The sequence below is a fragment of the Phaeobacter sp. G2 genome (genome assembly GCA_025163595.1).
Lineage (GTDB): Bacteria > Pseudomonadota > Alphaproteobacteria > Rhodobacterales > Rhodobacteraceae > Pseudophaeobacter.
Genome location: CP104100.1, coordinates 2,636,376 through 2,867,061, shown reverse-complemented (window position 1 = coordinate 2,867,061; position 230,686 = coordinate 2,636,376). Strand labels below are relative to the sequence as shown.

Sequence of the window (230,686 nt, the reverse complement as noted above, 5' to 3'; positions counted from 1 at the left end):
GCTCTGTCACGTCGCGTGTGTGGGTGTTTTCACCGGCATCGGTATTGGCAGAAATGGCGCCGGGGGGCGTCAACACAGGTGCGGCATTGCCAACAACAGTCACAATGAAGCTGGCCATATCGGCTTCATTTCTGGCGGCATCTTCCGCCGCCATGGTGACGGTGGTCTCGCCAATCGGGAAATCATGGGCACCGTCCAGAAGGGTACCATTCACCCGGTACGTAATGGTGATAACACTGTCGACGTTATCGGAAACCGAACCAAGGCCGGTGATATCCAGGGATACGGTGATGCTATCCAGCGCCGTTTGGGCGCTTTGATTGGCGGGCGCGGTAATTACCGGGGCCTCGGCGTCACTGACCCGAATGGCAAAGCTTTGCTGCGCGGCGGGATTATGATCCGTGTCCGTGGCATCCATGGTGACGGTGGTGACGCCGACAGGAAAGGCATAGGCGCCGCTCAGGACCGTATCGCCCACCCGGTAGGTGATGGCGAGAGAGCTATCGGCATCATCACTAACCGAGCCAAGCTCTGTCACGTCGCGTGTGTGGGTGTTTTCACCGGCATCGGTATTGGCAGAAATGGCGCCGGGGGGCGTCAACACAGGTGCGGCATTGCCAACAACAGTCACAATGAAGCTGGCCATATCGGCTTCATTTCTGGCGGCATCTTCCGCCACCATGGTGACGGTGGTCTCGCCAATCGGGAAATCATAGGCACCGTCCAGCGGGGTAACACCAACCCGGTAGGTGATGGGCAGGTCACTGTCGACATTGTCAGCCACTGACCCCAGATTGGTTACATCCAAAGATACTGTACTGCCGCCTAGTGCTGTTTTGGCGCTTTGATTGGCGGGGGCGGTGACCACCGGGGCCTCGGCGTCACTGACCCGCACGGTAAAGCTGACCTGGGTCGCAGCATTTCCGGCGTTGTCGGTGGCATCCATGGTCACGGTGGTCTCTCCAATCGGAAAGTCATAGACGCCCGACAGGGTGGTGGTGCCGATCCGGTAGACAATGTCGGCAAAACTGTCGATATCGTCAAAACCAGAGCCAAGATTTGTTACATCTAGCGCGGCAACAGACTTGCCTGTGTCGGTTGTCACCGCTTGCGTAGCAGGAGGCGTAAGCACTGGGGCGTTGTTATCGACGAGCCGGAGGGCGAGTACATAGTTCGTGTGATAAGTATACGAACCGGCACGGTAATAGTTCCCGGATGCATTTACTAGCGTATCCCTTTTCAGCTCAAAGCTGAAGCCCATTTCGCGCGTTTCGGCAAAGGATGCCCCCACTGCCCACATCCTGGTCAACGTCACATCACTGCTATCGATGTTCAGACAATCTGCGATCGCAGTTTCGGAAATCGGCGGAGAGGAGGAGATTTGGCGACCGTACTCCCAATAAGTCGCGCTGGCGTAGGTGTCAGGAAACCCACTCAAACGGATTAAGGCAGTGTCAGGATCGAAAGAGAGCTCCACCTCCACCCTACAATCACCAAACTCATAGGAGTCATTCTTTGCTTCGAACTCCTCGAAAGCCAGAGAAGGTGTTGGCAAAATCATCACTGCAAGTAGAGCAGCTGTCGAAGCCAATCTCCAGTTGAACCTCATCAGGGTCTCCAGTCTGAACTTGATGTCTTGTTCCGAGTACTACTCTGGCAGATGTTAGCGATTGATGAAGGCCGCTGGGTAAGTTCGAAACTTAGCCCCTTTCCCTCCAGGGCTCCGCAGCCTCTAGCTTTTCAGTCCCAGCATAGAACATATCTGGCTGAGACGATGAGACTGGCAGAGGATACAATCTGCGCTGTGCTGACCTTGGTGTGCAGCGCAGCATGTGGGTTTCTCTCGGCCAGGGCTTTGATGGCCGCTTTTGCCTGTCTGGCACGGAACCATCGCAGACGCAGCTAAGGCCTGGCTTCCGCGAATTCTGTGGAAAAACAAGGTTTTGCTGATGCAGAAAGATTGGTTCTCAGGGCGACCCGAGCTCCTTTCCTGTCAGGCCTTGCGCGCTTGCTGCGATGCAGGAAAGATCTTGGCTAGTTTGCGGAGATTTTGGGCGGTGGCGGCAAGCAGGAATTCGTCATTTACTCCGCATGGTCCTCGTAATCGGAGCCGTCCCAGCCCCAGGATGCGTTTGAGGTGTGCGAAGAGCATCTCGACCTTCTTTCGCAGCCGCATTGAGATCGCATATTGCTTAGTTTTTGCGATATCGCGGGCGACCTGTCGGGCATCTTCATGTTCTTCGCGGGTGATCTTGCGCGCATCTGCTTTTGGGCAGCACTTCATCTTAGATGGGCAGGCTTGGCAGGTATGTTTCAAGGCCTGATACTTGGCGACGCCTTTGCCGGTCGGGCAACGGCTTGGGTCGGAATAATTTCGACGAAACTGTTTCAACGGTTCGCCTTCTGGACAGACATATCGGTTGTTCTCGGCGTCCCATTCGAAGTCCGCGCGTGACCATGTACCGTCAGTGCGCCCGGCCTTATCAATCACCGGAATGTGCGGTGCTATCTTGCGGTCGACAAGCCAACCGAGCATTGGGCCTGAACCATAGGCCGTATCTGCGATGATGCGTTCCGGATGCAGGTTGAAGGTGTCTTTGACCCGATCCAACATCGAGCGTACAGACCCAACTTCAGCTTGTCGGATCGATCTTGTGGCTTCAACCTCGATGATGACACTGTAATCAGTGTCGATAAGATAATTGGTGGAATAGCTAAAGAAAGCAGGGCCTTTACGGGCTGCAGTCCACTGGCTGGAAGGATCAGAATGCGATGTGAACTTAGGCTCGACCTTTGACGCGGCACCAAAGGCCTCATGATCTAACACATCAAGATATTCCCGCACTGCACGCGGCGCATCTTCGGGATTTATCGCAGATACATTCCAATCCTCCTTCGGCGTGGAATTCTGTTTATTCGCATCTGCCTCGATCAAGCTGGCATCGGCAGCGAAGCGTTGGCCACTCACTAGACCATCCGAAATACAGCGTGCGACCGTGGTTTCAAATAGATGGCGCAGCAGGCCACTATCACGAAACCGACCATGCCTGTTCTTGGAAAAAGTGGAATGATCAGGAACTGGGGCGCTCAGATCAAGACGGCAGAACCAGCGATAGGCAAGGTTCAAATGCACCTCTTCGCATAGCCTGCGTTCAGATCGAATGCCAAGGCAATACCCGACCAGCAACATGCGGATCAAAAGCTCGGGGTCAATCGAGGGACGGCCTGTATGGCTGAAAAATTCTGCAAGATGTGGGCGGATGCTCGACAAATATACGAAGCGATCAATCGAACGTAACAGATGATCTTGCGGCACATGATCGTCGATGGAAAAATCATAGAACAGTGCGCCTTGCGCTTCTTGCTTCGGTCCTAACATCGTCAATCCCCCCCGCATTCACAGGTAAATTGAATCAGTACTCGCCCCCCAAATCAACATGAGTTTTTCAACAAAATAAGCCCACTTCGGAAAGCCTCTGGTGCTGCGGCTGCACAGATCACGTCCGCTTCGGGCTGACAGCCGTCATTTGACGGCTGGAACCTGGTGCGGAATCGCTGCGACCTTGCTGCTGTACCCCCGCATGTCCGCTTAGAGCCCATGTTGACAAATTGCTACGCCGCAGCGACGTTCGCCCAACTGTGAATAGAGATCGTGAGTTGAAGACATGAAAAAATCTGCCAGCCGAACTTTTGGTGTAATAGGGCTGGGCAACTTTGGCAGTACCGTCGCAAAGGAGTTGCAGCGGTTCGGCAATCACGTCATCGGGGTCGACATATCCGAAGCACGCGTTATGACCCTTGCCGATACACTCTCTCAGGCCATGATCGTGGATGCGCGCGATGATGCGGCTTTGCGGGAAGCGGGTTTCGGTGATTGTGATGTGGCCGTTGTTGCCATGGGCGATGATCTGGAGGCCAGCATCCTTGCGGCGATCAACCTCAAACTTGTTGGAGTTCCGACCGTCTGGGCCAAAGCTACGACCAAGACGCATCACAGGATTCTGAGTAAACTTGGCGTAGACAGGATCATTCACCCTGAAGTCGAGGTCGGTCAACATATCGCGCAGGTTTTGCATAACCCGCTGGTGCGTGACTATGTCAGTTTGGGCAATGGCTACCACGTTGTAAATTTCCGCATCCCTGAAAGCCTTGAAGGCAAGAGCCTGAAAGACCTGCCCCATGGCGATAAGTTTAATCTGCGTTGCATCGGGGTTATGCGCGGAACTGAATACGTCGGGCAGGATGCGACAGGATGCCAACTGGAACGGGATGATCTTCTACTATTGCTCGGCCAACGAAAAGACCTGCGCACCTTCGCAGCCAGCCTGTAGCCATGGCATTCCGGCCCTCGAACCTGGTGAAACGGTTCGCGACTTTGCGCATGCCGCCTCCCGCGGTTCTGGTGCTCTTCTACCTCGCCTTCATCATCTTGGGTGCCCTCCTGCTCTGGCTACCGATCTCGCATCACGGTGATATCGGACTGAGCGATGCACTGTTTACATCAACCTCTGCCGTAACCGTGACAGGGCTTGTGCTGGCCGATACGGGCGCTGCTTTCACGGGCTTTGGGCAGGGTGTGATTGCCGCGCTTATTCAACTCGGCGGGTTGGGCTTGATGACCTTTGCGGTGCTATTGCTTGGGGCGCTTGGCATTCCGGTGGGCATGCCACAACGCCTGATCCTGCGTGAAGACCTGAACCAGACATCGCTGTCGAACCTTACCTATCTTGCGCGCGTCATCTTGGTCATCGCCCTATTTTGCGAAGCGATCGGAGCCGCCTTGCTGGCCTTCGTCTTTGTTCCGGAGTTCGGCTGGCATGGCATATGGCAGGCGATTTTCCATTCTATTTCGGCCTTCAATAACGCGGGCTTTGCGCTTCACCCCGACAGTCTCTCTCAATGGGTGGGAAACCCGCTGGTCAACATCGTGATCCCGGCCCTCTTCATTCTAGGAGGGCTTGGGTTCATTGTCGTGGTGGAAATCTATCAGAAACGCCAGTGGCGCAAACTCTCGCTGCATTCCAAACTGATGCTGCTCGGAACCGGCATTCTGATTGTCTGGGGGAGCGTCATGTTCGGCCTTCTCGAATGGACGAACCCCAACACCTTGGGCCCGCTGAGCACCGGCGATAAACTATGGGCAAGTTGGTTTCAGGGGGTCACACCGCGCACGGCCGGGTTCAACACGATCGACACCGGCGGAATGCATGACAGCGCGTCCATGTTGACGATGACACTAATGTTGGTTGGCGGTGGCAGCACCTCGACCGCAGGAGGGATCAAAGTGACAACACTCTGCGTGTTGTTGCTAGCCACGGTTGCATTTTTCAGGCGCCAAACAACATTGCACGCCTTCGGGCGCTCCTTGGGCGTCGATGAAGTGATGAAGGTCCTCGCTCTCACGACCATTTCCATGCTTCTGGTTCTAACGGGCATTTTTGTGACCTCGATCAATCACGATGGCGAGTTTATCGACTTTGCCTTTGAAGTCACATCGGCATTTGGAACAGTAGGCCTGTCGCGCGGGACAACCGGAGAGCTTGATGGTGTCGGCAGGGCCATCATCATGGCGACGATGTTTGTAGGTCGGGTTGGGCCCCTGGCTATCGGGTTTTTCCTCGCGACCCGAAGTGCGCCGAGGGTAAAGTACCCTGCAGGGCAAATATATCTTGGGTAGCCAAGAATAGGTCGAATGACCGCTTTTCCCGCAGTGCGGTCATCCATCCATGGTCAAATGCTGCGTCCTGCGCGAATGTCCGCAATGAGGGCTGCTTGCACGGCATTCGAACTCCCTCGCGAGCGGCGGCTATGGGCCGTCAAGCGTGATGCCCTGGTGCCGCCAGCTCGACTTTGCAAAGGGTGCTTTTGCGCACAGCCGACGTCAACACTTTGTCTGGCACAAGCTAGATCCCTGCCTCTTATGTCCTGACCAGCCTCATCGACGAAAACGGCCCTTTGCCGACGTTCATTCTGCAATCTTGATGCAGCGGCGCGGCCCGTCAGAGCGGACCTCCACCGAAAACGCAGCATTTGGGCATCTCGAATGAGCTAGTTGCGGGACAAAACGAGCTTTCGCTACGCTTCGTGTCAACGGTGGCGATCCCTATTTAGGCCTTCTGATGGAAGTTGGAGAGCGCCCATAGAGCTTCGCGAAAGCAGCATTAAAGCGTCTCACGCTGCCAAAACCCGCTTGGAAGACTATACCCGTTATTGGGAATATCGTCGTGTCCAGCAGCTTTTTGGCGCGTCCAACACGAAGGGTTTGAGCCGTTTGAAGTGGAGAGGCCCCAACATGTTTGGCATACAGCCGAGATAGATGCCTTTGGTCGGTTCACACAGGATCAGAGAACTAGGGAACACTTCATGGGTGCGAATTCTTGAACAGTTCATGCAATTGTTGACACCCTCATGATGGTAACGCATGTTTTCACTACAACTTATAGGATCTAAATTATGGGAAAATACAAAGTTTCAATCGATAAAATTGTCTGCTTGGAAAGCGCTGATCCAAATGGCCATGATGAAGTCTGGTTACTGGCGCAGGGCGATGCAGGTACACCAAATCGATACCCGCAAGCTGCAACTGCCACTTATTCAATGAATAGCTCTGGCGATAGTACATGGATGATAGATGGAGATTTTACATTTGAATTCGACCGAAGTGCGATCCTGACCCTATATGAGCAGGATCTGAAGCTCGATATCAACACGACAGATTTTCTGGGAAATGCACGCTTCACTAGTGGCGCTGGTGCCTCTGGCACCAAGTCATGTACGAACGGCGATGACTCCAGCTACCAAGTCTATTTCACGATGACCGGCTGACCAGCTAATCCGGTGGTCTAATTTGGAGAAAATTTATGAACACATTGAAAGATTTAGTCGAGCAGCGTCTTCAACAGTCGGAAATGGTTCAGACGCTTGAAGCGGCTGACGTGGCCGATATTCAGAGCGCTACAGGCGATCTGAATATCCCTGAGTATTCGAAAGCCGGACAAGAAGCCCTGAAAGCAGCGCATGACGCATTCGCTGCAAGCGATGTGGGCATAATGCTGAGCGCCGAAGCCTTTGAAATGTCGCCTGCGAAAGTGATGCAAACGCTGCCGAAGATCAGGGAAATCCCGGAGATTGAGGCCCTTGCCAAGCTGGCCCGGCAACCCACATTGATGTTTGCAACTGAGGATTCTCCGATCAAGGAATGGGTCAAGGAGTTTGTTGAGGAACATGCCCCACAGTCAGTTTTGATCCAGTTTTGTGCGACAGCTGATATCGTTGCAGTCAGCGGCACCGTGTATATCGGATTTGCACTGAATTTGACCGATCTCAATCAAGCCTCGCTATACGTTGGCGGAGGAGTAGGTGTTGGGCCAGGGGCGCTTGTCGCCGCGGGGCAAGGGGTTGGACTTACCGGCAATGCTTATTCGGGCATGACGGGCGCGTGTGTTGGCGTTGATGGCGGAGGCGCCTACGTCGCTGGTGGCCTGATAGATGTCTCTGTGGGTATCAATGCACCCTACTTCCCGGTCGTGACACATATCAACCTGGCTGGATGGAGCGGTGTCGCCTATTTCCTCGAAGGTGCCGGCGGAGGCGCCGAAGGCTATGTTGGTTTTACCCTCAAGCTTGTCGATGAATCACTGCCCAATATGGTTCAGCCAGACGCGGACAACTACCTGGTCATCTATTCAATAAACTGCATCAAACGGAACGACACCTCGGGCAAAGACGAAATCACCTTCGACGTCGCGATCGACGGAAACTATTACACCAAATATCTGTATCCGATGTGGGACCACTATTCTATCGCGGAAGGCGGGGTTTGGGATGTAGGATATGGGGTCAAGTTCAACAATTCCTTCGTTCTGACGCTATATGAAAGCGGAGAGGAAATCACCAACTGGACGGTGACCACCGCCAATCTGACCACTCCGAGCGGATACAGCTACCTAGAATACTCGGTTTCGGGTGTGTTCGCGAACGATGTCGATTACAAGATCACCCTCTACACTCCTCCAGCGCCTTGAAATGAAGCGCGGTTTGCACGAGTTCATGTTAGCCCCACCGGCCAACATGAACTCGACGCTGCATTATGTTTGTGCTCACTCAACAAAGGCATTTTTTGGGTGGGACAATCCGTGTAACCACACACGCAGCAACAACCCCGGCGTCGGCGATCGTCATTGAGTGGACGGCCCAACGTGGACTTTGGCCTGCTCGCCAATCGCTGCGGTGCAGCTTCCCAAGGCCGGCCATTCGCGCAATACGCAGCATTTTGTTGCCTCAAACGTCGGTTTGCTTCCATTTATGCGCCATGCAGTTTGTGACATGCGCGCGCACTATAGCCATGCCGCTAAGCGCACGAAAATGGATCGTCGGCGTTTCGAACCCGTTGGCTTGTAGCTGCAGCGTTGCACCCTATGTTTCTTCGAACAGATGCGGAGCATATCATGATGAGAAAACTAGTCACGGCGCTTGCAGCCCTGCTGTCCTCAAGTGCCATTGCCGCCGCCCAAACCCCGTTTGGGTTTGAGGCGATAGCGACCTTGGAGCAACCCTGGGCCATGGCGGTCTTGCCGCAAGGTGGGTTTCTTGTAACGGAAAAGGCCGGGCGTCTGGCCCATGTTACAGCCTCGGGCGAGGTTCAGACGATTGCAGGCGCACCAAGGGTAACAGATGACGGACAAGTGGGTTTGCACGATATCGCCCTGGCGCCGGATTTCCAGGCTTCGGGATTGGTGTATCTGACGTGGGTCGATGGCACCGACGGGGGCGCGTTGCGCCTGGGGCGGGGGCGGCTGGATCTGGGGGCGCTGCAACTGGCCGATCTGCAAGTGATCTGGCGTGCAACGCCCATGGGAGGCAACGGCCATCCGGGCGCCATGATCGCCTTTGGTCCCGACGGGCACCTGTTTCTGACCAGCGGTGATCGGCAGTTGGGCGATCCGGCACAGGAGTTGGGCGACAGCAGAGGCAAGATCCTGCGTCTGATGGCAGACGGCACGCCCGCCAGTGGCAACCCCTTTGCCGATGCCCCCGAGGTCTGGACCCTTGGCCACCGAAACCCCTACGGCCTCACGTTTGACGGAACCGGCCGACTTTGGTCGCACGAGATGGGCCCGCGGGGCGGCGATGAGCTGAACGTGATCGCGGCCGGCCAGAATTATGGCTGGCCACTGGTGTCAGAGGGGAAGAAATATAGCGGTCGTTCTATCCCCGCCCATGCGACGCGCCCCGAGTTTGCACCGCCGATGATCGAATGGACACCGGTCATCGCCCCAGCGGGGATGGCTTATTACGATGGTGCAGTCTTTCCCGAATGGCGCGGCTCATTGTTGTTGGGCGGACTTGCATCGCAAGCCTTGGTCCGTGTCGAGGTTGGCCGCGACACCGCGTGGGAGGTTGACCGTTGGGGCATGGGCAATCGCATTCGCGATGTGGCGGCCGACGCTGATGGTCAAATCTATGTGCTTGAAGACGGCAGCGAGGCCCGCCTGCTGCGGCTGACCCCCAGCAACTAGCGTCAGACGAGAGGGATGCGGACATGTGCCAGTATCCACTCGCACAGCACGCAACTATGAAATCAATGGGTTGACGTGTGAAGAACTGTTTGCCGTCTTGCTTCTAACCCATCAACGTGACCGGCCGACAGCAGACCTTGGCCAGATTAACTAACGCTGCGATGCAGCTTCCCCAGACCAGACGCTGGGGGTTTCGGTGCTGCATTGTGACTCGTCTAAGGTTTACGCCGCCGAATTTGCTGCCGCGTACCACAGAGTGTGACCATAGCACTGCCCCAAACCTGATGAGCTAAACGCTCGCTCAGTATAATCGACCTGTGGTCCCAAAGAGCTATGACTCCGGGCGGGATTACAGGCCACCGCAATCGGCCTTATTTCCCCCAGGGGCAGAGTGCCTCGACCTGTCGGCGACCGAGCTTCTTCAACGTTTCTATGTTATCCAAATAAATCTTCTCTGGGTTCGAAACGTACGCGAGGGTTTTGGTCATCTGGTCTTGACGCAGAAGATGTATGGTTGGATAGGGCGAGCGATTGGTGAAATGGCTTAGATCGTCCGGAGCCACACCGTCAAATTGGTATTGAGGATGAAAGGATGCCAGTTGCACATCCTCTGTCAGCTCTGCTTGCTCCAAGAGTTGCTGAAACCAATCGAGTAAGTCGAGGTAATCATCGAACTCTTCTAAACCTTGGGTAAACATTAGCAGGCTGGTGGCGATGTCATTTTCGTTGGTCACGAGCAGGCGCTGAAGTTCCGTCACAAAAAACTGCTTTAGATGCGCATCGGTCGTGGCGTCACATATAGCATAATGGACTTGGTCTCGGGCTATGACGCTCGAGGAAAATGGGCAAAGATTTAATCCTACCACCATTTGATCAAGCCATCGACGAGTGTTTCTCACCACGTCATGATGAGCTGTCGATAGTGTTTTTGGTCCGCGCTTTTTAATAGAATGGATCCCTTCATGTTTGGCAGACATTCAGCACGTTCTGCCCATGGTTCCTATTTGTTTGCGAAAGCGAAACCCATCGAAACGGTGCAATCACTACCGTGTATCGTGTCATGCCATCCTGCGCCATAGCCGAGAACGGCCCGAAACGGACCTTGGCGTACAATGCTGCAAACGGCAGCTTTGAGCCCTAGATTTCCAAACTCAGAGCGAAAAATCTTTTATTGACGAATAGGTGGCGTCGAGTAGCTTCAAAGAAACGGTCGTTGAATTCAGGATATTCATATGATTTTTCGTAGCGCATTGTGCATTGCTTTGCTTCACACTTTGCCCGCATCGTCGCAGTCCTTATCTGCTGCCGATGTTTTGGCGCAAGTCGATCAAAAAGTAGCACGGGCGAATGAGTACCAACAATTGCTCAATGACCCCGATCCAGCGCGCTCCATGGCGGCAATGGAAATCATGCTGGGCTCGGGAGACGCGACGCTTGAACGCATGGCGCTTGACTACGGCCTTTACAGCCCGAACCCCGTTGTGCGCCGCACAGCATTGGACGCGTTTTTCTCGGCGCAGCCTACCCTGGGCATCTACCTGACCCAAGCCGAAGGCGAAAAAAATAGAAAATGGGACTATCATGCGACCCGAGGAAAAGGGTCCGTCCTTGAAGATGGGCGCATCTTTTACAGCACACAGATCGGCAAATATAAAGAAGATAAAAACTGCTACACAAGGTTCGAAAACGACGACTGCCGCGTACGCGTGTCGGACACGGAAGTGGGCATAACAATTTGGGGTAACTGGCACTCTTTGACACTTAACGATCAAGGTCAGCTGGTTGGCAGCGGAGCGTTCCCCCACAGCAACAAACCTGTCAAAACATCAATCCAGATCGGAAACTAACATGACTAAATGCTTCTTTTGGGGGGCAGCGCTCTCGATTCTTGCGGGTGCCGCCAGCGCACAATCTCTCTCGGTAGCCGACCTTCAGGCGAAGATTGATGCCGAGTTGAGCAAAGGCAATGAATACGTTGAGCTGCTCAACGATCCGGACCCGGCCCGCGCGCTTAAGGCCATGGAATTGATGCTGGAATCCGGTGATGATGTTCTTGTCAAAGCCGCTTTGGATTACGGCATCTATAGCCCCGACAAAAACGTTCGAAATCTCGCGATCAAATCCTTCCTGGACACATCACCGCGCCTAGAGATCCAGTTTGACGGGAAAAAGGCGGATCGTGCAGATTTGGAAAGGGTCATCGGTAGCCTCTATGGGCTAAACCCGAATGAGGACGGCTATGCCGTGACCACGCTGGACATCGAGGGCTATGATAGTGACGCCAATTGCTACATCATGAAAAACCGCATCGCAAATTCGAGTTGTCTTTTAAAGATTGTAGGTGAGGTCGTTCAGTATCGTTCGACAGATCAAAGATGGTACGAGATGGAGTTCTTGGACTCTGGGGCGCTCACTGCGGCCACGATTCAAAGCTACAATGTAAGAGCGGAAGTTAAAGTAACGATTCCACTGCGCTAGATCATCTCACGCGCACCGTGCTTATGCCTATCGCCCCGTTCTCCCACGCGTCATTGACCGTGATGAACACCCAGCGGGCCAATGTCGGCGCGCGTGAAAAGTCAAAGACACCGTCGGGTCCCATTTCGGCCGCGCCAAAAAAGCGTGGCCGATTGCCGTTTGGGGCAGAGGACACATCGATGCGAATGTTGCGCGGGATGGCGAAATCCGCGTCAACATCCGAGAAGACGCGCACATTCGATAGGGGGACGGCGCCGGGTGACTTGATTTTGAGCGCGATGCGATTAGGGCGGGGCAAGTCAAACACATAGCTGCCGTCGCCTAACATATTAGCCTCTGCGACATCGGGGTAGATTGGCGGTCGCGACGCGCGAACAAACTCGAGAGGAAGGCTATCACCGTCATCGTTGCTTGCTACGGGAGTAAACTTGGACGCAGCCGCTTGAAATCCCGCTTTGCGGTTTAGGCGGCGCGCAAGGTTCAAGTGCAACTCTTCAATCCGTATAAAGCGCCCTTCGGTTGCCGAGAGCGCTTCCACGATCATTCCGATTGGATTCTCACCATCAAAGAGAAATGCGCCACTGGTGCCTTTGTATAACTCGCTGGAGCCTTCCTCAATGCGTGCATCAAGCGTCAGGTAATCTGTCTTCATGACGGACATAGAAATGCGTTCAACTTCTCCAGACGGTAGCAAGCGTAAGAGTTGTGCATGTCTTCCAGAGGCAACATTCACTTTGCTGGATAGGTCATCAAGCGTCGTGACACATTTTTCCTCAACGGGGCCGCGCACAACGCCTATGGCAAAATCCATCCCTTCCCAAAACGGTGTTTCCACCAAAGCCCCAGAGTGAACGACGGGGGCGGATGAGAACACCGTAACGCGCCGTTTATTATTTGCGACGTGTTTTGGGGTTAGCACATAACACGTCGAGCCATGCTTTAGGAGCATACCATGGCCAAGCTCATCCCCGCTTTGCACGGTGACGGTTTGGGAAAATACGGGGGTGATACAGACAGTGAAATACAATATACTTGCTGCAAGTAGCTTGATCAGAGAGCGTAATTTCATGTTTTCAAAAATTCTTTTCGCAGTGATGGCTATCTGCCCGACTATGCTTGTTGCCCAAGAACATGGCAAAGCAAAACTTACGGCAAACAATTTCACTGAGGTCGTAAACGAGGCCGCTGAAATTTCCGGGGCTCGACTCGTTGGATTGGTGCAGTTTGGACCGTTGCCGAAGAACTCTATAAGCGTTTCAGCACATATTCCAAAAGGATGGTCAGGCGCCACGGCATGTTTGTCGGTTTTGAGTGTCGATGGGTTCTATCAGAGCCAAGGGTCTTACAATGTGTCGGAAGACTGGGCCGGGGGGAGTATTGTCCTCGACTACCCGACGAAAAATCCAAAGCATGTTCGCACAATCCAGAGTGGAGAGATTGCACCACTCCTGACCCTTGGGCCTTGCGGGGACGGCAGGGATGATAGCTCCCTCGTGTTTTGGGGGGAGCAATCTGAAGAGAACGTCGCGTTGCTTTTGAACACGTCTCGTTCGGAAGAAACGTTCGTGTACTTCCCGAACAACCCCGACATTGCAGACGTGTCGTGTGATGTCGTCGAGTTTGATAATAGAACCGCTTTCGACACTGTTTGTGTATTGCCGAAAAGCGTGATGTCTATTGCTCCACTAGTCGCTGGGACCGTGTCGTTCAAAAGGGGCGAAATGGGGCGAGAAGTAGAGTTCAAGCTCCATTTATCGGAAGAATAATAGATGAAAACTACCGATGAGCATTCGGATACAAATTCTATCTCCAAGAGAATAGGTATTTCTATTGCTCTGACTGGCGTCACGTCTTTACTTACCGCGTTCCTCGTTACCTTGGCGTTTGGCGTCGGTGCGGATCGCACAATTTTGATTTCAGCCCATTCCGCCAGCATGGAAATCCAGTTTTCTGGAGATGCGGGTTTTTGGGACCTTGGCTCAGTGCTCGTTTGTGAACCTCTGGTCAAAATCGACAGATCCAGAACGCGCGGGACCGACATTTGCGACCCGAGACGGTATGAGCAAAAGCACGAGATCGTGAGTCTGAAGTGGCAAGATGGCAGCCATATTGTTGTATCGACGAACGAGGAAGGCTCGCTTGAAATCCTTCTGAAAAATGTCGCTGAGTATAAATCAGGCACAATACTCCATTTGCCACGAGCCGAATGGTCAGCATTGGGTGCGTTGTCGTTTTCCGGCTTTGCTCACCTAGGACAGGTTGCGGCGACAGGTGAAACAAAGCTTCTGACTTCAGGCGCGTACGATATCCGAGAAAAGCCGTTCCTGATGAATGCAACTGAGATCATCAAAAATGGGAGTTTTAGGCCAGGCGAAAAGGTTGGGGTTTTCCGAGATGATGGGAAAGAACAAAGCCAAACGCGTGTGTACGGATACGTGTTACCAAGCCAGCATGGCCCGAAGAACTTCCAAGTTTCTTTAGTTTCCGAAACAGGACCTTCAAAGATATCCGTTAGCTATTTGGGTGGAGAAGATCGTATCGAGATCGCGCCTAATTGGATTGATCGCTCGATTGCGAGCCCACTTATCCTCGCGCTATCCATCCTCGTTCCAGTTTTCCTCGCAATCGCGCAAATGCTTTTAACAGCAACTAACAGTTTGGGCCCAATCGGCGTGCCTGCAGCTTTGAGACGCTTCAGAAGAAGTATGAGGCGATAATAGCATACTAATTGAGAAGGTAGATTCGTCATAATTTTGTGAGTTTTTCAAGACATCCCGACCTTCGTCAATTATTCTTAATGGTCGGGCGTGGCTGCACAGCGGACCTCGGTGCAGAGCGCAGTGAATGTCTGGTTTCCGCGGATTCTGTGGAAAAACAACGTCTTGCTGATACAGAATGATTGGTTCTCAGGGCGACCCGAGCGCCTTTCCTGTCAGGCCTTGCGCGCTTGCTGCGATGCAGGAAAGATCTTGGCTAGTTTGCGGAGATTTTGGGCGGTGGCGGCAAGCAGGAATTCGTCATTTGCTCCGCATGGTCCTCGTATTCGGAGCCGTCCCAGCCCCAGGATGCGTTTGAGGTGTGCGAAGAGCATCTCGACCTTCTTTCGCAGCCGCATTGAGATCGCATATTGCTTAGTTTTTGCGATATCGCGGGCGACCTGTCGGGCATCTTCATGTTCTTCGCGGGTGATCTTGCGCGCATCTGCTTTTGGGCAGCACTTCATCTTAGATGGGCAGGCTTGGCAGGTATGTTTCAAGGCCTGATACTTGGCGACGCCTTTGCCGGTCGGGCCACGGCTTGGGTCGGAATAATTTCGACGAAACTGTTTCAACGGTTCGCCTTAGGGTCTTAGATTCTCGGAGGGAAGTGAACAGCCGAAGGCAACGACGGTGGGCGTTTGGGCCTCCCAGCAAGAGAATGGCGTTCTGCGTGGCTTCACCGAATGCGGTGAAGAAAATTCGAACGATATTGAGGGAAGCGTCCTTCGAAAAAATCGAGGGTGTGGAGTAGAGTTTTTCCATTGATCTAACCTTATGTTACCGCCGTTCGTGGCGGCTTCAAGCGCTCGGTCTCCCTCCTTTTTTCCAAGCGTGTGATGCTACTGGCTGTCCTGAGCAGCAGAAGGTATTTCGGCCAGTGCATATGTTTTTCTTCGGCACGTTTTCCATTTCGTGCTCTCGCAAGGAGGAGCACGAAATGGAAAAATCTTGCCAATGTCTTTGCTTCTTTTTTCCCTCGGCGCGCCGTGCGACTGAAGGAATGCAGCAATCCTATTTGACACGGCCCTAAGCGGGAGAACGGGGCTGTCTTACATCTGGAAAATTTGAAAGACTCGCAAAGCAATGGGCATGAGAAGAGAGTTTTGAGACCTACGCTTGGGGGAGTATTGAAAATGTTGTGCCCACCTGCGCTGCGGTGGGCGGGATCCATTCAAAAATCTCACGGGCTTTGCCTACTGCTGTCAGGCATCGATAATATGTGATAAAATGCTTGAGGTTGCGCTGCCGAGATCAGGGCGGATTCGCATAGAAATCCGCCCGATGTTACCTCCAAAACCAAAACTCGGTTCAATGAACCTTTTTGGCAAATCGGCGGTTTCAGCTAAGTCACTGGAAAGTTTGGTAGGCCCGGCAGGATTTGAACCCGCAACCAAAGCGTTATGAGCGCTCTGCTCTAACCGTTGAGCTACAGGCCCGCCTGAGGACGTGGTTAGAAAATGCCCGCAGGAAGGTCAAGCCATGATTGCAGTCGCCGGGTAACGTCGGGCAATGGAATCCTGTTGCAGGGCCTCAATCCGCTCCAAAAGCGCCGTGACCACAACCTCGTGGCGTTTGTCATAGCTATGGCGCGAGGGGTACACGGCATAGATGTCTTTGGGCTGGGGCTGATATGCGGGCAGAACTTCCTCAAACCGCCCTTCCAGCAAGGCCTCATCGAGAAACAGCCGTGGGGCGCGGGCATATCCGGTGTGGTTCGCCACCGCGCGGATGATCAAATCAGGGTCATCGGCGGTGAACCCCACATGGACCGGCGCCTGATACTCCACGCCGTCCAGGGTCAGCGGGAAAAAGCCGCCGGTCTGATCTTCGTGATGCTGAATGAACTTCAGCCGCTTCAGGTCCTCTGGCGTGCTGGGGCGTCCCACCTGATCTAGATAACTGGGGGTGGCAAAAAGCACGGTTTCCATCTGGGCGATCTTACGGGCGGCGCCATCGCTGTCGCCCAGCGTTCCAGAGCGGATCGCCAGATCCACATTTTCGCGCAGGACATCGACCAGCCGGTCTTCCAGTTTCATCACGATATTCAGGTCGGGGTATGTCTGATTGACCTCCAGCAGCACAGGACCAAGAATAATGCGGCCAAAAAAGGTACTGGTGTTGACCCGAAAAGTGCCGGAGAGACTCTCTTTCAGCGCGCTCAGCTCGGCGCACATCAGGTCATAGCCGGACAGTAGACCCTGGGCCTGGGTATAGACCAGCTCGCCAGGGCGAGTCGGTTTTACCCCTGTTGAGGTGCGATGCAGCAACTCATGGCCCAACAGGGTTTCGAGCTGCTTGATTTGGAGGCTCATGGCGGGCTGGCTGATGCCACGGCGCTGCGCTGCGCGGTTCAAGCTGCCTTCGTCCAGGGCGATGATAAAGCTTTCCAGCAATCCCAGTCGATCCATTTTGCTATAAGTCCTGCTTATAAGGGGGATAGGCAATTTATGCCTACATAGGCCTGTTTCGGCAAACTAAGTCGGGGGTGAGGCCAAGACTAGGTCTAAATCATATTGGAGAACCTTATGACGATCAATCGTAGAACCCTACTGGGCGCCCTTACAGCGGCGCCTGCTGCTGCCTTGGTTTCGGGTCAGGCCCAGGCTCAGGATACTGCTCAGGTCACGGAGCCGGTGACAGGGTTGCCTCCCGTTCTGCACCAGTTTTCCATTGGGGAGGCTCGTGTGACAGTGTTGTTGGATGGGCATTTGCCCTTGGGGACGCAGCTTTTTGCCAATTTTGATGCGGATAAGGCGAATGTGGCCCTGGCCAGGGGATTGCACCAGATGACCCCTGCGGGGCTACAGATCCCGGTGCAGGCCTATCTGGTGGAGCTTGGCGACAAAAAAATCCTGATTGATGCAGGCACCGCGGATCTGATGGGGCCAAGTTTGGGCGCAATGGGCGCCGGATTGGCCGCCATGGGGGTGAACCCCAGCGAGATTTCCACGGTATTGCTGACCCATATGCATCCGGACCACGCAGGCGGGTTGGTTGCAGCCGATGGCACGGCGGTGTTTGCAAATGCAGAGCTGGTGGTGTCACAGGTGGAATGGGAGTTTTGGCATGACGACGCCATCATGGCCTCGGTTCCGGAAAGCAGCCGCGGGTTTTTCCAGATGGCACGCATGACGGTTGCCCCCTATCAGAACCGGCTGCGGCTTATTGCGGGCGAAGCCTCTGTTTTGTCGGGTTTCACCGCCCTGCCGTTGCCGGGGCATACCCCTGGACATACGGGCTATATGCTGGACAGTGGTGGGCAGCAGCTGTTGTTCTGGGGCGACATCATCCACAGTACTGCGCTGCAATTTGCCTATCCGGATTGGACCATCGCCTTTGACACTGACCCAGAGCAGACGGCGGCGACCCGTCACAAAATGCTGGATCGCGCCGCCGCCGATGGGCTGTTGCTGACCGGCAGCCATATCGACTTCCCGGGTCTTGGCCGGGTGCTGCGTCAGACGGAAGGCTACGCATATCAACCGGCACCGTGGCAATTTGGTCTCTGATCTCACGGCCGATTGGGCCGCTCCACCGTGCGACAGGTCGCGCACGGTGGATTCCCTTGTTTCTTTCCGGTGAGCCTTGCGATAAAGGCTGCGCAACCAGTTTTAAGGAGCCAAGAGATGACCAGCGGCAAGAACGGTTTGACCTATGCGGATGCAGGTGTGGATATTGACGCGGGCAATGCCCTGGTGGATCGCATCAAGCCCGCCGCCAAGCGCACCAATCGCTCCGGCGTGATGAGCGGCCTTGGCGGCTTTGGCGCGCTGTTTGACCTCAAGGATGCGGGCTATAGTGATCCGATCCTGGTTGGCGCCACTGATGGGGTCGGCACCAAGCTGCGTATCGCCATCGACACCGGTGTGGTCGACGGCGTTGGCATTGATCTGGTCGCCATGTGTGTCAACGATCTGGTTTGTCAGGGCGCTGAACCACTGTTTTTCCTAGACTATTTTGCCACCGGCAAGCTGGAAACAGAAACCGCTGCGCGGATCATCGAAGGCATCGCCGAGGGCTGTGTGCGCTCCGGCTGCGCGCTGATTGGCGGTGAAACCGCTGAAATGCCGGGCATGTATCCCGAGGGAGATTTTGATCTCGCGGGCTTTGCCGTGGGCGCGATGGAGCGCGGCACCGCCTTGCCTGCGGGCGTCGTTGAGGGTGATGTGCTGTTGGGGCTGGCCTCGGATGGGGTGCATTCCAATGGCTATTCGCTGGTGCGCAAGATTGTTGAATTGTCCGGCCTTGGCTGGGAGGCGGATTCGCCCTTTAGCGACGGCACCCTGGGCGAGGCGCTGCTGACGCCGACGCGTTTGTATGTGAAACAAAGCCTGGCCGCAGTGCGGGCAGGGGGGGTGCATGCGCTGGCCCATATCACCGGCGGTGGTCTCACGGAAAACCTGCCACGGGTGCTGCCCGAAGATCTGGGCGCCGATATCGACCTGGACAGCTGGGAGCTGCCCGGTGTGTTCAAATGGATGGCCGAGGTAGGCGGTATCGCCGAGGCTGAGATGCTAAAGACCTTTAACTGCGGCATTGGTATGATCCTGTCGGTGTCCGCGGATCGCGCCGATGAGCTGGTCGACATTCTGCAGGACGAAGGCGAAACCGTCAGCCGTCTTGGCACGGTGACGGCTGGTGCTGGCATGCGCTACACAGGAAAGCTGCACACGGGCAAGCTGCTGTGAGTGACAAGAAAAAGGTGGCCATTCTGGTCTCGGGCGGCGGCTCCAACATGGTGGCGCTGATCGAGAGCATGACGGGCGACCATCCGGCCCGCCCCTGTCTGGTAATGTCAAACGACGCCGAGGCTGGCGGGCTGAAAAAGGCCGCCGCTGCGGGCATTGCCACGGCGGCGGTGGACCACCGCCCGTTCAAGGGCGATCGCGCCGCCTTTGAGGCTGAGCTGGTAAAGCCCATTCTTGAGGCTGGCGCAGATATTGTTTGCCTGGCCGGGTTCATGCGGGTTCTGACCGCGGGGTTTGTGGCACATTTTCAGGGCCGCATGCTGAATATTCACCCGTCCTTGCTGCCCAAATACAAGGGCCTGCACACCCATGCGCGCGCCCTGGAAGCGGGCGATGCAGAGCATGGCTGCACGGTGCACGAGGTCACCCCGGCGCTGGATGACGGGCCCATTTTGGGCCAGGCGCGGGTGCCTGTCTTGCCCGGAGATACCCCCGAGGATCTGGCGGCGCGGGTGCTGGTGCAGGAGCATCGGCTCTACCCGGCGGTACTGCGACGCTTTGCGGCGGGGGACCGTAGCCCGGTGTTGCTGCAGGGCTGATCTGGCGGTTTGCATTGTTGGCATCAAAGGCGTATCACCATGGCCATTCCTTTGGACCAGAACACCAGAAAAGTCGTGATATATGAAAACTCTGACCACCACCGACGAGCTGCAGGCCTTTTGTGAAGAGGCGGCAAACTATCCCTACGTGACGGTGGATACCGAGTTTCTGCGCGAACGCACTTATTACTCCAAGCTTTGCCTGATCCAGATTGCCTTTTCCGGTGATGGTGAAAACGATGCAGTGTTGGTCGATCCACTGTCTGACGGCCTGTCGCTGGAGCCGCTTTATACGCTGTTTCGCGATGAATCTGTGGTCAAGGTGTTCCACGCTGCCCGGCAAGATCTGGAGATCTTCTGGGTCGATGCCAGTGTTTTTCCCAAGCCGCTGTTTGATACCCAGGTTGCGGCCATGGTCTGCGGCTTTGGCGATCAGGTCGGCTATGAAACTCTGGTGCGCAAGATCGTCAAGGAAGGCGTCGACAAGAGCTCGCGCTTTACCGATTGGTCGCGGCGTCCTTTGAGCGAAGCCCAGCAGACCTATGCGCTGGCGGATGTGACCCATCTACGGCGGGTTTATGAATTTCTCGCCGCCGATCTGGAGCGCAGCGGGCGCTCGCACTGGGTTGCCGAAGAATTGCAGGTGCTGACCGATCCTGCGACCTATGACATTCAGCCACAAGAGGCGTGGCGCCGGGTCAAAACCCGCACCTCCTCGGGGAAGTTCCTGGCTGTGGTCCGGGAACTGGCGGCCTTTCGTGAAGACTACGCCCAGACCAACAATGTTCCGCGCAACCGGGTGTTCAAGGATGACGCACTGGTTGAGCTGGCCTCGACCAAGCCACGCACCGGTGCCGATCTGGGTGGTTCCCGCCTGTTGCTGCGTGAGGCCCGCAAAGGGGCCATTGCCGAAGGCATTTTGCAGGCTGTCGCCAAGGGCATTAACTGCCCGGCTGACAAACACCCCAGGGCAGATCGCAGCCGGGAAAAGATGCAGGTTAACCCGGCGTTGTCGGATCTGCTGCGGGTCTTGCTGAAGGCCAAGACCGAATCCGCCGGCGTCGCCGCCAAGCTGATTGCCCCCAGCGCTGACCTGGATGCCATCGCCGCAGGGGAGCGCGACGTTGCCGCCCTGACGGGCTGGCGGCATGAGGTCTTTGGCGAGGATGCCCTGCGCCTGTGCAATGGCGAAATAGCCCTGGCTGCCAAGGGGCAATCGGTAAAAGTGGTGGCGCTGTAGTCTCTGGGCGCCTGCGAGGGGCTGACCGCAGAGGCTGCTGGTAGGCTTTCTTGCTGAATGGCCCTGCAGCTGGCTGTTTCCGCCAGTTGACGGAAACCTGGCACTGGTAAACTGCAAATGGAAATAACAAAGCCCGGAGTGTTGTCACTCCGGGCTTTTTAATATGGTGCTTTTCTAACCAGCCGCTTGTGCTAAGCGACCTTGGCGGCTTTAGCGGCGGCGGGTTTCGCGGGCGTTTTCGGCGCCACTGACCCGGATTGTGCGAATACCACGCAGGTCTTGTTCTGAAAGGGTCACTGCCGCCTGAATGGTGCGACTGTGCTCGCTTCCTGCCGGGGTTGCAGACACCGGATATAAAACGTGCATGGTGTATTCCAGGGTGTTCTCTGCAGCAGTGGAAACTTGCCGCAACTCTACCTCATGGGCGCCCTGACGCGAGGCAATGCCACTGGCATAGATGATTGCGCCGGTGGGGGTTGGCTCCACCCGCAGCGCGCTGATTTTGGCCACGGGGACACTCAGGTCTTCTTTTTCAGCACGGGCAAAGATGCTCTTGCGCCCTTCCTCGGCAAGCAGGGGATTTGTGGGTTCGCTTTCGGTGGCCACAGCAACGGGTGCGGACCGTGATTTGCCGAACCAGTTTCCTGGATTAATACGTGACTCACGCCAGCCGCCACAGCCCGAAAGTATCAGCGTGCCCGCCAAGATGAGTGCCAAGGATTTACGCATGTCGTCCCGCCCGTCTTTTAAGTCTGGTTGATTGTGGTTACCCGATTGCGCGGCGCTTGAAAAGCTGTTGAAAAGCATGGACAGGCGGCTTAGGTGCTGCATTGCTGATTTCCGTCACAAACGAGGGGACGCCCGGACATGGCCAGCGCCGCATTTGAAGAGATTGTCGAAGATTTTGAATTCCTGGAAGACTGGGAAGATCGCTATCGCCATGTGATCGAACAGGGCAAGGCAATGGAGCCTTTGGAAGAGGCACTGAAGGTGCCTGCCACCAAGGTCGACGGCTGTGCCAGTCAGGTTTGGCTGCATCCAACAATCAGTGACGGGCGGTTTCATTTTGACGGCGAAAGCGATGCGCTGATTGTACGCGGTTTGATTGCGGTGCTGCGCAGCCTCTACAACGGGCTTACGCTGGCTGAGGTCGTGGCGGTGGATGCCCGGGCCGAACTGGAGCGTTTGGGTCTGAACGAACATCTGTCGGCGCAGCGCTCTAATGGGGTGCGGGCAATGATCGAGCGCATTCGCGACACGGCGGCGGCACAGCTTTAACGCGGCGGGGTCTTGTCTGGATCGCAAGTGAGCGCCTGCCTGGTTTTGCCGCGCGCTTGCAGCTGCGCAATGTAGTCTCGCAGCAGCGATACCCGACGGGGGCGAAAGCTTTCGCCGGTTTTTGCATAGCCATCAATGCGGGTGACATGAAACATACGAAAATCCGCGCGTTTGCAGCACCAGGCCAGCAACATCACCGCATGGTCATGGTAGGACAGGGCAAGCGGATAGATGCGCCGTCGGGTCTGGGCGTCTTTTAGGTCCCGGTAACCAATTTCCAGCGCCTCTTCGGCCCACATGGCTTCACGCAGCAGCGTCATGTCGATGGTGGGGGTTTGCGGCGCCGTAAAGCGATGCGCCAGATTGACCGCATGCATGGCCTGGCGCTGCTGCCGTTCGGGCAGGGTCGCCAGAATTTTCACCAGCGCATCACTGGCAGCCTGCGCCAGATCGCTGTCACCCCGCTGCCCAACCTCCGCCAAGCCCAGCGTCAGGGCTTCGATTTCGATCTGGGTAAAGGTCTGCGGCGGCAGGGCGGGGTCCTCGACCATGGTGTAGCCCAGGCCGGCCTCTCCCTCGATCCTGGCACCAGCGGCGCGCAGGCTGTCGATGTCGCGGTAGATAGTGCGCTCTGAGACCTCCATCGCGGCAGCCAGCCGGGCGGCGGTCACCGGCGGCGTGAGCCCTCGGATAAGATGCAGCAGACGAAACAGACGATCAGATTTGGCCATGGGGTAAGCTAAGCAATCGCTCCTGACAGAATTTGGCAGGAGGATAGCGCCATATAGCCCGCATCGACAACCAAAACCTGAAAGGTTCTTTTCTGATGCCAAAGCTATATCATTCTCCCAACACCCGCTCTTCCCGTGTCATCTCCCAGCTTATGCTGATGGGAAAGCTCGACGCGGTGGAGGTTATCTGCGTCGATGTTGTCAAAAATGATGGTACGGGACGGCGGGACCCGATGAATGCCCACCCCGAAGGCAAGGTGCCGTATCTGATCACCGATGAGGGCGAGACCATTCGCGAGAGTGGCGCCATCATGATGTATCTGGATGAGCTGTTTGGCCAACCCTTGAGCCCCAAGATCGGCGCTCCGGGGCGGGGCAGCTACCTGAGCTGGATATGTTACTATGGCGGAGTGCTGGAGCCTGCGCTGGTGGCGCAGTTTGCTGAAGTGAACCACCCGGCGCTGGTGGGGACATTTCGCACCCTGACCGAGGTCGGGGCACAGCTGGAAACGGGGTTGCGGGACGGCCCGTTTCTGCTGGGCGATGACCTGACTGTGGCCGATCTCATCATGGCCTCAGCCTTTCTTTGGGCGCCGCATTTGATGCCCGACAGTGCTGTGGTGAAAGCCTGGGTGGCCCGGGTGGCAGCGGCGCAGGACAGCACCGCGATGGAGGCGTTTGAAGCAGAGGCGCTACAAAACTTGGAGGTCAAAGCCTCAGCCTGATCCTTAACCTACCTGGACCCGAGCCTGAGGGCGGGGGAAATCCCTTCCCTCAGGTTTTGGCCGTGCCCCAGTTCAGTACTGCGTCTTGCAGCTCGCCATAGCCTGTGTGCCGGTGTTCAAACGCCAGCCCCATGCGGGTAGCGCAGTCTTGCGCCTTTGCCAGCAGCGCCGGATCGCTGAGCTGCGACTGGTAGACCAGCTTGGTGTAGTTGCCAAAAATCATGTCGCGCAGCTCGGGGTTCTTGTCCAGCCCCATGGGTTTCCAGATGAAGGCATCAAACTGTTTCACCAGAAAATCCGTGAGGTAGAATGCGGTGATTTCGCCAGCCTCGGTATGTTGTGCAAACTGCGCGTTGCCCTCAAAGAAGGAATAGCAATGGGGCCCGGGCACCATCTCCACGCCCAGCTCGTCGCATTTTTGCTTCAGCTCCCCACCGGTGCCGCAATCGGCATAGACAACACAGATCTTGTCGTATGTACCGCGATGTTTCAAAACCGCGCCTTCAACCGCAATGGTGATCTGATCGGGGTAAAGATGCAGTTTGGCGGGCAGGCAGGTGAGGTCGATATGATCCAGCCCGTTGATGTCGGTGATGGCGAGGATTTCGCGCGCCAGGGCGCCGCAGGCGATCAGCAGAATACGGCCGTGTTTCTTTTCAGGGGCGGCCAGACCCTGTTCTGTGAGGGAGCTTTCCTCAAGCGTGCGCCCTGTGGGGGGGCGAAATGCAGCCCGCTCGGTTAAGCGGGCTGCACGTCCTTTGCGTGCCAAATCAGGCGCTCATCTGGTTGTGCTTGCGCGCAACAAAGTCCTTGGCCATTTCCACTGCAACAGCGGCGTCCCGGCAATAGCCGTCAGCGCCGATTGCTTTGCCAAATTCTTCGTTCAGCGGTGCGCCGCCAACCAGAACAACATAGTCATCGCGCTTGCCTTGTTCGATCATCGTGTCGATCACCACTTTCATGTAGGGCATGGTGGTGGTCAGCAGGGCGGACATGCCCAGGATGTCGGGGTTATGCTCTTCCAGCGCTTCCAGGTAGTTTTCGACCGGGTTGTTGATGCCCAGGTCGACCACCTCAAAACCAGCGCCTTCCATCATCATCGAGACAAGGTTTTTGCCGATATCGTGGATGTCGCCTTTGACGGTGCCAATCACCATCGAACCCATACGTGGCGCGCCAGTTGCCGCCAGCAGAGGTTTCAGGATCGCCATGCCGCCCTTCATCGCGTTTGCCGCCAGCAGAACTTCTGGAACAAACAGGATGCCATCGCGGAAGTCGGCGCCAACAATGGTCATGCCGCCAACCAGCGCTTCTGTCAGCACCTTATAGGGCTCCCAGTCGCGCGACAGAAGGATCTGAACACCTTCTTCGATTTCTTCCTTCATACCGTCATAAAGGTCATCAAACATCTGTTGGACAAGTTCTTCGTCGTCCAGTTCCGCCAGGATGATTTCTTCTTCTTCTGACATGCGCCTATTCCTTGAGTGGGCGGGGAGTCCCCGGCGTGGCATCGTTGTGCCGACTATTGGGCCATATTGCCGCGTCGAGACTGCATTATTTGCGACATTGCCATTGTCTGGACCGACCTATAGGGCCAAAATATGCAGATTGATAATGAAGAATTCGCAAGGAAATCTTCGATTTCGCGGGTTTGTTCTTCATTTGTTCCAAAATCACTGCCACAATGGGTGAATGGAACAGATGATTCACTCCCCCGCGCTGCGTCGCAAAGCCCGCGCCAGCCTCAGCAATGCGTCAAGCCGCTTTGATTTGGGCCGCGAGTCCGTTGACGATGGCTGGGAACAAGAGCAGCCCCCAGAGGTGATTCCCACCGAAATTCGGCTCGAACAGGTCCGCAGCGCCATTTCATACAACCGCTCACCGGATCTGCCCTTTGATCGCTCGGTCAATCCGTACCGGGGCTGTGAACACGGCTGCATCTATTGTTTTGCCCGCCCCAGTCACGCCTATCTTGGCCTGTCGCCGGGGTTGGATTTCGAAACCCGTCTGATTGCCCGTCCCAATGTGGCGCAGGTGCTGCGACAGGAGCTGTCAAAGCCGCGCTACAAGGTGGCAACCCTGGCCATGGGCACCAATACCGACCCCTACCAGCCTTGCGAGCGTGACCACGGCCTGGCGCGGGCCTGCTTGGAGGTGCTGCAGGACTTCAACCATCCGATTGCCATTGTCACCAAGGGCAGTCTGATAGAGCGCGATCTTGATCTTCTGTCGGATATGGCAACCAAAGGCCTGGTGCGGGTTGGGATCTCTGTTACCACCCTGGACCCGGAGCTGTCGCGCCGGATGGAGCCGCGTGCACCGACGCCTGCGCGGAGGCTGGCGGTGATCAACCGTCTGTCTGATGCAGGCGTGCCGGTTCGTCTGATGGCCTCACCTGTGGTGCCGGGGCTGACGGATCACGAGCTGGAGGCCCTCCTGGCTGCTGGTGCTTCTGCGGGCGCGGATGCGGCCAGCTGGATCATGCTGCGGTTGCCGCGCGAAGTGTCGGAGCTGTGGCAGGACTGGCTGGCGGAACATGAGCCCGGTCGTGCGGCAAAGGTGATGGCACGGCTGCGAGAAATGCATGGCGGGCGTGACTATGACCCACGCTGGGGGCAACGCATGCGCGGCGAGGGGGAATACGCCGCCATGATCGGGCGCCGATTCAATGCAGCCTGTCGGCGGTTGGGGCTTGCGGAGCGTCAGCCAGATCTCACAACGGATCTGTTTGAACGGCCTCCCCAACCGGGGGATCAGCTCGGGCTGTTTTGATTTGTCTTTAGCTGTGCCGATGGCGCTTTCGTGGGCGGAAGTGGCTTTGTTGCGCAAATCCTCTGAAGGACAGCCTCCCCCTTTCCCGGACGGAGTTAGAGTTATCCTGCGGGCTCTGTGACAGGTTTGCCAAGAGCGGTGTAGCGGTTCAATACGGCGATCCGGATTTGGATCTCAGCGACCTGTCGGTCGAAGTCTCGGGCCATCAAGGATTGGCCCAATTGCTTCACACAGTGCATATTGGTCTCGACGCGGCTCCTGCGGTGATACCCGCTCCATCGCTTCCAAATGGTTCGACCGAGGTAGCGCGAGGCATCCACTGCATCGTTCCGAGCGATGGCTCCGGCTGTGGTGGGTTACTGAAACTCTGTTGTCGCCCGGGCTTACTATTCGGCGGCGGAACCCAGACCATCTCGGGGGCGAACCAAATGGACATCGATCCGCGCTGCTTCAACGCCGTGTTATACGACGGCCAGATCTTGGTCTTGTATTTTGTGGGTGACCAACTGCTCATTCCCGCCAGCTATCATGCTGGATTCACGCAGTGAATCCCTGAAGCGATTTGTGCAACAAAGCCTCTGGGGGGGGCAGAAAAGGATGCGTCTGCTGCTTTGTCAGCCCCACATCCAACGCTGTCACTGTCGCCAAATTGGCAGGTCGTGTCGCGACACGCGCGGGTATTTCACAGGCCTGGATCCGGCGGGAAAAGTCGCTTTGGCGGTATCGTTGCCACCAAACGCGGTGGCAACGATGTCGAATTTCATTTTAAGGCTTTAGCTGCGACGGCGGCTTCCGCGACGGGAGCGGCGTTCGCTGGCGGCCTTTTCCTCTTCACCAGTGCCATCGCTGGCAGAGGTAAAGGGACCTAGCACCTCGACAATTTTCTCCAGGCTTGGGCGGTCTCCACGGGGGCGGGTGTCCAGGGCCTGGCGCATGGCCCGCAGGTGCTCCGGCATGGTGCCACAGCAGCCACCGATGATTTTGGCGCCAGAATCCCGCGCCATGACGGCATATTCGCCCATCAGTTCGGGGGTGCCATCATAGTGGATGTGCCCATCAACGTATTTTGGAATGCCGGCGTTGCCCTTGGAAATAATCGGCCGTTCCGTGCCCTGGGCGGCAAAGCCCAGAACGGTACGCAGAATATCCGACGACCCGGTGCCGCAGTTGGCGCCAAAGGCCAGCGGTGGATTGGGCAGATCCTCAACCAGCTGGGCCAGATCGGCAGAGGTGACGCCCATCATGGTGCGCCCGGCGGTGTCAAAGCTCATGGTGCCACACCAGGGCATATCTGCCAGGGCAAAGGCCTCGGCGGCGGCGCGAAATTCTTCGGGGGCTGAAATGGTCTCAACCCAGAGCACGTCAACACCGCCTTCTTTCAGGGCTTCGGCTTGCTCGTGGAACATTTCGACAGCCAGTTCGTGGCTCAACTCACCCACAGGCAACATGATTTCACCGGTGGGGCCAACCGAGCCTGCAACAGCGATCTTGCGATTGGCCTTATCGGCAACTTCGCGACCCAGTTCTGCAGCGGCGCGGTTGAGCTCCCGCACCCGCCCCTGAGCGTCGTGCAGTTTCAAACGGGCAGCGGTGCCACCAAAGCTGTTGGTCAGGAACAGGTCACTGCCTGCATCCACCGAGCCCTGGTACAGCGCCATGATCTTTTTGGGTTCATCCGTATTCCACAGCTCGGGCGCATCCCCGGACTGCAACCCCATGTTAAAGAGATTGGTGCCCGTGGCGCCATCGGCCAGAAGGACGTCTTTTTCCATTAGGAATTCGGCAAAAAAATTGGTCATCGGTATGTCCTGTAAAAGGAGAGGCAAGTGTCGGCTGTTCTTCGGTCTGCTTGGCTGTCGGTTGCACTATTTGTCACAGATTTACGCCAGAAACCATAGGCCGCCAAGGATTAGACGTGCTGTGTCATGGCAGAGCCGGGAGCGCAAATGCATAATCCTCAACTAGATCATGAGGCACGCGCAGCAGAATGCGCTGATCCTGGCTGAGCCTCCTGTGCGCTCTGCCAGGCTAATGTTTCGGCGTCTCGGTCTGTGCCCGGGTTGCCGTTTTGCCTGTGCAGCAGCGCCAGGCTGGCGGGGTGAACCGGGCCAGGGCGATGGATCAGGCGGTAAAGTTCAAATCCGGCGATTGCCATATCAGCCCAGGTTGGGCAGGCCATGTAGCGGGGCTGCCAGTCTGGTGCAAAGCAGGCTTTGAACCTGCGCAGGCCCTGGTCCATGCGGGGGGCTAAGCGGTGATCGGGGACGGCCGCCAGTGACAGGCGAGGAACCTCGTCTTCCCGTGCGGCAGCAATGGCTGCACGCAGCATGATATGGCCCGTCCCATCGGGGGCATTTGGGCAGATGCGGATCAGATCAAGGCACCATTCTGTTTCAGCAGTGTGCAGGCTGACAAAACCGATAATGCGCTCCTCCTGCCAGGCGAGAAAGACACGCTGCATGGTCAGGTAATTGGCCTCAAAGCGGCCCATGGTGGTGCCATGGGCGCTGCCGTGGCGATCCTGCCAGGCTTGATCCAGGGCTGCCATTTGGTCCAATGGCAGGTTGGGGGGTGCGGGGCGGACGCTAATACCGGCTTTTTCCGCATGGCGCAGTTTGCGCCGCAATTGGCGATGGTTGGATCCGGATTCGCTGAAATGTATCGGCGAGACCACGGCTTCAGCGGCGATCCGCAACACCGCCCAGCCGGCTTGCCGCGCCGCCAGGGCGTTGCGGGCTGAACATTTGTAAAAACAGGGTGCCGTATTGCGCTGACGGGCATATCGCTGCAACGGCGTGAGGGTTTCTTTGAGATTGCCGGTCATCGGGTCAAACAGCGCCACAGAGATTTGCGGACTGTCCAACAGCGCCAGCTGGTTAAACCCAAAGGCCTGAATATGGCCGCCATTTTGGCGGATTACGCCACTTTCTGCCCGCAGGCGGTGGTGGTGCAGGGTCTCGGCTGAGCGTTGCTGTGCCCCCAACAGATCCGGATCCGTGAGCGGCGCGCGGGTGGATTTGAGCCGCTCTGGCACAACCATCACGACGCAGGCGATGGCTGCGGGCAGGGCGTAGTAGACCAGCCGAAACGCCAGCAGTGCAGCGAGCAGGCCAGCGCTGTCATGTGCGGGCAGTAGGGAAAAGACCATCAGTTCCAAAGGGCCAGTGCCGCCAGGCGCAGAGGACAGGATCGCGGCGCCCAGGGCGATGGCATAGACCACCAGCAAAGTGGCCCAAGAAATGTCAAGCGAGGCGGGCAACAACATCCAGAGTGCCGTGCCAGCGGCCGTGACATCAATGAGCGCCCAGACCAAAAGCGCCGCCATGGCCGTCAGCGAGGGCCAACGCAATGACACAGACCCGAGGTCCAGTCGGGGGGCCACAAAGCTAAGGAGACTAGCGGTGAGGGCGGCGGTGATCAGCAGGGCGCCTATGGGGGGGAACCAGGCAAAGACCGGAAACAGGACCATGGCAATGCCGCAAATCACTGTCAGTGCGGCCAGAAAAGTCAGCCCGACAAGGCCAGTCAGCTGCGCAGCCTGCATCGCGGTCAATCCCGGCACCAACCGCCAGCGGGCGTAGGCCCCGGTCAGCAGCCCAAAGCCGACCAATTGCGAAAAGGCAATCGCGGCCATCCCGGCGCGTCGCGCCTGTGGACCATCCAGGCCAGTTTGCAGATGTCGATGGGCCACGGAATCATAGCGCCCCAAGGCCCAAAAACTGACCGCTGTTGCACCACAGGCCGCCAGCCATTGCCACATTTGTAAGCCGCCAAGCAGACCGCCGAGATCCGCAAGGGAGGGCAGCTCAATGCGGGTGAAAATCGCCCAAAGGCAGAGGCCTGCCATCGCAAAGGGCACTGTCATGCGCAGGACGTGAAGAGGCAGTCCTGCCGAGGGGGATTTGAGGCTCTGCATTTTGGTCTTTCTGCGAGGCCCGGAAGGGGCAGAAAAGCCAATCTAGCAAGCTCAGGTTTGTGTGACGTTAACTGCGCTTGCCCAGAGGCATCTGTTTTATCAATCTCAGCGGCCCTATAGGGGCAGCATATTCTGGCGGGACTTTGCTGGTTATTAGTCAAGCGGGGCTGGAAACGTTTTGCTGAGAACACCTTTGGGGGCGGTCAAAACCGCTGGCGTTTTGCGCGCGATCTGCTGTCGCCGCGGGTTTGCCTGCGACAATAGATCTAAAACCGGGTCTATTCGACTGGTTTGCGCCACCATACTTGCAGCATTTCACCCCTTGCCCTATGAGAGCGGCAAGAAACCGGGCCGGGATTCCTGGCCTTTACCTCGAAAGGTTCCTCATGGCACGTCGCAAAAAGATCTACGAAGGCAAAGCCAAAACACTGTATGAAGGTCCGGAACCCGGCACCATCGTGCAGTATTTCAAGGATGATGCCACTGCTTTCAACGCCGAAAAGAAAGACGTGATCGAAGGCAAGGGGGTTCTGAACAACCTGCTGAGCGAATATTTCATGAAGGGGTTGGGCCAGATTGGTGTGCCAACGCATTTCCTGAAACGGTTGAATATGCGCGAACAATTGGTGCGCTCTTGCGAGATCATTCCGCTGGAAGTGATCGTGCGCAACTATGCGGCGGGCAGCATGTCCAAACGGCTGGGCATTGACGAGGGCACACAGCTGCCACGGCCCATTGTGGAATATTGCTACAAGGACGACGCCCTGGGGGATCCGCTGGTCACCGAAGAGCACATTGCCGCCTTTGGCTGGGCCAGCCAGCAGGACATGGATGATATTCTCAGCCTGGCGCTGCGGGTGAATGACTTTATGTCCGGGGTGATGCTGGCCGTGGGTATTCGTCTGGTGGATTTCAAAATCGAGATTGGCCGCGTCTATGACGGTGATTTTCAGCGTCTGGTGGTGGCCGATGAAATCAGCCCCGACAGCTGCCGCCTGTGGGATATCGAGACAGGCCAGAAACTGGACAAAGACGTGTTCCGGCGCGATCTGGGCAGCCTGACCGATGCCTATAGTGAAGTGGCGCGTCGCCTTGGCGTGATGCCGAACAACCCGCCAGCCCCCAGCAAGCCAACGTTGGTGAACTGATCTGGTGAGGTGAAATTCCCCACTCCCGCCAATCGGATCGGGGCTGGGTCCTACTTTTCTGCAAAGGGCGCGACCAGGGGTCCGCTCCCATCGAAGCTGAGGAACGACACGATGAAGGCACGGGTGCATGTTATGCTGAAGAACGGGGTTCTGGATCCACAGGGTGAGGCCGTGCGCCACGCGCTTGGGGCTCTGGGCTTTGACAAGGTTGAAGGTGTGCGGCAGGGCAAGGTGATTGATCTTGATCTCACCGCGGGCGCCACTGAGGCCGATGTCACCGAGATGTGCGAAAAGCTGCTCGCCAATACCGTCATCGAATCCTACAGCATCGAGATGAAGTGATGAAAGCAGCCGTCGTCGTATTTCCCGGATCCAATTGCGACCGCGATCTTGCGGTTGCCTTTGAACAGGCCGGTTTTGATGTCTCCATGGTCTGGCACAAGGACAGCGTCCTGCCTGAAGGTATTGATATCGTAGGCGTTCCCGGTGGCTTCTCCTATGGGGATTACCTGCGCTGTGGCGCCATTGCTGCGCAATCGCCAATCTGCCGGGCGGTTGTCGAACATGCCGATCGTGGCGGCTATGCCATGGGGGTTTGCAACGGCTTTCAGATCCTCACAGAGACCGGCGTTTTGCCGGGGGCACTGCTGCGCAATGCCGGGCTGAAATACATCTGCCGTACCGTTGATTTGCAGGTCGCCACCGAGCAGAGCGTCTTTACCCAGGGCTACGCCAAGGGCGATGTGATTGGCATCCCGATCGCGCATCACGATGGCAACTACTTTGCCGATGCCGAGACCCTTGCGGCGCTGAAGGATCAGGACCGTATCGCCTTTACCTATGCCGACAACCCTAATGGGTCGGTGGACGATATCGCCGGCATCCTGTCGGAAAACCGTCGTGTGCTTGGCATGATGCCGCATCCGGAACGCGCCGCCGACGAAGGCCACGGTGGCACCGATGGAACGGCAGTCTTTCGCGCATTGGCCGGTATTGTCGCCGCTGCGTGACTTGAGCTCCTGCGGCGCCAGGAATAGGATTGTCCTATGAATGCGCCGCAGACACACAAAACACCCCCAGAAAAAGAGACCGGATCGCGTACCATTCCCTGGGGCGCGCGGCTGGCGCTGTTGCTGTTCATGGGGGTTGCAGCTGTCACTGTCTGGGTGACAAACCAGCAGTTGACTCATCGCTTTACCGACAGCACCCGCAACCGCGGCGAGCTGCGGCTGGCGCTGTATTCTGGCAACCTGGTCAGCGAGTTGCGCCGCCATGCCATCGTGCCGCAGTTGTTGGCGCGGGATCAGACGCTGATTGCGGCGTTGCAAAGCCAGGATTTCTCGCTGTCAACGCAGCGCTTGCTTTCATTTATTGATGAGATCGGCGCAAATTCGATCATGCTGATGGCCAGCGATGGCCGCACGGTTGCGGCGACCAATCGCAATCGCTTGGGCGAAAATCACCGCAATGAAGCCTATTTTGTTGATGCAGCCCGCGCCAGATCCACGGTGTTTTCGGTAATCAAGCGCGAGGTGGGCGGGTATCGTTTCACCTATTCACGCCGCATGGTTGATACCTCTGGGCTGTTGGGGGTGATCGTCATCGAGGTCGACCTGCGCAAGTTTGAGCGGGCCTGGGCCGGGGTGTCGGATGCGGTGATGGTCACTGACAGCAGGGGCAATATCGTGCTCGCCACCGAGGCGCGCTGGCGGGGTCTGAAAGAAGAGGAGGCGCTGGTCCTGCAAACGCCCGAAAGCGCCATTCAGCGCGCCATCCGGGCGACGGCGGACTGGAGCACCCTGCCACCGGATGCCTATTTGCAGGGCGAAGCGGTAATGCGGCTGGAAAACCGGGTGCCGTTTCAGGGCTGGCGAATGACCTCTTTCACCACCTTTGCCTCGATCCCCGAGAAGGTGAACGCGGTATTGGCGCTGGAAATCATGGGATTCGCCATCCTGCTGGCGCTGGCCTTTTATGCACTGAGCCGGAAGACGGCGATCCGGATGGCGCTGTTCCAGCGCGAGTCGGCGGAGCTTCGCGTATTGAACGCGCGCTTGCAGCGGGAAATTGCCGAGCGTGAGCGCATGCAAAAGACCCTCGCCGTGGCCGAACAAAGCCTGGCGCAGAGCTCTAAACTCGCCGCCCTGGGGGAGATGTCTGCGGCTGTCAGCCACGAGTTGAACCAGCCCCTGGCGGCAATGAAAACCTACCTCGCCGGGGCGCGGCTTTTGCTCAATCGCAACCGCCCTGACGAGGCGCTAGCCTCCTTTGGGCGGATTGATGATCTGATTGAGCGCATGGGCGCCATTACCCGGCAGCTGAAATCCTATGCCCGCAAGGGGGGCGATGCGTTCAGCCCTGTAAACCTTGGCGATGCGCTGGCCTCCAGCCTGTCGATGATGGAACCGCAACTGCGGCAGCGCCATGTCAAAATCACCCGCATTCTGCCCGAAGATCCGGTTTTTGTCATGGCGGATCGCATGCGGCTGGAACAGGTGATGGTCAACCTCTTGCGCAATGCCCTGGATGCTACCAAATCGGTGGAGGAGCCGGAGGTCGAGATCCTGTTGGCCGCAGGGGAGACCGCGACCCTGACGGTGCGCGACAATGGGGTGGGGATCGAGGATTTTGGCAGCTTGTTTGATCCGTTCTACACCACCAAACAGGCTGGCGACGGGGTTGGGCTGGGGCTTGCCATCTCCTCTGGGATCGTCAACGACCTAGGGGGCCGGCTCGCGGCGCGCAACGGGCAAAAAAACGGCGCCGTGTTTGAGATGCAATTGCCGATCCTTGTGGACGGCATCGAGGCCGCTGAATAGCGGCCCGTGAAAGTAACAAAGAAGGGGTGTCCTATGGCACAGGCCATGAAAATTGCGATCGTTGATGATGAGCAGGATATGCGCCAGTCAATCAGCCAATGGTTGGCGCTTTCGGGCTACGACACCGAGACCTTTGCCAGCGCCGAAGATGCGCTAAAGGAGCTTGGGGCGGATTATCCGGGTATCGTTATCTCGGATATCAAGATGCCCGGCATGGATGGAATGCAGTTCCTGAAAAAACTGATGGGCAGCGACAGTGGCTTGCCGGTGATTATGATCACTGGCCATGGGGATGTCCCTATGGCGGTTGAGGCGATGCGGGTCGGGGCGTTTGATTTCCTGGAGAAACCGTTCAACCCCGACCGGATGTCAGAGCTGGCCAAACGTGCCACCGGTGCCCGCCGCCTGACCCTGGACAACCGGGCCCTGCGCCGGGAGCTGTCTGACGGTGGTCAGATCATGAAGAAACTCATTGGTATGAGCCCAGTCATGGAGCGCCTGCGCGAAGACATCCTGGATCTGGGCCAGGCCGACGGCCACGTGCTGATTGACGGGGAAACCGGCACCGGCAAGACGCTTGTCGCCCATGCGCTACATGCGGTGGGTAGCCGTGCGGGCAAGAAGTTTGTGCTGATCTCCTGCGCCGCGCTGGAAGAAGAGGCCCTGTCCAAACGTCTGTTTGGCCCGATGCAGCCAGAAGACAGCCTGCTGCCCGCCCTGGAAGAGGCGCGGGGCGGTACCCTGGTTCTGGAAGGGATCGAGGCGCTGAGCGAAACCTTGCAGGCCAAGCTGTTGAGCGCCATCAACGAGCAAGGCATGCCCGGAGAGACGCGGATCATTGCGATCTCGAACCTGCAGGAAGCCGGGAAAACCTGTGAAGACGCCCTGCGCCCGGATCTGTTTTATCGCCTTGCGGCCCTGCGCATCATGGTGCCACCGCTGCGCCAGCGCGGCGAAGACATCCTGACGCTGTTTACCCGGCTGTGCGAACAGTTTGCCGAAGAATACGGCTGCGACGCTCCGCAGGTCTCGGCGCAGGAGGCGGCGCAGCTGTTGCAGGCCCCCTGGCCGGGCAATGTGCGTCAGCTGATCAATGTGGCAGAGCGGGCCGTGCTGCAGGCGCGCCGCGGTTCCGGCACCATTGCATCGCTATTGATGTCCGATCACGAAGAGATGCAGCCGGTGATGACCACCGAAGGCAAGCCCTTGAAGGAATATGTCGAAGCCTTTGAGCGGATGTTGATCGACAACACCATGCGCCGTCACAAGGGCTCTATTGCCAGCGTGATGGAAGAGCTCTGCCTGCCGCGCCGGACCCTGAATGAAAAGATGGCAAAATACGCGCTGCAGCGCTCTGACTATCTGGGATAGCACTGTCCGGCCCACGGGGCACCGGATGTCCTGTGGGTAAGATTGCTTTTTGGTGCAACGCCAGTGATTTGGCTTGGGGATGGCGTCAGCGGAGTGGCGTCGACCCCAGGTTTTTTAATGAAACATTCATCATTTTGCTTTTTACCCGCATTGTTGTGCCATCGATCGGTCTGCAATGACGAATGTCCATTGTCATTTCTGCAGCGCTGGTCTTATGGTGATAACATGGACTGAGGTCTGACGACTGACCCACCATTTTTGAGATTCGCTGTCTCGCACTTTTGACTGGCGCGATCCGACATCGGAACAACCCGACATCGGAATGAACCGAAAAGGCGAGATAGACCGATTGGCTCCGAATTCATACGGAGCAGCTAAGCGCCTCTTTGATCAATCAAAGAGGGATAACAAGGCAGGCAACGGGGTCTCCCGACCTGTCGGAGAAGAAACGCGATGACGCGCGCGCGAGCGAAGAGCATACAGGCACGAGGACCGGACGCAAGCTCCAGGGCCATCTCCTGTAGTGCGCCGTCCCAGATCGCCCTGACAAGACACCCCCCGATACATGCGCGGCCTCCCGATAAGGCAAGGTTTGCGTCTGCGCAGGGCAGGTGCACTAAGGAAACATGGCAAAGAAGATGCTTATTGATGCCACCCACGCGGAAGAAACCCGCGTCGTGGTGGTCGACGGAAACAAGGTTGAAGAGTTTGACTTTGAATCTGAGAACAAACGCCAGCTAGCTGGCAACATTTATCTGGCAAAAGTTACACGGGTAGAGCCTTCGCTACAGGCCGCCTTTGTGGAATATGGCGGCAATCGCCATGGCTTTCTCGCCTTTTCGGAAATCCACCCCGACTATTATCAGATCCCGGTTGCTGACCGCGAAGCCCTGATGGAAGAAGAGCGCGCCTATGCGGAAGCACAGCGTGCCCGCGAGGAAGACGAAGAGGCCAAGCCTTCACGGTCGCGCTCACGGGGTCGCAAGGGCTCCCGGTCCAAGGCTGCTAAGGTCTCCTCTGGGGATGCGGTCGAGACCAAAGAGGTGGCGCCCGCTACACCTGCCTCTGAAACCAGTGCTGATACGCCGGTGGTTTCGGAAATCGCTGGTATGGAAACCATTGATTTGGTCGACGAAATGGCGCGCGATGAGGCCAAGCTGGCCGAGGTCCCCGAAGGCTCCTCGCCGATGGAACGTGTTGCTGACACCCCGGTAGAAGAGCCCTCCAACCCGGAAGAGACGCGCTCGCAAGAGGCCGGCCCAGACGCAGCAAGCGCTGAAGCCGCCAGTGCAGAAGAGCCTGCGCAAGAGGCAACTGCGCCAGCCGCTGCGGATGTAACCGCTAAGGACGCAAGTGTTGAACCCACCGGCGGTGACGCTGCCGAGGATGACGCCGCCCAGAATGACACTGACAAAGGCGCCAGTGATGAGACCGGCGACAAAGCAGAGCAGGACGATGCGCGTGTTGATGCCAGCGCCAAAGACGAAACCATTGAATCGGTTGCTGACGAAGACGACAGCGAAGACATTCGCCCGGCCCGCAAGCCACGTCCACGTCGGTATAAGATTCAAGAAGTCATCAAGGTCCGTCAGGTTCTGCTGGTCCAGGTTGTCAAAGAAGAGCGCGGCAACAAGGGCGCTGCTCTCACCACCTATCTGTCGCTGGCAGGGCGCTACTGCGTTCTGATGCCCAACACCGCGCGCGGTGGCGGCATCAGCCGCAAGATCACCAATGCCGTTGACCGCAAAAAACTGAAAGATATCGCAACCGAAATCGACGTGCCATCGGGTGCGGGGCTTATTGTGCGCACGGCTGGGGCCAAGCGTACCAAGGCAGAAATCAAACGCGATTACGAATATCTGCAGCGTCTCTGGGAACAGATCCGCGCGCTGACGCTGAAAAGCATTGCCCCCGCCAAGATCTACGAAGAGGGCGACCTGATCAAACGCTCGATCCGCGACCTTTATAATCGTGAGATTGACGAGGTTCTGGTCGAAGGCGAGCGCGGCTACCGCATCGCCAAGGACTTCATGAAGATGATCATGCCGTCCCACGCCAAAAACGTGAAGAACTACCAGGAAACCCTGCCGCTCTTTGCCCGCTTCCAGGTCGAAAGCTATCTTGGTGGTATGTTCAACCCCACTGTGCAGCTGAAATCCGGCGGCTATATCGTCATCGACACCACCGAAGCTTTGGTGGCGGTTGACGTGAACTCTGGCCGGGCGACAAAACAGTCCTCGATCGAGGAAACCGCGCTCAACACCAACCTGGAGGCCGCCGAAGAAGTGGCGCGCCAGCTGCGTCTGCGTGACCTTGCCGGACTGATCGTCATCGACTTCATCGACATGGATGAGCGTAAGAACAACGCCGCCGTTGAGAACCGGATGAAGGACAAGCTGAAGACGGATCGTGCCCGCATTCAGGTGGGCCGGATCTCTGGTTTTGGCTTGATGGAAATGTCGCGCCAGCGTCTGCGTCCCGGCATGATCGAGGCCACCACCGCGCCCTGCCCACATTGCCACGGCACCGGCCTGATCCGCTCGGATGATAGCATGGCGCTGTCGATCCTGCGCCAGATCGAAGAAGAAGGCACCCGCCGCCGCTCGCGCGAGGTTCTGGTGCGTTGCCCGATTGATATTGCCAACTATCTGATGAACCAGAAGCGTGAACATATCGCGCAGATCGAAGCCCGCTACGGCATGTCGGTCCGCATCGAAGGCGATGCACATCTGGTCAGCCCGGATTTCACGCTGGAGAAGTTCAAGACGGCCACCCGTGTGGTGACTGTTCCTGACGCTTCGGTTGTGTCGGCTGATACCTCTCTTATGGCGCAGATCGACGCTGATGAGGCCGAGGCGGATGCTGAGGTTGCAGAGGAAGAACAGCCTCAGGAGGCTGCGGCTCCTGAAGCGGACGAAAGTGAGAACAACGGCGAGGACAAGCCCAAGCGCAAGCGGCGGCGGCGTCGGCGGCGCAAGTCCGGCAACGGCGGGGAAAACTCCGATTCCGATAGCAACGCGGCCGAGGCTGGCGACAAGGCTGAACCCACAGCGGACGGGGAAGAAAAAGCCGACGCAAAAGCAGGTGAAGAGGCCGATTCTGAAGAGAAGAAGCCAGCCCGCAGCCGGACCCGTACCCGCACCCGTGGTGGTCGTTCGCGCAACAAGAAAAGCGAAGAGACCGCAGTTGAAGAGACCGCAGTTGAAGCCGCACCGGGCGCAGACACAGCTGCCGAGGCGACTGGCGAGGCCCCCAGCGCAGAGCCGGAAGCCACAGTGGCGACCAGTGCCGATCCAGCCAGCAAAAGCGATGGCGAGACCGTAACCGCTGCTGCCACTGAAGAGCCAACTCAGGCTGAGAGTGTCGTGCCGGAGCAGACCACCTCTGAACCTGAGGCATCGCAAGCTGAGGTGTCAGAGGCTCCGGTCGCAGCGGTTGCTGCTGAACCAGTCGCTGAGACACAACCGGTTGCATCTGACACGCCGGAAGTGGAAACTGTAGCTGCCGCCGAAGCGCCTGCGGATCAAGAGAGTGCAGCTGAGGCCGCCGTTGAGCCAGAGGTGACAGCACAGCCAGAGGTCGCTGACGCAGCTGCTGCTGACCCCGCGCCGGAACCTGCAGCGCCTGCAGAAGTGGAAGCCGCGGCTGAGCCAGAACCGACAACCCCGCCCAAGCCCAAGCGGCGCGGATGGTGGTCCATCGGATAAGATAAAAAGGCGGCCTCAGGGGTCGCCTTTTTCTTTGCTGCCGGGGTTTGCGATGCTGGCACAGTGGCGAAACAAACCGACAATACCTGAGGACCGAACACGTGGATCACGACGGGCATTCAACTGTGTTGACAGAAATCCTTGAGCAGGAAACACGGGTCTGGCAGGCCCTGGTTGAAGGCAATGCCGAGGCGGACAAGGCGGCACTGCATGCTGATTTTCTTGGCGTCTACCCCAGCGGTTTTGCCACCCGGGCGGATCATTGCGACCAGCTGCAAGAGGGGCCGACGGTCAGCTCATTTCAGCTCACCGACCCCAGGCTGCTACAGCTGGGCAAGGATCATGTCTGCCTGTCCTATTTGGCGGTCTATCATCGGCCAGGAGCCGCCAGCAGGGATACAATGTATGTGTCATCTATTTGGCAGCGTCAGGGTCAGGGCTGGCTGAACTTGTTTAGCCAGGACACGCCCACTGCCGGGTCAACACCTGTGTGATCCTGCGAGCCGCTTTGGCTCTGCACCTCCGCGACCGGGGCCAAAATGGGGCAGCTACCAGGGCAGTTACCGGGGCTGCTGATCAGCCGGTCTTGCGAATTTGATAGATCTGATGGCCATCGCCCGTGTCCTGTCCAAGGAACTCATACCCAGACTCGGTGCAGAAATGCGGGATGTCGATGAGCGCAGCGGGGTCATCCGCAAGCACCTGCAAAACCTCGCCCGCAGCCATGGACTTGAGGCGTTTGCGCGCCTTTAGCACGGGCAGGGGGCAGAGCAGGCCAATGGCATCGAGGGTGGCATCGCTGTCGGAGATAAATTCAGTCATGTCTTTCAGATAATCCGCCACTCACGCCCTGTCCACAAGGATGTGACCAATGCGCCTCGTGACCTTTGGTACTGGCTGGTCTATGGATCGGGAAAGCCTGTTTTAGGGGAACGAGATGTTTGGAATTGAGATCATAGATGCAGCGCTTTTGCCTGCAATGTTTGTGGCGCTCCTGGGCGGTTTGGTCAGCTTTTTGTCACCCTGTGTGCTGCCGATTGTGCCGCCCTATCTTGCCTATATGAGCGGTGTCTCCATTGGTGAGATGCAGGGCACGGCTGCAGCGCGGCGCAAGGTGATCCTGTCGGCGCTGTTTTTTGTTCTTGGCCTGTCGACAGTGTTCCTGCTGCTGGGCTTCACCGCCTCCTTTTTTGGTGCTTTTGTACTGCAAAATCAGGAGCTTTTCGCTCGGGCTTCCGGTGTTGTGGTGATCATCTTCGGCCTGCATTTTCTGTCGGTATTCCGCATTCCTATCCTGGATCGCGAGGCACGGGTTGACGCCGGTCAGGCCGGTGGATCAGTGCTGGGGGCCTATGTGCTGGGGCTGGCCTTTGCCTTTGGCTGGACGCCCTGCATTGGCCCACAACTTGGGGCGATCCTGTCGCTCGCCGCTTCCGAGGCCTCGGTCAGCCGCGGCACCTTGCTGTTGGGGATCTATGCGCTTGGCCTTGGGGTGCCGTTTTTGCTGGCCGCGATCTTCCTGAACCGCTCGATGGTGGTGATGAACAAGATGAAGCGCCATATGGGGTTGATCGAGAAACTCATGGGCGGGCTGTTGCTGTTGGTCGGCTTTATGTTGGTCACCGGCTTGTTCTCGACCTTCTCCTGGTGGTTGCTCGAAGCCTTTCCGTTTCTTGCCACCCTCGGCTAATACTAAGGCTCAGGTCACTTAAGGCTCGTGTCACTTAAGGCTCGGGCGACCATTACGAACTTAGCTCCAAACCTTCCTCTGGTAGCCGCCTGGGGGAGGTTTTTCTCTTTGCGCCCAGGCCGGCCCCGTCTTTGTCCATCCGTAACCCTGTCTTGGTCCAGTCTCGGCCTTACTCTGGGCGGAAATCTCGACTACTCTGGCGTCAAAGGCAACGAGGCCAGTAAATGAGGCCAGTAAACGAGGCCAGGGAATGGATAGCATAGTGCGGGGCGCAACCGGGCAGCAGCCACAGGATAGGCCAGATGACCCAGCCCAGCCGGTGCGGGCGCGGCGGGTTTTCTATATTCCCGGCTACGACCCCATTCATCCCCGGCGCTACCGCGAGCTTTACCGCAAGGAATCAGCCGCTCAGGCAGAGATCAGCGCCTATCAGATATCCATACAGGCGCAGGCGACCGGCAGCAAAGGACAGGGCCAGCGCCCCTATGGCTGGCAGGTCACCGCAGAGATCGACGGCGCGCAGGTGCAGACAGAATTCAGCGTGCTTGTCTGGTCTGACATTGTGCGCGACAGCATGGATGCCTCGATTGCGGGCACCTATCTGCAGCTGGCCCGTACCGCCTGGATCTACATAGCCTCTGGCACGTTACGCCGCCTTATGCGGCTGCGCAAAGGCCCGGTGATTGCCGCGCTCTACCCTGTTGGCATGCTGCTGGTGCAGGCGTTGTTGGCCCTGCTGCTGCTCTGGGCCTGTGGGGCTGCATGGGCGGCGGCGGTTGCGCTGCTTATCGATCAGCCGCCCTGGTACGCCCTGCTGCCCGGCTGGGGCGGCGGGGCACTGGCAGCGGCGGTTTTGCTCAGATGGTTCAAAAAACAGGATGGCAAGTTCTTTGCCTATTACCTGATGCATGACTACGCCTATTCAGCCGCCTCGCGCGGGGAGAACCCAGCGGAGTTGGAGGCCCGGATTGCAGCCTTTAAACAAGAGATCGCGGCGGCCTTGGCCGCAGGCGATATTGAGGAGCTATTGGTGGTCGGGCATTCCTCGGGGGCGCATGTCGGGGTGTCGGTTCTGGCGGATCTCATCCGCGAGGGGCTGCCAGAGACATGTCCCGAGATCGGATTTCTCACCCTGGGCCAGGTGGTGCCCATGGTGTCTTTCCTGCCCCGTGCCAGTCGGTTGCGCCGCGATCTGCAATACCTGTCACAGCGCGATGAAATTGCCTGGATTGATGTCTCGGCGCCCGGTGATGGCTGCGCCTTTGCGCTGTGTGATCCGGTTGCGGTAAGCGGCGTTGCGCCAGCGGATAAACGCTGGCCGCTGGTGTTTTCCGCCGCCTTCACCCAGACCCTGAGCCCGGCACGCTGGGCCGAGCTGCGCTGGCGGTTTTTCCGCCTGCATTTCCAATATCTTTGTGCCTTTGACCAGCCGGGCGACTATGATTATTTTCGCATCACCGCCGGGGCACAGACCCTGCGGCAGCGCTATCGCACACGTCAGGCCTCTGCCAGCCGGATTGATGTGCCTGTGTCCAAATATACCTCGGTGTCGCCAGAATGAACGCGCCTGACCATGACCCTGGCCCTCAGTTTGAAACAGAGGCGCCCAAGCCCCAGCCGCCAAAACCAGCTGCCCGGCCGGTGCGAGTGTCCTTGTGGCGCTATGTCCGGCTGTTTCGCGATGATATTTTGTCGGCGCAACCAGCAAAACTCTATCGGGCCTGGATGGCCGAATTTCGTGCTCCGAGCTTTCGCTCGTTTCTGATCAACCAGCCCGACCTGATCAAACGGGTACTGAAAGAACAGCCCGATGACTTCCCCAAATCGGATCGCATCGCCGAAGGGCTAAAGCCGCTGCTCGGGGATTCCGTTTTCCTGACCAATGGCGAGACCTGGAAACGCCAGCGCCGCATCATCGATCCCGCCTTCGAAGGGGGGCGGCTGAAGGCGACCTACCCGGCGATGCGGGCTGCGGCCGACTCGGCCATTGTGCGGTTGCAGGCTCAGGTCGGGCAGGGCGCAAGGGTCGAGGTGGAAGAGGTGACCAGCCATGTGGCGGCGGATGTGATTTTTCGCACCCTGTTTTCAATCCCGATCGAAAACGAAGTGGCGGGAGAGGTCTTTACCCGCTTTCGCAACTATCAGCGCAGCCAGCCGCTGTTGAACCTTGCGGCCTTTGTACCCTTGCCAAAGTGGATGCCCCGGTTCTTTCGGCGCGGAACCCGCCCCAATGCCAAAGTGATCCGGGCGCTGATCAGCAAACTTACCGAAGCCCGAATGGCGGCGATCAAGGTCGGGACCGCACCAGAGGATCTGGCGACCAAAATTATGACCACCAGCGATCCCAAAACGGGAGAGCGCTTTGACGCGCAGGAGATGGTGGATCAGGTGGCAATCTTCTTTCTTGCGGGCCATGAAACCAGTGCCTCGGCGCTGGCCTGGACGCTGTATCTGATGGCGCTATATCCTGATTGGCAAGAGCAGCTGGCGCAGGAGGCCGAGGCGCTGGCGGATGAAAGCTTTGCTGCCATGTCAAAGCTGCGCCTGTCGCGGGATGTGTTCCGCGAAGCCCTACGTCTGTATCCGCCGGTGCCCATGATGGTGCGCGAAGCAACCTGCCCGGTGCAGTTTCGCAATCGAACGGTGCCAGAGGGGGCGCAGATCGTGCTCAGCCCCTGGCATTTGCACCGGCACGAGCGTCTATGGGACAATCCCGACGGGTTTGATCCCAATCGCTGGCAAACGGAAAATGGCAAACAGTGCCAGCGCGAAGCCTATATCCCGTTCTCGGCAGGGCCACGGGTTTGCCCCGGTGCCGGATTTGCCATGGTGGAGGGGCCGCTGATCCTGTCGCTGATCCTGCGGCACTTTAAACTCAGCTGTGTTGAGGGCGCCGCGCCGGTGCCCGTGGCGCATCTGACCGTGCGCTCAAAGAACGGGATCTGGTTGCAGGTCAGCCCCCGCGGCAAGGTCGATCAGGCCTGAGGGGCGAGCCGCGCCTGCAAATCGCGCAGCACAAACAGCCGAATGGCAGAGGCCAGGCCGCAATCGGCGCCACGGGCCTCATCAATTTCGGCTGCTAACTCATTGATTGGGCGATTGGTTCTTGCTGCGATCTGGCGAAACTCCAGCCAGAAGGGATCTTCCAGCGAGACCGAGGTGCGGTGCCCGCGTAGGGTGAGGGAGTGTTTGCGGGGGCGACTGTTCATTCGTCGCTCTTGTGGCCATCCAAATCGCGCTTGGCCTTGGCGGCGCGGGCCTCATCCAGCGATTTTTCCAGCTTGCTGCGGCCAAATTTCACAGCGTTCTGGTCAGCGCGGGCCTTATCCTCGGCCCGCGCCTGTGTCTTGCGATACCGGTTCAGATTGACCGGCTTTCCCATCAGTCCTTGGGACCGATCATCTGCTCGGGGCGCACAACCTTGTCAAAGGTGGCTTCATCCACAAAGCCAAGCGCGATGGCTTCTTCTTTGAGGGTGGTGCCGTTTTTATGCGCGGTCTTGGCGACCTTGGTGGCATTGTCATAGCCGATGGTCGGCGCCAGAGCTGTCACCAGCATCAGCGATTCCTTCATCAGCTTGTCGATGCGCGGCTCGTTGGCCTGAATGCCGTTGAGCATCCGTTCGGTAAAGCTGTCGGTGGCATCGCCCAGCAGCTGGATCGACTGCAGCAGGTTGTAGGACATCATCGGGTTGTAGACGTTCAACTCAAAATGACCCTGGCTGCCGGCAAATTTGATCGCAGCGTCATTGCCCATGACATGGGCCGCAACCTGGGTGAGCGCCTCCGCCTGGGTGGGGTTCACCTTTCCGGGCATGATCGAGGAGCCAGGCTCATTCTCGGGCAGGATCAGCTCGCCCAGACCAGAGCGGGGGCCGGAGCCCAGGAAACGGATATCGCTGGCGATCTTGTAGCAGCTACCGGCGATGGTTGCGAGCGCACCGGACAGGAAGACCATGGCATCATGGGCGGCCAGAGCCTCAAATTTGTTGGGGGCGGTGACAAAGGGCAGATCGGTGATTTCGGCCATATTGGCCGCAACGGTTTCGCTCCAGCCCTTTTGGGTGTTCAGGCCGGTGCCTACGGCGGTGCCGCCCTGTGCCAGCTCATAGATGCCGGGCATCGCCAGCTCAACACGGGCAATCCCCTGACGGATCTGGTGGGCATAGCCACCAAATTCCTGGCCCAGGGTCAGCGGTGTCGCATCCTGGGTATGGGTGCGGCCGATCTTGATGATATCCTTGAACTCTTCTGATTTGGTCTCGAGACCCTTGGCGAGTTTTTCCAGACCAGGCAGCAGCACGTCCCGTACCGACATGGCGGTGGCGATATGCATGGCCGTGGGGAAGGTGTCGTTGGAGGACTGACCCATATTACAGTGGTCATTGGGGTGAACCGGATCTTTCGATCCGATGACGCCGCCCAGCATTTCGATCGCGCGGTTGGCGATCACCTCGTTGGAGTTCATGTTGGACTGGGTGCCAGACCCGGTCTGCCAGACCACAAGCGGGAAGTTGTCGTCAAACTTGCCCTCAATGACTTCGCCAGCGGCAGCGATGACGGCATCCGCGATGCGGTCTTCCATCTTGCCGGAGGCCTTGTTGGCCATGGCGCAGGCCTTTTTGATCACCCCCAGTGCACGCACGATGGCGACGGGCTGTTTTTCCCAGCCGATGGGGAAATTCATGATCGAGCGCTGGGTCTGAGCGCCCCAATATTTGTCGGTAGGAACCTCTAGCGGACCAAAGCTGTCGGTCTCGGTGCGGGTATCGGACATCTTGTCTATCTCCGTCTGGTATGCCGTTGCATGCCGTTTAACCTCTGCGCCGTCGCGACGCAATTGGCCAGTTGCGCGCAGCATAGCCTATCACCAGCTGGGGTATAGAGAGAATTCTCCAGATCGGGCTTGTTCCATGTCATTGCTAGCCGGGCAGAGATCATTACTCTAAGCTTGAGGCACCCGCTTTGGGAGGCAGCACAGGAGAATACAGTGAAGCAATCGGTCGAATCCTTTTCTCGGGCCACAGCTCATCGGGCCACGGCTCCTCGGGCCAGGGTCAGGGCAGCAACGCGGCCAGGCCACTTTGGGCTAGGGGGCTTGCCTGCGTATCTTTGCCTGCTGGTTTTGACTGTTTTTCTGATCTTTGGCCATGTCGTACGGGCTTCTGCCCATGATATCGGCGATTTTGTTGGTCGCTATAGCGGGTCGGCAGAAGTGCCTATGAGCGATGGCACAACGGATCAGCGGGATCTGAGTATTGTGATCTCGGAAACCGACAAAGGCTTCAAGGTGCAGTGGAATACGGTCACCGAAAAAGAGGATGGTCGGCGCAGAGAGAAATCCTATGAGGTTGAATTTATACCCAGTGACCGCGGCGGGATTTACGCGGCAGCTATGCAGCGCAATGTTTTTGGACATGAGGTCCAACAGGATCCCATGAAGGGGCAGCCCTATGTCTGGGCGCGGCTCAGCGGCGATACGCTGACGGTATTTTCGATGTTTATTCATCAAAACGGCGATTATGAAATGCAGCAATATGATCGCCGCCTGACGGAAAACGGGCTGTCTCTCGTCTTTCACACCCATCGCAATGGTCAGCCAGTTCGCCGGATAGAGACTGAGCTTCTGCGTCGGTGACAGCCATGGGGGGCTGATGGAGGGTAGATGGGCTTTTTCGCAAGCCTGCTGCTGGCAGCCCGTGCCGCGCCTTGCTGAGTGCAAAGGGAAGTTTCCGGGCTAATTTTTGAGAGGCAGGTTTCTGGCCAAGATTTTGCGATCAACAAAGTCTAGTGGTCAAATGTGTGGGCCGCTTTAGTTGGGCCCTGTCTGCGATTGGCTCGTCTGCTATTGACCCTGACTGCGATTGGCCCTGACTGCGCAGGTGTATTGCCCGTTGCGCATCAGAACCCCGCATACAAATGGTCCCGCAGCCCCACCTTGGCGGTGGGGGTGGGCAGGCGCTAGTGTTTGCGGAAGCTGTCCAGAGACACGACATCCCCATCCGAGGCGTGCGGTGTTTCCACGTCGGTTTCGCCGGTTCCCTCGGTGTCGTCATCATCTGTGGGAGCATCATCGTCGTCATCGTCTTCGGCTGTTTCAAAGCGAAGGCCAAATTCCACGGAGGGATCCACGAAGGTTTCGATCGCGTCATAGGGGATATAGAGCGTTTCCGGTGCGTCACCAAAGTTCAGGGTGATGCCAAAACCATTCTCTTCTACGTCAAGATTGTCGTACCAATGCTGCATCACAACAGTCATGGCACCGGGGTAGCGTTCCCGCAGCCAGTCTGCCAATTGCGCATCCGGATGGTTGGTATCAAAGGTGATAAAAAAGTGATGGTTTCCCGGCAGCCCCTTGTCCGCAACATCCTGCAGGACGGTGCGAATGAGCCCGCGCATGGCGGAGTGCATCAGATTTCCGTAGTCGATTTCGCGGGACATGAATGACACCCCTGTTAAATTGCTGCACCAGCATAGGGGATTCTGCCAGAAACTAAAGAGGCGGCCGGGCAGTTTTTGTCATTAATTTGGGGCTCTAGCCAGTGGAGTTGGGCCTGCCGCTGGTGGGGCGTCCTGCGCGACCTTGGGGGTTATGTCAGGGCCAGCAGTGGCGGCATTGCCAGACCCGCCAGAGCCATGAGCGCCAGCAGCCAGAACAAACGCCCCCGCAGCCCATAGGCGACCAGCGGTGCCAGCAGGGTCAACAGCAGGGCTGAGGTGTTCAGGGTGCTCCAATTTGGCCAGGGCATTGCCAAGAGGCCGCTTTGAAGCAGGGTTATATCCTGAAAAAGGACATGCAGGGTAAACCAGACCATCAGGTTCAGGATGACGCCGGTAACGGTGGCGGTTATCGCCTTGAGCGCCGCTGACAGGCGGGGCTGGGCTGCGAGGCGCTCCACATAGGGGGCGGCGGCAAAAATCCATAGGAAGCAGGGCATGAATGTGGCCCAAAGCGCCGTTACCCCGGCCGCCAGGTACAGCGCAAAACCACCCTGTTTCAGTCCCGCCAACATGGCCACAAACTGGGTCACCAGGATGAGGGGGCCAGGGGTGGTCTCGGCCAGGCCAAGCGCGTCGATCATTTCGCCTGCGCTGATCCATTGATGGTGTTGCACCACCGCTTGGCTCATATAGGCGAGCACCGCATAGGCGCCGCCAAAGGTGACCACCGCCAATTTGGCAAAGAACCAGCCGATACTGGCCAGAAAATCAGCGCCGACGAAGCTGAGAAGCATCAGCGGCAGCAGCCACAACCCACCCCAGATGACACAGCTGCGCAGGCTGTGTTGGAGTGTCAGCTGCGGAGCAGTCGCCGTGAAAGCATCGGTTCTGGTGGCTGGCTCCGGGAGCGCTTCTGCTGATTTGGCCTGTGTCGTGCTTGTCAGGGTCATCATGCCAAAGAGACCAGCCCCCAGGATCACCAGTGGAAAGGGCAGGCCAAAGACGAAAAGCGCCACAAAGCCAAATCCGGCCAGCCACCAGTCTCGCCTATGTTTCAAGGCCTTGTGGCTCAGCTTCCAAAGCGCCTGCACAACAATGACCACCACCGCGGCCTTGATGCCGAGAAAGGCCGCCTGCACCGCGGGCAGCGTGCCAAAGACGCTGTAAACCCAGACAAGCGCTGCAATCACCAGGGCGCCGGGCAGCACAAACAGCAGGCCCGCCAGCAGCCCGCCAGCGAACCCGCGCAGGCGCCAGCCGGTATAGGTGCACAGCTGCATGGCTTCGGGGCCGGGCAGTAACATGCAAAAGGACAGGCCGCGCAGAAAGCTCTCTTCGTCCAACCAGGGGCGCTCTTCCACCAGTTCGCGGTGCATCACTGCGATCTGCGCGGCGGGGCCGCCAAAACTCATCAGGCCGATCTTGCCAAAGACCCGCCACATGTCGCGCCAGGAAACTGTCGTCATGTCATGTCATTCCTTGGCCAAGCCTGTACTTGCTCCCCTTCATGGCGCAGAGAGCCGTTCTGATAGGGGTATCGCAGGTGTGGGTGCGGATGAAAGCACCGATCGCAGGTTGGTTTTGGGGCGGCGAAGGGGGAGCGGGTAAACCATTTTATGGCCTCTCACGGGGGCGTTGACCATCTACGCGTCCAGGCTGTGATGCGATCAGGACGGTAGTTTGTCAAGCCAGGCCTGGGGCAGGAAGTGTCTCCGTCTGCGGAGAGAGGATTCCGGGCGCGATCAGGCATCGGATTGAGGGTGCTGCCAAACATTCGTGCGCCGCGAGGCATGAAAGCCAGAGAGCCCTGGCGACAAAAGGCCAGCCGACAGAGCGCGTGGTAGAGCGACAGGTGAGGGGGAGAAAGTGCAGGTTTCTGTTGCCAGGTACCTGCGAACCCCGCCAGTCGCTGCTAGGCGAAAGGACTTAAGTTTCGGTTTTCCGAACTGCTTACGCAGCCAGGGCTACCGGAGCACGATTGTCATTTGCAATTGTACAGTTTTCGCCGATAACGGTGGCAGACAGCCGAAACAAAGCTAACCCCTTTAGACGTCCGTCGATCCTATTTCGACCCCATGATGCCCAAATGAAGCATGTTTGGTGGAGTCGCCGGGTACCGCCCCCGGGTCCGATCCGTGTATTACGAGCGCATTTATGTCCATAGTTCCCGAGGGAACAGAACAAACATAGGGTATTGCGGCGGGGATTTGAAGTGGGGAGGATCCCTTTTTGCCGATATATTTCATTTTCTTGGCAGGGAAAACCAAATGGGGCACCAGCCACCGCCGCCGCGTCGCACCGGCTCCCCGCCGGACATTTCTGGCCAACTGAATATGCACCGGCCCCTTGGTTACCATCCGGGGGACTAAGGTCAGGTTTTGGCGGCGCGGGATGCAAAGACTTTTTTCGCCAGTTGCAGCGTTTCTGTTTCAAGTCTTGTCAGGCCGTCGGAGGCCGCGGTGCCATCGCCCTGGTCGATGGCATCGGCGATCTGGCAATGCAGCGCGACGATACGGGCGCGATCACGCGCAGAAAAGGTGATGATATTCATCAAGGGCTGCATGGCTTCGACCGCGCCGGCCAGTTGATAGGAAAGCACCGGGTTGGCGGCCCCGTCAACGAAGGCGCGATGAAAGGCAACATCAGAGGCACAGAAGGCTTCATCTGACAGGCCCGGCTGGCCCTGGCGAAAGATTTCGGCCCGCATGGTGGCCAGTTGATCGGCGCTGCGACGGCTGGCGGAGAGCGGCGCGCAGGCGCGTTCCAGCGCGTAGCGGGCTTCGCAGGCGGTCTCAAAGCTCACCTCGTTCATGCTGAGCAGCAGGGTTGACGTGGTCACTTGCTGGGCGTGGGCGTCTTCAAAGCTGAGCCGGTTGACAAAGGCGCCCCCCGTCGCGCCGCGCTGGGTTCGGATCAAGGATTGTGCCGCCAAACGTTTCAACGCCTCGCGGACAGTGGAGCGTGACACCTGGAAGTGATCTGCCAACTCCGCTTCCGAGGGCAGTCGCTGATCCACATTCAGGTCACCGTTGATGATCGCGGCTTTGATTGACTGGGAGATCTGCGCCGACAAATCTGCTGAGCTTGTTGGATCGATCTTCATTGCGGGTCCAGTTTGGTTAGGCGGTTTTGGATGGGCTGTCGTTTTTATTTGTCTGACATTTAAAAGTCTGACATTTAGAACTTCAGCGGTGAGTCGCTTCTATTTCTACTTGGAGACACCAATGAAAGCCAACGGGCAGCTGCACAGAGAGCTTCTAGGGCAGGGTCTGTTGGGGGAGGCGGTTGTCTTTGATTTGGTGCCAGGCTCAACCCACAGCAGGCTCAGCCCCCAACCAGACTCCAAAAGGGTCGGGGCTGAAATTTCCGGATAGAGCGCGTTCATCTGACGCGCTCGATGAGTTTCCAGTTGCCAGGAGGATGAGTTATGGCATTGATTTCACCGTCACGGCGTTTGCGCAGAACCCCTTTTTCGGAGGGGGTCGAGGCTGCCAATGTTAAGGCCTATACCGTCTACAATCACATGCTGTTGCCAACGGTATTTGAAAATCCAGAGGCAGATTATCACCACCTAAAAAAGCATGTTCAAATCTGGGATGTGTCCTGCGAACGCCAGGTGGAGCTGCGGGGGCCGGATGCTGGCCGTCTGATGCAGATGCTGACGCCGCGGGATCTGCGCGGCATGTTGCCGGGGCAGTGCTACTATGTGCCTATTGTCGACGAAACAGGCGGCATGCTCAATGATCCGGTTGCGGTCAAGCTGGCAGAAGACCGCTGGTGGATTTCAATTGCGGACAGTGATCTGTTGTATTGGGTCAAGGGCATCGCCAACGGCTGGCGTCTGGATGTGCTGGTGGATGAGCCCGATGTTTCGCCGCTGGCGATACAAGGGCCAAAGGCCGAGGCGCTGTTGGAGCGGGTCTTTGGCAGCAGTATTCGCTCTATCCGGTTCTTCAGGTTCAGTACCTTTCAGTTTCAGGGCCGCGATTTGGTGATTGCCCGGTCGGGCTATTCCAAACAGGGCGGGTTTGAGATTTATGTCGAGGATGGAGAAATCGGCATGCCGCTGTGGAACAAACTGTTGGATGCGGGTCAGGACCTTGAGGTGCGGGCAGGCTGCCCCAATATGATTGAGCGGATTGAGGGCGGATTGTTAAGCTACGGCAATGACATGACCGATGACAATACGCCGCATGAATGTGGGCTTGGCCGATTCTGTGACACGCATACTGCAATCGGGTGCATCGGGCGCGATGCCCTGTTGCGGGTTGCAAAAGAGGGGCCGGTGCAACAGATCCGCGCCATTTCCATTGCCGGCGACCCGGTTCCTGCCTGCACTGAGTTCTGGCCACTCTACGCGGCAGGAAAACGGGTTGGACGGGTGTCTTCAGCAGCCTGGTCTCCGGATTTTCGCACCAATGTTGCAATTGGGATGGTGCGGATGACCCATTGGGATGCGGGCACCAAGTTGGAAGTTGAAACGCCTGAGGGTATGCGTATGGCGACCGTACGTGAAAAGTTCTGGATTTGATGGTCTTTTAGGAAAACGGGAGAAAACACATGTTTAATGCACTGATTGTGAACAAGGATGAAGATAGCGGCTTGGCATCGGCGGCGGTGGAGCAGATCGATCTTGATCAGCTGCCAGAGGGTAACGTCACTGTTGCAGTCGACTATTCCACGGTGAACTACAAGGATGGGCTGTGCCTGAGCCCCAAGGGCGGCGGTTTGGTGCGCAACTACCCCCACATCCCAGGGATTGACTTTGCGGGCACGGTCGAGGCCAGCGAGGATGAGCGCTACAAGCCCGGTGACAAGGTGGTTCTGACAGGTTGGCGCGTCGGCGAGGCCTATTGGGGCGGCTATACGCAAAAGGCCCGGGTCAAGGCCGACTGGCTGGTGCCGCTGCCTACGGGGCTTGATACGCGCCAAGCAATGGCGGTTGGTACTGCTGGTTTTACGGCCATGCTGGCGGTGATGGCACTGGAAGATCACGGCATGAAGCCCGGACAGGGGCCGGTTCTGGTGACGGGTGCTGCGGGTGGTGTTGGTTCGGTGGCGACAGCTATTCTGGCCAACCTTGGCTATGAGGTCGCGGGTGTCACTGGCCGCCCCGAAACCGAGGAATATCTGCGCAGCTTGGGGGCGACGCAGATTGTGGCACGCGATGATCTGAACGAGACCGTGAAGCGCCCGCTGGAGAGCGAGACCTGGGCGGGCTGTGTTGATGCGGTTGGCGGCGAGATGCTGGCGCGGGTGCTGGGCCAGATGAAATATGGTGCCTCTGTCGCCGCTGTCGGCCTCGCGGGGGGGGCTGGGCTGCCGGCGACTGTGATCCCCTTCCTGTTGCGGGGGGTGAACCTGCTGGGGATTGATTCCGTGATGCAGCCCTATGACAATCGGGTGCGCGCCTGGGAGCGCTTGGCAACGGATCTGCCGATGGACAAGCTGGAGGCGATGGTGAAACCAGCGGTGCTCTCGGATTTGCCGCAACTAGGGGCGGATATTCTGAAGGGGCAAGTGCAGGGCCGGGTTGTTGTGGATGTAAACGCCTAAGGCGAGGTCGCCCAGTCTGCTTTGAATCCAGTCTGCTTTGAATGAGCACAAATCCAAAAATCTAAATCAGCCCGGAATGCGAACATTCTGGGCTGATTTCATTTGTCGCCCTGCCAATTGTCGGCAGAGCCGTCTCAAGGCTCTGGTTTTCATCAGTCAGTCTTGACCTCTTGTGGTGAGAGTTGCATCCATTTGGATAATAACATTTGGGGGCCAAACATAATGCTGGATATTGATTTTGTACGCGGGCAGTTTCCTGCCTTTCAGGAGCCAACCCTGCAGGGACAGGCGTTTTTTGAGAATGCGGGCGGCTCTTATACCTGTGCTCAGGTGATTGACCGGCTAACCCGCTATTACATCCAACGCAAAGTGCAGCCCTATGCCCCCTACGAGGCGTCGCAACTGGCGGGGGCCGAAATGGACGAGGCCCGGCAGCGGCTGGCGGCGCTGATGGGGGTGGAGACTGACGAGCTGAGCTTTGGACCATCTACCACCCAAAACACCTATGTTTTGGCCCAGGCCTTTCGCCAGCTTTTGCAGCCTGGCGAAGCGATTATTGTGACCAATCAGGATCACGAGGCCAATACGGGCCCCTGGCGGCGTCTGGCCGATGAGGGGATTGAGGTTCGCGAATGGGAAATTGATCCCCAGACGGGGCATCTGGATCCGCAAAAACTGGAGGCGCTGCTGGACGAGAAGGTGCGCCTGGTGTGTTTTCCACACTGTTCCAATGTTGTGGGGGAAATCAATCCGGTTACCGAAATCACCGCGCTCTCCCATGCAGCCGGGGCGTTTGTCTGCGTCGACGGGGTGTCTTATGCGCCACATGGCTTGCCAAACGTGGGCGACCTTGGCCCCGACATCTATTTGTTTTCGGCCTATAAAACCTATGGCCCTCATCAGGGGGTAATGGTGATGCGGCGCGAACTGGGCACGCTGCTGCCCAACCAGGGGCATTTTTTCAACGGCGATTGCCTGTACAAACGCTTTACCCCGGCGGGACCGGATCATGCGCAGGTTGCCGCCAGCGCGGGCATGGTAGACTATTTTGATGCGCTCTGTGACCATCATGGCGGCCCTGCCGAAGGTGCAACCGCGCGGGGGGCTTTTGTGCATGATCTGATGCGCGGGCATGAAATCGCGCTGCTTCAACCGCTGCTGGATGCGGTGAAGGATCGAAATGATCTGCGCCTGCTGGGCCCGAGCGAGGCCGCGAAGCGGGCGCCCACCGTGGCGCTGGCCCTGAACCGCCCGGCGCTGTCGGTTGCGCAAAAGCTGGCAGAGCAGGGCATCATGGCAGGCGGCGGTGATTTTTACGCCGGGCGGGCGCTTTCTGCCATGGGCGTTGACCCAGAAGAGGGCGTGTTGCGGCTGAGTTTCACCCACTACACCAACCGGTCCGAAGTGGACAAATTGATCACGGCACTTGATCAGCTCCTGTAGCCTGATCTGCAAACAAACCAGTTTGTTAAATCAAACAGGTTGTTAAACATAGCTGGCTTTGGGGCGCGTGGTCGCCCTGGCCTGTATCTCGCAACCCCGAGGGATGATCTTCGCAATGCCTACCGCTGCCCGTCTTGTTGCCGCTCTTTGCCTGGGCCTGCTTGCCTTTATTGTTTCCCGGCAGGTGGTGCCTTTGATGCCCGAAGGAACCGATTTTGGGTATTTCTTCCACATCAATATCATTTTGGGCCTGCTGACTGGCTGGATCTTTATGGGGCGGCGGGTTGGCCATGGCCTGGTGCCGGCCATTAACAACGGGCTGACCGGCGCGGCTGTGATGGTGCTGTGGGCTCTGTTTATTCAAGGCGCCTGGGAGATGTTCGATCGTGCCATGCGCAACCGATATGGCGGGCCTTTTGACGCCCTGTTGGCGATCCTAACCCTGTCGCTGGAATATTTTTTTGTTATCGCGGTGCCAACGGTTTTACTGCCCCTGATTATTGGGGGTTGCTTGGCTGGGCTCTTGGCTGAGAGCATCCATAAACGCTGGTCATAACAATACTTAACAAAGGGTTATAACGCGTGGTTGATCTGTTTTTCTACGGCACACTCCGCCATGTGCCGCTGCTTGAGCTGGTGTTGGGCCGGGCGCACACCGGGCTGGATATCTCTGAGGCCAGCCTGGCGGACCATGGGGTCTATGCGGTGCGTGATCAGATCTTTCCCCTGATCGCGCAGGCCAGTGGAGAGGTCGCCACGGGGCTCTTGGTGCGGGGGCTGTCTCCAGCGGATCTGGCGGCGTTGGATTTCTATGAGGGAGGCTTTGACTATGCGCTCCGGCCGATCACCGTCAGGCTTTCTTCTGGAGAAGAGGCTGCCGCGCAGGTCTATTTCCCGGCGCCCGGTCAATGGCAGCCGACAGGGGCCTGGGATCTGCAGGCCTGGATTGCCCAGTCCGGGGCGGTAACCCTGCGCGCCGCAGAAGAGGTCATGGCCTATCAGGGGCGAATGACCGCTGAGCAGATGCGGAAGTCTTTGCCATCGATCCGTCGCCGTGCCTCTGCCTGGTTGATGGCACAGTCCGGATCGGAAGATCCGGTCCATAACCTGTCGCAGGATGTGCAGATTGAAAACCACAAACGCGCCTATGTGAACTTCTTTGCGATGGAAGAAATGGATCTCAGGTTTCGGCGCTATGATGGCACCATGAGCCCATCGGTCAACCGAGGCGTGGCGCTGGTGGGGCGGGCCTCGGTGGTTTTGCCCTATGATCCGGTGCGCGATCAGGTGCTTTTGGTCGAGCAGTTCCGCGCGGCCACCTTTATCGCTGGCGAAAAACGCCCCTGGATGTGGGAGCCGGTGGCCGGGCTGATTGACCTTGGAGAAACGCCAGAGCAGGCAGCCTATCGCGAAGCGGTCGAAGAGGCCGGGGTGACGATTTCGCATTTGGAAAAAGTGACGCAAGGCTATCCTTCGAGCGGTGCGTCAGGAGAGTTTATTTATATTTTTGTGGGCGTTGCAGACCTTTCTGACATCAGAGGCGGTGGTGGCGTCGCCGGCGAAAACGAAGACCTGCGCAGCGAGATCCTCAGCTTTGATGCCTTGATGCAGGGTATTGATGATCACCGCTATCAGGACATGCCGCTGATCACTGCGGCGCTTTGGCTATCACGTCACCGTGAACGGCTGCGCGCCCAGCTGCGTTAACCGCTGCTTCCCACCTTGTAGAGCTCTGCCCGCTTGGTTACATCTTGGGGGAATGATCGAAAGGGATACCATGCGCATTGCACGCGATCTGGCCGACGCCATTGGCCACACTCCTCTGATCCGTCTGAACCGCGTCAGCGATGAGACCGGATGTGAAATTCTGGGCAAGGCGGAGTTCATGAACCCCGGTCAATCGGTCAAAGACCGGGCGGCGCTTTATATTATCAAGGATGCAATTGCGCGTGGTGATCTGAAGCCGGGCGGCACCATTGTCGAAGGCACCGCCGGCAACACCGGTATTGGCCTGGCGCTGGTTGGCGCCTCGATGGGGTTCAAAACCGTGATCGTGATCCCGGAAACCCAGTCCGAAGAGAAAAAGGACATGCTGCGTCTGGCTGGGGCTCAGTTGGTACAGGTGCCTGCGGCCCCCTATCGCAATCCGAACAATTTTGTACGATATTCCGAACGCTTGGCGAATGAACTTGCCAAAACAGAACCAAATGGCGCGATCTGGGCCAATCAGTTCGACAATGTTGCCAACAAGCAGGCGCATGTGGAAACCACCGGCCCCGAGATCTGGGAGCAGACCGGCGGCAAGGTAGATGGCTTTACCTGTGCAGTTGGCTCAGGCGGGACACTGGCAGGGGTGGCGGAGGCGCTGCAGCCCAAAGGCGTGAAGATTGCACTGGCGGATCCCATGGGGGCTGGGCTGTATTCCTATTACACCACTGGCGAGATCGCCATGGAGGGATCTTCGATTGCCGAAGGTATCGGCCAGGTGCGGATCACCAAGAACCTGGAAGGGTTGAAGCCCGATTTCAACTATCAGATCTCCGACACTGAGGCGCTGCCGTTTGTCTTTGACCTGTTGCATGACGAGGGGCTGGTGCTGGGGGGATCTTCGGCGATCAATATTGCCGGGGCTGTGCGTATGGCCAAGGACATGGGGCCGGGAAATACCATCGTAACGGTCCTGTGTGACTATGGAACGCGCTACCAGTCAAAACTGTTCAATCCAGACTTCCTGCGTGAAAAGGACCTGCCAGTGCCTGACTGGATGACCCATACACCCGCTTCAATCCCGGGCGTCTTCGAGGACGTATGACCACCGCGTTCCGGCAGTCAGCCCGTGCCAGATGTGCGGCCACAGCCTTGTGGTCTCATGCCCTTTTGACGCGGCTGATTGCCGTCTTTGCCCTGTGGCTTGCAGTTACAGTTCTGGGGAGCATTGCAGCTGCCGGTCCTGTCTTTGCGCAGATGACGGCGCAGCAACAGACTTATATGCAGGAGTGGGAAAGCACCGCCCTGCGGGCCGAGCAGTCGATTGACAGCAGACGTGCCTCAAGTGCGGCCTTTGAGCAACTGCGCAAGGAACTGACGAGCTTTCGTCAGGATTTCCAGGCCGAGAAAAGCAAAAACAAGCAGCGTATTCAAACGCTGACAAATCAGATTTCGGCGCTCGGCGAGCCCCCCGCTGAGGGCGAGACAGAACCAGAAGACATCGCGGCGCTGCGGCAGCAGCTGACCAGCCAGCTTAACCAGCTAAAATCCCCACGCCTTATCGCAGAATCAGCCTTTAGCCGCGCGGATGGTTTGATCAGCGAAGTTGATAGTATCATTCGCGAACGCCGCACCAAGTATCTGTTGCAGCGCGGCCCGTCTCCTTTGAATCCTGAACTTTGGCCAGACGCCCTGGCGGCCCTGGGCTGGGCTGGGCGGACCCTGTGGTTGGAAACCAAGTCACAGATCGGAAGTGACACCACAGTTGAGAAGATCTGGGGTAGCTTTCCAGAAATTCTGCTGTTGGTCCTGCTTGGCAGTTTCTTGTTGCTGCGTGGCCGCTTCTGGGCGCGGGCGATGGGGGGGCGTCTGCGCATGCTTGGCGCCCGTGGCACTGGGGTGTGGACCTTTATCGTTTCGCTGCTGCAGGTTGCCCTGCCATTGCTGGGAATTCTCTTGCTGACAACCTCTTTGGAGGTGTCTGGAATCCTGGGGGTGCGGGGCACACTGATGCTGGAGCACCTGCCAGGATGGGCTTTGATCCTGTTCTCTTTCCATTGGCTTGGGGATCAGCTGTTTAAGGCACCTGAGGAGGTCAGTCTGGTGCCCTTTGCAGTGGCGCGTCGCGGGGAAGCCCGCCTGATGATTGACCTCTGGGCGGTTATACTGGTGCTGCAGGATGTTCTGTACGAACTGTATCAGCTGGAAAAAACCTCAGTGGACACCCAGTCGGTGCTGAGCTTTCCTTTGATCCTGGCTGCAGCCTTGGTGATGTATCGGCTGAACATGCTCGGGGTTTCAAAGGCAGAGGCGGAACCGTCAGAACTGGCGCAGGGCGCGGCGGATAAGGCCGAGCCCGACACAGAGCAGGAAACCCGCATCTCCATCGGAGCCAGCCGACTGTTTGATGTTGTGCGCCGTGGTGCCTTTTTCCTGGGATTTGCAGCCCCACTTCTTGCGGCGGTTGGCTATGTCAATGCTGCCGAGGCGTTGATTTACCCGGCGATCTCGACGCTGTTGCTCTTGGCGGTGCTCTTTGTCGTGCAGCGTTTTGCCGGCGATCTTTATGGCTTTGTGTCAGGGCAGGGGGATGCGGCACGCGACTCGCTTGTCCTGGTGGCGGTTGGGTTTACCCTGTCGTTGATTGCGCTGCCGCTGCTCTCGTTGATCTGGGGCGCCCGGGTCGCAGATATGACCGAACTCTGGTCGACGTTTCTGGCGGGTTTCCAGATCGGTGACACCCAGATCTCTCCGGTTGCCTTTCTGAGTTTTGTTGTGGTGTTTGCCCTTGGCTACGGGGTGACACGGGTCGTGCAGAGCACCCTGCGCACGTCATTGTTGCCAAAGACCAAGATCGACCCAGGCGGCCAGAATGCCATCGTGTCTGGCTTGGGGTATGTGGGCGTCTTCCTGGCGGCGCTTGTGGCCATTTCAATGGCGGGGCTTGATCTTTCCTCCCTGGCGATTGTGGCCGGGGCGCTGTCGGTGGGGATTGGTTTTGGTCTGCAAACCATCGTGTCGAACTTTGTCTCTGGTATCATCCTGCTGGTGGAACGGCCGATCTCCAAGGGCGATTGGATCGAAGTGGGCGGGCTGATGGGCTATGTTCGCGACATCTCGGTGCGCTCTACCCGGATCGAGACCTTTGATCGTAGCGACGTGATCGTGCCAAATTCGGATCTGATCACTGGCACCGTCACCAATTACACCCGTGGCAATACGGTTGGTCGGGTGATTGTGCCGGTTGGGGTGGCCTATGGCACCGATCCGCGCCGCGTCGAGGCCATCCTGAACGAGATCGCCCAATCGCACCCGATGGTGCTGTTGAAACCAGCCCCCAGCGTGATTTTCCAAGGGTTCGGGGCCGATAGTCTTGATTTTGAGATCCGCGCGATTTTGCGGGATGTGAACTGGGTCTTGTCGGTGAAATCCGATCTCAACTACGAGATCGCCGCGCGCTTTGCCGCTGAAGAGATTGAAATTCCCTTTGCTCAGCGTGATCTCTGGATCCGAAATCCAGAGGCATTTGCCCAGAGTAAGGCCAAGGACGCGCAACCGGATCAAAACTCGGTTCAAACCACTACCGGAGCCAGCACCGGAACCCTGTCAGCGGTCGATCGGCCGGATCTGGACGATATGCACGACAGTGCGGCGGAGGCAGACCCTGACGCAGACCGCTAGCAAGTGGCTGCGCCAGCCGGGGCGTGTGATCCGCACCCCTGGTGATGGCGGGGGCAGCCAAACGCCACGCAGGCTGCGGAAAACGGGTGAGAGGCTGGCGGCACGACAGTCTCTGAGATGGCACTTGGTATGGGCCAGCGCGAACTGCAGAAAGGGAACCTGATCTGTCGGCATTCTACCCCCATTCTTCTCCTTTTCGGTCTGTATCTGGTTGATTGAAAAAGGTTTTGAAAAAGATGGTTTTTTTTGTCAGAACGGGCCTTGCAATTCCTTTTCTGATCGGTCAAAAGTCCGCCTAACGGAGAGGTGGCCGAGTGGTCGAAGGCGCACGCCTGGAAAGTGTGTAGGCGGGAGACCGTCTCCAGGGTTCGAATCCCTGTCTCTCCGCCACTTGCCCTCGCGAAAGCGTTCCCCCCATCCGGCTGCGGCCGGATTTTTCCGTTGTATTAGAGGGTTATGCGGAAGGGGCTGAGCACCGGCCACGGGGGCAAGGGGCTCGGAAGCGGTCTCTCGGGGTCGATATTCTCTGGACCTGATGACTGCGCCGGTTTGGTGCAGCGCTTGTAATGCGTTGACCATTAACGGGTTTTCCGTGTGCCAAAATTGCACTTCGACGCCGGTCTCGTTCGGTCAGATGAACCTGAAATCGGAACTCGTCGCGGCAATAGCAACGGGGTGGCCCACTCGCCAAGACGGGATGCCCCCCCCGCCTGCGTGCCGACGTCGTGCCCACGCGCTGCCCGCTACTGTTCCCTGGCGATGTCGCGGAACAGCCGCTCGTCGATCTCAAGCGGTTCTGGGAGCGGATCCTTGAGAACATGGCCCAACCTTGCGCGGTTTCGCGCACAATACCGTTTCATCGCTGAGCGATAGGACCCAATCGGCTCTCGCCAACTGTGTATCCATCGGCTACACTTTTGATTATGAAAAATTCTGGACTTCGCATTCGTATCGAACGGGAACTTCGAGAACAATTTCTTGAAGTCTGTCGAGAGCAAGACCGTCCAGCAGCCCAAGTTATCCGTGAGTTTATGCGCGAATATATCGCGTCACATGAGAACCATGACGACAAAAGAAAGCAGATCAAGATTCCATGATTCCGGACTACCAGTCATTGATGCTGCCTGTGCTCCAATCTGCCGAGAAGGGCGCCGTGCAAACGAAGGACGTGATTGCTAGCCTGGCTGAGGAATTGGGCCTTTCTAGTGAGGACTGTGCAGAGCTTTTGCCATCAGGGAAGCAAAGAACGTTCGACAATCGCGTTCACTGGGCAAAGACTTATCTGAAACAAGCGGGTCTTCTGAGTTATCCTAAAAGAAGTTTTTTCGTTGCGACAGAAGAGGGACGAAGAGTACTCTCTCGTAACCTCGATCGCATCGATAACAAATTTCTGGAGCAATACGATGCATTCCAGGAATTCAAGAGTCGAAAAGGTAGCTCCAACGGTTCTGAATCAGTGCCGCAGGCGAGTGCAGTCGAACTGAATGCTACCCCTGATGAAATCCTTCGCGCGGCCCATTCTCAAATTAATTCAGCTCTCGCAGCGGATCTCCTCGAGCGCGTTCGAGCCGCTTCACCGCAGTTCTTCGAAAACCTGATCGTCGATCTGTTATTGGCGATGGGCTACGGAGGGACATCAGAAGATGCGGCACGCGCACTTGGTCAATCTGGCGACAATGGCGTCGATGGCGTAGTTGATCAGGACCCGCTTGGCGTTGATCAGATTTATGTACAAGCAAAGCGCTACGCTGAGGGAAACAATATCGGCGCGGGGGATATCCGTGATTTCTTCGGCGCGCTGAGTCTAAAGAAGGCCCAGAAGGGTATTTTTTTCACGACCTCAGCCTTCAGCCTTAGCGCAACACAGACAGCTAAAGACCTTGGCATGCGGATCGTCTTGATAGACGGCAATCAGCTGACCAAACTGATGATCCGATACAGTATCGGCTGTCGTCTAGAGGAAACGGTGCACCTGAAGAGGGTGGATGACGAATTTTTTGAAGGTGCATGAACAGACATGACAAACGCAGAACCTCATCCGCAAGGCGCAGCTTTACTCGATGAAAAGGAGCTCGGTATCGATCCCGAAGCGCTCTGGGCGGCGGCGGACAAGCTGCGCGGCTCCATTGATGCGGCGGAATACAAGCACGTTGTCTTAGGCCTGATCTTCCTGAAATACATCTCCGATGCCTTTGAGACCCGCCGCGAAGCACTGCGTGAGGAACTCGAAGCTGACGGTATCACTGGGGCATCCGCCGAAAACATGCTCGAAAGCCGGGATGAGTATACCGCAGAGAACGTCTTCTGGGTGCCGGTCGAGGCACGTTGGGCGGAGATTCAGGCCAAGGGCAAGACGCCGAATATCGGCAAACTGATCGATGACGCCATGTACGCCATCGAACGAGACAATCCGAAGCTGAAAGGTAAGCTGCCGCGCGACTATGCACGTCGAGGTATCGCTCCAGAGCGTCTTGGCGGGCTGATTGACCAGATTGCTTCGATCGCAGTTGGCACGAAGGAAGCGCAAAAGAAGGATATTCTTGGCCGCGTCTATGAATATTTCTTGGGCAAGTTTGCTGCTGCCGAAGGCAAACTAGGTGGCGAGTTCTTTACACCAAGCTCGATCGTGCGCCTGATGGTCGAGATGATTGAGCCATATGAAGGCCGCGTGTATGACGCCGCCTGCGGTTCAGGCGGCATGTTTGTCCAGTCAGAACGGTTCGCCGAGGCCCATGGGGGATCGAAGCGCGATCTTTCTGTATTTGGACAGGAATCGAACCCGACGACATGGCGTCTGGCGCATATGAACCTCGCCATTCGTGGTATTGAAGCAAACCTGGGCGAACAGCCTGCGGACAGTTTCACGCGCGACCTGCACCCGGACCTCAAGGCCGACTACATCCTCGCGAATCCACCCTTCAACATTTCGGATTGGTCGGGCGATCTCCTGCGCAAGGACCCGCGCTGGAAATATGGTGCGCCGCCGGTGGGCAATGCGAACTATGCTTGGATACAGCACTTCATCCATCACCTCGCCCCTCCAAACGGCAAAGGCGGTGGGATTGCTGCGTTTGTCATGGCGAATGGATCGCTGTCATCGGCTTCGGGCGGCGAAGGGGCGATTCGAAAGAAAATCATTGAGGCTGACCTCGTTGACTGCATTATTGCTATGCCGCCACAGCTCTTCCTGACGACCGGTATTCCGGTCTGCCTGTGGTTTGTGACGCGTGATAAATCCGGAAGGCATCTCGACAAGGGGCGTGGCGGGCGCGATCGTTCCGGAGAAACTCTATTCATCGACGCCCGCGAACTTGGCGCGATGGAAGACGGATCGCGGACACTACGCTTCCTTTCCGGCCGCGACTATCCGACCTCGCCGCCGCCTGCCGAGACGGAGATTGGCCGCATCGCCGGGACGTATCACGCTTGGCGTGGTGAGAAAGACGCGGGCGATTACGCAGACATCAAGGGCTTCTGCAAAGCGGCAAAGTTGGAAGAGATCGTCAAATACAATCACGTTCTCACCCCCGGCACTTATGTCGGCAATGCTGCACGCAAAGCTGATGATGAGCCTTTTGAGGAGAAGATGACCCGACTTGTGGCAGAATTGGACGATCATTTTGCTGCGTCTGCCACACTCACAAAGGAAATCAAAAAGAACCTTGGAGCGCTCGGATATGAGTGAGCGCCGCAATATGCCTATTCCAGAAGCAGTTGAAATCAACCCCAAGGTCAAGTTGCAGCGTGGAGAGTCTTACAAGTTTGTTGAAATGGCTGATCTAGTCGAAAAGGTCACCCGTGTAGGCTCCAAGGAAACTAAAGAATTCAAGAGCTCGGGGGCAAAGTTTCGTGTCGGAGATACTCTGTTCGCGAGGATTACTCCTTGTCTCGAGAATGGAAAAATCGCTAAATTCACCGGCTTGGCTGGAGATTTAGGTTTTGGATCGACCGAGTTCATCGTTTTCAGAGGGCGAGATGGTATTACGACGACTGACTATGCGCATTACCTCGCGATCGACCCAAGATTCATAGATTTCGCCATTTCAAAAATGACTGGCTCTTCCGGTCGCCAGAGGGTGCCAGTAGAGGCTCTGGGGCATTATTCCGTAAGTGTGCCGTCGATTGACGTTCAAAAATCCATAACCAAAGTCTTGAACGATTTGGACGATAAAATCGATCTTTTGCGCGAGATGAACAAGACACTTGAGGAAACTGCACGGGCGGTCTTCAGGGCCTGGTTAGTCGATTTCGAGCCGGTCCGCGCCAAGGCAGCGGGCGCGACCAGTTTTCGGGGTATGCCTCAGGAACTCTTTGACACACTCCCGGACAGCTTCGAGCCCTCAGTGATTGGCGCGATTCCGAAAGGGTGGACAACTGAAGCCCTTATCGAGCAGGGAAACTGGATCAACGGTGCTGCCTACAAAAACATGCACTTTAGCAACGATGCGGATGCGTTACCGGTCGTGAAAATCGCTGAGTTAAAAAAGGGTGTCAGTACCAATACAAAATTTACAAACACTGATCTGGGTGACAAGTATCGGATAAACACTGGCGACCTGATGTTTTCCTGGTCTGGCAGTCCGGAAACCTCCATTGATGCCTTCATTTGGGCGCTTGGTGATGCTTGGTTGAATCAGCACATTTTCGTGGTTCGACCGAATGGTAAGAAGAATGTCGGCTATCTGTTCGCTTTACTTAAGCATCTAAAACCCAAATTCATTGCGATAGCAAAAGACAAACAAACAACTGGATTGGGACATGTTACTCGCGATGACATGAAGAGAATGCATGTTTGTGAGCCGAACGAGGCGATCTTGGATCGGTTTTCTGAATTTGGTCAAAATATCTATGACTGCATTTTGTCAAACCTTGTTGAGATGGAAAAACTCGCGGCCCTTCGCGGCACACTTTTACCAAAATTCATCTCTGGCGAATTGAAAGCGCCTAGTCTGGAGGCACTTGGCCTTGAAGGCCATAAATAATGACGGCAGAGGCATACGTATTTCAATTGTCAGCCTGCCGTGAGTTGCTGGACAGCCATCCAGAATCGCTTGTCATACGCCACCAAGTCGAAGCGCTCGAAGACGCGATACCGGACAGACCCGGTATCGCAGTGTCTTTTTGCCGAACGCTCATTGAAACGACTTGCAAAACAATTCTAATTGATCGGGGTCAAACGCCTGATAACGCTTGGGAGGCGCCAAGACTCCTTGCTGAAACGACCAAATTTCTTCACCTCGGCATCCACGATGGCGGCCACACCGACGCTACTCTGAAAGATGGCACGGAACAGCTATTGCGTGGAGTGAATTCAATAATCGGTGGTATCATGCAAATTCGCAATGCTCATGGTGCGGCTGCGCACGGGTCAGATGCCTACGCTCCAATGCTCGATGCGCGGTATGCCGAAATTCTAGCCCGGGCGACAGACGCCGTGGTCGGCATCCTATTCAAGACCCATTTGAACGGTTCTGCCAAAGCAGTACTCGCGCGCTCCCGTTATGGTGATCACAAAGACTTTGACGAATGGATCGACAACGATTTCGGACCGTTCGAAGTGATAGATACGCCGCTTGTCGCAAGCGAAGCTCTATTTAAAACCGATAATAATGCCTATCGGGCAGCACTTGCCGTCTTCCAGCAGGAACAAGACGAAGTAGAAAAGAGCAAAGTCATCTCGATGATCGTCATGGCTGTAGTGGAGGCCAAAACATGAAGGAAGATATCGTCGAACAGGCTGCCCTCGGTTGGTTTGAAGCTCTTGGCTATGATACGGCGCGCGGTGCTGACATCTCCGTCGGCGCAGACTATCCCCTACGGGAATCCTACGAAGTCGTTGTGCTTCTGCCCAGGCTGAAAGCGGCGCTGCGAAAGCTGAATCCGGACTTGCCCGAGGATGCCATTGTACAGGCGGCGACGATTGCCTGCCGCCCGCCGGAACCCACGCTTGAGCAGAACAACCGCTGGTTCCATCGCCTCCTGACGGATGGCGCCGATGTGGATTATCGGACAGCCGATGGCGAAACGCGTGGTGACAAGGCGAAGCTTTTTGATTGGCACAATCTGTCTGCGAACGACTTTCTGGTGGTGCGCCAGCTAACGATCAAGAATGGTGAATATACTCGCCGCCCCGATCTCGTCGTTTTTCTGAATGGTCTTCCAGTCGCCGTGATCGAACTCAAAGACCCTACCAACGAAGAAGCGACGTTGTGGACCGCGTTCGATCAGCTCCAAGATTACAAGACCGCGATCCCGGCGCTCTTTGCCTACAATGAAATCCTTATTGTCAGCGACGGCGACCAGTCACGCGTTGGCTCCCTCACCGCCGATCAGGATCGCTTTACGCCGTGGCGCTCTATTAAGGATGACAGTTTTCCCGGCGAGCCAACGCTGGAAACGGTCATCAGCGGCCTGTTCCGTCGGGATGCATTACTCGACTATCTAGCTCATTGCATTGTCTTCGAGGAAGATGATCGCACCGGTCGTATCATCAAGAAGATTGGTGGCTATCATCAATTCCGCGCAGTTCGCAAAGCACGCGAACGCGTTACGCTCGCGCTCAAGCCGGAAGGTGATGGGCGCGGGGGCGTTGTCTGGCATACTCAGGGTTCGGGAAAAAGCCTGACCATGCTGATGCTATCAGGCGCGCTGATCGGGGACGTTGCACTTCAAAATCCGACGATTGTTGTTGTGACTGACCGCAACGATCTCGACGGCCAGCTATTTGGTACCTTTGCTGATGGTCGAGCACTTCTCCGACAGAACCCGGAACAAGCGATGGATCGAGAAGACCTTTCCAATAAGCTCAACCGCGCTTCTGGCGGCGTAATTTTTACGACAATCCAGAAGTTCGAGGAACGCGCAGAGCCCATTAGCGAACGCACAAATATTGTGGTTCTTGCTGACGAGGCGCATCGTAGCCAATATGGTTTTCTGAAAGGTGGTGCGCGATGGATGCGTGAAAACCTTCCAAACGCAACTTTTGTTGGCTTCACAGGCACCCCGGTTGAGGGTGATGATCGATCCACACGCGGCGTTTTCGGCAACGATGTCGACATTTACGACATCCGCCAGGCAATCGACGACAACGCGACGGTGCCAATCTATTACGAGATGCAGCTCATCAAACTCTTGCCAGATGATGCGGGTATTGCAGAAGCTGAACGCCTGATATCTGAAGCGGCCGACATAGAAGATGCAGGCGTGAACAACGGCTTAGACATCGCGGTCCCGCTCGAGGAACTCGCCGGTGCCAAAGGACGGCTTGAAATGCTAGCGAAGCAAATTGTTGGCCACTACGATCAGCGATCAGAAGTAATTAATGGCAAGGCGATGATCGTCTGTATGAGCCGCAATATCTGCATGGATTTGTATGACGAGATTGTTGCGCTGCGTCCTGAGTGGCACGCGGACGAAGACGAAGGTGGCTCTATCAAGGTTGTGATGGACGCGAACGTATCGCCTCGAAAGGTGAAAAAGGATAAGACTGGGACCGTCGTTCGCGATGACCAAGGTCAGCCCGTTTATTTGGAAACATTGGAACAATTTGAACAGCGGTCAACTCGGACCAAGTATCACGGTCGCACCAAGGCTCGGCGTGAACGCTTGGCAACTCGGATCAAGGACAGTGGTAATCCACTTAAATTGGTTATCGTTTGCGATATGTGGCTGACCGGCTTCGACTGCCCATCACTCCATACGATGTATCTCGACAAACCGCTCGCAGGCCACAATCTTATGCAGGCCATCGCGCGTGTGAACCGCGTTTTCGGCGATAAGCCGGGGGGTGTAATTGTCGACTATCTGGGTATTGCGGATCAATTGCGTGACGCCATTCAGACGTATACACAGGCCGGCGGCGCGGGAAAACCTGTCGAGAATATCCAAGAACAAGCCGTTCCGCTAATGATGCGCCACGCAGAAGAGCTGGAAATGTTCTTTGGCGAGTTCGACTATATAAATCTCATTCGTGGAACCGAGGCGGATAAGCTGCGAGCAATTGTTGATGGTGCCAACTATGTGCTGCAGCAGGAAAACGGAAAAAAGCGTTTCATGGATATGACCGCACGTCTATCGAAAGCCTTCGCTCTTTCTGTTCCACGAACCGAGACTGAGGCTATCCGGGACAATCTATCTTACTACCAGAACGTCAGAGCTGCGATCAGAAAACGGTTTGGGGAGGGAAATGGGTCTCGAGCAAAAGAAGATTCCCATGCTGTTAAGCAGGTGATATCTGGAGCCATTCGTACTGACGGTGTTATTGACTTGTTTCAAGTTGCGGGCTTACCGGATGCCAATGTTGGCATTCTGTCAGATGAATTTCTGGACCGATTGGCCGCACTGCCTCAGAAGAACCTTGCTTTAGAAACATTGAAGAATTTACTGAACGATCAAATTCGAACACGCGAGCAGATAAATATTGTGCAATCGCGGTCGTTTCGAGAATCGCTCGAAAGCGTTTTGACGCGCTACTCGAACCGGGCAATTTCCACAGCGCAAGTTATCGAAGAGCTGATCGGGCTCGCCAAGTCAATTTCTTCGGCAATTGCTAAGGGTCAACAGACTGGCCTTAGCGAAAAGGAAATTGCCTTTTATCAGGCCTTGGCCGACAACGCGTCGGCCAAGGATGTGATGCAGGATGACACCCTTAAGCAAATTGCCAGGGAATTGGCCGAGAGCATAAAACGGAAGTCGACCTTGGACTGGACGCAACGCGATACTGTTCGAGCCGATATGCGACGAACGGTTCGGCGATTGCTCGCAAAATATGGGTACCCACCTGATGCTCAGGAATCGGCTACTCAACTGATCATTGCCCAAGCAGAACTCATGGCAAGAAATGAAGTTACATAGGGGCCGAGAGCACCCCACTGTGAAAACGGACGGGTCAAGAATTAGGTCAACCGGTTTAACGACTTTGTTTACCGTTCGGACGGCTTTGTTGCACAAATCGTGACGGGGATTCACTGTATGAATCCAGCGTGATAGCTGGGATGCATGAGCAGTTGGGCCCCTACGAAGTATAAGACCACGAATTGGTCGTCTTCCAATGACGCGCTGAAGCAGCGTGGATCGTTTGCGATCTGGTTTGATCCCGAGATGGTTTGGACACCGCCACCGACCGGCAGGCGCGGTCGTCAATGCAAGTTCAGCGATGCCGCGATCCAGACCTGTCTGACCATGAAAGTCCTTTTCGGTATGCCACTGAGGCAGACGGCTGGGTTCGTTGAGAGCCTGTTGCGGCTGGTCGGACTGGATTGGTCCGTGCCCGATTTCAGTACGCTGTGCCGCCGCCAGAAGACGCTGAACGTGAGCTTGCCGTATCGCGGTGGGACTGGCCCACTGAACCTTCTGATCGATAGCACAGGCATCAAGGCAGAGGGCGAAGGTGAATGGAACGCCCGCAAGCATGGCGGCCCCAAGCGACGTATTTGGCGCAAGATACATATCGGGATTGGTGAGGAAACGCTGGAGGTTCGCGCGGTAGAGGTCACCACCAGCAACATCGGTGATGCGCCCATGTTGCCTGAACTGCTCAACCAAATCCCACCAGATCAGGTTCTTGGGTCAGTGACCGCCGATGGTGCCTACGACACGCGCAGATGCCATGACGTGATTGCAGCACGGGGCGCTCATGCAGTCATTCCGCCGCGCAAGAACGCCAAACCGTGGAAACCCACAAGCGCCGGAGCCATCGCAAGAAACGAAGCGGTCAATGCCTCACGATACCTAGGGCGCGCGCTGTGGCGACGATGGAGCGGATACCACCGCCGAAGCCGCGTTGAAACCAAGATGCACTGTGTGAAGCTGCTCGGCCAATCGCTGATGGCCTGGGACTTCGACCGGCAGGTAGCGGAAATCCAAGTCCGCATCGCGGTCCTAAACCGCTACACCGCTCTTGGCATACCCGTCACAGAGCCCGTAGGGTAAATCCGTCCAGGGAAAGGGGAAATGCGCTCAGGCCCCGATTTGTGCAACAAAGCCGAAAGGGGTGATCAATTTGCGAGAGGTAAACGGCAAGGTATTGTTTTCCGCATCAGACCTGATGAGGTTTTCAGGTTGCCGACACAGTACCACTTTGGACTTTTCTTATATGAAAGGCACCGGGCCGGTTCCCTGCGCAGACACAGAAGACGCAGCGCTTTTGCAAAAACAGGGCGATGCACACGAGGCGGCACATCTGAGCCGGCTCAAGGAGGAAGGGCGCAGTATTTCCGAGATTGAACATGGCGGTCTTGCTGAAAATGCCAAGGCTACGCGATTGGCTCTCGCCGACGGTCTCGACGTGGTGTTTCAGGGCGCGTTCTTGTCAGGAAATTGGGGCGGCTGGTCGGACTTTCTGGAGCGGGTCGAGACACCTTCGGCACTTGGGGCGTTTAGCTATGAGGTGGCCGACACCAAGCTGAAGCGTCGCGCGGACCCAAAACATGTGCTGCAACTAGTTCTTTATTCGGATCTGCTGGCAGAGATTCAGGGCGTGGCGCCCGAGTTCGCCCATGTCGAATTGGGCGACGGTACCCGCGCGACGCTGCGCCTTGCCGACTATTCCGCTTACGCCCGAATGGCACGAGAGCGGCTGGAAGCCTTTGTTGCTGATCCCCGGCCGACCCGTCCGATGCCCTGTGCCGATTGCGGACTTTGCCGTTGGGCAGATCATTGCGAAAACGTCTGGCAGGCCGAGGACAGCTTGTTCAATGTTGCAAATATCAGCCGTGGTCAGGTGAAAAAACTGGAAGCCGCTGGCGTTGAAACTTTGGAAGCTCTTTCAACTTTGGATCGCCCGATCCATGGCATGGCCGAAAACATGCTGGCCCGGCTGGTCGTCCAGGCGCGCTTGCAGCAGGCCCGCAAAGCCGGGGAGCCAGATTTTGAACTGCGGGCTCCGGAGCCCGGCAAAGGCTTTGATCTTTTGCCGGAGCCGCAGCCGGGTGATCTGTTCTACGACATCGAAGGCGATCCGCACTACGAGGGAGGTCTCGAATACCTGCATGGGATTTGGTTTGACGGACAATTTCAAGCATTCTGGGCCCATGACCACGAAGCCGAAGCGAAAGCGCTGAAGGATCTGCTTGCTTTCTTCCGTTCGAGGATCGAGGAATTCCCCAAGGCGCGCATCTATCACTATGCGCCGTATGAAATCACCGCGCTCAAACGACTGACCACGAAATACGGGATTGGTGAGGCCTACCTTGATCGGCTTTTGCGGGAACGTCGCTTTGTCGACCTGTTTGCAGTGGTGCGGGGCGGGCTGATCGGGTCGGAACCGAACTATTCCATCAAATCGATGGAGGCCTTCTATGATCGCAAGCGGGATGGCGAGGTCAAGACGGCGGGTGGATCGGTCGTGGCCTATGAGCGTTGGCGCGAAACGCAGGATCAGCAGATCCTCGATGAGATTGAGGATTACAACCGTGTCGACTGCGTCTCGACGGAAGAATTGCGTGATTGGCTGGTTGGTTGTCGCCCCGTCGGCCCATGGCCGATGCTTGCTCCGGATGCCGGAGACAAAGAGGCGGAAGAGGATGCCGACACCCAAGCGCTACGGAACGCAATCGGGGCATCGGCGTTGCCGGATGAGCGACAGGAGATGCTGTTCAACCTTGGACTTTTCCACAAACGCGAGGTGAAGCCCGCGCAATGGGCGGTATTTGACAGTGCTGCCAAGGACGAGGATGACCTGATCGACGATCTCGATGCTCTTGCCGGTTTGGAAGCGGTCGGTCCCGTCGAGCTGGTCAAGCGATCCTTTGCCCGCACCTACAGTTTTCCGCCGCAAGAGACCAAGTTGCGGCATGGAAAAAAGGCGACTGTCCCAGTTTTTGACGCGCCACCCACGACGGTCGGAATTGAGAGCTTGGACCGGCGCGCACGTGAAATCTCTGTCAAGGCGGGACCGGGCAAGGCGCATCTCTTGGCCGATCGGCTATCTTTGCACCCGGATTGGCCATTGAATACGGGCGTCATAGCTTCAGCCCTGCGAGATGTGATTGCTGATCAATGCGGTCCGCGCCGATTCACTGCGGTGGATGATCTGCTTTCGCGCACCTCGCCGAGACTTCGATCTGGGCCGAAAACCGACCTACTCAAGGGGGCTGACCCAGTTTCGGGCACCATTGAGGTGGTAAACGACATGGACGGGACCGTCTTGCCAATCCAGGGGCCTCCGGGCACCGGCAAGACCTATATCAGTGCCCGCGCGATCCTCTCTTTGGTGCGTAAAGGCCATCGCGTCGGTGTCACATCTAACAGCCACGAGGCGATTAGGAATGTGCTGATGGGCTGCCTTTCCGCGTTGGAAGATGAAGACCTGCCGATCAATCTCGAACTCGTCCATAAGGTTTCTGGCAGCGAGGATGGGTATCCCGAAGACTGCGATGTTCATCGTACGACCGACAACGCAGAAGCCGCCAATGGCGGGCATGTGGTGGGCGGCACGGCGTGGTTCTTTGCGCGCCATGAGAATGTTCAGGCCTTCGACTGGCTGTTCGTGGATGAGGCCGGTCAGGTCGGCCTTGCCAACATGGCTGCTATAGGACGGGCGGCAAGGAACATCGTATTGGTTGGAGACCCCCGCCAATTGCCGCAGGTTGTTCAGGGCTCGCATCCCGAGCCAGCAAACCTGTCCTGTCTTGACTGGATGCTGGCGGATCAAGCTACAATCCCAGCCGACCGGGGCATTTTCCTGCCCATATCGCGGAGGATGCATCCGGATGTCTGTGGGTTCATTTCCCAGCAGGTCTATGAGGGTAGGCTTACCAGCCTCTCCGATACGGCCCGCCAACGTGTGACTGGCACGACTCTTCCTGAAGCGGGAGCTTTTTGGTTTCCTGTTGCTCATGAAGGCAACGCCCAGATCGCTCAGGAAGAAGTTGTTATCATTGGAAATTGCATTGCTGAGCTGCTAGGCGGAAACTGGACAGATAAGGATGGCAGTACGCGGCCTATGCGCGAGACGGATATCATCGTCGTGGCCCCCTATAATGCGCAGGCGAACGCCCTGCGGGACGCCCTTCTTTCGGCTGTCCGCGTTGGTACAGTGGACAAGTTTCAGGGACAGGAGGCGCCGGTCTGTCTGGTTTCCATGACAGCGTCCTCCGCCGAAGAAACCTCGCGAGGGATGGAATTCCTGTTTTCGCTGAATCGCATCAATGTCGCGGTATCACGCGCCAAGGGACTCGCATTGGTTTTTGGAGCGCCGCGCCTGCGTGAAGCGAAGTGTAATACTGTTGAGCAAATGCAGCTGGTGAATACGCTGTGTGCTCTGCAAACAATCAGCCTGAAAGAAATGGAATGAAAATGAGTGATGATAGTTGGTTCACAATGCGTCCACAAAAGGCACAGGCCTTCGGCCGTCCGGAAAATGGTGGGTTCTTGGTACGCAAGGGATCAACTGCGATGTTGGATGGCTCGCCACGTGTGAAGCGTGACCGTAAGGAACGTGATGGGCTCGTTCGACAAGGTGTTCTTGTCCACGACAGCGATCCCGATCTCTATCGTTTCTCTAGGGATCATCTTTTTGGAAGCGCCAGTGTCGCAGGGGGTGTCGTCAAGGATGGCAACTGCAGCGGTCCGCAGAGTTGGCGAAGAGCCATTGACGGAAAGACTTTGAAGGAAGTGGTTGAGTATGGCATCTCGAACAGACACTATTGAATTCACTTGAAAAACCCTCAGGCCAGTTCCATGAATCTCGTTTCGCCAAGTTCTCCGTCTGATCTGGCCAAATCTGTCCGCGACGAGACAGGGGGCAAGCTGCGTAGCTTTCTCTATGAATTGGCTGAGGGCGTGACGAACTACCGAACGGTACACAGCCTGACGGAGCAGGTGCAGCATCAATATCATGGGCGTTTTGCTATTGAATTGATCCAGAATGCCTATGATGCGGTGGCACGCGACCCAATATCCAATGAGGGTGCGGGTAGGATCGAAATGCGTCTTGTTGAAGATCGCAATTTTGGCACACTTTATGTTTCCAATGATGGGCTTCCATTTTCCAGAAGCAATTTCATCAGCGTCTCCCAACTTGGTCAAAGTGACAAGAGTCCTGAGACATCAATTGGTAACAAAGGGATAGGTTTTCGGAGCGTACTGGAAATTTGTGATCGACCGCAAATCTGGTCAAAGCGAACCCAATCAAGTCGCAACTTTGATGGCTATTGCTTCAATTTCAGTCCGGACTTTGTTCGCTCCCTCCATGAACCAATATTGAGACTGATCGGGAGAGAAACTCCTTCGCCGAGTGACGTGCCGTTGAATGAACTCGTCGACTGGAACGATGGACTGCTCGATAAGCTGCACTCAAGTATTCACAATCAGGCCAACGAGGCCGGCACCTCTATTGAGGCTTGGGTTAAGTCACAATTATCCTATTTGTCACCATATCTTTTGCCGTGGCCTCTTGTGGGGGTGGATCGTGTGCAGGCGATTACCGAATTTGAAGAATTGGGGTTTTCGACTGTTGTCGCGTTGCCTTTAAAGTCATCTAAATCGGCTAAACTGGTTGAGCGGCGCCTTAAAGAAATTGGCGGGAACTCACTGCTGTTTCTCGATCGACTTCAGGAACTGACCCTTTCCTTGCCTGATTGCAAACAGGTTTTCAAGAGAACACCAAAGAGCGAACCTGACGTCCCACGTCATTATTCGAAAATCAAGATTACCTCTCGGGAAGAGACGCGGGAGTTTCGAACGTGGCGACGTGAGATTGGCGTGGCCGACATGCCCGAAGCCGTTCGGGCATCCATTCAGGAACTCCCCGGTCAATGGCCGAAACTCACAAAGGTGGAGATTACCTTGGCTGTCGGTGCTTGCGAGACACCAGCGCCAGGCCAACTCAGCATTTTTCTTCCGACCAAGCTCGAATCTGGAGCATCGATTCATGTCAATGCGCCGTTCTTCGGTGACATGAGCCGAACATTGATCAACTTTGGAGACGTGTCAGAAGAGCCGGAAGGCGATGCTGTCTACAATGACTATCTGCTTTCCCAGGCAGCTGACCTCGCAGTTGAAGCAATTGATGCGGATCTGCAAGGCAAGTCTGCGACTGAAGCAGCGGATATCATAGATCTTCTTTCTCCCAATTCCACTGATGAGCCTGCGTCGGACCGTTGGCAGGCGCATCTATGCAATGCGGCACAATCAAGAGATTTCCAGATCGAGGAATCAGCATGGCTACTCAGTGACAAAGGGTGGGTAGCGCTCAACGAAGCTTCTCTTTTGCCTCTTCCCGAGGAACCGAAAGTTCTTAGTGCAGAGGTTTTGCGCCGACATGCCAAGTTTCCAGCATATGCAGCCGAACTGGGTGGACGTTCAAGGTCCATCAAAGCCTTGTCGGGTGCGCATGGAATAGGCTGGCTGCCACTGCCGCAAGATCAGGCGGAAACAGTTGAGAGTGCAGCTGCATGGCTACACTCATCGGGTCCAGTTGACTGGAAGGGATTCTGGGAGGACGTTCAGAGTATTTTTGCCGATGATCTGTTACCGCTTCAGGAGCGCAAATTGTTATTGTGTACTGACGGTCAATTGCACGCAGGCGGCATTTCTGGTTCCGCAATCTACTTCAAACCTAGACAAGCGGGACCGGACGAGGACGACGGGCCGGGCGACTTGGATATCGATCAGATCCCGAAATCACTGCGGCAGATGATCGCCATTCTCGATCCAGCGGTTCCCGTGAGTGAGTTGAGACAGGGAAGATTGCACAACACAAATCTTCATGGCGAGTTAATCAACGCGGACCTGGTAGGACCATTCCGGCGTGAAAGCGTTTTGACGCAGGTTTTGATTCCAAATCTCCCACCTCTCCCGGTAACTTCTTCTGGTGTGAATGCCGATCTGTGCCGGGATGCCTTGTACTACGGGATCCGGCTAGCGCAATCGATGCAGTTCAGGGGAGAAGGGCAAGGGATAAACAAAGCCTTGGCTAAGTTGCCCGTCCCCTGCAGGGGTGGATGGTATCGACTTAAAACCGCAAGTTTTGGTGCAGACTGGCCGGGCACGACTGGTTATGTGGTCGACCGGTATCTCAAGTGCAGCAAGGGAGAAACTGTCAGCGCCGCCCGTGACAGGATGTTGCGGTCGCCAAAGCATCGTGATTGGGGTGGGCAAGGGCAAACCATTTTGGAGCTCTTGCGAGACGCAGGAGTACACGATGGTCTAAGGCTCGAGGAAATTGCGCCGAAAAGCTGGAACGCAAAGTTTCACGCGAGCAAGCACTATTTTCAGATCCCAGAACAACCGCCGACAAGCATTAATCCTACCGCATGGAACAAGACCCGAGAGGCTGCGATCCAAGACGCGCAACCTCGTTACAATAACGGCTACTACGAAATTGGAGACATACTCTGGATTCCAGGGCTGGAAAGATATGAAGAATTTGACTTGGAAGCTCGCGCGGCCTTTTTTGATGTTGTGATGGCAAGTGCTGGCGGGTGGCAGGACAATTGGGCAGGTCTCTCTATCACTCGTGTCGAGGGCTCCTCAGATTACTTCACGATCCGATCGCCGCTGTTGCAGGTACTTGGGTCACTCGATTGGATCGGTGAGTACAACGACAATGAAAGTTGGACTTGGACTGCCGCGTCATCTCGCTGGTATGTTCCGAGTCAACATCTCGCTCGTGGGCGCGCTTGGACTCTTGAACACCTTTCACCGCTCCCCCCGGCAATGGCGGAACAGTTGGATCGGAGCGAAGGTCTTGTGACCTTCTTGGGATCCCTAGGTATGCCGACCTATGCACCGGACGAAGCGTCAAACGATCCACGGTTGTTGGCTTGTCTTGCGGATACGGCGAAAGCGCAAGCATACCAGAACAGGGATGTTTTCATTGGACAAATCAGGACTGCCTGGAAGGCGTTTAAGCCGTTCTCTGTCGAAGATTTTCCCGAGCAGATTGTGGCACACCAACCAGACGGTTCCTTGGCTGCTTTGACACCGACTTCGGACGAACCAGTGTATTTACCGAATCCGCGCACCACATTGTCCACGTTGCGTCATTTCAATCTACCTGCCGTCACCATCGAACCCACTGATGCAACGCGCCTTTCAGATGATTTTGAAAATGCCTACGATGCCGGTGTCCTCAACGCGGCCCAGATTCATATGGCACCGCTTTCTGCCGGGGCTAAATGGATTTCCGAAGATAGCGTACCGCTAACTTCTTTCTCTGGTCTCGACGAGACGATTCCGTTTGTCCTGACAATCGCAGCGTTTCACGGTGTTAATGCCCGAGGAACCTCGGCTACGAGTTTTAATCGCTACTTGGATATCCTTCGCAGCGCCCAAGTTTCTATCGTGCCTGACTTGGGATTGGTTCCTGAAGTCGATAATCGACAGGTAGCAGAGCCTCGCGTGCAAAAATCTGTCTGGCTGGAGGCCGAGCATCGGCTGTTATTGGACAACGAATGGCGGGAGGACATTGAACCTGTAGCAGATGCGTTCACTCAGATGATCGAACGAGAGGACCTTAAGTTTCAGATACGTAAGGGCTTGAGCGAAGTCTGGCCTGACCTGGATGAGGTCGTTGTTTCGCGCCTCCTCGGGCAGATGGACTTATCGCTTGAGCACTACAGGGAAGTATTCGAACTGTGGCGCGGAGATTTGGGTCCCGCAGTTGAAAGGCTGTCGCGTCTAATGTGGGTGTTGTCTTGCCCTGAACAGTCTGCGCAGTTGCAGAAAGCCGATCAAAGGGATCTGATCCTTGCTCCGCTTTGCGCTGTGCTCGACAGCGATATGCTGGCCGAACGTGTCTTGCAGGCCGCCCTTGAGGCGAGAGATGTCTTCGAATTTGGACGTTCAGTGCGCGACTTGTTGGGGAGCAGGGTCGAACTGTCGGCATGGAATGCTGAGTTGGCAAGATCCGGTGAAGCTGAACTTTTGAATCCGGCTGCCGGGAAGGAGTTTTCCGGCCATCGAGAAGCAGCAGCTCTGCATTTAAGACGAATTGCGGCTACGTTGACAGCTGATGATATGGATGGGCCAACCTATCCCGAGTTGATGTCACATATCGAGAGTGTCGGTTGCCCTGACGATGCAGCGCGTGCTTTCTGGAGAGTGCCGTTTTCGGAGTTCTTCAAGGCAATCGCCAAGGAGATCACAAATTTAGGCTTTTCCGATGACCTATCAGAAGTCATTGCAGCAGCAGACTCTCCAGATTCGCTAGCACGATACCTCGATGAATCCGACCAAATGGCAATCTCAGATCCCCTCGATGTGTCAAAGGCTAATCGAAAACTTGTTGCGGCGGTTCTCGACAGATTCCGTCTCACCGCGACGGCGTGGCACACAGAGGCCGGACGCGAACAATCCGCTGACTGGCTGGCCGGGTTTGGAAACGATGCCCTGGCTCCCGTACTGGCGCAGGATCGGTCAATCTATTCCGTCAATTGGACCCAACGTACCGTATTCGAATTGGTTGCCGACAATTTGACTGAGGCTGTACCACAGGATCTTCGCCATGGTCTGAAAAATGCCCAATCTCTGGAAACTCTTCCAGAGTCCCTTGGAGTTTCGGCCGAGCAACTGGACGGCGCGGCGGCTGCCTTGGAAAAAGTTCGACAAGACGCCGACAGGCGGAAGCGTATGGTAAAGGTCTGTGGGGCAGAATTCGATAACTCAGAAACTAACATTTCTAATCTTTTCGATCACATCGCCGACCAGATTGATGACGAGAGCCTCGCGTCTTTGCTGGGATTCGATCTGCACGCGCCGATGGTCCCCAAGAAGCTTAATAAGCCGAAGCCCACGACACGTCGCGACAAGGACAAGAAGACACGGGCGCCGAAACGGCAATGCAAAAATATGGAAGATTTGATTGGAGCTGCAGGTGAGATCCATGCCTTCAGATGGCTTCGCCGAAGATATGGTGCCGCAGTCATTTCTCCTTCAAATTGGGTATCTGCTTATAGCGAAAAGGCCTATCCAGATAATTCTCCCAATGTTGATGAGGGGCGTGGATGTGACGTTTTGTTTGCGCATGAAGGGTGTACCTACTTCATTGAGATCAAGTCTACTGATTCAGAGTCCACTGATTTCACACTTGGTTCGTCGGAGGTACGTCTTGCCCGCGAACTTGTTGGAAGAAGGGGGAAAAAGGTGACAAAAGTCTTCCACATCTTGAGAGTGAGCAATGCCCTTTCCGCATCGCCAACGTTTACTCTCCTTCCTAACCCATATGACCCTAGGTACGCGGAGCACTTTGCGGTCATCGATGAGGGTGCGCGTGTAAGTTATCGGATTTAGAAGTCGGTTCCAATAATCAACAATGCAGGGCGCACGAGGGTGGAGAAGGTTCGACAAGTGTCCCGTTCCCTCCGCCACTTGCCCCCGCGAAAGCGTTCTCCCGATCCGGCTGCGGCCGGATTTTTCCGTTGCTTTCGGGGGTTATACGGGTGGGGCTGAACACTGGCCCCTGCGGCAGGTGGGCCGAAAGCGGTCTCTGTCGAGTACTTCTGGTGATCAGTCGACATCCGGACATAGGCGACGGCAGGCACATCCCTTTCAGGCGGCGCGTCGCTCTTGTCGGAATGGGCCGGCTTTGTTGCACAAATCGTGACGGGGATTCACTGTATGAATCCAGCGTGATAGCTGGGATGCATGAGCAGTTGGGCCCCTACGAAGTATAAGACCACGAATTGGTCGTCTTACAATGACGCGCTGAAGCAGCGTGGATCGTTGGCGATCTGGTTTGATCCCGAGATGGTTTGAACACCGCCACCGACCGGCAGGCGCGGTCGTCAATGCAAGTTCAGCGATGCCGCGATCCAGACCTGTCTGACCATGAAAGTCCTTTTCGGTATGCCACTGAGGCAGACGGCTGGGTTCGTTGAGAGCCTGTTGCGGCTGGTCGGACTGGATTGGTCCGTGCCCGATTTCAGTACGCTGTGCCGCCGCCAGAAGACGCTGAACGTGAGCTTGCCGTATCGCGGTGGGACTGGCCCACTGAACCTTCTGATCGATAGCACAGGCATCAAGGCAGAGGGCGAAGGTGAATGGAACGCCCGCAAGCATGGCGGCCCCAAGCGACGTATTTGGCGCAAGATACATATCGGGATTGATGAGGAAACGCTGGAGGTTCGCGCGGTAGAGGTCACCACCAGCAACATCGGTGATGCGCCCATGTTGCCTGAACTGCTCAACCAAATCCCACCAGATCAGGACCTTGGGTCATTGACCGCCGATGGTGCCTACGACACGCGCAGATGCCATGACGTGATTGCAGCACGGGGCGCTCATGCAGTCATTCCGCCGCGCAAGAACGCCAAACCGTGGAAACCCACAAGCGCCGGAGCCATCGCAAGAAACGAAGCGGTCAATGCCTCACGATACCTAGGGCGCGCGCTGTGGCGACGATGGAGCGGATACCACCGCCGAAGCCGCGTTGAAACCAAGATGCACTGTGTGAAGCTGCTCGGCCAATCGCTGATGGCCTGGGACTTCGACCGGCAGGTAGCGGAAATCCAAGTCCGCATCGCGGTCCTAAACCGCTACACCGCTCTTGGCATACCCGTCACAGAGCCCGTAGGGTAAATTCGTCCAGGGAAAGGGGAAATGCGCTCAGACCCCGATTTGTGCAACAAAGCCGCTTGTAGTCGGAAGCCAGCGAGCTGCGTGTTTTCGATTTTGTACCCGAGCCAGTATCCATGCACCCGTGCTTGTACCATGGTGGCCCGAGTGGTGGATCGATCCAAACGCTTCCACCGTTATGACGGATGAAAAAGACTCGCTCACCACATTCAGGGCAGTCAGTTTGGAAGCAAGAGCTTTCGTTGCTCGACAGATATCCCGTAAAATCATTTCCAGACGAGTAACCCCCTCCAGAACTGCAGCCGCCGAACGGATGGATTGGGATACATCGCCCTCCGACATATCGAAATTCCACGGATTGACCGCAGCGGCTGCAAGTCGACGTAATTCCCCCAAATGCATGGCGTCAGAACTTTTAGTTTTGCTTGAAGTCTTCGTCAGTGACCAGCCCTGATGCTTTGTCGTACGTCCAAGGATCAGAAACCTCTTTAATGCCATCTCCCACGAGACAGGCCTTAAGGACTTGATGTCTGCAATAATTGCGCAGCAATTCGCGCATGTCCCTCGGGGTCCGACGTTGGCACGGGAGAGAGTTGGGTGCATGTGTCATTCCCTCCGCCACTAACCCAACAAAAAATCCAATCTACCCAACTGCATCGCGATTTTCGCGACATCTGAGCTTTGCGTGCCGTCCGCGCGAAATGGGGTTCTGTTGTACGGTGTTGTCCAAACTTTCGATATAATCGGCAAAGCAGTGTGGCGCCCCCCTGCGCGTGTCCTTTGCGATGCTGGGACTGCAGGGGCTGAGGTCACCAGACGGCAAAGAACAATACTGCGTTCGTTCATATCGCGAACGAAGACGTGTGCTCTCTCACCTTCCAGAAGCGGACACTGTAGAAGGGTTTCGGCGGCTGGCTTGCCCGCGGTCTGGCGCAATGGGGACAGGTACAACCGGACGGGGGCCGGATCCGTGGTTCGCGCGGCGCGCCTGTGTTTGCGCCCACTGCTGTCCGTTTGCCCTGGCGTGATAGGTCTTTTGGATAGGGATTACTGCGAAATTGTCCTGCGGTAAGGTTGATTCTGCAGCTGGTCGTTGCGCTACTGGAAACAGTTTCTGGAAATTCCACGCATTGAGGCTGATTGTGAAGCGGGCCTCAAAACAGACTTCTGGTTGTTTGCGGTCGGCGTCAAGGGAGGCGAGCCATGCGGTTGTTGCGTGATTGGAAACAAGGGGGCGCGCCAGAACCTGTAATTGTTTCCTGTTGGTCCTCTATTGCTGGGGTTGGAGTGGATTTCTGTATCTTTGGCAACAGTGGTCTCTTTTCAGCTGCCAGTGGGCAGCGATGTGAAGCGCCAAAGAGAGCTGCGGATCGGGGGTCTGTAAAATTTCGTTAAGTTTTTTCTCTTTGTTGAACTAACTGCTTCAGCTATTCATTAACTTGCCCATTGGGGGGTAACATAATCTCTGGTCTCGGGACCGTATAGCGTAGCTGCCAAAGCAAAGCGCGGCGTGAACTGCTCTCACGCTTTTTGCGGATCCTTGATGAACTCGATCTGTTCGACTGTTGTCGTAGCCTGCGCTGTTGCGCTTGGGGTGCGCCTTGGGTCGCGACCTGTGCGATTGTGCTTCTCCTTATATCGGGTTGTTTATTTTTTGTTGCGCTTTTGCGGAAACGCAGTGGCGGTGACTTTGCAATTCGGTTTTGGGCGCTTTGGTCTATGGGGCGGATAAAACGGCCCTTGGCCGATTAGGAGAACGAGATGGCTGACAATTTTGACAACCCGTATTCGGCGAATCTGATTGGTCTTTGGGATTTCCGTCCAGGATATACCGACGACGATAGCGGTCTTGGCGATGGTATTGCCCAGGACGGCGTTGGAACTGGTGGCGCCAACTACACAGGCGGCTGGATGTTGGGCGACGGCGGTAGCCAGTTCACCGTGGCGGGCGATAATGACGATCCTTTTGATCTGACGACCGGCACAGTCATTACCACCTTTAAGTCCAATGGCTATCCAGGGGTTGGCGATCAAACGGTTGTCAGCCGTGGGCTGTCCTCAGAAGATGACGCAGACGGTGAGAATTTTGTGATCCGCGCCACTGAGGACGGTACCGTTCAGCTGACCCATGCCGATGATGGCAATCTGGTGGAATTTGCAACCGACCCCGGCTTTTTTGCCACCGGCGATGTTGTCACGGTTTCTTATGGCTGGAGCCCAGGTGGCGTCACACTGGTTGTTGAGAACACCACACAGGGCACCAGCTACACCACTGGCGACGATATTGTCGGCATGACCATGGATGTGGCGGCAGATGGCGAAGACAGCTTTGTCATTGGCGCGGATGGTGACGGTGGCAATGCCTTTAGCGGCGGCATCGACTATGTTGCTGTGCTTGATGACAATGTTGTGGAAATCAACGGTGGTGGCCTTGACGGGATTGTCGAAGGCACTGCTGGTGATGACCTGATCGACACCTCCTACCTTGGCGATCCCGAAGGCGATCGGATCGACAACGGTGACGCGATCAATCCGGCCGATGGGCCAGATGACGACCTGGTGAATGCCGGAACCGGTGACGACACCGTGCTGGCAGGTGAAGGCGACGATACGGTGCATGGCGGCGGCGGTGCCGACAGCCTGAGTGGTGGCACTGGCAATGATGTGCTGGCTGGGGATAGTGATGTTCCGGGTGTCGGTGGTGGCGGTACCCGGGAAGTGTTCCAGTGGGACCTTGCACCGGATCCTGACGGCGGCGATCCTGTTGACAGCGGTGATGATCTGAGCGGCGGTTTCTCGCAGGACACTGGCTCAGTCACTGTTAATTTCTCGGTCTCCAGCAGTTCGGGTGACACGGCGACGGAATTTACCGACGTGCCGCAGTTTGTTGGTAACATCAACACCGGTGGCGTCACCGCTGACCCGCAAAGCGGGCTGAACGCGGATGTCAGCTCTGATGGCAGCACCGCCGACTACCAGCTGGATTTCTCGGATCCGGTTGGCGATGTGTCTTTCCGTATCAGCGATATTGATGCAGACAGCCAGGTGCAGATCACGGCCTTTGACGCAGCCGGAAACCCCATTGTGGTGAACCTGGCCGGTGGCCCGGCGCTGACGATGGAAGATACCGATGCGATTGCCGGCTATGATACGGCTTCGACGCGCGAAGACGATACCTTTACCAGCGACGACAACCCCGACACCTCGATGTTGGTGACAATTCCCGGTCCGGTGTCGTCGATTGTTATTACCCATACTCAGGATGGCACCATCAACAGCAGCGTTGTTGTCAGCGATGTGTTCTTTGATGCCCTGGGGACGCCGGTGACCAGCATTCCCGGCGATGATACCATCGACGGTGGCGAAGGTGATGATATCCTTTACGGCAACGATGGCGATGACTCGCTGATCGGTGGCGATGGCGACGATATCATCGACGGCGGTGACGGTGCGGACACCATTGAAGGGGGCGATGGCTCTGACAGCGTTGAGGGTGGTGACGGAGATGACGTCATTGATACCTCCTCGGACGACCCAACGCCGCTGCCTGACCGGGGTTTTGACGGCTATACTGGCACCACGCCAAACATCCCTGCGGTGCCTGCCGACGCTGATCCGCTCGATGACCGCGACACCGTGGATGGTGGCGCTGGCAATGATGTGATCCTCACCGGCGACGATAACGATCTGATCACCGGCGGTGCGGGCTCGGATACCATTGATGGCGGTATTGACGATGATACCATTGATGGTGGCAGCGAGGATGACCTGATCACCGGCGGTGAGGGCTCTGACAGTCTGATGGGGGGGGACGGCTCTGACACCATCTATGGTGGCCTGGATCCGGCTTTCCCAGATGGGCTCAATATCACCGATGATGGCTCCGACGGACGTCCTGTGGATCCTGATCCCACCAATGGCATGGATACCATTGAAGGCGGCGCAGGCGATGATGTGATCTATGGTCAGGATGACGATGATCTGATCTCTGGTGGCACTGGCAACGATATGATCGATGCCGGCATCGACGATGACACCGTGACTGGCGGCGAGGGTGACGACACCATCCTAGGCGGTCAGGGCGATGATGAGCTGGACGGCGGCGCCGGCTTGGACAGCATTGACCTGGGCGCAGGCGATGGCACCGATTTTGCGCGTGGTGGCACCGGATCGGATACCATTTCAGGCATCAGCCAGAATGACACGGTCTATGGCGGTGAAGACGCGGATGACAGCGATGTCGACGTGCTTGATCTGCGCGGTGTTGCCGAAGAGCAAAACCCAGGCGGCTCGCTTGAGGTGGAGTATGACAGCACCAACCCGGAAAACGGCACTGTCACCTTCCTGGATGCAGGTGGCGCGGTCACCGGCACCGCCGAGTTCTATGAGATCGAAAACGTCATTGTTCCCTGCTTTACGCCGGGCACCCTGATTGCCACCCCCGAAGGGGAGCGCCGGGTCGAAGACCTGGATGTTGGGGACCGGATCATCACCCGGGACAATGGCATCCAGTCCATTCGCTGGCTGGGTAAGCGCAGCCTTGCCACAGCAGAGCTGAAAGCGGCAGAGCATCTGCAGCCGATCCTGATCCGCGAAGGTGCCCTGGGCAATGGTCTGCCCGAGCGCGATATGATGGTCAGCCCCAACCACCGGGTTTTGGTGGCCAACGACAAAACGGCGCTGTATTTTGAAGATCGCGAAGTCCTGGTTGCCGCCAAACATCTGACCGGCCTGGCTGGGGTGGACGCGGTGGAGACCAGCTCGGTCACCTATATCCACTTCATGTTCGACCAGCACGAGGTCGTGCTGTCGGATGGTGCCTGGACCGAGAGCTTCCAGCCTGGCGATCAGACCCTGCGGGGCCTGGATAATGCGCAGCGCAACGAAGTCTATGAGATCTTCCCTGAGCTGAAGTCCGAGGAAGGCCGCGAATCCTATAGCTCTGCCCGGCGTTCGCTGAAACGGCACGAGGCGCGCCTTCTAGTGCATTGATTTTAAACGTTCCTTGGTGCCAGTGGTGATTTCTGGCGGTGATCCGTGGTGGTGATTTGCGGCGCGCAGGGCGAGACAAGAATACGGGCGGGACCGCAGGGTTCCGCCCGTTTTTGTTTGACGGCCCATCGTTGAGGTCCAGGTTTGTTTGGGGGGATGCCAGACGCTGTGGCAAAACCTATCGTGCGGCGCGCCAACGCGCCCAGGCCTCTGGAGTGTCCAGATCCGTGACTGCGCGTTGGCCGGGCAGGGCGACCAGCTGCAGCTTTTGGCCCTGCAGCACAGCACGAGCGCCCTGGTCGCCGCTGATCTTACTGAGCGCCTGAAAACAGCGCCGGGGAAACAGCACCGGGTGGCCCGGGGTACCGTCACTGGCGGTGGCGCGCAGCACCGGGCCGTCAGGACCTTGGAACTGGGCGGCCAGATCTAACAAATCCTGGGTTTGCAGTTCTGGCATGTCGCAGGGCAGGATCATCACGGCGTCGATGGTCGGCGGCAGGGCGGCAATCCCGGTGCGGATCGAGGCGGCCATGCCTTCAGCCGCATTTGGGACCGGGATCACCTGGGCGCCGCCGGTGGCAGAGCTGCGCGGATGCGTCGGGCTGGGCAAGGTCACATAGCAGGGCAGCTCGGTTTGCGTTGCACGGCTGCAGATCAGTGACAGCAGCGGCGCTCCCTCAATGTCTTCCATCAGCTTATCACGCCCCTGCATTCGCGCGGAAGCGCCGGCTGCGAGAAGGAGGATGGCAATTTTGCTCATGATCCTGTGTTTATGATCCTGTGTTTATGAAAGTCTATGTTTTGCAAACCTACGCCCCAACAGGCTTAGGTGTCGAGAGCGCGAGAGGCAGGATGCCTCCGGCGGAGGTATTTGGGGAAAGATGAAAGCAATAAACCCGCGAAACAAAGGGGGGCGCAGAAGGGGAAGGCGGCAGGTGCCAAGGCCATAGCAGCCTTGGCGGGGTGGTTTTTGGCAGAGCTTGGGGGCTTAGCCGCGCATGCGGGCGCCATCGGCGTCAAACAGCGGTTCGGTGATCAGCCGGGCCTGATGCATGTTGCCAAGGATTTCGATCTCAACCTCCAGTCCGGGCTGGGCCATTGGTGTGGGGACAAAGCCCAGGGCGATGGATTTCTGGCCGTGATGGGAAAAGCCGCCTGAGGTGCAAAACCCGACGACCTCTCCTTTGATCGAAATCGGTTCGTAGGCGTTGATATCTGCATCTGTTGCGTCCACCTCAAAGGCGCAGAGTTTGCGCTGCGGCCCCTGGGTGCGCTCTGCTTCGGCTGCGGCGCGGCCGATGAAGTCACCGGGTTTTTTGAAGGAGATAAAGCGGTCCAATCCGGTTTCTGCTGCGGTGTAATCGGGGGAATACTCCCGCATCCAGGAGCCAAAAAACTTATCCAGCCGCAGGGACATCATTGCGCGCATGCCAAAGGGCATCATGTCATGGGGTTGGCCTGCCTGCCACAGCGCCTGCCACAGGGCGCGCTGGCTGGGGAGATCGCAGTAGATCTCATAGCCGAGATCGCCGGTGTAGCTGACCCGCTGCACCAGACAGTCTACCATGCCAACCGTCATGCGGGCCACATCCATGAAGCGCATCTGCGCAACATCCTGCAGGGTGCAGGCCTGCAGCACCTGTGCCGCCTTGGGACCGGCAATCTGGAAGCCATTCAGCCTGTCGGAGATGTTTTCGATTGCCACATCCGGCGCCTGATGTTTGAGGAACCAGCGCATATGATAGGCCTGCGCCCCATAGGAGGCGGTGAGCTGATAGTCTGTTTCGCCGAGACAGGAGATGGTGAAATCGCCAATCAAACGCCCCTTGGGCGACAGCATCGGGGAGAGACTGATCCGGCCTGGCTGGGGGATCCGGCCGGCCATGATGTGTTCCAGCCAGGCGCGTGCGCCCGTTCCGGTGATCCGGTACTTGCCAAAGTTATGCACCTCGTTGATGCCCACAGTGCCACGCACCGCTTTGACCTCGCGGGCGGTGGCGTCAAAGGCGTTAGAGCGCCGGAAGGATGGGGTTTCAAAGCGGGGCTCATCCGCCGTGGCAAAATAGTTGGGGACTTCCAGGCCGTATTGCTGGCCCCAGACCGCGCCCATGGTGTCAAAGACATCATACATTGGCGTGGTGCGGAAGGGGCGCGCGGCGGGCAGTTCTTCGTTGGGGTAGGAGATGGAGAACCGTTTTTGATAGTTCTCGATGACCTTGGGCAGGGTATAGCCGGGGGTGATCCAGTCACCAAAACGGGCGCAGTCCAGCGCCATGGTGTCGCGCTCTGGCTCGCCTTCGATCATCCACTGCGCCAGCATCAAGCCAACGCCGCCGCCCTGGCTAAAGCCTGCCATGACACCGCAGGCGGACCAGTAGTTGCGCACGCCCGGTACAGGCCCCACCAGCGGGTTGCCATCGGGGGCAAAGGTGAAGGGGCCGTGGATCACGGATTTCACCCCGGCGGCTTGCAGCGCGGGGAAGCGTTTGTAAGCAAAATCAATGGAATCTTCGATCTTGTCAAAGTCGTCGCCCAGCAGCTCGTGACCGAAATCCCACGGGGTGCCATTGACCGCCCAGGGTTTGCAGGGCTGTTCATAAAATCCGATGCACAACCCACGGCCCTCCTGGCGCAGGTAGCTTTCGCCAGCGGGATCCATGACATGGGGGTGTTCGCCGCCCGCGTCGATGATTTCGGCAATCAGTGGGACCTCGTCGGTGACGATATACTGGTGCTCCATCGGGTGCAGCGGGAAGTAGATCCCGGCCATGGCGCCCACTTCCCGTGCCCAGAGCCCGCCGGCATTGACGATATGTTCGGCGTGGATGGTGCCCTTGTCCGTCACCACATCCCAGCTGCCATCGGAGCGCTGGTTGGTCTCGATCACCTTGCAATGGGTTTCAATGTCGGCGCCGCCCATACGGGCCGCTTTGGCATAGGCATGGGTGGTGCCGGAGGGATCCAGATGACCATCCAGCGGATCATACAGCCCGCCCACCAGACCCGCTGTATTGGTGGCCGGGGCGATCTTGGCGATCTCTTCAGGGCTAACGATTTCGGTCTCCAGCCCCATGACGCGATGTTTGGCCCGTTCGGCCTTCATCATGTCAAAGCGGTCCTGGCTGTCCGCCAAGGTGACACCGCCGACGTGATGCAGCCCACAGGACATCCCGGTGATCTCTTCCAGCTCGCGGTAGAGATTGATCGTATAGCCCTGCAGGGCCGCCATATTGGTGTCGCCGTTGAGGGTATGAAAACCGCCTGCAGCATGCCAGGTGGAGCCTGAGGTGAGCTCGGACCGCTCCAGCAGCATTACATCAGACCAGCCGAGTTTGGTCAGGTGGTAGAGGACCGAACAGCCGACGACACCGCCGCCGATCACGGCCACGCGGGTGGTGGTTTTCATGAGGCTTCTCCCTGAATGAGGCTTTTCCTTATTCTGGACAGAAGTGAACAGTAGTCCAGTAAAAAAGCGACAAAACCCGTCGCTCCCAGCCAATAGGTGACACAGGCAGCGTGGTTTTGCCCAGGTATTGCTGCCTTTTGGGGGGCTAGTCGGTGCTACGCAGCGGGCTGAGCTGTACCAGCAGGATCGCGAGCAATGGGATTGCCAGTTTCAATAGCGCCACGGTGATCAGCAGTGCGCCAAGGCTACTGTAATCCGCAGGGGTGATGATCTGACCCTCAGCAGAGCTGACTTCGCGGGTGACCACAAACACCTGGTTGAGGTACTTGGTGCCCAGGCTGGAGGCTGAGAGCGCCAGATTTGTGAAGGAGGCCATCACCGCAAAAAAGGTCGCTTTGAGATTACTGGGGGCGTTGCGGGCAATCCAGGCCAACATCGGGATCATGGCGATTTGCCCCAGCGGCGATTCCGCCGCCGTATCCACCAAGGCGATAAAGCGCGCATCCACCAACCCGCCCGTGAGCGGGGCTGTCCAGTTGTGGATGCCGTAGTAGAGCCCGATATTGGGCAGGCTGAGCAGGGCTTCGGTCAGGGCCAGGAAGGTGATGATCCAGGCGATGGTGTTATTGGCGATCAAGGGGCGCAGCAGGATCATGCCAAACAGCGTCAGCAGGGAGGAAATCAGCGACAGAACCGAAAGGAACTGTTGGTCAAAGCCAAGCGCGTCGATTTCGAACCAGGTGGCTGCCGCGCCATTCAGGGGCGTGGCGCGGTAGACAAAGATAATGATGGCGGTGCCAACCAAGGCACGCGCCTGTTGCGGTGTCAGCGCCTTGATCAACTGGCGCATCAGCAACAGCACGATAAGCATCGAGCCACCAAAGACCAGCTCCTGCGCCTGCGCGACATCACTGAGCCCCACGCTGAGCGACAGCGCCACAAAGGCGCCACCACCGATAAAATACCACCAGTTGACTGAGACCGGATCCCGCGGCAGCGTCAGGCGGTTCTGGATCTCGGCAGCGCCGAGGCCGAGTTTGCGCAGCTTGGCGCCCAGATGCCTGCGCTGAAACAGCGCCACGGCAATGCCGGTCAGCGACAACAGCGGCACCATCAGGGCCAGCAAATAGACCTGGGAATAAAGCGCGCCCTTCTCCGCCTGGTTCAGGGCATCGGCGCCGTCAAACAGCCAGACATTCATCGCCGCCGCAGCGCTGAAACCACCAATCAGGGTGATCCGTCCCAGGGTCTGCATGGTGGTATGCATGACCCGGTTCTCGGCCTCGGTGAAGGCGCTTCCGTCGAGTTTGCGGTGCGGGATGGCCTCCACAGACATGGCATCGGCCACCACATCCTGCAGCACAAACCCACAGGGGGCGAGCAACGCCGCCGCCACGTACCAGCTGTTGGCGGGCATGATCTGCCCCATGGCATCAGGCGCGATCAACAGACTGGCGATGATACCATAGCTGCTGGCCATCAGCGTGGCACCAAGCAGGATCAACAGGTATTTCCAGCGCCAGATCAGATCCACCAGATGCCCCAGCGGCATCTTCAGCGCCCAGGGCAGGCCCACCCAAAAGGCGAGACCGGCCAAAAAGGCTGCCTCAAGATCCAGGTATTCCTTGACAAAAAATGTCGCCACAACCGAGGTAATGCCCTGAACACCATAGGCAAAGTAGATCAGCAGCGGCGGCAGGAAGCTCCAGCGGAGCTGACGCAGCAGGTCCAGAACAATCTGATCAAACCATGCATAGGCCCGGTTCATGACAGAGGACGCACCTTAAATGCAGTGATCCGGTTGCCCTCGCGTCCGGTGACCTCAAAGCGGAAGCCGTGAAAGGAGAACACCTGACCGGTGGTCGGGATCATCTGGGCCTCATGGATGACCAGCCCGGCGATGGTATTGGCCTCTTCATCCGGCAGGTTCCAATCCATCGCCCTGTTCAGGTCTCGAATGGTGGTGGCGCCTTCGACGGTGTAGTTGCCATCGCTGTCCTTTTTTACCAAGGACTGTTCTGCCGGGTCAAACTCATCGGTGATTTCGCCGACAATTTCCTCCAGGATGTCTTCCAGAGTGATCAGCCCTTGCAGGGCGCCATATTCATCCACCACCAGGGCAAAATGGCTCCGCATCCGCAGGAACTGCCGCATCTGGTCGTCCAATGTGGTGGTTTCAGGGACAAAATACGGGGGCTTGGCCACCGTGGTGATCTCAAATTTGCGCAGCGCACTGGCATCGCCCTCGGGGCCGCCGATCTGGGCATACATCTCGCGCAGCAGATCCTTGGCATGGACAATGCCGATGATGTTTTCCGGCTCATCCTTAAAGACGGGCAACCGGGTATGGGGGGAGGTCAGACATTGCTCCAGAATATCCGCCGGTTCTGCTGCGGCATCGATCATCTGGATATGCGAGCGATGCAGCATGATTTCTTCGACAAACCGGTCTGACAGATCCAGCGCGCCCAAAATGCGGTCGCGGTCTTCTTTTTCCACCACGCCTTCGGAATGGCCCAGATGCAGGGCGCCGGCAATTTCTTCCCGCATTGCCATGATCTGGCTGTCCGGGTCGATCTGTACCCCAAAGAGGCGCAAAATCCCGCGTACCAAAAACCGCACGGCGGCCACGATCGGGGCGAGGATGGTCACCAACACGCCAATGATCGGCGCCACGGCAGAGGCGGCTTTTTCCGCATTAGAGATGGCATAGGTCTTGGGCAGAACTTCGGCAAAGATCAGCACCAGCAGGGTCATGACCAGGGTGGCAAAGGCAACGCCGCTTTCCCCAAAGGTGCGGGTCAAAAGCGCGGTGGCCAATGAGGTGGCCAGGATGTTCACCAGGTTATTGCCCAGCAAGACCGAACCGATCAGCCGCTCGTTGTCTTCGGTGACGTCAAGCGCGCGCTGCGCGCCGCGGGATCCTTTGTCTGCCTGGGTGCGCAGCTTGCCGCGGGAGGCCGCGGTCAGCGCGGTTTCCGAGCCGGAGAAGAAGGCTGAGAGCACCAACAGCAGCGCAATTGCCCCTGCGGAGATCCAGAAGGCGCTGTCCAGAACAGTTTGAGCAGTGTCCATGATGGGTCCAAGTTCAGTTTGTGTTTCTACAGGTTATGGGGTGCGATGGCGCGCCAGACAAGTCCCGTTGCGCCGGGAAAGTCCGGTCAGAAAGCAACCAAGGGGGCTGGGATCTGCGCAGCGACTGGCGCTGTCCTAGTCATCTTTGAGCGCTTTACCCCTGGTTGGGCTTTGGCTGGCCTCGCCAGGGCGGGACAGCGGGTGGTGTTGCAGAACCAACTCGCTAAGCCGGGCATCCAGCACATGGGTGTAGATCTCTGTCGTGGCGATATCCGCGTGGCCCAGCAACGCCTGAATGGCGCGCAGGTCGGCGCCATTGGCCAATAGATGGGTGGCAAAGGCATGGCGGAGCGTATGGGGCGTCACCTTCTGCGGATCAATGCCACCGGTCACCGCCAGGTCCTTGATCAGCAGATAAAACCAGTGGCGGGTCAGATGACCCTCTTTGCCGCGCGACGGGAACAGGAATTTTGATCCCGGCGCTCCCGTGGCTTGGGCTTTTTCCTCGCCCTCATCGCGGATTTGCAGCCAGACCCGCAGTGCCTCTCGGGCGGGCGGAGACAGCGGCACCATGCGCTCTTTGCCACCCTTGCCCAGCACCAGCAGCATATTGGGATCCCCACGGGCGGAGGCCACAGGCAGCGACACCAGCTCGCTTACCCGCATGCCAGTGGCATAGAGCAGCTCCATCAGGCAGGTGTTGCGCAGCCGGTCCTCCGGTTTGCGACCAGTCTGGCGGGCGGCCTCCAGCAGGCGGTCAACCTCGATCACCTCCAGCGTTTGGGGCAGCTTTTTGGCGCGGCCCGGTCCCTTGATCTGAATGGCGGGGTTGTCGGTACGCCAGCCTTCCTCAAAGGCAAAATGGTAAAGCTGACGAATGGCCGACAACCGCCGCGCACGGGTGGCGCGGGACAGCCCCTCTGCGTCGCAGGCGATAAGATAGGCCTCGATGTCATCCCGTGCAGCCTGCGCAAAACTGTTGTCACGGTGGGCCAGCCAACCGGCTGCATCCTTCAGATCCCGGCCATAGGCCAGCAGCGTGTTGCGCGCGGCCCCGGCCTCAGCCGCCTGGGCCTCGAGAAAGGTGGAAATCCACTGCAGATCATCGCGCGGCGCGGCCATTCAACCGCGTTCCAGCAGCATCAGCTGCAGGGTTGCCCGCCTTGCGGTGTCCTCCAGCCCAACAGCGCGCAGCGCCGCCAGGGATTTGCTGAGATCGCCAAGATTGCCTTGGGCACCGCGGGCAAAGAGATCCATTGTGCGCAAAATGGCCTCGCCCAATTGACCATTGTCCAACAGTCTGCGGATTTTGACGGGGACCTCTGCGTCATCGTCAAAACCTTTCATGATCGACAGCATCAGCGGGGTGTGACCACTGCGCGCTGCGGCTGCGGGCTGCGCGCTTTCTGCTTGCGGCTGCTGCGATGGCTCCCCCGCTGGATCAGCTGGGGCGCTGAGGTCGGATCCGGGCTGCCCCGGTGTCCCCTGTGCCAGCGCTGCGAGAAAGCTGTTTTCCAGGCTGTCATCGGGCGGGCTATGGGAGGCGATTTCATAGGTGGGTGCCAAAAGGCGAATGCGCCAGGACAGTTTCGCCGCTTCGCCACTAAGGTTGAAACGCGCCAACTGGGTGGAAAACAGATCGGCAAATCCAACTTCAAGCCCTGCCTGTTGCATGGCCTGCCAGACGGCAGGCAGCGCATTGGCCACCTCGGCGCTGTTGGCGCTGTTGAGCGCTGCCTCAAAGCGTTGCAGGGCCGCGACCCGGTCCCAAATCCCACCAGAGGCTGCCGGGGTGCGATCGGTATAGAGACCCAATAGCTGATTGGGGTTCAAAGCCCCGGCACGGGTCAGCCGCTCCGCGGCTTCCAGCTGGGCTTTCCAGCCAGCCACATCCCGCAAATCTGCCGCCGAAAAGGCCCGTGGCAGTGGCGCAGTCGGGAGCCGTTCTCCGATCGCCTCATAGAGCCGGAAGGTCAAAGGGTCGGGGTTGTCGGGCAAAGGCAGGGGCGGGGCAAGATCAAAAACATCGGGGTTCAGGAACCGGTCAAGCAGATCCAGCTGCGCCTTTGGCAACAGCTCAAGCGCGTGAGCCGATTCAAACATCAAAGCTGCGGTTGGCCAATCGCTGCGACGGGCCGCGCAAAAAATGCTGGTTCGGTAATCCGGCGCCAGAAACGGGGCTGCAACCAGAGCGGCGCAGGCCCGGTCCTCGTCGCCGCTGAGAAGGGTGGTGAAGAACCAACGCCGAAACCGCGCTGTCGTGGCGGACGGGCCTGCCTGTTCCACCAGTGCCTGCGCCGGATCAGAGGCGCCCAGCGAGATCAGCCGATCCAGGCGCGCCAGCAATATGACATCGCCCTGAGGCTTTAGCGGGCGGCTTTCAGAAAGCAGCAGGGTAAACAATAGCGACTGCATCGCCGGGTTGCCCTGCACGGAAACGGTGCGGATGAGCGCAGCAATATCGCTGGGATCACTGCCGTGCCACAGATCAATCGGCAGGCCAGTGGCAGAGGGCGCCACCAGTCCAATAGAGGGCAACAGCGCCTGAAGCGGCGTTACGGTGATCGCGGGCCGGGCCGCACTGCCGGTGACCGGGGGCTCCAGCAAGACCGTGCTTGGAAGCGGCGCCGCGCTGTCGGGCTGGCCGAGCCAATCAATCACCGTCAGTGGGGCCTGCGTCATTGCAGGGCCGCCACAAAAAGTGCTGATAAGGAATGCCGAAAGGGCCGCCTTTTGTCTGATTTTGTGGCGCTGCCTATTCTGCATCTAGCAACACCGGTTTGCGAATCTCCTGCACCGGAACGCTAAAATCTGCTCCGAACCAGGGGCCGATATAGGCATAGGCCACCAGTCCCAGCACTGCCAGAACACCGAAGATTACTAGATATTTGATCAATCGCACCATTGCGCACCTGTTGCCTGCTTCTTTGTATTTTGCTCAAGTTATATATGGCCTTTTTTGCAATATCACGTCATTCACGGAAGAATGAGCGAAAAAGAGCAAATAGCCGAAGTGGATGTCGCAGCTTCTAAGCCTGGGCGACTGAAAAAGACCGTTGTTATGGTGGGCATGATGGGAGCTGGCAAGACGGCCGTGGGGCGCGCTTTGGCGGCGCGACTGCAGGTGCCGTTTTTAGATAGCGACCACGAGATCGAAGCGGCCGCCAATAGGACAATACCTGAGATTTTTGCCCGCGATGGAGAGGCCTTCTTTCGATTGAAAGAGCGTCAGGTGATTGCGCGGCTGCTGACTGAGGAATGTGGCGTGCTGTCCACCGGGGGCGGCGCATTTCTGGCGGCGGAGAATCGCGAGACCATTACCCGCAATGGGGCGTCGATCTGGTTGCAGGCGGATCTGGATGTGTTGTGGAATCGGGTGCGATACCGCGACACTCGCCCCTTGCTGCAAACCGCAGATCCCCGCGCCACCCTGGCGCAGCTTTATGAGGCCAGAGTGCCGCTCTATGCCAAGGCGGATTTGGCGGTGGTCTCGGACGGCAAGGCCTCGATTGAAGAAATGGTGGACCGGGTGTTGGAGGCCTTGCGGTCTCGCCCCGATGTATTGGAGAGCTGAGGATGGAACAGATCGTGCATGTCCCCCTGGAGGGGCGGTCCTATGATGTGGTGATCGGGCCTGGATTGTTGCAGACTGTTGGAACGCGGATCGCGCCCTTCCTTACACGACCCCGCGTTGCGGTTCTGACAGATGAGACAGTTGCGGATCTGCACCTTGAAACCCTGCGGCAGGGGCTGCGCAGCGCCGGGATCGACATGGTATCGTTGGCTTTGCCTGCGGGGGAAAGCACCAAGGGCTGGCCGCAGTTCACCCGCGCAGTGGAATGGCTGCTGGAGCAAAAGGTGGAGCGCAACGATGTTGTGGTGGCTTTTGGCGGCGGTGTGATTGGCGATCTGGCCGGATTTGCGGCATCGGTGCTGCGCCGGGGCGTGCGGTTTGTGCAAATTCCCACCTCGCTTTTGGCGCAGGTTGACAGCTCTGTTGGGGGCAAAACCGGTATCAATGCACCGCAGGGCAAAAACCTGATTGGCGCCTTTCACCAGCCTACCCTGGTGCTGGCAGATACCGAGATTCTGGGCAGCCTTACGCCGCGGGATTTCCTTGCGGGTTACGGTGAAGTGGTCAAATACGGCATGTTGGGCGATGCCGAGTTCTTTGCCTGGCTCGAAGACATGGGGCCCAAACTGGCCTCCGGCGATATGGCTGCTCGGGTAGAGGCTGTCGCCCGTTCGGTGCAGATGAAGGCCGATATCGTGGTGCGTGACGAAACCGAACAGGGCGATCGCGCTCTGTTGAACCTGGGCCACACCTTTGGCCACGCGCTGGAAGCGGCCACCGGCTATTCCGACCGGCTGCTGCATGGGGAAGGCGTTGCCATTGGCTGTGCGCTGGCGTTTGAGCTTTCTGCCCGGTTGGGCCTGTGCAGCCAGGAAGACCCAAGCCGGGTGCGCGCACATCTGAAAGCCATGGGGATGAAAACGGATCTGTCGGATATTGCAGGTACTCTGCCGGATGCGCAGACACTGCTGGATCTGATGGGGCAAGACAAAAAGGTGGTGGATGGTCAGCTGCGCTTTATTCTGGCGCGCAGCATTGGCGATGCTTTTGTGACCGCCGAAGTGCCCGAAGCGGCGGTGCTTGCGGTGTTGCAGGATGCCTTGGCGGATTGTTCAGGGGCCTAGAGACGCGCCCCAGAATTTTGCAGCAATTTACGGTTCTGGCTGAACTGTCGGCTGAGCTGTCCCAAGGGCTTTTGAAATTGCTGCCAGCAAGTCACTGCGCATGATGGGTTTCATCAGCCGGATGTCTTCTGGGCGCAGGCCGTTTCCATGCACAGTGGCCTCGGCCGCGTAGCCAGACATAAAGACAACCGGGAGGTCGGGATTGATGGCACGCAGCGCAGTCGCCAGGGCGGTTCCTTTCAGCTGACCCGGCATGACAATATCCGTGAGCAGCAGATCAAATTCCTGATCGACTTCAAAGATCTCTTTGGCCTCATCCCCGCTGGCGGCAGTGGTCACAGAATACCCGGCCTTTTCCAGAATGGATTTCAGAACCAGCAGCACTTCTTCCTCATCCTCGGCGAGCAAAATGCGTTTGCCCTGGAGTGTCGCAGCCTCGGCAGTTGCGCTATGGGCCGGGGCTTTGCGCGGGTCGGGGGCCATGGCAGGGAAATAGAGCTTGAAAGTGGTGCCAACGCCAGGCTCTGAATAGACTTGGGCGGTGCCTTCTGATTGGCGCATAAAGCCGAGAACCATGGAAAGCCCCAGGCCTGAGCCCTCGCCGGAAGATTTTGTGGTGAAAAACGGGTCAAAGATATTGTCCAGGATCTCGGCGTCTATGCCGTCTCCGGTGTCGGATACGGCAATCATCACATAGCGCCCTGGTTTCAGGACTTCGTTGCGACTGTCCTGATAGGTGTGGTCAATCCTGACATTTGAGGTCTCGATGGTCAGTTTGCCACTGTCCGTCATTGCATCGCGGGCGTTCAGGATCAGGTTCAGCAGGGCGCTTTCGGCAAGGCCGGGGTCCACTTCGACATTCCAAAGCCGTGCCAAAAGTGAGGTTTCAATCTCAATATGCGAGGGCAGGGTGCGTCCTGCCCAGTTTTTTGTTTCCAGTACCAGCTTGTTGAGGTCCAACACCTCCGGCTGTAGGGGCGTGCGCCGGGCGTAGCTCAACATGCTTCTTGTCAAGTCCGCCCCGCGCATGGTGGCACCGATACAGGAGGCTATGTAATCTGCCTGCTTTTGGGGGTCTGGTTCCTCTTGCAGCAACTCAAGGTTGCCCAGGATGACGGCGAGAAGATTGTTGAAATCATGTGCCACCCCTCCTGTCAGTTGGCCAATGGTTTCAAGCCGTTGCGAGGCGGCCAGCTGTGATTGCAAATCTTCACGTTGCTTTTGATCCGCCAGCCGTTTGGAAATATCGGCGATATTGGCCCGGATGAGTTTTTGCCGAAAGGGCGGCATACGGGTTAGAGAAATTTCACAGTCGATTTCCTCCCCGGAAGCCTTGAGGTGACGCCAATGGAAAATGGGGCTCTCGCCGTTAAGGGCAGCCTGTAGGTGTTGCTGGGCTTGTGTTGAGCTTTCCTCGCCTGAAGGTTGCTTTTCTGGACTAAGTTCCACCAGGGTAAGTCCGCGCACCAATTTGTCTCTGTCGTAACCAAAGAACTCTGCCGCCCGGGCATTGGCCAAGATGAAATGGTTTTTCTCGATGTCATAAATCACAATGGCGTCCGGGGCATAGTCGACCAGGGTTTCAAACTGCTGGGACTTGTCGGTTGCCTCATTTTGGGTCTCTTTCCAGTAGCGACTGAGATTGGACACCAGCGTAATGATCAACAGGTTGGTGGCCATAAGCGCGACGAGCAGGACCACCCAGTTTCCTGCCCCCCGATTCCATTCCGCGACCTTGGGATCGGGGGAGACCAGGACCCCTGTGACAAACAGATAGGCAATAAGCGCAATGGCGCAGCCGAGGGCCCCCAGGAGCAAGAGTGACAATTTTCGGCTGAACATGGCCGCACAGAGAGCCATGTAAAAGGGGAAGGCCAAGATGGCTGCCGCACCCAACCCAAGGTGTGTCATGCTGAAAAAGTTGGTGACGACAAGCCCGGCAACGGTCAGGCCCCCACTCAGAGCCAGGTATTTGCTCTTACGCAGGAAAATAGCCGGAAGAATACTGAGAGAGACAAGAAGTAGGGTGGTAACAATAAAGGCGGGGCTAAATTGGCCCAGGCGAAAGAGGTTCACCACCGCCACCAGGCCGGCAATGATCGCCAGTAGGTCAATAACCGCCCGTAGCGTTTTGCGAACGCCTTGGCGATAGGTGACAGGGATTTCAGTGCTCATGTCGTCTGTCATGGGGAGCCGTTTTTATGTTGTCTTTACGCACCATAGCCTGAAATGACCCACTGGGGATACTGAAACAAAAACCTGTTTGCCGATTTTTGAGCACCCTTTCCAGACCAGGATTTGTTCTGCACGGATTGCTTGGACTTGGGTCTGGGGGCGTGCAGCAGGAATTGGGGCCGGGCCTCTTGCCTTGGGCGCCTGTTGGTCTTGCGGCATATGCGCCCCGTCATGGCCCCGTTTGGGCCCGGTCTTGGCTCCGTCTTGCAGCGTACGCAGGGCTTACCTCCTCTCAAACCCCGCTCCCTAAAGTGTCCGGTCACTGACCTGGATTTTTGTGGAGGAAACGGATGAAGCTCATTTTCAATTGGCGAGCTGTGCTCACCAGAGCTGCGAGCGTCTGGTTTATTCTGGCTGGTCTGGTGGCGCTCATTGGGTTTTTCTTTGCCACACTCAGCCCGGACATGACCCGTTGGTCGCCTGTCTACTTTGCGGTGGCCTCGGCGGTGTTTCAGACCTTGGCGATTCCGGCGCGGATTGTGTTTCAGGCGGGGCTTGCGGATCTGAGAGAGTTTCGTCGCAGTGAGGCGGGGGCGATGCGGAACCGCAGTTTGGGGATCATCGCGGGCAGCGGTATTGCGCTCTCCACTGCCCTTGCCTTTATCGGCGGTTGGGAAGGGCTGCGCCAGGAGGCCTACCGCGATGTGGTTGGTGTCTGGACCGTCTGTTACGGCAAAACCCAGCAGGTGGCGCCTGGCGACCGCTACAGCAAGGCAGAATGCGACCAGTTGCTGGCGGCTGAAATTCTGTCCTATGAGGCCGCGTTGGATCGCTGTCTTAAGGTGACAGTGCCGCTGGGTATGAAGATTGCCCTGGTGTCCTGGACCTACAATGTGGGGGCCAGGGCGGCTTGCCAATCAACCTTGCTCCGGCTTGCAAATGCCGGGGACCTGGAGGGGGCCTGCAATGAGTTGCCGCGCTGGAACCGGGCAGGTGGCAAGGTCTGGCGTGGCCTGACCCGGCGACGGTTTTCGGAAATGGAAATGTGCCATGCAGCTCTGAAAGACGCCAGATGACCCTGGTCTGGCTGCTGCGCAATCTGCCTGTTCTGGCGGTGGCACTGGGGGGCGCGTTACTGGTCCTGTGGGGCGGGCGGCTAATGCAGGAGCGAACCCGGCTGAGTGCTGAACTGGGACAGCTGCAAAGACAGTTGTCCACGGCCCTGATTGAGCTGGACCGCGCACAAGAGGCCGCGCGCATTCACCGCGCCCATTTGGCCCGTGCCGAAGACGCGGCGCGGCGCTGGTCTGGGATTGCCAATGATCTGCAACGGATGGAGGGCCAGGATGCGCCTTTGTCACCTCTGCTTGGCCATACTGCTGAGCGCCTGTACCAAACCCGCCCCTAGGGTCATTCTCGCCCCGCATCCGGTACCGCCCGACCTGTTGCGCCCCTGTGCCGGATATCAAGGCCCGCTGCCACGCACGGAAGGCGCCCTTGCCAAAGCGATCATTGCCGAAGCCCAGGGGCGGGCCTGTGCAAATGCCAGATTGGCGGCGGTGGCAGAGATCCTGTCGAAACCGGATCCAAAGGACGGTTGATGTTTTTTTGCCTGAACCGGCTGAAATAAAGCGCAGCGCAGGGCCAAAGAAACGGGGCACTTACCGTTGTGGGAAAACAAAACGATTCCGTGATCGGCGAAAAAAGACTTATCAAATCACAGTGCGTCTCGCTGGGCGCAATGCTGCTTTGTTCTGAGCGCAGGCGCTAAGTGACATAGTTCACTTAACTGTGTTTGGCATTTGCAAAAAGTGACCGAATATATTGGCAAGAAAGCAAAATATTGCCAATTTCTGTCCCCTGGCAAAGCGAAATTAATTTCAAGACTGCGCGCCAAAAAAACTGATTGTTATATGTCAGGCGAGGAACGGATCCCTGGGATGGGGGGAGTACGGGCCACATACGTTCAACCAGGAGACTCTAGATCCATGAGCACCAAATTCGTATTGCGCAGCAGCGCGGCTGTTACCGCAGCTTTGCTCGCAGCCCCGGCATTTGCGGGCCCCACCTACACCAATGACAACGGCGGTAGCTTCCGCTGGTATGGTCAGTTTAACCCATCCTTCCAGTCTTTCGACGATGGCGTCGAAGAGTACAACCGCCTGTCTGACAACTCCTCGTCGAACTCGCGGATCGGTTTCTGGGTTGAACAAGCCTTTGGCGAGAACACCCTGAAGTTCCGTTTCGAAACGGCCTTTGGTTTCCGTGCCTCCGATGGCACTGACCAGACCTCCAAAGGGGATGTTACCAGCTGGAGCCGCACCAACCTGCGTCACGTTGATCTGCAGTTTGAAACCGCAAAATACGGTACCTTCTCGGCTGGTCAGGGTTCGATGGCCTCTGACGGCATCACCGGCGCAGACTACTCTGGAACCGGTCTTGGCGCCAACGCGTCGATCGCTGACATCGGCGGTGGTTACCTGTTCCGCGATGGTGCCGGTAACCTGACCGGCGTGTCCGTGGGCGATGTTACTGCGACATACGACGGTCCGCGTCTGGGTCGTGTGCGCTATGACAGCACCAACTATGGCGGTTTCACCTTCTCGGCTTCCTACGGGACCGATATTTTGAAAACCAACAACGACCGCGAAACCTACGACATTGCGGTTCGCTACAGCAATGATGAGCTGGGCGCCTTTGCTCTGGACGCAGGGCTTGCTGCGGCCTGGACCGAGGAAACCGGCAAACAGGACAGCCGTGACATCTCCGGCTCTGTTGCGCTTTTGCACAAAGACACAGGTATCTCCCTGGCGTTGGCTGCGGGTGAACGCGATATCGCTGGCACCTACACCTATGCCAAGCTGGGCTATTCCGCTGATCTCATCGCTGCAGGCAAAACCTCCTTCTCGGTGGATTACTATGATGGCTCCGATCAGGTAACAGCAGGCGATTCCTCTGAATCCTGGGGGATTGCTGCGGTTCAAAAAATCGACCGTTTCAACGTGGAAACCTACATTGCCTACCGCGATTACTCCTACGCGGATACTTCAGCCACCGCCTATCAGGATGCAAATGTGATCCTGGCCGGCGCGCGCTGGAAGTTCTGAAGACAGATTTTCCCCTCGGGTCTTCAGCTCGGTTTTCAAAACAACACGCACGTCCCCTTCCTGGGGGCGTGTTTTTTTGTGGGAAGATAAAAAAATTCCTAACGAATTGCGCCTTTGAGAGGGGGAAACCGGCAATGGCTCTTGCACCGCGCCGCCAGTAACAATAGAAGGCCACAAATTGTCTGGGGGCGGTGCCTGCGCACGCGCTCCGAATCTCTATGGGGTATAACATGCAGGTCACCGAGACGCTGAACGAAGGTCTGAAACGCGGCTACGCCATCACGGTTACGGCGGCCGAGCTGGACGCCAAGGTCAATGAAAAGCTGGTCGAAGCCCAGCCGGAAATCGAAATGAAAGGTTTCCGCAAAGGCAAGGTGCCTATGGCGCTGCTGAAAAAGCAGTTTGGCCAGCGCATGATCGGCGAAGCCATGCAGGAAACCATCGATGGTGCCATGAACGAGCACTTCGAAAAAACCGGTGACCGTCCCGCGATGCAGCCCGACGTCAAGATGACCAATGAAGATTGGAAAGAAGGCGACGACGTTGCCGTTGATATGTCCTATGAAGCGCTGCCAGAAATTCCTGAGGTCGACCTGTCTGGTGTGACCCTTGAAAAGCTGGTTGTGAAAGCCGAAGACGAAGCTGTCACCGAAGCGCTGGAAAACCTGGCTGAAAACGCCCAGGAATTCGAAGCCCGCGATGAAGCAGCGGCTTCTGAGGACGGCGACCAGGTTGTCATCGACTTCCTGGGCAAGGTTGACGGCGAAGCCTTTGAAGGCGGTGCGGCTGACGATTACCCACTGGTTCTGGGCTCCAATTCCTTCATCCCCGGCTTTGAAGAGCAGCTGGTTGGCGTCAAGGCTGGCGACGAAAAAGACGTCTCCGTGACCTTCCCCGAAGAGTATCAGGCCGAGCACCTGGCGGGCAAAGAAGCCGTGTTCTCTTGCACCATCAAAGAGGTCAAGGCGCCTAAAGCGGCCGAGATCAACGACGAGATGGCCAAGAAATTCGGCGCCGAAGATCTGGAGGCTCTGAAGGGTCAGATCCGCGAGCGTCTCGAATCTGAATATGCCGGTGCAGCCCGTGCTGTGATGAAACGCGCCACCCTGGACAAACTGGACGAGCTGGTCTCCTTTGATCTGCCCCCATCGCTGGTCGAAGCCGAAGCCAAGCAGATCTCGCATCAGCTGTGGCACGAGGATCACCCAGAGGTCGAAGGCCACGATCACGGCGAAATCGAAACCACCGAAGAGCACACCGCCCTGGCTGAGCGTCGCGTTCGCCTCGGCCTGCTGCTGGCAGAGCTGGGCCAAAAAGCCGAGGTCGAAGTGACCGATGCGGAAATGACCCAGGCCATCATGGCACAGGCCCGTCAGTACCCAGGTCAGGAACGTCAGTTCTTTGAATTCATCCAGCAGAACGCTCAGATGCAGCAGCAGCTGCGCGCGCCTTTGTTTGAAGACAAAGTCATCGACCACCTGTTTGATCAGGCCACTGTCGCTGAAAAAGAAGTCTCCAAAGAGGAACTTCAAAAAGCTGTCGAGGCGCTGGAAGAAGAATAAACTCAATCCTTTTGAGTATTACGGGGTCGCCTTTTGGGCGGCCCTTTTTTGTTTTAAAATAATAGAACTGTTTGATGTTTCGGATTTTGGGCTCATGCTAATTTCGTAATGGAAAAATATCTTCACAACCCTTGCGGTAAATAAGACTATCGTAATTCTTTTATCTGATCGTGAATCCCATATTGATTCACACGGGATGAAACGATGGTTGCTAGTTCTGCGAAGAGATTGCGGAGATTTTCTCCTGCCAATGCGAAGACCAAAACAAAGGTCATGTCTGTGGCATTGTTTCCTTTGGCTCTCATTGCTGCAGTAGGCGCATTGGCGGTTTATGATCTGCAACGGATGGAAGCGACCTCTCATAAGGTCGATCATTCGCAGCAAATTATGGACCAGGTTGCGACCCTCAACGCAGCGGCGTTTGAGATGGAGGCAGGTCTGCGCGGCTATGAGTTGGCGGGTCAAGAACGCTATCTGGAACCCTATGAAAAAGGTTCGGCCGAGACCTTTGCCGCCCTAGAGGAGCTGTCTGTCTCCGTCCGTGACGATCCCGCGATGGCAGAGCGTTTGAGCGAGGCTGAAAACACACTGCGCGCCTGGCAGTCCGATGTTGCTGAACAGGCCATCAACCTGCGACGTGACATTGGCGATGCCATGACCATGAATGACATGGCCTCAGAGGTTAAGACGGCCAAGGGGACAGTGTTCTTCGAGGCGTTTCGCTCTGAAATCGAACAATTCATCGAAGAGGAAGAGGTTCGTCTGGCTGATCGCCGTCAGGTTTTTATGACCATGGTTAAAACTGGCATTGCCAGCCCAGATTTCATGAACAGTTCGCTGATTGCCGTTGAACAGGCCCATTCAATCATCAGTGAGGCCAAGGATCTCTTGGCGGTTGCTGTGGATATGGAATCCAGCATGCGCGGCTATCTGTTGACCGGAGAAGAGGCTTCTCTGGAGCCGTATAACATCGGCATCGAGACTTTTGATCGCTTGGTCGCCAGCCTGACTGAGAAATCCAGTGAGAGCCTGATGCAGGAGATCCGCATCACCAAATTGGCAAAGATCATAGCGGATTGGCGTCAACAGGCGGTTGAGCCCCTGCTGGCGCTGCGCCGTGAAATTGGCGATGCCAAGACCATGGATGATATGGCTGATTTTGTTGCCGAGGGGCGCGGTGCTGCCTATTTTGCAGAGTTTTCCGAAATCATGGCTTCTTTCGAAGCTGAGGTACTTACCACGATGCGGGCGCGCCAGGCTGAAAACGCTGAAATTTCAGCGCTGACCCAAACCATGATTCCTGCAGCGATTTTTGTGGCCATTCTGCTGGGCGGTGCCTTTGCCTTGATCGTGGGCGGCAGCCTGGCCCGCGCGGTCAATCGCATTACGGTGTCGATGAAAGGTCTGGCCGATGGGAACAACACGGTCGAGATCCAGGGGCAGGACCGGGGTGACGAGATTGGCCAGATGGCCCGGGCGTTGGATGTTTTCCGCGATGCGCTGGTCGAAATGCAGGCTCTGGAAAAGAAAAAGGCCGAAGGCCGTGATGCAGAGCTGAACCAGATGGTAGAGCACCTGAGCCGGGTGTTGTCGCAGCTGTCGGATGGCAATCTTATGGTACAGATTGAGGAGCAGTTCCCAGAGGGATATGAAAAGCTGCGCGGTGATTTCAATCAGACCGTCATTACCCTAAAGAGCATCGTTGGAGACGTTATGGCCACCTCCAGCAGTATCGGTAATGGCGCCGTTGAGATCAGCCAGGCCTCGACGGACCTGTCCCATCGCACCGAGAGCCAGGCGGCAACCCTGGAAGAAACCGCGGCTGCCTTGGATGAGCTGACACAGTCGGTGAAATCCGCCGCCGAAGGGGCAAAAGCGGTCGAACAGACCATGGAGGCGGCCCGCGTCGAGGCTGAAAGCAGCGATGTTGTGGTTCAAAAAGCGGTCGCGGCGATGACCAAAATCGAAAGCTCCTCTCAAAGCATTGCGCAGATTATTTCTGTGATTGATGACATCGCCTTTCAGACCAATCTGCTGGCGCTGAATGCCGGGGTGGAAGCCGCCCGTGCTGGTGAGGCGGGGCGTGGGTTTGCCGTGGTGGCGAGCGAAGTACGTGCCCTGGCTCAGCGTTCTTCGGCTGCAGCGATGGAGATTAAAACGCTTATAGAAGACAGCGGCAAACAGGTCGGTGAGGGCGTGGATCTGGTGGGGCAGGCGGGCGACGCGCTGCAAACCATCGTTGAACAGGTGAGCCGGATCTCGACACAGGTTTCCGATATTGCCGAAGGTGCCGTCGAACAGTCCACAGGGCTTAACGAGATCAATACTGGCATGATTCAACTTGATCAGGTGACGCAGCAAAATGCCGCGATGGTGGAAGAGGCCACAGCGGCCAGTATATTGCTCAAAACGGATGCGGGAAAACTCGCTGATTTGATGGGGAATTTTCAGATCTCGCATCAACCCCGCTCCTTGGGTGCGGATGCCAGCCCTGCGGCTGCAGTGGCAACTGCGCTGCGGGATGTTGAGACGACAGAGAGCTGGGACAGTGTCGCCGAGGTCGCGCCGATGATGGCTGCAACCGGGACGGATGGCATCCGGGCGTAGGGCGGTTGCTGATATCCAGGATTGCACCTGATAAATAATAAGGGCCCGCCAGATCTGCGGGCCCTTTTCTATTTTGTTTACTGGCGGGGTCAGCCGCCCGGACGGTCGACCCTACTAGAGGTCAATGCGGAAGCGGGCAAAACCATCGGGACCGTCGCCTGCGGCTGACAGGGTGACACCCTGAACATCCTTGGCATAGTCGCTTGCTTTGGGGCCGGTATCGAACAGAACACTGGTGCCGGGCAGGGGCGCAAAGCTCCAGTTGGCATCGGCGCGGGGGCTGATGGTGCCCTTCTCCACAATGTAGCGCACAATCACATCGCGGTTGGTGTCAGGCCCTTCAAAGACGATGGTGTCCCCCATAGCGCCGGGGAAATCGCCGCCGCCGCCGGCACGGTAGTTGTTGGTGGCAATGATGAACTTGGCCGCTGGGTCGATTGGCGCGCCGTTGAAGGTCAGGTTGACGATACGATTGGCTTCTGGGTTCTGCAGAACGCCCTTGCTGCTGAATTTTGACGGCTGGCTCAGGTCGATCTGGTAGCGCACCCCGTCCATCACATCAAAATTGTAGCTTGGGAAGTCAGGGTTGAGCAGGATCTGGTCTGCCTTGCCCGGCTCTACCTGATTGAACATGCCGGCTGAACGCTCCAGCCAGTCCTTGACCTGGGCGCCGGTCACCAGAACCGCGCGGGCGGTGTTGGGGTAAAGATATAGGTCCGAGACATTCTTGATCGCCACATCGCCTTTTGGCACATCGGTGAAATACTCAGGCCCGCCACGGCCACCAGCCTTGAACGGGGCTGCGGCTGATAGAATTGGCAGGCCTTCGTATTTGGTGCCCTTCAGCATCTGGGCGATGTACCAGCTTTGTGCAATCGACACGATCTGCACCGAAGGGTCATCGGCAACCAGGGCAAAATAGCTATGCAGCGGCGCATCGGTTTTCCCCACCGCGCGGCGCACATAGGCCAGGGTTTCCTCGTGCTGCTGGGCGACAGAGGCCAGCACCTGTGCGTCGCTTTTCACCAGCGCGGTGATTGATCGATCCTCATTCCGTTTGGAAATGGGGCGGGCTTCAGCGGCATGGCCGACAACGCGCCAGCCACCTGCGTCGCGTTCCAGCATCAGATCAATCAGCCCCAGGTGGCTGCCCCAATAGCCGCCCATGGTGGCGGGTTTGCCCTGCAGGGTCCCTTTGGCCACGTCGATACCATCCAGCCCGTCATATTTGGAGGAGGGAAACACCAGGTGGCTATGGCCGGTCATGATGGCGTCAATGCCGTCCACACCAGCCAGCACCAATGAGGCATTCTCCATGCCATCAGTTTCCTGTCCCCCGCCAATGCCAGAGTGGGACAGAGCGATGATAATATCGGCGCCTTTCTCCTTCATTTCCGGCACATAGGCACGTGCGGCCTGCAGGATATCACGGGCCTGGACATTACCTTCTAGATGGCGGCGATCCCAGTTCATCACCTGCGGCGGCACAAAGCCAATGAGGCCAATTTTGATCGCATGTTTAGCGCCGGCACCATCGGTCAGTTCGCGGTCCATCAGCACATAGGGGGGCAGTAGGGTTTTATCGTCACGCGGGCCAGCCCCGGTTTCTTTGGCGATATTGGCGCAGACCACCGGGAACTGCGCTCCGGCAAGGGATTTCATCAGGAAATCAAGGCCATAGTTGAACTCGTGATTGCCCAGTGTCGAGGCATCAAAGCCCACGGTATTCATTGCGGCAATCACTGGATGCAGATCGCCTTCGCGCATTCCGCGTTCATAGGCGATGTAGTCCCCCATCGGGTTGCCCTGCAAGAAATCGCCATTGTCCAGCAACAGCGCATTGGTGGCCTCTGCCCGGATGTCATTGACGATCGAGGCGGTGCGGGCCAGCCCTACCGTATCGCGGGGTTTGTCGGCGTAATAATCATACGGAAAGACATGCACATGCAGGTCGGTGGTTTCCATCAATCGCAGATGCATCTGGTTCGAGGCGGCCTGCAGAGAAAACGGGTGCAGCGCGATGAAGCCGGCGCTGCCAGCGAGAAAAGACCGGCGGTCAAGTGAGATCGGCATGAAGAAACTCCCAGTGTCAGTTTGCAGCGTAGCTATCCGGTAACGATAACAGCAAAATGACAGGTGTCCCGGCGAATTTGAGCCACAGCACCGACCACAGCTTGTTGAACCGGGGGGCGGGTTATTTCACCAATCCGGTCTCTTTCAACATGCCGCGCCGTTTCGCCTCGTAGTAGTAGCCGCGCGAATAGTGTTTGACCGCAGTATCAAAACTGCCATCCGACAAGAGCCAGGCGCCGCGCAGGTATTTCACCGAATACTCAAGGTTTGTATCCGCATCCAGCAAGTCCTTCGGCGCGCCGGAAAAGCCCATGGAACGTGCGGTGGCCGGCAGGATCTGCAATAGGCCATAGTAGGGGCGGTTGATGGCCTTGGGGCGATGGGTGCTTTCGCGGATTGCCAGGCGATGTACCAGGGCGCGCGGAACCTCATAGTGGTCTGCCCAATGGTTGATGCTTTGCCGCAGTTGCGGTGTTTCATTAGGGTAAAGCGGCGGGGTGATTTGGGTTCCTGCCCCACCTGGTTTGACCGGGCTGCAGGCTGTGGATGCCAGCGGCACGGCCAAGCTCAGCAAAAGAATCATAGTTTTGCCGCTGTTTCTGAATGTCATCATGCAGAGAAATCCACCAGTTGGAATGAAGTGTCGGGGGGGCATTGGGGCATCCTAGGCATTCCCTTGGGAAAGGAAAGAAAGCCCCGCCTAGATCGGCGGGAACTTACTCATTCAGACGCGGGGCGGGGTTAGCCGATTACGGGATGGTCCCGGTTCTGCATGCAGCGAATGATCATCTCGCGTTGCTTTTCTTCCTTGTCCATTGTGCCTTCTGCGGCGCCGATCAGCCCGCCAATGGCGGCTCCGGCAATGGCATCCTCGTGGGATTCCCCGGCGCCGGTTGCGGCACCAATCAAAGCGCCGATCATGGCCCCTTCTGATGTCAGCTCATTGTCGTATCGCATCGCGATTTGGCGGCAATCCACCAGATCACTGTTGTAGCTGGCTGAGATCGGGCCACTGGTGCGCAGCGGTTGCGCGGCCGGCGACAGGCCGCAGGCGCTCACGCCTAGGCCCAGGGCGGTGACGGCGGCGGTCAGGATCAGTTTTGGGGTCACAAATTTGTCGGTCATTACCAGAGTCCTTGTTTGAAATTCAGCAGCAGGTTGCCTGCTGTTGCGATCGGCCTGGAACATAGGAGGGAATTTTTAATCTGCAACAAGAAATTTCTGTAAAACGATAAAAAGTACTAGTTAAACAAAAAATTCTTGCCATCGACGGTGTCGGCTGCGATGACCGCAAGACGGGACGGAAATGGGAAGGGAAAGCCGATGGCCTTGGTCGCACGAATACTAATGGGGGTGACCAGCGTTCTGATGGTGGCCTATATGGTGCTGATCTGTAGCCTGGTGATGATCGGAAACTATGACGAGATCTGGGAGCTGGCAGATTTCCCGCCGCAGGATTTTGCCCCGTCGTCGATTGGCATCGCTCTGGGATTGTTTTTTGCTGTCGTTGTGGTCGGCGGACTGCTGATGACCTTTTGGCAATCACATCTGTTGCTGAAACTGGGGCGTACGCATCTGTTTCGCGCCTTGGCGCACCGGCTGCGTCTTTGCGGTGTTGGTCTGACCCTGATGTGGGTGGGGCTCTATGCCTTTATGAACCTGGTGCCGCTGACCCTGTCGATGGGACGTGTCGCACCTGATCTTATGGACATTGAATGGTCCCCATTTGAGATCGAAACAGTGTTTCTGGTTCTCGCGGTGGTGATGGTCGCCTTGTCAGAGACCTTGACACGCGCGGCAGAGATTGAAGACGAAAACAACCAGTTCCTATAAGGGGATAGGCATGCCGATCCGTGTGAACCTTGATATGATGCTGGTCCGTCGCAAAGTGAAATCCCGGGAACTGGCCGCGGCGGTTGGCATCACCGAGGCCAATCTGTCCCTGCTCAAATCCGGCAAGGTCAAGGGCGTGCGCTTTGCAACGCTGGATGCGATCTGCCAGTTTCTGGAGTGCCAGCCCGGCGACATTCTGGAACATCTGCCGGAAGAGGACAGTTAGGCCACCTGCCTTCGAAGAGCGGCCCCTCTGGGCGAGGGGCTGGGAATGGCGTGCTTCTGCGGGAGGCGCCGATCAACTGCTCTGATCCCCTAGCCCGTTACGGGGTGACCGCGCTGCTGCATACATTGGACCAGGTAGTTGCGCTGCGCCTGCTTGACCTCGGCATCGCCAATCGCAGCTCCAACGGCCGCCCCGACGACGGCCCCTGCCAGTGCCTTGTCGTGGCCTTCAAGCGCACCGCCCAGGGCGCCACCTGTCCCGACGATGGCTGCGGTCTTGCCGATATGGCCCTGGCCAACACGGCGGGCCTCGGCGCGGCACTGGGCCTCATCATTGGCATACCCACTTGGCAGAGCGCCACTGACCTGCAGCGGTGCCTCCAACGGAACGGTGTCGCAGGCGGAGACTGCCAGGACAAGTAAACCACCACAAAGACCCGTCAAAATTCGGCTATTCATCTGCTTTGCTCCCTACAATCCAAAGGTGACACCGCCCCAGCGTAGGGCGGGGCAGTGGATTGAGCCAGCCCAAAAGAAAAAAGGCCACACCGCAGGGGCATGGCCTTTTCTAATTGATGTCTGATCAAAGAGCTGATCAGGTTGCAGACTCTTCGTCAGCTGCCGCTGCGGGGGCATCGCCCTCGTCATCGTCGTCAGATGCGGCAGAACCGATATCGTCAAACAGTTCAGAGATTTCGAATTCAGCAGCTGCTTCCTCTTCGGCAGCGAGCTCCTGGATCGATTTACCAGAGGCCTGCAGCTCAGCTTCTTCGGCCGAACGGGCTACGTTCAGTTTGATCTGAGCTTCGACTTCTGGGTGCAGTTTGACCAAAACGGTGTGCAGGCCGAGGTCTTTGATCGGATCGATCAGAACAACCTGCTTTTTGTCGACCGAGAACCCGGCTTCGCTGGCGGCATCGGCGGCGTCACGAGTGGTGACAGAACCGTAAAGCGAACCGGCATCCGAAGCGGAGCGAATCACGACGAACTGCTGACCGTCCAGCTTTTCAGCCAGAGCGGCGGCTTCTGCCTTGGTTTCCAGATTGCGTGCTTCCAGCTGCGCTTTCTGTTCTTCAAAGGCGGCCAGGTTGGCTTCCGATGCGACCTTGGCTTTCGCCTGGGGCAGCAGGAAGTTGCGGGCAAACCCGGGTTTGACGTCTACAACGTCGCCCATCTGGCCCAGCTTGGCCACACGTTCAAGAAGGATAACTTGCATTGCTCAGGTCTCCTTACTTAACAGCATAGGGCAGCAGGGCGAGGAAGCGGGCGCGCTTGATAGCACGGGCCAGTTCACGCTGCTTCTTTGCCGAAACGGCGGTGATACGCGAAGGTACGATCTTGCCACGCTCAGAGATGTAGCGCTGCAGAAGACGGGTGTCTTTGTAATCGATCTTTGGCGCGTTGTCGCCCGAGAAGGGGCAGACTTTACGACGGCGGAAAAATGGTTTGGCTGCCATGGTTTAGCGTCCTTTTCTCAAGCTAGATCAGCGGCGCTCGCGACGGGTGTCGCGTTCGTCACGTTTCTGCATCTGGACCGAAGGTCCTTCGGCGTGCTCGTCGACCTTGATGGTCAGAACGCGCATCACGTCATCATGCAGGCGCATCAGGCGTTCCATTTCCTGAACAGCCGCTGCAGGTGCATCGGTGCGCAGGAAGGCATAGTGGCCCTTGCGGTTTTTGTTGATCTTGTAGGCCATCGTTTTGACGCCCCAGTATTCACTGTCAACGAGCTTACCTTCGTTGTCAGCCAATACGGCACCAAAATGTTCGACGAGACCTTCAGCTTGCGAGTTGGACAGATCCTGACGCGCAATCATAACATGCTCATAGAGGGGCATGCGAACTCCAGTTTGTTTCAAGGCGCATTTCATAGACCGGGCGGTTGAGCCTTCCGCTGCCCTGTCACGAGAGTCTGCGCGGATCGAATGTGTCGCGGAAGGATGGCCTCATATAGCTGCTTTGACGCAAAGAGCAAGGTGAAATAGGTCACAAAGACATCTCAGGCGGGCAACATCAGCTGCCGCGGCAATTGCAGGGCTGGGTGAGATGCTGTTTTACCAAATACGTCGACCAAAAGATAAGGGAAATCAACAATTCCCAGCTCTCGCCCCATTGTCGCCCCATTCCTCGCGTCAAGCTTGGTTAATAAAACGTTAATCCGCACCGGGTTGGTGACGGTTCAGCAGATTGAGGCATATAATGAGCATTTCCAGCCAGGCCCCGCTGCCCTATGGGCACCAGTACCGTTCCAGATTTATGGGCAACGCGCGCACCGCTGGAAACCTGGCGACGGCGATGCCACTGGTTTTGAGCTTTGAGGCAAATTGGGGAGTGCGTATCCTTATGCTGCGTGGTCTGGGACTTGCCACACTGGTCAGCGCCAGCGGGTTGTGGCTGTTTCCAAGCAATGTTGCCGATCCTGAACTGAGCCTGCTGAAGGTTGGTGTCTCGGTATTGTTTTGTGTGCTCGGCCTGGTGTTGATGACCACCCGTAACCAGAGCCAGCCGCCAGAGGCCTGTTTTGATCCGGTGCGCCGTGAGTTGCGGGTGCTGCGCTGCGATGCCCATGGGCAGCCCAAAACGGTTCTGCGCCGCAGCTACGATACCATTGGCGGTGCCCGGTTGAATGACGGAGCAGTGCAATTGTTTGAAAATGACGGCAGCCTACTGATCGAGATTCCCCTTGGCAGCACGGCGGCGCGCAGCCAATTGCGCGACCAGCTGAGCGGCGCGGTGCAATTGTTCAATTGATTTGTTCACGCCTGCGTGAGCAGATATGATCCCTCCCTCCGGGAAACCTTGATAAATAAGGGGCTCTGCGTCACCGCGCAGGGCCTTTGTTCTTTTCTCAACAGATGATGTTGGAAAATGCCGGTTTCAATTTGGCCGCCCAGACCACAGGTTAAGCTCACAAGTTTTGACCACACTGAAACACCACTCTTCACCAACGGAGCGAAAACTAATGAAAAAGATCCTTGCTGCTGCAGCACTTGTCGGCCTGAGCACAACCGCAGCCTTTGCTGCCCCCGAGAAGTATGTCCTGGACTCCAGCCACAGCCAGATCGTGTTCAGCTACAACCACCTCGGGTTCTCGACCGGCGTTGGGATGTTCTCGGGCTTTGAAGGCGAGATCATGTTTGATCAGGAAGACCCTGCAAACTCCAGTGTTTCCGTTTCCATGCCGCTGAACTCCATGTTGACCGGCTGGCAGGCGCGGTTTGATCACTTCATGTCCGCTGATTTCTTTGGCGCCGAGGGCGACGAGCAGATCACCTTCACCTCCAGCAAGATTGAAGTGACAGGCGACACCACAGCTCACATCACCGGCGATCTGACCCTGAATGGCGTCACCAAATCCGTGGTTCTGGACGCAACCCTGAACCAGGTTGGCGATCACCCAATGGCAGGTAAGCCCTGGGCTGGTTTTGATGCCACCACTACGCTGGTGCGGTCTGACTATGGCCTCGGCAAATTTGCGCCATATGTAGGCGATGAGGTCTCTGTGCAGATCTCTGTTGAAGCGATGAAAGCTGAGTAACAGCTGTTTCCCTGCTGAAAGCAATGACATGAAGGCGCCGCTTCCCTGAGGGAGGCGGCGTTTTTTATGTGAGAAACCCTGGTGGCACTCAAAGGCTGCTGTGGCGTCGATTGACGATAAAGCCAGCGGGTCGTTCTGTGATGTCAAACCCCTGATTCTGCAGACCAGGAGAGAGTGCGTTGAATTCGGCGGTTGAGAGTGCGAGGCCCTGTATCTGGATGTCCGCAACTTTTGGGTGGTGATCTTCGATCTCCCACAGCACCCGCAACAGGCTGTCCCCGGGGCGCTCGTCGTTCTTCAGATAAAAGACGGCGCTTCCTTGCGCGAGGGTGCTTTGCTGCGCGAACCACTTGGCGTTTGCGACTGAGTAAACAAGCCAGAGCGGGCCAGTCCATTTGCTAGTGTAGTTTGTATCATAGGAGATGCAGGCCAACATCCCGTCAGAATGGCGCAGACATGGCAGGCTGTCGAGGTGTACCAAGCCCCCCAATCCATTAACCACTACCGATGGGCCAGGCCACGATCCGTAAAACGGAAAACCTCCCCAGGTTTCCCCGGAGAGGTTTGCTGCGTGGTGTGAGTGGTGGTCTAAGAATGGGGCGCGGCGTTAGTTGGTCTGTTGGGCTGTCAGGGAAATATCCAGAACAACCTCAAAGCCCAGAGTGCCCTCGTCTTGGGTGCCCGCTCCGATGTCAAAATCAAGCCGGTTCACCACAGTCTGGCCCTGCATCTGAGCCGTGTCGCCATCGATTTGCAGGGTGAAGGGCAGGGTGAGGGGCTGGGTCTTGTCACGGATCGTCAGCTCTCCAACCGCTTGGTATCCGGTCTCCAGCTTTTCCAACTGAGCCTCAAACCGGGCCTTTGGGTAGGTGGCGCTGTCAAAATAGTCCGCGCCCATGGCCTGATCTGTGACGGTGCCCAGGGTGAGGGAGGTAATGTCGATCTCAACCGCGACCTGGCCTGCGGGGCCGGGGGCATCCGGGTTGTCAAAGGTGATATCTGCCTGCCAGTTGGCAAAGGAGCCGCTGACGCTGCTGCCCATTTGTTGAATGGTCAGGGCGAGTTTTCCGTCCTGCACGGTCCAGTTGCCTGTGCCGTTGCTGGCCTGGTTTTCACTTTGCGCCCCGGCCTGAGCCGCAGGGCTTGCCTCGGCGTGGCTGTGGCCATCGTGATCATGCGGTGTGCTCTGCGCCAGCATGACGCCACCGGTCAGGACCGCCGCCCAGATCACTGCTGCGATAGCTGCAGGAACTAGACTGTGCTTTTGCGCCGGCGGTGTTGGCAGATCGCCGGAGTTGGGCAACATGCGGCGCAGGGTTGCGTCGCGGTCGATCACCACATGCTTCAGCGCGCCCGCTACATGCAGGCCAAAGGTGACCATCAGCGTCTTGGTTGAAATCCAATGCAGCGCGCCAAACAGAGCTGCGGTGGCATCAGACTTGGCCACAAAAGGCAGCTCCTGGCCAAAGGGCCACCAGATAGGGGCAAACCCGGTGCTGGCGGCATGGTGGATCCAGCCGGTCAGAGGGGTGGCCACCATGGCGCCGTAAAGAACCCAGTGCACCACCTCTGCGGCCAGGGCTTCGGGTTTGTTTTCAGGGTGCAACAGCCCCGGTTTGGGCTGGGACAGCGCCCAGACTATGCGGGCCAGCCCGGTAAAGAAGGCGGCAACGCCGATGGTCTTGTGGATGGAGAACAGCAGCACAGCGCGCGACAGGGTCTCGGCAGAGCCATCAAAGCTGGGGCTTTGAATGTCATGGGCCAGATCGTTGGCAATCAGGCCCATCAGAAAGGCGGAAATCAGCAGGAGCGCTGTGAGCCAATGGAAGCTCTTGGTGACGCTGCCATAGCTGGAGGTGGTGTTTTGGGCTGGCACTGGGTTGGTTCCTTGAACAGGTGCGTTGCTGTTACTTTAGTCTTGCAGCAGATCCATGCAATGGGGGGCTCTGTCCACCTGCGAACAGAGTTTGTGCAACAGAGTCTGTGCATAGGGACCGCTGCCGCAGGATCCTGCGGCGCCGAGTGTCAATCTGGCCGCCACCAAGGGGCCAGTTTCGGTGGGGTGGGATCACGGCGGAACTGGGAACTGGGGTCAGTTCTCTTGTGCGTTGGGTCGGCTGCGTCTAAACCGGGGAAAACGATAGCGAAGGAAGTGACCCTTAATGACGATCGCATTTGTATTTCCGGGGCAGGGCGCCCAGGCCATTGGAATGGGCCAGGCATTGGCAGAGACGTATCCGGCCGCAAAGGCTGTCTTTGATGAGGTCGATGCGGCGCTTGGTGAAAATCTCAGCAAATTGATCTGGGAGGGCGACATCGAGACCCTGACCCTGACCCAGAACGCCCAACCAGCCCTGATGGCGACCTCTTTGGCGGCCCTGCGGGCGCTGCAGGCCGAAGGTATTGCAATTGATCATGCGGGTTTTGTCGCCGGGCATTCGCTGGGGGAATATTCGGCGCTGGCTGCAGCCGGTGCGATTTCCATCGCAGATACTGCGCGCCTGCTGCGCACCCGCGGCGAAGCCATGCAAAGCGCCGTTCCGGTAGGCATTGGTGCCATGGCTGCCCTTCTGGGGCTGGATTTTGCCACTGTAAAAGAGGTGGCCGCCGAGGCTGCAGCCGAGGGAGAAGTGGTCCAGGCGGCCAATGACAATGACCCCACTCAGGTGGTTGTCTCCGGTCACAAGGCCGCCGTGGAACGGGCCGCAGAAATTGCCAAGACCCGTGGTGCCAAACGCGCAGTGATGCTGCCGGTCTCGGCGCCGTTTCACTGTGCGCTGATGCAGCCCGCCGCGGATGTGATGGCAGAGGCCCTGGCAGCGGTTGAGATCAAAGGCCCCGCCGTGCCGCTGATCGCCAATGTGCGCGCTGATGAGGTGAGCGACCCGGCTGAAATCCGTCAGCTGTTGGTTGAACAGGTCACCGGTTCGGTGCGCTGGCGTGAAAGCGTTCAGGCCATGGCCGCCAAAGGCGTGACAGAATTTTGGGAAATTGGCTCTGGCAAGGCCCTGTCCGGCATGATCCGCAAGATCGACCGCAGCCTGACCTGCCGCCAGTTTGGCACGCCTGAGGCGGTTGCAGCCGTCACAGAGGCCTGATCCCCACGCGCGTAAATGCGGTGCAACCGGGGCCGAGCGCGGCTCTGATGGTCCTGCACACGGAAATAAAGGAAGAGTTATGTTTGATTTGACTGGTAAGACGGCCCTGATCACCGGGGCATCGGGTGGTATTGGTGGCGACATCGCCCGTAGCCTGCATGCAGCGGGTGCGACCGTTGCGCTGTCTGGCACCCGCGAGGCCCCGCTGCAGGAACTGGCAGCCGAGCTTGGCGAGCGCGCCCATGTGCTGACCTGCAACCTGAGCGATCCAGAGGCGGTGGAGGCGCTGCCCAAACAGGCTGCCGCCGCTATGGGCAGCGTTGATATTTTGGTGAACAACGCCGGGATCACCAAAGACAATCTGTTTATGCGGATGAAAGATGAAGAGTGGCAAAGCGTGTTGGACGTGAACCTGACCTCGACCATGCGCCTGTGTCGTGGGGTGATGCGCGGTATGATGAAAGCCCGCTGGGGCCGGATCATAAACATCTCTTCGATTGTGGGCGCCACCGGTAACCCTGGGCAAGGCAATTATGCTGCCTCCAAGGCCGGGATGATCGGTATGTCGAAATCCATCGCTTATGAGGTCGCCAATCGCGGCATCACGGTGAATGCGGTAGCACCTGGGTTTATTGCCACTGCGATGACCGAAAAACTGACGGATGCGCAGAAAGACGCCATCCTGACACAGATTCCTGCCGCGCGGATGGGAGATTCGAAAGAAATCGCCGCAGCGGTGCTGTATCTGGCCAGCCCCGAGGCTGCCTATGTCACCGGAACCACCCTGCATGTGAACGGCGGCATGGCGATGCTGTAGGCGGGTTTGGCTTTGATAATTCCTCGGCTTGCTGCAAAAAACATTGCAGAATCGAGGTAATCGAAGCACAAAACACCCTAGAACTTTGTAAATATCGTATTGATTTCAACAGGGTTTTAGAAATCTTCGGTGCCGCCCCTTGTCCTTGGGGCAGGGCGGCGCCATCTGCTCGACTTGGGCGGCCAAAACCGGGCATAGACTGGAACCGCAGATGCAGCGAAACCATTTGCCTCTGCGCTGGTCTGTGCTATAGGCGGCCCATATTCGTCCTGACGTTTTCCTCGCAAGGGAAAGCGATCGGGCAGCTCTCGTTTGTGAGAGCAGAACCGCCCGCATTGGGCAAAACCATGCCACCCCAAGCGGGTAAGGGCAAAAACCGGGCAGACTGCCCTGAAGAACGAGGAAATGACATGAGCGACGTCGCAGACCGCGTAAAAAAGATCGTTGTAGAGCACCTGGGTGTTGAAGAAGAAAAAGTGACCGAAAACGCGTCCTTCATCGACGATTTGGGTGCTGACAGCCTCGACACCGTTGAGCTGGTCATGGCATTTGAAGAAGAGTTTGGCATCGAGATCCCTGATGATGCGGCCGAAACCATCCAGACATTTGGCGACGCTGTGAAGTTCATCACCGAAGCTTCCTAAGTCCCGCTCACAGTAATGTGATTATCGAAACGGCGTTTTCCACCTGGGAAGCGCCGTTTTGCGTCTCGCAGCACTTACCGTTCTGAGGAAGGTTGCCCCTACACCGCTATGATATGTGTTATCATGCAAAGGCTGAGCAACGAGGAGGGGATTGAGGATGCAAATTTATCCAACAATGGAGCTGCTGGACGGGCACTGTGTGACCTTGGAAAAGGGGCGCCTGGACGAGCCCCAAATCTGGCACGTGGATCCTATTGAAAAAGCCAGGGAATTCGCCGCCTCCGGGGCGGAATGGATGCATCTGACTGATTTCAATGCTGTCAAAGGCGACGATCAAAACAGCGACCTGGTTAAGGAAATAATCCGCACCGCGGGTATTCCGGTGCAATTGGGCGGCGGCATGCGCAGCCGGGACAGCGTCGAAGCCTGGATCGACCAAGGCGCTGGTCGTGTTGTGGTTGGAACGCTGGCGGCGCTGGATCCTACTTTGGTGTGCGAGTTGGCCAAACAACATCCCGATCAAATTGTTCTGGCAGTCGATATCTGGCAGGGGCAGGTTATGACCGAAGGCTGGCTGAAAGCCGGCGCTTTTGAGCCGGAAACCTATATCGCTGCCTTTGGCACCGCCCCCTTTGCTGGAATCATTGTCACCGATATCGACAGCGATATGTCTGATATCGAGGCGCAATTGGGATTGATCTCAGGCTTGGCGTCTGTGGCTCACTCTCCAGTGATCGCAAGTGGCGTTGTGCGCAGTGCGGACGATATTTCCCGCCTGAACTACATCCCCAATATTGCCGGTGCCCTGGTCGGGCGGGCCCTGTTCCGCAAATCCCTGAGCTTGGAGGACGCCCTTGCGATGGCGCAGCCTCAGGGCGAGCAAGTCGCTGAATTCATTTGACCTAAAATGGAAGCCCCTGTCGTCCCCTCCCCGGGGGGCGAACAAGTGGCGAACAAGTGGCGACCAGCACAGAGGGCTGTCCTGAGCCGGATACATTTGGCTCAAGGGCAGTCGGCCCCGATTGTGATGGCAGCCGGAAACCTTGCGGTTTGGGGCGGGCTGAGTGGCGAGCTTTCACCACTTTTTGGTTTCCCCTGCCAGAGGGTGCTATTGGCGCACTTGCACCCCTAGGGCAATCCAAGCTATCTGGTTGCGAATTGCCGAGGCAGAGGAGATCAAGGAATGCGTCGAGTCGTTGTAACTGGGTTGGGATTGGTGACACCATTGGCAACCGGAGTTGAAGAGACCTGGTCGAGCCTGTTGGACGGCCAATCTGGCGCCGGACCGATCACTCTGTTTGACGCAGAGGCCAGTGGTGTCGCCACCACCTATGCCTGCGAAGTCTCTCGCGGTGACGGCACAAACGGCACCTTTAATCCGGATGACTGGGTGATCAAGAAAGATCAGAAAAAGATCGATGACTTTATCCTCTATGGTATCGCTGCTGCTGAGATGGCTGTGCGCGATGCGGATTGGACACCGGAAGACACCGAAAGCCTGGAACGCACCGGCGTGATGATCGGCTCTGGCATCGGCGGGTTGAGCTCGATCGCGGATACTGCGGTGATGATCAAGGAAAAGGGTCCGCGCCGGGTCTCTCCTTTCTTTATTCCTGGCGCGCTGATCAACCTGATTTCTGGCCAGGTCTCAATCCGCTTTGGCTTCAAAGGTCCCAACCATTCGGTTGTGACGGCCTGCTCAACCGGAGCCCATGCCATTGGCGATGCGGCCCGGCTGATCAAATCTGGCGATGCCGATGTGATGATTGCAGGCGGCGCCGAAGCCGCCATTTGCGAAATTGGCATTGCTGGCTTTAACGCCTGTAAGGCCTTGTCGACCAAACGGGCAGATGACCCCAAATCGGCGTCGCGCCCCTATGACGCCGATCGTGACGGATTTGTCATGGGCGAAGGTGCCGGTGTTGTGGTGCTGGAAGACTACGACCATGCCGTGGCCCGTGGTGCCAAAATCTATGCCGAGGTCCTGGGCTATGGCCTGTCGGGCGATGCCTACCATATCACTGCCCCCTCCGAAACCGGCGAGGGCGGCGAGCGCTCCATGCGCGCGGCGTTGAAAAATGCGGGACTTGAGCCCAAAGACGTTGATTACATCAACGCCCACGGCACCTCGACCATGGCCGACACGATTGAACTGGGCGCGGTTGAGCGGATGCTGGGCGATCACGCGGGCAATGTCACCATGTCCTCGACCAAATCCTCCACCGGTCACCTTTTGGGCGCGGCTGGCGCAATTGAGGCGATCTTCTCGATCCTGGCGATTCGCGATCAGGTTGCACCGCCCACCATCAACCTGGACAATCAGGCGGTTGAAACCCCTATTGATCTGGCACCAAATGCCAAGCGCGCGCGCAAGATTGACGTGGCCCTGTCCAATTCCTTTGGCTTTGGCGGAACCAATGCCTCGGTTGTCTTTGGGAAGCCTAAATAAATGTGGCGCAGCCTGGCTTCGAATATGCTGACCGTCCTGGTGGTGCTGCTGTTCCTTTTGGGCGGTGTCATCCTCTGGGGTAAGTCGCAGTACACCGCGCAAGGGCCGCTGGAGACAGCGATCTGTCTGCAGGTACGCCCTGGGTCAAACATGACCCGGGTCAGCGCCGAGCTGGAACAGCAGGGGGCGGTAAGCTCCGGCGTGTTGTTCCGGGTCAGCGCCAAATACACCGAGAAGTCGAACCAGCTCAAAGCTGGTAGCTTTCTTGTCCGTCCGGGGACCTCGATGGAGCGTATTCTCGATCAGATCACCATTGGCGGCGCCAGCACCTGCGGCACGGAGGTGGTGTACCGTGTTGGCGTGACCCGCCTGCGGGCCGAGGTGCGTGAACTGGACCCGGTCTCCGGAAAATTTGTCGAACGGGCTGATTTTGAGCTCGGCGCGGACGATGTTCCGGCAATCTTTACCGAGTTGAAATCCGCCACAGATACCCGTTTCCGGGTAGCCTTGGCCGAGGGTGTGACCAGTTGGCAGGTGGTGAATGCCCTGCAAAACATCGACATTCTTAGTGGTGACCCAGGTGAGCGTCCCGCAGAAGGCATGTTGGCACCTGACAGCTATGAAATTGTCAAAGGGCAGGCCCGCGACGAGATCCTGGCACAGATGCAGGACCGCCAGGAGCTGCTGATCGCGGCCGCCTGGGAAAACCGCAGCGAGGATGCGGCGGTTGAAACCCCTGAGGAAATGCTGATCCTTGCCTCGATCATCGAAAAAGAAACTGGCATCGCAGAAGAGCGCGGCCAAGTGGCCAGCGTCTTTACCAATCGGTTGAATCGCGGCATGCGCCTGCAAACGGATCCCACCGTGATCTATGGCGTAACCAAGGGTGAAGGCGTGCTGGGCCGGGGCTTGCGTCAAAGCGAGCTGCGCAAGGTAACGCCCTGGAATACTTATGTCATTGAAGGGTTGCCCCCAACACCTATCGCCAACCCTGGCCGCGCGAGCCTGTTGGCGGCGGTGAACCCGACCGAGACCGATTTCCTGTTCTTTGTGGCCGATGGTTCTGGTGGCCATGCCTTTGCTGAGACGCTGCAACAGCACAATCGCAACGTTGTTAAATGGCGCGAGATCGAAGCGCAGCGTAACAACAACTGATTGACCACCGCGCCAAGGTCTGAATGATCTTTGACCCCGTCCTCATCATCTGATGGGGGCGGGTTTTCTTTGCTCAGGGGCAGTGATCCGCGTCGGTTTGTTAATGTTTCCTTTTATTCTCGGACGCTTGGCAACCCAGGCACATTTGACTTTTGCCCAGGGCTTCGCCTAATTTATCGCGCAGCTGGTAAAAGATCGAAGATCACTTTCTTGCCCGTCGCGCCAGGTGCTTGGCGCCAGCGTTTGATCCTCTCAGTCTTTAGTCGTGTCGGGGGCCCTTTGGATGAAAGGCCCAGGCCCAGATGTCACAGACAGAGCAACCCCCAAAAACTCAAACCACGCAGGATCTGTTTCAGTCGCTTCAGCGTTCGATCCTGCGACTGCGTCAGGAGGCCGAAGACCTCCAGGAGCGGCTTGCCTCTTCCGAGGAGGAGGCACTGAACGCCGCGCTTCCCCGGATCGCAAAACTTGAGGGGCTTATCAGAGATTGCCAGAAAGTGGAGAAGACCCTTGTCGAGCAAAACCCCCAAGAGACCTGTGATCAACAGGGGCTTGATCTTGCCGCAGCCCGGGCTGAAATCAGCAGCCGCCTGGATCGCCTGCGCCACGCCCATGGTGCAGGAAACCTTGATGCAGGAGATGAGTGACAATGCCACCCGCTGCTTGCCCTATCTGTTTGAAGTCTGGGCTCATCCGCATCAGCTGGCACCCACGGGAGACTGGCGGAGCTGGGTAATCTTGGGGGGGCGCGGCGCAGGCAAGACCCGCGCCGGGGCGGAATGGATCCGCAGCCAGGTCGAAGGGGCCACCCCCTTGGCCCCCGGTCGCGCCCGCCGCTTGGCGCTGATTGGCGAAACCTACGATCAGGTCCGGGATGTGATGATCCAGGGGGACAGTGGTATCCTGGCCTGCACGCCGCCGGATCGCAGGCCCCAGTGGAAATCAGGGGAACGCAAGCTGATCTGGGCCAATGGCGCCATGGCCCAGGCGTTTTCTGCCCATGACCCCGAAGCGCTGCGGGGGCCGCAGTTTGATACTGCCTGGGCGGATGAACTGGCCAAATGGCGCCGCGCGCGCGAGGCCTGGGACATGTTGCAGTTTTCCTTGCGACTGGGGCAGGATCCACGGGTTTGTGTCACCACAACACCGCGCAACGTGGCGGTGCTGCGTCAACTGCTGCAAACGCCCTCTACGGTGCAAAGCCACGCCGCAACAGAGGCTAACCGCGCCAATCTTGCCGGCTCTTTCCTGACTGAAGTGCGCGCCCGCTATGCAGGCTCGCGTCTGGGGCGGCAGGAACTGGACGGCGTGCTGCTGAGCGATGTCGAGGGCGCCATCTGGCGGGCGGCTCAGCTGGCTGAGCTACAGGTGGCTGCGGCGCCGGTGCTTGATCGTATCGTGGTGGCGGTGGATCCGGCTGTGAGCTCGGGCAAGGCGTCGGATGCCTGCGGGATCATTGTCGCCGGCGCCTGCCTGCAGGGACCGGTGCAAAACTGGCAGGCCTATGTTCTGGCGGATCGAACGGTGCAGGGGGTGGGGCCGCTGACCTGGGCCAAGGCGGTGATTGCCGCCCATCAGGAGTTCGGCGCTGACCGGGTGGTGGCAGAGGTCAACCAGGGCGGTGCGCTGGTTGAAAACCTGCTGCGGCAGATTGATCCGCTGATCGGTTTTCAGGCGGTTCATGCCAGCCGCGGCAAGGTAGTGCGCGCCGAGCCCGTCGCTGCCCTCTATGAACAACGTCGGGTGCACCATCTGCCAGGGCTGGCCGAACTGGAAGAGCAGATGTGCCAAATGGCTGCGCAAGGGTTTCAGGGGCAGGGCTCACCTGACCGGGTCGATGCGCTGGTCTGGGCCATTCATCAGCTGATTTTGGATCCCGCCAGCCAAAAGCGACTGCCACGCGCCCGAATGGTCTGACGCTCAAACGGGGGATGCAACACCTCACCATCTGTATTTGTGTATTGAATACTATGTGTTAGGCCCTTTGTTTCCTCTGTGGGGAACGGTTGCCTTGGGGAATGTTCAGGTCAGCAGGTCATATCTTTTCTCCAGCAAAGGGCACGATGCCCGGATGATGGATCAAAGGAGCCGCCCATGAGGTTTGACCTACCCTGGCGCAAGAAACAGTCCAGCGAGCCCCTGGCCTCACCGGCCATGGTGAACCAGACCAAGGCCAGCGCTGCGGCGCGTGGCATTGCCTGGCAGGGCAGCGGCGCCTTCTCGCTGGCTGCCCGCGATACCAGCTCTTTGACGCGGCTTGGCTATCTGGGAAATCCGGTTGGGTTTCGCGCCGTTCGTATGGTGATCGAGGCGGCAGCAGCCCTGCCGCTGGTGGTTCAGGACGCGGCGCAGCGCTATGAAAGCCATCCGCTGCTGTCGCTCATCAGCCGCCCGAACGCGGCACAGACGCGGCAGGACTTTTTCGAGAGCCTGTTTGGCCATCTGATGCTGTCGGGAAACGCCTATGTCGAGGCGGTGAGCACCACAGAAGGTTGGCCTGCGGAGCTGCATCTGCTGCGCCCTGATCGCATGACAATTCTACCCGGCCCTGACGGCTGGCCCCAGGCCTATGACTATACTGTGGGGGGGCGCAAACACCGCTTTGCCTGCGAAGACGGGCGCGCTGCGGTGCTGCATCTGAAAAACTTCCACCCGCAGGATGATCACTACGGGCTGGCACCGCTGCAGGCGGCAGCGCTGTCGTTGGATGTGCATTCGGCAGCCTCGCACTGGTCAAAGGGGCTGTTGGACAATGCAGCTCGCCCGTCAGGCGCGCTGGTTTGGGCCGGGACCGATGGCCAGGGTAGCCTGTCAGATGACCAGTTTCGCCGCCTCAGTGAAGAGGTGGAGGCCAATTTTCAGGGTGCGCGCAATGCCGGGCGACCCATGGTGCTGGAAGGCGGGTTGGACTGGAAACCCATGGGGTTTTCGCCCTCGGACATGGAGTTTCAAAAAACCAAAGAGGCCGCCGCGCGGGAGATCGCCCTGGCCTTTGGCGTGCCGCCGATGCTGTTGGGCCTGCCGGGGGACACGGCTTATTCCAATTACCAAGAAGCAAACCGGGCCTTTTACCGCCTGACAGTGGTGCCTCTGGTGACCCGGATTGCGGCGGGGCTGTCAGAGTGGATCTCTGGCTATGGCAACGAAATCATCGAGTTGAAACCGGATCTTGATCAGGTTTCAGCTCTGTCAGAAGAGCGAGAGCGACAATGGCAGCGGGTCGCAGCTGCTGATTTCCTCAGCCAGACCGAGAAGCGTAAATTGCTTGGCCTGCCGCCATTGCCCGAGGGTGAGTTGGATGGCTGAGTACCCAATGCCGCCATTTGACTGTGCGCCGGGGCTGAGGCTGTCGGCCCATGAAAAGGTTATCGAGATCCAATTGCAGGCAGTTGAACGGCGACAGCAGCAGCTTGAGCAACTGTTGGAGCGGCTGGAGCGGCGCCTCTGGCTGACACTCTATGGCGTGGCCGCTGTGATACTGACACGGGTCTTTCAGTCTTTTTTGGCGATGAATTGACGTGGTTTCAATCTGTTATGTGAGGTTCTTCAATGGGTATTGAAGCAGGGTTTGAACATAAGTTTTCTCGCTTTGGGGAGATGCTGACGGTTCAGGATGACAGCGTGATCCAGGGCTATGCCAGCCTGTTTGGCGAGGCCGATCAGGGCGGAGACCGGGTCGCACCGGGGGCCTATGGGGCCTCGCTGCAGCGCCTCCATGCCTCAGGCTGTCGGGTAAAGATGTTGTGGCAGCACGATCCGGCCCAGCCGATTGGGGTCTGGGAGGAGCTGCGCGAAGACAATCGCGGGCTGTGGGTCAAGGGCCGCCTGCTGACGGAAATCGCACGCGGGGCCGAAGCGGCAGCCCTGATTGCCGCAGGCGCTATTGAGGGCCTGTCGATTGGCTACCGCACCAAGCGCGCGCGCAGGGGTGAGGACGGCGGACGCGTGCTCACCGAGGTCGAGCTTTGGGAGGTCTCTTTGGTGACCTTTCCGATGCTGCCAACCGCGCGGGTGATGGGCCAGAAATCCGACGCCGAAGAGCGCAAGCTGCGGCAACTGGCGGCTGATCTGCGCCGTGCCAGCCGCGACCTGAGCCATATGACCCTTTCCCCAACCTTGAACAGAACAGGACAAAAGAAATGACGAAAAGGGATACCCCGGACTTGGCCAATCAGGCAGTTCCTTTGACCCAGGAAGTCACCCAGGCGATGTCAGGGTTTCTGCGAGAGTTCAAAGGGTTTCAGGACGTTGTGAAAGTGAAATTCAAACAGACGGAAGAGCGAATGACCATGCTGGATCGAAAGACAAACCGGGCTGTGCGCCCGCATCTTGCAGCCGCAAGCACGGAGCAAGCCCCCCACCAGAAAGCCTTTTGCGGCTATATCCGCACCGGCGACGATAGCGCGCTTCGCGGCCTGATGCCCGAAAGCAAGGCCCTGTCGACCACCGTCAACAGTGATGGCGGCTATCTGGTGGATCCGCAGACCTCGGAGACGGTGAAATCTGTGTTGCAATCCACCGCGTCGATCCGGGCTGTGGCCACGGTGGTGAGCGTGGAGGCCACCTCGTTTGATGTGCTGATTGATCACAGCGACACCGGGGCGGGCTGGGCCACCGAGACCGATCCAACCGTGGAAAGCGGCACGCCGGTGATCGACCGGATCACCATTGCCCTGCATGAGCTGAGCGCGCTGCCCAAGGCCTCGCAGCGGCTGTTGGATGACAGCGCCTTTGACATCGAAGGTTGGCTGGCCGGGCGGATCGCCGACAAGTTTTCCCGCGCCGAAGCCGCGGCCTTTCTGACCGGCGATGGCATCGACAAGCCAACGGGTATTCTGACCCATCCGACAGTGGAAAATGGCAGCTGGAGCTGGGGCAGCCTTGGCTATGTTGCCTCGGGGGAAGATGGCGGCATTGGAGATGGCGACGCCATCATTGATCTGGTCTACGCCCTGGGGGCGCAGTATCGCGCCAATGCCAGCTTTGTGATGAACTCCAAAACCGCAGGCCTGGTGCGCAAACTGAAAGACGCCGATGGCCGCTTCCTGTGGTCCGATGGTCTGGCGGCTGGTGAGCCCGCGCGCCTGCTGGGCTATCCGGTATTGATTGCCGAGGACATGCCAGATGCCACCACGGACAGCCTGTCGCTGGCCTTTGGTGACTTTGCCGCCGGTTATACCATTGCGGAACGCCCCGATCTGCGGGTGCTGCGCGACCCCTTTAGCGCCAAACCCCATGTGCTGTTTTACGCCACCAAACGGGTGGGCGGCGATGTCAGCGATTTTGCTGCCATCAAACTGCTGAAATTCGGCCTCAGCTAACTGCTTTGGCTGAATGGGGAACCGGCAGCCCGGTTCCCTGGCGGGTACGCATTTTCTGGTTTTCTGTCGTCTAGCTGCTCCCCCTCCGTCCGAGCGGCAGAGAGCTTTGCGTGCCCGCTGAACCAGATTGGGACATCTTGGGGACCTGAGCCCGCGGAGTTGATGATGATGTTGAGCGAAGTGACACCGGTGCCGGATATGGCCCTGCCGCTGGAGGCCTTTAAGGCCCACCTGCGACTGGGCACCGGCTTTGGCGAAGATGACCTGCAGGACAGTGTATTGACCGGGTTTTTGCGGGCTTCTCTGGCGGCGATTGAAAACCGGACCGGCAAGGCGCTTTTGCAGCGCGGTTTCCTTTGGGTGATTACCGGTTGGCGGCGGCGGGATTGGGCTGCGCTGCCGCTGGCCCCGGTTGTGGCTCTGACCTCGGCAACCCTGTTTGATGCTGAGGGCGATCCCTCAACCCTGGCCACAGAGACCTTCTGGGTGGAACCCGACAGCCAGCAGCCCCGCCTGCACCCCCGCGCAGGATCGCTGCCCCGTCTGGAAAGCGGCGCCCGGCTTGAGATCACGCTGACCGCAGGAATGGGCGCCAGCTGGCAGGACCTGCCCCATGATTTGGCCCAGGCAGTTTTGATGCTGGCGGCGCATTATTACGAATACCGCGATGACACTGCTCTCCATGGCGGTTGCATGCCCTTTGGCGTTGTCAGCCTGATAGATCGTTACCGCCAATTGCGGATCTCCGCAGGGAGGGCATCATGACCCAGAGCCGCGCACCGCAGCTGCGCCGACGGCTGGTATTGGAAGACCCACAGCGGCTCAGCGATGGGGCCGGGGGCTATAGCGAAAGCTGGGCGCCGCTGGGTGTGGTCTGGGCCGGGCTGAGCGCTCAAACAGGGCGTACCGCCGGGCAAGAGGGCGGCAGCCTGTCGCTGCAGCGCTACAAGATCACCCTGCGCGCCACACCTCAGGGTAGCCTGTCGCGTCCGCGCCCTGGGCAACGGTTTCGTCAGGGTCAACGTCTGTTCCGTATCGAGGCGGTCAGCGAGGCAGACCCGGGCGGGCGCTATCTGGAGTGTCAGTGTATCGAGGAGGTGGCGCCATGACCTATGCGCTGGCCAGTGCTTTGCAGCAGTCGGTGTTTCAGCACTTGACGGCAGATGCCGGGGTGACGGCGGCCCTGGGCTCTGATCTGTTTGACGCCATGCCAACGGGCAACCTGCCGCAGATCTACGCGGTTCTGGGCTCCGAAGAGGTGCTGGACCGTTCAGACGCCAGCGGTCCGGGCGCCCGGCATCGTTTTACCATCAGCGTTTTCACCAGCAGCGCCGGCTTTATCGTCGCCAAAGAGGCCGCCGCCGCGATCTGTGATGCGCTGGTCGATGCGCCGCTAACCCTCAGCCGGGGGCGTCTGGTGGGGATCTGGTTTGAACGCGCCAGCGCCCAGCGCCTGACAGACGGCGGTCGCAGCATTACCCTGCTTTTTGCCGCGCGGGTGGAAGATGACTGAGGTCTAAGCTTCAGTTTTTGCATACAAACACCAATCCATACACACTTACTCAGTTAGAAAGGGAGCGCTGTCATGGCTACCCAAAATGGCAAGGATCTGTTGATCAAGGTGGATATGACCGGCGATGGTCAGTTTGAAACTCTGGCGGGGCTGCGCGCCACGCGGATCAGCTTTAATGCCGAAACTGTCGATGTCACCAGTCTCGAAAGCCAGGGTGGCTGGCGCGAGCTGCTGGCGGGGGCTGGGGTGCGCTCTGCCTCAATCTCGGGGTCGGGGGTGTTTCGCGATGAAACCACGGATGAGCGGGCGCGCCAGCTGTTCTTTGACGGGGTGACGCCGGATTGCCAGGTGGTGGTGCCGGACTTTGGCACCGTTGAGGGGCCGTTTCAGGTGACCGCGCTGGACTATGTGGGCAGCCATAATGGCGAAGCCACCTATGAGCTCTCCCTGGCCAGCGCTGGCGCGCTCAGCTTTACGGCGGCGTGAGCCATGCAACAACAGCTTGAAAACCCCTGGCGCGGTGAGGTGACGCTGGTCATCAACGACAGCCCCCATGTGCTGCGTCTCACCCTCGGCGCACTGGCGCGGCTGGAACAGCAGCTGCAGGAGGGATCGCTTGTGGCGCTGGTACAGCGCTTTGAAACGGGACGATTTTCGGCAGCTGATATTCTGGCGCTGCTGACTGCCGGTCTGGAGGGCGGCGGCCATGATCTGGACAGTTTGGATTTGGCCGGGGCCGAGATCACCGGCGGCGCTGTCGAGGCGGCAAGGGTGGCGGCGCAACTTTTGGCCCGCAGCTTTTCACTGCCGACGGAGGCACAGGGCCAGGAGGCCGCGTTATGACCGGGTTGGATGGGCCGGGGCTGGATTGGCCTGGCCTGATGCGGGCTGGTCTGGGCGGGCTGCGGCTGCAGCCGGCAGAGTTCTGGGATCTCACCCCGCTGGAATTGCAGCTGTTGCTGGGCCCTGCGGTGCAGGCCCCAAGCCTGACCCGAAGCGGGTTGCAGGCGCTGATGCAGCGTTTTCCTGATCAGCCGGACCTTCCTCCCCAGCAGAGTGAACACTCTGAGTAAGTTTCAATTTCCCCGCTTTGGCGTCGTCAGACGCTGACGGCGGATAGTACAAAGGATCGCACCATGGCTGACAGTCATGACATTGCCGCGTTGGACATCCAAAGCGGAGCACTTGGCGATACGCTGGGCGATGCTGCCGGAATGGCCGCCAGCTTTGAAGCAGAGTTGCGCCGGGTGCGTGATGCTTTTGAAGCCACTGGAAAGGATGTCGAAACCCTGGAACGTGGGTTGTCGCGCGGGCTGCGGCGATCCTTTGAACAGGTGGTTTTTGATGGCGACAGCCTGTCCTCGGCGCTGGATGGTCTGGCGCGCACGCTGGTCAAAACCACCTATAACGCCGCTCTGCGCCCGATCACCGATCACGTTGGCGGGCTGATTTCCACCGGGGTTGGCGATCTCATTGGCGGGCTGTTGCCCTTTGCCGATGGCGCGGCATTTTCACAGGGCCGGGTGGTGCCCTTTGCGCGCGGCGGCATCGTCAGCGCCCCGACCAGCTTTCCCATGCGCGGCGGCACCGGGCTGATGGGAGAGGCCGGCCCCGAAGCCATCCTGCCGCTGAGCCGCGGCACCGATGGCAGCCTCGGCGTGCGCTCACAGGGCGGCGGCACCACCGTGGTGATGAATGTCAGCACCCCCGATGTGCAGGGCTTTGCGCGCAGTCGCGGCCAGATCGCCGCCCAGCTGTCGCGCGCCCTGAGCCGTGGCAATCGCAACCGTTAGGAGGGCACCCCCATGAGTTTTCACGAAATCAGATTTCCCGCCTCATTGAGCTTTGGCTCGGTTGGTGGGCCGGAGCGGCGCAGCGATGTGGTGACGCTGGCCAATGGGTTTGAGGAGCGCAACACCCCCTGGGCCCATTCCCGACGGCGCTATGATGCCGGTCTGGGGCTGCGCTCACTGGATGATATCGAAGCGCTGATTGCGTTTTTCGAAGCCCGCCAGGGGCAGATTTACGGCTTTCGCTGGAAAGACTGGTCCGATTACAAATCGGCCCGTGCCTCGGCGGAGGTGGATTTTCGCGATCAGGTTATTGGGCTGGGGGATGGCGCCCGCAGCGATTTTCAGTTGATCAAGAATTACCGCTCTGGCGACAGCATCTACCAGCGCCCCATCGCCAAACCTGTTGCGGGCACCGTGCGCCTGGGGCTGGGGCAGGAAGAGCTGAAGGAAGACATTGATTTCACGCTCGATTCCACCACCGGCCTGATCCAGCTGAGCTATCCCCCGGAACAGGGGGTCGAAATCGTTGCAGGCTGTGAATTTGACGTGCCGGTGCGTTTTGACACCGATAGGATCCTGACCAGTGTTGCCTCCTTTCAGGCCGGGGATGTGCCCAATGTGCCAGTGGTGGAGGTGCGGGTCTGATGGCGTCAGCAGCGGAAGGTGTATGGGCCCATGCCCAGAGAGGCATCACCACCCTGGCACGGTGCTGGGGGCTGACCCGCAAGGACGGAACCCGGTTTGGTTTTACCGATCACGATCTGGATCTGGCGTTTGAGGATTGGCATTTCACCGCCGGCACCGGGCTCAGTGCGCGCGCTTTGGTGCAGAGCACCGGCTTGTCGATTGACAATTCCTCTGCACAGGGGGCGCTGAGTGACGTGGCTCTGCGGGAAGCCGATATTATGGCTGGGCGCTTCGACGGAGCCGACCTGAAGTGTTGGCTGGTCAACTGGCAAAACACCGCAGATCACTGGCTGCAATTTAGCGGCTCCATCGGCGAGCTGCACCGGGCGGGCGGCGCTTTTGAGGCGGAACTGCGCGGCCTCACCGAGGCGCTGAACCAGCCATTGGGGCGGATCTTTCAGCCCCCCTGCACGGCGGTTTTGGGCGATAGTCACTGCCGCTTTGATCTCGCGACACCGGGCTATGCCTATGAGGGCCAGGTTGAGACGCTAAACAAAGACGGCAGTTTTGAATGGCTTGGCCTGGATGGCTTTGAGCCAGGCTGGTTTGCGGGTGGGCGCCTGACGGTGATCAGCGGCGCAGCCACGGGGCTTTGGGGTAGTATCAAACGGGATCAACAGCTGGAGGGCATGCGGCGGATTACACTGTGGGAGGTCCTGCGCGGCGGGCTGCGGGCTGGGGATCAGCTGCGGCTGGTGCCGGGATGTGACAAATCCATGCAGAGCTGTCGTTTGAAGTTCAACAATCTGATCAACTACCAGGGCTTCCCCGATATCCCCGGCGAAGACTGGGTGATGGCGGTGCCAAAATCCACGGGTAGAACAACCGGGGGCAGCCGCAGATGACGGGACAAGGAAGCTCTGATGCAAGGGATAACCTGCAAGCAGTGGCAGAGGCCCGGCGCTGGATGGGAACGCCCTATTTGCACCAGGCCAGCTGCCGTGGTGCCGGCTGCGACTGTCTGGGGTTGATCCGGGGGATTTGGCGCGGGCTTTTTGCCACCGAGCCGGAAACACCGCCGCCCTATTCAATGGATTGGTCGGAACCGCAGGGCGAGGAGCGGCTGTGGCAGGCGGCGCTGACCCATCTTGTGGCAAAACCTCTGGCGCAGGCGGCGCTGGGGGATGTGCTGCTGTTTCGCATGCGGGCAGGGGCGGTGGCAAAACATCTCGGCGTACAGTCCCGGCTGAACGCGCCGGGTCTGGCCCGCGCCAATACTGGCTCTCCTTCTGGCGCCAATTTTGGGCCGGGGTTTATTCACGCCTATTACGGTCACGGGGTGGTGGAAAGTGCCCTGACGGCCCCCTGGCAGCGCCGCCTGGTGGCGCGGTTTTGCTTTCCTGAGGAGCACATCTGATGGCAACTATTGTTCTTTCTGCAGCGGGCGCCGCCATTGGTGGCTCGATTGGTGGCGCGGTGGCTGGCCTGTCCAGCGTCGCCATTGGTCGTGCAGTTGGCGCCACTCTGGGGCGGGCCATTGATGACCGGCTGCTGGGGGCGGGCTCTGACGCGATCGAGACGGGCCGGGTGGACCGGTTCCGCCTGACAGAAGCCGGACAGGGCGCGCCAATCCCGCAGATCTATGGGCGCACCCGCATTGGCGGCCAGGTGATCTGGGCCAGCCAGTTTGCCGAAACCACCACCGTATCCGGCGGCGGCAAAGGGGCGCCAAGCCAGCCCCGCACAACCAGCTACAGCTATTCGGTCTCACTGGCGATTGCGCTCTGTCAGGGGGAGATCGCCGCAGTTCCGCGGATCTGGGCGGACGGCGAAGAGGTCTCTGCCAGGGACCTGAACATGACGCTTTATCGCGGCTCCCAGGATCAGCTGCCGGATCCGCTGATGGAGGCGATTGAGGGCACCGGCGAGGTGCCCGCCTATCGTGGCACCGCCTATGTGGTGTTTGAAGACCTGGCGCTGGAGTCCTTTGGCAACCGGGTGCCGCAGTTTTCCTTTGAGGTGGTGCGCCCCGAGCAACCCGGTAGCCCGGAGTATTCGCAAGACCTTGGGCAATTGGTTCAGGGGGTGGCTTTGTTGCCGGGCACTGGCGAATATGCCTTGGCCACCACGGCGGTTCACTACGGTATTGGTCCGGGCCAGGCCACGGGGGCCAACAGCCACACGGCCTCTGGGCAAAGCGACTTTTCAACTTCGCTGGCGGGGCTGTGCTCCGAGCTGCCAAGCTGCCAAGCCACCTCGCTGATTGTGTCGTGGTTTGGTGATGATCTGCGCTGCGGGCAGTGTCAGATCAAACCCAAGGTGGAGCAAAAGCAGGCTGAAGGGATCCCTATGGCCTGGCGGGTCAGCGGGGAGACCCGGACCAGTGCCGATCTGGTGCCAGTGGATGGCGAGGGGCGCGGCGTCTATGGCGGCACCCCCAGTGACGCTGCGGTGATCGAGGCGATCCAGGCCCTGCAACTGTCTGGCAAGCGGGTGATGTTTTACCCCTTCGTGCTGATGGATCAGGTTGCAGGCAACAGCCTTCCCGACCCCTGGAGCGATGCCACAACCCAGCCGCCACTGCCCTGGCGCGGGCGCATCACCCTGTCAAAGGCGCCGGGCCTGACGGGAACACCGGATCAAACCCTGGCAGCAGAGGCCGAGGTCGCTGCCTTTATGGGGGCGGCCACGGCAGCGGATTTTTCCGTTGCCGGCGGTCAGGTGAGCTATACCGGTGCGGCGGATTGGGGACTGCGACGGTTCATTTTGCACAATGCGGCGCTGTGTGCGGCTGCGGGCGGGGTCGCAGCCTTTTGTATCGGCTCCGAGATGCGCGGGCTGACCCAGATCCGCGGTCTTACTGGTTTCCCAGCGGTTGCCGCGCTGCGGAATCTGGCAGCCGAGGTGCGCCTGTTGCTGCCCGAGGCCAAGATCAGCTATGCGGCGGATTGGTCCGAATATTGGGGCTACCAAAGCCCCGAGGGCAACAGATATTTTCACCTGGACCCGCTTTGGGCTGATGCCAATATAGATTTTATCGGCATCGACAACTATATGCCGCTGTCGGACTGGCGCGACGGCGTGGATCATCTGGACCGCGCCGCAGGGGCGCCCAGCATATATGATCTGGACTATTTGCGCGCCAATGTTGCTGGCGGTGAGGGCTATGACTGGTATTATCACTCACCCCAGGCGGCTGCGGCGCAGATCCGCACGCCGATCACCGATGGCGCCCATGATGAGCCCTGGATCTGGCGTTACAAAGATCTGAAAAACTGGTGGAGCAACCAGCATTATGAGCGCATAGACGGGATCCGCCAAGCATTGCCCACCGCCTGGCAGCCGCAGAAAAAGCCGATCTGGTTCACTGAACTGGGCTGTGCTGCCATCGACAAGGGGACCAATCAGCCCAATAAATTCCTTGACCCCAAAAGCTCGGAATCGCAGCTGCCGAACTATTCCAACGGCCAGCGCGATGATCTGATGCAACTGCAATACCTGCGGGCTGTGCTGGGCTATTGGGGCGAGGAGGCCAACAACCCGGAATCCAGCGAATATGAGGGGCGGATGCTGGATATGAGCAACGCCTATGTCTGGGCCTGGGATGCGCGTCCCTTTCCTGCTTTTCCAAACCTCGATAGGGTCTGGAGTGATGGTGCGAATTACCTGCGCGGCCATTGGCTCAACGGGCGGGCAGGGCAGCGCAGCCTGGCCTCGGTGGTGCGCGAGATCTGCTGGGCGGCGGGGCAAAGGCAGATTGACGTCAGCCAGCTGCACGGGATCGTGCACGGCTACGGGGTGAGCCAGGTGGCCGAGGCGCGCGCCGCGCTGCAACCGCTGAGCCTGCGCTATGGGTTTGATACGATTGAACGCAACGGGGTGCTGCAGTTCCGCCTGCGTCAGGGCGACAGCGCCTTTCTGCTGCCCGCGCAAAGCCTGGTTGATGATGAAGATCTGGACGGCACAATAGAGCTCACCCGCGAGGCTGAGGCCGAACTGGCGGGGCGGGTGCGTCTGCGGTTTATCGAATGGGGGGCGGGCTATGATATTGCTGCCGTAGAGGCCAGCCTGCCGGATGAGGAAACCCATGCGGTGAACACCAGCGAGCTGGCCCTGGTCCTGACGCAAAGCGAGGCACGTCAGGTGGTGGAACGCTGGCTGGCCGAGGCGCGGGTGTCCCGTGACACTGCCCGCTTTGTCCTGCCGCCCTCCTTGCTGCACCTTGGGGTGGGCGATGTCATTGCACTGCCAGACAACGCAGCCCTGGCGATCCCAACAGAATCGGAGGCGGGCACAGAGCCGGTGCCGCGCTATCGTCTTGACCGGATGGAGCTGGGCACGGCACAGAGCGTCGATGCGGTGCGGATCGACCCGGAAGTTTATCTGCCGACGGATATTCCGGAAACGCTGCCCACCGGTCAGGAATTTGAGCCGCCCCTGCCGGTCTTGCCCCTGTTTTTGGATCTGCCCCTGCTGACAGGTGAGGAAACACCCCATGCGCCACATCTGGCGGTGACAGCAGCGCCCTGGCCCGGAACCGTTGCGGTGTATAGTTCGGGGAGCGATTCCGATTATGCATTGGAGCAGATCATTGCGGCGCGCAGCACCATTGGCGTGACGCAGACGGACCTGGCGGCGGCAGCGCCGGGGCGCTGGGATCTTGGTGCTGATCTGCAGGTGAAACTGATTTCCGGCGCCTTGCAAAGCCGATCAGCGCTTGCGGTGCTGAATGGGGCCAATGCGGTGGCCATCGGCGATGGCAGCAATGGCAACTGGGAGATTTTCCAGTTCCGCGAGGCCGAATTGGTTGGCAACAATACCTATATGCTGCGCGGCCGATTGCGGGGGCAATTGGGCAGCGACGGCTTGATGCCGCTGCTCTGGCCCGAGGGATCATACGTGGTGCTGCTGGACGGCAGTTTCTCTCAGCTGGAGCTGTCTTTGGCCCAACGCCGCATGGCGCGCCATTACCGGATTGGGCCGGCACGGCGGGGCTATGACGATCCCAGCTATATCCACCAGGTTGAAGCTTTTGATGGCAATGGGTTACGCCCCTATGCTCCGGTGCATCTGCGGTTCAGTGGCGGGCTTGGCAGTGACATTTCTGTCAGCTGGATCCGCCGCAGCCGAGTGGAAGGCGACAGTTGGGACCTGGCCGAGATCCCCCTGGCGGAGGCGCGGGAAGCCTACAGAATTCGCATCCTGCGGGGCACCACCCTGCTGCGCGAACAGGAGGTGAGCGCCCCGGTCTGGACCTATTCCTTGGGCGAGCAAAGCACAGATGCGGCCCTGTCGGGGGATATTATCGAGGTGGCCCAGCTGTCAGACCGCTACGGAGCAGGCTTTGCAGCCAGGATGCCAATTGCGTGACAGCGCCGCGCGACCGCTTGGCCGCAAATAGTGGCAGGTCCCCCAGTCGCCTCCGGCCAGTTTTTCCGCAAGATCTGAGCAGTCTTGCACGGGCTTTGTTGGTGGTGCCTGCTCCGCAGCGATCAAATTTATGTCAGCAGCTGTTTGATCTGGCAGAGCAGGCAGCAGGCCATGTGGCGCGCACAGGTCAGCTGCATCCACAGTGGGGAAATGGCACGTTGGATGCGGCGGTGCGCCAGTGTTGCGGCCCGCTTGGCGCTGAGCCGTTTTGGGATGATCTGAACTATATCAACTGCTTGCGCATAGCTCTTGCGGAACTGGAGCACCGCCTGGCCCGGTGAATGAGGTGCAAAAAACCGGAAGCGATCCGGCGGCAAAATCCAAGCCAGTTAGCTCCTCTGGCGAGGGCCTGGGGCAATAGACCTGGGGCAGAGACCTGACTCATTCTATTTAGAAATCTTCTCCATCAAGGGTTTGCGCTTGGGTTTTTCTCCCCTAAATGCAAACCTAAGGGCAAGAAGAGGACGCCATGCCATGATCAAGACGCGCACAGCCGTTTCGCCCCTGGACCCGGTCTGGGAACAAATCACCATCGAGGCTCAGGAGGCCGTTGCCAAACAGCCGCTTATGGGCGGATTGATCCACGCCTGTATCCTGCACCACCCAACACTGGAGAAGGCGCTGTCGTACCGGATCGCCGCAAAGCTCTGCTCGAATGAGATGTCGATGGTGATCCTGCGTGAAATCGTCGATACCGCCTATGCGTCCGACCCTGACCTGATTGCCGCTGCCCGTGCCGATCTGATGGCGGTTTATGACCGCGATCCCGCCTGCCACCGGCTGTTGCAGCCGATCCTGTACTTCAAGGGCTATCAGGCGGTACAGGCTTATCGCGTGGCCAACTGGTTGTGGCGGCAGGGGGATTTTGACCTCGCCTTCTTTTTCCAGATGCGGATCTCCGAAATCTTTGGCGTTGATATTCATCCAGGGGCCAAGATTGGCCGGGGCATCATGATTGACCACGCGCATTCCATCGTCATCGGGGAAACCGCTGTGGTGGGAAACAATGTATCCATGCTGCATTCGGTGACCCTGGGCGGCACCGGCAAGGAAGAAGAAGACCGCCACCCCAAGATCGAAGACGGGGTGTTGATCGGTGCCGGGGCCAAAGTGCTGGGCAATATCCGTATTGGTCATTGCAGCCGTATAGCGGCGGGATCGGTCGTTTTGTCCGAGGTTCCCCCCTGCAAGACCGTCGCTGGTGTGCCTGCCAAAATCGTCGGTGAGGCTGGCTGCGACCAGCCTTCGATCAGCATGGATCAGGTGGTGCCAAACGGATCTGATAGAGGACGCCAGTAGGCGCACTGCACAGACTGATATCCAGCTGATTGAGCAAGAGAAAAGGGGGCATGTTCTGCCCCTTTTTGATTCAGACTGCGTATTCTGTAGGGTCGGCTGTCAAACGGCTGGTGGAGCAAGGGCTGTCGCCGAGGCCAGGATTGCGGTGGAACCAGTAGCGCCGATAAATTTATCCGTCCCGGTGAAAACAAACAGGGCCGGTGAAACCAACAGGGCCTGCGAAACCAACAAGGCCTGCGAAACAGAAATCCCCTGCCGCAGGGATAATCTGCGGCAGGGGCGTCGAGGCAATATTCGCCTCGGATTTTACTGTCAGGTCCGTTTGGGAGACGGCCCGTTTTCGAGCAGACCGGTTTGCAGAGTTACGCCAACATGACCATGGGGTTTTCCAGGTTCTCGACAATGGCCTGCAACAGCTGCGCGCCCAGGGCGCCGTCAATGACCCGGTGATCCACGGACATGGTGACAGACATCACAGTGGCCACTTTCAGCTCGCCATCCGCCCCAACAACCGGCTTTTTGCTGCCCGCGCCAACCGCAAGTATGCCGGCATGGGGGGGATTGACGATGGCATCAAAATTGTCGATGCCAAACATGCCCAGGTTGGAGATGGCAAAGCTGCCGCCCTGATATTCATGTGGGGCCAGTTTGCGATCCCGGGCGCGGGCGGCCAGGTCTTTCATCTCTGCCGAGAGCGCCGAGAGGGATTTGAGCTCGCTGTCCTGCAGCACCGGCGTGAACAAGCCGCCCTCGATGGCAACCGCAACGGCCACATCCGAGGCTTTCATTTTCAGCACGCGATCTCCGGCCCAGACGGCATTGGCATCTGGAACCGCTTGTAGCGCCAGCGCCACGGCTTTGATGATGAAATCATTCACCGAGAGTTTGACGCCCCGGCCTTCGAGCTGTTTGTTCAGCTGGGCGCGGAACTTGAGCAGCGCATCCAGCTGGATGTCGCGGCGCAGGTAGAAATGCGGCACCGTCTGTTTTGCTTCGGTGAGGCGGGCCGCGATGGTTTTGCGCATGCCGTCGAGTTTGACCTCTTCAAAGCTGCGGGTTTCATACATCTTGGCGACCATATCCGCCGAGGGGCCAGCGGGGGCGGCGGCTGCCGGGGCAGAGGCTGGCGCAGCTGGTTTGGCCTCGGCTTTGGGTGCGGCACTGGCGTTTTCCACATCGGCCTTGACGATGCGGCCACGTGGGCCAGAGCCGCTGAGCGAACTGAGGTCGAGCCCTTTGTCGGCGGCAATGCGACGGGCCAGGGGCGAGGCAAAAATGCGCGCGCCATCCGCAGCGGTGGGGGCTGCGGGCGCCGGTGTGGCGGCAGCAGCGGACGTGTCGGAGCCTCCGCTGGAGGCCGCCTCCGTGCCCGCGTCAGCGGCTGGTGCCGCCTCCGGGGTTGCTGCCGATGTTGCGATATCACCGGCGCTTTCGCCCTCTTCCAGCAGCACCGCGATGGGGGTGTTGACCTTGACCCCTTCGGAGCCTTCGGCGATCAGGATCTTGCCGACGGTGCCTTCGTCCACGGCTTCAAATTCCATGGTGGCCTTGTCGGTTTCGATCTCGGCAATCAGGTCGCCAGACTGGACGGTATCGCCTTCCTTGACCAGCCATTTGGCCAGGGTGCCTTCCTCCATGGTGGGGGAAAGGGCGGGCATCAGAATTTCAGTGGGCATCTTGTGGTTCCCCTAGCTCGCCATGTCAAAAGACATGGAGTCTATGTCAAAAGTCCCATAGGCGCCGAAGGACAGTTCGTGCTCTTTCAGGGACATCGGAAAAAGTTTGTGGTGCGCGGTTGCACTCGAAAACGGTGGGTGGTCACCGGTCTCATCCTCGCAGAGGTCTTTACCGGGTATCCGCCCGCTGTTGGAGCCGCAGGCATTCTCGGCTCTGGTCAGGTCCATGACCTCTTTGAACTGAGTTTTGAGACCATCCCGCTTCCCGGCTGTCCAATACTGAACAGGGCGCTTGTCTCCCTGGATGCTGTCGCGTTCCAAAAGAACCAAACTGCCGTGTTCAGTCGCAGAGCTTAGGGGGAAGGTGATGGCCTCAAACATGACTTACCGATAGGTTACTTGCTTCACGGCTGCCACAACCTCGTCGGTGGTGATCAGCGCATGGCGTTCCAGGTTGGCGGCATAGGGCATGGGCACGTCCTTGCCGGTGCAGGTGATCACCGGGGCATCCAGATAATCAAAGGCCTGCTGCATCACCTCAGAGGCGATATAGCTGCCAACAGAGCCCTGAGGCCAGCCTTCCTCGACGGTGACCAGGCGGTTGGTCTTCATCACCGATTTTATCACTGTGGGCAGATCCATCGGGCGCAGGGTGCGCAGGTCGATCACTTCGGCCGAGATGCCCTCTTCGGCCAACTTTTCTGCCGCTTCAAGGGCGTATTGCATGCCGATACCAAAGGAGACGATGGTGGCGTCAGAGCCTTCGCGCCAGATCCGGGCCTTGCCAAAGGGAACGGTGAAGTCATCCATCTTGGGCACGTCAAAGGACCGACCATAGAGGATCTCATTTTCCAGGAAGATCACCGGGTTGGGATCGCGGATCGCGGATTTCAGCAGGCCTTTGGCGTCAGAGGCCGAATAGGGCATGACAACCTTGAGACCAGGCACCTGCATATACCAGGCGGCATAGTCCTGGCTGTGCTGGGCGCCAACACGAGCGGCAGCGCCATTGGGGCCACGGAACACCATAGGTGCCCCCATCTGACCGCCAGACATATAAAGCGTCTTGGCCGCCGAGTTGATGATTTGGTCAATCGCCTGCATGGCGAAATTGAAGGTCATGAACTCAACAATGGGGTTCAAGCCGCCAAAGGCCGCGCCAGTGGCGATCCCGGCAAAGCCGTGTTCGGTGATCGGGGTGTCGATGACCCGCTTGGGGCCAAATTCGTCCAGCAAGCCCTGGCTGATCTTGTAGGCGCCCTCGTATTCGGCGACTTCTTCGCCCATCAAAAAGACGTTTTCATTGCCACGCATCTCTTCGGCCATAGCGTCGCGCAGGGCTTCACGGACCGTGGTTTTAACCACCTCGGTGCCTTCCGGCCAGTCGGGGCTGTCATCCACGTCAGGGGCTGCTGGAGCCGCGGCAGCAGCGGCGGGGGCTGCGGGCGCCGCAGGTGCCCCGGCCGCCGGCGCTTCATTGCTCGCCGCAGGCGCAGCGTCCAGGCTCTCGCCTTCTTCTACCAGGACCGCAATTGGCGTATTCACCTTTACGCCCTCAGAGCCTTCAGAGATCAGGATCTTGCCGATGATACCTTCATCAACAGCCTCAAACTCCATAGTTGCCTTATCGGTTTCGATCTCAGCCATTACATCGCCAGATTTGACGGTATCGCCTTCCTTGACCAGCCATTTGGCCAGGGTGCCCTCTTCCATAGTGGGCGACAGGGCGGGCATCAGAATTTCAGTTGCCATATCTTTTCTCTTCCCCTCAAGCGTAGATGTCGGTCCAGAGCTCTTCGAGCGCTGGTTCCGGGCTGGTACGGGCAAATTCGGCGGATTGGTTCACCACCTCTTTGATCTCTTTGTCGATCGCTTTCAAATCCTCTTCGGTGGCATGTTTGCCAGTCAGGAGAAGATCACGAACCTGTTCGATGGGATCGCGCTCGCTGCGCATCTTTTGCACCTCTTCGCGGGTGCGGTACTTGGCCGGGTCCGACATCGAATGACCCCGGTAGCGGTAGGTTTTGACCTCTAGAATATAAGGCCCCTTACCGGAGCGACAGTGGGCCGTGGCCCGTTCGCTGGCATCCTTGACCGCCAGAACATCCATGCCGTCAACGGCTTCACCGGGGATGCCAAAGGCCTCACCGCGGGTGTAGATGTCGGGGGTCGAGGTCGAGCGCGCCTGCGCCGTGCCCATGGCGTATTGGTTGTTCTCGATGACAAAAACCACCGGCAGATCCCAGATGGCGGCCATATTGAAGGTCTCATAGACTTGGCCCTGGTTGGCCGCACCATCGCCAAAATAGGTAAAGGTCACCCGGCCATTGTCTTTGTATTTATCGGCAAAAGCCAGACCGGCCCCCAGTGGCACCTGCGCGCCAACAATACCGTGGCCACCGTAGAAATGCTTCTCTTTCGAGAACATATGCATGGATCCGCCCTTGCCTTTGGACAGACCACCTTCGCGCCCGGTCAGCTCGGCCATAACGCCATTTGGATCCATGCCACAGGCCAGCATGTGACCGTGATCGCGATAAGAGGTGATGCGCTTGTCGCCCTCTTGTGCGGCGGCCTCCAGGCCGACAACAACGGCTTCCTGACCGATATAAAGGTGACAGAACCCGCCAATAAGGCCCATGCCATAGAGCTGACCGGCCTTTTCTTCGAATCGACGGATCAACAACATGTCGCGGTAATATTGGGTCAGTTCCTCGGCAGAAACATTTGTTTTCTTTGTGCTTTTCCTAGCTGCCATCGGTGCGGGCTCCCCCTTGAGGCTAGATAGTTTAGTGTTAAACTATTTAATAGTTGAATTTGGCGTGGCTGGCGAGACTTATTCTGACCTCAGGTCATTTCACCGCAGTACAGGCCCAGAAGCGGGCAAAACTGGCGCGCTGGATGACCTGCTGCCGCAGAGCATTTATTCTATGGTTGCATGATGATCAGCCCTGTTCAACAGCCAGATCCGTTAGCTGTGACACAGGAGGGGTGCAAAAAGCGTTTAACGGATAACGATTTCGTCAGCGCGCAACAGGCCGAGCACCGAGCGCGCCTGTTCATCCAGCAGGTCCAGATCGAGATAATCGTCGGACAGGCGATGGGTGAGATTCTCGATCTCGGCAATCTCCAGGGTCAGGCGATCAAGATCCAGACGAAGCTCATCGGCTCCGGCCTGGATCTCAACCCTTCTGAACAACCCAAAATCACCCTGCACCGCCGCAAAGGTAAAATATGCGCCCAGCGCAAATGCGACGACAAAAAAGACGAACGAACCTAGGGAAGGCTTGTGGCTTCGGGTCAATGGAAGTGCCTGTATGTTTACTGCTCAAGTCTGCTGTTGGGCCAGTTGTTCCGGCCTCTGGCTTTGTTATGGCATATGTGATTCGCTTTGTGAATCCCCTTTTAACGCCGCGGGTACAGAATTTTTCGCCTTAAGGTTTTATTAAGGATTTTGCCTTGCAGACCAGATTGATAGCCGCAAAAGACAAACCACCGATCCCAGAGAAATCCCGGATCGGTGGTCGTAGCCTTGCCTTTGCTGTGAAGGGGCCCAGGGTGCCTTATTCGTGCCGGCTCAGCGCGGCCACACCGGGAAGGGTTTTGCCCTCCATCCATTCCAAAAAGGCGCCTCCGGCTGTGGAGATATAGGTGAAATCCCCCGCCGCGCCCGAAGCATTTAGCGCCGCGACCGTGTCGCCACCGCCTGCCACCGCTGTCAACCGGCCCGCACGGGCCAGCGCTGCGGCTTTCAGGGCAGCTGCATTGGTGGCGGCATCAAAGGGCTCAAATTCAAAAGCGCCAAGCGGGCCATTCCAGATCAGGGTTTTGCTCTGTTCAAAGATGTCATTGATCACCTTCAGGCTTTCGGGGCCTGCGTCCAGGATCATGCCATTGTCCGGGCACTGATCTGCGGGCAGCACTTGGTGCGGCGCGTGGGATTCAAATTTTTCGGTGACCACAATGTCGCTGGGCAGGATGATCTTGCAGCCGGTCTTCTCGGCCTTGGCCATAATCTGCGCGGCGGTGTCCTTCATCATCCGTTCAGCTAGGGAAACGCCCACGGACAGGCCTTTGGCGACAAGAAAGGTATTGGCCATGCCGCCACCGATGATCAGATAATCGACCTTTTCCACCAGATTGCCCAGCAGCTCCAGCTTGGTCGAGACCTTGGCGCCACCAACAACAGCCGTCACCGGGCGGTTCGGCGCCCCAAGCGCGCTTTCCAGGGCCTGCAGCTCGGCCTGCATCAAGCGGCCCGCGCATGCGGGCAGCAGTCGCGCCAGGGCCTCGGTGGAGCTATGGGCGCGATGCGCTGCAGAAAAGGCATCATTGCAATAAATGTCGCCCAGCTCTGCCATGGAAGCGGCCAGATCCGGGTCGTTTTTGGTTTCAGTGGCGTGGAACCGGGTGTTTTCCAGCAGCAGCACTTCGCCAGGCTGCAGGGTGCTTGCGGCCTCCTTGGCGCCTTCGCCAACGCAATCAGCAGCGAAGCGGACACGGGTTTCAAAGGCGCGCTCCAAGGTTGGGATCAGCTGCTTCAGCGACAGGTTCTCGCGCCGCTCGCCACTGGGGCGGCCAAAATGCGCCAGCAGGATCGGCCGACCTCCGGCTGCCAGAATGTCTCGCACGGTGGGCGCAATGCGGCGGATTCGGGTGGAATCGGTCACCACGCCCTCCAGAAGAGGGACGTTGATGTCCACACGCACCAGGACGCGTTTGCCGTTCAGATCCATATCGTCGAGTGTTTTCCAGCCCATCAGAGGCTCCTCTGTGCAAATATCGCGGGTAATCACGCTGTTCTTTCAGCGCTTTTTGGCCGTCAGTCAATGCTCCCTTGGCAATTGCGAGCGCTACCCTTAACTATCGTTGCAAATTTTGCAGACAGGAGGGCCTCATGGCCGATATCAAAGATCCAGAAAACACCGTCATTGTTGAGCTGAAGGATGGCAATGTTGTCATCGAATTGCTGGCGGACGTGGCCCCCAAACATGCCGAGCGCATGAAAGAGCTGGCGCGCGCAGGTGAGTATGACAACGTCTGCTTCCACCGGGTGATCGACGGCTTCATGGCGCAGACCGGCGATGTGGCCAATGGCGATATGGAAGACGGCTTTAACCTCCGTGCGGCTGGCACCGGTGGCTCGTCGCTGCCAAACCTGCCTGCTGAGTTCTCCAGCCTGCCACATGACCGCGGCACTCTGGGCGCTGCCCGCTCCGCCAACCCGGATTCGGCCAACTCGCAGTTCTTCATCAACTTCAAAGACAACCATTTCCTCAACAATCAATACACCGTCTATGGCCGGGTGATTGAAGGCATGGAACACGTTGATGCCATCGTCAAAGGCGAGCCCCCTGCGAACCCGGATCGTATGATCAGCGTCAAGGTGGCCGCAGATGTTTAAACTGGCAGCCGTCTTTTCCCTCCTGGCCAGCTCGACACTGGCGGCCGGGCTGGAAATCCAGATCGAAGGCGATGCCAATGGCACCGTCAAAATCGACCTGTTTGAGGACCTCGCCCCGAAACATGTGGAACAAATCACTGCTTTGGCAGCTGCGGGCAAATATGACGGGGTGGTGTTCCACCGGGTGATTGATGGCTTCATGGCGCAGACGGGCGATGTTCAGTTTGGCAAAATGGGTGGCGACATGAGCCGCGCCGGCATGGGCGGCTCTGATCTGGCCGATCTGCCTGCCGAATTTTCTGAACGCCCCTTTGATCGCGGTATCGTTGGCATGGCGCGCTCACAAAATCCCAATAGCGCCAATTCGCAGTTCTTTATCATGTTCAAACCTGGTCATTTCCTCAACGGGCAATACACCGTTGTTGGTCAGGTGACTGAAGGCATGGATGTGGTAGATGCAATCAAACTGGGCACCGGCGGCAATGGCTCTGTTGTGGGCAAACCCGACATGATGAGCAAAGTGACCGTCACCGAGTAAGGTATTGGTTCCCTGGTCCTAATCACCGGGGAACACTCAGATCCTAGCTGATCTTCAAACCGCGCTGGACCTCCTCCAGTGCGGTTTTTTGCGGCTGGGTCAGGGGGTGCCGTTGCCATATTTGGTGATGCCCTGAATGAGGCTGACAAACACGTTGAAATGGCTTTGGGCGCTCAGCTTATAGAGCCGACGTGACAGCCGCGAAACGGCCTGCTGTGGGCCGCCGCATTGCGCGCCCGTTGGATCCAATAAAGGCAGCCGCCAAAACGGCCAGTGCACCTAGAATAACCGGCATGTGCCACACCAATTTTCTTTATAGAATACCTGACACCTATTCCCCTCAAGGGGTGAACGCTGAGAACTAAAATTTCTTAATCCAAAGCGGATCTGAGAAAAGAAAACCGCCGCAGAGCCAATCTGCGGCGGTTTTTATCTTTCACTCTGTTCCCCAGGGCCCAGAGCCATGTCAGCCTATGGGTTAGCTGTCAGCCTTGGCTGCAGCTGCTGCCGCTTTGACGGCCGCCGAGGGGGCTGAAGACGTCGAGGCCGGAGCTGCTGCTGTAGGCGCAGCGGCTGGCATGGCCTTTTTGCCGCCAGCGGTCAGCGGGTCATCCTGACGCTGAACCGAGCCTTCAAAATGGGCTCCGCTCTCAATCGCGATGGTCTTGTGGATGATGTCGCCTTCGACACGGGCAGTGGCGGTGAGCCGCACCTTGAGGCCGCGCACCCGTCCAACAACACGACCATTAACCACAACATCATCAGCAATCACTTCGCCTTTGATGGTGGCGGTTTCGCCAACGGTCAGCAGGTGGGCGCGAATATCGCCTTCGACGGTGCCTTCGACCTGGATGTCACCCGAGGTTTTCAGATTGCCGGTAATGTGCAGATCCGAGCTCAGCAGCGATGCGGGCGGCTTTGCCTTTGGGGCAGAGGGCTTGTAATCGCTTGCAGGTGCAGCAGCAGGTGCGGATGAGGCCGCAGGAGCCGCTGTGGGGGTTGCCTCGGCCTGTTTAGGTCCGGGCTCATTGATTTTGCTTTTAGAAAACATTTCTTGCAGCCTTGATATAGATCATCGGGTTTACGGGTTTGCCATTGACCCTTACCTCATAGTGGAGGTGGGTTCCGGTGGACCGTCCGGTCGTACCCATATCAGCAATGTGATCGCCGCGCGAGACCCTTTGGCCCACCTTAACGCGCAGATTTGAGTTATGAGCGTATTTCGTCTCAATCCCAAAGGCATGCTGAATGGTAACAAGTTTGCCATAACCGGATTGCCAGCCGGCATGGGTGACGATGCCATCGGCGGTGGCAAAGATATCGGTGCCGGTGCGGCCGGCAAAATCAGACCCTTTGTGCAGGCGACGGCCGCCTGTTTTAGGGTCACGCCGGTAGCCATAGCCCGAAGACTGACGCACCAGGTTCAGATTGACAGGGGTGGCAAAAGGCGCCTGCTGGGCTGCCATCCGGTAGAGGTTCAACTGGTCCAACTGATTGAGAATCTGGTTGGCGCGCAGCTCATCCGCGGAGGGTTCCTCACCGCGGGTGGACAGGGCTAAAGGGGTGAGCGGACCGCCCTGACCGCTATATCCGCGGCGCACCTGCTCCAGAATACGATCTGGCGGCATGCCGGCATTTTTAAACATTTTGTCCAGGGGGGCCACCGATACGGCAACCGCCTCTTCCAGTTGGCGGAAAATCTGGTCGTTGCGCTCGTTGAGCAGCTCCAGCTCCAGCTCCATTTCAGCGCGCTGTTCCAGGGCTTCGCGTGCGTCGTTTTCTATCTGATCACGCTCAGTTGCCGTTTCCGACAGGGCAGTAGACAGGAAATCCATCTGCAGGGGCGCAGCTGCTGCCGCCATGGGCGTGTCCCAATCTGCCTTGGTGTCTTGGCGCAATTCTTCCAGTTCGGCGCGGGTTCCGTCACGCTGGGTCATGGTCTGTCGTAGGGTTGTCTGAATGACCTCGATGCCGGTTTCTAGCTCCTGGCGCCGGGTTTCCGAAGTGAGCAATTCTGACTGCATCATGGAAATCTGCGCCAGGGCAGCGTTGAACCGTTGCTGCGCCGCCAAAGCCTCTTCGGCGCGTGTGTCACGTTCGTGTGCGATATCGTCAATCCGGGCACGATAGGTGAGCTGGTCTCGCTTGGCCTGTTCGCGAAAATTTCCGGAGCCAATGCTATCCATCAGGACAATCGCCGTGGCGACAATGGACCAGGCAACAAAGGCCACCATCCCGGTGACGGCGACCAGCTGTGTGCTCGGCCGCAGCCGTATAAAGCGGGTATCGGTATCCGATTTTAAAAAAACTCGGCGTTCTGGAAAACGGCTTTCCAGAAATGAGTGTATCTTGATAGCCAGACGTGTTCGCACGTGCTGATCCTTGTCCCATCCCTATTTTGCAGAACCGCTGCCATCCCCAGCTGCAGAACTCTGCGCAAAATCATTAGCCATGCGGCAGCCTGTGGGCAAGTGTGAAGGCGGTTTTTGGGTGTGCTCCCATCGGTTTGTGGCAATGGGAGGCGGATTTGGGCGGAATATTGCCACTGGCAAAGGTGCTGTGGGCGGCTATCTCAGCGCCGGTGGTCGTCCCGGCTTAGGCTTTTGGAGAGCAGCCAGTAGGAGACTTGCCTAAGCTTTTGCGCAAGATGGCTGTTGCAGCTGTTTTCGATTGACGCGGTCAGACCCCGGCAATTGGTTTGATCTGATCTGCAAGTGGCCAGTAGAAATCTGGCGGAATACCGGCATCGGCACGCTTTTCTTCATTGAAAGGCGGCTTCAGCGTGCTGCGGAAATATTTCCCGACCAGGCTGTGAAAAACCTCCTTGGGATCCAGATTGTCCCGACCACACAGGAAATAGAACCACTTGGACCCATAGGCCACATGGCTGACTTCCTCTGCATAGATCACCTCCAGCGCCTCCACCGCCTGGGTGAGTTTTGCCTGGCGGAAAATCTTTATCATGCCGGGGGTTACATCAAGCCCGCGCGCCTCCAATACCATCGGTACCACGGCCAGGCGCCCCATCAAATCCTCGACGGTATCTTCAGCGGCCTGCCACATGCCCCGGTGGGCCGGCAGGGCACCGTAATAACTGCCAAGGCTTTCCAGACAGTCGCACATCAGGCCAAAATGTTTGGATTCCTCATCCGCTGCCTTGACCCAATCATCAAAGAACCCCATCGGCAGGGCGACATGGGAAAAGCGCGCAATGATATCCCAGTGCAGATCAACCGCGTTGAGCTCAATATGGGCAACTGCATGCAACAGGGCGATGCGACCGGCCTCAGATCCGGGCTTGCGCTTTGGCACGTCGCGCGGATTGAGCAGCTCAGGCTTTTCCGGGCGGGCCGGGTGTAGCGGCGGATTGGCGGTACCGATCTCTATTGCACAGGGGTCCTGTTTGCGGGCGGCAAACCAGGCTGCGGCATGGCGGCGTGACAGGGCGGCCTTTGCGGCGCCATCGGCGGTGGTCAAGACCTCATTGGCCATCTGTGCGAGGGTAAGTGGAGCGGTCATATGAGATCCTTACAAACAAAAGGCGAAGGGCACAAAAGTGCCAGGGAGTTTCAGGAAAGTTTCCACAGGGAATCTGTCGTAAATCCGCGCCACTGCAGCGCGGCTGCCGCCCTTTCATCTTACGACAAATACCTCGGAGTGTGAGGCAGAGCCTCACGTACCTTGGGGGCGCGCTTGACGCCAGCCAAAGCCTGAGCACAACAACAGCAGAACCAGGGCGGGCCGGGCGCAAATCTATCGATCCCAGCTTTTCTGAACTGCCCAAGATTTAGCCGCAGACCTAAGCAGACCTGATAAATACCCGGCTGTTACACCGGACTATAACATGGACTGGGCTATTGCAGAGGCTGACCTATGGCAGACTGGGCTATTGCAGAGATTGGGCAGCCTCCAGCACCTCTTCCACATGACCAGGAACCTTGACCCTGCGCCAGACGCGGGCAATGCGCCCCTCGGCGTCAATCAAAAAGGTCGAGCGCTCAATCCCCCAGTGCTTTTTGCCGTACATGTTTTTTTCTTTCCAGACCCCGTAGTCTTCACAGGTACTGGCTTCCGCATCGGACAATAGCGGCGTGGTCAGCTCGTGTTTTGCGATGAATTTATCGTGCTTGGACACTGTGTCTTTGGAAATTCCAAAAACCAGGGCGCCGGCATCGGCAAAGCCTTGCAGATGGGCAGAAAACCCGATGGATTCTTTGGTGCAGCCCGGGGTATCATCGCGGGGATAGAAAAACAGAACAACGGCTTGGCCTTTTAACTCTGCAAGAGAGACGTCACCGCCGCCATCACGGGGCAGGCAAAACAGAGGGGCCTGATCAGTTGCATCGAGCATTTATGTGGTCTCCTGAACATGTGGGGGCGCAAACCCTTGGCTCCAGATGAGTGGACCCCGAACGGTTTGGCAAGGGCTGTCTGATATAGTTAGGCTATCGTGGCCAAAGGATAAACACTGATCGAACCAGTTGGGGAAAATGAAGATCTCGTCGCGCGGTCTGTCGATGAGCTTGTGGGGCAGCCCGCGCAGCGGCGCAGGCCGCGGCGTCTGCGCGCCCTGCGTTGGGCTATCCGGTTGCTGGCCTTTTTGTGCTTTCTGGGGGCCGGGGCGATCTATTTTGGGATCGGCACCAGAATGGATGCGCCACAGTGGCTGCGACAGCGCCTGGAAACCCGTATTGCGCAGGATTTGAATGGGCTGACGCTTGAATTTGGCGATCTCAACTTTGTGGTGAATCACGGGTGGAGACCCCGTATCGGGATGCGCGATGTTACCCTGCGTGCGGCGGATGGAACGGCGATCGTGCAACTGGCCGATGCCGAAATTGCCATGGCAATGCGGCCCCTGCTGCGGGGCAAGATCCAGCCCAAACGTATATTTCTCAGTGGGCTCTATGCCAGTCTGCGGCGCGAATCCGATGGGATAGCGCTCAGCCTTTCCCAGGAAGGCTCACCGCTGCGCCAGGCCGCCAACCTGCCGCAATTGATCGAACAATGGGACAGCCAGTTCGAATTGCCGGTGCTGTCATCTCTGACCGAGATTTCCACCGATGGGGTAACCCTGCGCTATGAGGACGCGCGGCTTGGCCGGGTCTGGACCCTGGATGGCGGCCATGTGCGATTTACCCGCCAGGCCCAGGCCTTGACCATTTCCTCAGGCTTTTCAGTGCTGAGCGGGCGTCAGGACGTGGGCGCGGTTGAGGCGAATTACAAATCCGATATTGGCGATGCCGCCGCCGAATTTGGGATTCTGGTCAGCGATATCGCCAGCGAAGACATCGCGGTGCAGGCGCCGGCTCTCGGCTGGCTGCAGGTGCTGCGGGCGTCGATCTCGGGGTCTTTGCGCGGCGGTATCACCAGCGAGGGCACTTTGTTGCCTCTGTCAGCCAGCCTGCAAATCGGCGAAGGGGTGATCCAGCCCTCGCCGGAAACCCTGCCCATTCCGATCCACGGGGCCCATAGTTATTTCACCTTCTTCCCTTTGGAACAGCGCCTGCAGTTTGATGAGTTGAAGATCAACAGTGGCTGGGGCTCTGGCACCATGGAGGGCGATGCTGAGCTGGCGGGGATCTCGGACGGTCGGTTGACCGATCTGGTGGGGCAGTTGCGGTTCACCGATCTTACCCTCAATCCGCGCGGGCTTTATTCGGCACCGCAGGTTTTTGAGGGCGTGACGGTGGATTTCCGGCTGCAGCCCGATCCCTTCCGTTTTCAGCTCGGCGAGATGCTGGTCGAGCATGAGGGCCGCCAGATCCGTTTGAATGGCAAGTTTGAAACCGGTCCCGAAGGCTGGGAATACGCCCTGGATGCCCGGTCTGACCACTTGGACCTGGCGCAGGTGAAATCGCTGTGGCCCACTGGGGCTGCGGAGAAGCCACGCCAATGGGTGCTGCAAAATGTTTTTCAGGCCCAGGCTCAGGACGTGAATTTTGCCCTGCGCGGAAAAGGCCGGGCCAAGCCGTTTTACGCGCTGGATGCCAATTTCACCAATGCCGATGTCAAATTCCAAAAACACATGCCACGAGTAAAGGGCGGCGCTGGTCATTTTAATCTTTATAACACACGAATGGTTGTTGTGGCCTCCGCGGGGACGGTGACCGCAGACGAGGGGGGCGAGGTGCAGGTCGCCGGAACCTCGTTTATTATCCCGGATACTTCGGTGCGCGATGGCACGCCGGGGATCGCCCGGGTGGTGGCTGAAGGCACTGTGACAGCAGGGCTGTCGTTGCTGAACCGTCCGCCGCTTTCCATTTTGGACAAGGCGCAGCTGCCTGTTGATCTGGCTGACGGGCGGGTGCATGTGGTCGGTACTTTGGCCCTGCCGCTTAAACCTGAGGTGCCGCCCGAAGAGATCAAATACCACTACCAGGGCACCGTCAGCGCGGTGCAGAGCGACACTTTGGTCCCCAACCATGTGGTGGCAGCGCCGGTTCTGGTGCTGCGCGGCGATCAGGGGCGGGTGGCGCTGTCGGGGGCGGGCAGCCTGTCGGGTATCCCGGTCACCGCAAACTGGAGCCAGGCCGTGGGACCAGAGGCCAGCCCGGCCAGTCGGGTGACCGGCCAGATCGAGATCAGCCCGCAAGCCATTGACACCCTGCAAATTGGCCTGCCCAAAGGCACGGTTACAGGCCGGGGGCAGGGGCGGTATCAGCTGGATCTGCTGCCCGACCAGCCGCCGCAGCTGCAGTTTAGCTCTGATCTGGCTGGGTTGGATCTGCGCATCCCCCAGATCAGTTGGCGCAACCCCCCGGAGCGCCGGGGGCAGCTGGATATGGATGTCACCTTGGCAACGCCCGTCAGGGTCGACCGGCTGAGCCTGCAGGCGCCGGGATTGCAGGCTGAGGGCTGGGTGACCACCAAGGAGAGCGGCGGGCTGCAGCAGGCGCATCTGAGTGCGGTAACCGTCGGCAACTGGATGCGGGGGACAGTGAACTTTATTGGCCTGCGCAATGGGCTGGCAGAAATTCAGGTGACCAGCGGCACGCTTGATCTGCAAAAGGCGCCCTTTTCCGGTGAAAGTGGCAGCAGCACCGGGGCGGGCTCTGGGGGCGGTGCACCGTCCGGCCCGATCTCTATGCGGCTGGAGCGTCTGCGGGTCACCGAAAGTATCGCCTTGAGCGGCTTTGCGGGGCGGTTTTCCACCCAGGGCGGGCTTAATGGCCAATTCACCGGCAAACTGAATGGCGCCACGCCAGTCTCTGGGGTCGTGGTGCCAAAACCGGGGGGCATCGCCACGCGGATCCGCGCCGAGGATGCAGGCGGGGTTTTTAGGGCCGCAGGCATTTTGCGCCATGGTGAGGGCGGCAGCTTTGACATGACGTTGGTGCCGGCAAAACAGCCGGGTGAATATGACGGCGAGATCAACATCAAGAACACTCGCATCAAAAATGCGCCCTCCATGGCGGCGCTGTTGAATGCAATCAGCGTCATTGGTCTGGTGGATGAATTATCCGGTGGCGGCATCCTGTTTACCGGGGTCGAGGCAAAGTTCCGGCTGGGTTCGACCCATCTGACCCTGCATGAAAGCAGCGCGGTCGGGCCATCTATGGGACTGTCGATGGACGGGATTTATGATCTGAACTCCGGCGCGCTGAACATGCGCGGGGTGATCTCGCCGATCTATATCATCAATGCCATTGGCCGGGTGGTGTCGCGCAAGGGCGAGGGGCTGTTTGGCTTTGCTTTCAAGCTGCGGGGCTCGGCGGATGATCCAAAGGTCAGCGTCAATCCCCTGTCAGCGCTGGCCCCTGGCATGTTCCGCGAGATCTTTCGCGGCAAGGCGCCCACGGTGCCAGGCGCGCCGGTGGAAGAGCCGCAACAGCCTGCCTCTGAGCCGCGCAGTTTCACCGGCGGTGAGCGGTAAGGGCGCTTGTGACTTTGTCGCGCTGGTGCCCTGCAAGACCCATGGCCAAGCCGGGAGAAACCCCTTAAAGGGGCGGCATGAAACTTAGCGATTTTGATTTTGACCTGCCCGAAGATTTGATTGCCACCCGCCCGGCTTCGCCGCGCAGCGCGGCGCGATTACTGGTGGCCACGCCGGATCAGCTGACCGATGGTCATATGGCGGATCTTGTTGACCTGTTGCAGCCTGGCGACCGGTTGGTGCTGAACGACACCAAGGTCATCCCTGCGCGGCTTTCCGGCCTGCGCCACCGCGACACCGCCCAGGGCAAAATGGCCGCCAAGGTCGAAGTGACGCTGTTGGATCCCAAGGCTGATGGCAGTTGGTCCGCCTTGTTGAAGCCGCTCAAGAAGGTCAAGCTCGGCGAGGTCGTGGTGTTTTCCGAGGCGCTATCAGCTGAACTGGTTGCCGTCGCGGACGGGCAGGGGCAGTTGCGGTTCAACCTGACGGGCGATGATTTTGACGCCGCCCTTAATACGGCGGGTGCGATGCCGCTGCCGCCCTATATTGCCGCCAAACGATCCGCTGATGATCAGGACAAAGAAGACTACCAGACCGTCTGGGCCCGCCATTCTGGTGCGGTCGCCGCGCCGACGGCCTCTTTGCATTTTGACCAGGCGCTGCTGGCGGCGCTCAGCGCCAAGGAGGTGCAGTTCACCTATGTGACCCTGCATGTGGGCGCAGGCACCTTTTTGCCGGTAAAGGTCGAAGATGTGACCAGCCACAAGATGCATGCCGAATGGGGCCGGGTCAGCCCGCAGGCCGCGGCTGAGATTGCCGCAACCAAAGCCGCGGGTGGCCGGGTCATTCCGGTGGGAACCACCGCCCTGCGCCTGATCGAGAGCGCAGCGCGTTCTGGTGCGGTTCAGCCCTGGGAGGGCGAGACGGATATCTTTATATATCCGGGATTTACCTTCCATGCAGCTGATGCCCTGATGACCAACTTTCACCTGCCAAAATCCACCTTGTTGATGCTGATCTCTGCGCTGATGGGGCAGGAGCGGGTGCGCGAGATTTATGATCACGCGGTAAAAAGTGGCTATCGTTTCTTTTCTTATGGCGATGGGTCGCTTTTATTGCCCCAAGAGACGAATACCGTGCAGAAGTGATGCAAATGACGGTAGACAAGCGCGGCTAGTTTCCGCACTGATGTAAGCCGGAAAACGCACATCATTCGCCATCAATCGCAACCGACACCCGCCTTTGGTTACAAAGGCACCCCGTCAACAACATCAGACGGGCAAGGGCCTCTGTTACACTTGTTTCAGGGACACTTGCTCAACGGTAAAGGAGACATCGCAATGCTGCAGGTTTTGTCGAGCGCTTGGGCGCTACTCTTGGGCATGGGCATGCTGATGATCGGCAATGGCATGCAGGGCACCATTCTTGGGGTGCGGGGCGCCATGGAAGGGTTTTCGACCCTGCAGATGTCTTTTGTGATGTCGGCCTATTTTGTCGGCTTTCTGGGCGGGTCGCGCCTGGCGCCAGAGATGATCCGCCGCGTTGGTCATGTGCGGGTCTTTGCGGCGCTGGCCTCGCTGATCTCGGCGGTCATGATCCTGTATCCTGCGGTGGCCAATCCCATTGCATGGATGCTGGGGCGGGCGCTGATCGGTTTTTGCTTTTCTGGCGTGTATGTCACAGCGGAAAGCTGGCTCAACAATGCCTCTGACAATGCCAACAGGGGCAAGGCGCTGTCGCTTTATATGATCGTGCAGACGATGGGCATCGTTGCGGCTCAGGCGCTGATGTTGGTGGGGGATCCGGCAGGATATGAGACCTTTGTCATTGCCTCGGTGGTGATCTCGGTCTCGTTTGCGCCAATTTTGTTGTCGATTTCCCCAACTCCGGCCTTTGACACCACAAAACCCATGTCGCTGCGTGAGCTGATGAATGTCTCGCCGCTGGGCTGTGTTGGTATGTTTTTGCTGGGGGGCGTCTTTTCGGCTCAGTTTGGCATGAGCGCGGTCTATGCCGCCGAGGCAGGACTGACCCTGTCGCAGATCTCCATTTTTATTGCCACCTTCTATATCGGTGCCATTGTCCTGCAATATCCGCTGGGCTGGATGTCAGACTGGATGGACCGTCGGGTTCTGGTTCTTGTGGTCTCGGCTCTGGGCGGCGGGGCTGCGCTCATGGGGATGATGATGGGCGGGTCGTACAGCTTTTTGTTGCTGGCCGCCTTCTTTATCGGTGGCATGTCCAACCCGCTGTATTCACTGCTGATCGCCCATACCAATGACTATCTGGAGCACGATGATATGGCGGCGGCCTCTGGCGGGCTGGTGTTCATCAACGGCTTGGGCGCCATTGCCGGGCCGGTGATCACCGGCTGGATCATGAGCGATGCAGTCTTTGGTCCGTCGGGATATTTCCTGTTCATGGCGGTGTTGCTGATCGCCCTCGCGGTCTATGCGCTGTATCGCACCACACAGCGGGCAGCGATTCCCGCGGACGAAACCGGCATTATGTCACCAATGACACCCAGCGGTTCGCCTGTGGTGGTGGAGTTTGCGCAGGAATATGCCATTGAGACCGAGATTGAGGAGCAAGAAGCCGCCAGCGAGGCCGGCTGATTGCGCTAACCCTATGGCTCTGTGAGGAATATTTCAGCAAACGGTCCTAAATGTTGCAAATAGTGACCTAACGTCGCTTGTAAACACCATGCAAAATGGTCTGAAGTGAACCTAGGTATTAATACGTGGAGATGGACCAATGTACGGGCCCGAAGATATCCTGAAGTTCTGGTTGGATGAAGTTGGCGAAAAAGGTTGGTATCTGAGCGATGAGGCGCTGGATGAGACCATTACAACGCGGTTCAAGGAGACCTGGGACGCAGCCTGTGAGGGTAAGTTTTCCCTGTGGCTGACCTATCCGTCTGGGACATTGGCCTATATCATCTTGATGGATCAGTTCCCGCGCAACATGTTTCGCGGCACCGGCGCGGCGTTCCGTTCTGATCGTATGGCACTCAGTGCTGCCAAGAACGCCATCCAGAGAAAATGGGATATGAAGATTGACGAACCGGCGCGTCAGTTTTTTTACATGCCGTTGATGCATTCCGAAAACCTTTGCGATCAGGAGCGTTGTGTGCGCCTGATGAAGGAACGGATGCCAGAAAGCGGCGAGTCCAATATGTTGCACGCCCGTGCCCACCGGGAAGTGATCCGCCTATTTGGACGTTTCCCCTACCGCAACGAGGCATTGCTGCGCCACAGTACCGAACCTGAGCGTGACTACGTGAGTGGCGGTGGCTATGGTGCCACCGTGCGGAACCTGCAGGCGACGGGCTAAGGCGTCAAGGCCTTGGGGGGCAGCGCTTGCGTTGCTCCCGGCCTTTTGGCGCGCGGGCATCTGGCGCCCCAGCTTACCCCTTGCGGGGGTGTCACTGTTTGCCTGGGTCTTGGGGTGTTAGTGCAGCAGCGCTGCGGAACTTGGGCGGCAGCTCTCAAGCCGCGGCAGATGTGCGGCAATCTGATCTGAAAAAGCCATCGCCGCAGTCTTGACCGCAGCTGTGACCACCTGCTCCGGCAGTTCACTGATGGACTTGGTTTCTTCTTTCAGTCCCGTCAGCTGCTCTTCCAATCTGGCGAGCCGCAACCGCATCTCTGTACTGTCCGGGGTGTCAGATTGGCTCAGGGCCAGGTTCAAGGCTGAAATTTCCTCATTCATCCGTTGCAACTGTGTCTGAACCGGCACAAAACGCGTGCCGATTTCTCCCAACCGATCTGCCACATCATGGGCCGAGGCAAAGAGTTGCCAGCCCAGAAACAGGCAGAGCGCCAACAACAGCAGTGTGGCATTCAGCAGGGCTTTGATGAGGTCAAAAACAGTCTTCGTCATCGAATGGGTTCACTTTACGATTCTAGCGGAAATTGCGGGTAGTATAGGCGAAGTTGCAGAGCTATGATTCCGCAAAGATAAAAAGCCCCGGCGCCTGTGCCTTTTTCCGCAGGGAAAAGGTTGGCTGGCGGGTGCTTGGCGCTCACCTTCATGTGAGCCCTTACTGAGTGTTTGCAGTTCTTCTGAAAGTAGTTTAACGGTAAACTAAATTATGTTGATCCTTTTGGTGAGGGAAGACCATGGCCGCAGAAACCTATGATGTCATCGTAATCGGCGCCGGACCGGGGGGCTATGTCGCCGCTATTCGCTCGGCGCAGCTGGGGCTCAAGACCGCGATCATTGAGCGCGAGAACCTGGGCGGCATCTGCCTGAACTGGGGCTGCATTCCAACCAAGGCGCTGTTGCGCTCTTCTGAGGTGTTCCATCTGATGGAGCGGGCCAAGGAATTTGGCCTGGGCGCGGACAACATCACCTATGATCTTGATGCCGTTGTCAAACGCTCACGCGGGGTGGCCAAACAGCTGTCTTCTGGCATTGGCCATTTGATGAAGAAGAATAAGATCACCGTGGTAATGGGCGAAGCGACGATCCCTGCCAAGGGTAAGGTCAGCGTTAAAACGGATAAGGGCACCCAGGAGCTGAGCGCAAAGAACATCATCCTGGCCACCGGCGCACGCGCACGGGAATTGCCCGGCCTCGAAGGCGATGGCGATCTGGTCTGGACCTACCGGGATGCCCTGGTGCCGCCGCGGATGCCGAAACGCCTGCTGGTCATCGGATCTGGCGCAATCGGAATTGAATTTGCGAGCTTTTACAACACTTTGGGCGCCGATACTACAGTCGTTGAAGTGATGGACCGGGTGCTGCCGGTGGAAGACGAGGAAATCTCGGCCTTTGCCAGGAAGGCCTTTGTCAAACAGGGCATGAAGATCATGGAAAAAGCCATGGTCAAACAGCTTGACCGTGGCAAGGATACCGTCACCGCGCATATTGAAAGCGGCGGCAAGGTGGAAAAAGTCGACTTTGACACGGTGATCTCTGCCGTGGGCATTGTCGGCAATGTCGAAGGTCTGGGGTTGGAGGCGCTTGGCGTCAAGATCGACCGCACGCATGTGGTAACGGATGCTTACTGCCGCACCGGGGTTGAGGGGCTTTACGCCATTGGCGATATCGCCGGCGCCCCCTGGTTGGCCCATAAGGCAAGCCACGAAGGCGTCATGGTGGCGGATCTGATCGGTGGCAAACATGCTCATCCGGTGAAACCCGAAAGCATCGCGGGCTGCACCTATTGCCAGCCACAGGTGGCCAGTGTCGGCTATACCGAAGCCAAGGCCAAAGAGCTGGGCTATGATATCAAAGTGGGTCGTTTTCCCTTTATCGGCAATGGCAAAGCCATCGCTCTGGGCGAGGCGGAGGGCATGATCAAAACCGTGTTTGACGCCAAAACAGGCGAGCTGTTGGGCGCCCATATGGTTGGTGCCGAAGTCACCGAGCTGATCCAGGGCTATGTGGTGGGCCGCCAGTTGGAAACCACCGAAGAAGACCTGATGAACACCGTCTTCCCGCATCCCACCCTGAGCGAGATGATGCATGAAAGCGTGCTCGACGCTTTTGATCGTGTCATTCACATGTAGCCTGGTGGCTCATTATTTGGCCTAGTATTCGACCTGTTGCCGAGTGTAGTGGCTGGGCGGTCTAATTAAGGTTACACCATTGCCGCGCGTCCCCTTTGGGGCGCGCGTTTTGGTATGCGCATCAGGCTGCGCCCCAAACCCATCGCTAAAATCTGCCTCAAGCTTTCTGAGAAAACCTTAATCAAGGTGCCGCTCCTGCCTCATTCTGCGCGTCATTCTGCGCCAGCCTGCTGCGGCGGGCACTGGAATGTGAGGGACAAATGGTAATTGGGGGCAAACAATTGAGCTTTGAACGGGTATCAAACAGGGCCCTCTCCACGGTCCTTGCGATTTTGGGCCTCTCCAGGCGACCCCACTGTGAAAAGATGGCGCTGCTGCGGATCTGGCACTCAGAGGTTGCACAGTCTAAAGGTGAGCTTTAGGGCGGCCCGGTCGTTGCCCGAAACCAAAGGGGCAGGGCGCAATGGCAGCAAAGCCGATCACAACCCGGTGGCCACTGATCTTTGCCATCTGGGCAGCAGGTTTGGGGGTGGCGGCGCAATACGGTAAAATCAGTGTGATTTTTGACCGTATGGGTCTGCTGTACCCGGACGCCGGGGCGTCGCTTGGCTTTACCGTATCGCTGGTGGGTATTGTTGGAATTTTCTTTGGTCTGGTTGCGGGATTGTTTGTCAGCTCCGTTGGCTATCGGCGCAGCCTGGTTTGGGCGCTGTGGATTGGTGCCGGCATGTCTGCACTGCAGGCGCTGCATTTGCCCTTTGGCCTGTTTCTTATCAGCCGCCTGATCGAAGGGCTGTCACATCTGAGCGTTGTCGTCGCTGGGCCCACACTGATTGCGGCGCTCAGCTCTGACCGGGACCGTGGGCTGGCTATGACCCTGTGGAGCACGTTTTTTGGCGTTGCCTTTACTCTGCTTGCCTGGTTTGGCCTGCCGCTGGTGGCGGGGTTTGGCCTGTTGTCACTGTTTGCGGCCCATGGGCTGATCATGGCGGGGCTGGCGTTGTGGTTGGGCAGGGCGCTGCGAGATGTGCCTGTGCCACCGCGTGCCAAACTTCCGGCTCTGCGCGACCTGCCGGGGCTGCATCTGCCGGTCTATCGCTCGCCCTGGAAGGTGGCGCCAGCTGCGGGGTGGTTGTTCTATACCTGCTGTTTTGTCTCTATCCTGACGGTGATCCCGCCCTATATCGCAGCGGAGCAGCGCGGCTATGTGCTGGGCGCCATGCCTCTGGCCAGTATTGCCTCCTCGATGTTTTTAGGGGTCTTTCTGTTGCGCCACTTTGCAGCTGTGAAGGTGGCGCAGCTGGGCTTTGTGTTGTCTGCCTGCGGGGTGCTGTGGCTGTGGCTGCAGCCCGGTGATCCGCTGGCCTGTCTGGCCCTGGCAGCCGCTATGGGGCTGGTGCAGGGGGGCTCCTTTGCTGCGGTGCCGCAGTTGACCCTAAAGGATGAGGATCGCGCCCAGGCGGGCGGTGTGCTGGCCCAGGCCGGCAATCTGGGCAATACCATTGGCACGCCTTTGATGGTACTGGCGCTTGGACTGGCCGGGTTTTCGGGGCTGATGGCGGTTTTGCTGGTCCTGTTTCTGGGTGGGTTTCTTGTCCATCTGGGACTGGCCCAGATGCGGCGCCATCTGCTTGAATAGGGGGCTGCGCCACAAAATAGACCAGACCACCATATTTGGCGTGTTCTGACCAAAATGCAGGAAAATGTTCCACTAACGTTCTCATTTTTCTATTGGAGTCTGGCGTCACATTGCCTATCTGTAGGGCGAAGACTGGCAGCGGCTTAATCCCGTGGGCGCCAGAGTATTTGGCACGAGGGCAGTATGGCTGAGTTGAAATCCATCGAGGTGCGCGGCGCACGCGAACATAATCTCAAAAACATTGATGTGGATATCCCTCGCGATGAGCTGGTGGTGATCACCGGCCTGTCTGGATCGGGGAAATCCTCATTGGCCTTTGATACCATCTACGCCGAGGGCCAGCGCCGCTATGTCGAAAGCCTGTCGGCCTATGCGCGGCAGTTCCTCGACATGATGGAAAAGCCGGATGTGGATCACATTTCCGGTCTCAGTCCGGCAATTTCCATCGAACAAAAGACCACCTCGAAAAACCCGCGCTCCACTGTCGGCACCGTGACCGAGATCTACGACTATCTGCGACTGCTGTTTGCCCGGGCCGGAACGCCCTTTAGCCCCGCCACTGGTCTGCCCATCGAGGCCCAGCAGGTGCAGGATATGGTCGACCGGGTGATGGCGCTGGAGGAGGGCACCCGCGGCTTTTTGCTGGCGCCCATCGTGCGTGACCGCAAGGGCGAGTACAAAAAGGAAATGCTGGAGCTGCGCAAGCAGGGCTTTCAGCGGGTCAAGATTGACGGTGAATTCTACGAACTGGATGAGCCGCCAACCCTGGACAAGAAGTACCGCCATGACATTGATGTGGTTGTTGACCGGCTGGTGGTGCGCGAAGGTCTGGAAACCCGGCTGGCCGACAGCCTGCGCACCGCGTTGGATCTGGCCGACGGGATTGCCGTTCTGGAAACAGCCCCCCGTGAAGGTGATCCCGAACGGCTGACCTTTAGCGAAAATTTTGCCTGTCCTGTCAGTGGCTTCACCATCCCCGAGATCGAACCACGGTTGTTTTCGTTCAATGCGCCTTTTGGCGCCTGTTCTGTCTGTGACGGGCTGGGGGTAGAGCTGTTCTTTGATGAACGTCTGGTGGTTCCGGACCAAAGTCTGAAAATCTATGACGGTGCGCTGGCGCCCTGGCGCAAAGGCAAATCGCCCTATTTCCTGCAAACCATCGAGGCCATCGCCAAACACTATGGGTTTAATAAGAACACCCAGTGGAAAGACCTGGATCCTAAGGTGCAGCAGGTATTCCTGCGCGGCTCTGGTGAGGAAGAAATCCCCTTCCGCTATGACGAAGGTGGCCGGGTGTATGAGGTCACCCGCGTCTTTGAAGGCGTCATTCCCAATATGGAACGGCGCTACCGCGAAACCGACAGCAACTGGATCCGCGAAGAATTCGAGCGTTACCAGAACAATCGCCCCTGTGGCGCCTGTGGTGGCTATCGTCTGCGCGAAGAGGCTCTGGCGGTGAAGATTGCCGGGGAACATGCGGGGCAGGTGGTACAGAAATCCATCCGCGAGGCGCTGGCCTGGATCGAAGATGTGCCCAACCATCTGAGCAAACAAAAACAAGAGATCGCCCGTGCCATCGTCAAAGAAATCCGCGAACGGCTTGGGTTTCTCAATAACGTCGGCTTGGAATACCTGAGCCTGTCGCGGGCCAGTGGCACCCTTTCGGGGGGTGAAAGCCAGCGTATTCGCCTGGCCAGCCAGATTGGCTCGGGCCTGACCGGGGTGCTTTATGTGTTGGATGAGCCCTCGATCGGTTTGCACCAGCGTGACAATGACCGGCTGATCACCACCCTGAAAAACCTGCGCGATCAGGGCAATACGGTGATTGTCGTGGAACATGACGAGGATATGATCCGCCAGGCTGACTATGTTTTTGATATTGGTCCGGGGGCGGGCGTGCATGGCGGCGAAGTGGTCAGCCACGGCACTGCGGCGGAAGTCACCGCCGATGCGGCCTCCATTACCGGCCAGTATTTGGCTGGCGTGCGCGAAATCCCGGTGCCGGCCAAACGGCGCAAGGGCAACAAGAAAAAGCTGAAGGTGGTCAAGGCGACCGGCAACAACCTGAAAAACGTCACGGCGGAATTCCCACTGGGTAAGTTCCTTTGTGTGACCGGGGTCTCGGGCGGGGGAAAATCCACCCTGACCATTGAAACCCTGTTCAAGACTGCATCAATGCGGCTGAATGGCGCCCGCCAGACCCCGGCGCCTTGCGAAAGCATCAAGGGGTTGGAACATCTGGACAAGGTGATCGACATCGACCAGCGCCCTATTGGCCGCACACCGCGGTCAAACCCGGCCACCTATACCGGTGCGTTCACCCCGATCCGCGACTGGTTTGCCGGTCTGCCAGAGGCCAAGACCCGCGGCTATAAACCGGGGCGGTTCTCCTTCAACGTCAAGGGCGGCCGCTGTGAGGCCTGCCAGGGCGATGGCGTCATCAAGATCGAGATGCATTTCCTGCCGGACGTCTATGTGGAATGTGAAACCTGCAAGGGTGCGCGCTATAACCGCGAAACACTGGAGGTGCGCTTTAAGGGTAAGAGCATCGCAGATGTGCTTGATATGACGGTAGAAGATGCCCAGGCGTTTTTCCAGGCTGTGCCCTCGATCCGCGATAAGATGGACGCGCTGATGCGGGTTGGCCTAGGCTATATTAAGGTCGGTCAGCAGGCTACCACCCTGTCCGGTGGTGAGGCCCAGCGGGTAAAACTGTCAAAAGAGCTGAGCAAGCGCTCAACCGGGCGGACGCTGTATATTCTGGATGAACCCACCACAGGCCTGCATTTTGAGGATGTGAAAAAGCTGCTCGAAGTGCTGCATGAACTGGTTGATCAGGGCAATTCCGTGGTGGTGATCGAACACAACCTTGATGTGATCAAAACAGCCGACTGGATCATTGATATCGGCCCCGAAGGCGGTGATGGCGGTGGTGAGATCGTTGCCACCGGCACACCGGAGGCCGTCGCCAAAGAACCGCGCAGTCATACTGGGCACTATTTGAAAGAGATGCTGGCAAACAAAAAAGTCGCGGCAGAATAGGTGGTTGGCCGGTATTGTTCCGGCCAATTCCATTCCAAAGGGGCGCTGAATGATCAGGCGGCCACGGGCTGTTTGGCGGGGCGATGCAGCAGAATAGGTACGGCAAACAGCGCCAGGAAACCAGTGTTCAGAACCACGTTGAACCAGGCTCCGACCATGTAAGAGCCAAAGCTGTCGGGCAGGTACCAGGCCAAGACGCCAGTCAGGATCATGCGTCCGCCGAGCTTTGGTGTCTTGCGATAGACTTCTGTTGTGATGCCCCAGATCAGGGTGCCGGTGCCGACCAGTAGCCCGCCTGAAATCGCTGCCAGGACACGGGCACTGTCGCTGTTCAGATCTTGTTGGCCATCCAGTGGCCAATGCACCAGGTCCAGAAACAGCGCCAGGCCAAGGCGCAGTGGCGATACGAGGGCGAGAACCATTGCCAGCCCAAAAATAACCGTGCCGATGGCGGCAAGTTTGAGCGCCTTGATGGCGGTGTGATGTGTCATCCGTGGTCTCCTGTTTGGCGATGCCCTAAGTATCCAGCGTGGTCTGCAGGAAAACAATTACCTCAGAGGTAAGTGAACTCCCTGCCTGCGCCCATTACAGTGACCAGAAACGCAGGTGAGGATCAGCAAGATGAGTGGCTTTGGCGACATGTTGAAAGAATGGCGGGGCCTGCGCCGGATTAGCCAGCTGGATCTGGCGCTTTCGGCACAGGTCTCTGCCCGGCATCTCTGCTTTCTGGAGACCGGACGCGCCCGCGCCAGTCGCGATATGGCGCTGCGATTGGCGCAAGAGCTGCAGATGCCGCTGGCGGCGCGCAATCAGCTCTTGCATGCCGCCGGATTTTCCCCGGCTTTTGGGGGCGGGACCCTCAACGATGCGGACCGTGCGCCGCTGGCGCAGGCGGTTGACTGGATGCTGGAGCGTCACGCGCCTTTTCCGGCAATTGCGATTGATCATCACTGGGTATTAAAGGCGATGAATCCCCCTGCCGCAGCCCTGTTGACCTCTGCTCAATTGCAGCTCGGAGACAGCCTGATAGATGCTTTGACCACAAACGAGGCTCTGCGCGGTGCCCTGGTAAATCTGGAAGAGGTCGAAGCGCTAACTTTGATGCGATTGCGCAGCGAGCTGGCGCATCTTGGCAAGGCGCCGGTCCTGCAACAGGCGGTGCAGCGATTGCAGCGCAGGGTTGCCGCACACTCTCGCCCCGTTTCAGAGGAGATGCCAGCAGTGATCCCAACCCATTATCGGTTTAACGGGCTGGATCTAAAGCTGTTTTCTACCCTGACCCAGTTCACCTCCACCGGGGATCTGGCTATGTCTGAGTTGAGATTAGAGATGATGTTTCCGGCAGATAGCGCGACCAAACAGGCCCTGTTGGCCCTGTTCACTCCGGTCGATTGAGCCAGTTGTTTGCCACTGCACGTTGCTACCAGCGCCTAGGACGACAGGCAGTGGTTTAGAAATTTGGTCTCGTGCCGGCGCAGGGCAAGGCGTGCGGCCAAGCCATAGCCTGCGCCGGTTTGCGGGCAAAGCTCTGGAAACAGGGCAAAAAGTTCGGCCTGGGTTTCGGCATCAAAACCAGCAGTTGTCTGCGGGCCGGGGTGGTAGCTTTCGCTCAATACCCCATGGGAGGTGAGGATCTCGTGCTGGTCAAACAGCAGGTGATAATAGTCGACCATCTTAAGGCTGAAATCGGGGCGAATGCCGGCGTCGTTGATCAGATCCTTGGCCTTGGCCAGCACTTCAGCTTCGCCAAACAAAAGTTCGGCAAACTGGCCGGTGATCAGCATTCGGTGGTTGGGGGAGACCCAAAGTTCCGCGTCGGCGTTAAACTGCCCCTTGGCAAAGCGGATTGGCGCGGTTGCAGGGGTGACCGGAGCCCGGCTATGGCCAATCCAGCGCAGCGGCTGAAACCCGTGATCATAGGTCTGGATCATCATGCCCGGCGTCAGGTTCTCAATCGCGATGGGGCCCTGATCTGTCTCAATCCGGGTGCCGCCCATGAAACAGGCCTGGGCTTGGTTGATCTCGACCAGCCCGGTGTCGCTGTCGCCGCTGTCATTTTGGGTGGTGTAGGTGAAATTGACGGTCTCATCATCGCCGTCAGATTGCACCTCGAGTGTGCCGTCCGGGTTCAAAGTGATCTGCTGACCGGTTGCCAGGGTCACTGTATCCCCAGGCGAGACTGCAATGTTATTGATATGGGTGACGGTCAGGGTGCCACCGGCAGAACTGGTATCATTGGCCAGAACATCCACTGTTTTGGTGGCGTTATAGCTCATGTCGACCTGATCGTCCTGGGCAACAAAACCGGTCTGAACCGAGCCTCCGGCAACCAGAAGATTGGTGTCATAGTTGCTGTCAGATACATCTGCGACGCCGATTTTGATCGAGTTCAGTACACCTGCAGTTACCGGGGCGGTAAAGGTCAGGGTAATGGTGAACCCATCCATTTCGGTGTTGTACTGGTCGCCGGTGTTGTCGACATAGATGTTTTCGGTGTCGTTCTGGTTGATGTTGCCGATCGAGGCAGAGCCATCGCCAATGGAGACTTGTGCCTGTACCCCGTTGACCCAAACGCCAACCACGTCGTTGTATTGCGAGCTGGAGAACTCGGGGTATTCTTCGGAGGAGAGCACAAAATCCAGCGTCAGCACATCACCGTCGGGAATGAAGTCGATCTCCATAAAGGCGGCGTCATAGGTGGCGGACCCGGCAATGGCGTTAAAGTCGCTGTCGCCATTGGTGCCGCTGGTATTGGTGCTGGTATTGCCGGAGGTATTGGTATTGGTGCTGCCGGAGCTGTTGGTAAAATCATCTACATGTCCGGTAGACAGGATGACACCGCTATCGGCAGGGGCAACGCCTGCCACAGTTGTATCGGCGCCGCTATAGATACCCGAGGAGGCGGCATCACCGGAATAACTGGCGCTGACAACGGTGGTGCCGTCGCCAAAGATCTCCTGCGCCATCTGGTCGGCTGTGGCGGAGGTATTGATATCGAGTTCTGTCGCCGTAGGCATGTGAAATCCTGCACCCTGTAATGGGCCGCAAAATTGCTGTGGCCCAGCCTCAGGTGTGGCTGCGAACTTGGACTGAAATGTGGAAACCCGGTGCCCATTTTCTGAATTTTAATAAAATTGAACAGTTTTCGAATCTGGTTGGGGCCAAGACCATTGGTCGGCGCCCTTTTGTGGCGCACATAAAAACGCCCGGCCCGGAGGTACCTCTGTGTTGAAAGAGGCAGGTCCGGACCGGGCAAAAGGCGCTTTACGCCGGGGCTTGCCAGAGGTTTGGTTTAGCTACGGCTGCGCTTTTCAAAACGGGGCAGCATGGCTGAAAAGTCCATGCCAAGCCCGTCTTCGCTTTCGACAAACTTGCTATACAATGCCTGCGCCAGCTCGCCCATTGGGGTGTCAGCATCGGCACTTTCGGCAGCCTGCTGGCTGAGACGCAGATCCTTGAGCATCAGTTCCGCCGCAAACCCTGGCTTGTAATCGTTGTCAGCGGGGGACTGCGGGCCAACACCGGGGGCCGGGCAATAGGCATTCATGGTCCAGGAATAGCCCGAAGAGGTGGAGACCACATCGAACATCTTTTGCCGGTCTAGACCCAGTTTGTCGGCCAGCGCAAAGGCTTCACAGGTGGCAATCATGGTCACGCCGAGGATCATGTTGTTGCAGATCTTGGCGGCCTGGCCGGCACCGGCCTCGCCACAATGCACCGCCTTCTGGCCCATGATGTCGAACAGGGGCTCTGCCTTGGCAAAGGCTGCGGCGCTGCCGCCAGCCATAAAGGTCAAGGTGCCCCCAGCGGCACCACCGATGCCGCCGGATACCGGCGCATCGACAAACAACAGATCTGCGGCCGTGGCCTGTTCTGCGACGGCTCGGGCGGAATCCACATCCACGGTGGAGCAATCCACCAGGGCAGCACCTGCCTGCATGGCAGGCAGCACCTCAGCGGCAACGGCGCGCAGGATCTGGCCATTGGGCAGCATGGTGATCACCACATCAGCGCCGGTTGCAGCCTCAGCGGCAGATCCGGCCATGGAGACGCCCGCAATCGTGACGCTGGCCATGTCAAAGCCCAGAACCTCGTGGCCCTCTTTGGCGAGATTGGCGGCCATAGGTGCGCCCATATTGCCAAGACCAATAAATCCGATTTTCATGTGTTATTCCTCCTCAAAAACCAGGGCGTCTGCACCCAGCGGCATCAGCATCTGGCTGACGGCGCTGGCAGGGACATCCTGCTCTGCATATTGCCACTTCGGCTGGCGGTCCTTGTCGATGATCTGGGCACGAATGCCTTCGAGAAAGTCGCCCTTGTCCATGGCGCGATAGGTGAAGCGGTATTCATGCTCCAGCGCCTTGCGAATGCTCAGATTGCTGTCGCGCAACCGGTGCAGCAGCTCGACCGTGCAGGCCATGGAGAGCGGCGCATTGCGCCCCATCGTCTTCAGCGCCTTTTCCGCAAAATCGCTGGGCTCGGCCTTTAGCACAGTCAGGATGTCGGTCAGGGTTTCGCCAGCAAAATAGCGGTCGATCTCGGCCTGCTGGAGTTCCAATGTGCCCGCAGGTGGTTTTTGCGACGCCACCTGCAAAATTGCCGGATCGCCATCTTTTTGCAGCCCGTTGATCAGTACCGGCCAAAAGCTTTCGGGGATGTAGAAATCGGCAAACCCGGCATAGATCGCGTCTGCGGTCTTCATGCGTGCGGCGGTGGTGCCGAGATATTCGCCCAGACGCCCCGGCGCCAAGGTCAACATCAAAGAGCCGCCCACATCGGGTATCAGGCCAATGCCGACTTCGGGCATGGAGATCTGGCTGCTGTCGCCCACCACCCGGTGGGTGCCATGGCAGCCAATGCCGACGCCCCCGCCCATGGTGAAGCCCTGCAGAAAGCTGACCACCGGTTTGGGATATTCAAAGATGAGCGCGTTCAGGCGGTATTCGTCGCTCCAGAACTTGCGCCCATAGGCATAATCGCCTGCGGTGCCAGTGTCATACAGCTCGGCAATGTCGCCGCCGGCGCAGAAAGCCTTTTCCCCCTCGGCATCAATGACCACCAGGTTCACTGCGTCATCACTGGCCCATTGGCGCAGTGCGGCGTCAATGGCCATGCACATGTCATAAGACAGCGCATTCAGAGCCTTGCCGCGGGTGAGAGTGATGCGACCGGCCTGACCGATCACACGAATATTAATATCGCTCATAGGTTCCTCGCAGTTGGCGCCAGTCACGCACCCGGCAACCTGTCGCCCTGGGATTGGGGACGGGGTACCGGTTGTGACAGGCGCATAGTACCGGGCTTAGCTGTGTTCGGCCAGCAAATGGCGCGCGACAATCACTCGCATGATCTCGTTTGTGCCCTCAAGGATCTGGTGAACGCGCAGATCCCGCACCAGCTTTTCGATGCCGTAGTCTGCCAGGTAGCCGTAGCCGCCATGCAGTTGTAGGCATTGATCAACAATTTTAGATCCCGCCTCGGTCACGAATTTCTTGGCCATGGCGCAATGCTTGCTGGCATCGGGGGCACCTTGGTCCAGCTTCCAGGCCGCCTGCCGCAAAAAGACACGTGCCGCCTGCAGTTCAATTTCCATATCCGCAAGGCGGAATTGCAGCCCCTGGAACTGGTCGATGGATTTGCCAAAGGCCTTGCGCTCGGACATGTATTTCATCGTCAGATTCAGCGCGGTCTGGGCGGCGCCCAAAGAACAGGAGGAGATGTTCAGCCGTCCACCATCTAGCCCCATCATGGCGTATTTGAAGCCCTTGCCCTCTTCGCCAACCAGGTTGTTGGAGGGGATCTTGCAATCATCAAACTGCACTTGGGCGGTGGGCTGGCTTTTCCAGCCCATCTTTTCTTCCAGCCCGCCAAAGGACAGCCCCGCAGTGCCGTCTTCGACATAGACGGTGGAAATGCCCTTGGGACCGTCGTCCCCCGTGCGCACCATGCAGACATAGGCGTCGGAATAGCCCCCCCCCGAAATAAAGGCCTTGTTGCCGTTCAGGGTATAACCTTGGTCGGTCTTTTCCGCGCGGGTTTTCAGCGCAGCCGCATCAGAGCCAGAGCCCGGCTCGGTCAGGCAATAGCTGAGCACGGTGTTCAGCGACAAAACATCCGGCATGATCCGCGCCTTCATTTCGTCGCTGGCAAAGCTGTCCAGCATCTTGGCGCACATGTTGTGAATGGACAAAAAGGCCGCCACCGACGGGCAGGCCATCGACAGGGCTTCAAATACCAATGTGGCGTCCAGCCGCGTCAGGGCGGAGCCGCCGCTGTCTTCGCTGACATACAGCCCGCCAAAGCCAAGCTCGCCCACTTGCGGCCACAGCTCTTTGGGGATGGTGCCCTCAGATTCCCACTGACGTGCAAAAGGCGCGATATTTTCCTGGCCAAATGCATGAGCCATATCAAAAATCGCGGTCTGTTCCTCGGTCAAAGCAAAATCCACGTCCTGTCCTCCCTGGCGTGTATGAATTGAACGGTCGTTTATTTAATAGCGCGCCCAAGCCACAAGAGCAAGCAGCGTGGGCGCAAAGTGGTGTTGCAATAATATGCGTAACGGGACACTTCCCATTGCACTGAATTTTCTTGACGAAATCAGAGTTATCTATGCCTGAACTGAACCCGTGGCCAAGCCAACCTTGCCAGGAAGCGCCGCCGCGTGATTGTTTTCATGTTTGGATGTCAAACAGGAGGGGGGGAGAGCAGCAGCCAAGTGCCGAGCTCTCCCTTTTGCAGTTTCTACCGGGCTTCAATTTCGGCTATCATTGCTGCGCCGATCTCCGAGATCACCTGATTGCGCAGCGCAAAGTCGGCATTGCTTTCGGTGATGTAGACGGCCGCCATGTAGGGGCCCCCGGCTGGCGGCTCAATAAAGGCGACAATGCCGCGGGAGCCGTGGCCGCCTGCACCGGTCTTGTCACCGATAACCCACCCCTCCGGCAGATGAGCCCGGATCAGTGCATCGGCGACCTTATCGTCTATCATCCATTGGCGCAGATGGGCCGCGGAGGCAGGCTTGAGGATATCGCCATAGAGCAGGGCCTCAAGCGTTTTTAGAATTCCGGAAGGCATCGCCGTATCCCGCGGATCCCCCGGCACCGCCTCGTTGAGTTCTGTTTCCCAGCGATCCAGACGGGTGGTCCGATCACCGGTTTCGCGCAGAAAACTTGTGAGGCCGGCCGGGCCGCCAATCGCGTCAAGCAGCAGATTGGCTGCGGTGTTGTCGCTGAGCGTAACTGTGGCCTCGCAAAGCGCCGCAATTGTCAGGCCGCCAGCCAGATGCTGTTCGGTGACCGGAGAATAGGTCACCAAGTCACTCTCATCGAAATGAATGCGCCGGTCCAGGTCTTCTTTTCCGGCATCAACGCGGGCCAGAACCGCGCCGCAGAGAAGGGATTTGAAGGTGCTGTTCATGGGGAAGCGCTCTTGCGGGCGCAGAGCAATTTTCCAATCCGATGAGGTGTCGTGCAATACGGCACCGATGCGTGCATCCAGGCGGTCTTCCCAGGCCGTCACAACCGTTTCCAGTCCCTGTGCTGCCAAGTCACACGCGGTTGCGAGCGTGATGGCGCTGCCAAGTGCGAATAGTCGCAGCAGTTCGCAGGATTGTTTTTTCATTGGTCTTCTCCGTGTTTTCAGGTTTCAAAAAAACGCACTGACCTATCCGCCCCGCAGGGTGAAGCGGACGGTCTCTTGCAGATCTTCAGGGCGCCGCGGCAGGCGGTGGACGCCCCTTGGCATTGCTTCATGTCATGGGGTGCAGGCTATTCGCTTCCAATATCCAGCGCAAACGACTAATAGTCAGATGCTGCATTAGAAAAAGTAATGACTATGGATCGGCCCAATATTCCCCTGAACGCTTTGCGCACCTTTGAGGTTGCCGCCCGGCAGGGCAGTTTCACCAATGCAGCGGTCGAGCTGTGCGTGACCCAGGCGGCGGTAAGCCATCAGATATTGCGGCTGGAGGACCAGCTTGGCATCAAGCTGTTTCACCGCACGCCGAAAGGGCTCCTCCTGACATCCGAAGCGGAGGCGCTGCTGCCGGTACTGACCTCCAGCTTTGACCGTATCGGAGGCGTTCTGGACCGCTTTCTGGATGGCCGGTATCAGGAGACACTCAATGTTGGCGTCGTGACCACCTTTGCCGTTGGCTGGCTGGTGGACCAGCTGCCCGGGTTCGAGCAGCGGTACCCGGGGATCAGCATCCGCCTGTTCACCAATAACAACCGGGTGGACATTGCGCGCGAGGGGCTGGATCTTGCAATCCGTTATGGCCACGGGCGTTGGCCGGGGCTGACGGCACAGCCCTTGATGGAAACCCCGCTTACCCCGCTTTGCAGCCCCTCGCTTGCCTGCCGGCTGGATGGGCCCGATGCGCTGGCACACCAGGTGCTGCTGAGATCCTACCGCTCCGACGAGTGGCCGATCTGGTTTCAGGAAGCGGGTGCAAAATGTCCCAAACTTGACGGCCCGGTCTTTGATTCCTCGATCGCCATGGCAGAACTGACAGCAAAGAGTATGGGCGTGGCACTATTACCCTACAGCATGTTTCAGGCGCAGCTGGCCGATGGCCGCCTGACGCGTCCCTTTGACGTGGAGATCGCAACCGGCAGGTACTGGGTTACCCGTCTGGCCTCCAAAGAGGTATCCGCCGCAGCCATGGCATTTGAATCCTGGCTTGCAGAGACGGCGCAATGAGTGGCGATAATCGTGTTGCCCTGGCAAGGGGCTGATACTCGGCGGAGGGACTTTCCACAGCGATCGCGAACTGCACACCGCAGACCGAAGACGTCAAAGTTCTCCTCCACTATACGCCAACAGGGCATTATAAAGTTTGGGTTTTGAAGAACTTTTCCCACCGGAAGTTTCTAAAATGAACCCGGCAAAACTGGCAGCCCTCAGCCTCGACAGCGAAAACATTGATTTCTTTTCTGGTTCTGGATCGTTCAATGTGATCGGCAAGGCTGTGGCGAGCGAAGAGGAAGATTGGGATTTCTAAAGCGAAGGGGCGCCAGTCAGCGCCCCTTTGGTGTCTTAGAACTCAACCTCAACCTTACCAATTGGGTTGGAGCAGCAAGCAAGTATGTATCCCGCTGCGATGTCATCGTCTGAAATGCCGCCGTTGTGTACCATATGCACTTCGCCAGAGGATTTCTTGACCTTGCAGGTTCCACAAAGCCCGAAGGTACAGCCCGATGGGATGTTTAGTCCGGCATTGCGCGCAGCTACCAAGACAGTATCCGTTTCTGCAACTTTTGCGGTAACGCCGGAAGTGGCAAAGTGGATTTCAGCGCTGGTATCACTGTCCAGCACAACGTCGTCCAGATCGGGTTGGTCGGCTTCAGTTTCAACCGGGGCGCCAAAGCTCTCTTGGTAATAATTGTCCATATCAAACCCAAGACCGCCCAGAGCTTCGCGCACGGCCGTCATGAAGGGCTCAGGCCCGCAACAATAGACCTCACGATCCAGATAGTCCGGTGCCATTAAGCCCAGCATCAACTGGTTGAATTGTCCCTGATAACCAGTCCAGGGACGATACGGATCGGGGTCTTCCACCACAAATTTCAGATCAAGCCCCGGGGTGCGGCTGGCCATTTGTTCCAAGCGTTGGCGGAAGATGATTTCAGAGGGACGTTTGGCACAATTGATGAAGACAACATCCAATTCCCGCCCTTCGTCCCACATGCAGGTGGTCATCGACATCATAGGAGTGATGCCTGACCCTGCCGAGATAAACAGATAGCGGCGGGCCGTGCTGTTGGAGTTGCTGAACACTCCCGCTGGTCCTATCGCCTTGATGCGCATGCCAGGTTGCAAGTTGTCCAGCATCCAGCGCGTGCCAATGCTGTCTGCCTGGGCCTTGGCAGTGATGGTGATCGAGCGCGGGCGCGACGGCGAAGAAGAAATAGTATAGGTGCGGTGCACTACTCCGCCCGGCTGATCTGGCGCCGGGATTTCGAGCGTCAGGAACTGCCCCGGTTCATAGGAAAATAGCGCCCCGGAAGGCGCCCGAAAGCTGAAGCTTGCGGTATGTGGCGCCTCGGGCACCACTGAAACACATTCCAGTGTTTCACTGTCTTTCCAAACAGGTACAGCGGAAACAAGGTCTTTCATGTCGCTCACTCCGCCGCCAGGGCATCAGGTGCCAGTCGTTCCGCCAGTGTGGCGCAGTACCACTCCACAAATTGCAAAACACCCGACTCTTGGGTTCCGGAATAGGGACCGGGCACATAGGCTGGGCTGTTGATGCCTTGTTGGTTGTCTTCGACCACCCGGCGGTCTTCATCATTTGTGGCGACCCAAACTTCGGTCAGGCGCTGTAGATCATAATCAACACCTTCCACCGCGTCTTTGTGGACAAGCCACTTTGTGGTTACCTCCGTTTCTGTTGGGCTGATTGGGGTGACGCGAAACACCAAAGAGTGGTCCGCGAGGAAATGGTTCCAGGTTGTAGGATAGTGGAATTTCAACAGAGACCCAGCATCGGCAAAGGGCGCACGTCCCAGCCAACGGCGGACCGCGACCTTTCCATCCATGGTATAGCTTTCGGCACCCTCTTTCAGGGGCATCCGCGCCAGTCTGTGCTGTCCGCCCTCATCCAGATGGAAGCGCGACGGCAGCCCTGCGGCCTCGCAGCGGTCAAAATGCGCCTGCAAATGCGCAGGTGTTTCCCCCCCCTCAATGCCGGTGACCGCAGGATCATCCGGGAAGCTCCGGCAAAGGGCAGGGTGATTGCCGCCACAATGATAGCATTCGCGATTGTTTTCCCAGACCAGTTTCCAATTGCCGTTTTCGACAATAGAGCTTTCGAAAGCGACTTTTGCCTGTCCCAGGTCATGGGGTTCGAGGTAGGGGCGGGCAATCGCTGCAAAGCTTTCAAAATCCGGGGCCTCGTCAGCCAGGCAGATATAGACTAGCCCAGCAAGCTCGCGGCAATGCACCGTTTTCAACCCGTGTTGTTTGGGGTCAAAATCCGGCCCCATATCGCGAGCCCAAAGCAGTGAGCCGTCTAGCTCGTAGGTCCACTGGTGATAGGGGCAGACCAGTTTGGGCGCGTTCCCTTTTGCAGCCTTGCAAATGATAGAGCCCCGATGGCGACAGGTGTTGTGGAAGGCACGGATCTGGTTGTCCGCACCGCGCACAATGATCACACGATAAGCCCCTATGGTGTGGGTGACGTAGTCGCCAGGTTTCACCAATTCACAGGCCGCAATAGCAAAGAGCCATTCGCGATAGTGGATGGCTTCCAGATCTGCCTGAAAGACCTCAGGGTCGGTGTAAAACGCCTGTTCTAAGGCATGTTTTGGGTTTCGACGGGCCAATAGGCTTTGGATGTTATTCACTTCTGGCTCTCCTGCCGCGCCCCGCGGCCTTGTTTGGGCTGATGGCATGGGAGAACAGTCCGGAGGCGCGAGGATCACGTCCGAAAACCGAGCCCCCACCGCCACCCGCGGTTTGACATATCTGCAAGGCTGGTTTCCGGACTTGGAAGAGGTTTGCACCCGGTCACGGCACCTTCCCGGGATCCTCCTCCCAGTGGCGATTGCCGAACCTGATCTTCCTTACCGTTGCGGGGGCAGTGTCGGATTTTCACCGATTTCCCAATTCTCCACCCTCCCGGCAGGGAAGGCAGCACCTTGCAAGAAGAGTTTATTGTGCGGGCGTCGATTTTCTAAGTTGTGAACGACTTCTTTGTGTTCAAAACCGTACTGTTTCCGAGAAACAACATCCAAGAATTCGAAGAGGAAATGGAGGTGCTGTATCTAAGGCACGACTGTCTTTCAGTGCCTCACTATCTTTGGTTTCCGCTGTGGCTTTTTGGGGCTGGGAACAGTCCTCCGTGACCTCATAGATCACTGCCCCGGGGGAGGGAGCATGGCGCTGCGCTGCCGTATGGCGGCTGGGGCAAGAGGCTCGGAACACCATCTTCTATGCTTCGAGCAAGGGCTACCCAACAGGGTTCGATGACCCTAGTGAATCACTTGCCAGAGAGTGTCAGCCTACGCTCGGTTTGATCTGGGGCGCGATTGATTTGACAAAGAATGCGGGTCAGAAAATACCATTTATCGAACAGGCACTGCGAACCGCTAACATCGTTATTGCTAATCTAAAAAAGAGGTAGAGTAAATAAAACAGCAGACATTGGCGCCGCCGCCGCGAGAGTTCGCTCCGTCCGCAATGCGTGAGTTCGCACCCCCTGATATCTTTGCTGCCGCTGCGAACGAGCGTTTTGCACGTCAGTGGCTTTGATCTGATTTCGTCCCAGAACGGCAGCATTTGTAGCGTTGCAGAACACTGGTCATGATTGGTCCCCACTGGAGGGTGTCACCGCCATTGTTTGCAATCTGGTCCCTGCGGCGGCTTTGTTGCACAAATCGGTTGGGCGCCAGTTGCAAGGCGTCACCTGGGCTTGCCCCATTCGGAAATGGCCTACATGGCTACCTATCCGATCGAAAATTTCCACAAATTTGAGAGAAACATCAGGCTTGGGGAAACCCTTTTTTATCTAGTGTTCACGCATTAATAGGGTGGTTATTGTGACAGGCTTGGACGCGGTATGAGATCTTTGAAGATTTTGGGTAGGTCAAGCCTCAGCGCGTCCGAAGACGATTCCAACCTTGCAATCGCTCAAATAAGAATGTTCTCGAAGCAAATCCCAATCATGTACACCATGGTGGTGGTCAATACGATTGCGCTTGCATATACCCATGTCTCGCTAACTCCAGCCTGGCTTGGTATTTACATCCCTGCCGTGCTTGTCTCGATAGCAGTCCTAAGAACGTTCCTTTACTGGCGCGTCGGAAAAATAGGAATATCGGCACAACAAGCGCGACAGCAACTCCGTCAAACCATTGTTCTAGCAGGTGTTCTGGGGAGCGTTTTCTCATTTTGGGCGCTGGCTCTATTCCCCTATGGCACGGCGCAGACACAGGGGCATGTCGCATTCTTCTCCGGCGTTACCTGCTTGGGGATCATGGTGTGTTTGATGCATCTAAGGGTCGCGGCATTTGTCCTTGCTGTTGCAGCGGTGGGGCCGACAGCAATATACCTCATTTTTCTTGGCCCTTCAGAGAGTGTGGCCGTCGGCTTCAATCTGGTCATCGTATCAGTGGCCGTTCTCTGTATTTTGTCGCGGCACTCGCACCATTTTGGCGAATTGATATCCAACCAAAAGGAACTCAAGGACACCCTTCTGCGGGCCCATAAGCTTAGCAAAGAAAATGAGCTTTTAGCCAATACCGACAGCTTAACTGGTCTCGCCAATCGTCGCCGCTTTATGTCTGAGCTGGATCAGAGATTAAGTAATGCAGCAGGCAGAGATGAGCGTTTCGCCGTGGGGATACTCGATCTAGACGGTTTCAAGCCTGTGAACGACATCTATGGGCACATTGCGGGTGATCGCCTGTTGATTGAAGTGGGGCAGCGGTTGTCAGAACTCGACAGCGGGACTTTCATTGCACGCCTGGGTGGGGACGAATTTGGCCTTATCCTCACAGGTGACTTGTCCGACACAGACCTCCAGTCCACTGGCGACAGGATCTGCGAGATGATTGGCAAACCCTTCGAGCTAGACAGCTTTACGGCAAACATTGGGGGAACGCTTGGGCTGGCCCAATACCCTGATGCAGGCACAACCGCGAAGGATCTTTTTGAACATTCAGACTATCTCCTTTACGTGGCCAAGGAACGCTCAAGAGGGAAAGCAATCCTATTTTCTGAAAAACATCGTTCCGAGATACAGGAAACCACTGGCATCAAAAGATGTTTGCAAGAAGCAGATCTCGAGAAGGAGTTATCGGTCAACTTTCAGTTTGTCGTTGACAGTATCACAGGCGTTCCTGTTGGTGCTGAGGCTCTTGCACGTTGGACCAGCCCGACGCTGGGAATTGTATCGCCAGACAGTTTCATTAAAAACGCTGAACAGGTTGGGATGATCAATGAGATCACGGAAATTCTATTGCGCAAATCCCTGGATGAGGCGCTGAAGTGGCCCGGTGATCTATTCGTTTCATTCAACCTGTCGGCACATGATATCGGATCATCCCGGCACATCGAGAAAATCTGCGACATTGTCAAAAATTCAGAACTTCCGGCCGAGCGTTTGACATTCGAAATTACCGAAACGTCCCTCTTGTTGGACCTGGAGAGGGCAAATAGCACTTTGCACCGCTTAAAAGGACTGGGCTCAAAGGTCGCTTTGGATGATTTTGGGACGGGTTATTCAAGCTTGAGCTACGTGCAGAAACTCCCAATAGATCGGCTGAAGATTGACCGGAGCTTTATTTCTGACCTGGAAGAAAACCGCGCGTCCCAGGCCGTTGTAAAAACGATCCTAGATCTTTGCGGCAACCTGGGTCTTGATTGCATTGTTGAAGGAGTCGAGACAGCAGCGCAGCTGGCTGCCCTTCGGGACCTAGGCCACATGAAGGTACAAGGGTATTTTTTCAGCAAGCCGCTACCAGGCTACGATGCCCTCACATACTTAAAAATGCTTCCAGTCTCGAGTTGGGATGCAAGCCTTAGTGCGTGACGCGACGTTGACCCTTTTTAGCAACCCTCGCTCAGATTGCGTTGACCACCTCAAGGAGGATCATGGTGTCGCACCGCCGCATGTCCGGTTCGAGCCCATTGCAGTCATTCGTGCCGCCGTTAAGATAGGGGAGTACAGGCCTCGACGATCACATCCAACACTTTCTCCATCTTCTCGAAGGGGTAGTCGTCAGCACGGGTTGTTCTGAGGAACTCGTCTTGCTGTGCGCTCTTCTCGCCAGAGGTTTGGTCTATCGAGCCCTGATACGCTCCCGCGCGCTTTTCGTAGTTGCTCCACCTGATACGGCATCGCTGCGGGAGCTTCAGGTAGCACTCGATAGCAGCGGCTTTGCCGTTGATGTCGGCAAGATGCTCGCCATTGGGCCCAATTGTCGGGAAGCTCCTGAACTCTTCAAGATCGGGCAGTTTGATCGCGTTGATGCCTGAAAGCTCTTCAAGCTGCGCGAGCGATGCGACGCCAACCGTGTCGTTGTCGAAGATGGCCAACACACCATCGGCTTTCCCAATGCTTCTCAGGCCCCTCATGAAGTTCATCAGGTTGCCGTGGCCGCCAAACGGATAGTTGTCCTCCATGTCAACGAACCGGAAGAAATCGGCGATCTCGGGGCGCAGGATAGCGAAGGCGTGTTGGATCACCTTGGTGTCGCTGGTGCCTTCGGTCACAAGAAGGAAGCCTTCTCCACACGCTCCGACAGAAAAGTCCTTACGTTCGAAGTAGCCGCTCTCAACGACATCCATAAAGTCCCACTGGACAACGAGATCGAGATTCTCAGGGCGTTCTGCGAGCACACGCAGAATGTCGTAGGGCATCAGTCGATCAAGAAGAGTGCTGAGATCCCATTCCGGTGATCGACCATAGTGATCGGTCAGCGGGTCCTCCAGTCGCTTCTGGTATTCAGCAGGAAGAAGGCCCCCGTGATTATCTCGGGCGTCTTCTTTGAGGGAGGCCAGATCGACGTTGCGGACAAGCTCCAGCGCTTCTTTGAAGGGCACGTCATGCGGCTCGTCGTATGTTACGTAGGGATTGTTGAACCGCCGTTCGATAGCTGGGAGCGTCGATCCGAGGAGCTCTAGGCGTGGAAGGATCGAGCGTAAGGTCGCCTGAAAAACTTCTACTAACTTTAGGTCGAAGTCCCTTTCGACAAAAACACTGTCAGACGGCAAGTAAATCGAATGGTGCGTCGTGGTCGTAAAGTTCCCACTGGACTCAAGGTGGAAATTCCCGATGCGGAAGTCTGAGTAGGTCCCCAACGCTGATCCTCGCTGCCTGCAAGCCGGTAGTTTCGCTTTTGGTAGTCGGCGTTAAGTCGAACGTCGAGCCAATTGCACGGATGAGCCTACACCAATGCGACGCTAGTCAATCCTCACCGTCGGCTGCACGACTCCATTCTAATCCTGTTCAGGCTGAAGGGGCAACGACAACTCTGTCCGCTCAGCGGACATTCACCTGTAAATATAGCTGCAAGCCTAACCAATGACCGCTTGTCACGCGGCATCTCAGCGGTCGAGGGCTATCTGCCCAGCCCGAAGTGATCATTGCGCGGAGCAGAGGGTGAAAGTCTAGGCCCTGCAAGGCCGGTGGACCTGGGTGGTGGTCCGCAGTGGTGCCCAGGTTCCGTTGGCCTCGCGTGTCAGTGGTTATTCCACCATGGCGACAGGATAGTAGTTCGGTGCACTGCCTTCAGTCATCGTGACCCTGTAAGGAATGCCCATGAACATATTCTCCACGAAGAAAATCAGCTCATCGCCATTTTTCATTGGCTGGTGGATTGCTGCAAAGTCAGGGATCCCAAAATTGTGCAGGCGAATAGTGCCGGGACCCACTTCTTCGTTCGGGTCTTCCGCATTGTAGCGCTCCATGTAGCGTTGCTGGAATTCTTCCGGCTTGATGATCAGTTCGAAATCGTCGCCTTGGACAATATGATTGACCATTTGAGCGTAGGCAAAAGCCCATTTGGGGTCTGACAGCGCGGGCGCTGCTTGCGACAATTGGGTCGGCGATGACACCTCGGTTTGCGCGATGATCACGATCGGAGTCCCGGTGACGGAAAACGCAAGCTCGACGGGGGGCAACAAATCAGCCATGTGGGATCTCCAGATTTAGGTGGGCGTTCCTATGGGGGCGCTGTGTCTTCATTTTACTTCATACCAGTTCGAATCTTCCCAGTTTTGTCCGGCCGGTGTCATGCGCCCGGTGAACGCGTCTTTCTTCCACATGACCAGATCGCCAGTGACCGGGTCGGGTGCCGCGACAAAAAAGGTCTGACCTTCCGGACCACCCCAATTCGTATCGGCGATAACCACTTCGGGCACCGGCAGCGCCTGCATCAGGGCTGCCTGAATATCCCCGGAGGTTCCTTTGTCGACCTGGGCGACGAAGAAATCCAAAACACGTTTCTGGAGCTTTGCATCCGCGCTAGGACGATTGGCGGCGATCCAATTTTTGGCTCGGCGCTGCGCTTCAGTCGCGCGGTAGGCGGCCAGTTCAGTTTCCACCTTAGCCTTCAACTCACCTGGCGTCATGGGTTCGATTGGTCTGCGTTTGAAGGCATCTGCCAAGATATCTCGCATGTCGGCATCCGCCCCGGCCAGCAGGGCCCGCAACTGATCGTCATACATGCGCGCGGCCTGATCGGTTGGCAGTTTTGTGCTGGCCAATGCCTTGCCCGGATCAATCAGCTCGCGTTTGATCTTGGCGTCCGAGTCCGGGTCGCGGATCTTGTCCTGGCTCGGGTGGCCCGGCAACGCGTTGAAGGCGTGGTTTGCGTTGTCGCCGCGCGTCGAGATGAGTTTCATATCAGTCGGCTTGGTGGAACCGAGGTTAAGTATTGATCCGATCACCTTCTCGGTCCGGCCTGACCGCGTCGAGGGCAGCCCTGATTTGGGCAAGATTTTGTTGATGGAGGGGGTGCCCCCTTGCAGCACGCGTTCGGTTTGGTCCTCAAAACCACCCCCCGCCATGTTCCAGGGCGCGATCCGGTCTTTGCGTTTCTTTTTGGGATCGGCGGTGCTGTAGGCGTTTAGGATGGTATCGGCGAACTTGGGGTCTTCAATCACAGCAACAACAGCTTTGCCTTCGTCGCTTGTGGCTGAATATCCGGTTGCGGTCAGTGCAATGTCGCGCATCGCGGCCATGAAATCAGCCTCGCTGGCAAGTGCTGCACCCTTGTATGTCACCTGGTAACCACCATCGGTGGAGCTTCCGTCTCCACCGCCGCCAACTGCGCCCACTTCGGGGCCCGCATTGTACTCAAACTTCAGCTGTTGGGTGATCGCCTTGCGCAGCTTCGCTGACACACCCGGCACGACCAGCCCTGTGTCCGGGTTGGTTGAGGAATTCCATTCGGTCAGTGGGATCGCGTCTTTGATACCTGAAAACGTCTGAGGTTTTTTCAGCGCTCCGCTGAGCTTCTTGTGCTCACGGCTGGTTGCCATTTCTGCGGCTGCGGTCGCCACCGAGTATTCCCAGCTGCGCATCAGCGGGTTTTCTCCCTTGGGCGGATTGACGTTGGCTGGATATGTCTTGCCATCCGGCGTCGTGTACATCCCGGTGGTCGCCAGCTTGCTGAATTCATCCATGGCGCGCATCGGGTCGGTTTCGCGGATACCGCGCACTGGCGCCGTCGAGAAGCACGAGCCAACCGGCCCCTGGCTCAGCGGTGTCATCATGGCCGCAATAACCGAGGCTTTGGCATCGGCGTCCGTCACCGCACCGGGGTCTTTGCCAGACGTGCCCGCAACGATTTTCAATGCCCCCACGCGGCCCGCCGCATCGGGGGCAGGCAGCGCGGTAGCGTCAATGACTCGTTGCGCATCTTCCTTTGTCGCTTCATCCGCGAACAAGGATTTCACCTCTGTCATCTTGTCGGTCATATGCGGGGTGAAGTTTGTCAGGCTCCCGGGGTGGAACATCATGTGATCCATCGCCTGTTTTGCCTTGGGCGTGTCAAAGCTGACAGCGCCGTCTTGTCCGATAACCGCCGAACTCATTGCCTGTGTGCGGGAAAGCGCGATCTTGTTCTTGCGTTGGCGCTCCTGAGCGTGATCGTCCAGGGGTTTGCTCATCCCGCCATGCGGGTCAGGCTGTAACTGTGCGCCGCTGTCCAGATAGGTCGCAAACCCGTCGAAATACTCTTGGCCTTGGGTTGCGCCCAAGCGCAGTGCGTTGGTGGCCATCGTACGCATATCTGCTTCCGGCAGATCGAGCTTGTCGCCAGAAGGCGCGGCAAACCCATCCAGCATCTTGTCGGCAACGAACCCAGCATTTTGAGCAATCACCGACGGGTCCGGGGAGTGCGCGGCGAGGTCCAGCGCATTGCGGGCCAACTGACCATCCTTGGAAAAGACCTCCAAGAACTTTGCCTTGTCCTCGGCGGGGATCTGCGGCTTGGCGTTTGGCGACAGGCGCCCAAATGTCAGCGCATCAAGCATACCGCGTTTGGCATCCTGTACCTTCAGGGTTTCAAGTTGGGCGGCTTGATCGGCCTTCGCCTTCTGTTGCGCGGCCTGTGCCTCGATGAGCGCTTGTGCCGCCGCCGCTTTTTCCGCTTTTTCCGCCTCTACCAAAGCGGCCGCCGCGTCCTTGCGAAGTTGATCAAGCTGAATACCGCGCAGCATGGCCTCGTTGCGCTGCGTTTCGGTCATCTCATTGGGTTCTGGCAGTGCGGCGTTGAACTCTGCCCAAGCCGTTTGTGCATCGGCTGCGGCTGTTTGGGCGGTCTCCCATCCAGATCCTTGGGCGGGTCCGGCTTTTAGTGCGTCGATTGCATTTTTTGCGTTCTGTACCGCAATTGTTGCGGCTTTTTCTTCGGCATGGGCCGCAGCGCGCGCGTCGCGTGTCGCCTGAATTCCAGCAGGTGTCACGTCCAGCGGGCCGTCTGCATCCAGCTTTTTCATCGTCTCCGTTGCAGCGGCAAAGCTGGTCGGGTCGGCCTGCGCCAGCTTGACCAGAGCTTCAAAAGTGCGTGCATTGCCTCCGGCGATGGATTTCAGGGCGGTTTTCTGATCGGGTGTGATGGTCATACCATCGACCAGCGCCGCCTTTGCATCGCGCATGGCGTTGGGGTTGTTGGCAAGCTCGGCGACGATCCGATCCTGGTCGGATTCGCTAAAGCCAAGTGCCTGAAGTTCAAGTTTTTTGCGGCCACTTTCAGTCATGCTGTCGATAAAATCATCGGCCGCATCTATGGCGCCATCGACCGCATCAGACACCGCATCGGCGACGTTTTCCACCACGTCTGTGACGGTGTCGACGACATCGCCCACGGCATCTGCAACATCTCCCATCGCATCTTTGATGCCGGAGAGAATTCCAGACGCCAGTTCGGTTTCTGGCTCAGTTGCCTTTTTTGCCTGCGCGGACATTTCCTTATCGGCAAACATCTTGGCCATTTTGATGAGGTTGGCCGCCTTTTTCCAATCTCCGGCGTCCATGACTTGCCAGAACATGGTCGATATTTGGTCCGCCTTATTGGCGATCTTGTCCCCGGCCTGATCTTTCAGGGTGTCGAGGTTCTGCGCGATGGGTTCAAATGCCGTCTCCAGCTTTTGGCGAATGGCATCGGTGTCCCCGGTGGACGCGCCGCCGGGCGCGGCGGGGGTGACGGGGGGCGCGCCTTCGAGTCTGTCCAAAACCGAGGGCAGCTTCTCGACCAGCTTTTGCGCTTGCTCGACCTCGCCAGCATTCAGGGAGGCAATCGCGGATTTGAGAGCCGCCGTCAGTTTTGCAGCTGCCGGGTTGCCTGCCTGTGCAAGCGCACCGACCCTCGGGGCCAAGGCTTTGATCTGGTCTTTGACCGTGGCAATCCGGTCCGCATGGTCGTTCGCGTCGGCATTTGCGGCGTCCGGCGTCGCATCGTTCGGCGCGGGATCAACAGTGGCTTGTTCCGCGTCGTCCTCATCGTCCAATGGATCGCCAATCACCGAACCGTCGCCAAGAACAAAGGCAACTTTGAAGGACAGCCCTAGATCTTTGAGGTATTTCTTTGTACCCACATACAATGCTTTAGGAGGTTCGTCTCCGCCTTCCGGGCGAAACTGAATGACCTTACCCTCGACCGTGGCAACGCCCATACAGCCCTTTGCCGTTCCGCCATTCGCCTTGGCCTCACGCCACATAACGCTCGCGGCTTTTTTGGGGTCTGCGGCCAAGACAACTCCGCCTTCTTTGCCCAGCGTCAGCGCAAAGTTATGCTCCTTCTTACGCATCTTTGTGATCAGTTTGGTCAGCTCGGCGGCTTCGGCCTTGGACTGTTGGGCAGACTTTTTGGGCATTGGTAAAGCCTCTCAAGAAATTGGTTGTACCTCTTAGCCTCACCGCGACATGTTCTGAAACCGTTCAAAATAGAACGGCGGAGAACACGCGCACTACGTTCAGCGCCGAGTAAAATCATTTTCTTGAACTTTGGCAGTAAACCGCAGGTGGCGTAAAGCAAAATACGTCAGTCACCAAAGTACGCGTTTGCGTCCAGAAAGACAGCAAAGCTGATGCAACCCTGTTGCGGCTCCAGAAGCGGGGCAAAACCTTGCTTCTTTCGAGTTCATATGGGCGACGATGAGGGGGGGCAAGACAGCTTTGAGCGCAGCCACCCGAGACAGCAACGAGCACTGCCCAGGTGGGGGATCATTGCACTGCCAAGGCAACAGTCAGCCCAATGGGATCGATGCTGCAGGGCGCGCGCCAATGGAGGCTTTGCCGACATGAGGTCGTGCGGAGCGGGTTTTCCCACTCCGCACGCGTTGTCAAAAGCCCTCAAGCACGATTTTGCCTTTGGCTTGACCCGTTTCAACCAGCCGGTGTGCTTCGCGCATATTGGTGGCGTTGATGGGTGATATCCGTTTTGACACGGTTGTCTTGATCTTTCCCGCGTCGATTTGACCCGCGACGTATGTCAGCAGTTTGTGCTGCTCGACCATATCGTGGGTCTGGTGCATTGATCTGGCAAACATGAACTCCCAATGCAGGCTCGCCGCCTTCATCTTCATCCCGCCCATCGGCATCGGCAGATCAGTATCGTCAATCGACACAATGCCACCTTGCGGGCGGATCAGCTCGACGGCCGTCTCCCAATGGCGCATGTCGTTGAAGATTGCGATATGATCCACATGCTGAAGCCCCAGTGCACGGATCTGCGCCACCAAATCTGCGCGGTGATTCACCACATGATCCGCACCAAGTTCCTGCACCCAGGCCGAGGTTTCGGGGCGTGAGGCTGTGGCAAGGACCTTCAGGCCAGCCAGTTTGGCAAGCTGAATACCGATGGAGCCGACACCACCACCGGCACCGATGATCAGGATGGATTGCCCCCCATCAGCGCCGTCGCGATCAATGCCGAGGCGATCAAAGAACGCTTCGTAGGCGGTGATCGTGGTCAGCGGCAATGCCGCGGCCTCGGCGTGGGACAGGGATGCGGGCCTGCGCCCGACGATACGCTCATCGACAAGATGGAATTCAGCGTTGGTGCCGGAGCGGGTGATGTCGCCCGCATAATAAACCTCATCGCCGGGCTTGAAGAGCGTCACCGCAGAGCCGACTGCCTCGACCACGCCGGAGGCGTCATAGCCGATGATACGCGCTTGATCCTCAACCTTGTCCTTTGGTGCCCGCACCTTTGTATCAACCGGGTTAATGGCGACGGCCTTGACGGCGACAAGAATGTCGTGGCCTTTGGGTGCTGGTTTATCGATTTCCAGATCAAGGAACGCGTTGGTATCCTCGACGGGCAGGTAGTGGGTGAAACCTACGGCTTTCATGTGAAATTCCCTTGAGGTTTGGGGTTAAGCTGCGACCGAAACGGAAGGGGATTTCCATTCCTGCCAGATGATGAAGAGCAGGCCGATTGCGGGGACGATGATGGCGGCGAAGGGAATGTATCCCGGCCCCCATGTGCTATCGACAACGACGCCGCCGATAATCCCGCCCAGGGCGTTGGCGATATTAAAGGCCGATATGTTCGCCGTCGCGGCCAGCTCTGGGGCATCGCCGCCGTGTTTCATGACCCGCATCTGCATGGGCGGCACGTTGGCAAAGGACACCACGCCAAAGACAAAGGAGGCGGCAACGAACAGATAGGGTTGCGACGCCACCAAACCGACGACGATCAGGGCGACACTCATTGCCAGGGGCCATCCGATCAGCGATGCGCTCAGGTTCTTGTCAGCGGTTTTGCCGCCAAGGGTGTTGCCCAAAACCAGGCCCAGGCCGACGATGACCAGGATCCATGTCAGGGAGGATCGCTCAAACCCTGCAACCTGCTCGGCGATCGGGGCGATATATCCGTAAAACGTCATGAAACCGACCCAACCCAGTGTTGTGATGAGCAAGCTGGCCAGCAGTTGCGGATTGCGGAACGCGCCAATCTGTGAGCGGACAGATTTGGGTTCTTCAGCACCCTGCGGCGGGATGGCAATCGCAATTGCGGCAGTGGCGATTGCCCCTAGGGCGGCGACAACAATAAAGGTGGCGTTCCAGCCGAAAATATTGCCGATCCATGCCCCGCCGGGAACGCCAAGCACATTTGCCAGCGTCAGGCCCGCAAACATCTGACCAACCGCCTGGCCCTCCATGTTCTTGGCGACCAGTCGCGTCGCAACCACCGCTCCGATGCCGTAGAATGGTCCCTGTGTCAGGCCAGCCATGACGCGGCTGATCATCAGGGTGGTGTAATCAGCCGAAAATGCGGTGATCAGGTTGGAGACCACGAACAATGCCATCAACCCGATCAGCACAACCCGCTTGCGGTAGCGCGCCAGCCATAGGGTCAGGATAGGGCCACCAATGACGATGGCCAAGGCATAGGCGGTGATCAAATGTCCCGCTTGCCCCTCCGAAATATCCAGGCTTTCGGCAACCTGCGTAAGAATACCGGCAATCACAAACTCTGCGGTGCCGATGGCGAAAGCTGCGAGGGTCAATACCCAGACCTGTCGCGGCATTTTTGATTTTGGTGACATGGCTTCGGTCCTATCCGGGACGGATTTGTTCAGTTGATGGCTGCGCCACCATCGATGTCGATGGCGAAGAGATAGCGTTGGGCTCATGAAAGACGGCCTCGATCAGCGGGCCGGATGGGGTTCGCAAGAACAGTCGCCGCTCGCCCAGCTCGGCGAGATCCATCTTTGAGTAGGGGATATTCAGTGCTTCCAGCCTGGCACGGAATGCGCTGTAATCGTCGAGCTGGATGCCCACATGGTCATAGGCCTCTGCCGCGCTATCAACGCCATAGCCCCGCGCACCAATCAGGTGAACGATGGGCTTGTCGTGCGCATAGAGCCAATGTCCTGGAATGCGCCGGATCGCCTGTGGACGTTCGCGTTCTTCAAGCGCGTCAAAAACCTCAAGCAAGAAAGACCTGGTACCGGGCAGATCGCGGGTGCGGATGGTGATGTGGTCAAGGTGCATGATGACCTCCTTTCGTTGGTCATGATCTACAGCCTGTCCATCGGCTGAATAATTGGGTAAATATCAAAATGATAATTCGGTGGTTCCGTATAATGTGAGGGCGATCATGCTTATCGAAAATCTCAGGCTTTTCCTCCTGATCGTTGAAAAAGGCGGGCTCGCCGCAGCTGGGCGCGAGATCGGGCTTTCCCCGGCGACGGTCACAGACAGGCTTGCAGCGCTTGAAACCTATTACGGTGCAGGTTTGCTGACGCGAACGACCCGCTCGATCAGCCTGACAGATGAAGGCCGAGAGCTCATAATCGGAGCGCGACGCATATTGGCGGAAGCCGAAGAGACCGAGGCGCGGATAAAGCTGGGTGTCGAGAAAATTTCAGGACGGATCCATCTGAGCGCGCCGAGCGATCTGGGCCGCAATCTGATTGTCCCGTTGCTTGATCGCTTTATGGAGCAGAACCCCGAAATCACAATCGACCTTACACTCAGCGATGGCTATGTCGATCTGGTCGGGCAGGGCATCGATCTGGCCTTACGATTTGGCGAGCTTGCCGACAGCAGCATGAAATCGCGTAAGCTGGGCGTGAACCGTCGCCTTGTCTGTGCGGCTCCGGAATATCTGAAGCTGAACGGGACGCCCCGCCATCCGGATGATCTGGCACATCACAACTGCCTCATCATGCGGTTCGGTGCCATTACGGATCAGGATTGGACCTTTACGGTCAATGGCGAAAAGCGCGCCTGCCGTGTCTATGGTAATCGGATTGCCAATGACGGCAGTCTCATTCGGGAATGGTGCCTCAGTGGCTACGGAGTGGCCCTGAAGTCAGAATGGGATGTCCGAGATGATCTGAAGGCGGGCCGCCTTGTCGAGTTGCTTGAAACCTTTGCTGCAGAGGCAAGTGCACTGCAAATGGTTTACCCCGCTGGCGCGGTGCAGCCGCGGCGGGTACGGGCCTTGATGGAGTATCTGTCAAAGGCGCTACATTAACGGTTGCAGGGAGCGCAGACCTAAAGCGTCCTTAGCCGGATGGTTGTTTTGTCCCGCCCTGCGTGAATCCGCAGGGCCGTAATCTTGGCAGCAGCAAGCACCGAGCGCCTTATGCAGACATGTTCAATTGACCCATATACAGTGCAGCTGCCCGTTGGTGTGTTGCAAGTTTCAGACCGCTGTTTCACGGCGGTGACTTTGGGGGTTCAGCGGTTTTGCGCGGCGCCTTGGCGACCGCAAGAAATGCCTGATAAATTTCGGCGACCCTGTCGGGCTGATCCAGCATCGGAAGGTGACCACATTGATCAAGCTGCGCCAGGGTTGAAACAGGCAAGGCCTGGTCAAGAAGAGGCGCGCCACTGACGTGAAAGATACGATCCGGGCGACACCAGACCACCAGCGCTGGCATGGGCAGGGCTTTGGCCAGTTCCAGCAGCGTCGGCACAGAGGATTGATTGTGAACAACATCCCAAACCCGGGCATTGTGGTCTGGGGTGGCGACTTCGCTTTGCATCCAACTGTGCAGGATCGGCTGTGGCACATAGGGCATCTCGGGCGCCAGCCAGGCGTTGCGATTTACAAAGTCAGCCGCGTTTTGCACCACCAGGGGGGTGTCCCCTTGGGCGCGAGCGATATCCATATCGCTCTTGATCGGGGTCGCCACCCCAAGGGGGCTGCCGATAAAGGCAAAACTCGCCATCAAATCAGGGCGCTTTGCAGCCAGCAATGCCGCCACATAGGCGCCCATTGAGTTTGCAGCAATATGCACATGGTTCAGCTCCAGTGCCTGTAAAACGGACAGCAAATTTTCTTGCTGTTGGTCAAGGGTGTACTGCCCGTCAGGCAGTTTTGCATTGTCGCCAAACCCTGGAAGGTCAATCGCGATCACATGGTAATCGTCAACAAGGGACCGCATCACATCGACCCAATGCTCTTTGCGGGCGTAGATACCATGTACAAGTAGTATCGTCTCACCGTGCCCGCCTTCGAGGTAGTGGATTTCACCGATATCCGTTTGAACCGTCTTGGCGGACAGGCCCGCTGACAGGTTGTTCAGACCAATCAAAACCCCCGCGACCTGCACTGGCATCATCGTCCAGGCTGTGGCGCTGATCACGCCCAGAGCCAGGACACAGGCCAGAACTCTACCAATGAGACGGTTCATGGCCTTTCTTCCTGTCGCAGGTGGGTGAGTGGTGTCATTTGGCAGGCTCCGTCCATTTCTTATCCCCCGAGTGGCTTTGATTGCCCTGGTTATGTGCCGGTTTTTGGTTTGTTGCTTGAAAGAACGTGCAAGCAATTGGCGATGCCCCTGGGTGCACAGTTGATGATTGTATCAGGGGGTGGGAGACTGGGCAGACCGCTAACCACCAAGGTAAGAGACCCAGTGATGACCAGTAAGAGCGGTTAATGCCGATGCCAGTTCACAGTTTCCACAATCACCGCTTCTCCTTTGAGGAAGGTGAACTTGCAGGTCACAAAAACCTGATGACCTGCATCATCATCGGGAATCAGCACCCTGTGGTCGTCTCAGATGGCTGTGATCTGGTTACAGCGCAGATTATCTGTATCAAAGCCGATGTTTCGCACCGTGTGGCCGTGCCCAAAGGCGGCGCTGACATCATTTACCTGGATGGCGTCCGCCTTGGCACGGATCGCGCGCCGTTTATGCCGCTCACATCTGAATGGCGCGGGCTGGCGCGTGCCTTCGACCTCCAGGATTATGCCGCCCTCAATACCTTTCGTAGCAGGCTTGAGCAGGACCGTTTGCCCCCTGACCAAAGCGTCATGGAGATCGTGAATGAGCTTTATTTGGCACCGTTCACCCGTTTGTCGCAGACGGATCTGGCCTCAGCGCTTGGTCTGGAACGTACCCAAGCGCTGAGACACTTCAAAGCAACCACCGGACAAACCTTTCGACGGTTCAAGATTTGGGCCGCCCTTGTTGCGGCCACGCGCAGTGCACACGCGGGTGAGAGAATTGGCCATGCTGGAATAGAAGCAGGCTTTGCAGACGCTGCACATCTGGCGCGAACAGCAGGTATCGTGTTCGGGGTGACACCCAGTGTGGGGCTCTCTGGGTTGAAGACTATAGAGACCATGTGAGAACCGCCGCGAGGCTCCTCCGACAATCCGCCTGCAGTCCAGAAGAGGCATTCTCTGCGCCCTGTGCACGCATAGGGACAGTAACATGGAATTAACCAGGTTTGTCCTAAGGTTGCCCCAGGTCACTACAGACGCAAATCCGCAGCGGACATCACACATGGGGCAAAAGTTGGACAAGAACACTTTCTCTTTAGATCTTGGTAAAAATGCGGGTAGCAAAACGGCTTTGGTTGAGTCTCAGAGATTTCTAGGCCGCAAGGGCGCGCCGGCATCAGGTCGTTCAGGGCGTAAGCACAGCAAAAATTCCGTGGTCGATCAGAAGGCTGCTGGGCAACTGGAATCGCATCTGTTGTACAAGGATATTTTGCTGGCAAGGGTGAACAACGAATACACCAAAGTTGGTCAACTTTCGCAGCAAGGCGTGGAACAATTCCCGACAGAGGCCCGCTTTTACCTGTACCTGGCAAAATCTTTCTCACAAAGCGGGAACTATCTTGAGGCTTTGAAGCATCTCACCCAGGGTTTGGCTCTTGAGCCGCAGAATTCAGAGATACTTGTCACTATTGGGAATACACTGGAGGGCTGGGGAAAGCCCCATGATGCCAAAGGGTTCTATCAGGCGGCTCTGGCTGTCGACCCTGCCAATGTTCCGGCGATCTCCAATTTGTTCAACTTAAGTTTGGCGGAAAGTGACTGGAGTTTTTTTCCAAACCTCCCGGACATGCTGAAAGTCCTGGAGCAGGCGAATACTTTGGGCAATCCCTTTAACATCTTGTCGCTGACTGATGCGCCGGGATTGCACAAAAGCCATCTGATTCACCGCGACCGCTCACTGCAAAAGAATGTACTGAAAAACGATAAGTTCAAACCGCAAGTGCCACCTGGTGAGAAAATTCGGATTGGATATTTTTCTTCGGATTTCCATAACCACGCCACGATGTTCCTGCTGGGGAAATTCTTTGAAAACCATGACCTGGATCGCTTTGAAGTCTTTCTCTATGACTTGCAGGAGTTGGTTGATACCGATTTTGGTCGCCAAATTAGATCTAACGCACAATCCTATGTCTCTTTGGCGGGCATGACTGATACGCAAGCCGCAGAACGGGCCCGCGCTGATGGATTGGATATTGCCGTTGATATGAAAGTCTATACCAAAGGCTGCCGCCCACTGATCTTTTCCCAGCGGGTCGCTCCTACTCAGGTTTCATATCTCGGCTATCCAGGCACCAGCGGCATATCCAACATGGACTATTTCGTTGGGGATCCAGTGACGGTCCCGGCTAAGAATCGTCGATTTTTCAACGAAAAAATCATATATATGCCAAAATGTTACCAGGCGAACGACAATCTGCGCCCGCACCCGGATGTGATTCCATCCAAAGCAGAGCTTGGGTTGCCAGAGGACAAATTCATCTTTTGCAGCCTGAACAACCCCAATAAGGTCACACCGGTTGAGTATGATATCTGGATGCGGCTTTTGCATGCGGTGCCCGATAGTGTGCTGTGGATACTGGCGCCCAGCGAGCACCAGAAAAAGAACCTCACCGATGAAGCAGCAGCCAGGGGCATTGGACCAGAGCGTTTGGTTTTTGCAGGTCGGGTAAGCATCAAGGCGCATCTTGCACGATTGCCTCAGGCGGATCTGTTTTTGGATACGTTCAATTGCTGTGCTCATACCACGGCCAGCGAGACCCTGTGGTCTGGGGTGCCCTTGATCACAAAACCAGGGGAGCAGTTTGCCTCGCGTGTCGCGGCCAGCCTGCTTACCGCGATCGGCTGCGAGGATTTGATCACTCAAAGCGCTGAAGACTATTTTGATCTGGCGCTCAAACTGGCCCAAGATCCAGATGCTCTGGGGCAAATCAAACAGCGTCTGAAGGATAATCTCTGGACCACGCCGCTTTATGATTCAGAATCCTATCTTCAGGATTTCCAGGATCTGATGGAAAAAGCCGTTACACGACAGCGATCAGGACAGGCGCCGAAACATCTGTTCTTGGGGGAAGAGCCTACTTCGCCAAAGAAAAAAGCCCGATAGGCGGTGTGTTACAGCTGGGCCTGGTGCCAGGCAGGCAGGTCCAGCTGCAGAAGGTTGCTACTGAGGATTACAGAATACGCACCTGAGTGCCCACCTTAACCAGCGGGTAGAGCTGCTCAACATGCTGATTGTACAGACCAATACAGCCGGAGGAGCTCTGCCGTCCGATTTTGCGGGTGTCATGGGTGCCGTGCACCAGATAGGCCGGCCAGCTCAGGTACATGGCGCGGGTGCCAAGCGGGTTGCCGGGGCCACCTTCCATGCGCAGTGGCAGCGTCGGGTCACGTTCCCGCATATTTGCGGTCGGCGTCCAGCTGGGGTTTTCGGCCTTGCGGATCACCTTGGTATAGCCGCGTTTGGTCAGCTCTTCTGACATAGGCACCGAGGAAGGATAAAGCCGATAGGTTTCGCCATCACCGCCCCAGTAGTGTACTGCCCGCGATGTGACATCCGCCAGCAGGCACCCAATTCCAAGTTCGTCAAAATGATCCTGCCAGTTTTGTTGCTGGAACGAGGAAATATTGCGCTGAACCGTGTGCTGATCTGAAATCGGATCTTCATTTTGCGGAAATGCGTCGCTGGACTGCGCCCGCAGCAATGCCGGAGTGGCCAGAGATGCACCAAGCCCCAGAAGGGCAGCGCGGCGATGGATAGGTTTTGAAGACATGGGTTGGTCACACTGCTCGCTGTTTTATGGTTACTGTACCCATATGGGATGTTGCGCAGAGGTGAAAAGCCCCGCGCAGATCACTTTTTCGTATTCATTCGAATTGTTGCATCTGTGTCGGGTGTTGAGACCAAAAAAGAGCCCCGAAATGCATCGGGGCTCTTTCTTTTTGTTCATTTAAGCTGGGGTTTAGTCCATTGCTTTAAAGTTGAACTCACCGCCTTCACGGATGCCCGAGGGCCAGCGCGAGGTGATGGTTTTGGTGCGCGTGTAGAATTTGAACGCATCCGGACCGTGCTGGTTCAAATCGCCAAAGGCGGATTTTTTCCAGCCACCAAAGGTGTGGTAGGCCAGTGGCACAGGAATTGGCACGTTGATACCGATCATGCCGATGTTGATCCGGTTGGCAAAGTCACGGGCGGTGTCGCCATCGCGGGTGTAGATCGCGGTGCCGTTGCCGTATTCGTGATCCATCGCGTAGGACAGCGCTTCTTCATAGGTTTCGGCGCGCACGGTGGACAGAACCGGGCCAAAGATTTCCTGCTTGTAGATGTCCATATCGGTGGTGACATTGTCAAACAGGCTGGGGCCAACAAAGAAGCCATCCTCATAGCCCTGCAGGCTAAAGTCACGGCCATCGACAACCAGATCGGCGCCCTGATCAACACCAGTTTGAACCAGACGCTCGATATTGGCTTTGGCAGCTGCGGTCACAACCGGGCCGTAATCGACATCGTCGCCGGCGGTATAGGGGCCAACCTTGAGGGTCTCGACACGGGGGATAAGCTTTTCGATCAGCTTGTCAGCGGTCTCTTTGCCAACAGGAACCGCAACCGAGATTGCCATGCAGCGTTCGCCAGCAGCACCGTAACCGGCACCGATCAGGGCGTCAGCCGCCTGATCAAGATCGGCATCGGGCATGATGATCATGTGGTTCTTGGCGCCGCCAAAGCACTGAACGCGCTTACCCTGGGCACAGCCGGTGCCGTAGATGTATTCGGCGATTGGGGTCGAGCCGACAAAGCCAACCGACTGGATGGTGTCATCATAAAGAATCGCATCCACGGCTTCTTTGTCGCCGTTCACAACCTGAATGATGCCTTTTGGCAGGCCTGCTTCTTCCAGCAGTTCCGCCAGCATCAAAGGCACCGATGGGTCACGCTCGGATGGTTTCAGGATGAAGGCATTGCCGCAGGCGATGGCCGGGGCAAACATCCACATGGGGATCATCGCTGGGAAGTTGAACGGGGTGATACCCGCGGTCACGCCCAGGGCCTGACGCATGGAATACATGTCGATGCCGGGGCCGGCGCTGTCGGTGAATTCACCTTTCAGCAGCTGTGGCGCGCCGATGCAGTATTCTACAACTTCCAGACCACGCTGGATGTCGCCTTTGGCGTCGGGGAAGGTTTTACCGTGCTCGCGCGACAGGGTTTCGGCCAGCTTGTCCATATCGCGGTTCAGCAGGTCGACAAATTTCATCATTACGCGGGCGCGGCGCTGGGGGTTCACTTTTTCCCAAGCAGGCTGAGCAGCAGCGGCAACCGCGACGGCCTGCGCCATCTCTTCTTTGCTGGCCAGTGGGCATTTGGCCTGCACTTCGCCGGTGGCGGGGTTGAAGACGTCAGAAAAACGGCCCGACGTGCCTTTGACGTGTTCACCGTTGATGTAGTGGGTGAGCTCTTGCATCAGAAAAACCTCCTCATGGATGACTTGCGGCGAGCTTAGGCTTGCAAAAAACAACGGAAAAGAGGAAAGATTTCAAATAGGGTTTGCAGGAACGCAAATGGTTAACGGGGCAGTCTGGCCTCGATCAAACTGAGGGGATCGCGCAGATGGATGCTCAATGGGATGATATGAAAGTGTTTTTGGCGGTTGCCCGCGAGGCCAGCCTGTCTGGTGCCGGGCGTATCTTGAAAATGGATCCTGCCACGGTGGGCCGTCGCATTGCACGTTTTGAAGCTGCATTGGAAACCCCTCTTTTTGTCAAATCTCCTCAGGGCTACGCGCTCAGCGCCTCGGGGGACCGTCTCTTGGTTCATGCCGAGGCCGCAGAACAGGCGATGCGCGCCGGGGCCGAGGCGCTTACAGGGCCAAGCGATACCCTGTCAGGGCAGATCCGCATCGGTGCGCCGGATGGCAGCGCCAATTACATCCTGCCGCAGGTCTGTGCCCAGATCTGTGAGGAGCACCCGGATCTGGATATCCAGATCGTCGCCTTGCCCCGGGTGATCAACCTGAGCCGTCGCGAGGCGGATATGGCGGTCACGGTGAGTGCGCCCACAGCGGGGCAGCTCCTGGTGCAAAAGCTGACGGATTATAAACTGCATATGGTGGGCTCACACCATTATTTGCGCAAACACCCGCCGATCAAAAAGCTCGAAGATCTCAAAGGTCACAAAATGATCGGCTATATTCCCGACATGATTTTTGATCAGGAGTTGGATTACATCAGCAATCTCGGCGTCGAACGGGTGGCGCTGGCCTCCAATTCGGTGTCAGTACAGATCAAGCTGGCGGCCCAGGGCACGGCGCTTTGTGTGGCGCATGATTTTTCCCTGCCGGCCCATCGTATGCTGCGCAAGGTTCTCACCGATAAGATCAGTCTCACCCGCAGTTTCTACCTGGTACGCCACCAAGGTGACCAGCGCAGCGAGCGGTTGAACCGCTTTGCGCGTGCCTTGACCAAAGGCATCCGCGAGGAGGTGGCCCGGCTGGAGGCCTTGACTTGACGCGGCGTTGCGGCAACGCTTGGTAATACGCAATAAAATTACCAAAGGAGCGCATATGCTGGTTCAATTGATTCTGAAGTCCAAGGCGGGCGCCGCAGTTGTGACAGTGGCCCCCAATGCGTCCGTTGCCGATGCAGCAGCTCTGCTTTCGGACAAGGGGATCGGCACGGTGGTGGTCTCTTCTGATGGCAAAACAGCTGAAGGCATCTTGTCAGAGCGAGATATTGTCCGCGAGCTTGGCAAAAGCGGCTCAGGCTGCCTGGGCAAACCTGTCAGCGCCTATATGACCACAAAGCTGGTAACCTGCTCGCGCCAGTCCAACGTCGAAGATATCCTGCAGCAGATGACAACGGGCCGTTTCCGCCATATGCCAGTGGTTGAAGACGGGGAAATGGTGGGCCTGGTCTCTTTGGGGGATGTTGTTAAGGCGCAGCTGGCCGAAATCGCCATGGAGAAAAATGCCCTGGAAGGCATGATCATGGGGCACTGACACCCAAGATTGATGTCACGCTCCGCTGGCGCCTGTCGTGCAGCGGCGATGGCCGCTGCGGCTGGTGCGGGTTTCTGGTCAGGCGTATTCCCGGATAAACGTTGGGTCGCGACCAGATGACGCGCGGGAATATCGCTTTGGGTATTTTCCCCCTCTTGCGTCCTCAGGGGTTAAGATGTTTGGTCTGCGCAAGAGCTTAGACCGAAACAGTACCATGACAGGAGAGGCCAATGCGCATCGGCTTGTATCCAGGGACGTTTGATCCCATCACATTGGGTCATATCGACATTATCCGCCGGGCCAGTGCGCTGGTGGACAAGCTGGTTATCGGGGTTGCGATCAACCGCGACAAGGGGCCTTTGTTCTCGCTGGAAGAGCGCGTGATCATGATTGAGGCAGAATGCGCAAAGCTGAGCGAGCAGACCGGTACTGAAATTGTGGTGCATCCCTTTGAAAACCTGTTGATTGATTGTGCCCACGATGTTGGCGCCCAGATCATTGTTCGGGGGCTTCGGGCTGTTGCTGACTTTGAGTATGAATATCAAATGGTTGGCATGAACCGCGTATTGGATAGCTCGGTTGAAACAGTGTTCTTGATGGCTGAGGCCCGGCATCAGGCGATCGCCTCCAAGCTGGTCAAGGAAATTGCCCGCCTGGATGGGGATGTTTCCAAGTTTGTCACGCCATTGGTCTTTGATGAGCTGCGAAAACGGCTTGGCAAGATCTAGGTGAGAGCTAGGCAAGGGCGGCCGGCCCGGTGTCATCCAGACTAACGGCCATCAGCCTTTGGAGAAAGCTCCAAGACATAACTATGAAAACAACGCTTGGCGCGGCTTGACACAGGGCTGCGCCTTTGTCGTTTTTCCGCCGGAGTGGTTTTGGCAGAGGTGTTTTGGCCAGCTTCGGTTTGGCTGACCTCAGCAGGACGGGCAGGGGAGCTCAGCGCCAGAAGGCGACCCAGTCGAGCAGCTCGAACAGCTTTTTCGCCAGAAACAGCAAATTGTCCCCACCAAACAGCAAAAGGTCAGCGACCACTGCCAGCACCAGTAACAGGCCAAGCCATATGGCAATCTTATTTGTCATGAGGCTCCGCCAGAATGAATAACGCCCGCTCAGATATGCCTGAGCGGGCGCGAAATCTCAAGAGCGACACGCCATTAGCGCGCTCTGCGTTCAAATCCGGGGGTGGTTTACACCAAACGCCCCATGGCGACGGCAACATCGGCCATACGAACAGAGAAGCCCCATTCGTTGTCATACCAGGACAGAACCCGCACCATGCGGTCCTCGACCACGCGGGTCTGATCCGGTGCAAAGATCGAGCTCTCGGAGGAGTGGTTAAAATCAATCGACACCAGCGGCGCGGGCTCATAGCCCAGAACGCCCTTCATCGGACCGGCGGCAGCTTCCTGCATCGCGGCGTTGATCTGCTCGACGGTGACATCGCGGCTGGCGCGGAAGGTCAGATCCACAGCGGAAACATTTGGCGTGGGCACCCGAATGGCAGAGCCGTCCAGACGGCCTTTCAGGTTGGGCAGAACCTCGCCCAGGGCCTTGGCAGCACCAGTTGAGGTGGGGATCATCGACATGGCCGCGGCGCGGGCGCGATAGAGATCCGAGTGGCGACGGTCCAGGGTTGGCTGATCACCGGTATAGGCGTGGATGGTGGTCATGATGCCATGTTCGATGCCAAAGGAGTCATCCAGCACCTTGGCAATGGGCGCCAGGCAGTTAGTGGTGCAGGAGCCATTGGAGATCATAGTGTCAGAGGCTGTAAGCTCACTGTCGTTGACGCCAAAAACGATGGTCTTGTCGACATTTTTGCCGGGCGCAGACAGCAGCACCTTTTTGGCCCCACGCGCCAGGTGAGCCTTGGCTTTTTCGCCGTCATTGAATTTTCCGGTGCATTCCAGAACCACGTCACAGCCGGACCAGTCCAGCTCATCCATGTTGTAGGTCGAGAACATCTGCATGTCGCCGCGGCCCAGGTTCATGGTGCCTTCACCGATGGAGACCTCGCCCGGGAAGCGTCCGTGCACGGAGTCGTATTTGATCAGATGGGCAGCCGTGTCCAGCGGGCCGGTTGCGTTGACTTTGATCACTTCAATGTCGTCACGGCCAGAGGCGGCAATGTGTGACAGGGTGCAGCGGCCAATACGGCCAAAACCGTTGATCCCGACTTTGATGGTCATGTGCATATCTCCAGGCGAGCAAATCTTGGTGTCGCGTATAGACGTCATTGGTTTCCTGCTAAAGGGGCAAATATAGCGAAAACACAGTATGTTAGCGCAAAACCTGGCTGGTGGCGTTAACGGTTTTACCCGGTGGCGTTAACGGAAATCAGCGGGCGCAGATCGGTTGCGCTAACGCTTGTCACCCGCCACAGATAGGGTAGGTTGCAAGAAAATGTGCGGTACAGATAAGGGTTTGTGACATGAGCGGTTTGCTGGCTTTGCTGGATGATGTGGCAGCGATCGCCAAGGTGGCGGCGACCTCGGTTGACGATGTGGCGGCTGCGGCCGGCAAGGCCGGGGCCAAAACGGCGGGCGTGATTATTGATGACGCGGCGGTGACGCCAAAGTACCTGCAAGGTTTTGCACCGGCGCGCGAATTGCCAATCATCTGGCGCATTACCCGCGGATCCCTGTTCAACAAGCTGATTCTGCTGATGCCCGTGGCGATGCTCTTGGCAAATTTTGCTCCCTGGGCGATCACGCCTTTGTTGATGCTGGGCGGTAGCTACCTGTGTTTTGAGGGCGCGGAAAAGATCTTTCACGTGCTGTTTCCCCACGCCAGCCATGAAATCGCGCAGGATATGACCATCAAAGACCCCGGTCATCTGGAGGAGGCAAAGATCAAAGGTGCCATCAAGACCGATTTTATCCTATCGGCAGAAATCATGACCATCGCACTTGCCGCAATTGAGGCGCCAAATGTCTGGATTCAAGCGGCAACCCTTGCGGTGGTGGCCATCGGTGTGACGCTGGCGGTCTATGGTTCGGTGGCGCTGATCGTCAAGATGGACGATGTGGGCCTGTTCCTGGCCAACAGGGCACCGACCCCCGTCGGGCGTGGTCTGGGGCGTGGGTTGGTTAAATTCATGCCGGTGCTGATGTGGCTGTTGTCAGTTGTGGGCACCGCCGCAATGCTTTGGGTTGGTGGATCCATTATCATTCACGGGCTGGAAGTTCTGGGCTTTGGCTGGCTCGGCCACCATATCCATGACCTCGCCTATGCAGCAGGCCACGCGGTACCCGCAGCCTGGACCGGATTTACCGAGTGGAGCGCCAAGGCCACCATGGACGGCGTCTTTGGCGTCGCCTGGGGATTGGTGCTGATCCCGGTGGCGACCAAGGTGATTGGGCCGGTGGTCGGACGTTTTAATGCGAAAGGGTAGGACGCTAACTCTGTTCGTTTTCTTTCTTCCAACCTAGAATGGATAGCCAATCTATGTGAGGGCCAAGCAGTTCCAGTTTTGAAGAGTCTATGAATCTTCCCTTTGTGAGCTGTCTCTCACAACTCGCAATGTATCTTAGGACTTCACGCCAAATATCTTGGTTGCTGTTTTGGTCCGCGGGCCAAATCTGATGCTCAGGTGCTAACTTTAGAGTTCTATAAGTGAACACCCTTCGACGACTAATTGGATTCCGCTTTTTTTCAGCGCTCAGGTAGTCTCCTCGGATTTGACTGCCAAGAAAGTACAGCCGGATATAACCTATGATTTCGTTGAATTCCCACGGCCCGTACTTTTCATAGACGTGTTGGTCCAGAGCATTCTTCGACTCTTGGGGCATTGGCCGCCCCCGAACGGACAGCCAGTTTTCTTCATGTGGGCGAATTTGAGTTTCGTCTCTCCACTTGTAGTATTTTGATTTAGTCAGCCGATAAACGGGAAGATCAAAGAAGTATTTTTCCATCTGCAAAAGTACCTCGTGAGCGATGTACCCAAAAAAAGGGGCAACCAATCGGATGCCCCTTTAGATTTAAGAACTTGCGATAGCTTAGCCCAACAGTTCTTTTACCTTGGCGACAGTGGCCTCGGCGGTGATGCCGAATTTTTCGAACAACTCACCAGCTGGGGCAGAGGCGCCAAAGCGGTCCATGCCGATAAACCCGGCCTTTTTGTCCTGGCCGCGTTCGCCCATCAGCCAGCGATCCCAGCCGCCGGCACGCATGGCGGCCTCGATGCCGACCCGTACCGGGCCTGCGGGCAGCACCTTGCGGCGGTAGGCTTCATCCTGGGCGGCGAACAGCTCCATGCAGGGCATGGATACAACGCGGGTGCCGATGCCTTCCGCTTCCAGCTTGGCCTTGGCTTCCATCGCCAATGACACCTCAGAGCCGGTGGCGATGAGGATCGCCTGACGCTTGCCTTCCGCTTCGGCCAGCACATAGGCGCCTTTGGAGGTGAGGTTGCTCAGCTTGTGCTCGGTCCGCAGGGTCGGCAGGTTCTGACGGGTCAGGGTCATCACCGAAGGGGTGTCCTTCTCGGTGAGGGCCACTTCCCAGGCCTCAGCCGCCTCAACCGCGTCCGCGGGGCGGAACACATAGGTGTTTGGTGTGGCGCGGCAGATTGCCAGATGCTCAACCGGCTGGTGGGTTGGGCCATCTTCGCCAACGCCGATGCTGTCGTGGGTCATCACAAACACTGTCGGGATTTTGGACAGCGCCGCCAGACGCATGGCGGGGCGAGCATAGTCGGTGAAGCAGAAGAAGGTGCCGCCATAGGCGCGGATACCGCCGTGCAGCACCATGCCGTTCATTGCGGCGGCCATACCGTGCTCGCGGATGCCCCAATAGACATAGCGACCCTTGCGGTTATCGGTGTCAAAGACGCCCAGATCGCCGGTTTTGGTATTGTTGGATCCGGTCAGATCAGCCGAGCCACCAACGGTTTCGTGCATGATCGGGTTGATCACTTCCAGCGCCATTTCAGAGGCCTTGCGGGTGGCAACCTTTGGCTGCTGCTCCGACACCTGCTTTTTCAGCGCCTTGATGGTGGCCGACAGCTTCTTGGGGGCGTCCAGCGCATAGGCGCGGTTGAACCGGTCCTGTTTCTGCTGCGACACCTCGGCAAAGCGGGCGTCCCAAGCGGCACGTTCTGTCGCACCACGGGCGCCGATGGCTTCCCATTGGGATTTGATATCAGCAGGAACCTCAAACGGGCCGGTTGTCCAGCCATAGGCCGCCTTGGCCGCAGCCATCTGATCGGCGTCGGTGAGCGCGCCGTGGCCCTTGGAGGTATCCTGTGCCGCATGGCCCAGGGCGATATGGGTTTTGCAGGCGATCATCGAAGGTTTCTTCGATTTCTTCGCCGCTGTCAGCGCCTCGTCGATGGCAACAGGGTCATGGCCGTCGATCTCGATCACTTGCCAGCCAGAGGCGCGGAAGCGCTGCACCTGGTTGGTGCGATCCGACAGCTCAACCGTGCCGTCGATGGTGATGTTGTTGTTGTCCCACAGAACAATCAGTTTACCCAGCGAATGACGGCCAGCCAGGCCAATGGCCTCTTGGCTGATGCCTTCCATTAGGCAGCCGTCGCCAGCGATGACATAGGTGTGGTGATCAACGATCTTGCGGCCATATTGGGCGCGCTGCATTTCTTCGGCCATGGCAAAGCCCACGGCATTGGAAATACCCTGACCCAGGGGGCCAGTGGTGGTTTCAACTGCGTCGAGCAGGAAGTTTTCCGGATGGCCCGCCGTCAGTGCGCCCATCTGGCGGAAATTTTTGATCTGGTCCAGTGTCACCTGTTTGTCGCCGCAGAGGTACAAAAGCGAGTAGATCAGCATCGAGCCGTGGCCGGCAGAAAGGATGAAGCGATCACGGTCTGGCCACTGGGGGGCTGCGACATCAAACTTCAGGTGCTTTTCAAACAGCACGGTGGCGACATCGGCCATGCCGATGGGCATACCTGTGTGGCCGGAGTTGGCGGCGGCGACGGCGTCAAGGGCGAGCGCGCGAATGGCGGCGGCCTTGTTCCAATGGTCGGGGTTGGCGGTGCGCAGGGCTGTCAGATCCACTGAAGTTTTCCTTTGGGTTACCAGGCTGGTTAGCCGCTCAATAGCAGTGACAGCCCAAAGATCAAGCTTTCTGCGCCATTCCCCGCCATGTAGGCGAAGTCATGACTGCAAGTGCTTGAAAGCAAAGAGGGGGTGTTTTACTCCTGACTTCGTTAAGCTGTTGGCAATGTGACGCGCGTAAAGCGATTCGCGCAGTCAGGTAGCGGGTGTGGCACAGGACGTCGCACAGGACACAGAGGCAGACACCAGCAGAAGTGATGAGGGGTGAGGGACAGGCATGACGCAGATCGAAGAGTTGCAGGGTAGAATTCAGGCCGCCATGGCGCGGATCGGCGCCGGGGTTGAACAACTGGAACAGGCCCGCGCCAAGGCCACAGAAGACGCCCGGGTCGCTGCGGATAATTCCGATCTGGAGCAGGCCCTGGAGGAAGAAAAAACCGCCAATTCCCAGCTTGAGGAACGGGTGAAAATCCTGCACAGCCGCCTCAAAGAGGCAGAGCAGGCTGCTCCGGCTGCCGACAATGGTGACATGGAAGCGCTGCAGGCTGAGCTGGAACTGCTCCGCAATGAGGTCGGGAATACCGATGAAAAGGATGCCTTGAAGCAGGAGATCACCCGATTGAAGGGGGAGCTGGAAAGCACAGGCAACGGTCTAGCCGCAGAAAAAGAAGCGCTGGAGACCGAACTCTCGGACTTTAAAGCAGCCAATCAACAGCTGATGTCCCAGCTTGAGCAGGGCTCTGGGGAGGCCGCCGGTGATCTGGGGGACGTAGTGGATCACGCGGCGCTTGCGGCGGAAATGATCGCACTGAAAGCACAGCTGGCCGAAGCCCAGGCGGCGGCAGCTGTGGTGCCCAAGGAACATGAATTTCAGGCTCAGCTGGATGAGCTGCGCCTTGCCAATGATGAACTACGCAGCACCAACGACGCCCTGCGCGCGGCCCAGGCCAATGATCAGGCGCAGGTGAATGCGGTGCTTGCCAAGCTGGAACCGCTGTTGGCCAGCGCACAAACCCTGCCAGAACAAAATCTGCCGGAAGGGGAGGAAGCCTGATGCCAGAAGTAACCATTCATATCGGTGGACGTGGATTTGAAGTCTCCTGCCAGCTGGGCGAAGAAAGCTATCTGCATTCCGCCGCCAAGATGCTGGATGACGAAGCCCAGGTCTTGTCGGACCAGATTGGCCGCATGCCAGAGGCGCGGATGCTGTTGATGGCCGGTCTGATGCTGGCCGATAAAACCGCCGCCGTCGAGGATCGCATCAAAGAAGTTGAGGCCGAACTGGCAGAACGTGTTGCGGAACTGGAGGCGTTGAAAAACACCCCCGCCCCAGAGCCTGAGCGCATCGAGGTGCCAGTGGTGCCGCCACAAGTGCCCGAAGCCCTGGCCGAACTGGCGGCCCGCGCCGAATCCTTGGCGCAACAGATCGAAGAAAAAACCGCAGCCGAATAAACCTGGGCTGCGTTAGGTGAACATGGGCAGCCCCCGTGAATTTGTGTGGACCTGGGTGAATAGGGGCCTGGGGTATTAGGGGAAATGTCTTGAAACCAACAAAAAGCCCCTTCCGGTATCTGCCGGAAGGGGCTTTTCTATCTGTGCAGATCCCGGCCCTAAATAGGAACATGCGGGCCGGGTGGGTTGCCGTTTAGCCGTTGGCTTCGCGGATCTTGTCTGCGGCGTCTTTGTCAAAGGCGATTTCATTGTCGGCAAACATACCGTCCAACTCACCGGACAGCGTCATCTCGGTGATGATGTCACAACCGCCGACAAACTCACCCTTGATGTAGAGCTGCGGAATGGTGGGCCAGTCGGAATATTCCTTGATGCCCGAACGGATTTCTTCGTCGGCCAGCACGTTTACATCGGTGTAGTCCACGCCGATATAGTTCAGCACGCCTGCCACGCGCGAGGAAAACCCGCACTGGGGCATGTCTTTGTTGCCCTTCATGAAGAGCACAACGTCATTGGCTTTTACGGTTTCGTCGATGCGGGTCTGTGCGTCGCTCATCTGTCTTTTCCTTTCGGCAGTTCCGCCTGTCGCGGTCTTGTTCGATATATGGCTCGAGTGCAAAATAAATCCAGACCACCAGCACTGCCAGAGCAGCAATGACGATCAAGATTGTGCTCACTCAGGCGCCTTTGTGGTTAGCGCAAGGGCGTGAAGCTCGCCGTTGGAGCCATCCATTTTACCCTTGAGCGCGGCATAGACCGCGCGTTGTTGCTGCACCCGGTTTTTGCCGCGAAAGCTCTCGTCAATCACCATGGCGGACATGTGCACGCCGTCCTGGCCTGCGACCTGGATGTCCGCATCCGGGAAGGTCTGGCGCAGGAGGTCTTCGATTTCTTGAGCTTGCATTGGCATAGGGGGGATCCTTGGCTTTGGTCTTGCTTGAAACTTAGGGTGGCCGTGGGTGTAGTGCAAGCACTCAAGGTGCCTACGATCAGCACAAATGAGGCGGCGGCTTGTCGGATATACGCACAAAGGCGCGCCGATATGCGCGCCTTTGAAAGGATGTAGGTCTATCGAGGGGGAGCTTAGGCTACGGCCTCGGCAAAACCGGCCCGGAAGACCTCTTGCAATTCAGCCAGCGGTGCCTCGGAGCCACCAATTTTGACGCAGTCTCCAGTAAAGCGGCCAACAGTGGTCAGGGTCACACCTGCCTGGCCAGCCGCCAGCATCAACCCTTCGGCCTGGTCAAAGTTGCAGGCCACCAGGTAGCGCGCCTGATCTTCGCCAAACAGGGTCGGGGTGTCGCCTGCGTCGATATGGACGCCAACACCTGCTTCTTCGGCCAGCTCAAACGCCGCCAGCGCCAGACCGCCATCGCTGAGGTCTGTACAGGCCTTGATCAGATCGCGGTTGGCACGGATGAATTCACCGTTGCGCTTTTCCGCCTCCAGATCGACTGCAGGGGCATCGCCATCTTCGCGGTTAAAGACCTCTGCCAGCAGGGCAGATTGGCCCAGATGACCCTGGGTTTCGCCGATTAGCAGCGCAATATGGCCGTCACGGGCTTGGCCGGTGATGGCCTCTTCGCCCGCAGCAATCAGGCCAACGGCTCCAATGGTCGGCGTTGGCAAAATGCCCTGACCGTCGGTTTCATTATAGAGCGAGACATTGCCCGACACGATGGGCATATCCAGTGCTGCCACGGCCTCACCAATGCCCTGAATGGCACCAACAAACTGGCCCATGATTTCGGGTTTTTCCGGGTTGCCAAAGTTCAGGTTATCAGTTGTTGCCAATGGCTTGGCGCCAACAGCTGTGAGGTTGCGATAGGCCTCGGCTACTGCCTGTTTGCCCCCCTCAACCGGGTTTGCCTTGACGTAGCGCGGTGTCACATCCGAGGTGAAGGCCAGACGTTTGTCGGTGCCATGCACGCGGATAATGCCCGAGCCAACGCCGGGGCGGCGGGCAGTGTCGCCCATGACTGTGGTGTCATATTGCTCATAGACCCACTGTTTGCCGGCATAGTTGGGCGAGGTCAGCAGCGCCTTCAGCCCGTCAATGGGATCAATGGTGGGCACATCCGCATCCGTCAGCGGCTCTGCCGCCGGAGTGGCCACCCAGGGGCGGTCATATTCAGGTGCGGTGGAGGCGAGTTTGGACAGCACCAGATCGGCCTTGACCTCACCATTGTGCAGGATGAGGAAGCGATCCTCGGCGATGGTTTCGCCGACGATGGCAAAATCCAGGTCCCATTTTTCAAACACCGCACGGGCTTCGGCCTCTTTTTCAGGCTTTAGCACCATCAGCATGCGTTCCTGGCTTTCCGAGAGCATCATCTCGTAGGCGGTCATGTTTTCTTCGCGCTGGGGCACATCTTCGAGGTTCAGTTTGATCCCCAGCTTGCCCTTGTCGCCCATTTCCACCGCCGAACAGGTCAGGCCTGCCGCGCCCATATCCTGGATCGAGATAACCGCGCCGGTCTGCATCAGCTCCAGCGTGGCCTCCATCAGGCGTTTCTCGGTGAAAGGATCGCCAACCTGAACGGTGGGGCGTTTTTCCTCAATGGTGTCGTCAAATTCGGCAGAGGCCATGGTGGCACCGCCAACGCCGTCGCGGCCGGTCTTGGCGCCGAGGTAGACCACCGGCATGCCAACGCCAGAAGCGGCGGAGTAGAAAATACTGTCGGTTTTCGCCAGGCCCGCCGCAAAGGCATTGACCAGACAGTTGCCGTTATAGGCCGGGTGGAACCGGACTTCGCCGCCGACGCAGGGCACGCCAAAGCAGTTGCCATAGCCGCCGATGCCCTCAACCACACCGTTGACCAGCTGACGGGTCTTGTGGTGGGAGGGCTCGCCAAAGGACAGCGAGTTCATCGAGGCCACGGGGCGCGCGCCCATGGTAAAGACATCGCGCAGGATACCGCCAACACCCGTCGCCGCCCCCTGATAGGGTTCGATATAAGAGGGGTGGTTGTGGCTTTCCATTTTGAACACCACCGCGTCGCCATCGCCAATATCGACGATGCCGGCGTTCTCACCCGGGCCACAGATGACCTGTGGGCCGTCCGTTGGCAGGGTGCGCAGCCATTTCTTGGAAGACTTGTAAGAGCAGTGCTCGTTCCACATGGCCGAGAAGATGCCAAGTTCGGTGAAGCTGGGTTCGCGCCCGATGATCTCGAGGATCATGTCGTATTCTTCGGCGTTCAAGCCGTGGCTTGCGATCAGTTCGGATGTAATGGCTGGTTCTTGCATGGCGCGATATGGCCCCCCATGGTGCTACTGAGGCGGCTTTTAGAGCATGCCAGCCTGATGGGGAAGGGGGTATCTCATTGGGAAATCGCGTCTGAATGGCTCAGGGCGCTATTTGGCGGGCGGTGGCTGGGGCAATGGGCCAAGGGCTGTGCCGTTATGACGGCGCCCAGAGATTATGCGGACCCCAAAGAGTAGTGCACAAATTTCAGGCAATTTGGGTGAGGCGGCAATCTTTGCCGGGCTCTGCGCTTGCACAGGCCAGAGCCGAGGGTAACAGCTGTAAGGGCAAAAAAAAGGCCGAGCACTAAGCTCGGCCGAAGTCCAACAGGGAGGTATGAAGTGAGGCTCTCGCCTCGTCTTCATGCGCTCCATTTAGGGTTATGATGCTGACCCTTCAAGATGTTTCGCACGGGTCCGATGACATTGCCGCTATGCGCTTTTTGCATGGCTTATGGGCAGGCTCTGGCCCGGTTGCAAAACCGCTATAATTTGCCCAGTTCTTTCATATGTTTGCGGTGGGCCATGATCTCGGTCTGGACAAAGTCACGAAAGGCCGACACGCGCTGCGAATGGCGCAATTCTTCTGGGTAGGCCAAATAGACCGGGACGCCATTGTTTTCCTCATTGGGGAAAACTTCCACCAGATCAGGAAAGTCCTCGGTGACGTAGTCTGGCAGAATCCCAATCCCGAGATCATGCAAAACGCCCTGCAAAACCCCAAAATAGTTGTTCACGGTGAGCAAGGAGCCGGGATTGTGGGTCAGCAGGCTCTGAACCAAAATCGATGCCGACCCCACCTGGGCGGACCTTTGATTCTGACAGATCAGCCGATGCTCCTTGATGTCTTCTGCGGTTTCTGGCGTGCCATTCAGGTCCAGGTATTTGCGTGACGCATAGAGTTTCATTTGCACGGTCATCAGGCGTTTGCGTACCAGGTCGGCCTGGCTTGGCTCTTTCATGCGAATGGCAACATCGGCCTCGCGCATTGGCAGGTCCAGAACCCGTTCTTCGAGCATGAGATCGATTTTCAGATTGGGGTATTGTTCAAACAGCTTGGTCAAGCGGGGCGCCAGCCAAAGGGTGCCAAACCCAAAGGTGGTGGTGACACGCAACTCGCCAAAGACCTCTTCCTCGCTGTCGCGAATGCGCGCCGATGCCGCCTCCAGCCGTGCTGACATGGATTTGGTGGCATCAAACAGCAGCTCCCCCTGTTCGGTCAGAATCAACCCCCGCGCATGGCGGTGAAACAGGGTGGCGTTTAGGCTTTCTTCAAGCGCGCGCACCTGTCGGCTGACCGCTGACTGGGACAGATTCAGCTTATCCCCGGCATGGGTCAGGCTGCCTGCATCGGCCACTGCATGAAAAATTCTGAGCTTATCCCAATCCATATCCGTCTCTTTCGATCAGTCGCTAATAGACTACATGAAATTATAGCTTTTTATCAATTTACCATGGGGACGCGAGGGAAAAGTAAAAAAACTGCCTATACAGGTCAGTAATTGTGACCTATTACTGGGTCAAGCACTGCAAGCTAGTTTTTGGTTGGGAGGACCGGATGAGCACGCAAAAGATTTCACTGAATGACAAATATGACCTGAGCAAGTCGCCCGTTATGCTAAATGGGACGCAGGCACTTGTCCGTCTGATGATGATGCAAAAGGCCCGCGACACGGCGGCCGGCCTGAATACGGCGGGTCTGGTGACGGGGTATCGTGGCTCACCGCTGGGGGCGGTGGACATGCAGATGGAGCGGGCGCAAAAACAGCTCACTGAATCTGATGTGACCTTCCAATATGGTCTCAACGAAGATCTGGCTGTCACCGCGCTTTGGGGTGCACAGCAGGCAGAAATTCGTGATGAGGGCAAATATGACGGTGTCTTTGGCCTGTGGTACGGTAAGGGCCCCGGTGTTGACCGCTCGGGTGATGCCTTCCGTCACGCCAACATGGCCGGCACCTCGAAAAACGGTGGTGTGCTGGTGGCTATGGGCGATGACCACACCGGCGAAAGCTCCACCGTGTTGCACCAGTCCGAATGGTCGTTGCTGGATTGCTATCTGCCCATCGTCAGCCCCGCTGGCGTGCAGGAAATCCTGGATTACGGTATTTATGGCTACGAGTTGAGCCGGTTTTCCGGGCTTTGGGTGGGGCTGAAGACGATGAAGGACACCATCGAGGTGACTTCGGTTGTCGATGGCGATCCGGATCGGGTGCAGCTTGTCCGGCCAGATTTTGAGATGCCCGAAGGGGGGCTGAATATTCGTCTGGCGGATGATCGCTTCCAGCAAGAAGACCGGATCATTGACCACAAACGCTTTGCCGCCGAAGCCTTTAGCCATGCCAACAAGATGGACAAACGCGTCTGGGGCAAACCCGGCGCCAAGATCGGCTTTGTAGCTGCGGGTAAAAACTGGCTTGATCTGGTTCATGCCCTGTCGCTGCTCAACATTGATGAACCCATGGCCGAACGCCTGGGCATCACCACCTACAAGGTGGGGCAGACCTGGCCGATGGATGTAAGGGGCTTTAACGCCTGGGCCGAAGGGCTTGATTTGATTGTGGTTGTTGAAGAAAAGCGCAAACTGATCGAGGTTCAAATCAAAGAGGCAATCTTTGATGATCGGCGTGGGCGTCGTGTCTATGGCTGGTACAAGGGCGGCGTTGGCACCCCCAACCGCGAAGAGCTGTTCCCAACCAAATACGCGCTTGATCCGATCATGATCGCTGAAAAACTCGGCGGTATTCTGATCGAGGAAGGCCGAGACACCGAAGCGGTCAAGGCGGGTTTGGCGGCGCTGGAGGATGCCAAGCGTGCCGACAATGCCGAAGAAATCGCCGCGCGCTTGCCCTATTTCTGCTCGGGCTGCCCCCATAACTCCTCTACCAAACTGCCCGAAGGCAGCCGCGCCTATGCCGGCATTGGCTGTCACTTCATGGTGCAGTGGATGGACCGCGAGACCACAGGCTTTACCCATATGGGTGCAGAAGGCGCCAACTGGATTGGCGAAGCGCCGTTTTCCAATCGCAACCATGTGTTCCAGAACCTTGGCGATGGCACCTACAATCACTCAGGCGTTCAGGCCATTCGGGCTGCTCTGGCTGAAGGCACCAATATCACTTACAAAATTCTGTTTAATGATGCGGTTGCCATGACCGGCGGCCAGCAGGCCGAAGGCGGGCTGACCGCGCATCAGATCGCACATGAGCTGAAAGCCATGGGCATGAAGACCATTGCGGTGGTTTATGACGACAAAGAAGATGTGGACGCCAAGCTGTTCCCGGCCGGCATGCGCATGTATGAACGTGCCGAGCTGATGACGGTCCAAAAGGAGTTTGCAGAGGTCGAGGGTGTCTCGGGCATCATCTACATACAGACCTGTGCCGCCGAAAAGCGCCGCCGTCGCAAGCGCGGCCTGTTCCCGGATCCCGATCAGCGGGTCTTTATCAACCCGGATGTCTGCGAAGGCTGCGGCGATTGTGGTGTTCAGTCCAACTGCGTGTCGATTGTGCCAAAAGAGACCGAACTGGGCCGCAAACGGGCGATTGATCAAAGCTCCTGCAACAAGGATTTCTCTTGCGTCAACGGCTTTTGCCCCTCGTTCCTCACAGTTGAAGGCGCCAAGATCCGCAAGGAAGCCACCGCTGATGTGCAGCTGCCTGACCTGCCTGAGCCCAAACTGCCCGAAATTGACGGTACCCATAACGTGGTGATCACCGGGGTTGGCGGCACTGGCGTTGTGACCATTGGCGCGGTGCTGGCCCAGGCGGCGCAGATTGATGGCCTGGGCGCTGGCATGATGGAAATGGCCGGGCTCGCGCAAAAGGGCGGCGCGGTGCATATCCATTGCCGCCTTGCCAAACGTCCCGAAGATATCAGCGCCATTCGCGTCGCCACCGGCGAGGCCCATGCGCTGATCGGCGGCGATCTGGTGGTGAGCGCCGGGGCCAAAACCATTGGGTTGATGAAAACCGGCCAGACCGGCGGCGTCGTTAACAGCCATGAAATCATCACCGGTGACTTCACCCGCGACACCAATTTCCAACTGCCAACAGACCGATTGCAGGTCGCGCTTCAGGCGCGGCTGCGCGATGATCTGTCGCTGTTTGACGCGTCCGAGTTGGCCCGTGCCACCATGGGGGATTCGATCTTCTCGAACATGATGGTCTTTGGCGCCGCCTGGCAGCAGGGGCTGATCCCGGTGAGCCATGCCGCGATTGTCGAGGCCATTACCCTGAACGGCGCGGCGGTAGACCGCAATCTGCGCGCCTTTGAAATTGGCCGTTGGGCCATTGTCGACCCTGCCGAGGCCGCCAAGGTCTCCAAACCTGCCAATGTGGTGCAGATGCCCAAATCTCTGGAGGAGATCATTGCCTTCCGCAGCGATCAGCTGGTGGCCTATCAGGGCAGTGGCCTGGCCAAGCGCTACGCCAAGCTTTTGGACGGGATTTCTGACAAGCAGCTCAAGGAGGCGGTGGCAAAGGGCTATCACAAGCTGTTGGCCTATAAGGACGAATACGAAGTTGCCCGACTGCTGCTGTCGAGCCATGAAAAACTGGCGGCTGAGTTTGAAGGCGATCTGAAGGTTTCTTACAATCTGGCGCCGCCGATCTTTGGCGGCAAGACGGTCAATGGTCGCCCGCAAAAGCGCAAATTCGGCCCCGGCATGACCCGCTGGCTGCGTCTGCTGGCCAAGATGAAACCTCTGCGCAACACGCCGCTGGATGTGTTCGGCTACACCGCAGAGCGCAAAATGGAGCGGGCGCTGATCAAGCAGTATGAGCGCGACATGAAGCAATGGCTGCCCAAGGCAGATGCCTCGACCCTGGAGCCGCTGATTGCGCTGGCGGAGCTGCCCTTGCAGATCCGTGGCTTTGGTCCGGTCAAACTGGAAAGCGAAGCCAAGGCCGCCAAACGCCGCGAGGAGCTGCTGATTGCACTGCAACAGGCCGGTGATCCGGTAAAGGACGCGGCCGAGTAAACGCCCCTTCGCCTTTAGGGGCTTGCAAAGTGGGACATCAAAAGGGGGCGTGACCGATTGGGTTGCGCCCCCTTTCTCCTTTGGTGTCTTCTCTCCTTTGTCATCTCCCTGTTATGAGCCTGTCTTACATCCCAGCTAAACTGCTGCACCTCTGTTTCGGAGTTTCCCTTTGACCTCTGCCCGCCATATCGCCCGTGATATTTCCTACGCCCATTCCGCCGGGTCCGGTCCTGGACGGACGATGATCCGGTTGCTGGAAAACAGCACCGGGCGGCTCAACCTGATCAAACGGGCGGATGGCTATGAACGCGATCTGGCGGAGGGGCGCAATTTCTGGAGCGTGATGGCCGAGCGCTACGGTCTGACCCTGGATGTGAGCCGTGGCAGTCTGGATAATATTCCCACGGACAAACCCGTTATCCTGATCGCCAATCATCCCTATGGTATTCTTGATGGCTTGATGATGGGGCATATCCTGGCCGAAACCCGCGGCGATTTCCGCATCCTGGCGCATCAGGTCTTTCGCAAGGCTGAGGATCTGAACAAAGCCATCCTGCCGGTTTCATTTGATACCACCAAAGAAGCGCTGCGCGACAATCTGCAAACCCGACGCGAGGCGCTGGAGTATCTGGGGCAGGGTGGGGCCATCGGCATCTTTCCCGGCGGCACTGTTTCAACCGCAGCGACGCCATTCTCCCACCCGATGGATCCCGGTTGGCGTGGCTTTACCGCCCGGATGATTGCCAAATCCGACGCGGTGGTGGTGCCGGTGTTTTTTGAAGGCCATACTTCGCGGCTGTTTCAGATTGCCAGCCATCTGCATTCGACCCTGCGGATGGGGCTGTTGATCAAAGAGTTCAAAAAACGCGTCGATACCCCGGTCAAAGTGGTGATTGGTGAACCCATCACCCGCGATATCCTGACGCCGTTGGCAAAGGATACAAAAGGAATGATGGATTTCCTGCGCAAAGCCACGTATGAGCTGTCTCCGAAGCCGCTCAAATCCTTTGACTATGGGTTTGAGTTTGAGGAGAAACATCGCGCCTGACACTCAGGCCTGAAAGAGAGATTATGGCTGTAGGTATCTTTGATTCCGGTCTGGGCGGGCTCACCGTTTTGAAAGCTGCCCAATCCCGTCTGCCGGATGTGGATTTTCTGTATTATGCGGATAGCGCCCGCGCGCCCTATGGTGTGCGCGACGCTGAGGATATTTACAACCTGACCAAAGCCGCTGTTGCGGATATGTGGGCCAAGGGCTGTGATCTGGTGATCTTGGCCTGCAATACCGCCTCTGCCGCTGCGCTGCGCCGGATGCAGGAAGAGGGCTTGCCTGAAGGTAAGCGGGTGCTGGGCGTCTTTGTGCCCTTGATCGAAGCCATGACCGAGCGGCAATGGGGCGACAACAGCCCGCCGCGCGAGGTTGCGGTGAAACATGTGGCGCTTTTTGCAACACCTGCCACCGTGTCCAGCCGCGCCTTTCAGCGGGAACTGGCCTTTCGCGCCATCGGCGTCGACGTCGAGGCCCAGGCCTGCGGCGGTATTGTCGATGCCATCGAAGACGGCGACATGATTCTGGCCGAGGCGCTGGTGCGCAGCCATGTGGATGCCCTGAAGCGCAAGATGCCGCAGCCGCAGGCGGCGATTTTGGGCTGCACCCATTACCCGCTGATGGAAAAAGAGTTCCAGGCCGCGCTGGGGTCAGAGGTCAAGGTCTTTAGCCAGGGCAATCTGGTGGCCGACAGTCTGGCGGATTATCTTGAGCGCCACCCGAATATGATCGGGTCGGGCACAGGCGGCTATTTCACCACCGGAGATCCGGTACGTGTCAGTGATCGGGCGACGCAGTTTCTCCGACGAGAAATCCGCTTTCAAGCGGCCTGACAGCTGCCGGATCAGGGAGATGGCTCAACATCGCCCGATGATCTGGCGCAAGGACAGTGCGCGATTTTTCTTCTAGGTTCCCTTTCATGCCGTGGCATGAAACCCAAATACACATTCAGAATGCGAGGTCTGATATGACCCATAAAGTGGCAATTCTTGGTGCCAGCGGCTATACTGGCGCAGAGCTGGTTCGGCTGATTGCGAACCATCCAAACATCGAGATCGCAGCCCTGTCGGCGGAGCGGAAGGTGGGGCTGAGCATGGCTCAGGTGTTCCCGCATCTGCGTCACATGTCGCTGCCAGTGCTTTGTAAAATCAGTGAAATTGATTTCTCTGATATTGATCTGTGTTTCTGCGCTCTGCCGCATAAAACCAGCCAGGAAGTCATCGCAGCGCTGCCAAAGACGCTAAAGATTGTGGATCTGTCTGCTGATTTCAGGCTGCGGGATCCGGCAGAATATGAAAAATGGTATGGCAATGCCCATGCGGCGCTGGAACAGCAAGAAGAGGCGGTCTATGGCCTCACCGAGTTTTACCGCGAAGAGATCAAATCGGCGCGGCTGGTGGCCGGCACCGGCTGCAATGCGGCCACGGGCCAGTTTGCGCTGCGTCCGCTGATTTCGGGCGGGCTGATTGATCTGGACGAGATCATCCTTGATTTGAAATGCGCTGTCTCTGGCGCCGGTCGGGCGCTCAAGGAAAACCTGCTGCATGCGGAGCTGAGCGAGGGCTACAACGCCTATGCCATTGGTAGCACCCACCGGCATCTGGGGGAATTTGACCAGGAGTTTTCCGCGCTTGCGGGCCGTCCGGTCAAGGTGCAGTTCACCCCGCATCTGGTGCCCACCAACCGGGGCATTCTGGCCACCGTCTATGTCAAAGGCGATGCCCAGGCGGTCCATCAGGCCTTGGTGACCGCCTACAAGGATGAGCCCTTCATTGAAGTGCTGCCCTTTGGCGAGGCGCCCAGCACCCATCACGTGCGCGGCTCCAACTTTTGTCATATCGGCGTGGCCGCGGATCGGATCGAAGGCCGTACAATTGTCGTTGCGGCGCTGGATAACCTGACAAAAGGTAGCAGCGGCCAGGCCTTGCAGAATGCCAATCTGATGCTAGGTGAAGAAGAGACCGCAGGGCTGATGATGGCCCCTCTGTTCCCGTGACACCCTTCGAAAGGCCCATAGGATGAAGAACCTCAAGAAACAGCGCCGGATCCAGGTCATCGCCCTTGCGGCCCTTGCTTTGGTGGTTTCCTCTGTGCTGATTGGCTATGCGATGCGGGATGGGATCAATTATTTCCGCTCGCCCAGCCAGGTGACCGAAGCGCCACCGTCGCCAAGCGAGGTCTTTCGTATTGGCGGTCTGGTTGAAGAGGGCAGCCTGAAGCGCGGCCAGGGCGAGGCTGTTATCTTTTCGGTGACCGATGGGGGCGCCACGGTGCCGGTGACCTTCACCGGTGTGTTGCCGGATCTGTTTGAAGAAAATCAAGGCATGGTTGGCACTGGCAAATACGTAAATGGCGTCTTTGAAGCCTCTGAGATTCTGGCCAAGCACGATGAAACCTATATGCCCAGAGAGGTTGTTGACGCCTTGAAGGAGCAGGGGGTCTATCAGGTGCCTGAATCGTAAAGGCAGGCACCTGAATCCCAAAGCCTGCGGCAGATCTGCTGACCTTTGAAAACCTGGCAAATTGCCCCCACTGAGTACTGCTCTTTGGGGGCTTTTGTTTGCTGGGCTGAATTCTGCCCAAAAGTGAAGGGGCTGCGGCGGCTGGACGCGGGTTTTCCCATTGGCCCGCTTCGCGGTAAAGACTATAGACATAGTCATGATTACAGAGCTCGGACATTTCGCCCTCATCCTCGCCTTCATGGTTGCCATTGTTCAAATGGTGGTTCCTCTGATTGGTGCCCATAAACGCTGGCCCGGCTGGATGGCCGTGGCCGAACCCGCTGCACAGGCGCAGTTCTTTTTTACCGCCTTTGCCTTTGGGGCCCTGGTCTGGGCCTTTGTGACCTCGGATTTTTCGTTGCGGCTGGTGATGCTGAACAGCCATTCCGCCAAACCGATGCTGTATAAAATCTCGGGAACTTGGGGCAACCATGAGGGCTCGATGCTGCTCTGGGTGCTGATTGTCGCCTTGTTTGGCGCGGTGGCCTCGGTGTTTGGAGGTGGCTTGCCGCAGACCTTGAAGGCCCGCGTTCTGGCAGTACAGGCTGCTATCGGAGTGGCGTTCTTTGCCTTTATTCTGTTTACGTCCAACCCGTTCCTGCGTCTCGCTGTGCCGCCCTTTGACGGCCAGGATCTGAATCCGCTGCTGCAGGATCCGGGGCTCGCCTTTCACCCGCCGTTTTTGTACCTGGGCTATGTGGGCCTCTCGATGGCCTTTTCCTTTGCAGTCGCGGCGCTGATCGAAGGCCGCGTTGACGCTGCCTGGGCGCGCTGGGTGCGCCCTTGGACGCTGGCGGCCTGGATCTTCTTGACCATTGGCATCGCGCTTGGCAGCTGGTGGGCCTATTACGAGCTCGGCTGGGGCGGTTTCTGGTTCTGGGATCCAGTTGAAAACGCCTCCTTTATGCCCTGGCTGCTGGCGGCGGCACTGCTGCATTCGGCAATCGTGGTGGAAAAACGTGAGTCCCTAAAAAGCTGGACCATCCTGCTGGCAATCCTGGCCTTTGGCTTTTCGCTGGTCGGGACATTCATCGTGCGCTCTGGGCTTTTGACCTCGGTGCATGCCTTTGCCAATGATGCCGAACGCGGGATTTTCATTCTGTTCATCCTAGCCTTCTTTACCGGCGGGGCGCTGACGTTGTTTGCGGCCCGTGCCCAGGCCATGCAGGCCAGAGGTGTGTTTGGACTGGTCAGCCGCGAAGGCGCGTTGGTGGCCAATAACATCCTGCTGGCAGTTGGCTGCTTTGTGGTGTTCTTTGGCACTCTTTGGCCCATCGTTGCGGAAATGGCCTTTGGGCGGAAACTCTCGGTCGGCCCTCCGTTCTTTAATGCGGCATTCACGCCATTTATGGTGCTTTTGGGGGCCATCCTTCCCATCGGGTCGATGTTGCCGTGGAAACGCGGCAACCTGGGCCGGACCATCAAAAAACTGCGCTATGTCTTTGTGCTGGCTGTGGCCCTGGCGGTGTTGGCCTGGGCGATGCAGTCTGGGCGGTCCGCTCTTGGTCCGGTTGGGTTGTTCCTGGGCTCCTGGGTGGTGTTTGGCGCGCTGGTGGATCTATGGGGCCGCACCGGTAGCATTGGGCGGCTGACGCGTCTGCCCCGTGCGGATTGGGGTAAGGCCACCGCCCATGCCGGGCTGGGTGTTACCATCTTTGCCATTGCTGGGCTGACCGCCTGGGATGTCGAAGATATCCGCGTGGCCCAGATCGGTGAGCCCTTCACCGTTGGCCAATATGAGCTGACACTCGACGGGGTCGAGAACACACGCGGGCCGAACTACTTTACCACCATGGCGACGATCACGGTGACCCAGGGCGGGCGCGAACTGGCTGTCATGCATCCCGAAAAGCGCAACTATCCGGTGGCCAAAATGCCCACAACCGAGGCGGCAATCGATTATCGACTGCTGCGCGATCTCTATGTGGTCATTGGCGATCAACAAGCGGGCGGCGGCTGGACCGTGCGCACCTATATCAAACCCCTGGCCAATTGGATCTGGGGTGGCTGCCTGTTGATGGCGCTTGGTGGGTTCCTCAGCCTGAGCGACCGCCGCTTTCGCGTTGCTGCCGGAGCTGCCAAAGGGCAGGGCGGCAGCAAGGAACCAGCAGGGGTGGCGGCACAATGACTTTCCTGAAAACCTGGGGCTCTGCCTGTGCGCTTGTCTTGTTTTGTGCCGTGGCAACCCTGCCGCAGCCCGCTATGGCGGTGCAACCCGATGAGGTCTTGTCGGACCCGGCTCTGGAGGCCCGCGCCCGGGAATTGTCCAAAGACCTGCGCTGCCTGGTTTGCCGAAATGAAAACATCGACGAGTCCAATGCAGAGCTGGCCCGCGATTTGCGCATTCTGGTGCGCGAGCGCCTGGTTGAGGGCGACAGCAACACTGAGGTGATTGACTTTGTGGTTGCGCGCTATGGCGAATACGTGCTGTTGCGGCCAACCGCGTCTGGCGCCAACTGGCTGCTCTGGGCTGCTGGTCCTTTGATGCTGCTATTGGCCCTGGGCGTGGCTGCAGGCTATATGCGCGGGCGGGAGCGGGCGTCCAAGGAGGGCGAGCAAGGGCTGAGCGATGAAGAACAGTCCCGGTTGAGCCGGATTCTCGACGAGTGACAATTTCACTGCCGTGACGCGGGGTTTGGCTTTTCGCCTTACCAGCTTTGCGGCACGGTTGCGGATAAACTTGGGCCAAGCGGTGTCTCTATCGCCGCCCCGCCAATGAGACATATGAGGCTTTGATGGACTACAAGGAAATCCTGTACACGCTTGAGGATGGTCTGGCGATTGTTACGCTGAACCGCCCAAGCAAGATGAACGCCCTGACAGGCCAGATGCGCGCAGAGATCACGCATGCCATGAAACGTGCCGCTGGCGAGGCCCGCGCGGTTGTCCTGACCGGGGCAGGTGGCGCGTTTTGCTCGGGCCAGGATCTGAGCGATGCCTCCGGCAATGGCAATATTGATATGGAACGTACCCTGCGGGATGAATACACCCCAATGCTTGAGGCGATCTATGAATGCCCGGTGCCAACCCTGTCCGTCATTAACGGACCTGTCGCTGGTGCAGGTGCCAATCTGGCGCTGGCCGCGGATGTGGTGATTGCCACCGAAAGCGCCTATTTCCTGCAGGCATTTGCCCGTATCGGCCTGATGCCGGATGCGGGTGGTACCTGGTTCTTGCCGCGCCAGATGGGCCTGGCCAAAGCCATGGGCGCCGCGCTGTTTGCCGATAAGATTTCTGCCAAACAGGCCAGCGACTGGGGCATGATCTGGGAAGCCGTCCCTGATGATGAATTTGACTCCCATTGGCGCGCGCGCGCGGCCTATTTGGCCAATGGCCCAACCAAGGCGTTTGGGGCAATCAAAACCGCGATCCGCGCCAGCTATGGCAATAGCCTGCCAGAACAGCTCTCGGTTGAAGCGACCCTGCAGGGGGAATGTGGCAAAAGCCGTGATTTCAATGAGGGTGTCACCGCCTTTCTTGAAAAACGCCCCGCAACATTCGAGGGCCGTTAACGGTCAATTAGGCATGAATCCCTAAAACTCTATGCGTTGAGTGGATCGTCCTCTCGGCGTACTAGAGGTTTTAGGATACATCGTCGTGAAATTTACATCCCATAATCTGTCCAGCCTTTCGCAGGACCAGCAGCCCATCGTGACAGTCTTTTGTGCGGTTTGGCATCAACAGAAAAACAAGCTGGATCTGCTGCGCTCTCATTGGGAGAATCTAAAATCCCAGACGCTGAATGTTCACCCTTGCTACATTTTTGACAACGGCGACACGGCACCTGATTGGCTGGATGCGCCCTGGCACAGTTTCGACGAACCGCTGAGCATCTATGAGGCCTGGTCGGCTGGCACGGCCTTGTCGACGACGCCCTATGTGATGAACCTGAATATGGATGATCGCCTGGCGCGCGATGCGGTGGGGCTATTGGCAGGGACGGCGCTAGAGACAAACTCGGCGCTGGTCTGTGGTGAATGGGAAATCTGTTTTGACGAAAAGGACATGGCAGAGCCCTTTGATCTGACAGATATTGACTACACCCATTTCAAACCCAACTGGCCCCCGGTACTGGATGAAAACCTGCGCTTGGGCAGCGGCACAGGAGAGCGCGGCACCTTTGGCCCTGCGACGCTATGGAACGTTCATACCATCGGCAAGTGGTACCCCTCCTATTTCAACAACGGTGAAGTGATCCGGTCCATGGGGGATGGGTTCTTTTGGTCGGTATTGAAAGGCAACAACCTAAAGCTAACCCGGGTGCCAAAAGTGATCGGTAAGTATCTGTCTGATCCCGACTCTCAGGGGGAGTTTCGCCCGCATCAGGATGCCGAACTCATAAAGGCTCATGGTCTCAGCGAACGCTCTATGTCCAGCCGTATTTTGTCCGGTGAGGTCAGTTGCGCCAATGAGGTGGACATGACGCTCTTTACTAAAGCGCCAAGCAGCCCGACCAGCGTGCTGGCGCAAATGCAAGGGACTGCCGCTTAGTGCTGCCACCTTGCCCTGCAGGCTATGGGTGACAAGAAAAAGCCTGCGTCGAACTGGCAGGTTCAACGCAGGCCATGGGCGACTGTTCGGTGTGGTTCTTAGCCCGTGCGAACGCCGTTGAGCAAGAGCACGTGTTCAGCCAGATCAAAGCTATCATCTTGATCCTGCACGCGAATTACCTCAGATCCATTGGCAGAGACAATCGCATCAGAGGTGCCATCACCGTTTTCCACCAAGTCCACCGTGAGGTCAGGCTCACCAGCGGCTGGGTCATAGGCATACATCAATTGATCTTCGTCTGGATCAAAATCGGTCACTGTTGCAGGGCCTTCGCCCTCGAGCCAGGAGGCGGTCACAAATGTATCCGCTCCGCTGCCACCGCCAACGGTATCATTGACGCCAAAAATGACCGTGTCATCTCCAGCGCCACCAAAGGCCTGGTCACCGTCTGTATCGCTGTCAGCGGAAAAGTCGATTTGAAGCTGGTCCAGCAAATTGCCAATACCATTTTCGGGTTCTGGATCCGCCAAGAAAGCCGCTTCTGCATCCGGGTCCATGGTACCGCTTGCGATGATCAGATCGTCACCGCCGTCGCCCTGAAGCCTGTCGGTGCCGGTTGCGTCAATGAGAACGTCATCATCGCGTCCGCCGCGCACAAGGTCGTCGCCTTCGCCGCCTTGAACCAGGTCATCGCCATTGCCGCCAAAGACGCTGTCGTTGCCTTCGCCGCCCTCGACGTTGTCCTTGCCACCGTCGCCAAAGACGCGGTCATCACCTTCACCACCGTCAAGAGTGTCCTCGCCGTTTTTGCCCAGGATCGTGTTATCCTCAGCATCGCCGTCGATTTCATCATCACCGGAGGCACCGATAAAGGGGTCGATTTCCGAACCACCCCCGGTATCATCACCGCCCCCGGTATCCCCACCGTTATCATCGCCGCCGTCGGCATTGGCAGGTGCATCGTCATCGTCGTCGACGATAAGCGCAATACCGGCAACCAGGCCGATACCCAAAAGAGCCATCCACATCATTTAGTCGTCCCCCAGAAAGTGATTAAGATTTCTTTTAAAATACCTCTGGTTGGAGCCACAGAACAAGGAAATTAGAGGTGGCTTTACTCGAAAATCAGCCGGCATTTTCCACAATGGATCATCTTGAGGGGTATTGTTCATCGCAGAGCACCAAATCTCTTGAAAGGTCACAAGTGGATCGGTGGCGAACCTGGTTTGCAGTCTTTGGGTCTTAACAATGCTTGATTTTGATTTTGCCGACTCACCTGGCAGAATCTGAAGGTCGCCTGGCTGGGACCTGCTCGGGCAAGGGGCCAACAAAAAAGCCCCGCCGAAACGGCGGGGCTTGGACGTCGCAATAAGCAAGCGCTTAGCGGTTTTCGATATCCACGTAGTCGCGTGACGTCTGACCCAGATACAGCTGACGTGGGCGACCAATTTTGTTCTGTGGATCTGCAATCATTTCTTTCCACTGTGAGATCCAGCCAACGGTGCGCGACAGCGCAAAGATTGGCGTGAACATCGAGGTGGGGAAACCCATCGCTTCGAGAATGATGCCGGAATAGAAATCCACATTCGGGAATAGCTTCTTCTCTTTGAAGTAAGGGTCATTCAGAGCCGTCTGTTCCAGCTCTTTGGCAACCTGCAGCAGCGGGTTGTCTTCGACGCCCAACAGTTCGAGCACCTCGTCGGCAGACTGTTTCAGAACCGTGGCGCGCGGGTCGGTGTTTTTGTAAACACGGTGACCAAAGCCCATCAGACGGAAGGGATCGTCTTTGTCCTTGGCACGAGCGATGAATTCAGGAATGCGGTCAACCGTGCCAATTTCCTTGAGCATTTCCAGGCAGGCCTGGTTGGCGCCACCATGAGCAGGCCCCCAAAGGCAGGCGATACCCGCAGCGATACAGGCAAATGGGTTTGCTCCGGAAGACGACGCCAGACGCACGGTCGAGGTCGAGGCGTTTTGCTCGTGATCGGCGTGCAGGGTAAAGATCCGGTCCATTGCGCGGCTCAGGATCGGGTTCACGTTGTAGTCTTCGGCAGGAACCGAGAAACACATGTGCAGGAAGTTGGCTGCATAATCCAGATCGTTGCGCGGATACACGAAAGGCTGGCCGATCGAATATTTATAGGCCATGGCCGCAATGGTTGGCAGTTTTGCGATCAGGCGGATCGACGCCACTTCGCGCTGCCAAGGGTCGGCAATATCGGTTGAGTCGTGATAGAAAGCAGACATCGCCCCGACCACACCAACCATCGTCGCCATCGGATGCGCGTCGCGACGGAAGCCACGGAAGAAGTTGTGCATTTGTTCATGCACCATGGTGTGACGGGTCACACGGGCTTCAAAATCTTCCAGCTGAGTTGCTGTTGGCAGTTCACCATAAAGCAGCAGATAGCTGACTTCCAGATAATGCGATTTAGACGCCAGCTGGTCGATGGGGTAGCCCCGGTGCAGCAGCACGCCTTCGTTCCCGTCGATATAGGTGATGGTGCTGTCACAGCTGGCGGTCGAGGTGAAACCCGGATCATAGGTGAAAACCCCGGCCTGGGCGTAAAGCTTGCGGATGTCCAGAACATCAGGCCCGGCGGTAGGCGAGAAAATGGGAAGCTCATAATCCTGGCCGTTCAGGCTGAGCTTTGCGGTCTTCTGTGTCTCGGTCATAGATGTCCCTTCCTGTATCAGGCACGAATACCCGGAATTTTATCCCGGGCACGGTGCAGGCAGAACCTGCGCGCGGATCGCGCAGGTGAGGTGGTATAGGAACAGGCTTACTGACCGGTTAAGGACAGGGTCAGCCTGTGGAGTCGTTGAGCCGGGCCATTGTTTCTTCACGGCCCAGGATCAGCATCATGTCAAACACCGACGGTGTTGCGGCACGACCGGCCAACACGGCCCGCAAGGGGGCGGCCAGTTTGCCGAACTTGGTGTCATGGGCTTCGGCAAATGTATTAAGAAGCGCCTCAAGATCGTCACGCGCCCAGCTAGCACTTTGCAGCTGCGGCGTCAATTGAGCCAGTATACCATCGGATACATTTACCAGTGCCTTGGCGGCTTTTTCATCCGGCACAACTGGCCGGGATGTCAGGACAAAATGAGCTTTTTCAAGCAGGTCTGGGAATGTCTTCGCCCGATCTTTGAGGCAATACATCGCACGTTCAAGATTTGCTGACTTAACGTCATCCAATGGTGATTTGCCAGCTGCGATCAGGTAGGCTTGAATCTCCTGCCGCAGCGCAGCGTCATCGCTAACGGCAATGTGTTGCCCCGAGAGGTTTTCCAGCTTTTTGGTGTCAAAACGCGCCGGGCTTTTGCCGATGGCCTCCAGCCCGAACCAGGCCTGCGCCTGGGCATCGGTGAAAAACTCGTCATCGCCATGGCTCCAGCCCAGACGGGCCAGATAGTTGCGCATACCCGCAGCGCTATAGCCCATGGCCTGATACTCCTGGGCGCCAAGCGCACCATGGCGTTTGGAGAGCTTTTTGCCATCTGCGCCGTGGATCAATGGAATATGGGCCCAGACCGGAATATCCCAGCCCATTGCGCTATAGATCATCATCTGGCGGGCCGCGTTGTTCAGATGATCGTCGCCCCGGATCACATGGGTCACCCCCATATCGTGATCATCAACCACCACCGCCAGCATATAGACGGGGGTGCCGTCCGAGCGCAGCAGAATCATGTCATCCAGCTGGTCGTTCTGAATAGTGACATCCCCCTGCACCTGATCCTTGATCACCGTGACACCGTCCTGCGGAGCCTTGATGCGGATCACATAGGGGGCATCCGGGTGGCTTTCGGCGCTGGCGTCCCGCCAAGGAGAGCGATACAGCGTTGATTTACCTTCGGCTTTTGCGGCATCGCGAAAGGCGGCAATCTCCTCCTGGGTGGCAAAACACTTATAGGCCTTGCCCTCACTCAGCAGCTGTTCGGCCACTTCCGCATGGCGTTTCGCTCCTTCAAACTGGCTGACAATTTCGCCGTCATGGTCCAGCCCCAGCCAATTCATGCCCTGCAAGATGGCCGCGGTTGCCTCGGGGGTGGAGCGTGCACGGTCGGTGTCTTCGATGCGCAACAGAAACTTGCCACCGCGGCCGCGCGCAAAAAGCCAGTTAAACAGGGCCGTGCGGGCACCCCCAATGTGCAAATAGCCTGTAGGAGAAGGGGCGAAGCGTGTGACGACGGGTTTTGACATGAGGTGATCTGCCTTTGGAAACCAAAAATGAGCCGGATTTTCCGTCTGTGTACCGAGGCAGGGAAGCCGGAGCAACCTTGCAGATTTTGTTGCGCCTTGATCAGACCCTGCAGGCCCAGCGTGGGGTGTTGCTGACCTGGGTTCCGGTGTGTCTCGGGCTTGGCATCGGTTGGTTCTTTCTGCTGCGCAGCGATCCGGGTTTTCCAACCTGGTGTCTGCTGATCTTGACCATCCTTCTGGCTCTGCCACTGACGCGCTGCCGGGATAGCCGGGCGATGGTCGCCTGGGCGATCCTTCTCATTTGCCTAGGCTTCTTGTCTGCGGTGGCGCGCACCGCACTGGTGCAGGCACCGGTCCTGACATTTCGCTACTATGGGCCCGTAGAGGGGCGGATCATTGCCATAGATCGTGGCAGTCGCGGTGCCCTTAGACTGACGCTGGATCATGTACGGTTGGCGCGCGTGGCGCCAGCCAAGCGTCCTGCACGGGTGCGGGTGTCCCTTGCTGCCGGAAGCGAAAGCCCGGAAGTGGGGGCGACGGTGGCCACCACTGCACATCTGATGCCTCCTCAGGGGCCGAGCGAGCCGGGTGGATTTGATTTTCGCCGATATGCCTGGTTTATGAAAATTGGCGCCAATGGCTATACGCGGGTGCCGATCGTGGTGCTCAAGCCCGCGCAGGAGGGGCTATATCTGCATCGGTTTCGCTATCACCTGTCACGGGCGGTGCAGGATCGTTTGGGGGCCAAGACCGGAGGATTCGCGGCTGCAATCATCGCAGGAGACCGAAGCGGCGTCGCGCCAGAAGAGCTGCAGGCCTTGAGAGCAAGCAACCTGGCCCATCTGCTGGCGATTTCCGGGCTCCACATGGGGTTGCTGACTGGGTTCGTGTTTACGGCGCTTCGGTTTTTTCTTTGCCTATTTCCCGCACTTTCCCTGCGGTGGAACATCAAAAAAATCGCCGCAGCGGCGGCGCTTGCGGTGGGGGCAGTCTACCTCGGGATCTCTGGTGCGAGCATTTCGACGGAACGGGCCTTTATTATGGTTTTCGTAATGTTTGTGGCGGTTTTGCTGGATCGGCGCGCCATATCCTTGAGAGCGGTTGCTGTTGCGGCGACACTTGTCCTGTTGCGCAGGCCAGAAACGCTGATGAGCCCGGGGTTTCAGATGAGCTTTGCTGCGACCACGGCGCTGGTTGCGGTGTTTGGCTGGATCCGCACCCAACGGCTGGCACCGGGCCCCGTTTGGTTGCACCCGGTCCTGACGGTGGTTGTTTCCTCGGCAGTGGCCGGGATCGCAACCGCGCCCTTTGGCGCGGCCCATTTTAATGCTCTGTCCCATTATGGGCTTCTCGGCAATGTGCTGGCGGTTCCCATTATGGGGTTAGTCGTTGTTCCTGCTGCGGTTTTATCCCTTTGCTTGGCCCCTATCGGCGCCGAGATGGTCGGGGTTTTCTTTCTGCAGTTAGGTCTTGAGTGGATATTGGGAGTGGCGAATTGGGTCGCCGCGTTACCCCATGCACAAAGCGGCGTGGTTATGCCCGGTCCTTGGGTGTTGCCACTTTTTTCCCTGGGGGCGCTGATTGTACTGCTTTGGAAAGGGGGACTGCGCTGGGGCGGTTTGTGCCTGGTTGGGCTGTCTCTGGCGATCTGGGGGCAGACAGATAGGCCAGTATTGCTTGTTTCAGCCAATGGGTCTTTGGTCGGGGTGTTGACCCCAGAAGGCCGTGCGTTGTCCCGAGCGACCAGCCAAGGTTACACTGCAAAAAGCTGGTTGGCCGCAGATGGTACGCCAGTGTCCCAAGCTGAGGCTGCGCAGCGGTGGACTGCGCTTGCGAAAGGCAGAGGTATCTGGGTTTCTGGACGCCGCATTATACATATCACTGGCAAACGGAAGGCTGAAGCGTTTGTGGGCTGCCATGCATCGGATCTGGTGGTCGCCAATGCGGAGCTTCAGCCTGCGGGACCCTGCGCGATTCTGGGACCAGATCGCCTGCGGAGCATTGGCAGCATTGCAATGACACAGAATGGCATATTGATAAGCGCCAACGAACTGGCGGGAGATCGCCCCTGGTCGCGGCCCTGATTTTTTCAGTGCTCCGTCACGATCCTGGTGCCCTCAAAAGCTTAGTAGCTGCGGATCAGACCTACCAGCCGGCCTTGAACCTTAACCTGATCTTGCGAAAAGATCCGGGTTTCATAGGCGGGGTTTTCAGCCTCAAGCGCAATGGCGCCGTTGCGGCGGAACAGCCGTTTCAGCGTGGCTTCTTCATCGGCGACAAGGGCAACCACGATATCACCATCATCCGCCGTGTCGCATTCGCGTATCACGACAATGTCGCCATCGTTGATCCCTGCATTGATCATCGAGTCGCCGCGCACCTCTAGGGCGTAGTGTTTTCCATTGGAGGACAGCATTGATTGAGGGATCGCGATCTGATGGGTGATCTGGTTGATCGCCTCAATCGGGACACCGGCAGCAATGCGGCCCATCACGGGAATTTGCAGGGAAGCAATAACGGCTTCCTCTGACGGTGCGGTCCGAGGGGCGGATGCAGGCGGCGTTCGGCGCGTGTCGATATTGATTGCAGGTCCGGGCGCGTCATCGCCTGTGGCAGCGCCAGTCATATTTTCTGGCAGGCGCAGAATTTCGATGGCACGTGCCCGATGCGCAAGTCGGCGGATGAAACCACGTTCCTCAAGCGCCGTAATGAGCCGATGAATCCCCGATTTGGAGCGCAGATCAAGGGCAACCTTCATTTCATCAAAGCTCGGGGGAACACCGTCTTTTTGCAGTCTCTGATGTATGAAGTTCAATAAATCCAATTGCTTCTTGGTTAGCATTGCCGTCCCTCCGATTACATCCGTTTCGTTTTGTTCTATTCATGTTCCCGTTTTGTGTCAACAACGCAAGAACGCCGCAGTCTCTTTTGTGAGGTTTTCACTGCTGAGGGTTCCGCTACGCCTGCCGCTTGGGGGCGGTTAAATTGGCAGGTAGTGCAGAGTGTCACCGCAGCGCTGCGCAGGCGCATGGGGCGGCAGGACGAGCAAGGCGTTGGCATCGGCCAGAATGGTCAAAAGTGCGCTGTCCTGTCTGGGCGAAACGGTGATTTCTCCGGCGGCAACTGTCGCCCGCATGTAGTGTTCCCTGGGTCCGTTGGCAGCTAAGTCATGGGTAAGGGCTGCGGTTTGCAGGCTCTCTTCTTGAGCCTCAAAACCTAACATGCTTTGGATCATGGGGCGCAAGAAGATATGCCCGCAAACCATTGCAGAAACGGGGTTTCCAGGCAATCCGACCATAGTAGCCTTGCCCATGCGCCCGGCCATCAACGGCTTGCCAGGACGCATGGCAACCTTGTAAAAGCTACGCTCCATCCCAAGATCAGCGGAGACCTTGGCGACCAGATCGTGATCGCCAACCGAGGCGCCGCCGATGGTGACAACCAGATCAACGTCACGGGCCAGAGAGAAAGCCATTTTCAACGACGTGTCACTGTCTTTGGCGATGGGCAAAATCCGCACTTCTGCGCCAAACTCTTCCAGCATCGCCTTGAGACCAAAGGTATTTGAGGCGATGATCTGATCCGGGCCAGGGGTGCCGCCGGGCATCACCAACTCATCACCGGTAGAGATCAATGCGACAACCGGGCGGCGGTAGACGGGCACCTTGGGGATATTCATCGCCGCCAAAAGCGCCACATCAGAAGGGCGCAGCAGACGCGGCGCATTGACGGTTTGGCCGATGGTGAAATCACCGCCACGGGGGCGGATATTGTCCGAAGCGCCGGGTTGATCGAGAATGGTGATCAGGTCTTTCTTGCGGTCGACATCCTCTTGGATAACCACAAAATCAGCACCATCCGGCACCGGCGCGCCGGTGAAAATCCGTACCGTCTGACCAGCCTTTAGGCGGCCCTCAAAGCGATGCCCGGCTGCGGCCTCACCGATGACCTGAAACATGGCGTGCAGCTCAACTTCGTCTCGTTTGACCGCATAGCCATCCATCGCCGAGGCGGAAAAGGGAGGCTGGTCGCGCACAGCGCTGACCGGCTGAGCCAAGACCCGTCCATTGGCCTCGGCCAGTGGAACCTGTTCTATTTCGGTCACCGAGATGAGCCGTAAAAGAGCCGCGCGGGCCTCGGAAACTGAAATCATCTAAGCCTCGTACCGCCCTGATTTTCCGCCATCTTTTAGCACAACTCTGGTGCCACCGATCTGCATTTCCTTGTCCACGGCCTTGGCCATGTCATAGACGGTGAGACAGGCAACTGATACTGCCGTCAGGGCCTCCATTTCAACACCGGTTTGACCGGTGGTTTTGACTGTGGCCTCTACCCGGACACCGGGCAGGTCGGGATCCAAGGTCAGATCAACAGCGACTTTGGAAATAGCGAGCGGATGGCACAGGGGGATCAGGTCGGGCGTCTTTTTTGCCCCCATGATGCCTGCCAGCCGCGCAACGCTCAGTACATCGCCCTTTTTGGCTTTGCCTTGGGAAATGATTTCAAAGGTTTCCGGTGCCATGGTGATGTGACCCTCGGCCACGGCCACGCGCGCGGTGACCGCCTTGTCGGAGACATCTACCATATGGGCGTCGCCCTTGGTGTCAAAATGGGTCAGAGCCATGTCACAGTGCCCCGGGGGTCAGAGGGTCAGCCAGCAGGGTGCGGGTGGCCAGTGCCACGTCGTCTTGACGCATCAAGGATTCCCCAATCAGGAACGTGCGGGCGCCATAACGGGCCATATCCGCCAGATCCTGTGGCGTGGAAAGGCCGCTTTCGCAGACGATACTGCGCCCGGCGGGCACCAACCGCGACAAATGGCGAGTGGTGTCCAATGTTGTCTCAAAGGTTTTTAGATTGCGGTTGTTGATCCCCATTAGCGGGGATTTCAGCAGGCTGGCACGCTCCAGCTCGGCCTCGTCATGGACCTCAAGCAGCACATCCATCCCCCATTCCATCGCACAGTCTTCCAGCTCGGCGGCCTGTGCATCGGTAACCGAGGCGAGAATGATCAGGATGCAATCGGCACCCAGGGCGCGGGCCTCGGCAACCTGATAGGTATCATACATAAAATCTTTGCGCAGGGCGGGCAGGGAACAGGCCGAGCGCGCCTCCACCAAGAAGGATTTGGCGCCTTGAAAGCTTGGCGTATCCGTTAGGACCGACAGGCAGGCAGCGCCGCCCTGTTCATAGGCTTGTGCCAACGCGGCAGGATCGAAATCCTCCCGGATCAACCCCTTGGAAGGGCTGGCCTTTTTGATTTCTGCAATCAACCCATAGCCATCGCGGGCAGCACTGGAGAGCGCTTCCGCAAACCCCCTGGGGGCTGAGGCGTCGCGGGCTTCGGCTTCGACTTCGGCTAATGGCTTGGCGGCTTTGTCAGCGGCGATTTCTTCCAGCTTATAGGCCTTGATCTTATCCAGCACATTTTCAGCCATGGTCCTGCCTCCTGTCATTGTGTTGTGTCATGTCTACCCTTAGATCGTCCAGTCGATTGGCTGTGATCCGCGTGCGGCAAGCCAGCTATTGATCTTTGAAAACACCCCTGACCCAAAGAAGCCGCGATGGGCAGATAGCGGAGATGGGTGGGCAGTCCTCAGTATAAGGTGATCGCCCGGATGGAGGTGTTTTTCAAGTCTCTGCGCCTGTTTTCCCCAGAATACATAGGCAGTGGGTCTTTGCGAGGTCCTGGCGAGCACCTGTTGAACCAGCTTCTCCCAGCCCAGATCTTTGTGCCCATTGGCCTCTCCACCGGGCACCGAGAGTGCGGTGTTGAGTAGCAAAACGCCCTGTCGGGCCCAGTTTTGCAAATCTCCAGTGGCTGGATGGGCGCCAATATCCTCCTGCAA

192 protein-coding genes, 2 tRNA genes, 1 other RNA gene, 6 pseudogenes and 1 riboswitch (2 of these 202 only partly in view) are annotated in these 230,686 nt (G+C 57.7%); of the genes and pseudogenes, 117 read left to right on the top strand and 84 right to left on the bottom strand.

Annotated elements, in window-relative coordinates; genetic code table 11:
- Both N1037_13560 and N1037_13555 read right to left on the bottom strand, forming a co-directional pair.
- On the bottom strand, positions 1-1,105 hold the 5' portion of the coding sequence (locus N1037_13560; protein UWS78301.1) for an HYR domain-containing protein. 2,771 nt of this gene lie to the left of the window's left edge; only the first 1,105 of its 3,876 coding nucleotides appear in the window; it begins with the start codon at positions 1,103-1,105; its stop codon lies beyond the left edge, outside the window.
- A gap of 888 nt (positions 1,106-1,993) precedes the next feature.
- A complete protein-coding gene (locus N1037_13555) occupies positions 1,994-3,379 on the bottom strand; it encodes a transposase (GenBank protein UWS78300.1) in 1,386 nt (461 codons plus the stop codon).
- A gap of 286 nt (positions 3,380-3,665) precedes the next feature.
- Here N1037_13555 and N1037_13550 point away from each other — a divergent pair, with 286 nt between their 5' ends.
- The gene (locus N1037_13550) at positions 3,666-4,331 is read left to right on the top strand and encodes a TrkA family potassium uptake protein (protein ID UWS78299.1); all 666 of its coding nucleotides are present in this window, start codon (positions 3,666-3,668) and stop codon (positions 4,329-4,331) included.
- 2 nt (positions 4,332-4,333) lie between these two features.
- Positions 4,334-5,677, top strand: a complete 1,344-nt coding sequence (locus N1037_13545; protein UWS78298.1) for a TrkH family potassium uptake protein — start codon at positions 4,334-4,336, stop codon at positions 5,675-5,677.
- A 426-nt stretch (positions 5,678-6,103) separates the two neighbouring features.
- Here N1037_13545 and N1037_13540 read toward each other — a convergent pair whose 3' ends face one another.
- Positions 6,104-6,307, bottom strand: coding sequence for a helix-turn-helix domain-containing protein (locus N1037_13540; protein ID UWS81363.1), 204 nt, complete (start codon positions 6,305-6,307; stop codon positions 6,104-6,106).
- 146 nt (positions 6,308-6,453) lie between these two features.
- On the opposite strand from N1037_13540, the gene N1037_13535 reads away from it, so the two are divergent.
- The 3 genes from N1037_13535 (at position 6,454) to N1037_13525 (ending at position 9,518) form a co-directional block, all read left to right on the top strand.
- On the top strand, positions 6,454-6,825 hold the full coding sequence (locus tag N1037_13535) for a hypothetical protein (GenBank protein ID UWS78297.1): 372 nt from the start codon (positions 6,454-6,456) through the stop codon (positions 6,823-6,825).
- A gap of 35 nt (positions 6,826-6,860) precedes the next feature.
- On the top strand, positions 6,861-8,024 hold the full coding sequence (locus tag N1037_13530) for a hypothetical protein (protein ID UWS78296.1): 1,164 nt from the start codon (positions 6,861-6,863) through the stop codon (positions 8,022-8,024).
- A gap of 423 nt (positions 8,025-8,447) precedes the next feature.
- Positions 8,448-9,518: a PQQ-dependent sugar dehydrogenase gene (locus N1037_13525; protein ID UWS78295.1), complete on the top strand. Its 1,071-nt coding sequence runs from the start codon at positions 8,448-8,450 to the stop codon at positions 9,516-9,518.
- Between the two features lie 371 nt (positions 9,519-9,889).
- Here the strand turns inward: N1037_13525 and N1037_13520 are convergent, their stop codons facing one another.
- Positions 9,890-10,495 (bottom strand): DUF1415 domain-containing protein, encoded by a 606-nt coding sequence (locus tag N1037_13520; GenBank protein UWS78294.1) that lies wholly within the window; start codon positions 10,493-10,495, stop codon positions 9,890-9,892.
- A 255-nt stretch (positions 10,496-10,750) separates the two neighbouring features.
- Between N1037_13520 and N1037_13515 the strand changes: the two genes are divergently transcribed.
- The gene (locus N1037_13515) at positions 10,751-11,365 is read left to right on the top strand and encodes a hypothetical protein (protein ID UWS78293.1); all 615 of its coding nucleotides are present in this window, start codon (positions 10,751-10,753) and stop codon (positions 11,363-11,365) included.
- Between the two features lies 1 nt (position 11,366).
- Positions 11,367-11,996, top strand: coding sequence for a hypothetical protein (locus N1037_13510; GenBank protein ID UWS78292.1), 630 nt, complete (start codon positions 11,367-11,369; stop codon positions 11,994-11,996).
- Between the two features lies 1 nt (position 11,997).
- Here N1037_13510 and N1037_13505 read toward each other — a convergent pair whose 3' ends face one another.
- Positions 11,998-13,065: a hypothetical protein gene (locus N1037_13505; protein UWS78291.1), complete on the bottom strand. Its 1,068-nt coding sequence runs from the start codon at positions 13,063-13,065 to the stop codon at positions 11,998-12,000.
- On the opposite strand from N1037_13505, the gene N1037_13500 reads away from it, so the two are divergent.
- Complete coding sequence (locus tag N1037_13500) at positions 13,064-13,762, top strand: hypothetical protein (GenBank protein UWS78290.1); 699 nt, start codon at positions 13,064-13,066, stop codon at positions 13,760-13,762. The genes N1037_13505 and N1037_13500 overlap by 2 nt on opposite strands.
- Before the next feature lie 3 nt (positions 13,763-13,765).
- A complete protein-coding gene (locus N1037_13495; protein UWS78289.1) occupies positions 13,766-14,713 on the top strand; it encodes a hypothetical protein in 948 nt (315 codons plus the stop codon).
- Between the two features lie 215 nt (positions 14,714-14,928).
- On the opposite strand, the pseudogene N1037_13490 reads toward N1037_13495, so the two are convergent.
- From N1037_13490 to N1037_13480, 3 genes and pseudogenes are all read right to left on the bottom strand, one after another.
- Positions 14,929-15,327 (bottom strand): annotated as a pseudogene (locus tag N1037_13490) (transposase).
- Between the two features lie 788 nt (positions 15,328-16,115).
- A tRNA-Ile gene (locus N1037_13485) sits at positions 16,116-16,191 on the bottom strand.
- 36 nt (positions 16,192-16,227) lie between these two features.
- Positions 16,228-17,163, bottom strand: a complete 936-nt coding sequence (locus tag N1037_13480) for a LysR family transcriptional regulator (protein UWS78288.1) — start codon at positions 17,161-17,163, stop codon at positions 16,228-16,230.
- A gap of 117 nt (positions 17,164-17,280) precedes the next feature.
- Here N1037_13480 and N1037_13475 point away from each other — a divergent pair, with 117 nt between their 5' ends.
- The 4 genes from N1037_13475 to rnd all read left to right on the top strand — a co-directional run bounded on the left by N1037_13475 (position 17,281) and on the right by rnd (position 21,282).
- The gene (locus N1037_13475) at positions 17,281-18,264 is read left to right on the top strand and encodes an MBL fold metallo-hydrolase (GenBank protein ID UWS78287.1); all 984 of its coding nucleotides are present in this window, start codon (positions 17,281-17,283) and stop codon (positions 18,262-18,264) included.
- 117 nt (positions 18,265-18,381) lie between these two features.
- Positions 18,382-19,443 carry a phosphoribosylformylglycinamidine cyclo-ligase gene (gene purM / locus N1037_13470; GenBank protein ID UWS78286.1) on the top strand — a complete coding sequence of 354 codons (1,062 nt, stop codon included), beginning with the start codon at positions 18,382-18,384 and terminating at the stop codon, positions 19,441-19,443.
- Positions 19,444-19,490: 47 nt separating this feature from the next.
- Positions 19,491-20,042 carry a phosphoribosylglycinamide formyltransferase gene (gene purN, locus N1037_13465; GenBank protein UWS81362.1) on the top strand — a complete coding sequence of 184 codons (552 nt, stop codon included), beginning with the start codon at positions 19,491-19,493 and terminating at the stop codon, positions 20,040-20,042.
- An 82-nt stretch (positions 20,043-20,124) separates the two neighbouring features.
- Entirely contained in the window at positions 20,125-21,282 is a 1,158-nt protein-coding gene (gene rnd, locus N1037_13460) for a ribonuclease D (protein UWS78285.1), read from the top strand.
- Between the two features lie 210 nt (positions 21,283-21,492).
- Here rnd and N1037_13455 read toward each other — a convergent pair whose 3' ends face one another.
- Positions 21,493-22,011, bottom strand: a complete 519-nt coding sequence (locus tag N1037_13455) for a hypothetical protein (protein UWS78284.1) — start codon at positions 22,009-22,011, stop codon at positions 21,493-21,495.
- A gap of 138 nt (positions 22,012-22,149) precedes the next feature.
- Here N1037_13455 and N1037_13450 point away from each other — a divergent pair, with 138 nt between their 5' ends.
- Positions 22,150-22,560, top strand: a complete 411-nt coding sequence (locus tag N1037_13450) for a SufE family protein (protein ID UWS78283.1) — start codon at positions 22,150-22,152, stop codon at positions 22,558-22,560.
- Here N1037_13450 and N1037_13445 read toward each other — a convergent pair.
- The gene (locus N1037_13445; protein ID UWS78282.1) at positions 22,557-23,291 is read right to left on the bottom strand and encodes a YafY family transcriptional regulator; all 735 of its coding nucleotides are present in this window, start codon (positions 23,289-23,291) and stop codon (positions 22,557-22,559) included. The genes N1037_13450 and N1037_13445 overlap by 4 nt on opposite strands.
- A 95-nt stretch (positions 23,292-23,386) precedes the next feature.
- On the opposite strand from N1037_13445, the gene N1037_13440 reads away from it, so the two are divergent.
- A complete protein-coding gene (locus tag N1037_13440; protein UWS78281.1) occupies positions 23,387-24,016 on the top strand; it encodes a glutathione S-transferase family protein in 630 nt (209 codons plus the stop codon).
- A 49-nt stretch (positions 24,017-24,065) separates the two neighbouring features.
- On the opposite strand, the gene N1037_13435 is transcribed toward N1037_13440, so the two are convergent.
- Together N1037_13435 and N1037_13430 are read right to left on the bottom strand one after the other, a co-directional pair.
- On the bottom strand, positions 24,066-24,785 hold the full coding sequence (locus N1037_13435) for a DUF1638 domain-containing protein (GenBank protein UWS78280.1): 720 nt from the start codon (positions 24,783-24,785) through the stop codon (positions 24,066-24,068).
- A gap of 1 nt (position 24,786) precedes the next feature.
- Positions 24,787-25,485, bottom strand: coding sequence for a corrinoid protein (locus N1037_13430; GenBank protein UWS78279.1), 699 nt, complete (start codon positions 25,483-25,485; stop codon positions 24,787-24,789).
- A gap of 223 nt (positions 25,486-25,708) precedes the next feature.
- Here N1037_13430 and N1037_13425 point away from each other — a divergent pair, with 223 nt between their 5' ends.
- Entirely contained in the window at positions 25,709-26,788 is a 1,080-nt protein-coding gene (locus N1037_13425) for a PA0069 family radical SAM protein (GenBank protein UWS78278.1), read from the top strand.
- 101 nt (positions 26,789-26,889) lie between these two features.
- On the opposite strand, the pseudogene N1037_13420 reads toward N1037_13425, so the two are convergent.
- From N1037_13420 to N1037_13410, 3 genes and pseudogenes are all read right to left on the bottom strand, one after another.
- Positions 26,890-27,302, bottom strand: a pseudogene (locus N1037_13420) (hypothetical protein).
- Positions 27,303-27,561: 259 nt separating this feature from the next.
- Positions 27,562-28,587, bottom strand: coding sequence for a betaine--homocysteine S-methyltransferase (gene bmt / locus N1037_13415; GenBank protein ID UWS78277.1), 1,026 nt, complete (start codon positions 28,585-28,587; stop codon positions 27,562-27,564).
- A gap of 167 nt (positions 28,588-28,754) precedes the next feature.
- Entirely contained in the window at positions 28,755-30,704 is a 1,950-nt protein-coding gene (locus N1037_13410) for a phosphatidylglycerol lysyltransferase domain-containing protein (protein ID UWS78276.1), read from the bottom strand.
- 386 nt (positions 30,705-31,090) lie between these two features.
- On the opposite strand from N1037_13410, the gene N1037_13405 reads away from it, so the two are divergent.
- The 7 genes from N1037_13405 to N1037_13375 all read left to right on the top strand — a co-directional run bounded on the left by N1037_13405 (position 31,091) and on the right by N1037_13375 (position 40,243).
- Positions 31,091-31,852 carry a phosphoribosylaminoimidazolesuccinocarboxamide synthase gene (locus tag N1037_13405; protein UWS78275.1) on the top strand — a complete coding sequence of 254 codons (762 nt, stop codon included), beginning with the start codon at positions 31,091-31,093 and terminating at the stop codon, positions 31,850-31,852.
- 111 nt (positions 31,853-31,963) lie between these two features.
- On the top strand, positions 31,964-32,194 hold the full coding sequence (gene purS / locus N1037_13400; GenBank protein ID UWS78274.1) for a phosphoribosylformylglycinamidine synthase subunit PurS: 231 nt from the start codon (positions 31,964-31,966) through the stop codon (positions 32,192-32,194).
- Positions 32,194-32,862 carry a phosphoribosylformylglycinamidine synthase subunit PurQ gene (gene purQ / locus N1037_13395; protein ID UWS78273.1) on the top strand — a complete coding sequence of 223 codons (669 nt, stop codon included), beginning with the start codon at positions 32,194-32,196 and terminating at the stop codon, positions 32,860-32,862. Before purS ends, purQ begins: the two co-directional genes overlap by 1 nt.
- Positions 32,863-32,898: 36 nt before the next feature.
- Positions 32,899-34,671, top strand: a complete 1,773-nt coding sequence (locus N1037_13390; protein ID UWS78272.1) for an ATP-binding protein — start codon at positions 32,899-32,901, stop codon at positions 34,669-34,671.
- 33 nt (positions 34,672-34,704) lie between these two features.
- Positions 34,705-36,042: a sigma-54 dependent transcriptional regulator gene (locus N1037_13385; GenBank protein ID UWS78271.1), complete on the top strand. Its 1,338-nt coding sequence runs from the start codon at positions 34,705-34,707 to the stop codon at positions 36,040-36,042.
- A 626-nt stretch (positions 36,043-36,668) separates the two neighbouring features.
- Positions 36,669-39,749: an Rne/Rng family ribonuclease gene (locus tag N1037_13380; GenBank protein ID UWS78270.1), complete on the top strand. Its 3,081-nt coding sequence runs from the start codon at positions 36,669-36,671 to the stop codon at positions 39,747-39,749.
- A gap of 101 nt (positions 39,750-39,850) precedes the next feature.
- Positions 39,851-40,243: a nuclear transport factor 2 family protein gene (locus N1037_13375; protein ID UWS78269.1), complete on the top strand. Its 393-nt coding sequence runs from the start codon at positions 39,851-39,853 to the stop codon at positions 40,241-40,243.
- 82 nt (positions 40,244-40,325) lie between these two features.
- On the opposite strand, the gene N1037_13370 is transcribed toward N1037_13375, so the two are convergent.
- A complete protein-coding gene (locus N1037_13370) occupies positions 40,326-40,559 on the bottom strand; it encodes a sulfurtransferase TusA family protein (protein ID UWS81361.1) in 234 nt (77 codons plus the stop codon).
- A gap of 127 nt (positions 40,560-40,686) precedes the next feature.
- Between N1037_13370 and N1037_13365 the strand changes: the two genes are divergently transcribed.
- From N1037_13365 to N1037_13355, 3 genes are all read left to right on the top strand, one after another.
- Entirely contained in the window at positions 40,687-41,439 is a 753-nt protein-coding gene (locus N1037_13365) for a cytochrome c biogenesis protein CcdA (protein ID UWS78268.1), read from the top strand.
- A gap of 250 nt (positions 41,440-41,689) precedes the next feature.
- Positions 41,690-43,000: a hypothetical protein gene (locus tag N1037_13360; protein UWS78267.1), complete on the top strand. Its 1,311-nt coding sequence runs from the start codon at positions 41,690-41,692 to the stop codon at positions 42,998-43,000.
- On the top strand, positions 42,997-44,424 hold the full coding sequence (locus tag N1037_13355) for a cytochrome P450 (GenBank protein ID UWS78266.1): 1,428 nt from the start codon (positions 42,997-42,999) through the stop codon (positions 44,422-44,424). Before N1037_13360 ends, N1037_13355 begins: the two co-directional genes overlap by 4 nt.
- On the opposite strand, the gene N1037_13350 is transcribed toward N1037_13355, so the two are convergent.
- From N1037_13350 to fumC, 3 genes are read right to left on the bottom strand one after another with little or no spacing between them, the layout of a single operon-like run.
- Complete coding sequence (locus N1037_13350; protein ID UWS78265.1) at positions 44,415-44,648, bottom strand: ribbon-helix-helix domain-containing protein; 234 nt, start codon at positions 44,646-44,648, stop codon at positions 44,415-44,417. The two genes, N1037_13355 and N1037_13350, sit on opposite strands and share 10 nt — an antisense overlap.
- Positions 44,645-44,821 carry a DUF4169 family protein gene (locus N1037_13345; protein UWS78264.1) on the bottom strand — a complete coding sequence of 59 codons (177 nt, stop codon included), beginning with the start codon at positions 44,819-44,821 and terminating at the stop codon, positions 44,645-44,647. Before N1037_13345 ends, N1037_13350 begins: the two co-directional genes overlap by 4 nt.
- Entirely contained in the window at positions 44,821-46,215 is a 1,395-nt protein-coding gene (gene fumC, locus N1037_13340; GenBank protein ID UWS78263.1) for a class II fumarate hydratase, read from the bottom strand. Before fumC ends, N1037_13345 begins: the two co-directional genes overlap by 1 nt.
- Before the next feature lie 321 nt (positions 46,216-46,536).
- On the opposite strand from fumC, the gene N1037_13335 reads away from it, so the two are divergent.
- A complete protein-coding gene (locus N1037_13335; protein ID UWS78262.1) occupies positions 46,537-47,076 on the top strand; it encodes a hypothetical protein in 540 nt (179 codons plus the stop codon).
- Positions 47,077-47,399: 323 nt separating this feature from the next.
- Here the strand turns inward: N1037_13335 and N1037_13330 are convergent, their stop codons facing one another.
- From N1037_13330 to N1037_13315, 4 genes are all read right to left on the bottom strand, one after another.
- A complete protein-coding gene (locus tag N1037_13330; GenBank protein UWS78261.1) occupies positions 47,400-47,879 on the bottom strand; it encodes a ClpXP protease specificity-enhancing factor SspB in 480 nt (159 codons plus the stop codon).
- Positions 47,880-48,028: 149 nt separating this feature from the next.
- Positions 48,029-49,345, bottom strand: coding sequence for a chromate efflux transporter (chrA, locus tag N1037_13325; protein UWS78260.1), 1,317 nt, complete (start codon positions 49,343-49,345; stop codon positions 48,029-48,031).
- 399 nt (positions 49,346-49,744) lie between these two features.
- Positions 49,745-50,095: a transfer-messenger RNA gene (gene ssrA / locus N1037_13320) on the bottom strand.
- Between the two features lie 155 nt (positions 50,096-50,250).
- Positions 50,251-50,982, bottom strand: coding sequence for a GntR family transcriptional regulator (locus N1037_13315; protein UWS78259.1), 732 nt, complete (start codon positions 50,980-50,982; stop codon positions 50,251-50,253).
- A 324-nt stretch (positions 50,983-51,306) separates the two neighbouring features.
- Between N1037_13315 and N1037_13310 the strand changes: the two genes are divergently transcribed.
- From N1037_13310 to N1037_13210, 21 genes and pseudogenes are all read left to right on the top strand, one after another.
- Positions 51,307-52,410, top strand: a complete 1,104-nt coding sequence (locus N1037_13310) for a dimethylsulfoniopropionate demethylase (protein UWS78258.1) — start codon at positions 51,307-51,309, stop codon at positions 52,408-52,410.
- A 29-nt stretch (positions 52,411-52,439) separates the two neighbouring features.
- Entirely contained in the window at positions 52,440-53,435 is a 996-nt protein-coding gene (gene acuI / locus N1037_13305; protein UWS78257.1) for an acryloyl-CoA reductase, read from the top strand.
- A 222-nt stretch (positions 53,436-53,657) separates the two neighbouring features.
- Positions 53,658-54,878: an aminotransferase class V-fold PLP-dependent enzyme gene (locus tag N1037_13300; GenBank protein ID UWS78256.1), complete on the top strand. Its 1,221-nt coding sequence runs from the start codon at positions 53,658-53,660 to the stop codon at positions 54,876-54,878.
- Between the two features lie 115 nt (positions 54,879-54,993).
- Positions 54,994-55,434 (top strand): TrgA family protein, encoded by a 441-nt coding sequence (locus tag N1037_13295; GenBank protein UWS78255.1) that lies wholly within the window; start codon positions 54,994-54,996, stop codon positions 55,432-55,434.
- A 26-nt stretch (positions 55,435-55,460) separates the two neighbouring features.
- The gene (locus tag N1037_13290; protein ID UWS78254.1) at positions 55,461-56,585 is read left to right on the top strand and encodes an NUDIX domain-containing protein; all 1,125 of its coding nucleotides are present in this window, start codon (positions 55,461-55,463) and stop codon (positions 56,583-56,585) included.
- Positions 56,586-56,655: 70 nt separating this feature from the next.
- Complete coding sequence (locus tag N1037_13285) at positions 56,656-57,690, top strand: cysteine synthase A (GenBank protein UWS78253.1); 1,035 nt, start codon at positions 56,656-56,658, stop codon at positions 57,688-57,690.
- Positions 57,687-60,266, top strand: coding sequence for a DUF3772 domain-containing protein (locus N1037_13280; GenBank protein UWS78252.1), 2,580 nt, complete (start codon positions 57,687-57,689; stop codon positions 60,264-60,266). Before N1037_13285 ends, N1037_13280 begins: the two co-directional genes overlap by 4 nt.
- A gap of 300 nt (positions 60,267-60,566) precedes the next feature.
- Positions 60,567-60,656 (top strand) — tRNA-Ser (locus tag N1037_13275).
- 703 nt (positions 60,657-61,359) lie between these two features.
- On the top strand, positions 61,360-62,277 hold the full coding sequence (locus N1037_13270; GenBank protein UWS78251.1) for a restriction endonuclease: 918 nt from the start codon (positions 61,360-61,362) through the stop codon (positions 62,275-62,277).
- A gap of 6 nt (positions 62,278-62,283) precedes the next feature.
- Positions 62,284-63,951, top strand: a complete 1,668-nt coding sequence (locus tag N1037_13265; protein UWS78250.1) for a type I restriction-modification system subunit M — start codon at positions 62,284-62,286, stop codon at positions 63,949-63,951.
- Positions 63,944-65,248 (top strand): restriction endonuclease subunit S, encoded by a 1,305-nt coding sequence (locus tag N1037_13260; GenBank protein ID UWS78249.1) that lies wholly within the window; start codon positions 63,944-63,946, stop codon positions 65,246-65,248. Before N1037_13265 ends, N1037_13260 begins: the two co-directional genes overlap by 8 nt.
- On the top strand, positions 65,248-65,982 hold the full coding sequence (locus tag N1037_13255) for an abortive infection family protein (GenBank protein UWS78248.1): 735 nt from the start codon (positions 65,248-65,250) through the stop codon (positions 65,980-65,982). Before N1037_13260 ends, N1037_13255 begins: the two co-directional genes overlap by 1 nt.
- Complete coding sequence (locus tag N1037_13250) at positions 65,979-69,119, top strand: type I restriction endonuclease subunit R (GenBank protein ID UWS78247.1); 3,141 nt, start codon at positions 65,979-65,981, stop codon at positions 69,117-69,119. The genes N1037_13255 and N1037_13250 overlap by 4 nt, the downstream gene beginning before the upstream one ends.
- Positions 69,120-69,263: 144 nt before the next feature.
- Positions 69,264-70,196 carry an IS5 family transposase gene (locus tag N1037_13245; protein UWS78246.1) on the top strand — a complete coding sequence of 311 codons (933 nt, stop codon included), beginning with the start codon at positions 69,264-69,266 and terminating at the stop codon, positions 70,194-70,196.
- Between the two features lie 115 nt (positions 70,197-70,311).
- A complete protein-coding gene (locus N1037_13240; GenBank protein UWS78245.1) occupies positions 70,312-73,560 on the top strand; it encodes a TM0106 family RecB-like putative nuclease in 3,249 nt (1,082 codons plus the stop codon).
- Complete coding sequence (locus N1037_13235) at positions 73,557-73,916, top strand: DUF4357 domain-containing protein (protein ID UWS78244.1); 360 nt, start codon at positions 73,557-73,559, stop codon at positions 73,914-73,916. The genes N1037_13240 and N1037_13235 overlap by 4 nt, the downstream gene beginning before the upstream one ends.
- A gap of 30 nt (positions 73,917-73,946) precedes the next feature.
- On the top strand, positions 73,947-79,499 hold the full coding sequence (locus tag N1037_13230) for an ATP-binding protein (protein ID UWS78243.1): 5,553 nt from the start codon (positions 73,947-73,949) through the stop codon (positions 79,497-79,499).
- A gap of 354 nt (positions 79,500-79,853) precedes the next feature.
- Positions 79,854-80,786: pseudogene (locus N1037_13225) on the top strand (IS5 family transposase).
- A gap of 2,295 nt (positions 80,787-83,081) precedes the next feature.
- Positions 83,082-83,378, top strand: a pseudogene (locus N1037_13220) (type I secretion protein).
- Positions 83,379-84,107: 729 nt separating this feature from the next.
- Positions 84,108-84,239 (top strand): annotated as a pseudogene (locus tag N1037_13215) (hypothetical protein).
- 141 nt (positions 84,240-84,380) lie between these two features.
- The gene (locus tag N1037_13210) at positions 84,381-85,775 is read left to right on the top strand and encodes a Hint domain-containing protein (protein ID UWS81360.1); all 1,395 of its coding nucleotides are present in this window, start codon (positions 84,381-84,383) and stop codon (positions 85,773-85,775) included.
- 178 nt (positions 85,776-85,953) lie between these two features.
- On the opposite strand, the gene N1037_13205 is transcribed toward N1037_13210, so the two are convergent.
- The 7 genes from N1037_13205 to N1037_13175 form a co-directional block, all read right to left on the bottom strand.
- Complete coding sequence (locus tag N1037_13205) at positions 85,954-86,535, bottom strand: nucleotidyltransferase family protein (GenBank protein UWS78242.1); 582 nt, start codon at positions 86,533-86,535, stop codon at positions 85,954-85,956.
- 228 nt (positions 86,536-86,763) lie between these two features.
- Positions 86,764-89,181 carry an FAD-dependent oxidoreductase gene (locus tag N1037_13200; GenBank protein ID UWS78241.1) on the bottom strand — a complete coding sequence of 806 codons (2,418 nt, stop codon included), beginning with the start codon at positions 89,179-89,181 and terminating at the stop codon, positions 86,764-86,766.
- Positions 89,182-89,326: 145 nt separating this feature from the next.
- A complete protein-coding gene (locus N1037_13195) occupies positions 89,327-90,949 on the bottom strand; it encodes a hypothetical protein (GenBank protein ID UWS78240.1) in 1,623 nt (540 codons plus the stop codon).
- Positions 90,946-92,256 (bottom strand): HlyC/CorC family transporter, encoded by a 1,311-nt coding sequence (locus tag N1037_13190; protein ID UWS78239.1) that lies wholly within the window; start codon positions 92,254-92,256, stop codon positions 90,946-90,948. Before N1037_13190 ends, N1037_13195 begins: the two co-directional genes overlap by 4 nt.
- 135 nt (positions 92,257-92,391) lie before the next feature.
- Positions 92,392-93,378, bottom strand: coding sequence for a tyrosine recombinase (locus N1037_13185; GenBank protein UWS78238.1), 987 nt, complete (start codon positions 93,376-93,378; stop codon positions 92,392-92,394).
- Entirely contained in the window at positions 93,379-94,938 is a 1,560-nt protein-coding gene (locus N1037_13180; GenBank protein UWS78237.1) for a hypothetical protein, read from the bottom strand. It abuts the gene before it with no gap.
- Between the two features lie 73 nt (positions 94,939-95,011).
- Positions 95,012-95,161, bottom strand: a complete 150-nt coding sequence (locus N1037_13175) for a hypothetical protein (GenBank protein ID UWS78236.1) — start codon at positions 95,159-95,161, stop codon at positions 95,012-95,014.
- Between the two features lie 81 nt (positions 95,162-95,242).
- On the opposite strand from N1037_13175, the gene N1037_13170 reads away from it, so the two are divergent.
- Positions 95,243-95,830 carry a shikimate kinase gene (locus N1037_13170; GenBank protein UWS78235.1) on the top strand — a complete coding sequence of 196 codons (588 nt, stop codon included), beginning with the start codon at positions 95,243-95,245 and terminating at the stop codon, positions 95,828-95,830.
- A 2-nt stretch (positions 95,831-95,832) separates the two neighbouring features.
- Positions 95,833-96,954 (top strand): 3-dehydroquinate synthase, encoded by a 1,122-nt coding sequence (aroB, locus tag N1037_13165; GenBank protein ID UWS78234.1) that lies wholly within the window; start codon positions 95,833-95,835, stop codon positions 96,952-96,954.
- A gap of 27 nt (positions 96,955-96,981) precedes the next feature.
- Here the strand turns inward: aroB and N1037_13160 are convergent, their stop codons facing one another.
- A complete protein-coding gene (locus tag N1037_13160) occupies positions 96,982-99,129 on the bottom strand; it encodes an ATP-binding protein (GenBank protein ID UWS78233.1) in 2,148 nt (715 codons plus the stop codon).
- A 350-nt stretch (positions 99,130-99,479) separates the two neighbouring features.
- Here N1037_13160 and N1037_13155 point away from each other — a divergent pair, with 350 nt between their 5' ends.
- From N1037_13155 to N1037_13130, 6 genes are all read left to right on the top strand, one after another.
- On the top strand, positions 99,480-100,205 hold the full coding sequence (locus N1037_13155) for a lysozyme (protein UWS78232.1): 726 nt from the start codon (positions 99,480-99,482) through the stop codon (positions 100,203-100,205).
- Positions 100,202-100,537 (top strand): hypothetical protein, encoded by a 336-nt coding sequence (locus N1037_13150; GenBank protein ID UWS78231.1) that lies wholly within the window; start codon positions 100,202-100,204, stop codon positions 100,535-100,537. Before N1037_13155 ends, N1037_13150 begins: the two co-directional genes overlap by 4 nt.
- The gene (locus tag N1037_13145) at positions 100,476-100,730 is read left to right on the top strand and encodes a hypothetical protein (GenBank protein UWS78230.1); all 255 of its coding nucleotides are present in this window, start codon (positions 100,476-100,478) and stop codon (positions 100,728-100,730) included. Before N1037_13150 ends, N1037_13145 begins: the two co-directional genes overlap by 62 nt.
- A 387-nt stretch (positions 100,731-101,117) precedes the next feature.
- Positions 101,118-102,236 carry a porin gene (locus tag N1037_13140; protein UWS78229.1) on the top strand — a complete coding sequence of 373 codons (1,119 nt, stop codon included), beginning with the start codon at positions 101,118-101,120 and terminating at the stop codon, positions 102,234-102,236.
- A 230-nt stretch (positions 102,237-102,466) separates the two neighbouring features.
- Entirely contained in the window at positions 102,467-103,798 is a 1,332-nt protein-coding gene (tig, locus tag N1037_13135; protein UWS78228.1) for a trigger factor, read from the top strand.
- A gap of 273 nt (positions 103,799-104,071) precedes the next feature.
- Positions 104,072-106,405: a CHASE3 domain-containing protein gene (locus N1037_13130; protein ID UWS78227.1), complete on the top strand. Its 2,334-nt coding sequence runs from the start codon at positions 104,072-104,074 to the stop codon at positions 106,403-106,405.
- 114 nt (positions 106,406-106,519) lie between these two features.
- Here the strand turns inward: N1037_13130 and N1037_13125 are convergent, their stop codons facing one another.
- The 3 genes from N1037_13125 to N1037_13115 all read right to left on the bottom strand — a co-directional run bounded on the left by N1037_13125 (position 106,520) and on the right by N1037_13115 (position 109,603).
- The gene (locus N1037_13125; GenBank protein UWS78226.1) at positions 106,520-108,478 is read right to left on the bottom strand and encodes a bifunctional 2',3'-cyclic-nucleotide 2'-phosphodiesterase/3'-nucleotidase; all 1,959 of its coding nucleotides are present in this window, start codon (positions 108,476-108,478) and stop codon (positions 106,520-106,522) included.
- Positions 108,479-108,599: 121 nt separating this feature from the next.
- A complete protein-coding gene (locus tag N1037_13120; GenBank protein ID UWS81359.1) occupies positions 108,600-109,088 on the bottom strand; it encodes a lytic transglycosylase domain-containing protein in 489 nt (162 codons plus the stop codon).
- 131 nt (positions 109,089-109,219) lie between these two features.
- The gene (locus tag N1037_13115) at positions 109,220-109,603 is read right to left on the bottom strand and encodes a complement resistance protein TraT (protein ID UWS78225.1); all 384 of its coding nucleotides are present in this window, start codon (positions 109,601-109,603) and stop codon (positions 109,220-109,222) included.
- A gap of 198 nt (positions 109,604-109,801) precedes the next feature.
- Here N1037_13115 and N1037_13110 point away from each other — a divergent pair, with 198 nt between their 5' ends.
- Together N1037_13110 and N1037_13105 are read left to right on the top strand one after the other, a co-directional pair.
- Positions 109,802-110,311: a hypothetical protein gene (locus N1037_13110; GenBank protein ID UWS78224.1), complete on the top strand. Its 510-nt coding sequence runs from the start codon at positions 109,802-109,804 to the stop codon at positions 110,309-110,311.
- A gap of 10 nt (positions 110,312-110,321) precedes the next feature.
- Positions 110,322-110,537, top strand: coding sequence for a helix-turn-helix transcriptional regulator (locus N1037_13105; GenBank protein ID UWS78223.1), 216 nt, complete (start codon positions 110,322-110,324; stop codon positions 110,535-110,537).
- Between the two features lie 89 nt (positions 110,538-110,626).
- On the opposite strand, the gene N1037_13100 is transcribed toward N1037_13105, so the two are convergent.
- From N1037_13100 to rpsF, 4 genes are all read right to left on the bottom strand, one after another.
- Positions 110,627-110,995: a hypothetical protein gene (locus N1037_13100; protein UWS78222.1), complete on the bottom strand. Its 369-nt coding sequence runs from the start codon at positions 110,993-110,995 to the stop codon at positions 110,627-110,629.
- 136 nt (positions 110,996-111,131) lie between these two features.
- Entirely contained in the window at positions 111,132-111,752 is a 621-nt protein-coding gene (rplI, locus tag N1037_13095; protein UWS78221.1) for a 50S ribosomal protein L9, read from the bottom strand.
- Positions 111,753-111,765: 13 nt separating this feature from the next.
- Entirely contained in the window at positions 111,766-111,993 is a 228-nt protein-coding gene (rpsR, locus tag N1037_13090) for a 30S ribosomal protein S18 (GenBank protein ID UWS78220.1), read from the bottom strand.
- A 27-nt stretch (positions 111,994-112,020) separates the two neighbouring features.
- Positions 112,021-112,374, bottom strand: coding sequence for a 30S ribosomal protein S6 (rpsF, locus tag N1037_13085; protein ID UWS78219.1), 354 nt, complete (start codon positions 112,372-112,374; stop codon positions 112,021-112,023).
- Positions 112,375-112,735: 361 nt separating this feature from the next.
- Between rpsF and N1037_13080 the strand changes: the two genes are divergently transcribed.
- Together N1037_13080 and N1037_13075 are read left to right on the top strand one after the other, a co-directional pair.
- Positions 112,736-113,287, top strand: a complete 552-nt coding sequence (locus N1037_13080) for a DUF5708 family protein (protein ID UWS78218.1) — start codon at positions 112,736-112,738, stop codon at positions 113,285-113,287.
- A gap of 211 nt (positions 113,288-113,498) precedes the next feature.
- A complete protein-coding gene (locus N1037_13075) occupies positions 113,499-114,074 on the top strand; it encodes a YceI family protein (protein ID UWS78217.1) in 576 nt (191 codons plus the stop codon).
- Positions 114,075-114,162: 88 nt separating this feature from the next.
- On the opposite strand, the gene N1037_13070 is transcribed toward N1037_13075, so the two are convergent.
- Both N1037_13070 and N1037_13065 read right to left on the bottom strand, forming a co-directional pair.
- Positions 114,163-114,555, bottom strand: a complete 393-nt coding sequence (locus N1037_13070) for a hypothetical protein (GenBank protein UWS78216.1) — start codon at positions 114,553-114,555, stop codon at positions 114,163-114,165.
- A 126-nt stretch (positions 114,556-114,681) separates the two neighbouring features.
- Complete coding sequence (locus N1037_13065) at positions 114,682-115,950, bottom strand: cytochrome b/b6 domain-containing protein (protein ID UWS78215.1); 1,269 nt, start codon at positions 115,948-115,950, stop codon at positions 114,682-114,684.
- A gap of 286 nt (positions 115,951-116,236) precedes the next feature.
- On the opposite strand from N1037_13065, the gene fabD reads away from it, so the two are divergent.
- From fabD to cysE, 25 genes are all read left to right on the top strand, one after another.
- Entirely contained in the window at positions 116,237-117,172 is a 936-nt protein-coding gene (fabD, locus tag N1037_13060; protein ID UWS78214.1) for an ACP S-malonyltransferase, read from the top strand.
- A 79-nt stretch (positions 117,173-117,251) separates the two neighbouring features.
- A complete protein-coding gene (fabG, locus tag N1037_13055) occupies positions 117,252-117,989 on the top strand; it encodes a 3-oxoacyl-[acyl-carrier-protein] reductase (GenBank protein ID UWS78213.1) in 738 nt (245 codons plus the stop codon).
- 410 nt (positions 117,990-118,399) lie between these two features.
- A complete protein-coding gene (locus N1037_13050) occupies positions 118,400-118,633 on the top strand; it encodes an acyl carrier protein (protein UWS78212.1) in 234 nt (77 codons plus the stop codon).
- A 157-nt stretch (positions 118,634-118,790) separates the two neighbouring features.
- The gene (locus N1037_13045; protein UWS78211.1) at positions 118,791-119,534 is read left to right on the top strand and encodes a 1-(5-phosphoribosyl)-5-[(5-phosphoribosylamino)methylideneamino] imidazole-4-carboxamide isomerase; all 744 of its coding nucleotides are present in this window, start codon (positions 118,791-118,793) and stop codon (positions 119,532-119,534) included.
- 282 nt (positions 119,535-119,816) lie between these two features.
- Positions 119,817-121,082, top strand: a complete 1,266-nt coding sequence (gene fabF / locus N1037_13040; protein ID UWS78210.1) for a beta-ketoacyl-ACP synthase II — start codon at positions 119,817-119,819, stop codon at positions 121,080-121,082.
- Positions 121,083-122,237 (top strand): endolytic transglycosylase MltG, encoded by a 1,155-nt coding sequence (gene mltG / locus N1037_13035; GenBank protein ID UWS78209.1) that lies wholly within the window; start codon positions 121,083-121,085, stop codon positions 122,235-122,237. It abuts the gene before it with no gap.
- 302 nt (positions 122,238-122,539) lie between these two features.
- On the top strand, positions 122,540-122,884 hold the full coding sequence (locus N1037_13030; GenBank protein UWS78208.1) for a recombinase: 345 nt from the start codon (positions 122,540-122,542) through the stop codon (positions 122,882-122,884).
- Positions 122,868-124,154 carry a terminase family protein gene (locus N1037_13025; GenBank protein UWS78207.1) on the top strand — a complete coding sequence of 429 codons (1,287 nt, stop codon included), beginning with the start codon at positions 122,868-122,870 and terminating at the stop codon, positions 124,152-124,154. The genes N1037_13030 and N1037_13025 overlap by 17 nt, the downstream gene beginning before the upstream one ends.
- A 177-nt stretch (positions 124,155-124,331) precedes the next feature.
- Positions 124,332-125,543 carry a phage portal protein gene (locus N1037_13020; GenBank protein UWS78206.1) on the top strand — a complete coding sequence of 404 codons (1,212 nt, stop codon included), beginning with the start codon at positions 124,332-124,334 and terminating at the stop codon, positions 125,541-125,543.
- A complete protein-coding gene (locus N1037_13015) occupies positions 125,536-125,754 on the top strand; it encodes a hypothetical protein (GenBank protein UWS78205.1) in 219 nt (72 codons plus the stop codon). Before N1037_13020 ends, N1037_13015 begins: the two co-directional genes overlap by 8 nt.
- Positions 125,755-125,786: 32 nt before the next feature.
- Positions 125,787-126,380 carry an HK97 family phage prohead protease gene (locus N1037_13010; protein ID UWS78204.1) on the top strand — a complete coding sequence of 198 codons (594 nt, stop codon included), beginning with the start codon at positions 125,787-125,789 and terminating at the stop codon, positions 126,378-126,380.
- Positions 126,377-127,558: a phage major capsid protein gene (locus N1037_13005; GenBank protein ID UWS78203.1), complete on the top strand. Its 1,182-nt coding sequence runs from the start codon at positions 126,377-126,379 to the stop codon at positions 127,556-127,558. The genes N1037_13010 and N1037_13005 overlap by 4 nt, the downstream gene beginning before the upstream one ends.
- Before the next feature lie 165 nt (positions 127,559-127,723).
- The gene (locus N1037_13000; protein ID UWS78202.1) at positions 127,724-128,323 is read left to right on the top strand and encodes a head-tail connector protein; all 600 of its coding nucleotides are present in this window, start codon (positions 127,724-127,726) and stop codon (positions 128,321-128,323) included.
- Positions 128,320-128,667, top strand: coding sequence for a head-tail adaptor protein (locus N1037_12995; protein ID UWS78201.1), 348 nt, complete (start codon positions 128,320-128,322; stop codon positions 128,665-128,667). The genes N1037_13000 and N1037_12995 overlap by 4 nt, the downstream gene beginning before the upstream one ends.
- Positions 128,664-129,071, top strand: a complete 408-nt coding sequence (locus tag N1037_12990) for a DUF3168 domain-containing protein (GenBank protein UWS78200.1) — start codon at positions 128,664-128,666, stop codon at positions 129,069-129,071. Before N1037_12995 ends, N1037_12990 begins: the two co-directional genes overlap by 4 nt.
- A 72-nt stretch (positions 129,072-129,143) precedes the next feature.
- Positions 129,144-129,557, top strand: a complete 414-nt coding sequence (locus N1037_12985; GenBank protein ID UWS78199.1) for a phage major tail protein, TP901-1 family — start codon at positions 129,144-129,146, stop codon at positions 129,555-129,557.
- A 3-nt stretch (positions 129,558-129,560) separates the two neighbouring features.
- Positions 129,561-129,914, top strand: a complete 354-nt coding sequence (locus tag N1037_12980) for a gene transfer agent family protein (protein ID UWS78198.1) — start codon at positions 129,561-129,563, stop codon at positions 129,912-129,914.
- The gene (locus N1037_12975) at positions 129,911-130,144 is read left to right on the top strand and encodes a phage tail assembly chaperone (GenBank protein UWS78197.1); all 234 of its coding nucleotides are present in this window, start codon (positions 129,911-129,913) and stop codon (positions 130,142-130,144) included. The genes N1037_12980 and N1037_12975 overlap by 4 nt, the downstream gene beginning before the upstream one ends.
- Before the next feature lie 63 nt (positions 130,145-130,207).
- Positions 130,208-130,864, top strand: coding sequence for a phage tail tape measure protein (locus tag N1037_12970; protein ID UWS78196.1), 657 nt, complete (start codon positions 130,208-130,210; stop codon positions 130,862-130,864).
- Positions 130,865-130,876: 12 nt separating this feature from the next.
- On the top strand, positions 130,877-131,509 hold the full coding sequence (locus tag N1037_12965) for a DUF2460 domain-containing protein (protein ID UWS78195.1): 633 nt from the start codon (positions 130,877-130,879) through the stop codon (positions 131,507-131,509).
- Entirely contained in the window at positions 131,509-132,396 is an 888-nt protein-coding gene (locus tag N1037_12960) for a DUF2163 domain-containing protein (GenBank protein ID UWS78194.1), read from the top strand. Before N1037_12965 ends, N1037_12960 begins: the two co-directional genes overlap by 1 nt.
- Positions 132,393-132,908, top strand: coding sequence for a peptidase (locus tag N1037_12955; protein ID UWS78193.1), 516 nt, complete (start codon positions 132,393-132,395; stop codon positions 132,906-132,908). The genes N1037_12960 and N1037_12955 overlap by 4 nt, the downstream gene beginning before the upstream one ends.
- Entirely contained in the window at positions 132,908-136,861 is a 3,954-nt protein-coding gene (locus N1037_12950) for a glycoside hydrolase/phage tail family protein (GenBank protein UWS78192.1), read from the top strand. Before N1037_12955 ends, N1037_12950 begins: the two co-directional genes overlap by 1 nt.
- A 173-nt stretch (positions 136,862-137,034) precedes the next feature.
- On the top strand, positions 137,035-137,202 hold the full coding sequence (locus N1037_12945) for a hypothetical protein (protein UWS78191.1): 168 nt from the start codon (positions 137,035-137,037) through the stop codon (positions 137,200-137,202).
- A 193-nt stretch (positions 137,203-137,395) separates the two neighbouring features.
- Entirely contained in the window at positions 137,396-138,220 is an 825-nt protein-coding gene (gene cysE, locus N1037_12940) for a serine O-acetyltransferase (GenBank protein ID UWS78190.1), read from the top strand.
- A gap of 362 nt (positions 138,221-138,582) precedes the next feature.
- Here cysE and N1037_12935 read toward each other — a convergent pair whose 3' ends face one another.
- The 6 genes from N1037_12935 to N1037_12910 all read right to left on the bottom strand — a co-directional run bounded on the left by N1037_12935 (position 138,583) and on the right by N1037_12910 (position 144,656).
- On the bottom strand, positions 138,583-139,896 hold the full coding sequence (locus N1037_12935) for a pyruvate dehydrogenase complex dihydrolipoamide acetyltransferase (protein ID UWS78189.1): 1,314 nt from the start codon (positions 139,894-139,896) through the stop codon (positions 138,583-138,585).
- 12 nt (positions 139,897-139,908) lie between these two features.
- The gene (locus N1037_12930) at positions 139,909-140,277 is read right to left on the bottom strand and encodes a hypothetical protein (protein ID UWS78188.1); all 369 of its coding nucleotides are present in this window, start codon (positions 140,275-140,277) and stop codon (positions 139,909-139,911) included.
- 3 nt (positions 140,278-140,280) lie between these two features.
- On the bottom strand, positions 140,281-141,648 hold the full coding sequence (locus N1037_12925; GenBank protein UWS78187.1) for a pyruvate dehydrogenase complex E1 component subunit beta: 1,368 nt from the start codon (positions 141,646-141,648) through the stop codon (positions 140,281-140,283).
- 16 nt (positions 141,649-141,664) lie between these two features.
- The gene (gene pdhA, locus N1037_12920; protein ID UWS78186.1) at positions 141,665-142,654 is read right to left on the bottom strand and encodes a pyruvate dehydrogenase (acetyl-transferring) E1 component subunit alpha; all 990 of its coding nucleotides are present in this window, start codon (positions 142,652-142,654) and stop codon (positions 141,665-141,667) included.
- A gap of 246 nt (positions 142,655-142,900) precedes the next feature.
- Complete coding sequence (locus N1037_12915) at positions 142,901-143,200, bottom strand: septum formation initiator family protein (protein ID UWS78185.1); 300 nt, start codon at positions 143,198-143,200, stop codon at positions 142,901-142,903.
- Positions 143,201-143,459: 259 nt separating this feature from the next.
- Positions 143,460-144,656: a phosphoglycerate kinase gene (locus tag N1037_12910; GenBank protein UWS78184.1), complete on the bottom strand. Its 1,197-nt coding sequence runs from the start codon at positions 144,654-144,656 to the stop codon at positions 143,460-143,462.
- A gap of 137 nt (positions 144,657-144,793) precedes the next feature.
- Here N1037_12910 and N1037_12905 point away from each other — a divergent pair, with 137 nt between their 5' ends.
- Positions 144,794-145,300: a peptidylprolyl isomerase gene (locus N1037_12905; GenBank protein ID UWS78183.1), complete on the top strand. Its 507-nt coding sequence runs from the start codon at positions 144,794-144,796 to the stop codon at positions 145,298-145,300.
- Positions 145,293-145,838: a peptidylprolyl isomerase gene (locus tag N1037_12900; GenBank protein UWS78182.1), complete on the top strand. Its 546-nt coding sequence runs from the start codon at positions 145,293-145,295 to the stop codon at positions 145,836-145,838. The genes N1037_12905 and N1037_12900 overlap by 8 nt, the downstream gene beginning before the upstream one ends.
- Positions 145,839-145,937: 99 nt before the next feature.
- Here the strand turns inward: N1037_12900 and N1037_12895 are convergent, their stop codons facing one another.
- From N1037_12895 to N1037_12875, 5 genes are all read right to left on the bottom strand, one after another.
- Positions 145,938-146,087: a hypothetical protein gene (locus N1037_12895; GenBank protein UWS78181.1), complete on the bottom strand. Its 150-nt coding sequence runs from the start codon at positions 146,085-146,087 to the stop codon at positions 145,938-145,940.
- A 229-nt stretch (positions 146,088-146,316) separates the two neighbouring features.
- The gene (locus N1037_12890) at positions 146,317-146,889 is read right to left on the bottom strand and encodes a polymer-forming cytoskeletal protein (GenBank protein UWS78180.1); all 573 of its coding nucleotides are present in this window, start codon (positions 146,887-146,889) and stop codon (positions 146,317-146,319) included.
- Complete coding sequence (locus N1037_12885) at positions 146,879-148,210, bottom strand: DUF5930 domain-containing protein (protein ID UWS78179.1); 1,332 nt, start codon at positions 148,208-148,210, stop codon at positions 146,879-146,881. The genes N1037_12890 and N1037_12885 overlap by 11 nt, the downstream gene beginning before the upstream one ends.
- A gap of 307 nt (positions 148,211-148,517) precedes the next feature.
- Positions 148,518-149,357: a ferritin-like domain-containing protein gene (locus N1037_12880; GenBank protein ID UWS78178.1), complete on the bottom strand. Its 840-nt coding sequence runs from the start codon at positions 149,355-149,357 to the stop codon at positions 148,518-148,520.
- A 367-nt stretch (positions 149,358-149,724) separates the two neighbouring features.
- Positions 149,725-150,189 carry a peroxiredoxin gene (locus N1037_12875; protein ID UWS78177.1) on the bottom strand — a complete coding sequence of 155 codons (465 nt, stop codon included), beginning with the start codon at positions 150,187-150,189 and terminating at the stop codon, positions 149,725-149,727.
- Between the two features lie 297 nt (positions 150,190-150,486).
- On the opposite strand from N1037_12875, the gene N1037_12870 reads away from it, so the two are divergent.
- The 4 genes from N1037_12870 (at position 150,487) to N1037_12855 (ending at position 157,047) form a co-directional block, all read left to right on the top strand.
- Positions 150,487-153,714, top strand: a complete 3,228-nt coding sequence (locus tag N1037_12870) for a DUF3971 domain-containing protein (protein UWS78176.1) — start codon at positions 150,487-150,489, stop codon at positions 153,712-153,714.
- Positions 153,715-153,791: 77 nt separating this feature from the next.
- Positions 153,792-154,862: a tRNA preQ1(34) S-adenosylmethionine ribosyltransferase-isomerase QueA gene (queA, locus tag N1037_12865; GenBank protein ID UWS78175.1), complete on the top strand. Its 1,071-nt coding sequence runs from the start codon at positions 153,792-153,794 to the stop codon at positions 154,860-154,862.
- A 192-nt stretch (positions 154,863-155,054) separates the two neighbouring features.
- A complete protein-coding gene (locus N1037_12860) occupies positions 155,055-156,329 on the top strand; it encodes an MFS transporter (protein UWS78174.1) in 1,275 nt (424 codons plus the stop codon).
- Positions 156,330-156,468: 139 nt separating this feature from the next.
- Positions 156,469-157,047 carry a DUF924 domain-containing protein gene (locus N1037_12855; protein UWS78173.1) on the top strand — a complete coding sequence of 193 codons (579 nt, stop codon included), beginning with the start codon at positions 156,469-156,471 and terminating at the stop codon, positions 157,045-157,047.
- A 117-nt stretch (positions 157,048-157,164) separates the two neighbouring features.
- On the opposite strand, the gene N1037_12850 is transcribed toward N1037_12855, so the two are convergent.
- Complete coding sequence (locus N1037_12850; protein ID UWS78172.1) at positions 157,165-157,596, bottom strand: hypothetical protein; 432 nt, start codon at positions 157,594-157,596, stop codon at positions 157,165-157,167.
- Positions 157,597-157,835: 239 nt separating this feature from the next.
- On the opposite strand from N1037_12850, the gene lpdA reads away from it, so the two are divergent.
- The 3 genes from lpdA (at position 157,836) to uvrA (ending at position 163,911) form a co-directional block, all read left to right on the top strand.
- Positions 157,836-159,230 (top strand): dihydrolipoyl dehydrogenase, encoded by a 1,395-nt coding sequence (gene lpdA, locus N1037_12845; protein ID UWS78171.1) that lies wholly within the window; start codon positions 157,836-157,838, stop codon positions 159,228-159,230.
- A 463-nt stretch (positions 159,231-159,693) separates the two neighbouring features.
- Positions 159,694-160,869, top strand: a complete 1,176-nt coding sequence (locus tag N1037_12840) for an MFS transporter (protein ID UWS78170.1) — start codon at positions 159,694-159,696, stop codon at positions 160,867-160,869.
- 183 nt (positions 160,870-161,052) lie between these two features.
- Entirely contained in the window at positions 161,053-163,911 is a 2,859-nt protein-coding gene (gene uvrA / locus N1037_12835) for an excinuclease ABC subunit UvrA (protein UWS78169.1), read from the top strand.
- A 53-nt stretch (positions 163,912-163,964) separates the two neighbouring features.
- Here uvrA and N1037_12830 read toward each other — a convergent pair whose 3' ends face one another.
- Positions 163,965-164,402, bottom strand: coding sequence for an excinuclease ABC subunit A (locus N1037_12830; GenBank protein UWS78168.1), 438 nt, complete (start codon positions 164,400-164,402; stop codon positions 163,965-163,967).
- A gap of 130 nt (positions 164,403-164,532) precedes the next feature.
- On the opposite strand from N1037_12830, the gene N1037_12825 reads away from it, so the two are divergent.
- Complete coding sequence (locus N1037_12825) at positions 164,533-165,306, top strand: helix-turn-helix transcriptional regulator (GenBank protein ID UWS78167.1); 774 nt, start codon at positions 164,533-164,535, stop codon at positions 165,304-165,306.
- 35 nt (positions 165,307-165,341) lie between these two features.
- Here N1037_12825 and N1037_12820 read toward each other — a convergent pair whose 3' ends face one another.
- The 5 genes from N1037_12820 to bla all read right to left on the bottom strand — a co-directional run bounded on the left by N1037_12820 (position 165,342) and on the right by bla (position 171,534).
- On the bottom strand, positions 165,342-166,928 hold the full coding sequence (locus N1037_12820) for a choice-of-anchor L domain-containing protein (GenBank protein UWS78166.1): 1,587 nt from the start codon (positions 166,926-166,928) through the stop codon (positions 165,342-165,344).
- Between the two features lie 275 nt (positions 166,929-167,203).
- Positions 167,204-168,076: a 3-hydroxyisobutyrate dehydrogenase gene (gene mmsB, locus N1037_12815; protein UWS78165.1), complete on the bottom strand. Its 873-nt coding sequence runs from the start codon at positions 168,074-168,076 to the stop codon at positions 167,204-167,206.
- Between the two features lie 3 nt (positions 168,077-168,079).
- Complete coding sequence (locus N1037_12810) at positions 168,080-169,120, bottom strand: enoyl-CoA hydratase/isomerase family protein (GenBank protein UWS78164.1); 1,041 nt, start codon at positions 169,118-169,120, stop codon at positions 168,080-168,082.
- Positions 169,121-169,216: 96 nt separating this feature from the next.
- The gene (locus N1037_12805) at positions 169,217-170,362 is read right to left on the bottom strand and encodes an acyl-CoA dehydrogenase family protein (GenBank protein UWS78163.1); all 1,146 of its coding nucleotides are present in this window, start codon (positions 170,360-170,362) and stop codon (positions 169,217-169,219) included.
- A 293-nt stretch (positions 170,363-170,655) separates the two neighbouring features.
- Positions 170,656-171,534, bottom strand: a complete 879-nt coding sequence (gene bla / locus N1037_12800; GenBank protein UWS78162.1) for a class A beta-lactamase — start codon at positions 171,532-171,534, stop codon at positions 170,656-170,658.
- A gap of 213 nt (positions 171,535-171,747) precedes the next feature.
- Between bla and N1037_12795 the strand changes: the two genes are divergently transcribed.
- Together N1037_12795 and N1037_12790 are read left to right on the top strand one after the other, a co-directional pair.
- Positions 171,748-172,614, top strand: coding sequence for a LysR family transcriptional regulator (locus N1037_12795; GenBank protein UWS81358.1), 867 nt, complete (start codon positions 171,748-171,750; stop codon positions 172,612-172,614).
- Positions 172,615-172,697: 83 nt separating this feature from the next.
- Positions 172,698-172,915: pseudogene (locus N1037_12790) on the top strand (ribonucleotide-diphosphate reductase subunit beta).
- Between the two features lie 35 nt (positions 172,916-172,950).
- Here the strand turns inward: N1037_12790 and N1037_12785 are convergent.
- A complete protein-coding gene (locus N1037_12785; protein UWS78161.1) occupies positions 172,951-174,030 on the bottom strand; it encodes a hybrid-cluster NAD(P)-dependent oxidoreductase in 1,080 nt (359 codons plus the stop codon).
- Between the two features lie 5 nt (positions 174,031-174,035).
- The gene (locus N1037_12780) at positions 174,036-175,307 is read right to left on the bottom strand and encodes an aromatic ring-hydroxylating dioxygenase subunit alpha (protein ID UWS78160.1); all 1,272 of its coding nucleotides are present in this window, start codon (positions 175,305-175,307) and stop codon (positions 174,036-174,038) included.
- A gap of 61 nt (positions 175,308-175,368) precedes the next feature.
- Positions 175,369-175,571, bottom strand: a riboswitch (cobalamin riboswitch).
- A gap of 902 nt (positions 175,572-176,473) precedes the next feature.
- On the opposite strand from N1037_12780, the gene N1037_12775 reads away from it, so the two are divergent.
- On the top strand, positions 176,474-178,447 hold the full coding sequence (locus tag N1037_12775) for an EAL domain-containing protein (GenBank protein UWS78159.1): 1,974 nt from the start codon (positions 176,474-176,476) through the stop codon (positions 178,445-178,447).
- Between the two features lie 119 nt (positions 178,448-178,566).
- Here the strand turns inward: N1037_12775 and N1037_12770 are convergent, their stop codons facing one another.
- The 6 genes from N1037_12770 to N1037_12745 form a co-directional block, all read right to left on the bottom strand.
- Entirely contained in the window at positions 178,567-179,718 is a 1,152-nt protein-coding gene (locus tag N1037_12770; protein ID UWS78158.1) for a HEPN/Toprim-associated domain-containing protein, read from the bottom strand.
- Positions 179,719-180,105: 387 nt separating this feature from the next.
- The gene (locus N1037_12765) at positions 180,106-180,552 is read right to left on the bottom strand and encodes a hypothetical protein (protein ID UWS78157.1); all 447 of its coding nucleotides are present in this window, start codon (positions 180,550-180,552) and stop codon (positions 180,106-180,108) included.
- Positions 180,553-180,600: 48 nt separating this feature from the next.
- Positions 180,601-184,740 (bottom strand): hypothetical protein, encoded by a 4,140-nt coding sequence (locus tag N1037_12760; GenBank protein UWS78156.1) that lies wholly within the window; start codon positions 184,738-184,740, stop codon positions 180,601-180,603.
- 468 nt (positions 184,741-185,208) lie between these two features.
- Positions 185,209-186,219 carry a zinc-binding alcohol dehydrogenase family protein gene (locus N1037_12755; GenBank protein UWS78155.1) on the bottom strand — a complete coding sequence of 337 codons (1,011 nt, stop codon included), beginning with the start codon at positions 186,217-186,219 and terminating at the stop codon, positions 185,209-185,211.
- 24 nt (positions 186,220-186,243) lie between these two features.
- A complete protein-coding gene (locus N1037_12750; protein UWS78154.1) occupies positions 186,244-187,419 on the bottom strand; it encodes an MFS transporter in 1,176 nt (391 codons plus the stop codon).
- Positions 187,420-187,429: 10 nt separating this feature from the next.
- The gene (locus N1037_12745) at positions 187,430-187,867 is read right to left on the bottom strand and encodes a glyoxalase (protein ID UWS78153.1); all 438 of its coding nucleotides are present in this window, start codon (positions 187,865-187,867) and stop codon (positions 187,430-187,432) included.
- Between the two features lie 106 nt (positions 187,868-187,973).
- Here N1037_12745 and N1037_12740 point away from each other — a divergent pair, with 106 nt between their 5' ends.
- Positions 187,974-188,855 carry a LysR family transcriptional regulator gene (locus N1037_12740; protein UWS78152.1) on the top strand — a complete coding sequence of 294 codons (882 nt, stop codon included), beginning with the start codon at positions 187,974-187,976 and terminating at the stop codon, positions 188,853-188,855.
- Positions 188,856-189,039: 184 nt separating this feature from the next.
- Here N1037_12740 and N1037_12735 read toward each other — a convergent pair whose 3' ends face one another.
- On the bottom strand, positions 189,040-190,020 hold the full coding sequence (locus tag N1037_12735) for an alpha/beta hydrolase (GenBank protein ID UWS78151.1): 981 nt from the start codon (positions 190,018-190,020) through the stop codon (positions 189,040-189,042).
- Between the two features lie 245 nt (positions 190,021-190,265).
- Here N1037_12735 and N1037_12730 point away from each other — a divergent pair, with 245 nt between their 5' ends.
- On the top strand, positions 190,266-190,961 hold the full coding sequence (locus tag N1037_12730) for an AraC family transcriptional regulator (protein ID UWS78150.1): 696 nt from the start codon (positions 190,266-190,268) through the stop codon (positions 190,959-190,961).
- A gap of 157 nt (positions 190,962-191,118) precedes the next feature.
- On the top strand, positions 191,119-192,999 hold the full coding sequence (locus N1037_12725) for a UDP-N-acetylglucosamine-peptide N-acetylglucosaminyltransferase (protein UWS78149.1): 1,881 nt from the start codon (positions 191,119-191,121) through the stop codon (positions 192,997-192,999).
- Positions 193,000-193,066: 67 nt separating this feature from the next.
- Here the strand turns inward: N1037_12725 and N1037_12720 are convergent, their stop codons facing one another.
- A complete protein-coding gene (locus N1037_12720; protein UWS78148.1) occupies positions 193,067-193,666 on the bottom strand; it encodes a L,D-transpeptidase in 600 nt (199 codons plus the stop codon).
- Positions 193,667-193,855: 189 nt separating this feature from the next.
- Positions 193,856-195,355 carry a CoA-acylating methylmalonate-semialdehyde dehydrogenase gene (locus N1037_12715; GenBank protein UWS78147.1) on the bottom strand — a complete coding sequence of 500 codons (1,500 nt, stop codon included), beginning with the start codon at positions 195,353-195,355 and terminating at the stop codon, positions 193,856-193,858.
- A 146-nt stretch (positions 195,356-195,501) separates the two neighbouring features.
- On the opposite strand from N1037_12715, the gene N1037_12710 reads away from it, so the two are divergent.
- The 3 genes from N1037_12710 (at position 195,502) to coaD (ending at position 197,616) form a co-directional block, all read left to right on the top strand.
- Positions 195,502-196,398 (top strand): LysR family transcriptional regulator, encoded by an 897-nt coding sequence (locus N1037_12710; GenBank protein UWS78146.1) that lies wholly within the window; start codon positions 195,502-195,504, stop codon positions 196,396-196,398.
- Positions 196,399-196,453: 55 nt separating this feature from the next.
- A complete protein-coding gene (locus N1037_12705; protein UWS78145.1) occupies positions 196,454-196,888 on the top strand; it encodes a CBS domain-containing protein in 435 nt (144 codons plus the stop codon).
- Positions 196,889-197,118: 230 nt separating this feature from the next.
- Complete coding sequence (gene coaD / locus N1037_12700; GenBank protein UWS78144.1) at positions 197,119-197,616, top strand: pantetheine-phosphate adenylyltransferase; 498 nt, start codon at positions 197,119-197,121, stop codon at positions 197,614-197,616.
- A gap of 211 nt (positions 197,617-197,827) precedes the next feature.
- Here coaD and N1037_12695 read toward each other — a convergent pair whose 3' ends face one another.
- Together N1037_12695 and gap are read right to left on the bottom strand one after the other, a co-directional pair.
- Positions 197,828-197,971: a glyceraldehyde-3-phosphate dehydrogenase gene (locus N1037_12695; GenBank protein ID UWS78143.1), complete on the bottom strand. Its 144-nt coding sequence runs from the start codon at positions 197,969-197,971 to the stop codon at positions 197,828-197,830.
- 107 nt (positions 197,972-198,078) lie between these two features.
- On the bottom strand, positions 198,079-199,080 hold the full coding sequence (gap, locus tag N1037_12690) for a type I glyceraldehyde-3-phosphate dehydrogenase (GenBank protein UWS78142.1): 1,002 nt from the start codon (positions 199,078-199,080) through the stop codon (positions 198,079-198,081).
- Positions 199,081-199,322: 242 nt separating this feature from the next.
- Between gap and N1037_12685 the strand changes: the two genes are divergently transcribed.
- The gene (locus N1037_12685) at positions 199,323-200,285 is read left to right on the top strand and encodes a DUF808 domain-containing protein (GenBank protein UWS78141.1); all 963 of its coding nucleotides are present in this window, start codon (positions 199,323-199,325) and stop codon (positions 200,283-200,285) included.
- A 604-nt stretch (positions 200,286-200,889) separates the two neighbouring features.
- On the opposite strand, the gene tkt is transcribed toward N1037_12685, so the two are convergent.
- Positions 200,890-202,911, bottom strand: a complete 2,022-nt coding sequence (tkt, locus tag N1037_12680; GenBank protein ID UWS78140.1) for a transketolase — start codon at positions 202,909-202,911, stop codon at positions 200,890-200,892.
- A 277-nt stretch (positions 202,912-203,188) separates the two neighbouring features.
- Here tkt and N1037_12675 point away from each other — a divergent pair, with 277 nt between their 5' ends.
- Complete coding sequence (locus N1037_12675) at positions 203,189-203,965, top strand: colicin transporter (protein UWS78139.1); 777 nt, start codon at positions 203,189-203,191, stop codon at positions 203,963-203,965.
- Positions 203,965-204,363: a cell division protein ZapA gene (locus N1037_12670; protein UWS78138.1), complete on the top strand. Its 399-nt coding sequence runs from the start codon at positions 203,965-203,967 to the stop codon at positions 204,361-204,363. Before N1037_12675 ends, N1037_12670 begins: the two co-directional genes overlap by 1 nt.
- Positions 204,364-204,556: 193 nt before the next feature.
- On the opposite strand, the gene grxD is transcribed toward N1037_12670, so the two are convergent.
- The 4 genes from grxD to N1037_12650 all read right to left on the bottom strand — a co-directional run bounded on the left by grxD (position 204,557) and on the right by N1037_12650 (position 209,000).
- Complete coding sequence (grxD, locus tag N1037_12665) at positions 204,557-204,919, bottom strand: Grx4 family monothiol glutaredoxin (protein UWS78137.1); 363 nt, start codon at positions 204,917-204,919, stop codon at positions 204,557-204,559.
- Between the two features lie 117 nt (positions 204,920-205,036).
- Entirely contained in the window at positions 205,037-205,273 is a 237-nt protein-coding gene (locus N1037_12660) for a BolA/IbaG family iron-sulfur metabolism protein (protein UWS78136.1), read from the bottom strand.
- Between the two features lie 173 nt (positions 205,274-205,446).
- Positions 205,447-207,612 (bottom strand): phosphoribosylformylglycinamidine synthase subunit PurL, encoded by a 2,166-nt coding sequence (gene purL, locus N1037_12655; GenBank protein ID UWS78135.1) that lies wholly within the window; start codon positions 207,610-207,612, stop codon positions 205,447-205,449.
- Positions 207,613-208,094: 482 nt separating this feature from the next.
- Entirely contained in the window at positions 208,095-209,000 is a 906-nt protein-coding gene (locus tag N1037_12650) for a LysR family transcriptional regulator (GenBank protein UWS78134.1), read from the bottom strand.
- Positions 209,001-209,167: 167 nt separating this feature from the next.
- Between N1037_12650 and N1037_12645 the strand changes: the two genes are divergently transcribed.
- The 9 genes from N1037_12645 to N1037_12605 all read left to right on the top strand — a co-directional run bounded on the left by N1037_12645 (position 209,168) and on the right by N1037_12605 (position 220,630).
- The gene (locus tag N1037_12645; protein ID UWS78133.1) at positions 209,168-212,590 is read left to right on the top strand and encodes an indolepyruvate ferredoxin oxidoreductase family protein; all 3,423 of its coding nucleotides are present in this window, start codon (positions 209,168-209,170) and stop codon (positions 212,588-212,590) included.
- Between the two features lie 169 nt (positions 212,591-212,759).
- A complete protein-coding gene (locus N1037_12640; protein ID UWS78132.1) occupies positions 212,760-213,638 on the top strand; it encodes a lysophospholipid acyltransferase family protein in 879 nt (292 codons plus the stop codon).
- A gap of 23 nt (positions 213,639-213,661) precedes the next feature.
- A complete protein-coding gene (locus N1037_12635) occupies positions 213,662-214,471 on the top strand; it encodes an aspartate/glutamate racemase family protein (GenBank protein UWS78131.1) in 810 nt (269 codons plus the stop codon).
- A 134-nt stretch (positions 214,472-214,605) separates the two neighbouring features.
- A complete protein-coding gene (argC, locus tag N1037_12630; protein ID UWS78130.1) occupies positions 214,606-215,634 on the top strand; it encodes an N-acetyl-gamma-glutamyl-phosphate reductase in 1,029 nt (342 codons plus the stop codon).
- A 22-nt stretch (positions 215,635-215,656) separates the two neighbouring features.
- A complete protein-coding gene (gene ccmE, locus N1037_12625; protein UWS78129.1) occupies positions 215,657-216,100 on the top strand; it encodes a cytochrome c maturation protein CcmE in 444 nt (147 codons plus the stop codon).
- A gap of 196 nt (positions 216,101-216,296) precedes the next feature.
- Positions 216,297-218,267 (top strand): heme lyase CcmF/NrfE family subunit, encoded by a 1,971-nt coding sequence (locus tag N1037_12620; GenBank protein UWS78128.1) that lies wholly within the window; start codon positions 216,297-216,299, stop codon positions 218,265-218,267.
- A complete protein-coding gene (locus tag N1037_12615; GenBank protein ID UWS78127.1) occupies positions 218,264-218,749 on the top strand; it encodes a cytochrome c-type biogenesis protein CcmH in 486 nt (161 codons plus the stop codon). Before N1037_12620 ends, N1037_12615 begins: the two co-directional genes overlap by 4 nt.
- 125 nt (positions 218,750-218,874) lie before the next feature.
- Complete coding sequence (locus N1037_12610; protein UWS78126.1) at positions 218,875-219,651, top strand: enoyl-CoA hydratase-related protein; 777 nt, start codon at positions 218,875-218,877, stop codon at positions 219,649-219,651.
- An 85-nt stretch (positions 219,652-219,736) separates the two neighbouring features.
- Complete coding sequence (locus tag N1037_12605) at positions 219,737-220,630, top strand: glycosyltransferase family 2 protein (protein UWS78125.1); 894 nt, start codon at positions 219,737-219,739, stop codon at positions 220,628-220,630.
- A gap of 98 nt (positions 220,631-220,728) precedes the next feature.
- On the opposite strand, the gene N1037_12600 is transcribed toward N1037_12605, so the two are convergent.
- The 3 genes from N1037_12600 to gltX all read right to left on the bottom strand — a co-directional run bounded on the left by N1037_12600 (position 220,729) and on the right by gltX (position 224,837).
- Positions 220,729-221,661, bottom strand: a complete 933-nt coding sequence (locus N1037_12600) for a type I secretion protein (GenBank protein ID UWS78124.1) — start codon at positions 221,659-221,661, stop codon at positions 220,729-220,731.
- Positions 221,662-222,010: 349 nt separating this feature from the next.
- Entirely contained in the window at positions 222,011-223,306 is a 1,296-nt protein-coding gene (locus N1037_12595; GenBank protein UWS78123.1) for a citrate synthase, read from the bottom strand.
- Positions 223,307-223,436: 130 nt separating this feature from the next.
- Positions 223,437-224,837: a glutamate--tRNA ligase gene (gene gltX / locus N1037_12590; GenBank protein ID UWS78122.1), complete on the bottom strand. Its 1,401-nt coding sequence runs from the start codon at positions 224,835-224,837 to the stop codon at positions 223,437-223,439.
- A 77-nt stretch (positions 224,838-224,914) separates the two neighbouring features.
- Here gltX and N1037_12585 point away from each other — a divergent pair, with 77 nt between their 5' ends.
- The gene (locus tag N1037_12585; GenBank protein ID UWS78121.1) at positions 224,915-226,921 is read left to right on the top strand and encodes a ComEC family competence protein; all 2,007 of its coding nucleotides are present in this window, start codon (positions 224,915-224,917) and stop codon (positions 226,919-226,921) included.
- A 41-nt stretch (positions 226,922-226,962) separates the two neighbouring features.
- On the opposite strand, the gene lexA is transcribed toward N1037_12585, so the two are convergent.
- The 5 genes from lexA to N1037_12560 all read right to left on the bottom strand — a co-directional run.
- Positions 226,963-227,679 carry a transcriptional repressor LexA gene (lexA, locus tag N1037_12580; protein UWS78120.1) on the bottom strand — a complete coding sequence of 239 codons (717 nt, stop codon included), beginning with the start codon at positions 227,677-227,679 and terminating at the stop codon, positions 226,963-226,965.
- A 138-nt stretch (positions 227,680-227,817) separates the two neighbouring features.
- Positions 227,818-228,990 carry a molybdopterin molybdotransferase MoeA gene (locus tag N1037_12575; protein ID UWS78119.1) on the bottom strand — a complete coding sequence of 391 codons (1,173 nt, stop codon included), beginning with the start codon at positions 228,988-228,990 and terminating at the stop codon, positions 227,818-227,820.
- The gene (gene moaC / locus N1037_12570; protein UWS78118.1) at positions 228,991-229,461 is read right to left on the bottom strand and encodes a cyclic pyranopterin monophosphate synthase MoaC; all 471 of its coding nucleotides are present in this window, start codon (positions 229,459-229,461) and stop codon (positions 228,991-228,993) included.
- A 1-nt stretch (position 229,462) separates the two neighbouring features.
- Positions 229,463-230,275 carry an indole-3-glycerol phosphate synthase TrpC gene (gene trpC / locus N1037_12565; protein ID UWS78117.1) on the bottom strand — a complete coding sequence of 271 codons (813 nt, stop codon included), beginning with the start codon at positions 230,273-230,275 and terminating at the stop codon, positions 229,463-229,465.
- Between the two features lie 39 nt (positions 230,276-230,314).
- Positions 230,315-230,686 carry the 3' portion of a uracil-DNA glycosylase gene (locus N1037_12560; protein ID UWS78116.1) on the bottom strand. 300 nt of this gene lie beyond the right edge of the window, so only the last 372 of its 672 coding nucleotides appear in the window; its start codon lies beyond the right edge, outside the window; the stop codon is at positions 230,315-230,317.

Coding starts and splice junctions, on each gene's coding strand:
- N1037_13555 (UWS78300.1), bottom strand. CDS start 3,379: ATGTTAGGACCGAAGCAAGAAGCGCAAGGCGCACTGTTCTATGATTTT.
- N1037_13550 (UWS78299.1), top strand. CDS start 3,666: ATGAAAAAATCTGCCAGCCGAACTTTTGGTGTAATAGGGCTGGGCAAC.
- N1037_13545 (UWS78298.1), top strand. CDS start 4,334: ATGGCATTCCGGCCCTCGAACCTGGTGAAACGGTTCGCGACTTTGCGC.
- N1037_13535 (UWS78297.1), top strand. CDS start 6,454: ATGGGAAAATACAAAGTTTCAATCGATAAAATTGTCTGCTTGGAAAGC.
- N1037_13530 (UWS78296.1), top strand. CDS start 6,861: ATGAACACATTGAAAGATTTAGTCGAGCAGCGTCTTCAACAGTCGGAA.
- N1037_13525 (UWS78295.1), top strand. CDS start 8,448: ATGATGAGAAAACTAGTCACGGCGCTTGCAGCCCTGCTGTCCTCAAGT.
- N1037_13520 (UWS78294.1), bottom strand. CDS start 10,495: ATGTCTGCCAAACATGAAGGGATCCATTCTATTAAAAAGCGCGGACCA.
- N1037_13515 (UWS78293.1), top strand. CDS start 10,751: ATGATTTTTCGTAGCGCATTGTGCATTGCTTTGCTTCACACTTTGCCC.
- N1037_13510 (UWS78292.1), top strand. CDS start 11,367: ATGACTAAATGCTTCTTTTGGGGGGCAGCGCTCTCGATTCTTGCGGGT.
- N1037_13500 (UWS78290.1), top strand. CDS start 13,064: ATGTTTTCAAAAATTCTTTTCGCAGTGATGGCTATCTGCCCGACTATG.
- N1037_13505 (UWS78291.1), bottom strand. CDS start 13,065: ATGAAATTACGCTCTCTGATCAAGCTACTTGCAGCAAGTATATTGTAT.
- N1037_13495 (UWS78289.1), top strand. CDS start 13,766: ATGAAAACTACCGATGAGCATTCGGATACAAATTCTATCTCCAAGAGA.
- N1037_13480 (UWS78288.1), bottom strand. CDS start 17,163: ATGGATCGACTGGGATTGCTGGAAAGCTTTATCATCGCCCTGGACGAA.
- N1037_13475 (UWS78287.1), top strand. CDS start 17,281: ATGACGATCAATCGTAGAACCCTACTGGGCGCCCTTACAGCGGCGCCT.
- purM (UWS78286.1), top strand. CDS start 18,382: ATGACCAGCGGCAAGAACGGTTTGACCTATGCGGATGCAGGTGTGGAT.
- purN (UWS81362.1), top strand. CDS start 19,491: ATGGTGGCGCTGATCGAGAGCATGACGGGCGACCATCCGGCCCGCCCC.
- rnd (UWS78285.1), top strand. CDS start 20,125: ATGAAAACTCTGACCACCACCGACGAGCTGCAGGCCTTTTGTGAAGAG.
- N1037_13455 (UWS78284.1), bottom strand. CDS start 22,011: ATGCGTAAATCCTTGGCACTCATCTTGGCGGGCACGCTGATACTTTCG.
- N1037_13450 (UWS78283.1), top strand. CDS start 22,150: ATGGCCAGCGCCGCATTTGAAGAGATTGTCGAAGATTTTGAATTCCTG.
- N1037_13445 (UWS78282.1), bottom strand. CDS start 23,291: ATGGCCAAATCTGATCGTCTGTTTCGTCTGCTGCATCTTATCCGAGGG.
- N1037_13440 (UWS78281.1), top strand. CDS start 23,387: ATGCCAAAGCTATATCATTCTCCCAACACCCGCTCTTCCCGTGTCATC.
- N1037_13430 (UWS78279.1), bottom strand. CDS start 25,485: ATGTCAGAAGAAGAAGAAATCATCCTGGCGGAACTGGACGACGAAGAA.
- N1037_13425 (UWS78278.1), top strand. CDS start 25,709: ATGGAACAGATGATTCACTCCCCCGCGCTGCGTCGCAAAGCCCGCGCC.
- bmt (UWS78277.1), bottom strand. CDS start 28,587: ATGACCAATTTTTTTGCCGAATTCCTAATGGAAAAAGACGTCCTTCTG.
- N1037_13410 (UWS78276.1), bottom strand. CDS start 30,704: ATGCAGAGCCTCAAATCCCCCTCGGCAGGACTGCCTCTTCACGTCCTG.
- N1037_13405 (UWS78275.1), top strand. CDS start 31,091: ATGGCACGTCGCAAAAAGATCTACGAAGGCAAAGCCAAAACACTGTAT.
- purS (UWS78274.1), top strand. CDS start 31,964: ATGAAGGCACGGGTGCATGTTATGCTGAAGAACGGGGTTCTGGATCCA.
- purQ (UWS78273.1), top strand. CDS start 32,194: ATGAAAGCAGCCGTCGTCGTATTTCCCGGATCCAATTGCGACCGCGAT.
- N1037_13390 (UWS78272.1), top strand. CDS start 32,899: ATGAATGCGCCGCAGACACACAAAACACCCCCAGAAAAAGAGACCGGA.
- N1037_13385 (UWS78271.1), top strand. CDS start 34,705: ATGGCACAGGCCATGAAAATTGCGATCGTTGATGATGAGCAGGATATG.
- N1037_13380 (UWS78270.1), top strand. CDS start 36,669: ATGGCAAAGAAGATGCTTATTGATGCCACCCACGCGGAAGAAACCCGC.
- N1037_13365 (UWS78268.1), top strand. CDS start 40,687: ATGTTTGGAATTGAGATCATAGATGCAGCGCTTTTGCCTGCAATGTTT.
- N1037_13360 (UWS78267.1), top strand. CDS start 41,690: ATGGATAGCATAGTGCGGGGCGCAACCGGGCAGCAGCCACAGGATAGG.
- N1037_13355 (UWS78266.1), top strand. CDS start 42,997: ATGAACGCGCCTGACCATGACCCTGGCCCTCAGTTTGAAACAGAGGCG.
- N1037_13350 (UWS78265.1), bottom strand. CDS start 44,648: ATGAACAGTCGCCCCCGCAAACACTCCCTCACCCTACGCGGGCACCGC.
- N1037_13345 (UWS78264.1), bottom strand. CDS start 44,821: ATGGGAAAGCCGGTCAATCTGAACCGGTATCGCAAGACACAGGCGCGG.
- fumC (UWS78263.1), bottom strand. CDS start 46,215: ATGTCCGATACCCGCACCGAGACCGACAGCTTTGGTCCGCTAGAGGTT.
- N1037_13330 (UWS78261.1), bottom strand. CDS start 47,879: ATGTCCCGCGAAATCGACTACGGAAATCTGATGCACTCCGCCATGCGC.
- chrA (UWS78260.1), bottom strand. CDS start 49,345: ATGACGACAGTTTCCTGGCGCGACATGTGGCGGGTCTTTGGCAAGATC.
- N1037_13315 (UWS78259.1), bottom strand. CDS start 50,982: ATGAAGATCGATCCAACAAGCTCAGCAGATTTGTCGGCGCAGATCTCC.
- N1037_13310 (UWS78258.1), top strand. CDS start 51,307: ATGGCATTGATTTCACCGTCACGGCGTTTGCGCAGAACCCCTTTTTCG.
- acuI (UWS78257.1), top strand. CDS start 52,440: ATGTTTAATGCACTGATTGTGAACAAGGATGAAGATAGCGGCTTGGCA.
- N1037_13300 (UWS78256.1), top strand. CDS start 53,658: ATGCTGGATATTGATTTTGTACGCGGGCAGTTTCCTGCCTTTCAGGAG.
- N1037_13295 (UWS78255.1), top strand. CDS start 54,994: ATGCCTACCGCTGCCCGTCTTGTTGCCGCTCTTTGCCTGGGCCTGCTT.
- N1037_13285 (UWS78253.1), top strand. CDS start 56,656: ATGCGCATTGCACGCGATCTGGCCGACGCCATTGGCCACACTCCTCTG.
- N1037_13280 (UWS78252.1), top strand. CDS start 57,687: ATGACCACCGCGTTCCGGCAGTCAGCCCGTGCCAGATGTGCGGCCACA.
- N1037_13270 (UWS78251.1), top strand. CDS start 61,360: ATGATTCCGGACTACCAGTCATTGATGCTGCCTGTGCTCCAATCTGCC.
- N1037_13265 (UWS78250.1), top strand. CDS start 62,284: ATGACAAACGCAGAACCTCATCCGCAAGGCGCAGCTTTACTCGATGAA.
- N1037_13260 (UWS78249.1), top strand. CDS start 63,944: ATGAGTGAGCGCCGCAATATGCCTATTCCAGAAGCAGTTGAAATCAAC.
- N1037_13255 (UWS78248.1), top strand. CDS start 65,248: ATGACGGCAGAGGCATACGTATTTCAATTGTCAGCCTGCCGTGAGTTG.
- N1037_13250 (UWS78247.1), top strand. CDS start 65,979: ATGAAGGAAGATATCGTCGAACAGGCTGCCCTCGGTTGGTTTGAAGCT.
- N1037_13245 (UWS78246.1), top strand. CDS start 69,264: ATGAGCAGTTGGGCCCCTACGAAGTATAAGACCACGAATTGGTCGTCT.
- N1037_13240 (UWS78245.1), top strand. CDS start 70,312: ATGAGGTTTTCAGGTTGCCGACACAGTACCACTTTGGACTTTTCTTAT.
- N1037_13235 (UWS78244.1), top strand. CDS start 73,557: ATGAAAATGAGTGATGATAGTTGGTTCACAATGCGTCCACAAAAGGCA.
- N1037_13230 (UWS78243.1), top strand. CDS start 73,947: ATGAATCTCGTTTCGCCAAGTTCTCCGTCTGATCTGGCCAAATCTGTC.
- N1037_13205 (UWS78242.1), bottom strand. CDS start 86,535: ATGAGCAAAATTGCCATCCTCCTTCTCGCAGCCGGCGCTTCCGCGCGA.
- N1037_13200 (UWS78241.1), bottom strand. CDS start 89,181: ATGAAAACCACCACCCGCGTGGCCGTGATCGGCGGCGGTGTCGTCGGC.
- N1037_13195 (UWS78240.1), bottom strand. CDS start 90,949: ATGAACCGGGCCTATGCATGGTTTGATCAGATTGTTCTGGACCTGCTG.
- N1037_13190 (UWS78239.1), bottom strand. CDS start 92,256: ATGGACACTGCTCAAACTGTTCTGGACAGCGCCTTCTGGATCTCCGCA.
- N1037_13185 (UWS78238.1), bottom strand. CDS start 93,378: ATGGCCGCGCCGCGCGATGATCTGCAGTGGATTTCCACCTTTCTCGAG.
- N1037_13180 (UWS78237.1), bottom strand. CDS start 94,938: ATGACGCAGGCCCCACTGACGGTGATTGATTGGCTCGGCCAGCCCGAC.
- N1037_13175 (UWS78236.1), bottom strand. CDS start 95,161: ATGGTGCGATTGATCAAATATCTAGTAATCTTCGGTGTTCTGGCAGTG.
- N1037_13170 (UWS78235.1), top strand. CDS start 95,243: ATGAGCGAAAAAGAGCAAATAGCCGAAGTGGATGTCGCAGCTTCTAAG.
- aroB (UWS78234.1), top strand. CDS start 95,833: ATGGAACAGATCGTGCATGTCCCCCTGGAGGGGCGGTCCTATGATGTG.
- N1037_13160 (UWS78233.1), bottom strand. CDS start 99,129: ATGAGCACTGAAATCCCTGTCACCTATCGCCAAGGCGTTCGCAAAACG.
- N1037_13155 (UWS78232.1), top strand. CDS start 99,480: ATGAAGCTCATTTTCAATTGGCGAGCTGTGCTCACCAGAGCTGCGAGC.
- N1037_13150 (UWS78231.1), top strand. CDS start 100,202: ATGACCCTGGTCTGGCTGCTGCGCAATCTGCCTGTTCTGGCGGTGGCA.
- N1037_13145 (UWS78230.1), top strand. CDS start 100,476: ATGCGCCTTTGTCACCTCTGCTTGGCCATACTGCTGAGCGCCTGTACC.
- N1037_13140 (UWS78229.1), top strand. CDS start 101,118: ATGAGCACCAAATTCGTATTGCGCAGCAGCGCGGCTGTTACCGCAGCT.
- tig (UWS78228.1), top strand. CDS start 102,467: ATGCAGGTCACCGAGACGCTGAACGAAGGTCTGAAACGCGGCTACGCC.
- N1037_13130 (UWS78227.1), top strand. CDS start 104,072: ATGTCTGTGGCATTGTTTCCTTTGGCTCTCATTGCTGCAGTAGGCGCA.
- N1037_13125 (UWS78226.1), bottom strand. CDS start 108,478: ATGCCGATCTCACTTGACCGCCGGTCTTTTCTCGCTGGCAGCGCCGGC.
- N1037_13120 (UWS81359.1), bottom strand. CDS start 109,088: ATGACATTCAGAAACAGCGGCAAAACTATGATTCTTTTGCTGAGCTTG.
- N1037_13115 (UWS78225.1), bottom strand. CDS start 109,603: ATGACCGACAAATTTGTGACCCCAAAACTGATCCTGACCGCCGCCGTC.
- N1037_13110 (UWS78224.1), top strand. CDS start 109,802: ATGGCCTTGGTCGCACGAATACTAATGGGGGTGACCAGCGTTCTGATG.
- N1037_13105 (UWS78223.1), top strand. CDS start 110,322: ATGCCGATCCGTGTGAACCTTGATATGATGCTGGTCCGTCGCAAAGTG.
- N1037_13100 (UWS78222.1), bottom strand. CDS start 110,995: ATGAATAGCCGAATTTTGACGGGTCTTTGTGGTGGTTTACTTGTCCTG.
- rplI (UWS78221.1), bottom strand. CDS start 111,752: ATGCAAGTTATCCTTCTTGAACGTGTGGCCAAGCTGGGCCAGATGGGC.
- rpsR (UWS78220.1), bottom strand. CDS start 111,993: ATGGCAGCCAAACCATTTTTCCGCCGTCGTAAAGTCTGCCCCTTCTCG.
- rpsF (UWS78219.1), bottom strand. CDS start 112,374: ATGCCCCTCTATGAGCATGTTATGATTGCGCGTCAGGATCTGTCCAAC.
- N1037_13080 (UWS78218.1), top strand. CDS start 112,736: ATGAGCATTTCCAGCCAGGCCCCGCTGCCCTATGGGCACCAGTACCGT.
- N1037_13075 (UWS78217.1), top strand. CDS start 113,499: ATGAAAAAGATCCTTGCTGCTGCAGCACTTGTCGGCCTGAGCACAACC.
- fabD (UWS78214.1), top strand. CDS start 116,237: ATGACGATCGCATTTGTATTTCCGGGGCAGGGCGCCCAGGCCATTGGA.
- fabG (UWS78213.1), top strand. CDS start 117,252: ATGTTTGATTTGACTGGTAAGACGGCCCTGATCACCGGGGCATCGGGT.
- N1037_13050 (UWS78212.1), top strand. CDS start 118,400: ATGAGCGACGTCGCAGACCGCGTAAAAAAGATCGTTGTAGAGCACCTG.
- N1037_13045 (UWS78211.1), top strand. CDS start 118,791: ATGCAAATTTATCCAACAATGGAGCTGCTGGACGGGCACTGTGTGACC.
- fabF (UWS78210.1), top strand. CDS start 119,817: ATGCGTCGAGTCGTTGTAACTGGGTTGGGATTGGTGACACCATTGGCA.
- mltG (UWS78209.1), top strand. CDS start 121,083: ATGTGGCGCAGCCTGGCTTCGAATATGCTGACCGTCCTGGTGGTGCTG.
- N1037_13030 (UWS78208.1), top strand. CDS start 122,540: ATGTCACAGACAGAGCAACCCCCAAAAACTCAAACCACGCAGGATCTG.
- N1037_13025 (UWS78207.1), top strand. CDS start 122,868: ATGCAGGAGATGAGTGACAATGCCACCCGCTGCTTGCCCTATCTGTTT.
- N1037_13020 (UWS78206.1), top strand. CDS start 124,332: ATGAGGTTTGACCTACCCTGGCGCAAGAAACAGTCCAGCGAGCCCCTG.
- N1037_13015 (UWS78205.1), top strand. CDS start 125,536: ATGGCTGAGTACCCAATGCCGCCATTTGACTGTGCGCCGGGGCTGAGG.
- N1037_13010 (UWS78204.1), top strand. CDS start 125,787: ATGGGTATTGAAGCAGGGTTTGAACATAAGTTTTCTCGCTTTGGGGAG.
- N1037_13005 (UWS78203.1), top strand. CDS start 126,377: ATGACGAAAAGGGATACCCCGGACTTGGCCAATCAGGCAGTTCCTTTG.
- N1037_13000 (UWS78202.1), top strand. CDS start 127,724: ATGATGTTGAGCGAAGTGACACCGGTGCCGGATATGGCCCTGCCGCTG.
- N1037_12995 (UWS78201.1), top strand. CDS start 128,320: ATGACCCAGAGCCGCGCACCGCAGCTGCGCCGACGGCTGGTATTGGAA.
- N1037_12990 (UWS78200.1), top strand. CDS start 128,664: ATGACCTATGCGCTGGCCAGTGCTTTGCAGCAGTCGGTGTTTCAGCAC.
- N1037_12985 (UWS78199.1), top strand. CDS start 129,144: ATGGCTACCCAAAATGGCAAGGATCTGTTGATCAAGGTGGATATGACC.
- N1037_12980 (UWS78198.1), top strand. CDS start 129,561: ATGCAACAACAGCTTGAAAACCCCTGGCGCGGTGAGGTGACGCTGGTC.
- N1037_12975 (UWS78197.1), top strand. CDS start 129,911: ATGACCGGGTTGGATGGGCCGGGGCTGGATTGGCCTGGCCTGATGCGG.
- N1037_12970 (UWS78196.1), top strand. CDS start 130,208: ATGGCTGACAGTCATGACATTGCCGCGTTGGACATCCAAAGCGGAGCA.
- N1037_12965 (UWS78195.1), top strand. CDS start 130,877: ATGAGTTTTCACGAAATCAGATTTCCCGCCTCATTGAGCTTTGGCTCG.
- N1037_12960 (UWS78194.1), top strand. CDS start 131,509: ATGGCGTCAGCAGCGGAAGGTGTATGGGCCCATGCCCAGAGAGGCATC.
- N1037_12955 (UWS78193.1), top strand. CDS start 132,393: ATGACGGGACAAGGAAGCTCTGATGCAAGGGATAACCTGCAAGCAGTG.
- N1037_12950 (UWS78192.1), top strand. CDS start 132,908: ATGGCAACTATTGTTCTTTCTGCAGCGGGCGCCGCCATTGGTGGCTCG.
- cysE (UWS78190.1), top strand. CDS start 137,396: ATGATCAAGACGCGCACAGCCGTTTCGCCCCTGGACCCGGTCTGGGAA.
- N1037_12935 (UWS78189.1), bottom strand. CDS start 139,896: ATGCCCACTGAAATTCTGATGCCCGCCCTTTCCCCCACCATGGAGGAA.
- N1037_12930 (UWS78188.1), bottom strand. CDS start 140,277: ATGTTTGAGGCCATCACCTTCCCCCTAAGCTCTGCGACTGAACACGGC.
- N1037_12925 (UWS78187.1), bottom strand. CDS start 141,648: ATGGCAACTGAAATTCTGATGCCCGCCCTGTCGCCCACTATGGAAGAG.
- pdhA (UWS78186.1), bottom strand. CDS start 142,654: ATGGCAGCTAGGAAAAGCACAAAGAAAACAAATGTTTCTGCCGAGGAA.
- N1037_12910 (UWS78184.1), bottom strand. CDS start 144,656: ATGGGCTGGAAAACACTCGACGATATGGATCTGAACGGCAAACGCGTC.
- N1037_12905 (UWS78183.1), top strand. CDS start 144,794: ATGGCCGATATCAAAGATCCAGAAAACACCGTCATTGTTGAGCTGAAG.
- N1037_12900 (UWS78182.1), top strand. CDS start 145,293: ATGTTTAAACTGGCAGCCGTCTTTTCCCTCCTGGCCAGCTCGACACTG.
- N1037_12890 (UWS78180.1), bottom strand. CDS start 146,889: ATGTTTTCTAAAAGCAAAATCAATGAGCCCGGACCTAAACAGGCCGAG.
- N1037_12880 (UWS78178.1), bottom strand. CDS start 149,357: ATGACCGCTCCACTTACCCTCGCACAGATGGCCAATGAGGTCTTGACC.
- N1037_12875 (UWS78177.1), bottom strand. CDS start 150,189: ATGCTCGATGCAACTGATCAGGCCCCTCTGTTTTGCCTGCCCCGTGAT.
- N1037_12870 (UWS78176.1), top strand. CDS start 150,487: ATGGATGCGCCACAGTGGCTGCGACAGCGCCTGGAAACCCGTATTGCG.
- queA (UWS78175.1), top strand. CDS start 153,792: ATGAAACTTAGCGATTTTGATTTTGACCTGCCCGAAGATTTGATTGCC.
- N1037_12860 (UWS78174.1), top strand. CDS start 155,055: ATGCTGCAGGTTTTGTCGAGCGCTTGGGCGCTACTCTTGGGCATGGGC.
- N1037_12855 (UWS78173.1), top strand. CDS start 156,469: ATGTACGGGCCCGAAGATATCCTGAAGTTCTGGTTGGATGAAGTTGGC.
- N1037_12850 (UWS78172.1), bottom strand. CDS start 157,596: ATGACGAAGACTGTTTTTGACCTCATCAAAGCCCTGCTGAATGCCACA.
- lpdA (UWS78171.1), top strand. CDS start 157,836: ATGGCCGCAGAAACCTATGATGTCATCGTAATCGGCGCCGGACCGGGG.
- N1037_12840 (UWS78170.1), top strand. CDS start 159,694: ATGGCAGCAAAGCCGATCACAACCCGGTGGCCACTGATCTTTGCCATC.
- uvrA (UWS78169.1), top strand. CDS start 161,053: ATGGCTGAGTTGAAATCCATCGAGGTGCGCGGCGCACGCGAACATAAT.
- N1037_12830 (UWS78168.1), bottom strand. CDS start 164,402: ATGACACATCACACCGCCATCAAGGCGCTCAAACTTGCCGCCATCGGC.
- N1037_12825 (UWS78167.1), top strand. CDS start 164,533: ATGAGTGGCTTTGGCGACATGTTGAAAGAATGGCGGGGCCTGCGCCGG.
- N1037_12820 (UWS78166.1), bottom strand. CDS start 166,928: ATGCCTACGGCGACAGAACTCGATATCAATACCTCCGCCACAGCCGAC.
- mmsB (UWS78165.1), bottom strand. CDS start 168,076: ATGAAAATCGGATTTATTGGTCTTGGCAATATGGGCGCACCTATGGCC.
- N1037_12810 (UWS78164.1), bottom strand. CDS start 169,120: ATGAGCGATATTAATATTCGTGTGATCGGTCAGGCCGGTCGCATCACT.
- bla (UWS78162.1), bottom strand. CDS start 171,534: ATGAAAAAACAATCCTGCGAACTGCTGCGACTATTCGCACTTGGCAGC.
- N1037_12795 (UWS81358.1), top strand. CDS start 171,748: ATGGATCGGCCCAATATTCCCCTGAACGCTTTGCGCACCTTTGAGGTT.
- N1037_12785 (UWS78161.1), bottom strand. CDS start 174,030: ATGAAAGACCTTGTTTCCGCTGTACCTGTTTGGAAAGACAGTGAAACA.
- N1037_12780 (UWS78160.1), bottom strand. CDS start 175,307: ATGCCATCAGCCCAAACAAGGCCGCGGGGCGCGGCAGGAGAGCCAGAA.
- N1037_12775 (UWS78159.1), top strand. CDS start 176,474: ATGAGATCTTTGAAGATTTTGGGTAGGTCAAGCCTCAGCGCGTCCGAA.
- N1037_12765 (UWS78157.1), bottom strand. CDS start 180,552: ATGGCTGATTTGTTGCCCCCCGTCGAGCTTGCGTTTTCCGTCACCGGG.
- N1037_12760 (UWS78156.1), bottom strand. CDS start 184,740: ATGCCCAAAAAGTCTGCCCAACAGTCCAAGGCCGAAGCCGCCGAGCTG.
- N1037_12755 (UWS78155.1), bottom strand. CDS start 186,219: ATGAAAGCCGTAGGTTTCACCCACTACCTGCCCGTCGAGGATACCAAC.
- N1037_12750 (UWS78154.1), bottom strand. CDS start 187,419: ATGTCACCAAAATCAAAAATGCCGCGACAGGTCTGGGTATTGACCCTC.
- N1037_12745 (UWS78153.1), bottom strand. CDS start 187,867: ATGCACCTTGACCACATCACCATCCGCACCCGCGATCTGCCCGGTACC.
- N1037_12740 (UWS78152.1), top strand. CDS start 187,974: ATGCTTATCGAAAATCTCAGGCTTTTCCTCCTGATCGTTGAAAAAGGC.
- N1037_12735 (UWS78151.1), bottom strand. CDS start 190,020: ATGAACCGTCTCATTGGTAGAGTTCTGGCCTGTGTCCTGGCTCTGGGC.
- N1037_12730 (UWS78150.1), top strand. CDS start 190,266: ATGCCGATGCCAGTTCACAGTTTCCACAATCACCGCTTCTCCTTTGAG.
- N1037_12725 (UWS78149.1), top strand. CDS start 191,119: ATGGGGCAAAAGTTGGACAAGAACACTTTCTCTTTAGATCTTGGTAAA.
- N1037_12720 (UWS78148.1), bottom strand. CDS start 193,666: ATGTCTTCAAAACCTATCCATCGCCGCGCTGCCCTTCTGGGGCTTGGT.
- N1037_12715 (UWS78147.1), bottom strand. CDS start 195,355: ATGCAAGAGCTCACCCACTACATCAACGGTGAACACGTCAAAGGCACG.
- N1037_12710 (UWS78146.1), top strand. CDS start 195,502: ATGGATGCTCAATGGGATGATATGAAAGTGTTTTTGGCGGTTGCCCGC.
- N1037_12705 (UWS78145.1), top strand. CDS start 196,454: ATGCTGGTTCAATTGATTCTGAAGTCCAAGGCGGGCGCCGCAGTTGTG.
- coaD (UWS78144.1), top strand. CDS start 197,119: ATGCGCATCGGCTTGTATCCAGGGACGTTTGATCCCATCACATTGGGT.
- N1037_12695 (UWS78143.1), bottom strand. CDS start 197,971: ATGACAAATAAGATTGCCATATGGCTTGGCCTGTTACTGGTGCTGGCA.
- gap (UWS78142.1), bottom strand. CDS start 199,080: ATGACCATCAAAGTCGGGATCAACGGTTTTGGCCGTATTGGCCGCTGC.
- N1037_12685 (UWS78141.1), top strand. CDS start 199,323: ATGAGCGGTTTGCTGGCTTTGCTGGATGATGTGGCAGCGATCGCCAAG.
- N1037_12675 (UWS78139.1), top strand. CDS start 203,189: ATGACGCAGATCGAAGAGTTGCAGGGTAGAATTCAGGCCGCCATGGCG.
- N1037_12670 (UWS78138.1), top strand. CDS start 203,965: ATGCCAGAAGTAACCATTCATATCGGTGGACGTGGATTTGAAGTCTCC.
- grxD (UWS78137.1), bottom strand. CDS start 204,919: ATGAGCGACGCACAGACCCGCATCGACGAAACCGTAAAAGCCAATGAC.
- N1037_12660 (UWS78136.1), bottom strand. CDS start 205,273: ATGCCAATGCAAGCTCAAGAAATCGAAGACCTCCTGCGCCAGACCTTC.
- purL (UWS78135.1), bottom strand. CDS start 207,612: ATGCAAGAACCAGCCATTACATCCGAACTGATCGCAAGCCACGGCTTG.
- N1037_12650 (UWS78134.1), bottom strand. CDS start 209,000: ATGGATTGGGATAAGCTCAGAATTTTTCATGCAGTGGCCGATGCAGGC.
- N1037_12645 (UWS78133.1), top strand. CDS start 209,168: ATGAGCACGCAAAAGATTTCACTGAATGACAAATATGACCTGAGCAAG.
- N1037_12635 (UWS78131.1), top strand. CDS start 213,662: ATGGCTGTAGGTATCTTTGATTCCGGTCTGGGCGGGCTCACCGTTTTG.
- argC (UWS78130.1), top strand. CDS start 214,606: ATGACCCATAAAGTGGCAATTCTTGGTGCCAGCGGCTATACTGGCGCA.
- ccmE (UWS78129.1), top strand. CDS start 215,657: ATGAAGAACCTCAAGAAACAGCGCCGGATCCAGGTCATCGCCCTTGCG.
- N1037_12620 (UWS78128.1), top strand. CDS start 216,297: ATGATTACAGAGCTCGGACATTTCGCCCTCATCCTCGCCTTCATGGTT.
- N1037_12615 (UWS78127.1), top strand. CDS start 218,264: ATGACTTTCCTGAAAACCTGGGGCTCTGCCTGTGCGCTTGTCTTGTTT.
- N1037_12610 (UWS78126.1), top strand. CDS start 218,875: ATGGACTACAAGGAAATCCTGTACACGCTTGAGGATGGTCTGGCGATT.
- N1037_12600 (UWS78124.1), bottom strand. CDS start 221,661: ATGATGTGGATGGCTCTTTTGGGTATCGGCCTGGTTGCCGGTATTGCG.
- N1037_12595 (UWS78123.1), bottom strand. CDS start 223,306: ATGACCGAGACACAGAAGACCGCAAAGCTCAGCCTGAACGGCCAGGAT.
- gltX (UWS78122.1), bottom strand. CDS start 224,837: ATGTCAAAACCCGTCGTCACACGCTTCGCCCCTTCTCCTACAGGCTAT.
- lexA (UWS78120.1), bottom strand. CDS start 227,679: ATGCTAACCAAGAAGCAATTGGATTTATTGAACTTCATACATCAGAGA.
- N1037_12575 (UWS78119.1), bottom strand. CDS start 228,990: ATGATTTCAGTTTCCGAGGCCCGCGCGGCTCTTTTACGGCTCATCTCG.
- moaC (UWS78118.1), bottom strand. CDS start 229,461: ATGGCTCTGACCCATTTTGACACCAAGGGCGACGCCCATATGGTAGAT.
- trpC (UWS78117.1), bottom strand. CDS start 230,275: ATGGCTGAAAATGTGCTGGATAAGATCAAGGCCTATAAGCTGGAAGAA.